The organism is [Clostridium] scindens (assembly GCF_019597925.1).
Classification (GTDB): domain Bacteria; phylum Bacillota; class Clostridia; order Lachnospirales; family Lachnospiraceae; genus Clostridium_AP.
Genome location: NZ_CP080442.1, coordinates 2834804 through 3065489 on the forward strand (window position 1 = coordinate 2834804; position 230686 = coordinate 3065489).

At 46.8% G+C, this 230686-nt stretch carries 201 protein-coding genes, 1 tRNA gene, 1 other RNA gene, 3 pseudogenes, 1 CRISPR repeat array, 1 riboswitch and 1 other annotated feature (2 of these 209 cut by a window edge); of the genes and pseudogenes, 32 read left to right on the forward strand and 174 right to left on the reverse strand.

Annotation, left to right across the window (positions count from 1 at the left end):
• The 6 genes from cbiD to K0036_RS13585 form a co-directional block, all read right to left on the reverse strand.
• On the reverse strand, nt 1–1131 hold the 5' portion of the coding sequence (gene cbiD, locus K0036_RS13560) for a cobalt-precorrin-5B (C(1))-methyltransferase CbiD (protein WP_220429971.1). The gene continues 24 nt to the left of window position 1, outside the view; the window shows 1131 of its 1155 coding nt (coding positions 1–1131); its start codon is at nt 1129–1131; its stop codon lies off the left edge, out of view.
• A gap of 46 nt (nt 1132–1177) precedes the next feature.
• Complete coding sequence (locus K0036_RS13565; protein ID WP_025642840.1) at nt 1178–1651, reverse strand: superoxide dismutase family protein; 474 nt, start codon at nt 1649–1651, stop codon at nt 1178–1180.
• 21 nt (nt 1652–1672) lie between these two features.
• The gene (locus K0036_RS13570) at nt 1673–3442 is read right to left on the reverse strand and encodes a putative bifunctional diguanylate cyclase/phosphodiesterase (RefSeq protein WP_220429972.1); all 1770 of its coding nucleotides are present in this window, start codon (nt 3440–3442) and stop codon (nt 1673–1675) included.
• Nucleotides 3409–4077, reverse strand: coding sequence for a cobalamin B12-binding domain-containing protein (locus K0036_RS13575; RefSeq protein ID WP_220429973.1), 669 nt, complete (start codon nt 4075–4077; stop codon nt 3409–3411). Before K0036_RS13575 ends, K0036_RS13570 begins: the two co-directional genes overlap by 34 nt.
• Nucleotides 4020–4475: a hypothetical protein gene (locus K0036_RS13580; RefSeq protein WP_220431349.1), complete on the reverse strand. Its 456-nt coding sequence runs from the start codon at nt 4473–4475 to the stop codon at nt 4020–4022. The genes K0036_RS13575 and K0036_RS13580 overlap by 58 nt, the downstream gene beginning before the upstream one ends.
• Nucleotides 4476–4642: 167 nt before the next feature.
• Nucleotides 4643–5491 (reverse strand): MerR family transcriptional regulator, encoded by an 849-nt coding sequence (locus K0036_RS13585; RefSeq protein WP_220429974.1) that lies wholly within the window; start codon nt 5489–5491, stop codon nt 4643–4645.
• Nucleotides 5492–5654: 163 nt separating this feature from the next.
• Here K0036_RS13585 and K0036_RS13590 point away from each other — a divergent pair, with 163 nt between their 5' ends.
• Both K0036_RS13590 and K0036_RS13595 read left to right on the forward strand, forming a co-directional pair.
• Nucleotides 5655–6329: a response regulator transcription factor gene (locus tag K0036_RS13590; RefSeq protein WP_334300879.1), complete on the forward strand. Its 675-nt coding sequence runs from the start codon at nt 5655–5657 to the stop codon at nt 6327–6329.
• The gene (locus tag K0036_RS13595; RefSeq protein WP_220429975.1) at nt 6326–7525 is read left to right on the forward strand and encodes a sensor histidine kinase; all 1200 of its coding nucleotides are present in this window, start codon (nt 6326–6328) and stop codon (nt 7523–7525) included. The genes K0036_RS13590 and K0036_RS13595 overlap by 4 nt, the downstream gene beginning before the upstream one ends.
• Before the next feature lie 5 nt (nt 7526–7530).
• Here the strand turns inward: K0036_RS13595 and K0036_RS13600 are convergent, their stop codons facing one another.
• The 26 genes from K0036_RS13600 to K0036_RS13725 form a co-directional block, all read right to left on the reverse strand.
• Nucleotides 7531–10209 (reverse strand): ABC transporter permease, encoded by a 2679-nt coding sequence (locus tag K0036_RS13600; RefSeq protein WP_220429976.1) that lies wholly within the window; start codon nt 10207–10209, stop codon nt 7531–7533.
• Nucleotides 10209–10889: an ABC transporter ATP-binding protein gene (locus K0036_RS13605; RefSeq protein ID WP_173693893.1), complete on the reverse strand. Its 681-nt coding sequence runs from the start codon at nt 10887–10889 to the stop codon at nt 10209–10211. The genes K0036_RS13600 and K0036_RS13605 overlap by 1 nt, the downstream gene beginning before the upstream one ends.
• Before the next feature lie 145 nt (nt 10890–11034).
• Nucleotides 11035–11493, reverse strand: a complete 459-nt coding sequence (locus K0036_RS13610; protein WP_220429977.1) for a VOC family protein — start codon at nt 11491–11493, stop codon at nt 11035–11037.
• Between the two features lie 37 nt (nt 11494–11530).
• Entirely contained in the window at nt 11531–11995 is a 465-nt protein-coding gene (locus K0036_RS13615) for a VOC family protein (protein ID WP_025642831.1), read from the reverse strand.
• A gap of 70 nt (nt 11996–12065) precedes the next feature.
• Nucleotides 12066–12848, reverse strand: coding sequence for an ABC transporter permease (locus tag K0036_RS13620; RefSeq protein ID WP_259283309.1), 783 nt, complete (start codon nt 12846–12848; stop codon nt 12066–12068).
• On the reverse strand, nt 12845–13798 hold the full coding sequence (locus K0036_RS13625) for an ABC transporter ATP-binding protein (RefSeq protein WP_220429978.1): 954 nt from the start codon (nt 13796–13798) through the stop codon (nt 12845–12847). The genes K0036_RS13620 and K0036_RS13625 overlap by 4 nt, the downstream gene beginning before the upstream one ends.
• 1 nt (nt 13799) lies before the next feature.
• The gene (locus K0036_RS13630) at nt 13800–14666 is read right to left on the reverse strand and encodes an AraC family transcriptional regulator (RefSeq protein WP_220429979.1); all 867 of its coding nucleotides are present in this window, start codon (nt 14664–14666) and stop codon (nt 13800–13802) included.
• Between the two features lie 113 nt (nt 14667–14779).
• Nucleotides 14780–15913, reverse strand: a complete 1134-nt coding sequence (locus K0036_RS13635; RefSeq protein WP_220429980.1) for a sensor histidine kinase — start codon at nt 15911–15913, stop codon at nt 14780–14782.
• The gene (locus K0036_RS13640) at nt 15910–16599 is read right to left on the reverse strand and encodes a response regulator transcription factor (protein WP_220429981.1); all 690 of its coding nucleotides are present in this window, start codon (nt 16597–16599) and stop codon (nt 15910–15912) included. The genes K0036_RS13635 and K0036_RS13640 overlap by 4 nt, the downstream gene beginning before the upstream one ends.
• 72 nt (nt 16600–16671) lie before the next feature.
• Nucleotides 16672–19194, reverse strand: a complete 2523-nt coding sequence (locus K0036_RS13645) for a M13-type metalloendopeptidase (protein ID WP_220429982.1) — start codon at nt 19192–19194, stop codon at nt 16672–16674.
• Between the two features lie 212 nt (nt 19195–19406).
• A complete protein-coding gene (gene queA, locus K0036_RS13650) occupies nt 19407–20432 on the reverse strand; it encodes a tRNA preQ1(34) S-adenosylmethionine ribosyltransferase-isomerase QueA (RefSeq protein ID WP_220429983.1) in 1026 nt (341 codons plus the stop codon).
• 20 nt (nt 20433–20452) lie between these two features.
• On the reverse strand, nt 20453–21112 hold the full coding sequence (locus K0036_RS13655; protein WP_220429984.1) for an RDD family protein: 660 nt from the start codon (nt 21110–21112) through the stop codon (nt 20453–20455).
• On the reverse strand, nt 21093–22070 hold the full coding sequence (sppA, locus tag K0036_RS13660; protein ID WP_025642826.1) for a signal peptide peptidase SppA: 978 nt from the start codon (nt 22068–22070) through the stop codon (nt 21093–21095). The genes K0036_RS13655 and sppA overlap by 20 nt, the downstream gene beginning before the upstream one ends.
• Before the next feature lie 17 nt (nt 22071–22087).
• Entirely contained in the window at nt 22088–24508 is a 2421-nt protein-coding gene (gene pheT / locus K0036_RS13665) for a phenylalanine--tRNA ligase subunit beta (protein WP_220429985.1), read from the reverse strand.
• A gap of 17 nt (nt 24509–24525) precedes the next feature.
• The gene (gene pheS / locus K0036_RS13670; RefSeq protein WP_025642825.1) at nt 24526–25545 is read right to left on the reverse strand and encodes a phenylalanine--tRNA ligase subunit alpha; all 1020 of its coding nucleotides are present in this window, start codon (nt 25543–25545) and stop codon (nt 24526–24528) included.
• Between the two features lie 94 nt (nt 25546–25639).
• Nucleotides 25640–25867: a binding site (T-box leader), on the reverse strand.
• Between the two features lie 53 nt (nt 25868–25920).
• A complete protein-coding gene (locus tag K0036_RS13675; protein WP_025642824.1) occupies nt 25921–26766 on the reverse strand; it encodes a YihY/virulence factor BrkB family protein in 846 nt (281 codons plus the stop codon).
• Between the two features lie 88 nt (nt 26767–26854).
• Entirely contained in the window at nt 26855–28267 is a 1413-nt protein-coding gene (locus tag K0036_RS13680; RefSeq protein ID WP_227035656.1) for a SpoIID/LytB domain-containing protein, read from the reverse strand.
• Nucleotides 28268–28464: 197 nt separating this feature from the next.
• A non-coding RNA gene (ssrS, locus tag K0036_RS13685) (6S RNA) lies at nt 28465–28646 on the reverse strand.
• Nucleotides 28647–28716: 70 nt separating this feature from the next.
• Entirely contained in the window at nt 28717–30414 is a 1698-nt protein-coding gene (locus K0036_RS13690; RefSeq protein WP_173693905.1) for a phosphoenolpyruvate carboxykinase (ATP), read from the reverse strand.
• Nucleotides 30415–30603: 189 nt separating this feature from the next.
• Entirely contained in the window at nt 30604–30948 is a 345-nt protein-coding gene (locus tag K0036_RS13695) for a hypothetical protein (RefSeq protein ID WP_025642822.1), read from the reverse strand.
• Between the two features lie 17 nt (nt 30949–30965).
• Nucleotides 30966–32453 (reverse strand): threonine synthase, encoded by a 1488-nt coding sequence (gene thrC, locus K0036_RS13700; protein WP_025642821.1) that lies wholly within the window; start codon nt 32451–32453, stop codon nt 30966–30968.
• Nucleotides 32454–32477: 24 nt separating this feature from the next.
• On the reverse strand, nt 32478–33755 hold the full coding sequence (locus K0036_RS13705) for a Na+/H+ antiporter NhaC family protein (protein ID WP_004608216.1): 1278 nt from the start codon (nt 33753–33755) through the stop codon (nt 32478–32480).
• 14 nt (nt 33756–33769) lie between these two features.
• On the reverse strand, nt 33770–34264 hold the full coding sequence (locus tag K0036_RS13710; RefSeq protein ID WP_025642820.1) for a 3-isopropylmalate dehydratase small subunit: 495 nt from the start codon (nt 34262–34264) through the stop codon (nt 33770–33772).
• Nucleotides 34264–35538, reverse strand: coding sequence for a 3-isopropylmalate dehydratase large subunit (leuC, locus tag K0036_RS13715; RefSeq protein WP_173693906.1), 1275 nt, complete (start codon nt 35536–35538; stop codon nt 34264–34266). The genes K0036_RS13710 and leuC overlap by 1 nt, the downstream gene beginning before the upstream one ends.
• 20 nt (nt 35539–35558) lie before the next feature.
• Nucleotides 35559–37070, reverse strand: coding sequence for a thioester domain-containing protein (locus K0036_RS13720; protein WP_220429986.1), 1512 nt, complete (start codon nt 37068–37070; stop codon nt 35559–35561).
• A 199-nt stretch (nt 37071–37269) separates the two neighbouring features.
• On the reverse strand, nt 37270–38148 hold the full coding sequence (locus K0036_RS13725; protein ID WP_025642817.1) for a putative ABC transporter permease: 879 nt from the start codon (nt 38146–38148) through the stop codon (nt 37270–37272).
• Between the two features lie 130 nt (nt 38149–38278).
• On the opposite strand from K0036_RS13725, the gene K0036_RS13730 reads away from it, so the two are divergent.
• The gene (locus K0036_RS13730; RefSeq protein ID WP_173693909.1) at nt 38279–38506 is read left to right on the forward strand and encodes a FeoA family protein; all 228 of its coding nucleotides are present in this window, start codon (nt 38279–38281) and stop codon (nt 38504–38506) included.
• Nucleotides 38506–40548, forward strand: a complete 2043-nt coding sequence (gene feoB, locus K0036_RS13735; RefSeq protein ID WP_025642815.1) for a ferrous iron transport protein B — start codon at nt 38506–38508, stop codon at nt 40546–40548. Before K0036_RS13730 ends, feoB begins: the two co-directional genes overlap by 1 nt.
• Before the next feature lie 97 nt (nt 40549–40645).
• On the opposite strand, the gene K0036_RS13740 is transcribed toward feoB, so the two are convergent.
• The 5 genes from K0036_RS13740 to K0036_RS13760 all read right to left on the reverse strand — a co-directional run bounded on the left by K0036_RS13740 (nt 40646) and on the right by K0036_RS13760 (nt 44728).
• Nucleotides 40646–41464, reverse strand: a complete 819-nt coding sequence (locus K0036_RS13740; protein WP_004608209.1) for a PHP domain-containing protein — start codon at nt 41462–41464, stop codon at nt 40646–40648.
• An 80-nt stretch (nt 41465–41544) separates the two neighbouring features.
• Nucleotides 41545–41718, reverse strand: coding sequence for a hypothetical protein (locus tag K0036_RS13745; RefSeq protein WP_173693910.1), 174 nt, complete (start codon nt 41716–41718; stop codon nt 41545–41547).
• A 65-nt stretch (nt 41719–41783) separates the two neighbouring features.
• Nucleotides 41784–42554, reverse strand: coding sequence for a transmembrane protein (locus tag K0036_RS13750; protein WP_029466961.1), 771 nt, complete (start codon nt 42552–42554; stop codon nt 41784–41786).
• Between the two features lie 602 nt (nt 42555–43156).
• Nucleotides 43157–43717, reverse strand: coding sequence for a DUF6465 family protein (locus K0036_RS13755; RefSeq protein ID WP_025642814.1), 561 nt, complete (start codon nt 43715–43717; stop codon nt 43157–43159).
• A 156-nt stretch (nt 43718–43873) separates the two neighbouring features.
• Nucleotides 43874–44728 carry a putative manganese transporter gene (locus K0036_RS13760; RefSeq protein ID WP_025642813.1) on the reverse strand — a complete coding sequence of 285 codons (855 nt, stop codon included), beginning with the start codon at nt 44726–44728 and terminating at the stop codon, nt 43874–43876.
• Nucleotides 44729–44995: 267 nt separating this feature from the next.
• Between K0036_RS13760 and K0036_RS13765 the strand changes: the two genes are divergently transcribed.
• On the forward strand, nt 44996–46441 hold the full coding sequence (locus K0036_RS13765; protein WP_220429987.1) for an alanine/glycine:cation symporter family protein: 1446 nt from the start codon (nt 44996–44998) through the stop codon (nt 46439–46441).
• Nucleotides 46442–46460: 19 nt separating this feature from the next.
• On the opposite strand, the gene amrS is transcribed toward K0036_RS13765, so the two are convergent.
• From amrS to K0036_RS13810, 9 genes are all read right to left on the reverse strand, one after another.
• Nucleotides 46461–47288 carry an AmmeMemoRadiSam system radical SAM enzyme gene (amrS, locus tag K0036_RS13770; protein ID WP_025642812.1) on the reverse strand — a complete coding sequence of 276 codons (828 nt, stop codon included), beginning with the start codon at nt 47286–47288 and terminating at the stop codon, nt 46461–46463.
• A gap of 19 nt (nt 47289–47307) precedes the next feature.
• Nucleotides 47308–48621 (reverse strand): AmmeMemoRadiSam system protein A, encoded by a 1314-nt coding sequence (gene amrA / locus K0036_RS13775; protein ID WP_220429988.1) that lies wholly within the window; start codon nt 48619–48621, stop codon nt 47308–47310.
• 104 nt (nt 48622–48725) lie between these two features.
• Nucleotides 48726–49346 (reverse strand): AAA family ATPase, encoded by a 621-nt coding sequence (locus tag K0036_RS13780; RefSeq protein WP_004606782.1) that lies wholly within the window; start codon nt 49344–49346, stop codon nt 48726–48728.
• Nucleotides 49347–49447: 101 nt separating this feature from the next.
• Nucleotides 49448–50722, reverse strand: coding sequence for an amidohydrolase family protein (locus K0036_RS13785; protein WP_173693915.1), 1275 nt, complete (start codon nt 50720–50722; stop codon nt 49448–49450).
• 25 nt (nt 50723–50747) lie between these two features.
• Nucleotides 50748–51431 carry a hypothetical protein gene (locus K0036_RS13790; RefSeq protein WP_025642810.1) on the reverse strand — a complete coding sequence of 228 codons (684 nt, stop codon included), beginning with the start codon at nt 51429–51431 and terminating at the stop codon, nt 50748–50750.
• Between the two features lie 17 nt (nt 51432–51448).
• The gene (locus K0036_RS13795) at nt 51449–52153 is read right to left on the reverse strand and encodes a DUF5058 family protein (RefSeq protein ID WP_025642809.1); all 705 of its coding nucleotides are present in this window, start codon (nt 52151–52153) and stop codon (nt 51449–51451) included.
• A gap of 299 nt (nt 52154–52452) precedes the next feature.
• A complete protein-coding gene (locus tag K0036_RS13800) occupies nt 52453–53808 on the reverse strand; it encodes a YjiH family protein (RefSeq protein ID WP_220429989.1) in 1356 nt (451 codons plus the stop codon).
• 11 nt (nt 53809–53819) lie between these two features.
• Complete coding sequence (locus K0036_RS13805; protein ID WP_025642807.1) at nt 53820–54893, reverse strand: iron-containing alcohol dehydrogenase family protein; 1074 nt, start codon at nt 54891–54893, stop codon at nt 53820–53822.
• A 39-nt stretch (nt 54894–54932) separates the two neighbouring features.
• Nucleotides 54933–56108 (reverse strand): pyridoxal phosphate-dependent aminotransferase, encoded by a 1176-nt coding sequence (locus K0036_RS13810; RefSeq protein ID WP_220429990.1) that lies wholly within the window; start codon nt 56106–56108, stop codon nt 54933–54935.
• 101 nt (nt 56109–56209) lie between these two features.
• Here K0036_RS13810 and K0036_RS13815 point away from each other — a divergent pair, with 101 nt between their 5' ends.
• Nucleotides 56210–57049 (forward strand): MerR family transcriptional regulator, encoded by an 840-nt coding sequence (locus K0036_RS13815; protein ID WP_025642806.1) that lies wholly within the window; start codon nt 56210–56212, stop codon nt 57047–57049.
• A gap of 89 nt (nt 57050–57138) precedes the next feature.
• Here the strand turns inward: K0036_RS13815 and K0036_RS13820 are convergent, their stop codons facing one another.
• From K0036_RS13820 to K0036_RS13915, 20 genes are all read right to left on the reverse strand, one after another.
• The gene (locus K0036_RS13820) at nt 57139–57732 is read right to left on the reverse strand and encodes a TetR/AcrR family transcriptional regulator (RefSeq protein WP_025642804.1); all 594 of its coding nucleotides are present in this window, start codon (nt 57730–57732) and stop codon (nt 57139–57141) included.
• A 49-nt stretch (nt 57733–57781) separates the two neighbouring features.
• Nucleotides 57782–58708, reverse strand: coding sequence for a cysteine synthase A (gene cysK, locus K0036_RS13825; protein WP_025642802.1), 927 nt, complete (start codon nt 58706–58708; stop codon nt 57782–57784).
• A gap of 68 nt (nt 58709–58776) precedes the next feature.
• On the reverse strand, nt 58777–59655 hold the full coding sequence (locus tag K0036_RS13830) for a phosphatidylserine decarboxylase (RefSeq protein WP_220429991.1): 879 nt from the start codon (nt 59653–59655) through the stop codon (nt 58777–58779).
• Between the two features lie 31 nt (nt 59656–59686).
• Nucleotides 59687–60361, reverse strand: a complete 675-nt coding sequence (locus tag K0036_RS13835) for a CDP-alcohol phosphatidyltransferase family protein (RefSeq protein ID WP_025642798.1) — start codon at nt 60359–60361, stop codon at nt 59687–59689.
• 31 nt (nt 60362–60392) lie between these two features.
• Nucleotides 60393–61424, reverse strand: a complete 1032-nt coding sequence (locus tag K0036_RS13840; RefSeq protein WP_173693921.1) for a lysylphosphatidylglycerol synthase transmembrane domain-containing protein — start codon at nt 61422–61424, stop codon at nt 60393–60395.
• Nucleotides 61421–62137 (reverse strand): phosphatase PAP2 family protein, encoded by a 717-nt coding sequence (locus K0036_RS13845; protein ID WP_025642796.1) that lies wholly within the window; start codon nt 62135–62137, stop codon nt 61421–61423. The genes K0036_RS13840 and K0036_RS13845 overlap by 4 nt, the downstream gene beginning before the upstream one ends.
• Nucleotides 62138–62302: 165 nt before the next feature.
• On the reverse strand, nt 62303–62818 hold the full coding sequence (locus tag K0036_RS13850) for a transcription repressor NadR (RefSeq protein WP_025642795.1): 516 nt from the start codon (nt 62816–62818) through the stop codon (nt 62303–62305).
• 34 nt (nt 62819–62852) lie between these two features.
• Nucleotides 62853–63704 (reverse strand): carboxylating nicotinate-nucleotide diphosphorylase, encoded by an 852-nt coding sequence (nadC, locus tag K0036_RS13855; protein WP_220429992.1) that lies wholly within the window; start codon nt 63702–63704, stop codon nt 62853–62855.
• Between the two features lie 28 nt (nt 63705–63732).
• On the reverse strand, nt 63733–64923 hold the full coding sequence (locus tag K0036_RS13860) for an L-aspartate oxidase (RefSeq protein WP_220429993.1): 1191 nt from the start codon (nt 64921–64923) through the stop codon (nt 63733–63735).
• 45 nt (nt 64924–64968) lie between these two features.
• Complete coding sequence (gene nadA / locus K0036_RS13865; RefSeq protein ID WP_220429994.1) at nt 64969–65874, reverse strand: quinolinate synthase NadA; 906 nt, start codon at nt 65872–65874, stop codon at nt 64969–64971.
• A 71-nt stretch (nt 65875–65945) separates the two neighbouring features.
• A complete protein-coding gene (locus K0036_RS13870) occupies nt 65946–66695 on the reverse strand; it encodes an ABC transporter ATP-binding protein (protein WP_025642787.1) in 750 nt (249 codons plus the stop codon).
• A 12-nt stretch (nt 66696–66707) separates the two neighbouring features.
• Nucleotides 66708–68246, reverse strand: a complete 1539-nt coding sequence (locus K0036_RS13875; RefSeq protein ID WP_220429995.1) for a glycine betaine ABC transporter substrate-binding protein — start codon at nt 68244–68246, stop codon at nt 66708–66710.
• The gene (locus K0036_RS13880; RefSeq protein ID WP_220429996.1) at nt 68240–68860 is read right to left on the reverse strand and encodes a 4Fe-4S binding protein; all 621 of its coding nucleotides are present in this window, start codon (nt 68858–68860) and stop codon (nt 68240–68242) included. The genes K0036_RS13875 and K0036_RS13880 overlap by 7 nt, the downstream gene beginning before the upstream one ends.
• A 186-nt stretch (nt 68861–69046) precedes the next feature.
• Nucleotides 69047–70045: a carbon-nitrogen hydrolase family protein gene (locus K0036_RS13885; protein WP_220429997.1), complete on the reverse strand. Its 999-nt coding sequence runs from the start codon at nt 70043–70045 to the stop codon at nt 69047–69049.
• A gap of 32 nt (nt 70046–70077) precedes the next feature.
• Nucleotides 70078–71556 carry an L-lactate permease gene (locus K0036_RS13890; RefSeq protein WP_220429998.1) on the reverse strand — a complete coding sequence of 493 codons (1479 nt, stop codon included), beginning with the start codon at nt 71554–71556 and terminating at the stop codon, nt 70078–70080.
• A gap of 34 nt (nt 71557–71590) precedes the next feature.
• Entirely contained in the window at nt 71591–72511 is a 921-nt protein-coding gene (locus tag K0036_RS13895) for a malate dehydrogenase (protein WP_220429999.1), read from the reverse strand.
• Between the two features lie 45 nt (nt 72512–72556).
• Nucleotides 72557–73462: a thiamine pyrophosphate-dependent enzyme gene (locus K0036_RS13900; protein WP_025642776.1), complete on the reverse strand. Its 906-nt coding sequence runs from the start codon at nt 73460–73462 to the stop codon at nt 72557–72559.
• A gap of 19 nt (nt 73463–73481) precedes the next feature.
• Nucleotides 73482–74660, reverse strand: coding sequence for a transketolase C-terminal domain-containing protein (locus K0036_RS13905; protein WP_220430000.1), 1179 nt, complete (start codon nt 74658–74660; stop codon nt 73482–73484).
• Nucleotides 74660–74929 carry a 4Fe-4S binding protein gene (locus tag K0036_RS13910; protein ID WP_025642772.1) on the reverse strand — a complete coding sequence of 90 codons (270 nt, stop codon included), beginning with the start codon at nt 74927–74929 and terminating at the stop codon, nt 74660–74662. Before K0036_RS13910 ends, K0036_RS13905 begins: the two co-directional genes overlap by 1 nt.
• A 12-nt stretch (nt 74930–74941) precedes the next feature.
• Complete coding sequence (locus K0036_RS13915) at nt 74942–75481, reverse strand: 2-oxoacid:acceptor oxidoreductase family protein (RefSeq protein ID WP_220430001.1); 540 nt, start codon at nt 75479–75481, stop codon at nt 74942–74944.
• Between the two features lie 319 nt (nt 75482–75800).
• Here K0036_RS13915 and K0036_RS13920 point away from each other — a divergent pair, with 319 nt between their 5' ends.
• From K0036_RS13920 to K0036_RS13935, 4 genes are all read left to right on the forward strand, one after another.
• Nucleotides 75801–76589 carry an IclR family transcriptional regulator gene (locus tag K0036_RS13920; protein ID WP_025642768.1) on the forward strand — a complete coding sequence of 263 codons (789 nt, stop codon included), beginning with the start codon at nt 75801–75803 and terminating at the stop codon, nt 76587–76589.
• A gap of 141 nt (nt 76590–76730) precedes the next feature.
• On the forward strand, nt 76731–77813 hold the full coding sequence (buk, locus tag K0036_RS13925; protein WP_025642766.1) for a butyrate kinase: 1083 nt from the start codon (nt 76731–76733) through the stop codon (nt 77811–77813).
• Nucleotides 77814–77824: 11 nt separating this feature from the next.
• Nucleotides 77825–78721 (forward strand): bifunctional enoyl-CoA hydratase/phosphate acetyltransferase, encoded by an 897-nt coding sequence (locus K0036_RS13930; RefSeq protein WP_220430002.1) that lies wholly within the window; start codon nt 77825–77827, stop codon nt 78719–78721.
• A gap of 263 nt (nt 78722–78984) precedes the next feature.
• On the forward strand, nt 78985–79881 hold the full coding sequence (locus K0036_RS13935; protein WP_025642762.1) for an NAD(P)/FAD-dependent oxidoreductase: 897 nt from the start codon (nt 78985–78987) through the stop codon (nt 79879–79881).
• Between the two features lie 524 nt (nt 79882–80405).
• A CRISPR array of direct repeats spans nt 80406–80906; the repeat unit is 33 nt; unit sequence ATTTCAATCCACGTTCCCTATACAGGGAACGAC.
• A gap of 401 nt (nt 80907–81307) precedes the next feature.
• On the opposite strand, the gene ppdK is transcribed toward K0036_RS13935, so the two are convergent.
• The 8 genes and pseudogenes from ppdK to tdh form a co-directional block, all read right to left on the reverse strand.
• Entirely contained in the window at nt 81308–83938 is a 2631-nt protein-coding gene (ppdK, locus tag K0036_RS13940) for a pyruvate, phosphate dikinase (RefSeq protein ID WP_025642753.1), read from the reverse strand.
• Between the two features lie 116 nt (nt 83939–84054).
• The gene (locus K0036_RS13945) at nt 84055–85359 is read right to left on the reverse strand and encodes a Gfo/Idh/MocA family protein (protein WP_173693934.1); all 1305 of its coding nucleotides are present in this window, start codon (nt 85357–85359) and stop codon (nt 84055–84057) included.
• A 108-nt stretch (nt 85360–85467) separates the two neighbouring features.
• On the reverse strand, nt 85468–86865 hold the full coding sequence (locus K0036_RS13950) for an aminopeptidase (RefSeq protein WP_025642749.1): 1398 nt from the start codon (nt 86863–86865) through the stop codon (nt 85468–85470).
• A 200-nt stretch (nt 86866–87065) separates the two neighbouring features.
• Nucleotides 87066–87476: a hypothetical protein gene (locus tag K0036_RS19135; RefSeq protein WP_259283445.1), complete on the reverse strand. Its 411-nt coding sequence runs from the start codon at nt 87474–87476 to the stop codon at nt 87066–87068.
• A gap of 60 nt (nt 87477–87536) precedes the next feature.
• Nucleotides 87537–87671 (reverse strand): annotated as a pseudogene (locus K0036_RS19590) (hypothetical protein); the annotation flags it as partial.
• A 20-nt stretch (nt 87672–87691) separates the two neighbouring features.
• Nucleotides 87692–87838: a hypothetical protein gene (locus tag K0036_RS19145; protein WP_259283310.1), complete on the reverse strand. Its 147-nt coding sequence runs from the start codon at nt 87836–87838 to the stop codon at nt 87692–87694.
• 152 nt (nt 87839–87990) lie between these two features.
• Nucleotides 87991–89184: a glycine C-acetyltransferase gene (locus K0036_RS13960; RefSeq protein WP_025642745.1), complete on the reverse strand. Its 1194-nt coding sequence runs from the start codon at nt 89182–89184 to the stop codon at nt 87991–87993.
• A 29-nt stretch (nt 89185–89213) separates the two neighbouring features.
• Nucleotides 89214–90278 (reverse strand): L-threonine 3-dehydrogenase, encoded by a 1065-nt coding sequence (gene tdh / locus K0036_RS13965; RefSeq protein ID WP_025642743.1) that lies wholly within the window; start codon nt 90276–90278, stop codon nt 89214–89216.
• Between the two features lie 302 nt (nt 90279–90580).
• Between tdh and sstT the strand changes: the two genes are divergently transcribed.
• Nucleotides 90581–91846 (forward strand): serine/threonine transporter SstT, encoded by a 1266-nt coding sequence (gene sstT / locus K0036_RS13970; protein ID WP_025642741.1) that lies wholly within the window; start codon nt 90581–90583, stop codon nt 91844–91846.
• Between the two features lie 140 nt (nt 91847–91986).
• On the opposite strand, the gene K0036_RS19150 is transcribed toward sstT, so the two are convergent.
• From K0036_RS19150 to nifJ, 11 genes are all read right to left on the reverse strand, one after another.
• A complete protein-coding gene (locus K0036_RS19150) occupies nt 91987–92385 on the reverse strand; it encodes a DUF5758 domain-containing protein (protein ID WP_259283311.1) in 399 nt (132 codons plus the stop codon).
• On the reverse strand, nt 92333–92698 hold the full coding sequence (locus tag K0036_RS19155) for a pentapeptide repeat-containing protein (protein ID WP_259283312.1): 366 nt from the start codon (nt 92696–92698) through the stop codon (nt 92333–92335). The genes K0036_RS19150 and K0036_RS19155 overlap by 53 nt, the downstream gene beginning before the upstream one ends.
• A 38-nt stretch (nt 92699–92736) precedes the next feature.
• The gene (gene malQ / locus K0036_RS13980; RefSeq protein ID WP_220430003.1) at nt 92737–94257 is read right to left on the reverse strand and encodes a 4-alpha-glucanotransferase; all 1521 of its coding nucleotides are present in this window, start codon (nt 94255–94257) and stop codon (nt 92737–92739) included.
• A gap of 263 nt (nt 94258–94520) precedes the next feature.
• Nucleotides 94521–95912 (reverse strand): glycine--tRNA ligase, encoded by a 1392-nt coding sequence (locus K0036_RS13985; protein WP_173693940.1) that lies wholly within the window; start codon nt 95910–95912, stop codon nt 94521–94523.
• A 72-nt stretch (nt 95913–95984) separates the two neighbouring features.
• Nucleotides 95985–96728 (reverse strand): DNA repair protein RecO, encoded by a 744-nt coding sequence (recO, locus tag K0036_RS13990; protein WP_220430004.1) that lies wholly within the window; start codon nt 96726–96728, stop codon nt 95985–95987.
• Nucleotides 96676–96867, reverse strand: a complete 192-nt coding sequence (locus K0036_RS13995; protein WP_025642734.1) for a hypothetical protein — start codon at nt 96865–96867, stop codon at nt 96676–96678. Before K0036_RS13995 ends, recO begins: the two co-directional genes overlap by 53 nt.
• 53 nt (nt 96868–96920) lie before the next feature.
• Nucleotides 96921–97817, reverse strand: coding sequence for a GTPase Era (gene era, locus K0036_RS14000; protein ID WP_220430005.1), 897 nt, complete (start codon nt 97815–97817; stop codon nt 96921–96923).
• A gap of 97 nt (nt 97818–97914) precedes the next feature.
• Nucleotides 97915–100836: an insulinase family protein gene (locus K0036_RS14005; protein WP_173693942.1), complete on the reverse strand. Its 2922-nt coding sequence runs from the start codon at nt 100834–100836 to the stop codon at nt 97915–97917.
• 229 nt (nt 100837–101065) lie between these two features.
• The gene (locus tag K0036_RS14010; protein WP_220430006.1) at nt 101066–102676 is read right to left on the reverse strand and encodes a Na+/H+ antiporter NhaC family protein; all 1611 of its coding nucleotides are present in this window, start codon (nt 102674–102676) and stop codon (nt 101066–101068) included.
• 104 nt (nt 102677–102780) lie between these two features.
• Nucleotides 102781–102948, reverse strand: a riboswitch (Lysine riboswitch).
• A 79-nt stretch (nt 102949–103027) separates the two neighbouring features.
• Nucleotides 103028–103801 (reverse strand): Uma2 family endonuclease, encoded by a 774-nt coding sequence (locus K0036_RS14015; RefSeq protein ID WP_220431322.1) that lies wholly within the window; start codon nt 103799–103801, stop codon nt 103028–103030.
• A gap of 260 nt (nt 103802–104061) precedes the next feature.
• The gene (gene nifJ, locus K0036_RS14020; RefSeq protein ID WP_173693944.1) at nt 104062–107595 is read right to left on the reverse strand and encodes a pyruvate:ferredoxin (flavodoxin) oxidoreductase; all 3534 of its coding nucleotides are present in this window, start codon (nt 107593–107595) and stop codon (nt 104062–104064) included.
• 304 nt (nt 107596–107899) lie between these two features.
• Here nifJ and K0036_RS14025 point away from each other — a divergent pair, with 304 nt between their 5' ends.
• Entirely contained in the window at nt 107900–109288 is a 1389-nt protein-coding gene (locus tag K0036_RS14025; protein WP_220430007.1) for a sodium-dependent transporter, read from the forward strand.
• A gap of 97 nt (nt 109289–109385) precedes the next feature.
• On the opposite strand, the gene K0036_RS14030 is transcribed toward K0036_RS14025, so the two are convergent.
• The 9 genes from K0036_RS14030 to K0036_RS14070 form a co-directional block, all read right to left on the reverse strand.
• Nucleotides 109386–110327 (reverse strand): GTP-binding protein, encoded by a 942-nt coding sequence (locus K0036_RS14030; protein ID WP_173693946.1) that lies wholly within the window; start codon nt 110325–110327, stop codon nt 109386–109388.
• 27 nt (nt 110328–110354) lie between these two features.
• Nucleotides 110355–111431 carry a CobW family GTP-binding protein gene (locus K0036_RS14035; protein ID WP_220430008.1) on the reverse strand — a complete coding sequence of 359 codons (1077 nt, stop codon included), beginning with the start codon at nt 111429–111431 and terminating at the stop codon, nt 110355–110357.
• Nucleotides 111432–111598: 167 nt separating this feature from the next.
• Entirely contained in the window at nt 111599–113581 is a 1983-nt protein-coding gene (locus K0036_RS14040; RefSeq protein WP_025642720.1) for a sodium-translocating pyrophosphatase, read from the reverse strand.
• Nucleotides 113582–113803: 222 nt separating this feature from the next.
• Nucleotides 113804–114559: a tRNA pseudouridine(38-40) synthase TruA gene (gene truA / locus K0036_RS14045; RefSeq protein WP_220430009.1), complete on the reverse strand. Its 756-nt coding sequence runs from the start codon at nt 114557–114559 to the stop codon at nt 113804–113806.
• 39 nt (nt 114560–114598) lie between these two features.
• Complete coding sequence (locus tag K0036_RS14050; protein WP_025642715.1) at nt 114599–115423, reverse strand: energy-coupling factor transporter transmembrane component T family protein; 825 nt, start codon at nt 115421–115423, stop codon at nt 114599–114601.
• Entirely contained in the window at nt 115420–116274 is an 855-nt protein-coding gene (locus K0036_RS14055) for an energy-coupling factor transporter ATPase (protein WP_044955349.1), read from the reverse strand. Before K0036_RS14055 ends, K0036_RS14050 begins: the two co-directional genes overlap by 4 nt.
• The gene (locus tag K0036_RS14060; RefSeq protein WP_025642713.1) at nt 116259–117110 is read right to left on the reverse strand and encodes an energy-coupling factor transporter ATPase; all 852 of its coding nucleotides are present in this window, start codon (nt 117108–117110) and stop codon (nt 116259–116261) included. Before K0036_RS14060 ends, K0036_RS14055 begins: the two co-directional genes overlap by 16 nt.
• A gap of 35 nt (nt 117111–117145) precedes the next feature.
• Nucleotides 117146–118078 (reverse strand): DMT family transporter, encoded by a 933-nt coding sequence (locus K0036_RS14065; protein ID WP_025642712.1) that lies wholly within the window; start codon nt 118076–118078, stop codon nt 117146–117148.
• Nucleotides 118078–118596 carry a peptidylprolyl isomerase gene (locus K0036_RS14070; RefSeq protein WP_220430010.1) on the reverse strand — a complete coding sequence of 173 codons (519 nt, stop codon included), beginning with the start codon at nt 118594–118596 and terminating at the stop codon, nt 118078–118080. Before K0036_RS14070 ends, K0036_RS14065 begins: the two co-directional genes overlap by 1 nt.
• Nucleotides 118597–118740: 144 nt before the next feature.
• Here K0036_RS14070 and K0036_RS14075 point away from each other — a divergent pair, with 144 nt between their 5' ends.
• Complete coding sequence (locus tag K0036_RS14075; protein WP_025642709.1) at nt 118741–119244, forward strand: hypothetical protein; 504 nt, start codon at nt 118741–118743, stop codon at nt 119242–119244.
• A gap of 45 nt (nt 119245–119289) precedes the next feature.
• Here K0036_RS14075 and K0036_RS14080 read toward each other — a convergent pair whose 3' ends face one another.
• The 3 genes from K0036_RS14080 to proC form a co-directional block, all read right to left on the reverse strand.
• Nucleotides 119290–120939, reverse strand: a complete 1650-nt coding sequence (locus K0036_RS14080; RefSeq protein WP_025642707.1) for an aryl-sulfate sulfotransferase — start codon at nt 120937–120939, stop codon at nt 119290–119292.
• A gap of 84 nt (nt 120940–121023) precedes the next feature.
• On the reverse strand, nt 121024–121647 hold the full coding sequence (locus tag K0036_RS14085; protein ID WP_025642705.1) for a hypothetical protein: 624 nt from the start codon (nt 121645–121647) through the stop codon (nt 121024–121026).
• Nucleotides 121648–121812: 165 nt separating this feature from the next.
• On the reverse strand, nt 121813–122607 hold the full coding sequence (proC, locus tag K0036_RS14090; RefSeq protein WP_025642704.1) for a pyrroline-5-carboxylate reductase: 795 nt from the start codon (nt 122605–122607) through the stop codon (nt 121813–121815).
• 205 nt (nt 122608–122812) lie between these two features.
• Between proC and K0036_RS14095 the strand changes: the two genes are divergently transcribed.
• Nucleotides 122813–123460 (forward strand): GntR family transcriptional regulator, encoded by a 648-nt coding sequence (locus K0036_RS14095; protein ID WP_025642702.1) that lies wholly within the window; start codon nt 122813–122815, stop codon nt 123458–123460.
• A gap of 6 nt (nt 123461–123466) precedes the next feature.
• On the opposite strand, the gene K0036_RS14100 is transcribed toward K0036_RS14095, so the two are convergent.
• The 18 genes from K0036_RS14100 to K0036_RS14185 form a co-directional block, all read right to left on the reverse strand.
• Nucleotides 123467–124984, reverse strand: a complete 1518-nt coding sequence (locus tag K0036_RS14100; protein ID WP_220430011.1) for a DUF6034 family protein — start codon at nt 124982–124984, stop codon at nt 123467–123469.
• A gap of 37 nt (nt 124985–125021) precedes the next feature.
• Nucleotides 125022–125666: an ABC transporter ATP-binding protein gene (locus tag K0036_RS14105; RefSeq protein ID WP_173693955.1), complete on the reverse strand. Its 645-nt coding sequence runs from the start codon at nt 125664–125666 to the stop codon at nt 125022–125024.
• 20 nt (nt 125667–125686) lie between these two features.
• Complete coding sequence (locus K0036_RS14110; protein ID WP_220430012.1) at nt 125687–126571, reverse strand: hypothetical protein; 885 nt, start codon at nt 126569–126571, stop codon at nt 125687–125689.
• A complete protein-coding gene (locus tag K0036_RS14115; RefSeq protein WP_220430013.1) occupies nt 126564–127322 on the reverse strand; it encodes a hypothetical protein in 759 nt (252 codons plus the stop codon). The genes K0036_RS14110 and K0036_RS14115 overlap by 8 nt, the downstream gene beginning before the upstream one ends.
• A 33-nt stretch (nt 127323–127355) precedes the next feature.
• The gene (locus tag K0036_RS14120) at nt 127356–128909 is read right to left on the reverse strand and encodes a DUF6034 family protein (RefSeq protein ID WP_220430014.1); all 1554 of its coding nucleotides are present in this window, start codon (nt 128907–128909) and stop codon (nt 127356–127358) included.
• Between the two features lie 63 nt (nt 128910–128972).
• Nucleotides 128973–130514 carry a DUF6034 family protein gene (locus tag K0036_RS14125; RefSeq protein WP_220430015.1) on the reverse strand — a complete coding sequence of 514 codons (1542 nt, stop codon included), beginning with the start codon at nt 130512–130514 and terminating at the stop codon, nt 128973–128975.
• A 66-nt stretch (nt 130515–130580) separates the two neighbouring features.
• The gene (locus tag K0036_RS14130) at nt 130581–132134 is read right to left on the reverse strand and encodes a DUF6034 family protein (protein ID WP_220430016.1); all 1554 of its coding nucleotides are present in this window, start codon (nt 132132–132134) and stop codon (nt 130581–130583) included.
• Nucleotides 132135–132807: 673 nt separating this feature from the next.
• Nucleotides 132808–133623, reverse strand: a complete 816-nt coding sequence (locus K0036_RS14135) for an ABC-2 transporter permease (protein ID WP_220430017.1) — start codon at nt 133621–133623, stop codon at nt 132808–132810.
• 290 nt (nt 133624–133913) lie between these two features.
• Nucleotides 133914–135086 (reverse strand): hypothetical protein, encoded by a 1173-nt coding sequence (locus K0036_RS14140; RefSeq protein ID WP_220430018.1) that lies wholly within the window; start codon nt 135084–135086, stop codon nt 133914–133916.
• Nucleotides 135087–135117: 31 nt separating this feature from the next.
• The gene (locus tag K0036_RS14145; protein ID WP_220430019.1) at nt 135118–135768 is read right to left on the reverse strand and encodes an ABC-2 transporter permease; all 651 of its coding nucleotides are present in this window, start codon (nt 135766–135768) and stop codon (nt 135118–135120) included.
• Entirely contained in the window at nt 135765–136469 is a 705-nt protein-coding gene (locus K0036_RS14150; protein WP_259283313.1) for an ABC transporter ATP-binding protein, read from the reverse strand. Before K0036_RS14150 ends, K0036_RS14145 begins: the two co-directional genes overlap by 4 nt.
• A 42-nt stretch (nt 136470–136511) precedes the next feature.
• Complete coding sequence (locus tag K0036_RS14155; RefSeq protein WP_220430020.1) at nt 136512–137834, reverse strand: radical SAM/SPASM domain-containing protein; 1323 nt, start codon at nt 137832–137834, stop codon at nt 136512–136514.
• Between the two features lie 1878 nt (nt 137835–139712).
• Complete coding sequence (locus K0036_RS14160; RefSeq protein WP_220430021.1) at nt 139713–139979, reverse strand: hypothetical protein; 267 nt, start codon at nt 139977–139979, stop codon at nt 139713–139715.
• A 193-nt stretch (nt 139980–140172) separates the two neighbouring features.
• Nucleotides 140173–143190, reverse strand: a complete 3018-nt coding sequence (locus tag K0036_RS14165; protein ID WP_220430022.1) for a type 2 lanthipeptide synthetase LanM family protein — start codon at nt 143188–143190, stop codon at nt 140173–140175.
• 81 nt (nt 143191–143271) lie between these two features.
• Nucleotides 143272–143421, reverse strand: coding sequence for a hypothetical protein (locus tag K0036_RS14170; protein ID WP_220430023.1), 150 nt, complete (start codon nt 143419–143421; stop codon nt 143272–143274).
• A gap of 22 nt (nt 143422–143443) precedes the next feature.
• Entirely contained in the window at nt 143444–144769 is a 1326-nt protein-coding gene (locus K0036_RS14175; protein ID WP_220430024.1) for a sensor histidine kinase, read from the reverse strand.
• Entirely contained in the window at nt 144769–145482 is a 714-nt protein-coding gene (locus K0036_RS14180; protein WP_220430025.1) for a LytR/AlgR family response regulator transcription factor, read from the reverse strand. Before K0036_RS14180 ends, K0036_RS14175 begins: the two co-directional genes overlap by 1 nt.
• Nucleotides 145483–145491: 9 nt before the next feature.
• Nucleotides 145492–146046, reverse strand: a complete 555-nt coding sequence (locus tag K0036_RS14185) for a hypothetical protein (protein WP_025642675.1) — start codon at nt 146044–146046, stop codon at nt 145492–145494.
• A gap of 129 nt (nt 146047–146175) precedes the next feature.
• Between K0036_RS14185 and K0036_RS14190 the strand changes: the two genes are divergently transcribed.
• Nucleotides 146176–146496 carry a helix-turn-helix domain-containing protein gene (locus K0036_RS14190; protein ID WP_049947225.1) on the forward strand — a complete coding sequence of 107 codons (321 nt, stop codon included), beginning with the start codon at nt 146176–146178 and terminating at the stop codon, nt 146494–146496.
• 119 nt (nt 146497–146615) lie between these two features.
• On the opposite strand, the gene trxB is transcribed toward K0036_RS14190, so the two are convergent.
• The 10 genes from trxB to K0036_RS14240 all read right to left on the reverse strand — a co-directional run bounded on the left by trxB (nt 146616) and on the right by K0036_RS14240 (nt 160641).
• Nucleotides 146616–147530, reverse strand: a complete 915-nt coding sequence (gene trxB / locus K0036_RS14195) for a thioredoxin-disulfide reductase (protein WP_220430026.1) — start codon at nt 147528–147530, stop codon at nt 146616–146618.
• A gap of 25 nt (nt 147531–147555) precedes the next feature.
• Nucleotides 147556–149922, reverse strand: coding sequence for a ribonucleoside triphosphate reductase (locus tag K0036_RS14200; RefSeq protein ID WP_025642669.1), 2367 nt, complete (start codon nt 149920–149922; stop codon nt 147556–147558).
• 160 nt (nt 149923–150082) lie between these two features.
• Nucleotides 150083–150775: an anaerobic ribonucleoside-triphosphate reductase activating protein gene (locus K0036_RS14205; RefSeq protein WP_025642666.1), complete on the reverse strand. Its 693-nt coding sequence runs from the start codon at nt 150773–150775 to the stop codon at nt 150083–150085.
• A gap of 12 nt (nt 150776–150787) precedes the next feature.
• A complete protein-coding gene (locus K0036_RS14210) occupies nt 150788–151375 on the reverse strand; it encodes a TetR/AcrR family transcriptional regulator (RefSeq protein WP_173693971.1) in 588 nt (195 codons plus the stop codon).
• Nucleotides 151376–151416: 41 nt separating this feature from the next.
• The gene (locus K0036_RS14215; protein ID WP_009248816.1) at nt 151417–151686 is read right to left on the reverse strand and encodes an acylphosphatase; all 270 of its coding nucleotides are present in this window, start codon (nt 151684–151686) and stop codon (nt 151417–151419) included.
• Nucleotides 151687–151849: 163 nt separating this feature from the next.
• Nucleotides 151850–154225 carry a trans-4-hydroxy-L-proline dehydratase gene (hypD, locus tag K0036_RS14220; protein ID WP_220430027.1) on the reverse strand — a complete coding sequence of 792 codons (2376 nt, stop codon included), beginning with the start codon at nt 154223–154225 and terminating at the stop codon, nt 151850–151852.
• Nucleotides 154226–154229: 4 nt separating this feature from the next.
• Nucleotides 154230–155138 carry a trans-4-hydroxy-L-proline dehydratase activase gene (locus K0036_RS14225; RefSeq protein ID WP_220430028.1) on the reverse strand — a complete coding sequence of 303 codons (909 nt, stop codon included), beginning with the start codon at nt 155136–155138 and terminating at the stop codon, nt 154230–154232.
• 134 nt (nt 155139–155272) lie between these two features.
• Nucleotides 155273–156217: a DUF1848 domain-containing protein gene (locus K0036_RS14230; protein ID WP_220430029.1), complete on the reverse strand. Its 945-nt coding sequence runs from the start codon at nt 156215–156217 to the stop codon at nt 155273–155275.
• Nucleotides 156218–156270: 53 nt separating this feature from the next.
• A complete protein-coding gene (locus K0036_RS14235) occupies nt 156271–156807 on the reverse strand; it encodes an HD domain-containing protein (protein WP_025642656.1) in 537 nt (178 codons plus the stop codon).
• An 18-nt stretch (nt 156808–156825) separates the two neighbouring features.
• Nucleotides 156826–160641: an efflux RND transporter permease subunit gene (locus K0036_RS14240; RefSeq protein ID WP_220430030.1), complete on the reverse strand. Its 3816-nt coding sequence runs from the start codon at nt 160639–160641 to the stop codon at nt 156826–156828.
• Nucleotides 160642–160826: 185 nt separating this feature from the next.
• On the opposite strand from K0036_RS14240, the gene ymfI reads away from it, so the two are divergent.
• Nucleotides 160827–161561 carry an elongation factor P 5-aminopentanone reductase gene (gene ymfI / locus K0036_RS14245; RefSeq protein ID WP_025642653.1) on the forward strand — a complete coding sequence of 245 codons (735 nt, stop codon included), beginning with the start codon at nt 160827–160829 and terminating at the stop codon, nt 161559–161561.
• 53 nt (nt 161562–161614) lie between these two features.
• Here ymfI and K0036_RS14250 read toward each other — a convergent pair whose 3' ends face one another.
• From K0036_RS14250 to K0036_RS14290, 9 genes are all read right to left on the reverse strand, one after another.
• Nucleotides 161615–162367, reverse strand: a complete 753-nt coding sequence (locus tag K0036_RS14250) for an exodeoxyribonuclease III (protein WP_025642652.1) — start codon at nt 162365–162367, stop codon at nt 161615–161617.
• Nucleotides 162368–162401: 34 nt separating this feature from the next.
• A complete protein-coding gene (gene truA, locus K0036_RS14255) occupies nt 162402–163136 on the reverse strand; it encodes a tRNA pseudouridine(38-40) synthase TruA (RefSeq protein ID WP_025642650.1) in 735 nt (244 codons plus the stop codon).
• Between the two features lie 153 nt (nt 163137–163289).
• Nucleotides 163290–163739 carry a transcriptional regulator NrdR gene (gene nrdR / locus K0036_RS14260; protein WP_025642649.1) on the reverse strand — a complete coding sequence of 150 codons (450 nt, stop codon included), beginning with the start codon at nt 163737–163739 and terminating at the stop codon, nt 163290–163292.
• Nucleotides 163740–163824: 85 nt separating this feature from the next.
• On the reverse strand, nt 163825–164064 hold the full coding sequence (locus tag K0036_RS14265; RefSeq protein WP_025642647.1) for a PRC-barrel domain-containing protein: 240 nt from the start codon (nt 164062–164064) through the stop codon (nt 163825–163827).
• A 91-nt stretch (nt 164065–164155) separates the two neighbouring features.
• The gene (locus K0036_RS14270) at nt 164156–165364 is read right to left on the reverse strand and encodes an ABC transporter permease (RefSeq protein ID WP_025642645.1); all 1209 of its coding nucleotides are present in this window, start codon (nt 165362–165364) and stop codon (nt 164156–164158) included.
• Nucleotides 165365–166138 (reverse strand): ABC transporter ATP-binding protein, encoded by a 774-nt coding sequence (locus K0036_RS14275; RefSeq protein WP_220430031.1) that lies wholly within the window; start codon nt 166136–166138, stop codon nt 165365–165367.
• Nucleotides 166139–166284: 146 nt separating this feature from the next.
• A complete protein-coding gene (locus K0036_RS14280) occupies nt 166285–166470 on the reverse strand; it encodes a ferredoxin (protein ID WP_004606892.1) in 186 nt (61 codons plus the stop codon).
• Between the two features lie 63 nt (nt 166471–166533).
• On the reverse strand, nt 166534–167463 hold the full coding sequence (arcC, locus tag K0036_RS14285; RefSeq protein WP_025642641.1) for a carbamate kinase: 930 nt from the start codon (nt 167461–167463) through the stop codon (nt 166534–166536).
• 103 nt (nt 167464–167566) lie between these two features.
• On the reverse strand, nt 167567–168145 hold the full coding sequence (locus K0036_RS14290; protein WP_173693979.1) for a CD3073 family putative ECF transporter S component: 579 nt from the start codon (nt 168143–168145) through the stop codon (nt 167567–167569).
• A 201-nt stretch (nt 168146–168346) separates the two neighbouring features.
• On the opposite strand from K0036_RS14290, the gene K0036_RS14295 reads away from it, so the two are divergent.
• Nucleotides 168347–168871 (forward strand): CD3072 family TudS-related putative desulfidase, encoded by a 525-nt coding sequence (locus K0036_RS14295; RefSeq protein WP_173693980.1) that lies wholly within the window; start codon nt 168347–168349, stop codon nt 168869–168871.
• A gap of 42 nt (nt 168872–168913) precedes the next feature.
• On the opposite strand, the gene K0036_RS14300 is transcribed toward K0036_RS14295, so the two are convergent.
• The 3 genes from K0036_RS14300 to K0036_RS14310 form a co-directional block, all read right to left on the reverse strand.
• Nucleotides 168914–169150 (reverse strand): HPr family phosphocarrier protein, encoded by a 237-nt coding sequence (locus K0036_RS14300; RefSeq protein ID WP_025642637.1) that lies wholly within the window; start codon nt 169148–169150, stop codon nt 168914–168916.
• Nucleotides 169151–169271: 121 nt separating this feature from the next.
• Nucleotides 169272–172037, reverse strand: coding sequence for a leucine-rich repeat domain-containing protein (locus K0036_RS14305; RefSeq protein ID WP_220430032.1), 2766 nt, complete (start codon nt 172035–172037; stop codon nt 169272–169274).
• A gap of 172 nt (nt 172038–172209) precedes the next feature.
• A tRNA-Pro gene (locus K0036_RS14310) sits at nt 172210–172284 on the reverse strand.
• Between the two features lie 143 nt (nt 172285–172427).
• Here K0036_RS14310 and dapB point away from each other — a divergent pair.
• Both dapB and K0036_RS14320 read left to right on the forward strand, forming a co-directional pair.
• Complete coding sequence (gene dapB / locus K0036_RS14315; RefSeq protein WP_220430033.1) at nt 172428–173225, forward strand: 4-hydroxy-tetrahydrodipicolinate reductase; 798 nt, start codon at nt 172428–172430, stop codon at nt 173223–173225.
• Nucleotides 173226–173321: 96 nt separating this feature from the next.
• Complete coding sequence (locus K0036_RS14320; RefSeq protein ID WP_220430034.1) at nt 173322–173636, forward strand: YbjQ family protein; 315 nt, start codon at nt 173322–173324, stop codon at nt 173634–173636.
• Between the two features lie 67 nt (nt 173637–173703).
• On the opposite strand, the gene K0036_RS14325 is transcribed toward K0036_RS14320, so the two are convergent.
• From K0036_RS14325 to K0036_RS14340, 4 genes are all read right to left on the reverse strand, one after another.
• Complete coding sequence (locus K0036_RS14325) at nt 173704–174291, reverse strand: nicotinate-nucleotide adenylyltransferase (protein WP_025642633.1); 588 nt, start codon at nt 174289–174291, stop codon at nt 173704–173706.
• Nucleotides 174292–174386: 95 nt separating this feature from the next.
• Nucleotides 174387–175967 (reverse strand): DEAD/DEAH box helicase, encoded by a 1581-nt coding sequence (locus K0036_RS14330; protein ID WP_025642632.1) that lies wholly within the window; start codon nt 175965–175967, stop codon nt 174387–174389.
• A gap of 80 nt (nt 175968–176047) precedes the next feature.
• Nucleotides 176048–177535, reverse strand: a complete 1488-nt coding sequence (locus K0036_RS14335) for a PH domain-containing protein (protein WP_244095211.1) — start codon at nt 177533–177535, stop codon at nt 176048–176050.
• Entirely contained in the window at nt 177525–178022 is a 498-nt protein-coding gene (locus tag K0036_RS14340) for a PH domain-containing protein (RefSeq protein ID WP_029466443.1), read from the reverse strand. The genes K0036_RS14335 and K0036_RS14340 overlap by 11 nt, the downstream gene beginning before the upstream one ends.
• A gap of 153 nt (nt 178023–178175) precedes the next feature.
• On the opposite strand from K0036_RS14340, the gene K0036_RS14345 reads away from it, so the two are divergent.
• The 4 genes from K0036_RS14345 (at nt 178176) to K0036_RS14370 (ending at nt 181071) form a co-directional block, all read left to right on the forward strand.
• Complete coding sequence (locus K0036_RS14345; protein ID WP_220430035.1) at nt 178176–178670, forward strand: RNA polymerase sigma factor; 495 nt, start codon at nt 178176–178178, stop codon at nt 178668–178670.
• Entirely contained in the window at nt 178671–179471 is an 801-nt protein-coding gene (locus K0036_RS19160) for a zf-HC2 domain-containing protein (protein WP_180214009.1), read from the forward strand.
• 90 nt (nt 179472–179561) lie between these two features.
• Nucleotides 179562–180236, forward strand: a complete 675-nt coding sequence (locus tag K0036_RS14365) for a Crp/Fnr family transcriptional regulator (RefSeq protein ID WP_220430036.1) — start codon at nt 179562–179564, stop codon at nt 180234–180236.
• Nucleotides 180237–180306: 70 nt separating this feature from the next.
• The gene (locus K0036_RS14370) at nt 180307–181071 is read left to right on the forward strand and encodes a MerR family transcriptional regulator (protein WP_173693983.1); all 765 of its coding nucleotides are present in this window, start codon (nt 180307–180309) and stop codon (nt 181069–181071) included.
• A gap of 126 nt (nt 181072–181197) precedes the next feature.
• Here the strand turns inward: K0036_RS14370 and trxA are convergent, their stop codons facing one another.
• Nucleotides 181198–181566: a thioredoxin gene (gene trxA / locus K0036_RS14375; RefSeq protein WP_256147845.1), complete on the reverse strand. Its 369-nt coding sequence runs from the start codon at nt 181564–181566 to the stop codon at nt 181198–181200.
• Between the two features lie 146 nt (nt 181567–181712).
• On the opposite strand from trxA, the gene K0036_RS14380 reads away from it, so the two are divergent.
• The 3 genes from K0036_RS14380 to K0036_RS14390 all read left to right on the forward strand — a co-directional run bounded on the left by K0036_RS14380 (nt 181713) and on the right by K0036_RS14390 (nt 184256).
• The gene (locus K0036_RS14380) at nt 181713–182189 is read left to right on the forward strand and encodes an RNA polymerase sigma factor (RefSeq protein ID WP_173693984.1); all 477 of its coding nucleotides are present in this window, start codon (nt 181713–181715) and stop codon (nt 182187–182189) included.
• The gene (locus tag K0036_RS14385; RefSeq protein WP_220430037.1) at nt 182186–183010 is read left to right on the forward strand and encodes a zf-HC2 domain-containing protein; all 825 of its coding nucleotides are present in this window, start codon (nt 182186–182188) and stop codon (nt 183008–183010) included. Before K0036_RS14380 ends, K0036_RS14385 begins: the two co-directional genes overlap by 4 nt.
• A 154-nt stretch (nt 183011–183164) precedes the next feature.
• The gene (locus K0036_RS14390; RefSeq protein WP_220430038.1) at nt 183165–184256 is read left to right on the forward strand and encodes a KamA family radical SAM protein; all 1092 of its coding nucleotides are present in this window, start codon (nt 183165–183167) and stop codon (nt 184254–184256) included.
• Nucleotides 184257–184330: 74 nt separating this feature from the next.
• Here the strand turns inward: K0036_RS14390 and K0036_RS14395 are convergent, their stop codons facing one another.
• From K0036_RS14395 to K0036_RS14415, 5 genes are all read right to left on the reverse strand, one after another.
• Nucleotides 184331–185356, reverse strand: coding sequence for an NUDIX domain-containing protein (locus tag K0036_RS14395; RefSeq protein WP_025642614.1), 1026 nt, complete (start codon nt 185354–185356; stop codon nt 184331–184333).
• Complete coding sequence (locus tag K0036_RS14400) at nt 185353–187182, reverse strand: putative bifunctional diguanylate cyclase/phosphodiesterase (RefSeq protein WP_259283314.1); 1830 nt, start codon at nt 187180–187182, stop codon at nt 185353–185355. Before K0036_RS14400 ends, K0036_RS14395 begins: the two co-directional genes overlap by 4 nt.
• Nucleotides 187183–187367: 185 nt before the next feature.
• A complete protein-coding gene (locus K0036_RS14405; RefSeq protein ID WP_220430040.1) occupies nt 187368–189113 on the reverse strand; it encodes a S8 family peptidase in 1746 nt (581 codons plus the stop codon).
• A gap of 24 nt (nt 189114–189137) precedes the next feature.
• Entirely contained in the window at nt 189138–189749 is a 612-nt protein-coding gene (gene rbr / locus K0036_RS14410; RefSeq protein WP_220430041.1) for a rubrerythrin, read from the reverse strand.
• A 61-nt stretch (nt 189750–189810) separates the two neighbouring features.
• Nucleotides 189811–190827, reverse strand: a complete 1017-nt coding sequence (locus K0036_RS14415) for a glycosyltransferase family 2 protein (RefSeq protein WP_025642606.1) — start codon at nt 190825–190827, stop codon at nt 189811–189813.
• 154 nt (nt 190828–190981) lie between these two features.
• On the opposite strand from K0036_RS14415, the gene K0036_RS14420 reads away from it, so the two are divergent.
• On the forward strand, nt 190982–192205 hold the full coding sequence (locus K0036_RS14420; protein ID WP_220430042.1) for a 6-phosphofructokinase: 1224 nt from the start codon (nt 190982–190984) through the stop codon (nt 192203–192205).
• Nucleotides 192206–192263: 58 nt separating this feature from the next.
• On the opposite strand, the gene K0036_RS14425 is transcribed toward K0036_RS14420, so the two are convergent.
• Entirely contained in the window at nt 192264–193223 is a 960-nt protein-coding gene (locus K0036_RS14425; RefSeq protein ID WP_220430043.1) for a helix-turn-helix transcriptional regulator, read from the reverse strand.
• A 100-nt stretch (nt 193224–193323) separates the two neighbouring features.
• On the opposite strand from K0036_RS14425, the gene K0036_RS14430 reads away from it, so the two are divergent.
• Complete coding sequence (locus tag K0036_RS14430) at nt 193324–194496, forward strand: MFS transporter (protein WP_220430044.1); 1173 nt, start codon at nt 193324–193326, stop codon at nt 194494–194496.
• A gap of 247 nt (nt 194497–194743) precedes the next feature.
• On the opposite strand, the gene K0036_RS14435 is transcribed toward K0036_RS14430, so the two are convergent.
• Nucleotides 194744–196621 carry a PEP/pyruvate-binding domain-containing protein gene (locus K0036_RS14435; protein WP_220430045.1) on the reverse strand — a complete coding sequence of 626 codons (1878 nt, stop codon included), beginning with the start codon at nt 196619–196621 and terminating at the stop codon, nt 194744–194746.
• 136 nt (nt 196622–196757) lie between these two features.
• Here K0036_RS14435 and K0036_RS14440 point away from each other — a divergent pair, with 136 nt between their 5' ends.
• The 3 genes from K0036_RS14440 (at nt 196758) to K0036_RS14450 (ending at nt 200421) form a co-directional block, all read left to right on the forward strand.
• The gene (locus tag K0036_RS14440; protein ID WP_220430046.1) at nt 196758–198014 is read left to right on the forward strand and encodes an aminotransferase class I/II-fold pyridoxal phosphate-dependent enzyme; all 1257 of its coding nucleotides are present in this window, start codon (nt 196758–196760) and stop codon (nt 198012–198014) included.
• A 26-nt stretch (nt 198015–198040) separates the two neighbouring features.
• Nucleotides 198041–199303: a Glu/Leu/Phe/Val family dehydrogenase gene (locus K0036_RS14445; RefSeq protein WP_025642599.1), complete on the forward strand. Its 1263-nt coding sequence runs from the start codon at nt 198041–198043 to the stop codon at nt 199301–199303.
• A 170-nt stretch (nt 199304–199473) separates the two neighbouring features.
• Nucleotides 199474–200421: a LysR family transcriptional regulator gene (locus tag K0036_RS14450; protein WP_025642597.1), complete on the forward strand. Its 948-nt coding sequence runs from the start codon at nt 199474–199476 to the stop codon at nt 200419–200421.
• A 48-nt stretch (nt 200422–200469) separates the two neighbouring features.
• Here K0036_RS14450 and K0036_RS14455 read toward each other — a convergent pair whose 3' ends face one another.
• The 23 genes and pseudogenes from K0036_RS14455 to K0036_RS14565 all read right to left on the reverse strand — a co-directional run bounded on the left by K0036_RS14455 (nt 200470) and on the right by K0036_RS14565 (nt 227578).
• Nucleotides 200470–202260: a CocE/NonD family hydrolase gene (locus K0036_RS14455; RefSeq protein ID WP_025642595.1), complete on the reverse strand. Its 1791-nt coding sequence runs from the start codon at nt 202258–202260 to the stop codon at nt 200470–200472.
• A gap of 14 nt (nt 202261–202274) precedes the next feature.
• Nucleotides 202275–204011, reverse strand: coding sequence for a CocE/NonD family hydrolase (locus K0036_RS14460; RefSeq protein ID WP_025642594.1), 1737 nt, complete (start codon nt 204009–204011; stop codon nt 202275–202277).
• A 72-nt stretch (nt 204012–204083) separates the two neighbouring features.
• A complete protein-coding gene (kynU, locus tag K0036_RS14465) occupies nt 204084–205337 on the reverse strand; it encodes a kynureninase (protein ID WP_173693997.1) in 1254 nt (417 codons plus the stop codon).
• Nucleotide 205338: 1 nt separating this feature from the next.
• Nucleotides 205339–206721 (reverse strand): APC family permease, encoded by a 1383-nt coding sequence (locus K0036_RS14470; protein ID WP_173693998.1) that lies wholly within the window; start codon nt 206719–206721, stop codon nt 205339–205341.
• A gap of 27 nt (nt 206722–206748) precedes the next feature.
• A complete protein-coding gene (locus K0036_RS14475; RefSeq protein ID WP_025642592.1) occupies nt 206749–207459 on the reverse strand; it encodes a cyclase family protein in 711 nt (236 codons plus the stop codon).
• 15 nt (nt 207460–207474) lie between these two features.
• Complete coding sequence (locus tag K0036_RS14480; RefSeq protein WP_025642590.1) at nt 207475–208320, reverse strand: MerR family transcriptional regulator; 846 nt, start codon at nt 208318–208320, stop codon at nt 207475–207477.
• Nucleotides 208321–208716: 396 nt separating this feature from the next.
• Nucleotides 208717–210117 (reverse strand): Na+/H+ antiporter NhaC family protein, encoded by a 1401-nt coding sequence (locus tag K0036_RS14485; RefSeq protein WP_025642588.1) that lies wholly within the window; start codon nt 210115–210117, stop codon nt 208717–208719.
• A gap of 27 nt (nt 210118–210144) precedes the next feature.
• Complete coding sequence (locus K0036_RS14490; protein WP_025642587.1) at nt 210145–211311, reverse strand: alanine dehydrogenase; 1167 nt, start codon at nt 211309–211311, stop codon at nt 210145–210147.
• A 97-nt stretch (nt 211312–211408) separates the two neighbouring features.
• Nucleotides 211409–213226 (reverse strand): hypothetical protein, encoded by a 1818-nt coding sequence (locus tag K0036_RS14495; protein WP_220430047.1) that lies wholly within the window; start codon nt 213224–213226, stop codon nt 211409–211411.
• On the reverse strand, nt 213211–214743 hold the full coding sequence (locus tag K0036_RS14500) for a hypothetical protein (RefSeq protein WP_220430048.1): 1533 nt from the start codon (nt 214741–214743) through the stop codon (nt 213211–213213). Before K0036_RS14500 ends, K0036_RS14495 begins: the two co-directional genes overlap by 16 nt.
• A gap of 351 nt (nt 214744–215094) precedes the next feature.
• On the reverse strand, nt 215095–215250 hold the full coding sequence (locus K0036_RS14505; RefSeq protein ID WP_220430049.1) for a hypothetical protein: 156 nt from the start codon (nt 215248–215250) through the stop codon (nt 215095–215097).
• Between the two features lie 185 nt (nt 215251–215435).
• Nucleotides 215436–216683 (reverse strand): 6-phosphofructokinase, encoded by a 1248-nt coding sequence (locus K0036_RS14510; RefSeq protein WP_004605908.1) that lies wholly within the window; start codon nt 216681–216683, stop codon nt 215436–215438.
• Nucleotides 216684–216763: 80 nt separating this feature from the next.
• Nucleotides 216764–217120, reverse strand: a complete 357-nt coding sequence (locus K0036_RS14515) for a DUF1667 domain-containing protein (RefSeq protein ID WP_196813541.1) — start codon at nt 217118–217120, stop codon at nt 216764–216766.
• A 19-nt stretch (nt 217121–217139) separates the two neighbouring features.
• Nucleotides 217140–218117, reverse strand: a pseudogene (locus tag K0036_RS14520) (NAD(P)/FAD-dependent oxidoreductase); the annotation flags it as partial.
• 13 nt (nt 218118–218130) lie between these two features.
• On the reverse strand, nt 218131–219564 hold the full coding sequence (locus K0036_RS14525) for an NAD(P)/FAD-dependent oxidoreductase (RefSeq protein ID WP_220430051.1): 1434 nt from the start codon (nt 219562–219564) through the stop codon (nt 218131–218133).
• 3 nt (nt 219565–219567) lie between these two features.
• Nucleotides 219568–221067: a glycerol kinase GlpK gene (gene glpK, locus K0036_RS14530; protein ID WP_025642575.1), complete on the reverse strand. Its 1500-nt coding sequence runs from the start codon at nt 221065–221067 to the stop codon at nt 219568–219570.
• 300 nt (nt 221068–221367) lie between these two features.
• Nucleotides 221368–221976: a class II aldolase/adducin family protein gene (locus tag K0036_RS14535; protein ID WP_220430052.1), complete on the reverse strand. Its 609-nt coding sequence runs from the start codon at nt 221974–221976 to the stop codon at nt 221368–221370.
• A 1-nt stretch (nt 221977) separates the two neighbouring features.
• Entirely contained in the window at nt 221978–223258 is a 1281-nt protein-coding gene (gene otnK / locus K0036_RS14540) for a 3-oxo-tetronate kinase (protein ID WP_220430053.1), read from the reverse strand.
• An 18-nt stretch (nt 223259–223276) separates the two neighbouring features.
• Nucleotides 223277–224563, reverse strand: coding sequence for a TRAP transporter large permease (locus K0036_RS14545; RefSeq protein WP_220430054.1), 1287 nt, complete (start codon nt 224561–224563; stop codon nt 223277–223279).
• Nucleotides 224563–225045, reverse strand: coding sequence for a TRAP transporter small permease (locus tag K0036_RS14550; RefSeq protein ID WP_025642568.1), 483 nt, complete (start codon nt 225043–225045; stop codon nt 224563–224565). The genes K0036_RS14545 and K0036_RS14550 overlap by 1 nt, the downstream gene beginning before the upstream one ends.
• Before the next feature lie 83 nt (nt 225046–225128).
• Nucleotides 225129–226148, reverse strand: a complete 1020-nt coding sequence (locus K0036_RS14555) for a DctP family TRAP transporter solute-binding subunit (protein WP_025642566.1) — start codon at nt 226146–226148, stop codon at nt 225129–225131.
• 32 nt (nt 226149–226180) lie between these two features.
• Nucleotides 226181–227083 (reverse strand): NAD(P)-dependent oxidoreductase, encoded by a 903-nt coding sequence (locus K0036_RS14560; protein ID WP_025642565.1) that lies wholly within the window; start codon nt 227081–227083, stop codon nt 226181–226183.
• Between the two features lie 18 nt (nt 227084–227101).
• Complete coding sequence (locus K0036_RS14565; RefSeq protein WP_173694008.1) at nt 227102–227578, reverse strand: PPC domain-containing DNA-binding protein; 477 nt, start codon at nt 227576–227578, stop codon at nt 227102–227104.
• A 193-nt stretch (nt 227579–227771) separates the two neighbouring features.
• Between K0036_RS14565 and K0036_RS14570 the strand changes: the two genes are divergently transcribed.
• Complete coding sequence (locus tag K0036_RS14570; protein WP_220430055.1) at nt 227772–229568, forward strand: sigma-54-dependent transcriptional regulator; 1797 nt, start codon at nt 227772–227774, stop codon at nt 229566–229568.
• A 57-nt stretch (nt 229569–229625) separates the two neighbouring features.
• Here the strand turns inward: K0036_RS14570 and K0036_RS19595 are convergent.
• Both K0036_RS19595 and K0036_RS14580 read right to left on the reverse strand, forming a co-directional pair.
• Nucleotides 229626–229859: pseudogene (locus tag K0036_RS19595) on the reverse strand (MoaD/ThiS family protein); the annotation flags it as partial.
• 35 nt (nt 229860–229894) lie between these two features.
• Nucleotides 229895–230686, reverse strand: the 3' end of a protein-coding gene (locus K0036_RS14580) for an aldehyde ferredoxin oxidoreductase family protein (RefSeq protein WP_220430056.1). Its footprint extends 1095 nt past the window's final position; 792 of the gene's 1887 nt are visible here — the last part of the coding sequence; its start codon lies off the right edge, out of view; the stop codon is at nt 229895–229897.

The following is a 230686-nucleotide window of genomic DNA, read 5'->3' on the forward strand; positions in this document are numbered from 1 at the left end:
GTCTGCCACCGCTCTTCTTAGAAGGTCATCCGCAAGATCAGTCTTGCCCAATATTCCGTATACATTGGAGAAAACGACCGCTCCTGTCTCCATTTCCTCTCCTGCGCGGTATTCGAGGTATCTTTGTATCTGGCCCATGACTTGCTCCATCACCATACGGCGTTCCCCGTCGCTTAGCATGGCAAGGGCATCGTCCGTGGTCATGGCTTCCAGCAGCCTCCTGGATTGCTTCCCAGAAAGACCTGCCCGAAGAGCCGCAGATGCCAGAATCTCCATCCGGCAGTCTGCCCATCTGGAATGGGTATTCATGATCCCGCCCGCCACCTTGATCAATTTTCCGATATGGCCTGCCACCAGAATTCCCTTGCAGCCTTGTTCCGATGCCATATCCAGGGTCTGTCCAATATAATTGCTGCATTTGATAACAGCCTTTTCTTCGATGCCGTAGGCATCCCTCAAAAACGTAAGGCCATAATTCCCCGGCGCAATGACCAGATGCCGGCTTCCCCCGGCCATCCTTACCTGAATCTCCAGCCGTATCGTATCGATCAGTGCCTGCTCGCTCATCGGCTCTACCCGGCCGCTTGTCCCCAGTATGGACAGGCCGCCTGTAATGCCAAGCCTTGGGTTAAAGGTCTTTCGTGCCAGCCTCTCTCCATCCGGGATGGATATCTCTACCTCGATGCCACCGCTATATCCTGCTTCTTCACAGGCTTCCCCCACCTCCTGCAGGATCATCTTCCGCGGCACCTGGTTGATGGCCGGGCTTCCTATCGGCTGCTCCAGCCCTGGCTTCGTTACTTGGCCAATCCCCTGTCCGCCCCGCAGGACTCTTTCTCTTCCTTTCGTCCGCTGTACCTTGCTATATACCAGCACGCCGTCGGTGATATCCGGGTCATCCCCGCTATCCTTTTTAACCGCGCAGGATACGCTGGAAGGTAATCTGTCTTCCTGCGCGGCGTACGCTATTTTTATGTCATAGAGTTCAAGGGTAAGCATCTCCCCGTTGGGAAGCCCTACTTGTATATGATCTGCCTGCTCCCCGGTAAACAGCATCTGCATTGCCGCCTTGGTTGCTGCCTGGGCACATGTTCCTGTCGTATATCCCCAGGCAAGCTTCTTCTGTGCCATTGCCTTCCCTCCTTGTATATCCTCTGCCTGTTATATGGCTCTTATCCTATTCTTCCCATGCCATGATCTCTCCGCAGGCGATCTTGTCTCCCGAGTCCCCGGATGGCTGGCTTCTGAAATCATCCGGCATCCCATGGACAACGATCGTCCTTCCAATCACTTCTTCCGGATAAAATCTCCCGGTATATACCTCCATCCATGCAATACCGTTGTGACTCATTAGCGGCGGAAGATCACCCGCATGCCTGGGATGAGGCACCCCTTTGGGATTATAATGGCTCTTGGCATCCGCAAATTCATCCTGTGAATTTCCCGTACAGCTGCCTCCTTCATGAATATGGAAGCCGTAGAAGCCGCCGCTCTCCCTTTCCAGTTCCGGGGGGATTCCATAGATTTCACCCATAAGAACCGTCCCTCCGTATACTTCATACAGATAGACATTTCCCCGGATCGATTCATATGTCTCGCTGCCTTTGATGGCTGCATGAGCAGACGGTATTCCTTGAATCACTTTAAACATTTCATCACACTCCTTGCAACATCATATGCAGCAGTCCATGAAATGTTCCTCAAATTCCTCCTGTGGCATTGGATGCCCATAATAATAGCCCTGGGCATACTGGCAACCCATTAAAGCCAGGCGCTGCGCCTGCTGCTTTGTCTCGACCCCTTCGGCGATCACTTGAAGTCCCAGCTCCAGCGCCAGATTGATGACCGCCTGCATCGTCGCGTGCCTGCGCTTCGTTTCCGTCTCCTCCCGCAGAAACTTAAGATCCAGCTTCAGAACATCTATAGGAAGTTCGGACAGCGTGTTGAGAGAGGAATATCCGCTTCCGAAATCATCCATCTCAACTACAAACCCGGAATCCCGAAGCCTTTCCACCACCGCAAGAAGCTGCTGGGAGTCCGATATATAAGCTGACTCTGTAATCTCAAGATGCAGATCCTGCGGCTTCAGTCCATAAGTTTCAATCAGTTTGCCAAACTGCTCCGGCAGGTCTCCGTGATAGATATCCATCCTGGATACATTTACCGCTATAGGAATTCCGTGCATACCGGTCGCTTTCCATCTTTCCAGTATCTCGCAGGCCTTTCTACATACGTACATGTCCAGAGAATAGATGAATCCGTTCTTCTCAAAGACAGGGATGAACTCAGCCGGGGAGATCATTCCCAGTTCCGGGTGCCGCCATCTTACCAGCGCCTCCGCTCCTATCATCTTCCCAGTCCCTAATTGTACCTTGGGCTGCAGATAGACCAGGAAATCCTCCCTTAAAAGAGATTCCACCATGGTATCTAATATCTTCTGTTCCATAAGCATCTTGCGGCGCATGGAATCGTCATAGTAGGCCAGCCTCTTTGAAAATATTCCCTTAATGCTTTCGACTGCGATAAATGCCCGGTCGCACATTCTTGCCGTAGAGATATCTCGTTCTTCAATCCTGTAGATTCCTGCCTTAACTTCGATACGGGCAGGCAGTGAATAACTGTCAGCGAATTTTCCAAGGCTGTCCTCCAGCGACTTGTACCGCGCTTCTTGATGGGGCGCCAGCACGGCGAACAGATCTGCCCTGATTCTGGCAGACAGCGATAATTCCCCTCCCCCCACATCCAGAAGGCAGGCGGACAGATCGCAAAGCAGCTGGTTGCCCGCGGCCGTTCCGAACGCATCATTCACAATTTTGAATCTTTCAATATCCACGGCTATGATATCGAAATCCTGATCGGGATTCTCTTTCAGTATCCTATCTGCCTTTTCATAAAAGGCTTTTTCAGTAAGAAGGTTCGTGATCGGATCCCGTTCTAGTATCTCAATGATATTTTCAGCCTTGCGTATTTGCTCCAAGGTTTCTTTCAATTGCATGTTTGCCTTGGCAAGCGAACGCTTGGAATCAACGAGGCGGTTATTCATCTTCTGAATCTCATAGAATTCATTTCCATATGGGCCAGTGTTCATGCCCGGCAGTTCATCCAGCGCGCAGAGCTGGGCTTCCGTCATCTGAGGAAGCTGACTCTTGTCTTCCATCTCATACACAAGCAGCAGAACCTGTTCTTTTACTGCCTTAACCGTTGCAAAAGCCATCCTGCCATCTGCTCCCCGAAGCTTAAGGCGCTGCGTCGCGCTTCCTCCCGCACTCTTCTGCATCAGCCTGTCCAGACAGTCCTGATCTGTAAAGATCTCCCGCGCGTCTTGTCCTTCCCGGGCCAGGCACGCGGGGATGCTGCGGATCACCTTTCTGATATTCCAACGTGCATCGCATAAAGCAATATAGACCATCATATCTTTTCTTCCGGCATATTCTCCGCCCATGCCACCAGTTCCCTTGCATCACGGGTATATACGTCAATCCTCCAGTCCTTTTGTATTTCGCTCAAACTTTCCAATGCGTGTCCTCCAACCGCAATCCGAATATCCGTAAATGCCTCTTTAAGCCTCTTCACACTATCCATGCACTCCACCAAGTACTGAGGCATGGTAATCGAAAGCGCTATCAGAGCCGGCTTTTCTTCCTCTGCGGCCTTATGTAACTCCTCATATGACGCCGCTCCAAGATAGACGCTGTCCCAGCCCGCATATTCAAAGAGATCCGCCACCATCCGGGCTCCCATCTCATGCAGTTCGCCGCCTACGCAGGCCACCACCATCTTCTTTCCTTTGCGACTGCTTTGAAAGATGGCCGGATACATCTGCGACATCGCTGTCTGGGTCGTGGCTGTACAGTAATGTTCCATATCTACGGATATCTTATGGCTATGCCATAGTTCGCCCACTTCCTCCATGGTTTTTCCAAGAATATCCACACAGATATCCGGAAGCGGGATATCGGACTGGAGAAAGTTTCCTACCAAAGCGACCGCCTTTCTGGTGTCTGACTCCATCAGCGAATTCAGATAGGAGGCTCTTTCTTCCTTGTATTTCCCCTTTCCCACTCGCTGTGCGTGCATGCTTTTGCCTCCTCGGCCAGCACTGCTTCCATCCCTTTGCTTACAATTTCTTCCAGTTCCCTTTGCCTGCTTCCGGACATTGTCTTCCCCACGCACTCCTTGACTGCCTGGAAATGCTCCATCAGCAGCGCGCATACCCTGCCTCTTTCATCCGATGCAATCACAGGACAGAGCAGCTGATACAGCCACCGGGCATAATCCTCAAATATTTTCTTATCGCCCAGAGTCCAGGACGCATATAGATAGTCCGTCGTAAATTCTGCGTATTCCTTTGCCAGATTCCATTCCGGCATGCAGAATCCGCCTTGCCGCCTGGCAGCTTCGCTGTTCTGGCATCCGGCAACCATGTCAGAGAGTTTCTGGAATTCTGGTTCTGAATTGAATCCTAACAATCCCATTTTCATCCCGTTCCTTTTTCACATTTTCTTTGCTAAAATTGCTTAGCCAGTTCCAATATCATCAAACCAATACTATTATAGCAAATTTCGAAAGAAAAATATACTGTTTGATTTACCAGGCTTCTCATGCGTCAAAAGGCGGCTGACATCCGCCAGCCGCCTTTATACTATCCTTTATAGAACGTTCTCAGCGCCCTTCCGATAAATACCGACGCTCCCTCTCCATATTTTTGATCCGTACTCTTCTGCAATGTTTCATTTTTCAGATACATGTCTGCCATATCAAGCATAAATGCAGATACATCTTTCATTTGATATAACTGTTTTGATACAAAATCTATCTCCCCCACAACCTCTTTTACTTCAAATGAATCTACGTCCGCTCCCATTCTGGATACGAGTTTTTCCGTCGCCGCATCCAGCCTCTTTTGGTATGCTTCCAAAATCTCAGGGTTTTCAGGATTGGCGGCAGCAGTCATGGCTCTCTCCTTATCCCCGTACCATTCCACCACCTTTTCAAAGTTCTTCTGGGCCTGCGGGCTGGCGGCGCTGTCAAGGAAATGCTGCTCAAACGCCTCCATACTCCCGTATTCCTTAATAAATATATCCTTTTGCTCATCTGTCATATTTTTTAACATATCGTTATACATCTGCTCGATATCCGTCTTATCAAAAACCTCGAAATCCATCTTATTCTCTCCTTTCAGAATGTCATCGATACTGCCGATGATCCGCTCAAGCCTTTCTTTTTTTAAGATCAGCAGTTTTTGCTGGCTCTTCAGCAGTTCATTCTTATCAAGATCAGGATTTTTAAGGACCGCCTTAATCTCCTTAAGGGGCATATCGAATTCTCGAAAGAACAGTATCTGCTGTAAGATCTCCAATGCCTTATCGTCATAAAGCCGGTATCCCGCCTCGCTGACAAGAGTCGGCTTAAATAGTCCGATCTCATCATAATAATGAAGCGTACGTACGCTGATACCTGTGATCTTTGAAACTTCTTTTACTGTCCTCATATACCGTGTTCCTCCTGTTCTTGATGATTTTATCATACCCTATGACGCAGCGTGAGAGTCAACCAGAAAATTCTGCGTATTTTATATCCCTTCTGGCAATTCCCATCCTATGCGTTATAATATACAGTATGGCGGCTTTGCCGTACATTTCATTTCTCAGGTGGTGGAACTTTTGATTAAAATATTATTGTTGGAAGACGATGACACGATTTCCTTTGGCATTGAGGCGGCTTTAAAGCGAAAAGGATATGATTGCATCACATGCCCTTCGATCGAGCAAGGGAGGAAACTCTTTTCCTCCGATATTCGTCTGATCCTGCTGGACTTAAATCTCCCCGACGGAAGCGGGTACGATTTCTGCAGATGGGTGAAGGAGCAGGCAGATACCCCGATTATCTTCCTGACCGTGCGCGACAGTGTAATGGATATTACCAGGGGACTTGACATGGGAGCGGATGACTATATCACCAAGCCCTTTCATATCGCTGTGCTGGAATCCAGGATTGCCGCCGTGCTTCGCAGGCTTCCGGAGGACAGGCAGCCGGTACTCGTCTGCGGGGATATTTCCCTCGACAAGGATAAAATGCAGGGATATCTTAACGGAGAGCCGGTCACTCTGACTGCCCTTGAATACCGCCTTCTCCATATACTCTTGGAGAACAAGGGCCGTACGCTGCCCCGAAATCTGATTCTGGAACGGCTATGGGATGCAGACGGGAACTTTGTTAACGATAATACGCTGACGGTAACGATGAGGCGGCTGCGGAAAAAACTGAATGACACGCGGCATATCGTAACGATCCGCGGCATCGGCTATCGGATGGAGGAGATTGTATGAAGAAACAAGGGATGAAAGCATTTCTTGCCTCCTGCCTGCTCTGGCTGCTTCCCGGCCTGGCAGCAGGCTTTCTTTGCGCCGCTATTTTAAGTTCCCATGAATACGGCTTCACCGCCCGCTTAACGGGAGCAATTCTGGAAGGGCAATCTCTCCCGGCGGCGATGAAGGACAGGCTTCAAACGGAGAATAAAGAGGACTTTAAGGAAGGAAGGCGCTATCTGGAACAGTACGGCCATCACCGATGGGGTACGATGCCGCTGATTCTGCCTTACACCATCGTTTTTTGCCTGATACTTTTTGAAGCGGCAGGATGTGCCGTGTTCTATATACGCAGACGGGATTGGAAGTACCAGGAGAAAAGGATCCGGGAACTGGCCGCTTACTTGCAGGCTGCAGACAGCGGAAAGGCCGTGCTGCTTACCCGCAGGGAGGACGCCTTCTCCCATCTGGAAGACGCCATATATAAAACGGTTGCCTCCCTTGCCTCGACAAAGGAAGACGCGGTAAAAGACCACCAGATCCTGGCCGCAAGGATTGCGGATATCGCCCACCAGTTAAAGACCCCTCTTACTTCCATGTCTCTGATGGCAGAACTTCTGGAACCTTCCCGCAAGGAGGAGGAAGAATACTTGGAGCGTCTGAGACGCCAGATTGAGCGTCTGAAAGGACTTGCAGACGGACTTCTGGTTCTGGCCAGACTGGATTCCCACACTCTGGAATTCTGCCGGCAGGATCTGGGCGTAGAGGAACTGCTCTATGAGGCTGCCGGTCCCCTAAAAGAGATGATGGATCAAAAGCAGATCAAACTGACGATTCAAAGGGCGGTCTGCGAAGGCCAGAAGGCACCTGCAGACATTCGAATAAACGCAGACATGCAATGGACCTCGGAGGCGTTCATCAATATCCTGAAAAACTGCGTCGAGCATACGCCGGATCAAGGCACTATCCAGATCGAATACGGACAGAACCCGATCTATACTCAGATTCTTATAGAGGATGGCGGCTGCGGCTTCTCCAAAAAGGATCTTCCCCATCTGTTTGACAGATTCTACCGCGGAGAACACGCAGCGAAAGACAGCGCCGGCATCGGGCTTGCTCTTTCCCGGCTGATCCTGGAAGCGCAGAACGGACATGTCCACGCCGAAAACTCTCCGGCCGGACATGCCCGCTTCATTATAAGATTCTACAAGGACTGACCCTGTCAGATCGTCTCATCCTTGATCGCGTCAATAATATTCTGTCTCTGGATTCTCCTGTCACCTGCAACGTATGCCCCAATGATGCAGGCAAGGACGAGGCCTGTATAGCCAAGGACGGCCGCGTAAGGCGCATAGGGCAGGTATTCCCCAAGGCTTACTTCATTGAGATACAGGAAGCCTGCCAGAACGGCCGCCTGGAATGGAAGGCTGTAGAGCAAGGGCTTCAGGCCCAGATTCAATCCCTCCAGGAGCAGCATGCGGCGCAGTTTTAGCGGTGAGAGCCCTACCGACTTAAGCATGGCAAACTCCCTGCTCCTCTGGCGAAGGTTACCTGATATGCTGGCCCATACATTGGACAGTCCGATCAGCGCCAGCAGTCCCGTCAGGAAAGCGATGACCGTAGATATGACCCCATTTGCCTGATCCATCATTTCCTTTTTCTGTGCCAAGTCTGAGACCATATAGTCCCCGCTGCCATAGTAGCGTCCCACAATCTCCTCGATGCTTTTGGATACCTCCTGGATTCTGGAATAAGACACGCCTGTGGAACTATCCGTCATAAAGTTTCCATAGACCGCCGTTGCGGTAAAGCGCCTTTTTTCGCTACAGTTTGCCGCAATTTCTCTGACATGTTTCATCGGCAAGATTGCTATCAGCGTAAACCTGGGCAGTCCCAGTCCTTCTGTCGGCAGTTTCTCTACAATCTCCCCTGCTGTTAGCTGGAACTGATAATCGCCTTTATCTTCATCATATGCCTTCTCCGTAAATGGAATCTCCTGTCCTGTCTGGATTTTTAGCATTTCTCTGTAAATTTTTTTCTTTCTCGTACTGGCATGAGGATCTGCAGTCTGGTTATAAATCAGCGCCTTGCTCCCATCTTCCAGGTATGGCTCCGGATCTATCCCAAGTTCCCGGCAGTATTCCCGAAAGCTTTCTTCTTCAAGCCCAATCAACTGGGAATAGATTCTGTACTTTCCGTCCCGCTTAATCGGCGTATACTTCTTCTCCGATACAATCTCATCAAAGCCTCCCAGATAAGTGTCTATATCATCCGCAGCCTGCTCTTTGGTCACCCAGGTGGCGCAGGGCATCTTGTTATAAAGAACGGACTGGCTGATTCCAGAGACTTCTTTTATCTCATCCAGCGCCTTTTGCTCCGGCACTCTTCCATCGCTGATCGTAAGAAAAATATGTCCTTCTTTTTCCTCCTGCGTCTGATAGATCTCTCTGGCAGCGTTCTGGGTTGTAACAATATACAGAAACCCAGTTAGCAGAAGGAAAGACATACACAGCGAAATGGTAGCTGTGCGGTAGGATCTGCGGCGCGCCGTTAACGCATTGGCGGCCAGTTCCCCGCTGATTCCGAATCGGCTGTAAATCCGGCTTCTTCGTATCTTCTTTCCTCTTAGCGTCTCCACCTGCCTAAGCGCCTCTACCGGCGTCAGCCTGGCTACCCTGCGTGCCGGTATCCTGGCAGATATCCAGGCCGTGGCAACAGACAGAAGAATAGCCGGTACTATGGCAGGAAGCCCGAAGGTCAGCACGATATCCGGCGCGCTCCTTCCTATATCATTTGCCTGATTGATCAGGCGCATCAGTTCCACGTCCAGAAGCCAGCCGCATAAGATTCCCAGAGGAAGCGGCACCACGAGCAGCATCAAGGCTTCCAATGTCACTGCCGCCTTGATCTGCTTCGGCGATGCCCCGATTCCCGCCAGCGTGCCCAGCTGGGCAAGTTTTTCATTGGCAGACAGGGCAAATGCATTATGGATCACCAGTACGAATACCCCGATCAAAAGCACGGCCAGGACAAGAAAAAATAAGGGAACCGTCAGCATCTTCAGACTGTCTATACTGTGAATCTGCTCTGGCGGCAGAATTCCATATTTGGACAGAAGTCCTGCATTATATCTAAGATTATACGTCTCGTATTCATCCGCCTCATATCCAATGGATGCTGCAAGAGCAGGAAGTTCCTTATAGGTACTTCTCATAGGATCAAACCGCAGATAGACTGTCAGGCTATCCTCAGGCTGAATCGATTCTTCGTTTAGAAAACTCATGGCGGTATATGCCGGAACCGAAGAAGATGTGGCAACATCCATAATTCCTACAATCTTGTATGCTTTCGTACCTGTCTGTTGAAAGGCTTCCCCCTCATGAAAGCCTTCTGTCTCCATACACACGTTTCCTTCATAGATGCGGTTCCCCGTAGGAAGGGTGAGCGTATCTCCCACAGTCGCTTCCGGGTGGTCATCAAAATATTGCTTTGAAAGAACGATCTCATCTTCCGCAGCCGGAACGCGCCCCTGGGTTATCAGGCTTTTCTCCGGCATGGAGTCCCAATATTCCTTGTTTGCGCCTCTGGATATCAGGTAGGTCCGTTTCCCTGTATCTTCAAGTTTTGCCACTTCCCAGGGGCCTTTTAATAGTACAGCCTGTACAGACGCATAATTCTCTATCTGCTTCAAACTTTCGCCTTTGGTATCATCAAACAGTTCTCCGTGCCAGTTGCCATCCTCATTGATGGAAAGGGCAATCGCATCCGTCCACATTGTATAGACAAACCCGCAGAAGCAAGACATCATGGTAGTCATTAAAAATAAAGCGATCATTATGGCAAGGCTCGTTCTTTTATTCTTCCGTATGGAATCCCACACATATTCCCTAAGAATCTTCATCAGCCCACCACCTCGTCATGCAGAATCTTTCCGTCTTCCAGCGTTATAACCCGGTCGGCCATAAGGGCAGTCTTCTCATCATGGGTAATCAGCAGAATCGTCTGCCCATAACGGCGGTTAGACAATTTCAGCAATTCGATCGTCTCTTCCGAATTCTTCCGATCCAGATTGCCAGTCGGCTCATCTGCCAGCAGAATCGCCGGGTGGTAAATCAGGCTTCTGGCAATCGCAACTCTCTGCTGCTGCCCTCCTGATAGTTCGCTTGGCAGATGGCTTAAGCGGTCGGCAATTCCAAGCGCCGTGACAAGCTGCTCGAACCGTTCCTCATCAGGCTTCTGGTTATCCAGCAATACCGGAAGCAGGATATTCTTGCGCACATTCAGCGTGGGAATCAGGTTATAGAACTGGTACACCAGCCCCACCTTCCGTCTCCGGAAGGCGGCAAGCTGTTCCGGTCCAAGGCTCGAGATGTCTGTATCCTCAATATAAATGCTTCCGCTGGTGGGCCGGTCTACCCCTCCCAGCATGTGAAGCAGCGTTGATTTGCCGGAGCCGGATGCCCCGATAATTGCGGTAAAGCTTCCCCGTTCCAAAGAAAAACTGACATCCTTAAGCGCAGTTACGGTATTCGAACCGCTGCCATATATTTTTGTAAGATGACTGCAGCGTAGTATTTCCATAGTCGTGTATCTCCTTTCCTGTTCGATACTAACATAATAGCCAGGAAAAGTGACAGGAAAGTGACAAGGACCTTGTTTGTCTTCCTATAGCAGAAGGATTCAAAGCCTGAAAGAATAAAGAAAAAACTCGGCTAAAGCGTCTCTTCTATCTGGCATATGCTTTAACTGCTTTCAGCGGTATCCCCATTTTTTCAGCGATCTCTTCCATCGTCATTCCCTGGTCTAAGTAACGCCTGCAGACAGTCTTCATGTTTTCTCCTACTTCTATGATATGGTGATCCGGGTCATATAAGCGTACGACTCTTTGTCCCCAGCTATGCTCCATGACGGGATGCACATATTCGATCTTCTCCATACTGTAAAGTTTCTCCACAAAGCTGTCAAAATCATCTTCTTCAAAATATATCTCCGTGTCGTTACCATGATAGGAAATCTCTTTGCCGGTAAATTCCTTAAAACTTCCTTCTGTCTGTAATGCCAGTCCTCCGGTCAATACCGCATGAATCCCCATATCAGCCAGTGTACGCAGGCCCAAGACTTTCCAATAAAAATCTTTCGATTTCTCCAGATCTTTCACCAACAGCATATAGTTCTTTATTTTCATTATTCTTTCCCCTTTTCTACCATCGCCCGGTTGAAGGCTAACTGCGCAGAAGCGTTTCCAAATCCGCTATGGATACATCCATCCGTTTGGAAGTCTCTTCCATTGACATTCCAGAATCCAGAAAACGTTTCACAACCATTTTCATGTTCTCGCCGACTTCTATAATGTGGCCATCCAAATCATAAAAACGAATCGAGCGTTGTCCCCACCCAGCCTCTTTAACGCCGTCTCCAATATAGTTAATATCGTCACGTCCTTCTAATTTAACAAGAAAATCGTCAAAATTATCTTCCTCAAAGTACAGTTCCATATTATGGGACCTTTCTGCCACACTCTCCTTCGGAATTCCAATCAGCCAGTCAAACTCCTGCTGCAGAGACAGGCCGCCAAAGGAAACATTTATGCCATAATCCTGAAACACCTCGAGTTCAAATAGTTCCTGATAGAACCTTTTAGAACGCTCTACATCTTTTACCGCAATACATACGCCTTCATATTTCATTTCATTTACCTCCTGGTATTTAAATTCAAGCCTCTCCTCTGCCAGCAGCAAATGGACAGCATGATGTCTATTATACCATAACATTGCACGATTGTGCTACAAGCGCATCTCTTTCTTCAGATTCCAGAGCGCCCATCCAAAACTGCCTGCTCCCAATAATAGAAACAGCCCCCCCAACGGACCCTATGGTCTTCATGTCGATGGCTCCATATAGAATCATCGAGCGTATGGCATTAATGGCATGTGTAAGCGGGTTCAGCCGGATGACTGCCCCCAGCGCTCCTTGAAGTCCATCAGCCGGGAACAGTGCCGTACTCAGAAAGAAAACAGGAAGCACGATTGCGTTCATAACCGTTTCATACAGTACTTCATTGGGAAGGATCAGGCTGATGCTATAAGAAACCCCAGCCATGAAAAATGCCATCAAGGCAATCAGCAGGATGATGAGAACGACTCCGCGCATATCCAGCATAACATCTGCAGAAAGCAGCAGACTGATTACCGCCAGAAGCCCCACTTCTATAAAAGTACAGCATACTGCTTCCAGAAGCTGCCCCAATACAATGGAGCCCCTCCGAACGGGAGCGATCAGAACCCGGTAAAAGCTGCCATCCGTCTTCATCAGGTAATTCATGATCCCGCTGCTGCTGCAGGCCGAGAAACAGACTAGCATGATCAGGCCTGGGAAGATAAAGGCCGTATAATTATCTATTCCGGCACCTCTCAAAGTTCCTTCTGCAACCCGGCTGTAAAAAACCAGCCACAAAACAGGCTGTAATATTGTAATCACTATGGTAAAAGCATTATGAAAGCGCCATTTGATGTTCCGATAAAAAATTGTGGCAACACTCACTTTTGTTCACCTGCTTTCCATTTGTCCGTCAGGCGTAAAAACACATCCTCTAAGGTAGGCTGTGAGATCTCTATGCCGCGAAACGGGATATTGTGCTTAAGCAGAATCCCCAATGCCCGCTCCATATCCAAATGCCCCTCCTTGGTATTGACCACGATATCCCCATTGCGAATCGTCACTTGGGATTCCGGAAATGCCGGCTTCATATCCTTCCTATGCTTTTTCGCCTCAGCGTCTGTAGAAAAATGGATCAGAAGCGTATCCTGCCTGATATAGGAACGCAGTTCTGCCAAAGTTCCCTGCGCCACTTCCCTGCCTTCTTTCATAATGCAGACCGTATTGCTAAGATTGTCGGCTTCCTCCAGATAGTGCGTAGTCAAAAAAATGGTTGTTCCAAAGTCGTCACGGATCTTCCTCACCATATCCCACATAGCCATTCGAGACTGGATGTCCATACCCACGGTGGGCTCGTCAAGAAACAAGATCCTGGGGTTTGACATCAAGTTGAGCGCAATGTCGAGCCGCCTTCGAATTCCTCCCGAGTAGGAAGCCACCGGATATTTTCTGAAACTATGCAGGTCAAAATCGCAGATCAGTTTCTCCATCCTATGTTTTGCCTCTGCTTTGGGAATCCGGTACAGCCGGCTCTGGAACAGCATATTTTCTTCCAGTGACAGATAGGTATCGATGGATGTCTGCTGAGCCACGCAGGCAATATCCTGACGTATTGATGCAGCATCCCGGCAAAGTTCCTTCCCGAGCATCCGGACTTCACCAGAATCCGGCTTCAGATATGTGGTAAGTATCCGGATCAATGTAGATTTTCCCGCGCCGTTTGGCCCCAGCAGGGTAAAGATCTCTCCTTCCCGAACCTGCACGCTAAAATTCTCCAGTGCCTGCGCGCCATTCCTATATCGCTTTGTCACCTTCTGTGCTTGTATCGCATACATTCTAGTTCTCCTTTTCTTTCTTTATCGCGATCCATACCTCCGAATGCCCTGCCGCCGGCGTGCTCTCAGCCGCCGGGTATACTTCGATATCCGGTAAGCCTGCGTACTCATAGCCGGAAAGCGGAAGCCATTCGGTATAAAAACGGCGGAATATATCCTGTACGCTTTCCTTGAAGCGGCCATCGCTTTCAAAGACAACCCAAGTCGCGGACGGAATGACACACTCATACATGCCCTCGGGTACAGGGCTGTCCGTTGCCGCCGCAATATAATAATGGAAGGCCTGAGGCCCTTTATATTCGCTGACCCCTAAGATTCCCCTGGGCTTTTGATTGCCGAAAGAACAGATTCTCTCAACCTGGCCTTTCGCAAACGCTTTCTGCCAGAACTGTGGAATCTTTCGGTGATTTTCTTCCGCTTCCTCTGCCAAAGGCCTGCGGATGCCGACAACACGTATTTCTTCTTTCTGTTCGATGTGAAATGACATAGCGGTACCTCCTGTGACTGTAACCGAAAATTTGATAGCCGGATACGTGTTCAATGTGCTTCCCTCGCTTTTGGCAGCGGCAGGGCTGATCCCATGCACGCTCTGAAAGGCACGGTTGAAGGATGTCGGAGACGAATATCCATATTTCAGCGCAATATCAATCACCTTCTGACTGGTTCTCTGTAGTTCAAAAGCGGCCTGCGTCATCCTGCGGCGGCGGATATATTCCGATAAGGAGATTCCAGCCACATAAGAAAACATTCTCTTGAAATAGAATGGTGAACAGCAGGCGATTCGCGCCGCCTCATCTAAGGATATCTCGTTATCCAGATTCCTTTCAATATACGTGACTGCATCGCTTAATTTCTTCAGCCATTCCATTGGATCCCCCTCCTTACTTTAAGTATCATATCCGTTTAGAAAATATTATTCCACGCTTTTCGTGCTCTCTTTTGTTAACTATTTGTTCTATTCATATATATGAAGCCAAAGTCTTACGTTTCATCCCAGCATATAAACCGTAACACAATCGTGCTCCCTGTCTCATTTGAATCCTCCACCGTAACTGATCCGCCATACTGTTCCATAATCTGGCGTACAATCGAAAGTCCCAGGCCCGATCCTTCAATCTTCTGGGAACGGGAAGGGTCGGCGCGGTAAAAAGGCTCAAAGATAGATTCCATGCTTTCCTGCGGTATCCCGATTCCCGTATCCGTGACAGTGATAGCAGCCTGTCCATTATTGCTTTTCATTACTCTTGCCTGCACCTGCCCGCCCGGATGGTTATACTTAATGGCATTCTCTATCACATTGTAAATAGCACGGTAAAATAAAGCGGGACTTCCTTTCGCCACCACTTCTTCGCCCTCGACGGATACCGTAATATGCTGTACCGCCGCTTTAGGCTCAAGTCCCCTGGCTACATTCAGAGTCAGCGACTTTAGCGAAACCGGTTCGTCGTCATTCCTGGCCTCTCTGCTGGCCAGGGCCAGAAGATTTTCTACCGTACAAATCAGCCTCTCCAAACTCTCCTGCGTATCCTGAACGAACTCCTGATACTCTTCCTTACTGGGCGCCTCCTCCATCTGCAGTACCTGGAGGGTCGTTTTCATTGCCGCCAGAGGCGTCTTTAACTCATGTGCCGCGTCTGCCGCAAAACGCCGCTGCATCTGGAAGGACTGGTTCAGGCGGTCAAGCATTCCATTAAAGGATTCCGCCAGCAGGCGTACTTCGGCTGTTCCCCCAGGGATCGGCAGCGGCTGATTCAATTTTTCCTGATCAACGGCATGGATTCTCCCGGTTAATTCCTCCAATGGCCTGAGCAGGCGCCCGCAGGCCCACCAGGCGAACAAGACACAGGCCAGTATGGCAAGCGCCATGGCGGCCACTCCCTGCACCGAAAAACTGCGGGTAATATCCGCCACGATCTGCCCATCCCTTTCCGGGATATCTTCCTCATAAGTCCCCGGAGGCGGTACCATGGCTTCGGAAGATGACTGGTCTTCCAGATAGCCTGCATAGTAATTGTTGGCAGAATAGATGGAGTTAGCCGTCAGCGCCAGACAGGCCAGCGTGACGATGATTCCCACTGCTGCTGTAATCTGTATTCTCAGAGACTTTCTTCTCATAGCATATCCTCTCCTAACTCCTTGATCAGGTATCCCTGGCCCCGCCTGGTCACAATATACTGCCCGGCGCCGCCTGCGCCGTCCAGTTTTTTCTTCAGCGTATGCAAATGCACTTTGAAAGAATTAGAAAAAAGATCCGCATCGCTTTCCCAGATATGTTCAATCAATTCTTCCGCACTGACTACCTGTTCGCGGTGGTGCATCAGATATTCCAGAATGCTGTATTCTTTTGGAGCCAGCTCCACCGGCTCTTTGCCTACGAAGACACGCCTGGCAGCAGTATCAACCCGTATGCGTCCGCAGCAAAGTTCCGTACTTCGGTGGATGAACTGGCGTCTCAGCAGGCTGCGTATCCGTGCCTCCAATTCTCCAAAGTCAAATGGCTTCGTCAGGTAATCGCTGCATCCCGCGTCCAGGCCTTCAATCTTGTCTTCCGCCGCTGTGCGGGCTGATAGAATCAATATCCGCATGGCGTCGTCCTCCTGCCTTACCTGTCGCAGAACTTCCATGCCATCGAGTTTTGGAAGATTCAAATCCAAAATCATCAAATCATATTCATTGACTGCGTATAATTCCAGCGCTTCTTCCCCGTCATAGGCACAGTCTACCATATAGCCGCGTTTCTTCAGCCCTCTGGCAATAGATTTTGACAGAATCGGTTCATCCTCTACTAAAAGCAGTTTCATCTGCTGCACCTCCTATTTTCGTTTGCTTTTATTTAATTATACTATGCTTTCCATTTTTCTGTATAGAAAAGCTTACCAGATAGTAATTCGTTCCGTCGGGGCTGCAAACATGCCGTCTCCCTCTTTAATGTTATAAGTATCGTAGAATTCCTGGAAGTTGGATAATACCCGGTTTACCCGTAGATTGCTGGAACTGTGTTCATCAATTTCCGCCAGGCTGCCGGCTCTTTCCCGGGTGGTGCATTTCAGCCACCCTCTGGCATAGGCCCGGAAAAATGCATCATAATCAGGATTTTCTGTTTTCCCAAGCGCCTCTAGAGCACAGGCCATTCCTCCTATGTCCGCGATATTTTCTCCCAATGTCTGCTCTCCATTCATAGCAATACCAGGGGCCGACTCCCAGCCATCATAGAATTCAGCCGCTTTTTTACACAGCGCCTCGAATCTTTCATAGTCCTTTGGCTCCCACCAGTCTTTCTGAAGGCCTTTTGCATCAAATTTTGCTCCCGTGTTATCAAACGCGTGGGTAATTTCGTGGGCAATCGTCGTGCCAATTCCGCCCAGATTCTCTTCCAGAGAAGCATTTACGTCAAATTGGGGCGCCTGAAGAATTCCTGCCGGGAAACACATCGTGTTGCTGTACTGGTCATAATAGGCGTTGACATCAGCTACGGGAATTTTCATATAGGCTTCCAGCCCGCCCTTGTTTTTTGCCTCAGCTTCCTTACGGTTTCTCTGGGCGCTGAGTTTGGAAACAGCCACCTGATTGTCAAAGAAACTGTCCGTTATCTTAAGGCTGTCCAAAGTGGTATCCCATTTGTCCGGATAGCCTATAAAGAATTTCATGCTTTCCAGTTTGTGGATTGCCGCTTTCTTTGTGTTCCCGCTCATCCATTCCAGTTTCTCAATCCGCTCTTTATAAATGCGGATAAATTGCTGTACCATGCCGTTTACATATTTTTTCGCTTCGGGAGAAAAATACCGCTTGGCATACAGGCGGTCAATATATGTTCCCAGAGCATTTTGAACCAGGGCATACGCCGTCTCTTCCTTCGTATTTTCACTGGGCGCCTGTCCCATCGTTTCCTGATTGTACTCGTCAAATGCATCCAGAAAATCCTGGCTCAAACTTGTATAGTTGGAAGTGATAAGGTTCAGCTTCAAGGCAGTCTGGATGCCAGGGAGATATTGCTCATCCTGCATAAGTTCGGCGAAACCTTCAAACATAGCCGGCGACATCAGGCAGAATTCTGTTGGGATATCATCTCCGCTTGCTTCAATTATCGCTTTCACATCAAACCCCGGATACAGTTTCTGCAGTTCATCCAGATTCACATAACGTACATCCGCGCCTGGATCAGTTTTTTCCTTCCCGCCTTCTTCGTACGCCTTCATTGCCTGCTTCAATTTTTCATAAGCCTTTATGTGGTCTTTTGCCTGTTCCTCGCTCTCTCCGCTTAAGACCAGGAGCCTTTGGTTGAGTTTCTCCTGACTCTCGTCTGTCTCTTCTTCTGGCTCTATCGCCGGCATCAACGTCGGAATGGTCTTCTGCGTATCCCGGGTATCGGTCATATACATCACTCCCAAGAAACTTCCGCTTGCGACTTCCTTCATGGATATAATCTGCGCGTCGCTTAGTTGCTCCATGCTCCGCGCATTTTCAATAGCCTCCAGATATTTCCTTATTGGTTCTGCGCCCAGGGCATTGCGTGTATTAAAGTCCAGGGCGCTTTCATAATATTCTTTGATTTTCTGTTCCATACTGCCAGGCGCATATCCATCCCCTTCCACAATTTCTTTGATAATAGTATTCACCTGTTTCTGAACCAGTATCCGCTGGTCATAGGTCCCTCCCGCATCCGTCTCTCCGCTGGGGATTTCCTTTGTATCTAAATCTTTCTTATTGACCGCCGCATAAAAATCATCCTTTAATTCCGTTCCATATAACGCGTAAATCCGCCGTACTAGCGTCTTAAGCTCTTTACCGGTAATTGTCCCGCTAGGGTCAGCGCTTTCCTGCGAAACTGCTTCCTTTTCTCCCGAAGGTTCTGACACGCTGTCTTTCACGCTGTCCGATTGGCTGACGGCATCGCTGTCCGTGCCGGAATCCCCTGTCTGCGCGTCCTCTGTCTTTCCATCCGTTCTGTTTTCCTTAGACCCAACTGTTTCTCCCAAGTCATTTTGAACAAGAATACCTGCTTCATTAAGTTTCTCGATATCCTCCATGGCCCACTGCGGGGCACCGGATAACTCCACACCGGAGGGAGCCAGGCGGGCATTGTTCCCTATGGGCTTTGGCAGTTCTCCAAAAGCCCTGCTTGTCATGATCAATACCTGAATACGCGTGGCATCGTCTTTTTCTGAAAGTCCAAGGAAATTATCCATCAGTTCCTTCTTCCCGGGCACCTCCTTGTTATATCCCGCGGCTGCATAGGAGAGGTAATCAGCCGCTTTTTCCATTGTCACTACTTCCTCATCGCTCAACGTAACCGCAGGCCCCTTCTTTGTTTCTCCTGGCTTTTGGGAACATGCCCCAAGTGCCATACTTAGTGACAGAACGCCTGCCAGCAGGCAGGAAATTACTCTTATCTTCATATGTCAAATCCACCTTTCTCTTACTTTTGCATGATCTTGTATTATAAAAAACAGTATAGCAGGCGTTCGGTTAAGGGAAGGTTAAGGGAAGCGAAGAAAAATAGGATCAATCAAGGAATACATTTACATGCACAAACGGCTGCCTCATCCAAAAGGCAGCCGTTGTCAGGTTCAAACTCCAATATTAACTTTTGATGCGATACCACCTGACATTATACTATCAGCATCGCATCCCCAAAACTAAAAAACCGGTACCGTTCCTTCACCGCCTCTTCATAGGCAGCCAGCACGTGCTCCCGGCCTGCCAGCGCGGATACCAGCATAATAAGGGTGGACTCGGGAAGATGGAAATTCGTAATCAGGCAGTCCAGGATCTTGAACTGGTAGCCCGGATATATGAATATCTCCGTCCATCCGCTGCAAGCCTTCAAGTGTCCGGTTTCATCTGCTGCGGATTCTATGGTCCGGCAGCTGGTGGTTCCCACGCAGATAACTCTTTTCCCGGAATCCTTGGCATAATTGATCTTCCTTGCGGCTTCCTTGTCTATCTGGAAGAACTCGGAATGCATGTGGTGCTCCGTAATCTCTTCTACCTTCACTGGACGGAACGTGCCAAGCCCTACATGCAGCGTGACTCTCGCAATTTCTATGCCTTTTTGCTCAATCTCGTCCAGCAGCTCCGGCGTAAAATGCAAGCCGGCCGTAGGAGCTGCAGCAGAGCCGGTATGGGTTGCATAGACCGTCTGATAGCGGTTCTTATCCTCCAGCTGATGGGTAATGTATGGCGGCAGCGGCATCTGCCCCAGCCTGTCCAGAATCTCTTCGAAGATTCCCTCATAGGTAAACTGGATCAGACGGTTCCCTTCGTCCACGATATCCACAACCTCGCCAATCAAAAGCCCTTCCCCGAAACTGATCTTCGTTCCGATCTTAGCCTTCTTTCCCGGCTTGACAAGAGTCTCCCATACATTATTTTCTTTCCGTTTCAATAATAGTATCTCTATCTTGCCCTCAGTCCCAACCTTGGAACCAATCAGCCTTGCCGGAATTACCTTCGTGTCATTGATCACCAGGCAGTCTCCCTCATGCAGATAGTCTGTAATCTCTTTGAATACATGATGGGAAACAGCCCCAGACTCCTTGTCAAGTACAAGAAGCCTGGAGCTGGAACGATCCTTTAGCGGATCCTGGGCGATCAATTCTTCGGGTAATTCATAGTAAAAATCTTGACGTTTCATAATATGAATCCCTTCTTTTCTTATTTATCCTCAGGCAGATTATTCTTGGTTTCCTCCTGCGCCGGCTTTGGCCCGGCTGTCGGCGGCATCTGCCCCGGTACTGGATTTCCCGGTGCTGGCGTTGGTTCGCCCATCGGAGGCATCTGCCCCGGTGCCGCCCCATATCCCTGAGGCCCCGGATATCCTTTTGGCATCTGGTATACCGGGAATACCTTGATCTTCTTAGCATAGATGACCCGGGTATCGCACAGCATATCATGGATGCCCCGCTTCTCCCCGTCAAATCCTACGATAATATAGCCGATTCCAATGGAAAGGCTGCAAAGGAACCTTCCCACAGTCTCCCGGTACACGACATCCAAAAGGCTCAGCCTCTGCCCCCAATCCGCGCTTACTACCCGCAGGTTCATGGCCCTTTTCCCAAGCGTGGTCCCGGTAAGGTAGGTGCACAGAATAAAGTACAGGACATGGAATACATACAGTATAATGTCTTTCAGCGTATAGTGGAACAGCACATTGCCACCAAAGGCCGTGCCTTCCACTACAGCAGTAATTCCGGATAGAAACAGCCTGACGACCAAAAGTCCTGCAAACACGATCACGCTATCGATACAATAAGCTGCCAGACGTACCCAGAAGCCTGCATAGGCTACATCAGGTCTATTGCAATTGTTCTGCATAATACATCGGCACCCCGCTTTCCATGTCTGCTGCGGTTTCTTTCAGTATCTGGGCTTCTGACTTCGGTATCAGGTCTTTTACCTGGGCGAATAAGGAGGCAAATGTGCCGGATGGGCTCTCCAGCTCGTAGTAATTATTGACTCCCAGTTCTTTGCTCATGGCTGCCTGCATATCTTCAAATGAACTGATCGTATCGATCAGCCCGTTGTCAATTGCCTGATCGGCGGTATAGGTACGGCCGTCTGCCAGTTCTCTCACTGCCTCTTCGGACATGCCCCGGCCTTCTGCGACAATGCTGACAAATTTATTATAGTACTCGTCTACCTGCGCCTGATAGATTGCCATCTGCTCGTCTGTCATCTGGGAACTGTCCTTATTCTTGCCGCTGGTGATGCTAAAGTATCGGATCCCCAGTTTCTCATAGAGCCCGGTCATGTCAAATCCGGACATAATCACGCCGATGGAGCCGGTAACGGTATTGGAATTTGCATAGATCTTGTCGCTTGCCATTGATACCATGTATCCTCCGGACGCTGCATAGTGTGCCATATAATCCCAGACTGGACGCCCTGTGGCCTCTTTGTAATCTTTTAACTTCAGATACAGTTCCTCGCTCTCATAGACGGTTCCACCCGGGGAATCCACATACAAAAGGATGCCCTTATTATTGGAGTCTTCCATTAAATCATCAATGTACTCCATTGTCGTCAGGTGCTGATATCCTTCCGGCGAATCAAATATGCCGGTCTGGGTCTGCTCCTGAATAGTTCCTTCTACTCTTACGATGGCAATATAATCGCTCAGCGGCGCATTGAATCTATAATCCCCGGTGAGTATATGCTCTACGCTGTCATTCAGCATTTTCTGGGAAAATGTATTCGTCAGCACGCTGGATACTCCTACGGCAATAAACAATACCGCTGCGATCACCAGGCCGATTATCTGTTTTTTCTTCATATTTTATCCCTCATCTTCTATTTGCGAAGCTCGATTCCCATGCCTTCCAGTTCTTTCAGGATTCTTTCCATTGCCTCAGCTACTTCCGCATCCTCCAGTGTCTTATCCTTAGCACGGAATACGATGGAGTATGCCACGGACTTATAGCCCTCCTTAATCTGCGCGCCTTCATAAAGGTCAAACAGCGCATAGCTCTCCAGGTAGGCTCCGCCCTTTTTCTCAATCACTTCTTCTACCTGGCCAACCAGGATCTCTTTCGGCATTACCATGCTGATGTCGCGGTTCACGGCCGGGAACTTGGCAATTCCGGTATATTTCCTGTCAAATGTGGCTCTCTTTACAACCTCAGGCATGTCGATCACTGCAATATATGCCTTGGTCCCGATTCCGTAAGTATCGGCTACATCTGGATGCACTTCTCCGAGATATCCCACAACGGTTCCGTCGTAAATGATATTAGCCTGACGCCCCGGATGCAGATATGGCTTGCCTGCCTGGGGATCATAGGTCTCTTTTCCATGCATTCCCACTTTATCAAAGAATTCCTCGATCACGCCCTTCATGCTGAAGAAGTCTCCATCTCCGTACATACCCAGCGTAAACTGCATTCTTTCTTCCGGAAGTTCTGTAAGCGGCAGCGCCTTTGGAAGGTATACATTTCCCAGTTCGTACAGTCTTACTCCTTTGTTTCTTCTATTATAATTGGTGGCCAGAGAAGTCAGCATTCCGTTCAGGGATGTGGTACGCATGATGCTGTAATCCTCTCCAAGAGGATTGATGATCTCTACGGTCTGTCGAAGCGGCGAATCCTCCGGTATCATCAGTTTATCGAACACTTTCGGACTCTCGAAAGAATAGGTCATGCCCTGGCTGAATCCGCAGAATTCCGCGATATCGCGGGCTACCTCTTCTACTCTGAGCTTAAAGGACAGTTTTCCTGTCGTAGCCTCCCCCCTTGGAAGGGTGGTAGGAATGTTGTCATATCCATAGAACCTGGCAACCTCTTCCGCCAGATCGGCGATACGATACAGGTCATGACGGAAGGTAGGCGCAATGACCTCGCTGCTCTCTTCATCATAAGAAAGGCCAATCTTTTCAAAATAGCCGATCATCTCTTCTTTAGAAATATCCGTTCCCAGAAGATTGTTAATCTCATTTGCATCAAATGGAACTCTTACTGGCTCTTTTTTCTTGCCGTAAACGTCCACCATTCCTCCGACCACTTCGCCGGCTCCCAGTTCTTCTACCAATTGGCAGGCACGGTCGATCGCCGCCTGGGCATTATTCGGATCCAGCCCCTTCTCGAACTTTCCGGAAGCATCTGTACGAAGTCCTACCTTTTTGCTGGACTTGCGGATATTGGTTCCGTCAAAGCAGGCAGCCTCGAAAAGCATTGTCTTAACATCGTCTGTGATCATGGAGTTCTCTCCGCCCATGATTCCTGCAATACCAATGGACTTCTTGCCATCGCAGATCATCAGCACGGTGTCATCCATCTCCCTTTCCTGTCCGTCCAGGGTCGTAAATTTCTCGCCTTTGGCTGCCGTGCGGACAATAATCTCGCGGTCAGCGATCGTATCCAGATCATAGGCATGCATCGGCTGTCCGTATTCTTCCATCACATAGTTGGTAATATCCACCAGATTGTTGATCGGACGGATACCTACGGAAGCAAGGCGTCTCTGCATCCATTTCGGGGATGGCCCGATCTTGATATTCTTAACGACTCTTGCACAGTATCTCGGGCACAGCTCGCTGTCCTTTACCGACACCTTGATATAGTCGTTCACATCCTCATTATTACCGGTTGCTGTAACTACCGGAGGGTGGAATTCCTTTCCGAACGTAGCGGCCGCTTCCCTTGCAATTCCGATGACGCTAAAGCAATCCACTCTGTTGGAGGTGACTTCATATTCAAATACTACGTCATTCAGCCCCAATGCTTCAATCGCGCTGCTTCCGACTTCTACATCGTCCTTGAAGATATAGATTCCCTCTTCCGGCGCTTCCGGGTACATATCCCGGTCAGAGCCCAGTTCTTCAATCGAGCACATCATGCCGCAGCTTTCTATGCCTCTTAACTTTCCTTTTTTGATCTTAATTCCGCCCGCCACGCGGCTTCCAGGCTCATGTCCGCCTGCCACGCGTCCTCCGTCCAGTACCACCGGCACTTTGTCGCCTTCATGCACGTTGTTGGCGCCTGTCACGATCTGTACGGACTCGCTTCCTATATTCACCTGGCAGATAATCAGCTTATCTGCATCCGGATGCTTTTCAATCTTGTCAATCTGGCCTACCACGATCTTAGAAAGATCCGCGTCCAGTTCTTCATATCCTTCTACCTTTGTTCCGGATAAGGTCATTGCATCCGTATATTCCTGAGCCGTCACATCCAGGTCCGGAACATACGCTTTTATCCATGATAATGATGTATTCATCTTACTTCTCCCTCCAATTAGAATTGCTTCAAGAATCTGATATCGTTTTCGTACAGTAATCGCATATCGTCAATCTCATATTTGAGAAGGGCAATACGCTCTAATCCTACGCCGAAAGCGAAGCCGGAATACTCTTCCGGATCAATGCCGCACATTTCCAATACATGCGGATGCACCATGCCGCATCCGAGAATCTCGATCCATCCAGAGCCTTTACAGAAGCGGCAGCCTTTTCCGCCGCATTTAAAACAGGTTACGTCCACTTCCGCGCTTGGCTCAGTGAATGGGAAATGATGCGGACGAAACTTGGTCTTGGTCTCAGGGCCGAATAATTCTTTTGCAAATACTTCCAACGTTCCCTTTAAGTCCGCAAAGGAAATATTCTTGTCAATGACCAGTCCTTCGATCTGGTGGAAGGACGGGGAGTGGGTCGCGTCCACTTCGTCAGAACGGAACACGCGTCCCGGGGCAATCATACGGATTGGAAGCTTGCCCTGCTCCATGACACGTGCCTGTACCGGCGATGTCTGGGTACGCAGCACGATATCTTTATTAATATAGAAGGTATCCTGCTCGTCCTTTGCAGGATGCCCGTCAGGAATATTCAGTTTTTCAAAGTTATACAGATCATACTCCACTTCCGGGCCTTCTACTACTTCATAGCCCATGCCAACGAAGATTCTCTCTACTTCTTCCAGCGCGATCGTATTTGGATGGCGGTGCCCCACCATATTCTTCTTCGCCGGAAGCGTCACGTCGATGACTTCCTGCTTCATCTTTTCTTCACGGATAGCCCGCTCCATCTTTTTCTTGCTCTCTTCCAAGACATTCTCGATAGACGCTCTTGTCTCATTCACAAGCTGGCCAACCTTAGGCCGCTCTTCCGGGGCAACATCCTTCATGCTTTTGAGGACTGCGGTAAGTTCTCCCTTCTTTCCAAGGAACTTCACGCGCACATCGTTCAGTTTTTCAGGCACATCTGCTGCTTCAATGGCCCTAAGAGCCTCATCCTTGATGCTTTGTAATTTCTCTTTCATCTTTTTTCTCCCTTTCTTATATATTCTCTAGAACAACTCTCAACCTATGGCGGTGGGAGCCTTATCTCATTTCAAGATAAAAAAACCTCATCCCAAAAGGGACGAGGCATAACCCGTGGTACCACCCTGCTTCCTGCGTGCTATCCTCACACAGGCACTCTACGCATGCGTAACGTGCACCTACGGCATTTCCTACTGATATTTCAAAAATGCAGCTCGCGCGGGAAATTCGATTGCCATCCGAACCAAAGGAAACTTTCAGCCGGGGGTCTCCTCTCTCTAATGGGAAATGGGTCTCTACTTACGCGGTCATTGCTTTTTATCTATGAATACTTAATTATTGTATCATAACAATTGGGGATGTCAAGAAATAAATTACAACTTTTCCCTGCCTTTCCCGGTAAACATCTTATCATACATCATCATATTCAGTTCCCCGCCAAGCAATATGCAGTACATGCAGAAATACATCCACAGCATGATGAGCACGATAGTGGTAAGACTTCCATACATATCGGAAAACCCTTTGAATATATCTACATATACAGAAAATATCCAGGATACGATCATCCATCCAATAGCCGCAAATACCGCCCCTGGCAGCTGCTTGCGCAGCTTGTCCTTCCTGTTTGGCAGGAATTTATAAATCAGAAGGCAGAAGATCATCAATACAATGGGGGTGATGATGGTACGCATCGCGATCAATCTATCCGCCAGATTCTTAAGAATAGGTACATGTGCCGCAATGAATATATTCAGCGTATTACCAAATACGGATAGTACCAGCAGAAATATGATTACAAGTATGAACATCACCGTATAGATGGTTGCCCTGATTCTCAAAAATATATAATTACGTGTCTCATTACATTTATACACGCAGTTCAGCCCGGAGGTCATCGCAAGAACGCCTTTTCCAGCGGACCACAATGCTACTACTACTGTAATCGGAATGATTCCGGAAGATTGGTTGTACACCTGGTTCACAATCGAAGTAATCATAGAATCCACGGAGGTAGGAAACACCTGGATCACGGCGGTCATGACATCCGCCTTGGTTACCGGGGTATACTGCACCATGGTAATCAGAAGCAGAATGATCGGAATCATGCACAGCATAAAGAAGTATGCGGACTGTGCCGCATACGCCCCTACGTGATCTTCCGTAACATCAGCAGTCATATTTAGGATCTTCTGATATATCTCTTTTAATCTTTTCATTGTACTCTCCCATATACTTGCCCTATATTCTACCTGATTTTTCATGGTTTGTCTATTGAAAGTAAATCAAGGCCTGTATTCCGGCTGCTTATTCTACGGTAATGCCCGGGAAGAAAAGGGTAAGTATATCTATGTAGGTCTTGCCTTTTTTGGCCATCTCATTGGCGCCATTCTGGCTCATGCCTATACCATGCCCATATCCGCCGCCTTTTATAACAAATGTATCCCCCTCTTTCCCTATAGTAAAGAATGCGCTGGGCAGAAGCGCGGAACTCGCCACGGTGTTTCCATCCTGCTTCTGAATCTCATAGCCGCTGCCTCCTAATGCCCTGCGGATCTTATTCTCTGTGTCCACCGTTACGCTCCCCTTATCTCCGGTGGCGCAGATCTGAAGCGCAACGCCTCCCGGCCCTGTCCTGGTCACCTCTACGTTTTGCAGCATGCCTACATCGGTTGCGGTATTAAGGCCTACCAGGTTGGAGAGAGTCTGTACTGGTATTCTGGCCTCCCACCGGTACCATGGCAGTTCTCTTTCATAGTCACCCTCTTCGTCCTTTACCTCAACGGTCTGAAGATACTGGTTCTGCTCATTCGCTTCCGTTCCCCAGGCCTCCAAGCTTGTCGTTTTTCCACAGGAAGTGGAATAATAGTAGGTGGTCACGATCTGACCGTTGAATCTTGCCACCTGCCCCTGCGTCTCACTCACAGCCTGGCTTGACGCCTCCTGAGCCTGGGAATTGCCATATACCTGGTAATCCGTGCTGTCGTTTACGTGCGCTTCGTATTCCGGGTATCCATACTCTGCCATCTGCTGATAGGCATAACTTCTTGCGCAGACTGCCTGCGCTTTCAGCGCTTCCAATTCATAGGATGCCGGCATCTCGCTGGGCACGACCTTGCACAGGTACGTTTCAACCGGAAGTTCATTGATGATGACAATACCTTCCGCCGTAGTCCGAAGTTCCAGCGTCCCGGCATAGGAAGGCACGCCATATCCTCTCTCAATGCTGTCCAGCGTAACTTCCCCTCCATCTTTTGCCTGTATGCGAAGATTGCCTTTGGCAAACCGCTCGTCATCCGGCGCAAATGCCGCCTTCTGGCCTGGCTCGATCTCCTGCTGCTCCTCACCGAAAGACAGAACCAGGCCTGCTGGAGACGACACTTCCACGCCCGGATGCACTATTCCTGCATGTCCGGTAGTCATAATAAGCACGCGAATGTTGGGATTCTCCGTCAATTGCGGTTCTTGTCCCTCTTCCGCATGCTGCCTGGATGTATCCGGCTGCTTTTTCACCTTTTCTTCTTCCCGCGAGGACAAGGAAGAGAGCAGGCCGCTGATAATCAGCAGGCTGGCCGCTATAGCCAGTCCATAGTATAAGCTTCTTCCCCTTGTCCATCTGCTTACGCTGCATAGCAGCCTGTTCCATCTATACTTATTCCTGCTGCTCTTATTCCAATTATACCGGTTCCGTCTATTTCGGCTCCACTTGTCTTGATTCAATCTATCCGTGCCCTCTTGTCCATGTCTTTTTCTAAATGTATGCTTAGCTGCTGTGGTTTATGCACCGTCTCTGCCTCCCGAATGTCCGCCATATTCTCTTGATAACCTTCCTGGCATCGAAAGAAAATGCCAGCGGCAATTTTTCCGATGCTAAGCAACAAAAAGACAGCCGCAAAACGACTGTCCTTTATCTTTTGTATTTCCCCAAAATGCCGGTTTCTGTATTTTGACTCCTAGCCACAGCTAGGTGGGTGTCCGCATCTGTTTTTCTGTCTTCCCCTGCGATATCGGAGGCCTGACATATTACAGAGATATAAGAGTCCCGTTTAAAGTTTTGTAGGTTCAAAATTACAGAAGTTGTCGTGCATTCCAGGTTTCTACTGGAATTATTATAACCCATTTACATGGATTTTACAAGTCTTTCTGATAAGCAGATTGTTCCAGTTCAATTAGTTTAATTCATCAACAACCTTCTGGATAGCTGCAAGCGCATCGTCAGGAAGTTTATCATAGCCTTCTTTTGCCGTCTCAAATGCCTTGATCTCGTTTACACGGTCATTCATGCGGGCCTTCAGCTGCGTAACATATTCAGGATCGTTCATGTCCGGAATGAATCCTTCCCAATCCAATATCTCGATATCTGAGAATGGACCCCACTTATGGAAATCTGCTTTTTTCTCTACGATTGCTTCGAGAATTCCAAGCGTATCCTTTGGCTGTACCTTTTTGCCCATGAAATCTCCTGTATTAACGATATAGCAGTCTACATTCTTCTCCTCTACGAGTTTTTTGAACTTTTCATAATCGTTTGCCAGAGGATAGGTTCTGAATGGGTTCGCATATGGCACAACGACCAGCTTGTTAGGATCTACGCCAGGAGCAAGTCTCTCTGCGGAGGATCTCTTCGTTGCAAGAGTAGCTCCCATTACGGATGCCAGAGAAGCGCCTTTGAGTTTTACTACCGGCGGGATCGTTGGATCTTTCATAATCCAGAAGATAGCGTTAACCGGAGCATCAATCTTATCAACGCGGTTTGGAGACCACAATTTGGACTTGATCGCACGTCCGTTGCCATTTCTAATATCTTCCGTTACCAGCTGGATCTTTCCATCCTCATCCAATGTAGCAGAGCAGTTCTGAGCGGTCAGAAGATATTTATTGTCCTCGCATCCTGTCGGATAGTCCGCTGTCTTATCAAAATAGGTAGGCTCGATCGCGATGGATGCGCATGTATCCGTATTGATAATGAACGCATCGTCGTGAAGCACCTTGATCTCATATTTACCACCATGCTTCGCATGTGTAAGCGTTGATTTTCCGGATCCTGACAATCCATATACAGATGCAACATAACTGCTTCCGTCCGGAAGTAAGTATTCTTTCTGTCCGCCATGGCAGGACGCATATCCATTACGGTTTGCAATTGCCCAAACCATGGTAAGGGTTCCTTTCTTATGCTCTCCGAAGTATCTCATGCCAAGGATGCATGCGCAGTTAGTCTCTGTGTTAAAATAGCACAGAGTCTTCTTTGCAGGATCGCTTAAGCAATCGAAGCTGACGCCAGGCGCTTCCTTTGGTATCCACTGAGGATCAGAGAAGATATAGATGTCTGGCTCTTTGCCATCGCCAACCGCCTTTGACTCCTTATACATCTTTACATATTCATCAGACATATACTGGAAGTTCAGCATCCAGTTATACATGATGTTCTCTTCGCCTTCTGGAATCAGGAGGTGCGCTTTTACCATGAATTCCGGATCCAGTCCTGCATATACGGTTGCATGATACATCTTCTTAAAGCGGGATGTATAGATTGCATCCATAGCAACTTTATCCAGCGCGTCACAGTCTACTCCCGGCTCGCCAGCGATACGGCGGGCGGTAGCGTAACGGCCTGTAATTGCTCCATCATTGAATAAAAGAACCTTTGCATCAGCATCAAGGCCAAATTCTTCTCCTCTATATACAGGCATGTCTGTAACTACGGTTCCTGGTGAATTCTTTGCCAGATTATATGCCTCTTTTAATGTGTTAACCGGTACAACATTATTTCCATAAAATGCTGCTTCGATAATAGATCTTGTCTTTGAGAATCCCGGCTTGCCTTTTCCTATTTCTTCAATTGGATAATACGCTTTTGTTGCCATATCTTCTTTTCCTCCTTAAAATTCGAAATTTGATTCATTATCTCATTTTTTCGCGCAAAAGTCAATACTTTAACAATGTTTTAACGAAAGTTTATATTTTTTAGAATTCATTTACTAAATATTTGCGCTGTATAATTGTATAAAAAATTGCAAAAATGCAAGATTGTGTAAACAATCCTGCATTTTTCATCAAATGCCAAAATATTTTTTATTACACTTTCGTATTGCGGCGGCAAATCCGAAGAGGGCCAGGATTACGACTGTGATCATTACTATAAAGACCTTTGGAATCCTTTCTACATATATGTTATACAAATCTACCGCTCCATAAACCGTAACTATGATTCCCAAAAGGAGCAGCGGCAGCGAGGCTTCCCTGCTATATCCTTCAAGATCCTTGCATTTTCCTGCATCCACGCCTTTCGGCAGAAGGATCGTCCGGTTGATAATCTTTTTATATTTCAGCATGAAAAATCCATACAGACAATAAATTCCACAGGCAAGCCCAATGAATCCAAATATTCCTTCAAACATCTAATGCACTCCTTTTACTATATCTTCAGTATGCCTTTCACCGTATCCTTCATCATGTCCACATCACATTCCAGCGTATGAAGCACCTTTGCATCCAGTATCTCCTGAATCGCCTGCGGCATATCTACGCGGGAGATCTCCTGAAGTTCATTGAGCAGGCTGAATTCATCGGCCCCCTCGTATTTATCATCGATGGCTGTCATCACGCTTTTTACGAACTTATACGGGCTGGCAGTGGAGGCAATCACGCACTTCTTATCATCCTTGCTTTCTTCCCTGTAACTGCGGCATACATAGGATGCCACAGACGTATGGGTATCCATGACATAGCCCGTCTCCTCATAGACCGCCTTGATGTTCGCGGCTGTCTCTTTTTCATCCGCGTATCCCGCTGCAAAATCCGCAAGACGTTCCTTCATATCCTCTGTGATCGTATAACTTCCATCTGCTTTCAGTTCTTCCATCAACGCCTTCGTCTTTTCCGAATCCTGGCCAGCCACCAGATATATCAATCGCTCCAGATTACTGGAGATCAGGATGTCCATGGATGGAGATGTGGTCAGCACGAATTCCCGATTCTTATCATAGGTTCCAGACTCAAAGAAATCAAAGAGCACCTTATTTTCATTGGAGGCACAGATCAGCTTGTCTATCGGAATCCCCATATTCTTTGCATAATATGCTGCCAGAATATTTCCAAAATTACCGGTAGGCACTACCACATTGATCTTTTCGCCGTCCTGTACCTCTTCGTTGGCAAGAAGCTTGGCATAGGCATAGACATAATAGACGATCTGGGGAACCAGCCGTCCGATATTGATGGAATTAGCGGAGGAGAACTGATATCCCTTGCCAGCCAATTCCTTTGCCAGCTCCACGTCTTCAAACATGGCCTTGACGCCGCTCTGCGCATTGTCAAAATTACCGTGAATCGCGACTACATCTACATTCTTTCCTTTTTGAGTGACCATCTGCAGTTCCTGCACTTTGCTGACGCCGTTCTTTGGATAGAATACGATAATCCTTGTCCCTTCCACATCCGCAAACCCCGCCATCGCAGCCTTTCCGGTATCTCCTGAAGTTGCCGCGAGAATTACGATCTCCTTGTCAGCCTGATTCTTCCTGGCCGATGTGGTCATAAGATGCGGCAGAATAGACAGGGCCATATCCTTAAAGGCGATGGTCGCCCCATGGAACAATTCCAGATAGTAGGTATCTTTAATCTTTACTAAGGGCGCAATCTCTTCCGTATCGAACTTGCTGTCATACGCCTTATTGATACAGTCTTTCAACTCTTCTTCTGTAAAGTCCGTCAGGAATAGTTTCATGACCTCATAAGCGGTCTGCTGATAGGTCATATCCTTAAGCTCATCCAAAGAAATATCCAGTTTTGGTATTTCTTCCGGAACGAACAGTCCTCCGTCCGGCGCAAGTCCCTTAAGAATTGCTTCAGAAGCCGTCACCTTTCTATCTGAATTTCTAGTACTTTTGTAATGTAGATTCATCTCTTTTCACCCTTCTTTTATACTTTAATTTGCTTTCCTGAACAGAATAAAAAGTACAGCGCTGATCGCCATCAATATCGGATAGAACAGATATGGCATGATATTAAACGGCGTCAGCCCTGTAAGACTGGCTGCCGACAGCAGCTGGGCGCCATATGGGATCAGCCCCTGCCCCACGGAAGTAAAAATATCCAGCAAAGACGCTGATCTTCTTGGAGATATTTCAAACTCATCGCTGATTTCCTTTGCGATAGGTCCTGCCATTACGATCGCAACCGTATTATTGGCCGTACACATATCAACCAGAAGCGACAATCCCGCAATGCCGACCTCGCCGCCGCGCTGCCCTTTGATGCTCTTCTTGATGAGATTCAGTATAAACTGTATTCCTCCAAATTCCTTAACCAGCGACACAATGCATGCCACCACGATCGAGATGACGGTGATATCATACATCCCCGTAACTCCCTCGCCCACAGAAGAGAACATCTCCCCGACCGCCAGGCTGCCTGTCGCGACTCCCACGATCAAGGATATCACCGTTCCTCCGATGAGCACCACGAATACATTGATTCCAATCAGCGCGCCAACCAGTACCAGAATATATGGCAGCACACGGAATATATTGTACGTCAGTTCTTCTGTCAGTTTAAAATTCGCATTCCTGGTAATCACCAGGAATATGATGATCGTGATAATAGCTGCCGGAAGCACGATAAAGAAGTTCTCCTTAAACTTATCCTTCATCTCGCATCCCTGCGTCTTTACCGCGGCAATCGTCGTATCCGATATCATAGACAGGTTATCGCCGAACATTGCCCCGCATACAACCGCTCCGATACAGATAGCTAGGGAGAACCCTGTCTTCTCGCTGATTCCTACCGCGATTGGGGCCAATGCCGCGATCGTCCCCATGCTTGTCCCCATTGATACGGAGATGAAGCAGCCAATCACAAACAATCCCACTACCGCCACTTTCGCCGGAAGTATGGAAAGGCCCAGATTAACCGTACTTTCCACGCCTCCTGCAGCCGTGACCGCGCCGGAAAAGGCTCCAGCGCTAAGGAAGATCAGACTCATGGTAATAATGTTCTCATCTCCCACGCCTCTTGATATAATGCTGATCTTTTCCTGAAAACTTAGGCCTCTGTTTTGGATAAATGCCACCAGAAGCGCAATCAAAAAGGCTACGATCGCAGGCATTGCATAAAAATCCCCCGTGATAATGCCTGAACCAAGGAATATTACAAGAAATACCCCTATGGGCAGGAGTGCTGCCCCATTTCCTCTCTCATTTCCCATACCTATGTACTCTCCTATCCTTTTTTCTTACTGTTGGTGTAATTCACCAGGCCGCCGGCCGCAATCAGCTTCTGCATGAATTCCGGAAATGGCTGTCCTTTATACTGCGCGTCCTTAGTCTTGTTATAGATGATTCCGCTGTCAAAATCCACTTCCACTTCGTCGCCGGCTTCAATCCCTGCTGCCGCCTCCGGGCACTCGATGATCGGCAAGCCTATATTAATGGCATTCCTGAAAAAGATGCGCGCGAATGTCTCGGCGATCACGCAGCTAACCCCTGCCTCTTTTAGGCAGAGGGGCGCATGTTCTCTGGATGAGCCGCAGCCAAAGTTCTTTCTCGCCACGATCATGTCTCCTGGCTGTACCTTCCCGGCAAACTCCGGATCAATATCAACCATAGCATGGGTGGCAAGTTCTTTTCCGTCAAAAGAATTCAGATATCTGGCTGGAATAATCACGTCAGTGTCTACATTGTCTCCATATTTAAATACTTTTCCTGATGCTTTCATTATCTGTCACCTACTTTCTCTGGATTCGCAATACATCCCGCGATCGCACTGGCCGCTGCTACTTCGGGGGATGCAAGATAGATCAGGGAATCTACATGCCCCATTCTTCCAACAAAGTTCCTGTTCGTTGTAGAGACGCACTTCTCTCCTGCTGCCAGGACGCCCATATGCCCGCCCATGCAAGGTCCGCAGCTTGGCGTATTGAACGCGCATCCTGCATCAATAAAGATGTCTACCAGCCCTTCTTTGATACACTGCTTATAGATCTTCTGAGTCGCAGGAATGACCATGACACGAACATCCGGATGTACCTTCTGCCCTTTCAGCACTGCCGCCGCTCTTCTCATATCTTCCATTCTTCCGTTGGTACAAGAGCCGATGACTACCTGGTCAATCTTAATCGGCTCCATTGCCTCTATTTCATCAATCGTCTTTGCATTGCCCGGAAGATGCGGGAATGCTACCGTAGGACGGACCTTCGCCAGATCTACTTCCACCACCGCGTCATAGTCGGCATCTGCATCTGCCTTGTAGATCTTGTATTCCTTATCGGAATGTTCCTTCATATATTCCTCGGCCTTTTCATCAACCAGGAAGATTCCATTCTTTGCGCCTGCCTCAATCGCCATATTTGCCATGGTAAATCGATCATCCATGGTAAGATTTGCAATGCCGTCTCCTACAAATTCCATTGATTTGTACAGTGCGCCGTCCACGCCAATCCTTCCTATAATATGGATGATGATATCCTTGCCGCTTACATAGGGCCCAGGCTTGCCTGTAAGCACGAACTTGATCGCGCTTGGCACCTTGAACCACAGTTCCCCGGTAGCCATTCCTGTCGCGATATCCGTCGTTCCGACTCCGGTAGAAAATGCTCCCAATGCTCCATATGTACAAGTGTGGGAGTCTGCGCCTATAATACATTCTCCTGCCACTGTAATTCCTTTTTCCGGCAGGATCGCATGTTCGATTCCCATCTGTCCCACTTCATAATAATGCGTCAGACCCTGTTCTTTCGCGAACTCGCGGATGGATTTGGAGTTCTCGGCGGATTTGATGTCCTTGTTCGGCGTAAAATGATCTGGTACCAGAACCACCTTATCCTTGTCGAACACTTTATCTGCCATCTGCCTGAATACAGGGACCGCCATAGGTCCTGTAATATCGTTTGCCATAACCACATCCAGCTTCGCCTCGATCAACTGTCCGGCTTCAACGCTGTCAAGTCCTGCATGGGCTGCAAGGATCTTCTGTGTCATTGTCATTCCCATAACTACTATGCCTCCTTATTTCACTTAGTCTTACAGGATATTCTAACACAGATAAATATGGCGGCGCAAGAAAGAATCAGCAAGAGGATAAGAACGCTTAGGTTTTCCTTATCTCCCGTCTTGACGGATGGGGTTTTTACGATAGAGGCTTCCGTCATTTGGGGCTGTTCTTTCGGTTCTATTTCCGGCTCCTTTTTGGGAACTTCCGGCTTTTCCTCTTCTGGCTTGTCAACGACCACGATTTCCTTGTCTTTCTTTTCTTCCGTGTTATCCGAGCGCACCACCACTTCATTCTCAATTTCTTTCCCTATCAACGCTTCATCCGTAATGGCTACCTGGTATTCTACAATATATCTTTCTCCGGATTCTATCCCTTGCAGGAATTCTCCAGCGTGTATGGTATAGGAATTACCCGAAACGGCAATGACTGCGTCAGATATGACGCTGTGATCCCCATCAAGCAGCGTAATAGAATGCTTCTGGAGCTTGACTCCTTCTGTCAGTATGGTGTCGGTTATGACTACATTTTTGGCCACCGCGTCCTTCACCTGCTGGGTGACATCTATCGAATACGTGATAATATCCCCCACTTGATACTTCTTCTTAGCCTTGTCTGCTTTCTTATCTACCACGATTTCCGGACGCGGAATCCATCTTACGTTCATCTGCACCGTCCCTGCCTCCACAGTTGCCAGATGGCCCGCGCCTACATCCTGGCTTCCGCTGCCTGTCTTTATCACCAGAGTACGCCAAGCCTGGTCAAGGGTTCCTTTCACCTGACCGCTTGACCAAGTCTTTCCATTGTCATATGTTACATCTGCAGCAAGATAGAAACGTTCTCCTCCATGGACAGCCGCACGGATGGTTTCCCTGACATTCCTGGACTCATTTACCAGTGTTATTCCTTCGGGCAGGGAAAAGACCAGCGAATTCGTTCCATCTCCATTGCAGGTGACAGATGATGTCCTCTGCCAGCCTTCTTCTTTGCTGAAATACGCCGTCAGTTCCGTATCCGACAGAGAGATGTCCGTGCTGGGAATCTGGGGCCATCCTTTGATTGCATCCGTAAATTGAATGACTGCGTTACGGATATCTTCATTTAGTCCAATAAATCCTGCGCTTTGCGGATTGCATCCGTCGTAAATGTAGGACAGTATGCAATGAGACAGGCAATATGCCCGGTCCGGCTGATCCCAGCCTCCATTCAGCGACGGCTTCATATAAGCGTCGTAACCCGGTCCCCCATAGACATAATACATAGCCTTTCCCAGCAATTGCGCCGGGTCTATCTCTTCAGACGGATAATTCCCATTCCCCGGCGATGCCATATCCGGCTCGAGACAATATGCCAGATTGCCGTTTACATAGTAATAATGGGTGGAGTATCCCATATATTGTACTGCTTCCCCTTGCACAAGCGATGCCTCGCCTGCGCATACTGTCATCTTGCTGCTTTTTCCTGCGATTCCAAGTATCAGGCACAACAATAAGGCCCCCAAAAGCAGGACTTTGCTACTTCTTTTTCCTTTCATAATTAACTCCTTTCACGTACGAAAAATAAACAAAAAGCTACGAACTTTCCGCTCCTCCTTTCCTTATTGTATTTTGCTCGTTTTGGAATACGGGAATGACTCTTCCCTGCGGGGATACCCCATTAATAGAAATCTTAGACGAGTGCAATTATCATATACATATTTGCGTCATTTGTCAATACGAAAAAAAGAAACCGGATTATTTCCGGTCTCTTTTCAGTCGAAGTTTCATCGCATCCAGCAGTTCCCTGTGGTTTCTGGATTCCATCTTTGGGAACGCCTTCATCAGACGGACGGAGACCTTGGTGCTGCGGCCTGCCAGTTCCGTATACTTTTTCTTCAATTCTTCTATACGAGCCTTCTGCTCTTCGGTGGCTGCTCCAATCCTTTCCCGAAGTTCAGACGCAGCCTCCAGCTTCTCCTTGAATTCGCTGGACGCTGCCGCCAGCATCTTTTTCTTTTCCTCCTGGAACTCCAGCGTATCCATAACGCTTTCGTATATATTCTCCCCTACCTTGTCGGATACCTCCCGAAGTTCGGCCGCAATCTTTTCCATAGCATCCAGTCTCTTGTTCAGTTTCAGTATGCCAGATGCGGTTACGTACAGATCCGCAAACAGAACTGCCGCCAATATCACCGCGATCACGATTCCAAGGGTTACCGGGATAAAAGAAAGCGCCTTGTATATCAGCGGATGAATCACTTTGACGATCGCCACGCAAGCGACACCCCAGATCAGTGAAAACAAAAGACAGACGTAGCCTCCGATATTCAACGGCTGGCTGGAATAATCCCACCATTTATGATGAAATATCTTGTCCATAAGGTATCCTGTCAGCCATTCAATGAAAGTTACCAATATGGTTGACGCAGCATACAGCAGGATCAGGCTTCCCTCCAAAGGAGCGAGAAATGAGACAACCACGCTGACACCCACTCCATATATCGGGCATATAGGACCGTTAAGAAATCCTCTGTTTACGAATTTTCCCTGCTTGACGGCTGCAAATGCCACCTCTGTGCACCATCCAAGAAACCCGTATGTAAAAAAGTATAGAATGAAATAGTATATTTCCATAAGCAAGACTCCATCTTTATTATTTTCTAAAATACAGTATACTTCACATTGCCATCAGCGTCAAATAGTGATATTATGTAAAAGGATAATAGAGAATAATTATCAATAACATTACGAAGGAGTACATGCTATGACGCTGAAACAAGGGAAAAACAACCACACTTACCGCGTTCGGTCTATCGATATAGAAACGCAGCTGGAACGGCGCCTGGAGGCCTTGGGCCTGACGGAAGGATCCCTGATCACCATATTGAATAATGATAAAAAAGGATCTCTTACCGCCAAATTCCGGGGCACCCGCTTCGCTTTCGGCAGGCGGATCGCTGATCATATTGAAGTGATGGAGGTGCAGGCATAATGGGCAATATCATTAATGTAGGGTTCATCGGCAATCCCAACTGCGGCAAGACTACTCTCTTTAATGCATTTACAGGAGCCAACTTAAAGGTTGCCAACTGGCCCGGCGTCACAGTTGAAAAAAAGGAAGGCAAGGCCATGTATAAAAGCCAGGAGTTCAAACTCATCGATCTCCCCGGCATCTACAGCCTGACCTCCTATACAATGGAAGAGACCGTCTCCCGCGAATGCATCATGAGCGATGAGGTGGACGTCATCGTGGATGTCATCGATGCCTCCTCGCTGGAACGCAACCTCTATCTGACCCTGCAGCTAATCGAACTGGGAAAGCCCGTCGTTCTGGCCCTTAATATGATGGATATTGTGGAAGAACGTGGAATGGAGATCGATCTTCACCGTCTCCCTGAGATGCTTGGAGTACCTGCCATTCCAGTCTCTGCCCGCAAGAAGACCGGACTATCCATCCTCATGCACGCAGTGGCGCACCACAAAGAATATGCAAAGCAAGGGCCCTTCATCCATCATCACAATGGCCGGCATTCTACCCATAAGCATAACCATCATGATGAGTATGCCATGGTCTATGAAGACTACATAGAAGACAAGATTGATATTATCATGAATGAACTTGAGAAAAATTATCCTGACATCCAGAATGCCCGCTGGCATGCCATCAAGCTTCTGGAAAAGGACAAGAATGTTGCGGCCCGCCATCCATTAGATCTTGGAGATGTCATTGACCGCAGTTATGAAAAGGACATTATCAATCAAAAATATGATTTTATAGAAGAGATTATAGGCGAGGTCCTGGTAAATAAATCTAAAAAAGAAGCGTCCACCGACAAGATTGATCATTATCTGACCCATCAATGGCTGGGGCTTCCCATATTCCTTGGCATCATGGCGCTGGTATTCTTTCTTACATTTACTATTGGGGACTGGCTAAAAGGTTTTTTCGAGATTGGGCTTGATCAAATCTCTTCCATGGCCTCCAGCGGCCTTGAAGCGCTTCATGTCAATGCCATGCTGCAGTCTCTTATTGTAGACGGAATTATTTCGGGCGTAGGCGGGATCCTGACATTTCTTCCCAATATATTTATCCTTTTCCTCGCCCTTGCTATTCTGGAAGACAGTGGATATATGGCCAGGGTCGCATTTGTCATGGATGATATCATGAGCAGGCTGGGGCTGTCCGGCCGTGCTTTTCTTCCGCTGCTTCTTGGATTTGGCTGTACTGTGCCCGCAGTAATGGCTTCCAGGGCGCTGGAACATAAGAGAGACCGCTTTAAAACGATCCTGGTAACGCCCTTTATGTCGTGCAGTGCAAGGCTTCCTATATACGTGCTGTTTTCCTCCATGTTCTTTGGGAAGTACGCCATGCTGGTATGCTATTCCATGTATCTGCTGGGAATCCTGATCGCCATCGGCACTGCCTATATTCTTTCAAAAATTGATGGCAGCAAGGCCGAGCACGCGTTGATGATCGAACTTCCGGAATACAAATCTCCCAACGCGCGTACAATAGCAATCTACGTATGGCAGAAAATTAAAGATTACCTTACCAAGGCCGGAACTGTAATCTTCATTGCCTCTGTCATCATGTGGGGCATTTTAAACTTTGGCCCGAATGGATATGTAACGGATATCTCCCAGAGTTTTGGCTCCCTTGTCGGAAAAGCAATCGTTCCTCTGTTCGCGCCTGCCGGACTTGGCTATTGGCAGATCATCGTGGCGCTGATCGCAGGAATTGCGGCAAAAGAGGTTGTGGTATCCAGCTGCAGCGTGCTATTCGGCATTCAGAACATCACTACCGCCCACGGCATGAATGCCATGGTGGCCACTTTAGGCTCCATAGGCTTCGGCGCTGCCAACGCCTATGCCTTGATGGTTTTCTGCCTGCTCTATGTTCCTTGCACTGCTACGATTGCTACCATACACAGAGAGTTAAAGAGCTGGAAATCCACATTCGGCATCATTCTTTTCCAACTGGCAGTCGCATGGATAATGAGTACGATCGTTTATCATATTGGGCTTTTATTCTAAATCAAGCCCTTCCAGGCTAACAAGATAAAAGCAAGAAGAACGGGTACGCCGCCTGCATGCTGGCTATGCCCGTTCTTCTTCTATCCTCTTGCATATCTTATTTCTGTAGATACTGTATCTCTATAGGGTCAATGGGATCTACCGGATTCTCGACTTGTCCCTTTAATTTTCTCTTGTGACGTTTTAGCAATTCTCCACCTTTGTTATAAAACCAGAACGAATATACCAGCAATTTATTCGCTTTCCCCATCTTGTCCTTGGTCGTCTTTCCGTAGAGGACGCCTCCTGCCTCTACCGGGGCTTTGCGGCGGATCAAAGAAATCAGTTCCGTCTCGCATGTGACATACTCTGGAATCTCTGTATATGCTTTCCCCACGCAATCCAGCTTATGGGCATCGCTTCCCCCAATTCCTGGCTTCTTATACTTGCGTGCCAGCTTCATGGCTCCTTCGTTTGATTCCTCGGACTCGCATGCATTAAATGCCTCAATAAAATCAAACCGCTTGATAACTTCCGGCGATTTATAAAACTTCTTTGTATTTGTAAAACTCAGATATTTTTCCCCGCATGGATGGGCCGGTCCAAGAATCCCTCCATGGCGGTGTACGAAATCTATCAGCACCGACACAGGCATGCCTCTTAATTCCAGCAGCCTCATCTTAACGCCTTCCGGCATGATGCAGATAATATGGCCCGCGTCACAGGTATCATACTCGATCCCTTTGAGCACCACAAAATCTTCGTGAGCCTTGCCCTTCATATTGTACTTCCAATGCCGATATCCTTTATAAGTATCATGGTCTGTAATCAGCATTCCGTCAAAGCCATTCTCTTTTAATTTCGTGATATATTCATCCAAGCTTACCTTGCTGTCAATAGAGCCTTCTTTTACATGACAATGCATATCTAATTTCATAAGTAAGCCTCCTTTATGCTATTCTTAGGATTATTATATCACATTTGGCTCAAAATACAACCAAGGCAGCCGCTCTTGGGTTATATTACCTTCATAGTATTGATAGAGTATCTCACCAGCGCCGCGCATAGAATCCATATGGCCATATAAAGAAATCCCGGTGCATCCGTCTCTGTGAAACTGTATAGGATCATCGCCAATACCTGAAGAATAATCCCCGCTATCATCAAAAAAATTCTTGTTTTTTTATACATAATAAAGCACCTCTCCTTCTATAGACTTTACTATATCAGGGGAGGTGTGTCATAAACAGGACTCCTTAAATGTCCTCTTCAATTATTTCGATATCATCATCGCTTTCTTCTTGCGCAGAAACTTCATCTTCCTCATCTTCTTCCAGGATCATCCTTGCTTTTTCAACTTCCGACTCCCTGGAAACCTCTTCTTTCACCTTTTTGGAATATACTTCTTCCTTCTTTCCAATTTTTCTGGAATGCATCATAAACTGAACAATAATCCCTGCTATTGCCAGAACGATGCTGATTCCATATCCTACCAGAATATTCTTCTCCATACCTATCAAAGATGCTGCCGCCATGCCAGCGCAAAGGCCTCCGGATATTCCGGTTACGACAACAACGATGGGCTCTATGTAAAGAACAGACAGCACCGCCAATACAACTGCAATCCCAAGACATATGATATACATTATCATAGATGATGGATGGATCACTGCCGCACACACGCCGAATCCATAGCACAATACCAGCAAAAATATACCAATCCTTCGCAAGAATATGGATAACAGCCCGATGATTACCGCGCCCGCCAGTACCGCAATCAAAAATGTGGTTCCTGTAAGCCCCATAGCTACAGCCGCGGCAACTCCCGCCGCTGCTCCCAGCACGAACCCCACGACCGCAGCCAGCAGCCTCATTAACTTCAACCCGAACAGGCAAATCAAAAGCCCTACCACTATCGTTACGATCAAGGCTGCCATACTTGGCCGATAGGTGCCTGCCAGAAATATGCTGCTGTTGTCTCCAACCTTGCCTATCAGTTCATTTCCCATGCTCATTACTTCATCCATATCTTCTGTCTCCTTTGTCCCTTGTCAATTATTTGTTAGAATCCATAATTCTCCCGGAAAGTCCTGCCACTCCCTTGCAATCCTCCCGAGCGATACCATTATAGCATCTTTTTTAGTTCCTGTAACCATCAAAATTGTTCCTGTGATAGCGTTCTATAATACAACAGTAAAGATGGGCATCAATTATATGAAATAAATGACACCCATCTTTACTTTGATTCTTCAATCATTCTTTTACCTCTTTCTTTTGGTAAAGTTTTTTACTGATTACTAATCAGTTTGGATAGTTTAATTTTTTGGTGGTCCGTACCTTCCTTTCTTAAACTATATCTTATTGAACTTTAAATACTGTTTTGCATTCTCCCTTCAATAAGTTGTGATCTGATAGATATGTATCATATCTTCAAATCTGTAATAATAAACTCACCTCCAACAAATGTTTTATCTGTTTTCTTATCTCGTTTATTATTTATGTCATTATACTATCATTAAATTCCATATTTGTCAATATGTTTTTATATTATTTTCTAATTTTCTGTTAATTTTCTCGTTAAAAATAGAGTACCTTTCAGCAAAAAGGTACTCCCGGTCATACATTTGCCTTAAAATGCAACCGCTCCTGTCTCTGTTCCATTGATAACATAGTACACGGCGCCCTCTTCCGGCTTTATGTATAGATCCATAGACTTGATATCTCCAACCTTCTTCCCGGTACTTGTCCAGGCTTTCTTTACGCTGGCTATGATATCTTTCTCTTCTACCTGTTTCCCATAATATTCAACAAAGGCATTTACCTTTATCTCTTTTTTCGCTGTTGTCTTCTTTGCAGCTGTCGTCTTTGCCGCTGCCTTCTTCGTCGCTGTTCTTCTGATTGTTGTTTTCTTTACAGGTGCTTTCTTTTCCGTTGCTTTCTCGGCTGCAGGAGTCTTAGCCGTCTCAGCCTTATCTGCTACCGGTGTTTTCTTTGGCTCTGTTTTTTCAGGCTCAGCCTGCTTGACTGTCGGTTTTGCTTCAGCAGCCTGCTTGACTGGCTCTTTTGCTGCCGCAGGTTTTACAGATTCCTCTTTGACTGCCGCCATATCAGCAGATGCAGTTGTCACCGCCGCAGTTTTGTTCACAGTTTCGGTTTTCTTGGTTGCTGATGTTACTTTTTTTGTGGCCATGATAATTCCTCCTCATTTCTCCTAAGCCTCATCACCTAGTCCTGAATATTATAGCACATTCTTCCGAAATTGCAATTCTTACCAAAAATTCCATGATATTGCCAGTATACCGACGATTCAAACCTGCATATTAATCAAATTTTGCCAATTTCCCTTCTAACTGCCCGCTACCCATGCAATTATCATACCGGCTGCCACTGCCACCAAGAACAGGACTCCAACAATCTTAAGGTTTTCCCTTTTATTCCGGTTCATCTTGAACAGCACCACAAGTCCAATGCCCGCCCCCGTACATAGTCCGGCGATCACTGAAGCAAAAGAAATCGCTCCGTTCAGATACAGCTGAGTTAGGATAACGGATGCCGCACAGTTAGGGATCAGGCCGATTATAGCCGCAATCACCGGCTGAAATATAGTATTCCCCAGTAGGAACTTAGATAACTGTTCAATCCCGAAGATTTCTATGCAAAGATTTAAAATTCCTGTAAATATAAAGAGGTAAATAAATATTCTTATTGTATGATGCCATGCAGGCTTCCATATTCCTGCATCCTCTTCGTCGCATCCACAGTCTTTGCAAAGATTCCCGCTTTCCTTGACTGTAGCAAGTTGATTCCGGAAGAAAATGTCTATGATATATCCTGCCGTAACCGCAATAATTACCTTTGCAGCAAGGAGAATTCCCACTTCCCGGATCCTTTCCGGGTTGCTCATAATAATCAAGATGGCCTCATCTGATGTAGCAATAAATACAGACAGAAGGGTTCCCACCGATATAATTCCGCCTGCATACAGATTCGCTGCCATAACCGAGAATCCGCATTGAGGAACGCATCCCGCGACTGCCCCAACAACCGGGCCTGCCCTCCCTACTTTTGCCAATGCCTTTGCAGTAAAGTCACTAGAGTAATGTTCCAACGCCTCTATCAAAATAAATGCCACAAATAAAAACGGAAGCATCTTCAGACAGTCAAAAGTGGTATCCACAATAGCATCCACTAACATTTTCATATATATCCTATCCTTTCTGTTCAATAAGCCTAATAGATTTATTTTAGATGCTTATCCAGTAATTATCAAGGACAATTTAAAAGAACACGCCTTCTAATGCTCACTAATAATCGACCAAAATTGACAGACAACTGAATATTTTTTTAATTTACACTTGACTTTTCCCCTTCATAGGGTAAAATAGTACCATAAAAGACGACGTTGTCACAGACGTTGTCTTTTTTTGTTTTTCTTTAGAAAATAGGAAAACAAGGAAAGGAGAGAGTAATGGAAAAAGTAAATGAAATCGTAGGTTTAATTGACACTTTTGTATGGGGCCCCGTCATGCTGGTACTTCTGGTTGGTACTGGAATCTTCCTGACCATCCGTCTGAGATTCCTTCCATGGAGGAATCTGGGGTATGCGCTCCACAGCGTTCTGAGCAAAGAGGCAAGAACCACAAAACGAGGCACCGGAGACGTATCTCCATTCTCCGCGCTAATGACCGCGCTTGCTGCCACTATTGGAACCGGCAACATCATTGGCGTAGCCACGGCAATGTTTGCAGGAGGCCCTGGAGCCCTGGTGTGGATGTGGATCTCAGCATGTTTCGGCCTAACTTCCAAGTTCAGCGAATGCATGCTGGCTATCAAATACCGCGAGACTAATGAAAAAGGCGAGATGTCCGGAGGCCCTATGTATACGATGAAGAATGCCTTTAAAAATAAGGCCTTTGGCCATTCCATGGGCTTCCTATTTGCATTATTTACCGTTCTGGCTTCCTTCGGCATCGGAAATATGACCCAGGCCAACTCCATATCTGGTTCTCTGACAGAAACCTTCGGCGTGCCCTCCTGGATTACAGGCATCGCATTAACCGTGCTTGCCTTAATCATCATTCTGGGCGGCATCACCAGCATATCCAAGGTATCTTCCGTAGTTGTCCCTATCATGGCTATCTTCTATGTCATCGCAGGCCTAATTGTTATATGCGGTAATATTACTAACGTGCCGCACGGCCTGTATCTGATCTTTGGCATGGCATTTCATCCCCAGGCTATCGGAGGAGGCGTACTCGGAACCATCACCGTATCAGTTATGAATTCTCTTCGTTATGGAGTCGCCCGAGGCGTATTCTCCAATGAAGCCGGCCTGGGTTCCGCTGCCATCACAGCTGCTGCCGCCACAACGGATGATCCGGTCCGGCAGGGATATATCAATATGACAGGAACTTTCTTTGACACGATTGTCGTATGTACTATTACCGGGCTTTCCATCGCCGCTTCCGGCGTACTGGGAACCACCAATGCTGCAGGCGAGCCTCTTCAGGGTATCCAGCTGACCATGGCTGCATTCGGCAGCGTCCTGGGACCTGTCGGCAGCTATCTGGTTGCCATCGGCATCATCCTATTCGCGTTTTCTACCATACTGGGCTGGGAATACCATGGGGAAAAAGCGTTTGAATACCTGTTCAAGAACCATAGATTTAACATCATCTACCGCGTCATCTTTTCTCTGGTTGTATACGTAGGCGCCACCCAGACCTTGGATCTGGTATGGAACATCTCAGATATCATGAACGCATTGATGGCAATCCCAAACCTGATATGCATACTGCTTCTTAGCAATGTTGTGGCATCCGAAGTCAAGCGCTTCCAGCCCACCATCGCCAAAGAAAAGGCAGAACGAAAAGCGGCCCGCGCCACAAATAGTGCTGATGCTGTAGGCATATAGCAGGTCACGCTCCCGCCGGTCAGCAATTACCGGTATATACATAGGCCAGGTTCCTCTGCGCAATCTCTGCCAGTTCATATACCTGGCCTATGTCTGTAGCGTTTCTGTCCTTCATCTTCCATTTTGGGAAAAATCTGGTCACGTGCAGCGCGATCTCTGGATCTACCGACGCTATCCATTCCGAAAGTTCCCGCATCTCTCTTGGAGAATCATTCTCCCCGGGCACGATCAGAGTCGTCAGTTCTACATGGCAGTTTTCTGCCGCTGTCCTGATAAATTCTTTTACTGCGCCCAGGCTGCCTCCCAGCATCTCATAATATTCGCGGGTAAATCCCTTCAGATCAATATTCATGGCATCGATATAGGGCAGGACCTGCCAGAGCGTCTCTATGGTTGCAGCGCCATTTGTCACAAGCACATTCTTCATCCCTGCCTCATGTACAAGGCATGACGCATCTCTTACATACTCATATCCGATCAGCGGCTCATTATAGGTAAAAGCCACGCCAATATTTCCTTTATTTCTAAGCGCCAATGCCTGTTTTAACAGTTCCTGCGGCATAACATCCACAATATGCACATCCCTCCCGTTACTGAAAGAAATCTCGTAGTTCTGGCAGAACGGACAATTCAGATTACAGCCATAGCTTCCCACCGACAGGATCTGGCTCCCTGGATAGAAACGCCGCAGAGGCTTCTTCTCAATAGGATCCAGAGCCATGGAAGTAATCTTCCCATAATTTTCAGACACGATCTTTCCATTTATATTCCTTCTGGCACGGCATCTTCCTGCCTGCCCCTCTTCCAATTCACAGTAATTATTACATACCTGGCAAACTTGCTTCATGTTTTAACCCCCAATCCTTCTACTTGTGCCTGACTACTTCAAAGCGCTCCAGCTTTACTTCCTCGTCTTCCCTGATTCCTGCTTTTTGTCTGGCTATCGCAATCTGCTCTTCTACCGTATCCACACCTTCCAGATTCGGCAGCAGAAGTCCCCTTCGAAAACCTTTGCTTACGATCACGCCATACCTTTTTACATCCAGGAATTTGGGAGAATCGATTTCTTCTGGCTCTTCCAATACATCCACGCTATACGTCAGATTGCCTAGTTCTTCTTCCATCACCGGAGGAAACCTGGGGTCATGGACTCCGGCGCTTATGGCGTTCTCGATGATCTCCCTGGCAATGCAGGTCTGGACGCCTTGTATCGTCCCGATGCATCCGCGAAGCCTTCCTCCCTCTTTCAGGGAAACGAAGGTTCCGGCCCTATTCTTAAGCATCTCTTCCGGGAGGCCTTCTGGCACCTCCATCGCTTCGCCTGTGCGGATATAGGTTTCCAGGGACTTTCTCGCAAGCGCCACATAAGGGTCTTTTGCCCGCCCACAGAAGCTGCAGACGCCGTACCCTACGCCAAACGGCCCTTCATAGGAGAGTTTTTCCGGCACGATATCCAATCCTTCCAGCGCGCCGGCCAATATCGCAAAAGACCGGTGACCGCATTCTCCCGCCCTTTCCAGGAAATCCTCGTCAAATTCCAGCAGTCGCTCAAATGTTCCGCTCCCCATAACCTCCATAATCTTTTGGTCATACTCCGGCCCTTCTTCACAAAATCCATAAGGTCCCTCCTTTCGCAATCTGTGGGACAAATCTCCGCTGGCAATCAGCACGGCACGCCGGCCGATCTTATCTACCGCCTGCCGGATATATCTTCCCAGCATAAAATGTACTTTTAAAGAAAGTCCTGATAAGCCGATACGAACCAGCATATAATTCTGCCATTCCTGGCTGACAAAGTACAGCGGCACCATCGTGCCATGATCAAGCCTGGGATCACGCTCTCCTTTGGTGCCTGCCGGAAAGCCTTCCAAGGAGGCAAGCCGCTCGATCTCTCTTGCCAGTTCCTGATCGTAGACAACTTCCCTTGAAACCTGTGGCGCCCCAAATCCCCCCCCCATATCTCCATATGCACGCACTCCCGGAGATATGTGAAAATAATCCCGGTACATGATGCTATGAGGCGAGATAAGGATCACCGTCTCTGGCTTTATCTGCGCAATCTCATCTGCAATTTTCTGGTATGCCCCGATGGTAGCGCCAATTCGTTTTTCTTCCCCACGTCCTACTTCTGGAATGATCAGCGGAGGATGCGGTACCATATAGCCTGCTTCTATTGCCATAATATCCACTCCTTTTCCCTTGCTTATGCTAATTTACAATTCATCCAAATGCAAGCAGGGGCGTAGTATTCATCCAAATACTACGCCCCTCGTACATCCTAAGACTACCAGCCTTTATACAGTTCTTCTAATATATCTACCGTCTTCTCCATGCCAAGCCGGCTTGCATTCAGCAGCATCTGATGCGCCTGCACGCTTCCCCAGTCAAGTCCTGTATGGGACTCATAATAGTACTTGCGCTCACGGTCAATCTTCTTGATCCGGTCCGCTGCCTTACGCTCCGACAGGTCATACCGCTGTGCAATCCTCTTAATCCGGTCTTCCTTATCTGCACAGATAAAGACATTGATTAAATTAGGATTATCTCTTAGCACGAAGTCCGCACAGCGCCCGACAATGACGCAAGATCCTCTCTCAGCCAGTTTGCGGATAATCTCGCACTGCAGTTCATACACTTGCTCGCTAAGCGGCTGTATATATTCCGTGGCATTGATATAAGTGGAGTACTCCATCGGCGCAATCACATAGCCTGCCAGGAAACTGTTCAGCGTCGTCTCATCCACGGCCTGCGCGGTCTCCTCCCGGATATCCAGTTTCTCGGCTACCATCCTCACCAGATTATTGTCATACAGCGGGATATCAAGCCGTGTAGCCAGCCGATTGCCAATCTCATGCCCACCGCTGCCAAATTGACGGCCGATCGTAACTATTTTATGCTCTGCCATACCGATCCCTCCCTTTCCAGAAGACTTTATAACAACGACTATTATCTATCTTTATTATACATCTCTTTCAAGGGGAAATGCCACTAAAAACGTAACTTTTTCTAATCCGTCAGTTCTTCGCAGCGTTCCGTCGGATATACGACTCCTTCCTTCATGACAAAAGCACAGTCAAGAAGCGCATATGGATCTGTCATCAAGTCTCTCTTCCATGCAGCGATATCCGCATATTTTCCCGGCTCAAGCGTGCCAATCTTATCTTCCAGCTGAAGGATCTCGGAATTCACCTGGGTCGCGGCATGCAGCGTCCTAAAGGTTCCCATCCCGCTTTCCATCCATGCCTTGAACTCGTATCCGCTCTCATAGTTCTGGTGGGTCGCAACCATATCTGTTCCATACCCAAGCTTGCACTTGCAGTTCTTAATTACTTCACGGCCTGCCTGAAGAGCATCCTTATAATATTCCAGCTTGATCCTGTATTCCTTCTGCTTGGTCTGTATCATCACAGGATCATAGTGCACGGCCTCCTCATACGGACAGAAGGTAGGAACTACATAGACATCATGATCAATTATCATCTGGGCCGTCTCTTCATCCATCAAAGAGCAGTGCTCCATGCCATCAATTCCGTACTTGATCAGTTTCTGCATATGATCCACGCTGTATACATGGGCAGTTACCGTCTTGCCCCATTCATGGGCGGTATTCATGATCGCCTGAAGTTCTTCATCATTTAACTGCTGCTGGGATGGGTTGTCATTCGGAGTAAAGAATCCGCCTGTAGCCATAATTTTGATGAAGTCCGCGCCATACTTAATCTCTTCCCGAACGGCATTGACAAAAAAGTCTTTTCCTGCTCCCAGCGTAAGCCGGATGTTCTGCAGCATATTGGACAGTTCCGGATTCCTTGAAAATCCTTGTGACAGGTCGCCGTGGCTTCCTGCTCCGCATAAGAACCTCGGTGCCGCTACAATTCTGGAACCTGTAATATATCCATTTTCGATCGCCCTCTTTACATCCAGGACCCCCAGTCCGTTGGATGTGATTCCGCCCGGATGCCTGACCGTCGTAAAACCTCTTGATAAGGTCTTCTGCGCAGTTCTTACGATTGCCAGCGTCTTAGCCTCTTCCGAGGTAGTGTAGACTTCTTCCCGAATGGTATGCCAGTCAATATAGTCCATATGCATATGGGCATCGATCATTCCCGGCGTGACCGTGGCATCCGAAAGGTCAATGACCTCTGCCGACTCTGGCTGCGGAATATCCGGCCCTACGGCTTCTATCAAATCGTTTTTTACCAAGATCTTATAGTTCTCTTTAAATTCTGCGTCGATTCCATTATATAATTTTCCACAAATAATATAGGTTAATTTATCCATATTCTTCTCCTTTTCAAAACATTTACTATGAATTAGCTTCTTCCTTCCCTTTGTTCTTTCCGCTCTTATAATCGACTACATATATGACCACAGATATTGCAATGGCTATCAGCATATAATACGCGCTGTTCATAGTCGTAAAGTAGCAGAAGAACAGGCAGATGGCCAAAGGCGCCAGGAAAAACAGGAACTGTTTCTTTCCTTTCAGGATTGTCTGTGCCACAAGGCCTCCAAACAGTGCGGGAACCACATAATCAAACGCCGGCTGGATCACAGGGGACTCCAGAACCGGGGCAAGCGGCGCCGCGATCACGACTCCCAGAGCCACGATAACCACGGTGGTGATAATGGACGCTCCACAGGCGATGATCGCCATCGTGTGACATTCATCCGTATTGGGCTTAATGCCAAGGGAATTGATGGTGCCAACGGTAGCCGGCATTCTCAGATTCGTTACATTCCCCGTAATATAGGACATATACAAAGCGCCTGGCCCCATTACTGACATATATCCGATGGTCTCCGCCGGCCAGTATGGCGCCATAAACAAGATGACAGCCACAAATCCGGGCCATAATGTCTTAAAGTCCGGCCATATGCCATATACCGCGCTTACTACGATCGGAAATGCGGTCATTCCTACAAACAGCAAAAGACTTGAAATAATTCCAAACTTATGTATCCAGCTTTGATATCCGTTTTGTTTCATATGATGCACTTCCTTTCTTAAAAGATGAAGCAGGCGGCAGCCATTGCAACCAGCATGCTGATGGTCATCAGGTAATCCGACAGCCACCTGGCTTTCGGCCGCTTATTATGGATGAATACCAAAATTGCCCCTACAGCGAAACTGATGCAGAAAACTACGCCTTTTGTGGACATAGCGCTGAATCCATAAGATACAGATACGTATGCCATAACGCCTGCCAGACATCCGCTTCCGATGGAAAGCACCAGCTTCATATCCACTTTCTCCGCTTTTTCATAAATCATGGATATCGGCTTGATTGCCAGGGATGACCATAATACGCAGGCGCTGCCTCCGATCGTCATGACCCAGGCGGCCGCAACCCATCCGACAACACTGTATCCGTTGACCTGCAAGGTCTCTCCCACGCACTCCAGAGCCGTCGATGCCGCGTATGTCTCATAATAGGCCGAGCCTATAATAGAAAGCCGCAGCCATGGAAGCGGCGTTCCCAGAAGCGGCATCAAAGACAGCAGCACCAGCAGCACAGGCAGCGTCGGCATGATGCTGATGGTAATTCCCGTTGTCAGCCCCTTCTTAATCTGTGCCGGCTGAAGCCCAAGTTCAAGCGCATGCTTCCATGCCCTCTTCATAAATACAAGACATTGGAATATAACTGCCAGCAGCAGCAGCCCCACCCATAAAAACATCCATACGGCATTACATATTTCCGTGTAAAGCATATCCCTACCTCCAATCACTAAGGTGAATCATTCGTTATTAGAAACCGCGGTCTGTTATAGTTATTATAATAACAATCTTCACTGTAATATGTCAACAAATTTATTATTCATTTCACTTATTTATTATTAATTTTTAGAAATATTCTTGTAACATTTTATAATTCACAGTCTTTTGTGTACTTGTATACAATCCTTTTGTTCTTATTTTGTACAGACCAAAGTCTTTAATTTGTCAAAAAAAGACTCCTTTCGGAGTCTCTTTCTATTTTCGACATAGTAATTTCGCCAGCCAGAAGTTCTCAGATCAGAAGGTTCGCCATCAGGACGATTACCGGAATGGCAATCAGCGTCCGTTCCAGAAATATGACAAAAAGCTTCCACAGATTCAGTGGTATCTCGCTCTTGATAATAATCGTCCCAACCTCCGTCAGATAAATGATCTGCACCAGGGACAGCACGCCAATGATAAACTTCGTTTTTACAGATGCTATGCCTGTGATCAAAAGGGCCGGAATGAACATATCCGCGAATCCCACCAGGGTGGCAGGCGCTACGGCAAATGCCTCTTCCACGCCAAACAGGCTCATATACATTCCCATCGGATAGGAAAGCCATTTGAATACAGGCGTGTAGGTGGCAATAATCAGGGCGATCGTTCCCCATGCCGCCACAATTGGAATCAGATCGAACAGCATGCCCATAACCACTTCAAATCCTCCGGACAGCACCGTCCTTAAGCTGAACTTTTCCGCGCGGGCGCAGCTCATCTCCACTGCATAGGCAAATACATTTTTTTCGTCCGGCACTTCTTCATTGAGCTGCTTTCCCGTCTTCTTGCGATAGGTATCTGGTATCCTGCTGATCGGAGGTATCCTGGCAATGATGATCGCAAGAACGACTCCAACCACGCAGATGCACAGATAAAAGGCCGGAAACAGATAGTCAATCCCGACTGTATTTGCAATCAGCAGGCAGAACGGGATAGATACGATCGAGAAGTTGGTCATAATGTACCCCGCCTCCCTCTTAGTATAAAATCCTTTCATATACTGTTCTCTGGTCAGTATGACCGCCGCGTTGGAGGCTCCGAACCAGGATGCCATCAGATCCACGGATGCCCGGCCCGGCACATGGAACAGCGGACGCACTACAGGCCTTAGCAGGACGCCGAGAAACTCCATAATTCCGCAATCAGTCAGAAATGGCAGGATGAAGCTAAAGGAGATTACGATACAGAACAGCGTGCCGCACAGATCAATAATGGACGTCCCTGTATCTGCGGAAATAATCATCTCAGGCCCAACTCCAAACACCACCATGCAGGCAATGACTGCCCCCACGATCTTAGAGGCCAGGTAAAAGGGCGTGGTTGAAAATGCCTTCTTCAGATAATGATTGTTCCGAATAACGTCCGGCTTGGCAATCATGTCCACGATACTTACCACTGCCGACAATACCAGAGTGCCCACTACGATATAGCTTAGGCTTTCGCCAAAGAGGCCTTTCAGGCCGGACTTCAGGAAATCCAGCAGCGTAGTGAAGGAATCCCCCTGCGGAATAGGCACCAGGAACATCAGAACGCCAAATCCTGAGCACAGGATGAATTTCAGCAGGTTTTTTGTATTAACTTTTCTAGTCTCCATTGTAATTTCCATCATTCTACTCCTTATATTCGCTCGACTTTCTGCATCGCTTCAAACACCATGTCTTCCGTTATCTCATAGGGAATGTGCTCCATATCCGGCCCCGCGACCGTCTCTTTGAGCACTGCCTCCAGATGCTCCCGCTTTACTTCTACGCCCATGTCCTTTAACGTAGATGGAATCCCAAGCCTTTCCATAAACCGCTTCAGTTCTATCATCTTTGCCTCGTCTCCATCGATCGCCAGCTGTACCAGGACGCCATAGGCAACCACGTCTCCATGAAGATACCTCTCTTCAAATCCCTCAAGCAGCACCAGTCCATAGTATACGGAATGGGCAACCGCACAGTTATAATCGTCGATCACCAGCAATGACACCAGCCCTGTGCTTACAATGTTCGCCAGTATGACCTGTTCCAGCGCATGCGTCGCAAGATTCTTTCTGCAGTCTGCCAATGCCTGCTCGCCATGTTCAAGAATCGGCCCATAGCAGAGATTGCTGATCTCCCGCCCCAACGCCGAACTGTGCGAGAGTTTATCTCCCCTGGCCGCAAAATGACATTCAAAATGCTTCCCTATCGTGTCCCCCATCCCGGCTCTTAAATAGGCAGCCGGTGATTCTGCGATGATCTGCGTATCAATAAAGCAATGTATGGCTGGACGCTCATAGAAGTAAAAACTGTCAAAATTGCCATCCTCCCTGTACACCACGGACAGTGCTGTCGTAGCAGCGCAGGTGGCTGCGGTAGTAGGAAACGTAAATACAGGAAGGCCGGCTTTTTCGGCTGCTCCTTTGGCTGTATCAAGCGCCTTTCCTCCGCCCATTCCAAAGATCATGTCTACGTCTAATTCCCTGGCATAATCCGCCCATTTTTCTATCCACGCATAGGTGCAGTCGTTTCCGTACTCAACCGTCTCTGCGATTGTCAAGACGGATTCCCTGATTGCGTCTTCAAGTTTTTCTTTCCCCGCCCCAAGGGCCTTGCTCCCTCCAATCAGCAGAATACGCGTTCCATAGATCTGGCATAGGTCAGCCACATTCTCATACGCATCCGCGCCAATGGTATAATTCGCAAAACATACTGTATATGAATTCATTCTCCGTCACCTCTTCTTTCCCGTCTTCCTCTGAAAGTTCTAAAACAGTTCCTGCAATTTCGCGAGCCTTTCCATCGCTTCATCGATGGTTTCCTTCTCTCTTGCAAAATGCAGGCGGATCAGATGATTGACTTCTTCCTTGAAGAAACTGGAGCCCGGTACGGCTGCCACGCCAATATTCTGAATCATCCACTCGCAGAATTCCAGATCTGTCCAACCCTGGAACTTCGGAAGGTCAAGAAATTTCTGAATATCTATAAGAACAAAATAAGTTCCCTGCGGGACATTGTGCTCTAGCCCGATTCTATCCAGGCCTGCCAGGAAATAATCCCTCTTTTCCGTATAGATCTTAAGAAGCTGCTGATAATAAGACTCTGGAAAATTAAGCCCGGCCACCGCCGCCTCCTGAAGCGGCGCAGCCGCTCCCACTGTCAGGAAGTCATGGACCTTTTTGGCCGCCTCGATCACTTCTTCCGGGCCGATCAGATATCCCAGCCTCCATCCGGTTATGGAATATGTCTTCGACAGGGAGTTGCAGGTAATCGTGTGCTCATACATTCCCGGCAGCGCTGCCATGCACACATGCTTGTTGGGCGCATAAACCATATGTTCATAGACCTCGTCAGTCACTACGAAGGCATCATATTTTACGGCAAGGCTCCCAATCGCCATCAGTTCTTCTTCTGAGAACACCTTTCCGCAAGGATTGGACGGATTGCAGACAATAATTGCCTTCGCCCCCTGCAGGAATCCTTCTTCCACCAGCCGGATATCAAACTCATAGGTCGGCGGAACCAGTGGTATGTAGATAGGCTCGGCGCCTGAAAGTATTGCATCCGCTCCATAATTCTCATAGAATGGCGAAAAGACCATCACTTTGTCCCCCGGGTTGCAGATGGTCATCATGGCGCACATCATGGCTTCCGTGCCTCCACAGGTCACCACGATCTCCTTATCCGGATCAATCTTGCGCCCAATGGCCTTCTCCTGCTTCCGTGCCAGTGCCTCCCGGAAATTGTCTGCTCCATAGGTAACCGAATACTGATGTGGCCCGGCATAGGCTGCCTTTGCCAGCGCATCCATAATCTCCTTGGGCGGGTCAAAGTCCGGGAATCCCTGGGACAGGTTGATCGCCCCGTATTCATCACTGATCCTTGTCATTCTCCGAATTACAGAATCTGTAAAGTTTTCTACTCTTTTACTTAACTGTGGCATATCTATTACATCCTTTCCTAAACGGTTTGATTGACTTATTGACACAACGATTTTATAATAAGGTATACCGTAACGTTATAGTCAAGGAGATTTGTATATTTATGCAGAAATTTAATAATCCCTGTATAAAAACAGGGGATTTTGCCAGATTATGCAATACAAACAAAAGGACATTATTCCATTACGATGACATTGGCCTTCTCAAGCCAGCCTATACCGATGAAAAGGGCTACCGCTATTATAGTGAAAGTCAATGCGACGTATTCTTTACCATTACCTGCCTGCGGGAAATCGGAATGCCGCTTAAGGATATTAAAATGTATATTGATCACAGGAATCCCGACAAGCTGAAGGTACTGCTTGAGGAGCAGCATCAAAGGGTCTGCGCGGAATTAGAACATCTAAAAAGGATCGACCAGGTGATAAAGACCAAGATCTCATTGGTGGACTTAAGCCGGACCCCCAAAGTACAGACGCCTGCCAGCCCGGTATCCATTGAAGAGATGCCGGAAGAATATCTGGTGACCAGTCCCGGAATAGATGCTTCTGAACACGACATTGTATTCCAGGCGCTTTGCAGCCACATCCGCTATTGCAGCCATAACCAGCTGAATGCAGGCCACCCATATGGAGCCATGCAGCGAACCCAGGATCTGGCCCGGGACAAGTGGGATCAGTATGCATTCTTTTTCACGAAGGTCCCCTCCCCCGTCAAGGACCATCCCTGTCATGTCAAGCAGGCAGGCCGCTATGTCACCGCTTATCTGAAGGGCGATTACTATGATGCGGCGCATACGTATCAGGAGATGCTCGCATTTATGCGGGAAAACGCTCTTTCCTCCGGCGAATTTGCCTACAAAGAGGCAGTATTGGATGAAATCGCCGTCCAGGATGCGGGAGAATATATTACAAGAATCTCGATCCGCATAGACGAATCATAATGGAAAAGCCTGCAAAAGAAACGAAAGTGCCGGTTTCTGGCGCCTTCCATCCTTTTTGCAGGCTTATATTATCTTCTGATATCTTATTCCTAGTCTCTTGGCCTCATGAATTCAATGTACAGATCAAAGTTCCTGCTCCCAAAATACCCCAGGGAAAAGGAACCGTTCTGCACGCACCAATCCATAATGATGCCTCTTTCCAAAAGCAGTACATGATGTGCAAGTTCTTCTACCGAAATATCCTCCCGGATCTCATGCTTTTTCTGACCCTCGGCAATAATCTTCCTTACCAGCCTGTTATAAAACCGGTCAGGATTCAGGAAGCAGTCCTGCTTCTTCTTGGCCAGCTGGGACTGATATAATGCCGCCAGAAGTTCCGCAGATACATTCCCCTCAATGAAGTATGAAACATATTGGCTCAATTGCTCAAGCTGCACGATACTGTCCAGACTTCTGTCCATCGTCTCATAGAATTTCTCATATTCCCGGTCAAAAATGGCATACAGGGAATTCAGAAGTTCTTCCTTCGCCTTAAAATAATAATAAAATCCCCCTTTTGACGTATTGGCCTTCTTTACAATATCATTGACGGTGGTGTTTTCATATCCCTGTTTGTAAAATAGTTCCCAGGCTGCATCTATAATCTGCTTTCTTAAATCTTCTCTCTCTTCATGCTTTGCCATATACCCTCTTCCTACCTTCTCTGTTCTGTTGTCTGACAGCGCCCTTTGGCTAGTCAAACAACGGCGTTGAGAAATACCTCTCGGCAGTGTCTGCTAATATGGTCACAACCGTCTTTCCGGGCCCCAGCTTTTTCGCGAGGCGAAGGGCTGCTGCCACATTGGTTCCGCTGGAGATGCCGCACATAAGGCCTTCCTTTGCCGCCAGCTCCTTTGCCGTCTTCACTGCCTCCTCATCTGTGACAATCACGATATCATCATAGATCTTCTGGTTCAGTATGGCTGGTATAACTCCATCGCCGATTCCCATCTGCAGATGGGATCCCACCTCTTTGCCGGACAATATCGCGGCATTCTCAGGCTCGATGGCCCAGATCTCCATATCCGGATTTGCTGCCTTAAGGGCTTCGCCGATACCGGTGATGGTTCCGCCTGTTCCAATGCCGGAGCAGAAGCCATGGATCGGCTTTCCTGCCTGCTCCAGGATTTCCTTTGCCGTCTGTTCCCTGTGTGCTGCGCTGTTCGCTTCATTTTCAAACTGCTGTGGCACATATACGTTTGGATCTTCCTTTGCCATAGAAAGCGCCGTCTCCATGCACTTTGCAATGCAGTCGCCTATATTCCCCGCATCATGGATCAGGATGACCTGCGCGCCGTAATTCTTCACCAGCTTTCTTCTCTCCTCGCTGACAGAATCCGGCATAATGATCACCGTCTTATATCCCTTTACCGCGCCGATAAGAGCCAGGCCGATCCCCTGGTTTCCACTGGTCGGCTCTACGATAATCGTGTCCTTATGAATAAGCCCTTTCTTCTCGGCTGCTTCAATCATATTCATAGCTGTGCGCGTCTTGATGGATCCGCCTACATTCACCGCTTCGAACTTTACCAGAACTTCTGCCTCATCCGGCCCCGTCATCCTGTTCAGGCGGATGAGGGGAGTATTTCCCACTGCTTCTAATACATCATTGTATATCATTGTTCATGACCTTCCTTATGTTATTCTTATAATTAGACTATAGAACAAATTGGAAAATGTTTCAAGTATTATACAGATTCCCCAATTCGTTCCCCCATCTTTACGATCGTCTCATATCCCCTGGCCGTATTCAAAACCAGCTGCTCATTTGGATGCACCGCGTTTTCCTGAAACAGCAGTATCACCGTGGAGCCCCCGAATTCGAACCGTCCTTTCTCCTGGCCCCGCTTTACTTCACAGGCCTGATGATAGTTGGTGATGCGCCCTACCATCAGGGCGCCTACTTCCATCATAAGCACTGTCTTGAAATGCCGGCTTTTTAAAAGAGAATACTCCCTGGTATTCTCTTTGTAGATAGGAACCATATCATTGGCCACTGGATTAACAGTATGAAAGACCCCGGGGATACGAATGTTACGGGATTTTCTTCCTTCGTCAATATAGCAGTATCTGTGATAGTCGTCCACCGTAAGCCGGAACACGAAGGCCCATCCGCCATCATACCGTTCTGCAAGCCTCCTGGAACGGAGCAGGCTCTCAATCGTATAGGGCGTATCCTTAATCACAAATGCGCCTTCTCCTGACCTTCCGCTTTTGATAGGATAAACGCTTAACTTCCCGTCACAAGGGCTGGTCAGCGTCTCTTCATCTCCCTGAGGCATACGATACTGCGGCTTTAGCTTTCTGGTAAAGAAATCATTATAGGACGAGAATTCCTGCCTCAGGCAGCAGGAAAGATCAATCCCGTTTTTTCTCACAAATGGCCCGATCAGACATCGGGACCAGGATTGCTCCAGAAGCCAGCCCCCTAATCGGGATATCTCCGGACGTATCATGGCTTTCAGGAGAATTCTTCCCAGCCGGCTGGTATACAGATGCCGAAGCAGTCTGTCCTGGCCGGATTCTTCTATCGTCTCTTTTCCGTCTCTGTCAATATATTTCATCATTTCCTTCACGCTCCATACCTGTAATGCAAGCCTAGTGCACCCATCTTGTGAACCAGGGCCATCCTGCGTGAAAACTGATCCGGTAATTGGTAAAAATCAGCATGATCAGCACGGCAACGCCAACCACTGCTACCAAGACTGCCAAGGTGGCATTATTGGGCTTCTTCAGCTTGAAATCTACTACAAACAGGATGCCTACGATAATCAGCGCCAAAAACAGGCAAAGCCGGAATATGTAATCTGGCACGAAGAACTGTACCATAAATACCAGCGGAAGCACGATCGCCATGGATGTAATCGGCAGCCCGCGGTAGTATTTCTCCCCAGTCTCCGTCACCAGCGCATTCTTGGCTTCCATCACGTTAAAATATGCCAGCCTTACTACGGAATTAACGCAGTACAGGATGATCGCCGCAATTCCAATCGGTCCGCGCACTCCCAGCAGATAGCAGATCAGCGCCGGGAACGCGCCGAAGCAGACTACATCGCACAGCGAGTCGATCTGAATTCCAAAGGCCTTCTCATCCTCGGTCCTGTCTTTCTTAGTACGTGCGATCTTCCCGTCAAACATGTCGCACAGTCCCGAGATCGCAAGGCACAGGATTGCCGTCTTGAACCTGCCGTGAATTGCCTGCGTCATTCCGAATACGGAAGAGGCAAGGCTTATATACGTTAATACTACCGTGTAATTATAATATCCTATCATTCTTCTTCTCTCTTTTCTTCATTCTTTTCTCTTATTCCACAGCCGGATCCCGGCCAATCCTTAAATGGGCGAATAATGTCAGGCCTGCGCAGAGCAGCAGCTGAATATAGTATGCGATTCCTCTGCTGAGTACCATTCCCGGCAGCAGCAGCCCCGCTGTAAATACTCCCTTGAAAATAATCAGGAACAGGTTCTCGCTGATTCCCATCCCTCCCGGAAGCGGGAGCATATCTACCGATACGGATACTACTGCCTGCAGCATTACCACGTCGTACATATGGGCGCCATGGAGGCCGAAAGCCTTATATACGAACCAAGTAACAAAAAACAGGGCAAACCGCTGTAGAAATGTAATCGCCAGTACATTTATAATAACCTTTCCATGCGTTCTAAGATACACCGCCGTTGCATTATACTGATCCATGGATGCGGACAGCCTGCGCGTCCGTTCCGGCTTGTGCTTTAGAATTCTTAATCGCTCCAGCAGTTTCAGGCATTTCATCATGATCCATTTTGCCAGGGCCGGATGAAACGCCAGAACGGACATGGCAATGCAGCATCCTACGTTCAGGGCTACCCCAAGATAGAATACCGGAAGAATCCCCTCCAAGTAACGGTGAACAAATCCTCTCTGAAAGAACGCCACAAAAAGACCGATCACTACCAGTACTGACTTATATGTTATTGTAACAATCATCAGAACCAATGTCGATACTGGAATGGGAATTTTATTCTTTCGCATATAATAGATCTGCATTGGCTGGCCGCCGCTTGCCGATGGCGTGATGGCGCTGAAGAAGAACCCCACGCAGGAGTATAAAAAACAGGTCCATTTCTTCTCATGGATCTTCAGCGTGCGAAACATATACCAGATAATTATGGATTCCCCCCATATGAAGATGATGACTCCCAGGCCTCCTGGCAGGATGTACCAGGGGTTCACCTTAAGGATTGCCCGCATGACCGCTCTAAAATCTTCGCCTTTGAACACGCTGTATAGCGTCAGCGCGAATACCAGCAGAAGGAATGCGGTATTGGCAATCTTTTTCTTTTTGCTTGTCACGCTTCCCCTTCTTTCCTGCTTATTTTTCCCTGCCTGTCAAAGATTCCCCTGTACAGCCAGTCGAATACCCGCTTTGGGCCGCGGTAGGCCTGCGTATGGAATGCCAGCCAGTAAGTCAGTTCGGCTATCGCAATTCCTCCAAACGCATCTATGATATAATGCTGCTTCGTCAGCTGCGTAGAGACGCAGACCAGCAGCGCAAATATACAGGAAAAGCCCCGGTAGGCCTTAGGGATATTCGCCCGTCCCCGGATTCCGATATAGCAGAACCAGCTCACCAGGCAATGGATGGACGGAAATAGTCTTGTCGGCTCATCGATACTGTATATCATTCCAAGAAGCTTCACAAAAATATCGTCTCCCGCCAATACCGGACGCACATTCGTAGTCGGCAGCAGGATGAATATGATGCCGCTGACAATCCGCGATAGCATATCTGCCGTCACGAACCGGAAGCAGTGTTCTTCTCCCTGCCTTGCGATCAATATATAATTTATAATCCAGAATATATAACAGCCCAGATAAATGACAGTAAACCCTGGCACCAGCGGAATTGCCCTATCTATTGGAAGCGTCAGGTCATAGTGCTTCCAGTTTCCTGTCAAGGCTTCTGTTCCGAAATAAACCAGGCTGTTCACCGCCACGCAGGATAGCAGCGGAAAAACCGCGTATAGGGGCAGGAACTGCTGCTTCTTCCTTCTCTTGTCAACCATATCTTCTCTCTCCTTCTTGCCTGCCTACAGGATATTATAGCAGACTTTAAGCAAGAAGCGGCATATCTTTAACAATTCTTCATAATTTTCTTTCTAAAAAAATCCCCTGAAGGCAGCGTAACATGTATTTTGCCTTCAGGGAATTTCTATATACAGTCTGTCATATTATTTGTCACTAGGAACCAAAAAGCCCCGCTGTCTCAAGTCTTCTTCTATCATATCCAGCGTCTCCACGCTATCGGCGCTCACACGGTGGTAATGGTAATTCGAAGTAATATTCTTAAGAGGGCTTGACTTGCCGCTGCGGATATCTTCCATGAACTCTGCCACCTTCCTTCTGGAATTCACGCCAAGCACTGCCTCCATATGGCCATAGACCCGGTGGTTGATCATGACATTCTCCACGCATCCGCCCAGATCGACGATGGCGCACAGTTCTTCCTCCAGCTGCTCATCCGTATGCTGAACCTTGAAATCCCGGCTCACCGACTTTGGGGCATTCAGAATATACCCCCGGTTAGTAGATATAATATCATAGCCGGAAGCCCGGATCAGCGCGATATCCTGTACGATGACCTGGCGGCTCACCTCATATCTTAATGCCAGCTTCGTTCCCGATACCGGAGTCCTGCTTTCCTTTATCTGTTGGATAATATCCGCCCTTCTATCAGAACCCGTCATTCGTTCTGTCACCTCCTGAAATATTTCCGTCTTATTATACTACATGAAGGTTCTTAAGAGAAATATCCAATATTGGAGCAGAATGGGTCAATGCGCCGCTGGAAATATAATCAACCCCCAGGGATGTCAGGCGGCTGATATTCTCTTTCGTCACATTGCCTGAGCATTCCGTCTCGGCGCACCCGTCTATGATGCGGATTGCCTCTTCCATCTCTTCCTGGGACATATTATCCAGCATGATTATGTCCGCGCCGGCTTCCACCGCTTCCTTGACCATATTAAGATTCTCTACTTCCACCTCTATCTTCCTCACAAAAGGCGCATACTCCTTTGCCATCCGTACTGCCTTTCCTACGCCGCCTGCTGCTCCGATATGGTTGTCCTTGAGCAAGACGCCGTCTGACAGGTTGTAGCGGTGGTTATACCCGCCGCCTACGCGGACTGCATATTTTTCGAAGATCCTCATATTAGGAGTCGTCTTCCTGGTATCCAGAAGTTTCGTCCCGCTGCCTTCCAGCAGCGCTGCCACGGAATGGGTATAGGTGGCGATGCCGCTCATCCTCTGCAGATAGTTAAGTGCAACCCGTTCGCCGGACAGCAGGACACGGATGTCCCCCTTCACCTTTCCCATAAGCTGGCCTTTCTTTACTTCATCTCCATCCTTGCAGTAAAGTTCTACCCTGACCTTTGCATCCAGAAGTTCAAACACCCTGCCAAATACCTCCAGGCCTGCAATGATACCATCCTGCTTGCAGATCAGATCTACTTCTCCTTCTGCCGCTTCCTTCATTACGGCATTCGTCGTAACGTCCTCGCTTGAAATGTCTTCTCTTAGCGCCTCCCTGATCAGATGGTCTACCTGCAGGGTCATCGTGATACTGTTCATATGTCTTCCAATCTCCTTTTCTTCCTTCTTACGCCGTCTCTTGCGCCGCTTCTTCCTTCTCCATAGCATGTCCGATCTTTCTGGCTGCCCGCTTGGCAAATACCATGCTCTCTAAGAGAGAATTGCTTGCCAGGCGGTTGGCGCCGTGCACTCCGTTGCAGCTGGTCTCTCCCACCGCATACAGATTCTCCATGCTGGTTTGGCTGTCCAGATCTACCCAGATGCCCCCCATGAAGTAGTGCTGGGCCGGAACTACCGGTATGCATTCTTTTGTCACATCGTAGCCTTCTTCCAGACAGTGCTGGTATATATTCGGGAAATGCTTCAATATCTGCTCTCTGGGAATGTGCTCCATAGACAGCCATACATAATCGGTACCATCCTTTTCCATCTGTCTGTGGATTGCTTCAGTAACCACGTCCCTTGGGAGCAGTTCATTGACGAAGCGTTCTTTATCTTTATTATATAAAACGGCCCCTTCTCCTCTTACAGACTCGGATATCAGGAATCGCCTCCCTGGCTTGGTAGAATACAAGGTAGTGGGGTGGATCTGGACATAGTCCAGATGTTCCATCCGTATTCCATGCTTTCCTGCGATTTCAAGCGCATCCCCTGTCAAATGCGGAAAGTTCGTAGAATGCTTGTATCTTCCGCCAATCCCTCCGCTTGCCAGTATCGTATCCGCCGCATGGATGATCACTCTTCCTTTAGAATTCTCTGCTACAATGCCGCTGCATCGCCCATTCTCTTCTATGATGTCCGTCATCGTCGTATACTCGTAGATTGTAACGTTATTTAACTTTTTCACTTGCGCAAGCAGTTTGCCTGTAATCTCCTTGCCTGTGATATCTTCATGAAACAGTATGCGTGGCCTTGAGTGGGCGCCTTCTCTGGTGTAAGCGAATTCTCCGTCCTCTTTTTCGAATTCCACGCCATATCCCACCAGGTCCTTAATAATTTCCTGGGAACCGCGTATCATAATATCCACCGCTTCTTTGCGGTTCTCATAATGCCCTGCCTTCAGCGTATCCTCAAAATAACTGTCATAGTCATCCAAGCCCCGCATCACGCAGATTCCTCCCTGTGCCAGAAATGAATCGCTGCTTTCAAGGTCCGACTTCGTTATCATCACGATTTTCTTATCCGCCGGCAGGCTTAAAGCGCTAAACAGCCCGCCCACGCCGCTGCCGATGATAACTACATCTGTATTTAACTCCATTTTCCAATCCTCCCTGGATGAACCATCTTCTTCATAACCTGCCATCTATTTCGCCAGCTCCAGCATTCTTTCCAGCGGCTTTTTAGAGTTCTTGCGTAGTTCGTCGTCTACATGGATCTCATTGTCCCCATTCTCCAGAACCTGAAGGATCTTCTCCAGCGTGATTGTCTTCATATCTTCGCAGACTGGCTCCGTCTTCGTAAAATAGAACCTTTTTTCCGGGTTCTGCTTTTCCAGTTCATAGCGTACCCCATTTTCCGTGCAGATGATAAATTCTTTATTTTCACTCTTTCCTGCATATGCGATAATGCCGGAGGTGCTTCCTACATAATCCGATATCTTTCGGATCTCTTCCGGGCATTCAGGGTGTGTCAAGATCAATGCCTCCGGGTGCTGCCTCTTGGCTTCCTTTATCTCCGCGATCTGCATCTTCTCATGTACCGGACAGTATCCTTCATTATAGACGAAATTCTTCTCCGGCACTTGTTCCGCCACATGATGTGCCAGATTCCTGTCAGGGATAAAGAAAATATTCTTATTGGGCAGCGCTTTGACGATCTTCACCGCATTGGCAGAGGTCACGCATACGTCGGAATGCCGCTTCAGTTCCGCCGTTGAATTAATGTAGCACACCACTGCCAGATCCTCGTATGTATCCCGCATTTTGCTTATGATCTGGGCATCTGCCATATGCGCCATGGCACAATCCGCCGAGGCATCCGGCATAAGGACCGTCTTTCCTGGATTCAGGATCTTGGCGCTCTCGCCCATGAACGACACGCCGGCAAATACAATGGTCTGTTCTTTTAGGCCTACGGCCACCTTGCTCAGATAGAAGGAGTCCCCAATGTAGTCAGCAATCTCTTGCACCTCGGGCCTGACATAATAGTGGGCCAGAATGACCGCGTTCTTTTCCTCTTTTAACTTTTTAATCTTTTCCGTGATATCCATAGCATTTTTCTCCTTAACTTGAGTTCTCACTATTATACCACCGTTCTTTACATATGACAAGACAGATAAGTTTACACTCTTATACAAGTTCTGCATTTCCGCTCTACCAACTGCTTTACAAACTCAGTAGCAGGAGACCTCAGAATCTGTTCCGGCACGTCATACTGATGGATCTTTCCCTGATCCATAACCAGCACTTTTGTGCCAAGCTTCAGCGCCTCCGATATATCATGCGTCACAAAGAGTATTGTAATGTGAGTCTGTGCATAGATTCTCTGCAATTCATTCTGAAGCTGGCCCCGGGTAATCTCGTCCACTGCCCCAAAAGGCTCATCCATGAGAAGAATATCGGGGGAAGCAGCCAGGGCCCTTGCAATTCCAACTCTTTGCTGCTGGCCTCCAGATAATTCCGCCGGATACCGCTCCTTAAGTTCTTCTTCCAGGCCAACGATTTCCATCCATTTGCCCAGTGCTTCTCTGGTACGCTTTTTATCCTTCTTATTCAGAAGATTCGGCACATAGGATATATTCTGCTCCACGGTCATATGCGGGAACAGTACGCTTCCTTGTATCGCATATCCGATATTCCTCCGCAGTTCTATCATATCCTTATCCCGGATATTCTCTCCATTGATAAAAATATCCCCGGCATCCGCTTTCACGAGGCCATTGGCCATCTTAAGCACCGTCGTCTTCCCCGAGCCGGAAGAGCCGATAATCGTTACGAATTCGCCCTTCTCCACGGAAAAATCAAAATTCTCCAGAATCACCTGGCTGCCATACGCCTTTTTTATATTTTTAAACTCAATCGCCTTATTCATCTGCATCTCTCCTCACTTCAAAAGGCCTGCATCCTGCAAGAATTTCTCTGCTACTGCTCTTGGCTCTTTTCCTTCAGACTCCACTGCGTAATTCATCTGCGCCATATCCTGGTCTGAGATGGTTCCAGACAGTTTCTTCAGCACATCTTTCAATTCCGGATGCTTTTTAAGTACCTCGCTTCGAACTACATTGCCGCACAGATAGGAAGGATAGAAATGCTGGTCGTCTTCCAGCACGACGGCATCCGACACGCTCAGCTGCCCATCCGTAGTAAATATGACCATGACATCGATCTTCCCCTGGTTCAGCGCTTGATATTTGAGCCCGATATCCATATCCATGGTAGATTTAAACTCCAGCCCGTAGGCCTTGCACAGGGCATCATAGCCGTCTTCCCGCTCGAAGAAATCATATTCGGCCCCAAATACCAGCTGACTGGCTACGTCTTTTAAGTCCGAATAGGTCTTAAGATCATATTGCTCTGCAACTTCCCGCCGGACAGCCAGCCCGTAGGTATTGTTGAATCCATACATGCCATCCCACTGCATATCCAGTTTCTCTTTATATTCTTTCTGCATGTCTTTAAACAGATCCTCGTTATACAGTCCGTCTTTTTTCAGCACCATATTCCATCCGGTCCCTGTATATTCCGGATACAGATCGAACTCTCCTTTTTCCATCCCCGGCTGGATATTGGACGTGCCGCCTCCAACGCCTTGCGTAACCTCTACCTTCATATTCGTGTCCTGCTCAATCATTATATCCAGCATCTCGCCCAGGATGTACTGTTCTGTCATTGGCTTCGTGGCTATCTTAAGCGTGTCTTTCTCCCTGCCGGCAAATACCGACCCGACAATGATTCCCAGGCAGGCCAATAGGGCAATAGCCGCAAGAATATGATTCGTTCTTTTGGCTTTTGCCGTTCTTTTCTTCATCCGCTTCTCAATAAATCCAAGTATGAAATCCATAAGCAGGGCCAGCAGGGCAATCAGAAGACTTCCCACCATCGTCATTTCCACATTGTTGGTGGTAATCCCTCTATAGATGGCCACGCCAAGTCCTCCCGCTCCTATAAAAGAAGCGATGCCGGCGAGCGCGATCGTCATCGTTACCATATTACGGATTCCGGACATGATAACCGGCATGGCAAGAGGCAGCTTGATCTTAAACAGGATCTGCATTCTCGTGCTACCCATCCCCTTTGCGGCCTCCAGTATCGCCGCGTCCACGTTGGTGATTCCCGTATGCGTATTGCGCACCATAGGCAGCAGCGCGTATATGGTAAGCGCGATGACAGCCGTCATATTGCCTACCCCTGAGAACGGTATCAAGAAGCCCAGCATGGATATGGACGGAATCGTGTACAGGAAGTTAATGACCCCCATAGCAGGCTTTGCCGACTGCTGGTATTCGCTGATCAGGATTCCTACCAGTCCACCCAAAACGATCGCGATCAATATAGAAATCATCGAGATTTCAAGATGCTCCCAGAGCAGTTTTAAAAAGAATTCCTTTCGCTCCAAAAACAAGGCGCACATATCTCTTAACATTCTGTTCCTCCCATCTTGATGATAGCCCCAGTCGGGCATTCTTCGTAACACAGGCCGCAGTGGAGGCAGTGCTCCTGGCGAATCTTATAGGGCATCCCTTCCTCAATGCATTTCTGCGGGCAAGCCTGCAGGCATGCCCCGCAGCCTGTGCAGGCTTCTGTTATCCGATATCCCTTCTGTTCCTCCTTTGTGTCTTCCATGGCGAAGGTCTCACGGTAAATCGGCGTTCTCCCCAGGTCAAAGAATTCCACCTGGCCGCTGGCTATGCAGAATGCTTCCAGCACATACCGGCTGTCCTCCGGGTATACGGCTCGCATGGATGGATTCTCCTCAAAAATGCGGTCGATCCATTTCTTCTGATCCTCCAGCCTTCTAGCTCTCCCGTTTAGCCGGACCATCTGGTATTCCTGATTCATTCCTGTAATAGCAGTATATCCAGAAACCATCAATTGATGATAGAATTCCTTGCCCCTTGCCGTGCAAAAATAGAGTTTCTCATCCTCCACCAGCATAACATCGATGATACGCACCTGAGGCATCCCTCTATCATCAACCGTTGCGAATGCCACATCCTTTATATCTCTGAGTATCTGAAGACAATCTTTCAATTCCATAAATCATTCCTCCTTTGGCTTATAAACCCAGTATATCCTGCCCTGCAGGCAAGGGAAAGTACGCACTTTCAGGTGGGATAGTTTCCTTAAAGTAACTATCTCTTAAAGCCCTGTTCATCTTTTAATAGCAAAAGGCACGTAAGCATGACCGCTTACGTGCCTTAACCACATTCTAGCATATCTGTACTATTCTGCCAACCGCTTAAGTTCCTCATAGCAGATCGACTGATCGTCCGCCTTTCCCACTATGGTCACTGGCTGGCGTGGATTCTCATCTATAACCAGCCGCAGGCTTTGATTGGAGTAATGGCCTGCCGGATCTGTCAGGAACTTTCCGCCGATCAGAAGGGTCAGATCAACCTCCGCATAGCAGATGCCTTCCTCATCCCTGGGGACGGAGGACATCACATGGCCTGCCGGATCTACGATCATAGTCATCCCATATCCCGGATGCATGATCTCCCGCTGTTTTTCCGTAGTGCACAGCATATCCCGCATCTGTTCCGTGTAGATCTGGGATGCCACGACTGAATAAACCTGATTGATGATGGAATAGGCCTTTGCGCCCGTCTCCAGCGGATAATTCGAGAACAGGTGCTCTTCCTGCGGGAAGCAGGACGGCCACGCCTGTACATGAATCTGCTCATTCTTCTTCATCATTGCCATCATATTGGCCGGAACCATATGCTCCCAGCACTCCAGACCTCCCAGACGTCCAATCTCCGTGTCGAATACCGGCATCATGCTGGCATCACCCTCGCCCCAGATATAACGTTCTGCTCCGGACGGCTTTAACTTGCGGTGCTTGCCGATCAAGTCCCCGTTAGGATTGAACCATAGCTGGGTCAGATAAAGGGAGGCTCCATCTTTCTCTGTTACGGAAATGCAGACATAGACGCCATTTCTCTTCGCCGCTTCCGATAGGCTTTGAACTGCCGGCCCTGGAACGGTCACGGCGTTCTTATACAGCTTAATAAAGAACGGAATGCCTGCCGCCGGCTCATCAAACCAGATCCACCAAGGATAGCCGGGAATAAATGCTTCCGGAAATGCAACCAGCTTCGCGCCTTCGCTCCCCGCCTTATCAATCAGCGAACAGGCCTTCTCGACCGTCGCATCCCTGTCCAGATACTCTGGTGCAGCCTGAACGGCTGCTACTTTTACTACAGGATAAAAATCTTCCATATTTTCTACCTCCTAAACTATATCGTTTACAGTTACAATCCGAATTCCGGGAAAAGTATGTATGCATAGACCATAGCCAGCACGCAGTAGACAGCCGTCATAATCAGAAATGCCTTGATGGTCCGCTTAAATACCGCCCCTTCTGCATTTTTTAGTTCCAATGTGGCGTTGACCGCAATGATATTATTCGGACATATCATATTGCCAAGAGACCCTCCGGCGCTGCTGGCTGTCACCGCTACAAACTGGTTGATGCCAAGCGTGGATGCCGCCTCCAGGTGCAGCATGCAGAATAGTTTGTTGGAGCCCAGGCAGGAGCCTGTGATAAATGCTCCGATTGCTCCTATTATAACAGATACTGCCGGATAAAAGCCACCTGCCACGTCTGCCAGAAACCTGGCAATTCTGGATATCATTCCTGAACTGTTCATCAGGTTAGCCAATGCATACAGCGCACATAGCGTAATAATCGGCTTGATCAGCTTGAGAATCGCATTTTTCTCACATAAGATGAATTTGCTGCCGCACCCCATCGCGCATGAGCTAATCAGGACTACCAGATGAATTACCGCTCCAATCCATGTGGCATAGCCATATTTTGTCAAGGCTGACAGAGGAAAGCTGAATCTTACCGCCGGCAAGAGGATCAATAATAGTATGTAAGGCAGGAAAGCCTTGAAGTTTGTCAGGCTGGTCTCAAACGTTGCGTCAGACTCATTCACATAGGCTTCATTCTCCTTGACTCCTACCAGTTTTAAATAGGCCACGGATGCGGCCACCCCGACTACGCCGGTAATCAGATCCGCAAGTTCCGCTCCGATAAAATTCGTCACCAGCAGCATGGAAGCTCCCATGCATATGCTTACGGACGCCAGATATCCCCACATGCCTTTCAGGCTTTTTCTTCCATATAGAACCACCAGCAGCACCACCGGAACCAGCAGACAGCCTACTGCCAGGAATCTGCCTGTCATGGCAACGATAGACGCCAGGGATATCTGGTCTGTTATCGCGCTCATGCCTGCAATCGTGGGAACTCCGGCTCCTCCAAAGCAAGGCGGCACCCCATTGCTGATCAGGCAGGCCGCCGCTGCCACAAGCGGCTCAAATCCCAGCCCCAGGAGAAATGGCGCCAGTATGGCTGCTGGTGCCCCGTTTCCTGTGGCACCTTCAATAAAGACCCCCAGGCAGAAAGCTATCAGGACGATCTGCACGCGCCTGTCCTTGGTCAAAGAACTGACTGTCGTCTTGATCCGGTTCATGCCTGTGCTGACCTGCATCAGTTCCAGCAGCGCGAATGCTCCCCATACCAGGAATGCAACCTGCAAGGCTGATATGACCCCGCTTTTCGCGGTGGCGGCCATCGCCGGGATCTTGCCTGAAAAAGCAGTAACCGCAAGAATGAATGTGATTCCGGCGCCTATCAGCGCTACAATCCAGGCCGGCTTCTTAAGAAAAATAATGCCGATCAGTACAATTAAAATGGGAATCACTGCTAAAACAAGGGACATTATGTCCACCCCCTCTTTATTCTCCGGTCAATACTTAATAACCGGCCTGGGCTATCATCTCGCTTATCTTATCCGCAACCTTATTTAATTCTTCCTTTCTCTCCGGCGTAAGAGCCGGAATGATCACTTCCTTAACTCCTCCTTTACCCAGTTTCACCGGAAGCCCCATGGCACAGCTGTCATATCCCATCTGGTCGCACAGAGGCGTAGAGCATGGAATGATGAGATCGCCGTCCTTGGCAATGGACTCGATCATCATGGACATTGTCACGCCTGACGTATAGCCGGTCGTCGTACCTGTCTCAAGATCCGTCCAATGCCCGAACCAGTCCGCACACTCCTTTTCTGCCTGTGCCTGCTGCTCCTCGGTAAGTTTCAGGGGAACTTCTCCATATGTCATGGACTCATAGAGCCGGATCGCGCCTCCTCCATGCTCTCCGATACAGGCGGCCCCGATATTCGAATATTCTTTCCCGGTCGCCATCGCTACCGCCCACTTCAGCCGGATGGTATCATTGCCTGCCAGTCCCAGGAACTGTTTCTTATCCCAGCCCAGAAGCTTCTGGTAGATATATACGAACACGTCAACCGGATTGGCTGAAATAATGACTACCGTAGTGGGCTTGCAATATTTCTTCAACTGCTCGCATATGGGCCTGATAATCTCCACATTCATCTGCAGTTCCTGCGCTCTGTCCTTAATATCCTTGGAAAATGGCTTGGCCGCCGCGCTGAGAATAATGTCGCAATCCGAGAAAGCCGAATAATCCCTTGCCAGCGATACCTTCGTTCTTCCCACCGGAAGGAACGCCTGACTCATGTCCATAACGTTGGCTGCTGCAAAGTTCTCCTTTACATCCATCAATTTGATTTCATCCACACAATCTCTAAGTCCTACGCAAAAGGCTGTGGTTGCTCCCAGACGCCCTGCTCCTCCGATTACTCCAAGTTTCATATTGCATTCTCCTTTCCGGCACCCTGCTGCCTTTAAGCCTGTTGCCTATACCGCGGCCAGACGCTTAAGTAATTCATATCTTTCATCGACAGCCTTCTGTATGCTGCCTACATCTTCTCTGGAAAGATTCTTGAATTTGCCGATCCCTTTCACGAACTCTTCTACTGATATCGGCATTTTATTTGCCACGTTGATCTTATATGTTCCATCTTCCATCTCCCAAAGCGGAAATACATTGGCTTTCACCGCATTTCTGGCAACCTCGATGGCCTTGTCGGCCGGATATGCCCAGCCCGTAGGACATGGCGAGAATACATGGAGATAGGCAAATCCTTTTTTGCTGGCTTCCAAGCCTTTCTCCACCTTCATCACCAGATCAGCCATGTGGGATACGGAAGCCGTCGCACAGTAGGTCAGGCCATGCATGGAAAGGATGAGCGGCAGGTACTTCTGCTGCTGCTGTTTTCCATTGATAACCGTTCCGATCGGCGTGGTGGAAGTCCTGGACCCCTTCGTAGTAGTCGAACTTCTCTGATATCCGGTATTCATGTATCCCTCATTATCATAGCATACATACAGCATCTTCTCATTCCTTTCCGCTGATGCTGACAGGCTCTGGAATCCACAGTCCGCCGTAGCGCCATCTCCTGCCACTGCTACGATGTTAACGTCCGCCCTTCCCTTTCTTTCATAGATCTGGCTTAGCCCGGTGAGAAAAGACGCGGTATTGTCAAGTAGCGGAATATGCACCGGAATCTTTAATCCGTTGGCATAATTCCATCCTACCACTCCGGCTCCCGCCATGCAGCCCGGCGGAATCCCTACGATCGTATTCTCCCCCGCGATTTTTAATACCGTCCTTAAGACCAGTTCTCCTCCACATCCCTGACAGGCAGACATGCCCGGAGTCACCTGATCTTCTGCTTTATTTAAAACATCAATATAACTCATGTACCTTCCTCCTTGTATACTAGTCTGCCATATACCACTGGGTCTCTTTTTCTCCAGGATCATCTTTGGACGCCTCCAGGCTGCGGATCGTTCCAAGCAGCATATCAATGGAGATATCTGCTCCGCCCAGTCCGCCGATCACGCTAAAGTGGCAATAATCGTCCTTGGCATCCGCCAGTGCCGCTTTGGTTTCCATATGCATAGGTCCCTGGCTCCAACCAAAGCATACGCTTCTGTCAATCACGGCAAAGGCTTTCTTTCCTTTAAGCGCTTCTTTGATCCGCTTAGCCGGGAATGGCCTTGTAAAGCGCAGTTTGATAAGTCCGGCGCGAATTCCTTCCTCTCTTGCCTGATCTACCGCGTCCATCCCGGTGCCGGTCATTCCTCCAATCGTGATAATGACGACCTCCGCATCCTCCATCCTGTACTCGGAGATAGTTCCTCCATAATACCTGCCAAATGCATCTCCAAACTTCTGGTCAACCTCATCGATGATATCCAAGGCGTTCGCCATCGCATCTAGATGGGTCTTCCTATACTTCATCAGAATCGGCCCCGGCGTCAGCGGATCCAGTGCGAACGGATTGTTAGGATCCAGAACTGCATGGTCAAAAGACGGTGCAGGCAGAAAACGATTCACTTCTTCCTGAGTTGGAAGATTCACTCCCTCTGTCAGATGGGAACTATAGAATCCATCGTAGCAAATATTCACAGGCAATAACACCTCCGGATGTTCTGCAATCATATATCCCTGGATAATCATATCTGCAATTTCCTGGTTATTGTCGCAGAACATCTGAATCCACCCTGCATCTCTGACGCTCATTGCATCCTGCTGCCCGCTCCACACCGTCTCAGGGGACGTCATCTCCCTGGTAGCCAGTGCCATCACCATAGGAAGACGCAGGGTAGACATTCTGAAATAAGGCTCGTACATCAGAGCCAGCCCTTGGGCGGAAGTTGCGGTAAATACCCTTCCTCCTCCTGCCGCGGCTCCCTGGACAACGCTCATTGCCGAATGTTCGGATTCAACCTGTACAAGGCTGGCATCTATCTCCCCATTGTGCACAAGTTCCGCCAAATGCTCCACCACGGATGACTGCGGGGTGATTGGGTAAGCGGCAATGAGATCCAGCCGGCATAAAGCCGCAGCCTCTGCCGCAGAATAATTTCCAGTAAGCACTTTCACATTTCCCATTATCTAACTCCTCCTTCCGGTACCATCTCTATGGCATCCTTGATGCACTCATTTGCGCAGATGCCGCAGCCTTTGCAGTAGTCGTAATGAATCTCATACTTCCCTTCTTCATCCTTATGAATAGAATTCACCGGGCAATAGGAAAGGCAGATGCCGCACCTGATACATTTTTCCTGGTCAAGGACCGGACGCAATACCCGCCAGCTGGCGGTATCAAGAATATACATCCCATCGTTGCCAATCGGTGTAATATGTAAATGTTCTGTCATTCTGTTCCCTCCTTACGCTTCCACGCTCTTTACCTGATCATATGCCATCTGTGCCGCTTCCTTGTTGGCTGCCCCGAAGGAAGCCTCTATCTCCTGGAACAATATTTCCTTGTCCACAAGCCCTGTAACTTTGGCAAATGCTCCAAGCATAGCAGTATTGGGTATATTTCTTCCAAGTATCTTTTCCGAAATGCCCGTTGCATCCACCACAGCCACGCTTCCTGCCTGAGAAGGAATCTTCAGTTCCTCCAGCGGCTTTACCGTATTCATGATTATCGTTCCTCCCTCTTTCAAGCCTTCATAGGTGGCTGGAAGAACAACGAGGGAGTCATCCAGTATCATCAGAATATCCGGCTCATAGACCTGCATCTTCCTTCTAATTGGCTGTTGCGATATTCTTAGATATCCAAATACCGGCGAACCCTTTCTTTCTACTCCGAAGAACGGGATAAACTGGCCTTGCTTCTTCTCCTGTACGACTGCCTTCACCACAATCTGCGAAGCTTTGACTACTCCCTGGCCTCCCCGGCCGTGCAAACGGATTTCTTTCATATGACATTCTCTCCTTTTCCTGCATTTTACTTGCTTTTCACCTGATGTCCCACTTAAATGATCTTTCATTAGGCCGCCGCCATGTTTCTTCGCTTTTGTTTCTCTTTACAAAACATTGTTACCTATATCGAACTTTTTGTATTTTTATAGTACATCCAGTTTATAGTATTGTCAATTGAATTATATATGGCAAATTGCAAGAATTTTCAGTCACATTTTTAGCAATTACTAATAAACGCCGTTTTATTATACGAAACGACATTGACGTAATTTTTCTTTCCTGCTAAACTGTACCTATAATATTAAAGGGGGATTCCATATGAAAGAAGAAAACACCAGCGATTCCATTGCGAAAAATAATGACAAGTATATTCTTCACTCTGTAGAAAATGCGCTTTCCATCATGGATTTATTCTTCGCATACGAGGAACTAAGCCCGTCGGACGTGACTCGTTATCTGGGAATCAATCGAAGCACGGCTTTTCGTTTTCTCGTTACTTTAGAGAGATGCGGCTACATCTCCAAGGGCGAGAATGCAAAATACCGGCTCAGCGCCAAAGTATCCACCCTGGGACAGATCGCTCACAACCGCATGGAACTGATCAGCCTGATCCACCCTCACCTTTGCAGAATCTCGGAAGATACTGGAGAATCCTCTCATCTGGTCATTATGGATAATCCCACCCATGTTACCTTCATAGACAAATCCGTTGGGACTCTTTGGCTTAAAATGGACATTATGCTTGGCTATACTCAGTATGCGCACATTACGGCAACGGGAAAAGCCATACTTGCCTATGAATCAGATCAATTCATCAACCAGTATATCCGCTCTGCCAATTTCGACCGGCAGACGCCTAATTCTATCCGAAATGCCAAGGAACTGCTGAATATTCTCAGCCAGATAAAAGAACAAGGCTACTCCTGCGATAATGAGGAGGCTGAAGTGGGACTCACCTGCTATGCGGTTCCTATTCTAACTTTCTCCGGCCGCCCGGTAGCAGCAATCAGTTCCTCCGGCCCGACCACCAGAATGGCTGCCAATAAAGAAAAACATCTGCAGGCGCTTCATCTTGCCGCAGAACAGATTCAGAAAGGACTGCAGTAATGTAGCCCTTTTATTTTTTGCTTTTCTATTGACTGTCTTCTTTTTCTGTGCTATATTTTCCATAACAATTCACATATCAAAACGCCGTTTTCTATATTGAACTTTTTGGTATCATTTTAAATATAGGATAAGGAGGCGTTTATGAACTATCGTCTATTAATCATCAATATGGGCTCCACTTCCACAAAGGTAGGCGTCTATCTGGACGATTCTCCAGTCTGGACTCACACGATCACCCATCCCAGGGAAGATATCGCGCGCTATCTGCATTTCATGGATCAGTATGAGTACCGGCTGGGTGCTATTAAGACGCTTCTGGCCGAAAAAGGAGAACGCCTGGAAGACTTCCATGCTATCGTAAGCAGGGGAGGAACCATTCGTCCGGTCAGAGGCGGCACCTATGCGATTACATCCCAGATGCTTAAGGATTCCCAATGTGGCCTCTATGGCGACCACCCATGCAATATCGGCGGCCAGATTGCCTATGATCTTGCATCGAAATATCAGATTCCTGCCTTAACTGTGGATCCTCCCGTCTGCAATGAGATGCGGCCGGAAGCAACCTATTCCGGCCTTCCGGAGATCCAGAGGATTGCGTCCTTTCAGGCGCTGAATCACAGGGCAACCGCGCGCAGGTACTGTCGGGATCATCATATTGCGTATACGGATGTAAATCTGATTGTGGCCCACATGGGAGGCGGTATTACCGTAGCAGCCCACGAAAAAGGAAAAATCACTGATGTAAACAATGGGCTGGCCGGGGATGGCCCGTTTGCTCTTGAGCGAAGCGGAGACCTCCCGGTAGGCGAACTTATCAAACTGTGCTATAGTGGCAAATATACGCTGGATGAGATGCTGCGCCGCGTCAATGGCAGAGGCGGCATGGTGGCCTATCTCGGTACTGTGGATGGAAAGGAAGTACAGCGCCGGATCGATTCCGGCGATGATCTGGCCCGCTCTGTTACCGAAGCAATGGCCTACCAGGTAGTTAAAGAGATCGGAGGCATCGCTGCATCCATGTGCGGCGAAGTGGATGCCATCCTTCTCACAGCCGGACTGGCCTATTGGGAATACTTCGTGGGCCTGATTAAAAGCCGGGTATCCTTTCTTGCTCCAGTCCTTGCCTATCCCGGGGAGAATGAACTAGAATCTCTGGCCTTAGGAGCACTGCGCGTGCTTCGCAAAGAAGAGGAACTCCAGAATTACGATTCCCAGACAGCATAAGGAGGCAAACTATGTACCATAATTTTGAGGAACTGTTAAAAGATATAAAAAAGAAGACGATCCGAAAGACGATTGCCGTTGCTGCTGCTCATGACAGAGAAGTCCTTGCATCTGCGTCTGCTGCCAGAAAGGAAGGGATTGCCGACTTCATCCTGATTGGCCAGATCGCGCAAATCCGTACGATCCTGGTGGAGTTAGGTGAAGTGCCGGATGACTGGACCATTATCAATGAGCCCGATGATTCCAAAGCGGCCCAGCATGCCGTCCTTCTGGCCTCTGCCGGCAAGGCGGATGCCCTTATGAAGGGTCTTCTCCATACTTCCGCCTTCCTAAAGGCAATCTTCCACAAGGAATGCGGATTGGTTGCCCCAGGCTCTCTTGTTAGTCAGATTACAGTCACTGAGTTCCCAGCACAGAATCGGCTCGTGCTGCTGAGCGACTGTGCCATTAATGTCTCTCCTTCCTATAAAGAAAAGGTGCAGATCATACAAAATGCAGTCGCTCTGGCTTATAGGCTCGGAATCGAATGCCCTAACGTGGCCTGCATTGCGCCGGTAGAAGTCATAAATGAAAAAATGCAGGAAACCATTGATGCCGCTATGCTTAGCAAGGCCAGTGAACGAGGACAGATTAAAGGCTGCCGTATAGATGGCCCTCTGGCCATGGATAATGCCATCTCACCGGAGGCTGCCGCCAGCAAGAGAATTACCAGCCCAGTTGCCGGTAAGGCAGATATTCTGCTCATGCCGGACCTGTGTACCGGCAATGCCCTGGATAAGTCTCTGCGCTACTTTGCCGAACTCAATACCGGAAGCGCCGTGATCGGCGCTGGCGTCCCTATCGTCATGACGTCCCGGTCGGATTCTGCCAGGAATAAGCTTCATGCGATCGCGCTTAGCGTATTGTAGATGCGTCATTATATATTACAGTTATATATGATTCATTGTATTTAATTGGTACTTGGCCTAAAAATACACTTTTCTTTATATATGCTCCATTAAATAGACGCCTTGTTTCGGGGCGTCTATTTATTTTTCTTATCATTATATAAAAAACTATAATTTTACATTATGGTTTGATTGTGATATATTTTTTACGGAACTTAAAGGAACTCTTGATTCTGTAGGGGAGTCCCTTCTCTGACCCTCTATTCAGGAAAGGAAGTATCTTCATGTACGATATTATCATCATAGGTGCCGGTCCGGCCGGTATCAGTGCCGGAATCTATGCGGTAAGCCGCGGTAAAAAGACAGTGATTATTGAAAAAAATGCAGTAGGCGGAATCATCGGAAAGGTATCTACCGTTACCCACTACTCTGCTATCGTACCCGGCGAAACCGGGGCCACCTTTGCCAAGAGAATGGAACGACAGGCTTTGGAGGCAGGTGTAGAAATCATCTACGAAAACGTCGAGAAAGTAACTCTGGAAGGTGATATAAAGGCGGTAACCACATCCCGTAATCATTATGAAGCGCCCAAAATCATCCTCGCAAACGGAACCACCCCCAGAACACTTGGCATTCCAGGGGAGGCTGAACTCTCCGGGAAAGGCATCGGCCTTAATGCTGCAAAAGATGGCCCATCCTATAAAGGCAAAAATATATATGTAGTAGGCGGCGCAGACGGCGCGGTTAAGGAAGCATTGTATCTATCTCAGTTTGCAAAAGAACTTACAATCATTCATTTTGAGGATACGTTAGGATGTGTTCCTGAATTCTTAAATAAAGTTCGCCAGACAGATAATATCAAGGTCTGTCTTGCTTCCAGGCTAAACAAAGTATACGGAAAAAACCATGTAGAAAAATTGGAGATACTTAATGAGAAAAATGGGACGATTAATGTTATCGAAGATGATGGCTGTGGCATCTTCGTATATGCAGGAGCTGATCCCAATACCGAATTATATACGGAACTTAAGTTAGACAACGGATATATTCCGGTGAATGAAAAAATGGAAACCTCCATTCCCGGCGTATATGCTGCTGGCGATATCCGCGTCAAGCAGGTACGCCAGGCTGCAACAGCCGTGGCAGATGGCGCTGTGGCTGCAATTAATGCTGCGATGTAGGTGCTTGGCTTGGTATTGTAATCAGGGCGGCGGAGAAAAATCTCCGCCGCCCTGAACTATGGGCATTTGCTCTATATATGCAAAACTGATAAATCTTTTCGCATTTCTGCGTAAAATCACTTTTATTCCCCTTTAAATGTATCATTATGAATTAAACATGTTAGTTAATTTTTAATAACTTCGTAGTATGGTTTGTTTAAAATAGGCCTTGCTTTTTGTTGTGGTAAACAATCAAACTATTATGCCCATTAAGAGGTATCTATATTCTGATTCTCACAAGTGGATCAACCTTGTACAGGGGCGCCTATATCTACTATGGTAATAATCCAATTTGCGTTCCCATGTGGGGATCGACGCATTTGACTTTGTAGCATTGCTGGCTATGCTTTAATTTCAATTCACGTTCCCACATGGGGAACGACGTAGTACAGAATCTCATCAATGCCCTGGACACATGATTTCAATCCTCGTTCCCGCAAGGGGAACGACGCAGACGTTGTTGAAACGAAAACGGGTGTAGGAATATTTCAATCCACGTTCCCAATGCAGGGAACGACGACCCTGCACTGGTACCAATGCCTCGTCCTGTCAATTTCAATCCTCGTTCCCTGCATTGGGAACGACGAATACTATTGTGATGTTATGGACGAGAAAGACATTTCAATCCACGTTCCCTATACAGGGAACGACATTACAACAGTCGTACCAGTAGAATTACAGGATATTTCAATCCACGTTCCCTATACAGGGAACGACCTGTGTCAAGCATAGGAAAAACACTCTTTCTGACATTTCAATCCACGTTCCCTATACAGGGAACGACGGAAGGCTATATCAATTCTGGGCCGGTACAGGAAATTTCAATCCACGTTCCCTATACAGGGAACGACGTTAACGGTTTTACTCAAAAACAACTTGCAGATATTTCAATCCACGTTCCCTATACAGGGAACGACGAATCCGGTTGCTATTTAATCAGACAGGGAGATGGTATTTCAATCCACGTTCCCTATACAGGGAACGACAGCAAACATATCCAAATATCAATATTAAACAACATTATTTTCGTAACATATTACGGTTTTCTTTTAATATCTTTTCCTCTTTAATCTATATTGTAATACAATACTCAATTTTTGTGCAACTTTTTTGGTGCGAATCTCCTGGGATTTTTATGTATACTCCATATTCGCACTACCAAATTGCTGTCTAACTTTCAATCTTCTCTACTACTTTTTATTTTTCCAAGACGTTGATAAGCCTTTCTAATATCTAAGGCTTCAAGAATGGCTTCGATTGCGAATTTTCTTAAGTGCATTACGTTGCTGACTGCTATCCTTGTTGAACTTTATTAAAATATATTTTCCTCAATATCGAAAAGACGCAGAGGCGTACTGCCCCTGCGTCAAAATATCTTGTGATTTAATTATGCATTCTTTTCTGCGATTGCAGCCTGTGCTGCAGCCAGTCTTGCGATCGGCACGCGGAATGGTGAGCAAGATACATAGTTAAGGCCTAACTTGTTGCAGAATTCTACAGAAGATGGGTCTCCACCATGCTCGCCACAGATACCAACATGAAGTTTCTCATTTGCTGGTCTTCCCTTAGCGATAGCCATTTCCATCAATGAGCCTACGCCTGTCTGGTCAAGTTTAGCAAATGGATCGTTCTCGAAGATCTTAGCATCATAGTAAGCATCTAAGAACTTGCCAGCATCATCACGAGAGAAGCCAAATGTCATCTGTGTCAAGTCATTTGTACCGAAGCAGAAGAAGTCAGCCTCTTTTGCGATATCATCTGCTGTCAGACATGCTCTAGGAATCTCGATCATGGTACCAACTTCGTACTTAAGGTCGCTTCCTGCTGCTGCAATTTCAGCGTCTGCTGTCTCAACAACGATCTTCTTAACAAATTTGAACTCTTTGATATCTCCAACCAATGGAATCATGATCTCTGGGCAAACCTTCCAGTCAGCGTGTGCTTTCTGTACATTGATTGCAGCACGGATAACTGCTTTTGTCTGCATCTTAGCAATCTCTGGATAAGTAACTGCAAGACGGCATCCACGGTGTCCCATCATTGGGTTGAATTCGTGAAGAGAATCAATGATTGTCTTAATCTGCTCAACAGTCTTGCCCTGAGCATCTGCAAGTTTCTTGATGTCTTCTTCTTCTGTTGGAACGAACTCATGAAGCGGCGGGTCTAAGAAACGGATAGTAACCGGATTTCCTTCCAGCGCTTCAAACAGTCCTTCAAAGTCTCCCTGCTGTACTGGGAGGATCTTCTCAAGCGCTGCTTCTCTTTCTTCTACTGTATCAGAACAGATCATCTCACGGAATGCATCGATTCTGTCGCCTTCAAAGAACATATGCTCTGTACGGCAAAGTCCGATACCTTCTGCTCCAAGTTCGCGTGCCTTCTTAGCATCTGCAGGAGTATCTGCATTTGTACGAACCTTCATTGTTCTATATTTGTCAGCCCATCCCATAATTCTTCCGAACTCTCCTGCGATTGTAGCATCAACAGTAGGAATCAGGCCATCATAGATGTTTCCTGTAGATCCATCAAGGGAAAGAGCATCTCCTTCATGGTATTCTTTTCCGCCAAGGGTGAATTTCTTGTTTTCTTCATCCATAGCGATATCGCCACAGCCAGATACACAGCATGTACCCATTCCACGAGCAACAACGGCAGCGTGTGATGTCATACCGCCACGAACTGTCAGGATTCCCTGTGCAGCTTTCATACCTTCAATATCTTCCGGTGAAGTCTCAAGACGTACAAGTACGACTTTCTCGCCTCTTGCAGCCCATTCTTTTGCATCATCTGCAGTAAATACGATCTTACCGCAAGCTGCTCCTGGAGAAGCGCCAAGTGCCTTTCCAACCGGCACTGCCTTCTTAAGTTCGGCAGTATCGAACTGAGGATGAAGTAATGTATCTAAGTTTCTAGGATCGATCATTGCAACGGCTTTTTCTTCTGTAATCATGCCCTCATCAACTAAATCGCAGGCAATCTTCAGAGCAGCCTGGGCTGTTCTCTTACCGTTACGTGTCTGCAGCATGTAGAGTTTCTTATCTTCGATTGTAAACTCCATATCCTGCATATCTCTGTAATGGTCTTCCAGTTTGTGGCAGATCTCTACGAACTGGTTGTACACTTCTGGCATAACTTCTTTAAGCTGATCAATCTTCTGAGGAGTGCGGACACCTGCTACAACGTCCTCGCCCTGAGCGTTCATAAGGAACTCGCCCATAAGCTTCTTCTCGCCAGTAGCTGGGTCACGAGTAAATGCAACACCTGTACCTGATGTATCGCCCATGTTACCAAATGCCATCATCTGTACGTTAACAGCTGTACCCCAGGAATATGGGATATCATTGTCACGACGGTATACGTTAGCTCTTGGGTTGTCCCATGAACGGAATACGGCTTTGATAGCTCCCATAAGCTGTTCCTTTGGATCAGTCGGGAATTCTTCGCCAATCTTTTCTTTGTATTCAGCCTTGAACTGCTCAGCAAGCACTTTCAGGTCTTCTGCTGTAAGGTCAACGTCCTGTGTAACGCCCTTTTCTGCTTTCATCTTATCGATCAGTTCTTCAAAGTATTTCTTTCCTACTTCCATAACTACATCAGAATACATCTGGATGAATCTTCTGTAGCAGTCCCAAGCCCAACGTGGGTTGCCGGACTTAGCAGCCAATACTTCAACAACTTCTTCATTTAATCCAAGGTTCAGGATTGTGTCCATCATACCCGGCATTGATGCCCTTGCTCCTGAACGAACAGATACAAGAAGCGGGTTTTCTTTATCTCCGAATTTCTTACCTGTAATTTCTTCCATCTTTGTGATGGATTCCATGATCTGTGCCATGATTTCGTCGTTAATTTTTCTTCCATCCTCATAGTACTGAGTACAAGCCTCTGTGGTAATTGTGAAGCCCTGTGGTACTGGAAGACCTAAATTTGTCATTTCAGCAAGGTTGGCACCTTTTCCACCCAGAAGGTTTCTCATGGTCGCGTTACCTTCTGTAAACATATAAACCCATTTTGCCATTTGTCATGACCTCCTAAACTAATTTTACTTTCTAAGTCGCACATAATATTGTACTGGTTTTGACAGGGTTCGTCAAGGGGTTTTGCTTAATCTTCCGGCACTTTGGCATACATTTCTCACATGCCACCCTCCCGTTCCTGACGCGTCTCATCCAGGTAAATTACTTTTCCTCCATTTTGCCTGGACTCTTCCGCCGCAAGCGCAATGACATGGCTTTCTACGGAACGCGCAACAGAGGTTATGGTGTCATCTGCTTCCCCCTCTCCAGTAATCAAGTCAAGGAATGCTTCTACCATCCTTCTTTCGCCTCCGCCATGCCCTGAAAAGTCTTCCGCGAGTTTGGATACATCAATTATCTCTTCTTTCTTGCCAAATCTTGAAAGCGTAATCATGTTTGCCCCCATGTCCGCGATAATCTGCCCTCTGGTTCCCATAAACTTGGTATAGCGGGAAACATCCGGCGTAAATCCGCTCATAGCAAGGCTCATACTTGCTCCATCCGTCATCTCCATATTGACAATCTGATGGTCAACTACATTATTGTCACAATCGTAGACACATCTGCCATACGGCCCTTCCTCTATAGCCTTTCTAATGCTGGCCTCATCTGGGCGAGAGGACAGTACTTCCGCCGGCCACCCTACATTTCCGGCCAGCACTCCTGTATCTTCATTGATTAAATAGATCTTCTCCGCATCAAAGATACAATCTTTTTTTGCTTTGCAGCCTTTCGTACATCGGCTTGCCGCCCCTGCGGGCGCATTTTCTTTCTTGAAATGATATGTATTTCCAAATGAAGATACGGATCTGCAAGTCTTGCCAGTAAGCCAAAGGTATAGATCCATATCGTGGCAGCATTTCTGCAGAATCATCGGGCTGGTAACATCAGAATTTGCCCAGTTGCCTCGCACAAAACTGTGGGCCTGATGCCAATATCCTACATTCATTATCCCCATGACGCTGACTACATCACCAATAGTTCCAGAATCGATGATTCTTTTTATTTCCTGATAAAATGGCGTATATCTTAAAACATGGCATACTACGACGTTCCTTCCATATTTTTCTGCTGCCTCCGCCACCATCCGACACTCCTTAAGGTTCGGCGATATCGGCTTTTCCAGAAGGATGTCATATCCTTTTTCCATTGCCTTTATTGCCTGCGTCGCATGCTGGCGATCCTGGGTTGTTATAAAGGCCGCATCTGCCAATTTATCCTGCTCCAGCATTTCTTCCGCACTGCTAAAACATTTTTCCAAAGGAATATGGTACCGCCCAGCCACCTCTTCTATCCTTTCAGGAATAGGGTCGGCTATCGCCACGATCTTCATGCGCTCAGGAAACATTTCCGCAAAAGGAGCATATACGTCCCTTCCGCGATTTCCTAATCCTGCAATCGCTACGGTTACTTGTCTACTCATTTCTTCTTCCTCCTCTATCTGGAATCCTGCTATTTTTAACACTTTATTACAGTCACGAAAAGGAAGCGGCTGTCTCTGTCACTTCCTTTTTTGCTATCTTCCAATATTCTATTTAATTGCCAGAAAAGCCTTGTATCCTTTATAGGCTTCATAGACATCCGCCTTGCTGGTCACTTCCCAGGGCGCATGCATGCACAGCACTGCAACGCCGCTATCAATGACCTCCATGCCATAATTGGCCATAATATAGGCAATGGTGCCTCCTCCGCCAATATCCACCTTGCCCAGTTCAGCAAATTGATATGCAACTTCTTCGGCATCCATGGCATTGCGGATCACGGCTAAATATTCAGCATTGGCATCATTAGACCCACTCTTTCCCCGGCTCCCTGTAAATTTATTAAATACCAGTCCTTTGGAGAAAAATGCAGAACTGCGTTTCTCAAAAGCCTCTGCAAACATTGGATCATAAGCAGCACTCACGTCAGAAGAAAGCATTTTGGAGTTCTGGAGGGCTCTTCTTACTTTCAGTTCGGACTCGCTTCCGCTTAATGCCACAAGTTCTGCAATTACATTTTCAAAAAATCTGGAATGCATGCCTGTCGCGCCAACACTTCCAATCTCCTCTTTATCTACCAGAATGCAGCAAGCGGTGCGGTCAACCTTTTCTACATCCAGCATGGCAAATAGAGAGGTAAATGCGCACACGCGGTCATCCTGCCCATAGGCCATAATCATGCTGCGGTCAAGTCCGCAATCTCTTGCGCGTCCTGCAGGCACAATCTCCAATTCAGCGGAAACGAAGTCTTCCTCTTCCATATTATAATATTCTTGAAGAAGTTTCATAATGTTGGCTTTGACCGCCTCTTTTTCTTCCTTGTCCAGATCGTCATTCTGTTCGATAGGACGGCTGCCAAAGAGCAGATCAAGTTTCTCGCCTTCTATCACGACATTCGCTTTTTTCTCTAACTGCTTGGATGCCAGGTGTACCAGAAGATCCGTAATCACAAATACCGGATCGTCATCTTTTTCCCCAATATTTACTTCCACAATTGTGCCGTCTTTCTTGGCGATAACACCGTGCAGAGCCAAAGGAAGCGTTACCCACTGATATTTTTTAATACCGCCATAGTAGTGCGTGTCCAGGTAAGCCAATTCTTCATTTTCGTAAAGAGGATTCTGCTTTACATCGATACGCGGGGAATCAATGTGCGCGCCCAGGATATTCATTCCATTCTCCAGCGGCTGCTCCCCTATATTGAAGATTGTAATGCTCTTGTCCATGCATACTGCATATACCTTGTCGCCTGGTTTCAGGCCGGCGTTGGATTTTTTAACCTCGTCCAGGCTTTTGTAGCCTTTTTCTTCTATCATGCTGACCGTCAGTCTTATACACTCGCGCTCAGTCTTTCCTGCGTCAAGGCAGGATTTGTATTTTTCATTGGTCTGTTCTAATTCCTGCAATTGTGCAGGACTGTATGTTTTCCATGCATTTTTTCTGTCCATTGTTTTAATCTCCTTTCGTTCATTATAGTATAACACAGGATAGCACCATATGACACGTAACATTTTTAACATGAACGCGTAACACTTTTAACTTTAGCACGTAACATTTTTAAAAAATGTTACGTGTTCCACCTGCATAACTGGTGTACTTTTCTGTTCAAACTGGTGTGTAAATATGAAAAATACCCTGTGCACTTTTGTTATCCATTATCAACTTGATTCTTCACCATAATGCATATATCCCGCGCTTTGCGCATTGATACTTTTAGCGTTTGCCTTATCTGTTGAATATATTCTTCTCGGTTTTCTTTTTCTTCAAATATTTGGCTTAATAGAAGAAGTTCTTTTTTTGCAAATAGTTCCTTTGCCAAGTTCAAAGCTACTTCTCTTCTTTGTTCCTCAACTTCGCTAGTAATATCTTGAAAAATTTGATTATGAATATAACTAAATTCATGAAACTCTTCGAAATCGTTATACGTTTTGAAATGTTTTTTATACATTTCAAATGCCTTTTCGCAGATCAATCCTTTGGTTTCTGTAAAATATTCGCCCATACTGCTATATTTATATCGGACAACCCTTTTTACCATATTTGCCTTTACTGGATTCAAATGGATATATCTGAGACAAGTCCAGTAATATGACTCACTCTCAATACATTCACTCATAAAACGATTCTGAAAAACATGACCGTTTCTATTGTGCTTAAAATTGTAATAAAATGCGTATTTTGCCAAGACTCTGGCCATAAATGATGATAATTCATTAAGTTCTGCCCTGATGATAAAGTGGGCATGATTAGACATGATACAATAAGCATAAATTTCTATGCCGTATTTCTCTTTAAACTCCAGAATAATTTTTTCAGATAAACTTTTTCGCGTTGCTGATCAAATATCCTTTCTTTATTGATTCCTTTTACTACCACATGATATAAGCCGGTAAAACTTTCCCGCCTTCTTCTGTTTTTCACAATACCCCTTCTTTCATTATTACACAGGGTATTTTTCATATTTACACACCAGTTTAGGAAATATTACACACCTGTTATGTCACATGGACACGTAACACTTTTTAAAAGTGTTACGTGTCCATGTGAAAAATGTTACGTGTTCATTATTTCCATTATTTCATCTCTTCGCGCACTTCTTTGAAGCACTTAACGATAAAATCGATATCCTCTTTTGTATGGCTTGCGCATACCTGGGTACGGATTCTTGCTTTTCCCTTCGGCACTACCGGATAGGAGAATGCAACTACATAAACGCCTTTGTCCATCATGCGTTTTGCAAATTCTGCTGCAGTCTTCTCATCGTACAGCATAACCGGTACGCATGGGTGGGTTCCTGGTATAATATCGAATCCGTTGTCTACCAGTTCCTTACGGTAGTATGCGGTTACTTCTTCCAGATGGTCACGCAGTTCCGTGCTTTCATCCAGCATATCGAACAATTCGATGCTTGCGCCTGCGATTGCTGGTGCAAGGGAGTTGGAGAATAAGTACGGACGGCTTCTCTGGCGAAGGAGGTCGATGATTTCCTTACGTCCTGACGTATATCCGCCGGATGCTCCGCCTAATGCTTTTCCAAGGGTTCCTGTGATAATGTCCACACGTCCCTGTACTCCGCAGTATTCCGGTGTTCCACGGCCTGTCTTTCCTACGAATCCTACTGCATGGCTGTCGTCTACCATAACCAGCGCATTATACTTGTCCGCAAGATCGCATACGCCTTTTAAGTTGCAGATGATTCCGTCCATAGAGAATACGCCGTCAGTGGCGATCAATTTAACTCTTGCTCCAGCTTCATCTGCTTCTTTTAATTTTGCTTCCAGATCTTCCATATCGTTATTCTTATAGCGGAAACGTTTTGCCTTGCAGAGACGTACGCCGTCAATAATGGAAGCATGGTTTAATTCGTCGCTGATCACCGCATCTTCTGCTGTAAGAATTGTCTCAAATAATCCTCCGTTAGCATCGAAGCAGGAAGAATAAAGAATCGTGTCATCGGTTCCCAGGAAATCAGAAATCTTTTTCTCTAACTTCTTATGTATATCCTGCGTTCCGCAGATGAAACGAACGGAGGCAACTCCATATCCCTTTTCATCATATGTTTTCTTTGCTGCCTCGATCAGGCGCGGACTGTCGCCCAGTCCAAGATAGTTATTCGCGCACATGCAGAGAAGTTCTCTGCCGTCTTCCATCGTTACTTTAGCTCCCTGAGGAGATACGAACGGAGCCTCGCCCTTAAAAAGGCCTGCTTCTTTAATATCCTCTACTTCTTTCGTATAAATGCTTAAAATATCGTCTTTACGTGCCATTGGTATCAACCCTTCCTTTTTCTTATTTATTAATCATTAACATGCGCCCAGTCTAAGATGACTTTTCCGGACATTCCGGAAATCATTGCCTCAAAGCCTTTTTCGTAGTCTTTGATATCAAAGCGGTGCGTGATGATATCAGAGATATCAAGGCCTGCCTGAAGCATTGTGGACATCTTGTACCAGGTATCCCAAACCTTTCTTCCATAGATTCCTCTAAGGTTCAGTCCGTTAAAGATTACCGTCTCAAGGTCTACCGTAGCATCTGTTCTCTGAAGTCCCAGAAGAGCGATCTTTCCGCCGTGCTTCATATTATGGATCATATCGCCAAGTCCTGCCTGAGATCCGGACATTTCAAGTCCTACGTCAAATCCTTCTGTCATGCCGATCTCTTTCATAACATCAGCCAGTTTCTCTTCTTTAAGATTAACGGTTCTGGTCGCGCCCAATTTCTTTGCAAGGTCCAGGCGGTAGTCGTTCAAGTCTGTCACAACAACATGTCTTGCTCCAGAGAATTTTACGATTGCCGCTGCCATGATACCGATCGGGCCTGCTCCTGCGATCAGGACATCTTCGCCCAGAACTTCATAAGAGAGGGCTGTATGCGTAGCATTTCCAAATGGATCGAAAATTGCATACATCTCTTCCGGAATTGCCGGGTTGCATGGCCATACATTGGAGGAAGGAATTACAAGATACTCGGCAAATGCTCCGTTTCTGTTAACGCCCACGCCCTTTGCATCCTTGCAGTTTTCCTTATGGCCTTCCAGGCAGTTCCTGCATTTGCCGCAAGTAATATGGCCTTCGCCGGATACCAGATCCCCAATCTTAAATCCCTGTACGCCGTCTCCTACTTCCACGATCTCTCCAACGTACTCGTGTCCTGCAGTAAGTCCAATCGGAATTGTATGCTGTGCCCAATCATTCCACTGGTAAATATGTACATCTGTTCCACAAATCGCGGTTTTGTGAATCTTAATCTTAACATCATTCGGCCCAACTTCTGGAATTGGGACTCTCTTCATCCACAAGCCTTCTTCCGGCTTTTCTTTTACGAGTGCCCACATCATTCCATCATTCTTAATTTCTACCATGATTAAAACCTCCCAATTTTTTTCGTCTACCCCAGACGATTCTTTTCGTGTTAATTATAGCACCCATTTTCTCCATATACAATGACGGATTCTAATTTTCCTTGTACAATACTCCCTATTTTTTGCATAATCGCCCATTTTTTGATGTCATTAATTTACAAAAAAAGATTGTTAAATTTTAATTTATGTAGCATTATCCACAAGTTTATGAGATAATGGTTATACGTTGGGGAAAACGAAACTAAAAAGAAAGAGAGGAAAGCAGGTATATTTATTGTACATATATCTGCGAAATGAGAAACATGAAAAACATTATTAACAAATGGAACAGTGTCAGCCTTGTACTCAGGATCATCTGCGGATTAATTCTTGGTATTATTCTCGGTCTGACTGTTCCACAGGCATCAGGAATTTCTATTCTGGGTCAATTATTCGTAGGAGCCCTGAAAGGTGTTGCTCCAATCCTGGTATTCTTCCTCGTTATGAGTGCTTTATGCCGTATGGGGAAAGGTCAGAAGACAAACATGAAATTTATTGTTATTCTGTATCTTCTCGGCAACCTTCTATCTGCGCTTGTAGCCGTACTGGCAAGTTACGTCGCTCCTATTACGCTGACGCTTACCGAGGCTGCTGAAAGTGACGTCGCACCTCCGAGCGGTGTAGTAGAAGTATTGACCAACCTGCTTATGAACGTTGTGGCAAACCCGGTAGACTCCATCGTAAATGCAAACTATATTGGTATTCTTGCGTGGGCGGTTATCTTCGGTATTGCCCTTAAAAAAGCAAGCGACGGTACAAAGACAGCGCTTGATAACATTTCCGAGGCTGTTGCACAGGCTGTTAAATGGATCATCAGTTGTGCGCCGTTCGGTATTATGGGTCTTATTTTCGCAACGATCTCCACAGAGGGACTGGGTGCTCTGCTTACATACGGAAGACTGATCGTGGTACTTGTAGGCTCTATGGCATTTGTGGCACTGGTTATGAATCCAATTATCGTATTCCTCTGCACAAGGACAAATCCATTCCCGCTTGTATTCAAATGTCTTTCAAGGAGTTTTATTACTGCATTCTTTACAAGAAGTTCCGCAGCAAATATCCCTGTAAATATGGAACTTTGTGAAGATATGGGTCTGGATGAGGATACTTATTCTATCTCCATTCCTCTCGGAGCAACCATCAACATGGCCGGAGCAGCTATCACCATCTCAACAATGGCATTGGCTGCCGCACATACAATGGGTATCTCCGTAGACTTCCCGACCGCATTCATCCTCTGCGTATTATCTGCGCTGAGTGCTGCCGGTGCATCCGGTGTTGCAGGCGGTTCTCTTCTTCTGATTCCTATGGCATGTAGTTTATTTGGTATCTCCAATGACGTGGCAATGCAGGTTGTAGGCGTTGGTTTCATTGTAGGCGTTATTCAGGATTCCTGCGAGACAGGACTGAACTCTTCTACCGACGTTCTCTATACGGCATGTGCTGAATTGAGAGATAGAAGAAAACATCCGGAAAGATACACGACCGAAATTAACATTCATGCAAAAAAGAGAAAAACTGAAGCATAAAAGCCAGATTACAAAAGAATATCCAAAAAGGGGCTGTCGGTTCAATACCGATTTTAGCCCCTTTCTTTTTTGAATCATTTGAAAAAGTTAGAGGAAGGGCATGACCAGCATCGGTCGCACTCTTCCTCAAAATGAATGTCCTATCCCAGATAGGCAATCGCCTCTTCCCGGGTCATCCACACGTGTATTCCGCCTCCGGAATCTACAAAGCGGTCCGGGTTAAAGTTCTTTGCATATACCATCTCGCCTGCCCGGTACACAAAGTTCTCATCCACGTAGGCATGGGCATCTTCGTAGTTCTCTTTGTAATCCACGCTCTTGATGGTAAGCACCTTGGCCTTGTCGCACCGTACCTCGTTGGTGGTGCCGGATACGCGCTTTGCATCTCTTGGTATCAGCAGCTGCACGATCCGTCTGCCATAGCACACCTTCCACCCAATGAATGGCTCCGTCTCCGGACAATAAAGATGAAAATATTTTGTCTTATCATCCGTCTTTATATCCGTAAGATCTGCCCGCTCCAGGGCCGATGCCAGCATATTTGCCCCCCCTGATATCCGCGCCAGCCATATTGCATCCCCGCAGGTCAGCCGAGTGCAGATCTGCTCCGGAAAGGTTCGTACCCCGCAGGGTCGAGCCTCCGAAAAATGCATTGTCAGCCTTAATATAAGCCATATTCGCTCCATCCAGATTCACATTACGGATATCGCTTTTATTAAAGTTGATGTTGTGAAGATCCCAGCCTGACAAATCCATATCCTCCAGCAAAATGCCGTGCAGATCCAGTTGTTCTGCCGTCTTCCGGTTCCTAATTTTCTCTTCCAGTTCTTCCCGTGTCAATTTTCGAAGCATGACCCTCTCCCTCTCATATACGAATAATCTATTGTATATTATATTCCTTTTTTATCTTCTTTGCAATCAGGCCTCCTTCTTTTTCTAACTGGCATCTTTCCTCCCTCTACGCGCCCGCTTTTGGCCAGCGCTTTTCTTATAAATGCCTTTTTATTCATTAATCCATCCAGACTTACAAGCCTCCACTCCCAATTAGGCGTTCCTAGCGTGCCCGGAGTATTCATCCTCCCCGCATTATCAAGTTCCAGCACGTCCTGTACTGGGAGTATCGCAATATCCGCCTTATTGTCCAGCGTATAGCAGATAAAGTTTTTCGCCACGGAATCTTCCTCATACCCCCATGCATATAATTCTCTTTCCGTTGCCAATCTGACCTTTCGAGGCTGTCCTTGAAACCATCCTTTTATAGTCTCATTATCGTGCGTCCCTGTATAGACGATCATATTTTCCCTATCCTCGAACAGATTGTTATGTTCCATAGGATCGAATGTAAACTGAATAATCTTCATGCCCGGCAGATGATACGCGTCCCTGAGTTCATATACCTGTGGTCGCATATCTCCCAGGTCTTCCGCGACAATCTTGACATCCGGATTATCCTTTAAGAGTACGTCAAGCACAGCGTAGCCCGGCGCCTCGATCCATTCTCCTTCTCTCGCGGTAGGGGAAGACGCAGGAATTTTCCAATAGGTATCAAATGCCCGGAAATGGTCAATGCGGATAATATCAAACAGCCTTGCATTATAGCCAAACCGCTTTCTCCAGAAGACAAATCCATTCTCCTTCATACGCTCCCAATCATAGATCGGATTGCCCCAGCGCTGCCCGTCTTTACTAAAATAATCTGGAGGAACTCCTGCAATATACGTCGGTTTTCCATCTGCTCCAAGCAGGAATTCATCCTGATTCATCCATACGTCCAGAGAATCTAATCCAACATAAAATGGTATGTCGCCCATTATTTCTATCTTATTGACATTTGCATAATGTTTGAGAGCCTTCCACTGTCTGTAGAATTCATACTGGACAAACATCTCAAAGCAAATTTCCGCCTCATAGATGCTGATATCAAACGCTTGGTCTTTGATCCAATTTTTGTGTTCTTCCTTCCATTCATTCCAGCATTTCATGCCATTTTGCCTTTTAAGTGTCAGGAATACCGCATAAGGATATACCCACTCCTGCGTCTTAAAAATCTCATATTCAGAATTCGGGCTGAAATTCTGAAAGGCTTCCCACAAATATTTTCGCTTATATGCTCTCACCTTTTCATAATCCACTCTTGCCTCTTCTCTACGAAATGGAGCCGGCTTCCTGTTTAAAAGTCCTTCTTCCATCAATATATCCAGATCCAGATAGATTTCATCTCCGGCAAAGGAAGAATAAGGCTGATAAGGCGAATTGCCATATCCCAAAGGATTCAATGGAAGTATCTGCCAGATGTGCAGCCCGCACTCCTTCATGATATCAATGAATTCCCTGCTACCCTTTCCAAAATCTCCAACGCCATAATCCGATGGCAATGCAGAGACTGGCATCAATAACCCTGCTTTTCTCATGTTGCTACTCCTTGTCCGCTATTCCTGATCCTTTCTATCCGCCTGTACATCTTTCCGTCCCAGGATAGCCTTTATACCTTTTAAAATGCCTCTACAGGCTCTTAGATATAGTATGCCGCCTTCTTTATATAGAGATGCAAAAACCAGCCCAAAATCGCGTTAAGCCCACAAAAGGCAGAAATCTCTTCTTTTACGGAAGGATTTCTGCCTCTTTCTTTATTTATTGCCTTTATCGCGCCGTATCCATCTGCGACACTTTCTTCTTACCACTCAAACTTCTTTGCAAAGTAAGCATCCAGATCTTCAATCTTGATTCTCTCCTGCTCCATGGTATCCCTGTCGCGGACGGTAACTGCTCCGTCTTCTTCAGACTCAAAGTCATAAGTTACGCAGAATGGCGTTCCAATCTCGTCCTGACGGCGGTAACGCTTGCCGATGTTTCCACGGTCATCAAATTCGCAGTTGTACTTCTTGCTTAACTGGGCATATACTTTCTCCGCCCCCTCGTTGAGCTTCTTAGACAGCGGAAGCACGCCGATCTTGATTGGCGCAAGCGCCGGGTGGAAATGAAGGACGGTTCTTACGTCTCCGCCTTCCAGTTCTTCCTCATCGTATGCACTGCAAAGGAATGCAAGCACCATACGATCCGCTCCAAGTGAAGGCTCAATAACATAAGGAACATATTTGGCCTTCTTCTCATCATCAAAGTAAGACATATCCTGCTTGGAAGTATTCTGATGCTGGGTCAGGTCAAAGTCTGTCCTGTCGGCGATCCCCCACAGTTCTCCCCAGCCGAATGGGAACAGGAATTCCACGTCAGTGGTTGCCTTGCTGTAATGGCTTAATTCTTCCGGCGAGTGGTCACGGTAGCGTACCTCATCATCCTTAAGTCCCAGAGTCTCCAGCCAGTTCAGGCAGAAACTCTTCCAGTAGTTGAACCATTCAAGATCTGTTCCCGGCTCGCAGAAGAATTCCAGTTCCATCTGTTCGAACTCTCTGGTACGGAAAGTAAAGTTTCCAGGCGTTATCTCGTTACGGAAGGACTTACCGATCTGGCAGATGCCAAATGGAATCTTCTTTCTTGACGTACGCTGTACATTCTTAAAGTTTACGAAAATGCCCTGGGCAGTCTCAGGCCTAAGATACACTACGCTCTTTGCATCCTCTGTAACGCCCTGGAAGGTCTTGAACATCAGATTAAACTCGCGGATCTCGGTAAAGTTATGCTTTCCGCAGGATGGACATGGAACCTCATGCTCTTTTATATAGGCTTCCATCTGCTCGTGGCTCCATCCGTCAATGCTGTCTCCGATATCCAGTCCATTCGCATGCGCATACTCTTCAATCATCTTGTCCGCACGGAAACGCTCATGGCATTCCTTACAGTCCATCAGAGGATCGCTGAATCCTCCCAGATGCCCGCTGGCTACCCATGTCTGCGGATTCATCAGTATTGCGCAGTCCACGCCAACATTATACGGGGATTCCTGAACGAACTTCTGCCACCATGCCCTTTTTACATTGTTCTTCAATTCTACGCCGAGATTTCCATAGTCCCATGTATTAGCAAGCCCGCCGTAAATCTCAGACCCAGGGTATACGAATCCTCTTGATTTCGCCAACGCTACGATCTTGTCCATTGTCTTTTCTACCATATCCTCTTCCTCGCCTTCTATAGTTTCATAATTGTTAATTATTATACAGTTAACCACGGGGGTTTTCAAGTCTTATTCCACAATTGTTTCCAGTATTTCCAAGGATTTGAAGTGCCTGTCCACATAAACGTCCAGATACGCTCGCACCACCTTGCCCAGTTCCTCTAATATTTCTTCTTTTACCGTGAATGTATATAATTTTTCAATATTGGAACTGATGATATACTGCATTGCATACAGCGTTGACGTCTTAAGCGCCACACCGTCCGTAGTCCTGCCAGAGCAGGCGCTGCATACCAGCCCGCCCTTGCGGATGCTGAATAGAGCTGGGCGCTCCCTGTCACCGCAGCAGATGCATTCAAACACCTGTGGCGCCTCGCCATTGATTGCCACCACCTTCAATTCATATATGTACCGAACCAGACGGTTATCCAGATGCGGATTGGTCAGAGCCCGAAGCGTCTGGTACAGAAGTTTCAGCAGCTGGGTCTCATCGTTATACTCTCTGGCATAATAATCGGCAAATTCCAGAAAGTAAAATCCATAATAGGCTCCTTCCACATCCATCCTCAATTCCGCAAAATAATTGGTAACAGAGGCCGACACCAGCGTAAAAGATGTCCGCCCCTCATATACCGAAAATTCTCCGAAAGTAAAGGGGCTAGTCACGCCTACAAGCGCGCTGTTAGGCCGCCTTGCCCCTCTGGCAAAGGCTGTTATCTTGCCTCTTTCCTTCGTCAGAATTACTACCCGCCTGTCATATTCACCTATAGGTGATGCTTTCAGCACCATCCCTGTCACGGTAACTTGATTCACTGTCTATTCCACCTGTCTGTCCTGCATCATCCGCCTCCCGGCGTTCTATTACCTGTCGGCAGATGTCCATTCCTCTGTAATAAAGATAGTCTGTCACACTGCCAGTCTCTGTAAAACTTTTCCAGTATCTGTCTTCCATAGAATCACCTCATCCTCTGTTGATAAGTTTAGGGTCTCCCATGGAAGCCTTTTTTATTCGTCTTCCCGATATCCAAAATTTTTCATCAAGTATTCGCTGTCCCGCCAGTCCTTCTTTACCTTCACCCAAAGTTTCAGATTTACCTGGCAATCCAGCATTTTCTCGATCTCGTACCTGGCGGTGCTGCCAATCTTTTTCAACATATTTCCTTGTTTACCAATAATTATCCCCTTGTGGGAATCGCGCTCGCAGATAATCGTGGCATCGATGTGCATGACCTTATTTTTCATCTTCATGCTGTCAATCGCCACGGCGATCCCGTGAGGGATCTCTTCCTGCAGGGAATGCAGCGCTTTCTCCCGAATTAGTTCTGCCACGATCTGGCGCTCCGGCTGGTCAGTGATCGTATCTTCATCATAGAACTGTGGACCGTAGGGGAGATACTTCATCACCATCTTGAGCAGTTCCTCGGTATTATTCCCGTTCCTCGCAGACACTGGAACAATCTCGGCAAAATCGTAGATATCCTTATAAGCCGCGATAGCCGGCAGAATCTCTTCTTTCTTTACGCTGTCAATCTTATTGATGACCAGAATGACCGGGGTGCTGACTTTCCTAAGCTGCTCCGCAATATGCTTTTCCCCCGCGCCTATGAATGTGGTAGGCTCCACCAGCCACAATACCACATCCACCTCGTTCAAAGTGCGTTCGGCCACATTTACCATGTATTCCCCCAGTTTATTCTTGGCCTTATGGATCCCCGGCGTGTCCACGAACACGATCTGCCCTTCTTCCGTAGTCAGCACCGTCTGGATACGGTTTCGGGTGGTTTGGGGCTTGTTGGACGTGATGGCGATCTTCTGGCCGATCAGATAGTTCATAAGCGTAGACTTGCCTACGTTTGGCCGGCCGATCAATGTCACAAATCCTGATTTAAAATCCTTCTTCATATGTTCTCCTTTAATTTAACACGTAACATTTTTCACTTTTGCACGTAACATTTTTCAAAAGTGTTACGTGCAAAAGTGAAAAATGTTACGTGTCCCGTTAAAAACTTGTCACAGTTCCAAATAGGTTTCTTTCTTCCTCGATTTTTTCTTCGCTGCCGATTACGCACAGCTGGTCTGCCTTTAACACTGCCTCTACCACCTTGGAAAGCCTGCGGATATCGTCCTGTCCTGCCTCCAGGATCTCTCTTCTTTCCTTCTGGATCATCTCGGCGCTGACTTTGTTCATATACAGGTTCATAGAACGGTCTCCTTTGGCTGCAGGCGTCATCGGCTGATCGATGTTGCTCATGGTACCAATGATATATTTCGTCATATCGCGCTCGCTGACGGTAAAATCTTTCAGGTAATCAACGACTCCGTCATATACTTCCAGAGTACGTCTGAGATTCGGATCACGGTAAGATACGAAATACCCTTCCCCGATACGGTTAAAATTGCTCATGCAGCCGTATGCGCCGCCTTTTACGCGGATATTCTGCCACAGGTACTCATAACTTAAGATGACCTTTAATATCTGCAGAGCGCCCGTATAGGATGCGCCATTGTCGATAAAATTACCGGTTCTCGCTACATACTGGACTTTCGACGCCGTCTTGAACCCTTCATTTTTTTTCTGGCAGTGGATCATACACGGAGAATCCTTTGGCTCTTCATGATTCAGGCTTGCCTTCATGGATGATATCATCGTCTCCATATCCTGAAGTCCTTCTTTTGCAGCTGTATAACTGAGCATCATATTATCCGCCCGGAACAATTGTCTTGCCAGGTTCTTAAGATTCTCGACCAGTTTGCCTTTTTCTTCTTCAAAATGTTCTTCGATATAGGCAACCTTTTCATAAAATTCGATTCCATTGGTCATATCTTTTAACTTGGCCGATGGAGACGAATAAGACATTGCCCGTAACGCCGCAGTCGTATGTCCGGACGACTGGAACTTCATTAAAAGCCTGGATTTAAGCATCGCCAGAATTTCCTTCAGGCGCTTCTCATCCTCCAGTTTCGACTGGGTCAGAATCTCCGCCATCATATCAAATGCCACCGGAAGTTTGGCATACAGCGCCTTTGCCTTGATTTCAAAGGTGGCTCTAAAGGCCTTCTCCCTCACGTTCGTCACATCTGAATAAAGTTCCAAAGATGTGCCAATGCCGCCTGTATGCATATTGATTTCATTAAACAATGCTCCATATTCAAAATGTTCTGTATCAATGATTCCAAGCACTGACTGCAGGATGCCAACATAGGGAAGCATCTCTTCTGACACTCCCGACAGATCAAACATCACATCCACATATCCGATTCCATTGGTCTCTATCTCATGGAAGACTACTGGGATACCGGAAATATTCATCTCCTCATTAATGATCGGCTCAATATCCCTGGAAATATCTTCTCTCTTAAGAATTGGAATCTTTGCCAGGTCTTCTTCATCATCCGGCGCAGACTGGTATGCTTCCAACGCTTTGGTACGCTCCACCAGTGCTTCCTGCTCCCCTGCTGAGAGGCTGTTCTTGTAAACTTGCAGCTTCTCCTCCAGTTCTCTGTCCATCTGAGCCGTACGGCCCTTCTCTGGCTTTACGATCACGATGGCGCCATGGGTGTTGTCTAAAAGATATTTCTGGATCAATTCTTCATAATATCCGGTCCCAATCTGTTTTTTCAGGAATTCGAACGTATCCAGCGCCTCGATATGGATGAACGGCTTCTCATCATCATAGAGCCAGCTGTCCATCATCTGAAGGCCATACATCAGACCCTTCGGATAATTTCCAAAATCCGCTTCCCGGTAACGGAATTCATGGTAATTAATTCCTGCCTCCAGCGCTTTTTTATCGATCCCCCTATCCACACACTCTCTGAGTACATCTTCAATCATCTGGATAAAAGCGTTTTTCTGCTCTTGATTCGCGTTCTTAGATACGATGGAAAAAATAGGCTGGTAGATCCCATTGTCATAGGATCCCATAATGTCCTTTCCGATCCCCGCATCTGTAAGCGCTTTCTTAAGCGGCGCTCCCGGTGCGGACAGTAATGCATAATCCAGGATCTGGAATGCCAGATACAATTCTTTATCCAGACTGGTGCCGATTACCTTATTGTAGGAAAGATAGGTATTATCCTCCTCAGATTCATCGCTTGCTATGGAATATGGAATCTCCTTCTCCACAATTTTATCAAAAGGATCCTGGTACTTTATCTCTGAATCTACCGATACAAAATCAAATTTGCTTAAATATTCCTTATCCAGCCAATCCAGTTTTTCCTCCATATCCATATCGCCATACAGATAAATATAACTATTGGATGGATGGTAATATTTTCTGTGAAAATCAAGAAACTGCTCATAGGTCAGTTCTGGTATTACTTCCGGATCCCCGCCCGATTCATTGGCGTAAGAGGTATCCGGGAAGAGTGTGTTGAGGACTACCCGGTCCAGCACGCCTTCCGGCGATGAGAAGGCCCCCTTCATCTCATTATAGACCACGCCATTATATTTAAGCTTATCATCCACCGAATCCAGCTGATAACTCCATCCCTCCTGGCGGAAAATCTCCTCATGCTTGTAAATATTAGGATAAAGCACCGCATCCATATAAACATGCATCAGGTTCTGGAAATCTTTATCATTACAACTTGCTACCGGGTACACCGTCTTATCCGGATAGGTCATGGCATTGAGAAATGTATTCAGAGATCCTTTCACCAATTCTACAAATGGATCCTTAGCCGGAAAATTCCTGGAACCACACAGGACGGAGTGCTCCATAATATGCGGCACGCCTGTGCTATCCTGTGGCGGCGTCCTGAAGCCTATGCTGAACACCTTGTTGTCATCATCGTTTTCTACCAGCAGGATCCTCGCCCCGCTTTTCTTATGTCTGAGAAGGCATCCCTTTGCTTTGATACCCTTTAAGTCCTCTTCTTTTAATACTTGATAAGCATTTAAGTCTTTGACACCCATACAGTTTCTGCTATCTCCTTTCATCGCGCTCATTTCTATCAATTATAACACCTTTTCGCACATGGTTGAAGGCGCAACATTTATTTTCTCCTGATTCCATGGCTTTTCTTTGTATATCATGTCTTTCTTCGGATTTATTATTCTTTTTCGCTGTATTAGAAAAAGGCCCGTCTTACGGGCCTTCTCTACGACTTTAATATAACGTCTCAATCTCTTTGCTTTATTTTCTCTATTCCTTGCCTATTGTATTCTTAATCACCAGAAGTGTAGCCACCATCAAGGCAATTCCTATCGGAAGGCAAATGAATGGATTCTGAACAAATCCCGCAATCACATAGGTTACGAAGGAAACCGCCGCTACCGTTATTGCATAAGGCAGCTGAGTCGTCACATGGTTGACATGGTTGCACTGTGCTCCGGCAGAGGCCATAATCGTAGTGTCAGAGATTGGCGAGCAGTGGTCTCCGCAGACTGCGCCTGCCATGCAAGCGGAGATGGATATGATCATCATCCTTTCGTTGGTTCCGGCAAATACGGCAACAACGATCGGAATCAGGATGCCGAACGTCCCCCAGGATGTGCCTGTTGCAAATGCCAGGAAGCATCCTACCAGGAAAATGATGGCTGGAAGCAGATTCACAAATCCGCTGGCAGCAGAATCCATTACTCCTGCCACGTATTCCGCGGCGCCAAGGCTGTCTGTCATAGCCTTTAACGTCCATGCAAATGTCAGGATCAGGATTGCAGGTACCATGGCCTTGAATCCTTCCGGCACGCAAGACATAGATTCGCTGAATCTCAGTACTTTTCTTACTGCATAGAAGATAATTGTTATGATAAATGCAAAGAAACTTCCAAGCATAAGGCCAACGGATGCATCGCTATTAGAGAAAGCTTCTACAAATCCTGAACCCGAGAAAAATCCTCCTGTATAGATCATTCCGATTACGCAGCAGATGATCAAGGCAATAATCGGAAGCACCAGATCTATTACCTTCCCTCTGGTCTCATCTATAACTTCCTCTGCCGTGGCATACGGCCTGTCCGGCGTGGTATACAGATCTCCCTTCACCGCATTATCCTCATGAAGCTTCATCGGCCCATAATTGATGTTCAAGCATACAATGACAACCATCATGACGATCGTCAGCAGGGCATAATAGTTATAAGGGATAGCGCGGATAAATATGGAGAATCCATCTTCTCCCTCCACAAAGCCAGTAACCGCTGCCGCCCAGGATGAAATTGGAGCAATGATGCACACAGGCGCTGCCGTAGCGTCGATCAGATAAGACAGTTTGGCGCGGGATACATTATGTTTATCCGTTACCGGCCGCATAACGCTTCCTACGGTCAGGCAGTTGAAATAATCATCAATAAAGATCAGCACGCCAAGAACGATGGTTGCCATCTGCGCTCCTACCCGGCTCTTGATATGCGTGCTGGCCCAGCGTCCAAATGCCGCCGATCCGCCAGCCTTATTCATCATGCAGACCATGATTCCAAGAACTACCAGGAACACCAGGATTCCCACATTGTAACTGTCAGACAGCACGCCTACGATTCCGTCCTGGAATACATGCGTAATCGTCTTCTCAAACGTAAATCCTGAATAGAATATGCCTCCTATCAAAATTCCTACAAACAATGAACTATAGACTTCCTTCGTAATTAATGCCAGCACAATGGCAACAATCGGCGGAACCAGCGCCCAGAAGGAGGCATACATCTTTGGGACATATTCGGCCGCTTCATCAGCCGCAAATACCGTCATCGTACTGCAGGCAAGAATGCAAACAAGTGTCAGAATCCCCCATACCGCTTTTTTCTTTCCTCTCATCGTAAAATTTCCTCTCTTTTCCTTTGAATATAAAAATGCCATGAACAACGCTAATCCGGGCGCGCTCATGGCATAATCTTCAATCTACCTAAAATCTTGTATTATACTCTGATAGCGCTCCACTGTTGTGACAGTCCGCAGCATCTTATGCATACGTCCCAGAACATGCATGCGGGCCATGCACATCCTTCGGCGGCCTCCCCTTTTCTCTAAAGCAGCCGCCCGGGCTATGGCTTTAGAGTACTGATGAAATCCGCGCCTCTATCAAGTCCATTATTCATATAGTACATTTGTATCATTTTTCAATGGAATTGTCAATAAATGATAGATTTTTAGCAAAGTTTCTCCCGATTATTCATAAAGAAAATTCATATATTCATATATCTCCCCAAAATCAACTTTGCACTCCCCATCAAAAATCCCAACCGGCACCTTATCTTCTCCCCCGTAAATAACTGGGTATTCCTCGTGCGCAAAGTCGTACACGACTACTTTTCTGCTTTCCGTATCCACCATCCAATATTCTCTGACTCCCGCATTCATATATTTATTAAGTTTTATAATTGAGTCCTTCTTCCTGGTAGCCTTGGACATAATCTCAACAATAAAGTCCGGCGCTCCATATACGCAGTTCATATGAATTCTTTCGCGATCGCAGACCACAAGTACATCCGGCTGTACCATCGTCCTGTCGTCGCAGTCAAGCTGTACATCCAGTGGGGCTAGCATTGGCACGCACTTTCCTTTGCTGTTCCTGATATAGGATTTCAACTGCTCCCATATCTCTGCTCCTATCAGCTGGTGTACAGAAGTAGGAGATGCCATATCATAGATGATTCCATCAATCAGTTCGGCCATTCTTTCCTCTGGCAAAGCGTAGTAGTCCTCCATGGTATACTCCCCCTGATTCTTTGCCCGATACATCGCTGCCGCCTCTTTCACCCTGTCTTCTTCCTGACTTTTAAATGCCTTCTCCAGCGCCTGAAGCGTGTCATACCGTGGCGATTCGGTTACGCCTGAGAAGATCTTCTGCGCAGTACCAAGAGGCACTCCAGAAAGTTCGCTAATCTTTTCATATGAATATCCTAGTACCTTTTTACGCCTTTTCATCTCTTCCACAGTCATCGGCATCTTCTCCTTCTCCAAGTTATATGCATCACTTTATTTCCATTATTATACCATTATTTTTCCATTTATTCAACATATACTCTTATCAAAGTTTTTTATTTCTAAAGCAGAAAAAAACAGCCGAATTCTTTCCGTTCTTCAACACTTAATACCAATCCCTCAAGGCTCCATGGCAGCAAAAAAGACTCCCGCCTCCGGTACTATACCGAAAGCGGGAGTCTTTCATCATATTATACTTTTACAATACCAAACGATTCTTATTCTTCTCCGTAAAGAGTGATCAGTTTCTTCAGGTATGCATATCTTTCTTTCGCCTCAGCCTCATTCTTAGCAAAGAGCTTCTCTGCCTTCTCAGGATTTGCTCTCTTCAGGGCGTTGTAACGAACTTCGCCGTCAAGGAATGCCTGATAATCTCCTGTTGGCTCCTTGCTGTCAAGCGTGAACTTAGCGCCTTCAGCTGCTGGATTGAATCTGAAGTTATTCCAGTATCCGCACTCTACAGCTAATGCTTCCTCTGTCTGAGCCTTGCTCATGCCCTTCTTGATACCATGGTTGATACATGGAGCGTAAGCAATGATCAGTGATGGTCCTGGATAAGCCTCTGCCTCGGCAATCGCTTTAACAGTCTGGTTGAAGTCTGCGCCCATAGCAATCTGTGCTACGTATACATAGCCATAACTCATTGCGATGCTTGCAAGGTCTTTCTTCTTCGTCTCTTTTCCGCCAGCTGCAAACTGTGCTGTCGCGCCTGTCTTTGTAGCCTTGGAAGACTGTCCGCCGGTATTGGAGTAAACTTCTGTATCGAATACCATTACGTTGATGTCTTCGCCGCTGGCCAATACATGGTCAACACCGCCGAATCCGATATCGTAAGCCCATCCGTCTCCGCCGAATACCCACTGAGATTTCTTAGCAAGGAAGTCTTTATTCTTAACGATGTCTTTGCATGTCTCGCAATCGCATCCTTCTAATGCTGCCACCAGCTTGTCTGAAGCGTCTCCGTTAGAAGCGCCGCAGTTAAATGTATCCAGATATTCCTGGCAGGCTGCCTTAACTTCTGCTGATGCCTCTGCAGATGCTGCAACAGCTTCCACTTCTTCTTTCAGTCTCTTTCTGATTGCCTTCTGAGCAAGCAGCATGCCATAGCCAAACTCTGCATTGTCTTCGAACAAAGAGTTAGACCAAGCTGGGCCCTGTCCCTTGTCGTTTACCGTATATGGCGTAGACGGTGAAGAGTTGCCCCAGATAGAAGAGCATCCTGTCGCATTGGCAATGTACATTCTATCGCCGAATAACTGAGTTACCAGTTTAGCGTATGGTGTCTCGCCGCATCCTGCACAAGCTCCGGAGAACTCAAGGAGTGGCTGTTTGAACTGGCTTCCCTTTACTGTCTCTGGCTTAAACTTAGCAACAACCTCTGGCTTAACTTCAATCTCTCTGCCGAAATCAAAGATATCCTGAGAAGCAACATTTGCTTCCATATTCTCCATAAGAAGTGCCTTCTCGCCCTTCTTGCCTGGGCATACATTTGCACAAGATCCGCATCCCGTACAGTCATAAGCTGATACAGTGATTGCAAATTTCATTCCTGGCATGCCAATCATATCGATTGCCTTAGTTCCTTCCGGAGCCTTTGCCAGTTCTTCTTCTGTAAGCGCTACAGGACGGATTACTGCGTGCGGGCATACATAAGCACAGCGGTTACACTGGATACAGTTTTCTTCTTTCCATACCGGAATATCAACTGCGATGCCACGCTTCTCATATGCGGAAGAGCCTGACGGAGTAGATCCATCTACATAATCCTTGAATGCTGATACTGGAAGCGTATTTCCTTCCTGAGCATTAACCTTAGCCTGGATATTCTTAACGAATCCGACAACATCTTCTCTTCCACCCTTAACTTCTGGTGAGAACAGTCCTTCGTCTTCGCATGATTTCCAAGAATCTGGAACCTGAACCTCGACAACCTGCTTAGCGCCTGCGTCGATAGCGTCATAGTTCATCTGTACGATCTTATCTCCCTTTCTTCCGTAAGTAGCCTTAGCTGCTTTCTTCATAAGGTCGATCGCTTCTTCTTCCGGAATGATGGACGCCAGTTTGAAGAATGCTGACTGAAGTACAGTATTGATACGTCCGCCAAGTCCGATCTCTTTACCGATCTTGATACCGTCGATCGTATAGAACTTGATATTGTGATCCGCGATAAATGCCTTTACCTGTCCTGGCAGATGCTTCTCAAGACCTTCCATATCCCATGGGCAGTTCAGAAGGAATGTTCCTCCGTCTACCAGTTCCTGTACCATATTGTACTTGTTTACATAAGAAGGATTGTGGCATGCAACAAAGTTAGCCTTATGGATCAAATATGTTGATTTGATCGGCTTCTTTCCAAAACGCAGGTGAGACATTGTAACGCCGCCTGACTTCTTGGAATCATAATCAAAGTAAGCCTGTGCATACATATCTGTGTTGTCGCCAATGATCTTGATAGAGTTCTTATTCGCACCAACAGTACCATCTGCTCCAAGTCCCCAGAACTTGCAGTTGATCGTTCCTTCTGGAGTCGTAATAAGCGGAGCGCCGATTTCAAGAGAAAGATTTGTCACGTCATCTTCGATACCGATCGTGTATCTAGCCTTCTCTGCGTTATTAAATACTGCAACGATCTGTGCAGGCGTCGTATCTTTGGATCCTAATCCATAACGTCCTGAATATACAGGAACAGCATCATACTTTGTTCCCTTTAATGCAGAAACAACGTCAAGGTATAATGGCTCTCCCTGTGCTCCTGGCTCTTTTGTCCTGTCAAGAACATTAATTGTCTTAACGGTCTCTGGTATTGCATCAATCAATGCCTGTGCGCAGAATGGCCTGTACAGGCGAACTTTAACAACGCCTACTTTTTCTCCAGCTGCTACCAGGTAATCGATTGTCTCCTCGATTGTATCGCATACAGAACCCATAGCAATGATAACCTTCTCTGCATCTGGTGCTCCGTAGTAGTTAAACAGTTTGTAATCCGTTCCGATCTTAGCGTTAACCTTGTCCATGTATTCCTGTACGATAGCCGGCAGTGCATCGTAATACGGGTTACATGCTTCTCTTGCCTGGAAGAAGATATCCGGGTTCTGTGCAGAACCTCTCTGGCATGGATGATTTGGATTCAATGCATGGTTTCTGAATTCATCTACTGCATCCATATCAACCAGGTCTTTCAGATCTTCATAATCCCATGTCTCAATCTTCTGAATCTCATGAGATGTACGGAATCCATCAAAGAAGTTGATGAAAGGAAGTTTTCCTTTTAATGCTGCGCAATGTGCAACTGGCGTCAGGTCCATAACTTCCTGCACGCTTGATTCGCAAAGCATTGCTGCTCCAGTCTGACGACAGGCATATACGTCGGAATGGTCTCCGAAGATTGACAGCGCATGGCTTGCAAGGGCACGTGCTGATACGTTGAATACGCCCGGCAGCTGTTCGCCTGCTACTTTATATAAGTTAGGAATCATCAACAGTAATCCCTGAGATGCCGTAAATGTCGTTGTAAGAGCACCTGCTGCCAGCGAACCATGTACCGCTCCGGCTGCACCTGCTTCAGATTGCATCTCTGTCACCTGAACAGTTTGTCCAAATATGTTTTTTCTACCTTCGGTAGCCCACTCATCCACGTGTTCTGGCATAACAGATGATGGGGTGATTGGGTAAATAGCTGCAACTTCGGTATACGCATATGATGCATGAGCTGCTGCCTGATTACCATCCATGGTCTTCATTTTTCTTGCCATTTTTGTTGTTCCTCCTTAAAATATGATACAAATCATTGTAATTTGACGTGTGTAATTATTATAGTCCCTAACCCCTTAAAAGTCTAGTGATTCTTGGCTTTATTTTGTTCCTTTTTCCATACATCTGCTTCTTTGGAGACCGTCTGGATGCCCCCTGCGGCACCGTATTTTCTTGACAAAAATATATCTATCGGTTATACTGTAAAAGAGGATTGAATTAAGCGAGGATGCTCTCACAAAACTTGTGAGAGCATCCTTTTTTAATTCATTGCATCTCAAATATTATAGAGATTGGGGTGTTTTTATGAGTAGTAATGAAGCAGGTACTGGAAAAAGCACGAAAGAGCATGCACAGTGGGGGTCGCGTTTCGGGTATATCATGGTAGCCGCAGGCGCTGCTATCGGTCTTGGTAACATCTGGCGTTTCCCATATCTTGCATATGGCGGAGGCGGGGGCGTATTTATCGTCATTTACATCATCATGGCTGCCCTTATGGGATATCCGCTGATCAAGGCCGAGAGTGCCATCGGCCGTTTTGCAAGAGCCAATGTGGCCGCTTCTTTTGGCGCAGTAAAGAAAAAGTACCGATTTGTCGGCTGGATCGCCATTCTTTGTACGACTTTGATTGATATGTACTATGTCATCGTCGGAGGATGGGTTCTGAAATATGCAGTCGCCTACATTATCGGGGAAGATTTCGGCTCCGACACGCAGGTATTTTTTGACGGATTTACCGCATCCAGCGTCGAGCCGCTGGTCTATACGGCAATCGTCATGATCGTAGTTGCCGTTCTATTGTTCTTTGGCATCACCAACCTGGTAGAAAAAGTCACCAAGATCATGATGCCTGTCTTGTTCCTGCTGCTGGTCATATGCGGCATATGGGCTGTATTTTCTACGCCAAACGCTGCCGAAGGCCTTAAGTATTATATTATTCCGGACTTCAGCAAAATGAGCGTAAAGGTGTTCGCTGACGCTGCCACGCAGGTATTGTTCTCCATCGGAATTGGCTGGGGAATCTTCGTAACTCTGGGCGCAAGCCTTCCAAAGGAAAACAACATCAAAAAGGACTCTGTCTGGATTGCAGTCTGTGACACGGTGGTTGCATTGACCGCAGGCTTCGTTATCATTCCTTCCGCCTATGGCGCAGGTGTAGATATGGCCAGCGGACCCTCTTTAATCTTCGTGGTTATGACTCAGATATTCTCCAAACTTCCGGGCGGACGGTTTATTGGCATCTTCTTCTTCATAGCATTGCTGTTTGCAGCGCTCTCCACATTGTTTACGATCATCGAGATCCCAAACAAGTGGCTGGAAGAATCCACGCATATGTCCCACCGGAAATCAACGACGATCACCTCCCTCATCATCTTTGCAGGCGGTATCATCGTATCCCTTGGGTTTGGAGTTCTGAGCAATGTCCAGCTTCCATTCCTGGATGTACATGGAGTGGCATACTACAACATCTATAACTGGCTGGATACCTTTACCGCTTACATCCTTCTGCCTCTTGGCTGCCTGCTTACCTGCTTCTATGTGGCAAAGGTATGGGGCTTTAAAGATTTCGAGAAGGAGCTTACCGTCAATGGACGAGACGGAAAGTTCTCCCAATTCCAGAAGGTGGTATACGCAGTCATCGTACCGGCGCTGATGCTGGTCGTAATCTTGAACTGCTTCGGATTTATTAACTAAAGCAAACGATCATTTATAAAGGCGTTCCGGAAACGACATCTTCGTTATCCGGGGCGCCTTTTCTATTGTTATGATCTAATGAATCCCAACTGCTGGCTTATCCTAAATAAACAACTTCCTCCTGAGGCTTTTGCGCGGGCTCCATTCCGATCAGATGCAGCACCGGCTGCTCATTTCCAAAAGATACTGCTGGCTCCCATTCAAATCTTGCACGCAGGCGGATCCATTCATTTTTCTTGAACTCGATCTTCTCGTCGGATTTGCAGGGATATCCATAAAAACGAATGTCAGCAGCGCAGCAAGTCATGATCTTGCGGACCGGAACAAACATCTTTTCATCCATGCCCCTGGGCCTGAACGCCTGAGCAGTAAACTCGATCTCTTTGTGGAGATACAGATCCGGATGGTCATATGCGTCGACATACCAGATGCCAAAATCACCATCTTCTACAACAATCTTGTCTCCTTTTACATCATAAGGCAGATCCTCCGCCGATGGCTGGATAATCTTTCCATCCATTCCCTCAAAGATAAGCTGGGCCATAGGATTCTGCACCTTTAAAGCTCGTCTGAATCCAGAACGGTCTACTCCGTCCGGGCAGCGGTTTACCACGATCAATTCCGATTCCGCCAGCTGCTCCATCAGCATATTACGCATATTGGCCAGATACATGTCCAGCGTTGTTCCATCCACGGTAGAGTACACCCCCTGCAGTTCCCAATTGCGGGGGTATTTGATGGATAGCAGATCCTCCAGCTTCCACATGCCATTGTATTCGATGACAACCTGGGTCGGATGATAATTCTTCTCACAGTTCTTAAAGAACGCAGAATTTAACTGTTCAAATTCTTCCACCTTGAGCAGGATCATCTCCTTGCTGTCCAGATATTCCTTGGAGTATTCTTCCTCCCCTTCTTCACACAATATCAGCAGTGTCAGTCCCGGCTCGATCCACTCCTGCTCCATCAGCGTCTCCTTCACCAGCGTAGTCTTGCCGCTGTCCAGAAAGCCTGTACACACAAACACCGGTGTTACCATATCGTCCCCTCCTTTCTCCTCTTTTTCTTACTTCAAATGGAACAGGACCAGAAGTTCCTCTTCTTTCAAATCCGTTCCGATTACGCATAGACGTCCCGTATAATCTGGCTGTCCTTCTCTCACCTCATACTCCTGCGGCACAAGATCAAACTGCCTCCAAGAGCCGTCTGACATCTGGATAATTCCTTTTGACCGAAGCACTGTTCCATAGGCCTCCGTCTCCGATAATGCCTTCAGCATGAAGTCCAGTTCTTCCTCCGTGTACTTATGCGCCGTCTCCCTTCCCCAGCTGGTAAATATCTCGTCCGCATGGTGATGCTCATGGCTATGGTCATGACCGCAGCATTCCCCATGACCGTGGTGATGCTCATGACCGCACTCTTCATGCTCATGGTGGTGATGCTCATGGTGGTGATGCCCATGGCTGCACTCCTCGTGCTCATGGTGGTGATGCTCATGATCGCAGCATTCTTGTCCGCCTGTCTCTTCCAGCAATCCTTCCAACTTGCTTCCCTTCTCCAGAGCATGGGCGATCGCCTCTTTGCCTAGCTGTTCCCAGGGCGTAGAGATGATGGCCGCCTCCTTATTCTCTTCCCGCAGCATATGAACGCATTCCTCGATCTTATCATCGCTCATGGCCTGCGTACGGCTGATAACGATGGTGGATGCATGCTCCACCTGATCTTTGAAGAATTCTCCGAAGTTCTTCAGGTATAACTTGGCCTTCTTTCCGTCTACAACCGTAATTCTTCCATCAATCTCAATATCCGCGTCTTTTTTTACATCTTCTATGGCCTTCACGATGTCGGATAATTTTCCGACTCCCGAGGGCTCTATAATCACGCGGTCCGGCAGATACTCCTCCAGCACTTTTTTAAGGGCCTCGCTGAAATCCCCCACCAGCGTACAGCAGATACAGCCGGAGTTCATCTCTGTAATCTCAATTCCTGCATCTTTTAAGAAGCCGCCGTCAATGCCAATCTCGCCGAATTCATTTTCGATCAGCACCAGTTTTTCTCCCGCGAATGCCTGATTGATCAACTGCTTGATAAATGTGGTCTTTCCTGCTCCCAAAAAACCGGAAATAATATCTACTTTCGTCATCCTTATTGCCCCTTTTCTATTTTCATTCATTGATTGATATACACATCCGACACATATAGTAACACAAACTCTTCCAAGTTTCCAGTTATACCCAGTCAAACTATAACGGCAGTATTCCCAGTTCTCTACTGAAAATACTGCCGTTTGCATAAATGATTATTTTTCTCTTACAGCACGCCGCCTATTGATAAGAACAATGGCGCAAATACCAGTGATACGATCGTCATCAGCTTGATCAGAATGTTGATAGATGGGCCAGAAGTATCCTTAAACGGATCACCTACCGTATCTCCTACAACCGCCGCATGGTGCGCGTCGCTGCCCTTGCCGCCATGGTTGCCGTCTTCGATAAACTTCTTGGCATTATCCCATGCGCCGCCCGCGTTAGACATGAAGATCGCCATCATAACGCCGGTAACCAGCGCGCCGGCCAGAAGTCCGCCCAGGGCCGCAGGCCCTAATAAAATTCCTACTACCAGGGGTGCAAGCACTGCCATAATTCCAGGAACCAGCATCTCTTTTAATGCCGCGGTGGTAGAGATTGCGACGCAGGACTTATAATCCGGCTTCGTTGTCCCTTCCATAATGCCAGGCATGGTCTTAAACTGGCGTCTTACTTCCTCGATCATCTGATAAGCCGCCTTAGACACTGACTGCATCGTCATGGCAGAAAACAGGAATGGAAGCATGCCGCCGATAAACATTCCGATGATAACCCTGCTGTTAAGAATGTCGATATTCTTAAGCTGCACAGCCTCTGCATAAGATACGAAAAGCGCCAAAGCCGTAAGTGCAGCTGATCCAATGGCAAATCCTTTGCCCATTGCCGCCGTCGTATTTCCAACAGCGTCCAATTTATCCGTAATCTTGCGGACTTCCGGCTCAAGCCCGGACATCTCCGCAATCCCGCCTGCATTGTCAGCAATCGGTCCATAAGCGTCAACCGCTACCGTAATGGCTGTCGTAGACAGCATTCCTACGGCTGCCAGAGCGATGCCATACAAGCCGCAGAACTGATATGCCACAAAGATGCCGGCGCAGATCAATAGAATCGGAATCGCAGTTGACTTCATGCCGACTGCAAGGCCGCTGATAATCGTCGTTGCAGCGCCCGTCTCGGACTGCTCTGCAATCTCTTTAACAGACTTATAGTCTCCCGATGTATAGACTTCGGTGATGATTCCAATCAGCAGGCCGACAATAAGGCCAGCCACGATTGCGATAGCCGCATTGAAATCCCCGAAGAAATACTTACTGAATATAAATGCTACGATCAGTACGATCACGCTGGATGCATAAGATCCCATTTTAAGTGCTTTGTGCGGATTGGCCTTCTCATCGCCTTTTACGAAGAAGGTTCCAAGGATGGATGCCAGCAGGCCGCAGCCTGCGATTATCAATGGAAAGATGGCTCCCGCCACTTTAAAATATACGATTCCCAAGGTCAGCGAAGAAATGAGCGCTCCTACATAGGACTCGAAAAGGTCCGCGCCCATTCCGGCAACGTCGCCTACATTGTCGCCTACGTTATCAGCGATAACGGCTGGATTACGAGGATCATCTTCTGGAATGCCCGCTTCTACTTTACCCACGAGGTCCGCGCCCACATCAGCCGCTTTGGTATAGATACCGCCGCCAACACGCGCAAACAAAGCGATGGATGAAGCTCCAAGGCTGAATCCTGACAATACCTCCACATTCTTAGTAATAATATAGATGACGCTCACTCCAAGAACGCCAAGGCCTGCCACGCACATTCCCATTACTGCCCCGCCGGAAAATGCGATTGAGAGCGCTTTGTTCATTCCGCCTTCTTTGGCAGCATTTGCAGTTCTGACATTTGCCTTTGTAGCAACCGTCATTCCGAAATATCCTGCCAGAGTGGAGAATAATGCTCCCACAACAAAGCAAATGGCAGTTACCCAGTTGCCAATGCCAAAGCCGATAAGAACGAATAATACGACGACAAAGAATATAAGAATCTTATATTCTGCCGTCAAGAAGGCCTGGGCGCCTTCGCTGATTGCAGCTGCAATCTCCTTCATCTTGTCTGTTCCTGCGTTTTGCTTGCTTACCCTTGCTGCCAGCAGGGCCGCGAACAGCAGGGCTGCAATGCCCAGCACCGGAACAATGTTTAAAAACATCTCCATAATTAAAATCCTCCCACAGATTTATTGTAATTCTTATATTATCATAAAAATGTGGATTGTATAGTATTTTTTTCAGATTTTTTCAGAATTCCCAATTTTTTTGCACATTCCATAATTTTTTTTGCAAACTTTGGTAAAAAGGCAAATGAAGAAATTCCTTCTTTTGTTCAGTATATTCGCCCAATATTCTCACAATTAATTTTTCATATATTTATACGACTTTTACTTGCTTCGTGCACGGTCATACTCTATGCAAACCAGCACAAGTCCTTCCGGAGGAGCCGTCACTCCAGCCTGGGTACGCTCCTTTGCTTCCAGGATTTCCTTCACCTTTATCGGCTCATAGAACCCTCTTCCCACCCGGATCAGAGTGCCTGCGATAATCCGAACCATATTATAGAGGAATCCATTTCCTGTAATCCGTATGGTAATATCCGGCCCTTCCTGCTCGATCTTTAATTCTTTCACTGTCCGGACCGTATCTTCCACACTGGTCCGAACATTGCAGAAACTGACGAAATCATGCTCGCCCAGGAGATAAGCCGCTCCTTCCCTCATCTTCTCTACATTCATAGGAAATGATACGAAAGTGCTGTATCTGCGCTTTAAAGGGTTGGGTACCGGCGCGTTATAAATATGGTATTCATACGTCTTAAGGATCTCATCCTGATATCTGGGATGCCAGTCCAATGGAACTTCCTTTGAACATACAATCACAATATCATCCGGAAGCCGCTGGTTCAGGGCATAAGCCATTCGCTCTGCCGGAATGGAAGATTCCGTATCGAATACAGCCACATTGCCTAATGCATGCACTCCGGAATCGGTCCGGCTGGCTCCAATCACATGAATGTCTTCCCCAGTCAGTTTCTTTAACTTTTTATTCAACACCTCTTCAACCGTAATTCCATTAGGCTGGATCTGCCAGCCGCAGTAATCTGTGCCATCATAGGCTATGGTCAGTTTGATTCTTCTCAAAAGGCACCGCGTCCTCCTTATCCATGTTACGTCCTGTCATCAGAATATCCAAAGATGCAGCGGTACGTACCTTCCAATAAAGAATACCGCCACCACATATGCCACGACCACGATATATGCCATATGGTCTCTTGACTGGTACTTCAGAGGCTTCATCTTGGTTCTTCCCTCACCTCCGCGGTAGCATCTTGCCTCCATAGCCATTGCAAGGTCATTGGCGCGCCGGAAGGCCGATACGAACAAAGGGACCAGAATAGGAATCATATTTTTAGCCCGCTGAATAATATTGCCGCTCTCCAAATCAGCGCCCCGGGCAATCTGTGCTTTCATAATCTTATCTGTCTCTTCCAGAAGTATGGGAATGAACCGCAGCGCGATAGACATCATCATCGCCACCTCGTGCACAGGAACGCGGATCTTGTTCAATGGGTGCAGCAGCTTCTCTATTCCATCCGTCAGTTCATTCGGCGTCGTGGTAAATGTCATAAGCGAAGAGCCTATGATCAGATAGATCAGCCGGATCGCCATATAGACAGCCGTTCGAAGCCCGCCTTCCGTAATGGTGAATATCCAAGCATGGAACAGCACCTCACCGTCCCTGGTCAGAAACAGATTAAACAATACCGTTATCATCAGCAGCATGACAATGGGCTTAAGGCCTTTGACAATGTAGGAAAATGGTACCTTTGACAGCCGTATGACGGCTACCAGGAATACGGTTGCCACAATATAGCCGGGTATACTTTTAAACAGAAACAAAGAGATCAGGTACAGAAGCGTGGATACCAGTTTCACCCTTGGATCCAGCCTGTGAAGCACGCTCTTTGCCGGATAATATTGTCCGATTGTAATGTCTCGAATCATTCTTTTCTCTCCAGTGCCTGCATGATCTCTCTGGCTGCTTCCTCCACCGTGGTTACGTCCACCTTCACAGGAAGCCCATGCTCCTTAAGATCATGCATGATATATGTGACCTGCGGCGCCGCAAGCCCAACCTTTTCCAGTTCCTGATAATGCGCAAATACTTTCTTCGGCTCATCATTATACATGACAGAGCCTCTATTCATAACGATAATGCGGTCCGCATATCTGGCAATATCCTCCATGCTATGGGACACAAGGATGACCGTCATATCGCTTTCTTTGTGGAGATAGGCGATCTGGTCCAGAATGTCATCCCTTCCCTTCGGATCCAGCCCCGCGGTAGGCTCGTCCAGCACCAGAACCTTAGGCCGCATAGCCAGCACGCCGGCTATTGCCACGCGCCGCTTCTGTCCTCCGGACAGTTCAAAAGGCGAAGACTTATAGTACTTTTCCTTAAGTCCTACAAGTTTCAGCGCCTCCAGCGCCCGCTCCTTGCATTCTTTGGGGCCAAGTCCCTGATTCTTTGGTCCAAAGCACACATCCGTCATCACGTCTATCTCAAACAGCTGATGCTCGGGATACTGGAATACCAGGCCCACCTGGTTCCTGAGTTCCCGCATGTTATACCCTTCCTCATATATATTCTCATCATTATAATACAGCGCGCCGCTGGTGGCTTTTATAAGGCCATTCAGATGCTGGATCAGCGTAGACTTTCCCGAACCGGTATGTCCGATGATTCCGACAAACTCCCCATGGGGAATCGTCAGGGAAATATCCTTAAGCGCATGCTTTTCATATGCCGTTCCGAGGCTGTAAACATAGTTAAGATGTTCTAATCTAATTGACATAATGCTTCCACCAATTCCTCTTTCCTAAGAATACCTGACGGGATATCCAGACCCTGCTTCTTAAGCTCATCTGCCAGGATTGTCACCTGGGGGACATCCAGACGGTATTTTTTTAGTTCGTCTACCTGGGAAAATACTTCCTTTGGCGTTCCTTCCATTACCACCCGCCCGTGATCCATCACATAGATCTTATCCGCATCTATGACTTCTTCCATATAATGGGTAATGAGAATCACCGTAACTTTCTTCTGCTCTCTTAACTTCTTCACTGTCTTAAGGACTTCCTTGCGCCCTACTGGATCCAGCATGGCAGTCGGCTCATCCAGCACGATGCACTTAGGCTCCATGGCTACCACGCCGGCAATCGCCACCCTCTGCTTCTGTCCCCCTGAGAGTTTATTCGGTGAATGGTGCCGATACTCTATCATGCCGACAGCCTTTAAACTTTCTTCTACACGCTGCCAGATCTCGTCCGTAGGAACTCCCAGATTCTCCGGGCCGAATCCTACATCTTCCTCTACCACGGTTCCAATGATCTGATTGTCGGGGTTCTGGAATACCATGCCGGCAGATTGGCGCACGTTCCATAGTTCAGACGGGTCCTTCGTATCCAGGCCATTCACCCATACCGTGCCCTCTGTCGGTACCAGAATTGCATTGATATGCTTAGCCAGCGTAGATTTCCCGGAGCCGTTATGGCCGAGAATCGCTATGAACTGCCCTTCCTTTACGTCGATATCCACTTCGTCTATCGCTCGTGACTTACCGATCACATTGCCTTCCTCGTCCCGCTTCTCATATTCAAATATCAGTTTATCTGTCTGAACCATATCCATGGATTCCGCCTCCGACCTGTGTATTTTACTGTTTCTTATTGTACGTTATCGCTACGCATTTTGCAAGGTGCAGAATTCACCACCACAATACCAATACTAACCAGCACCAGGGCCGCAAGATTCTGTACCGTGAATATATCTTCTCCCAGCAGAAGCGCTGACAGCGTCACTCCGAATACTGGGATGCTGAATCCGAAAATGGTAACCTTGCCCACCGGATTATATTTCAACAATTCTGCCCATAAGGTAAATGCGATTGTTGACAGCAGAACAAGGTAAAAGAATAGCGCGGATGATCTGGCGTTAAATCCATACATGCTGCCGCCCGTCAGATAGCCCGCAATCATCAGCACCGCGCCTCCAAACAGCAGCTGAAAGGCGGTGATTGTCATCGGGCTTTCCCTGTGGGATATCAGTTTCATCGTCACAGAACTGATCCCATAGGTGATCGCGCACAGAAGGCTGATTCCCTCTCCCTGGAATGAAAATCCGCTGCCCCATGCGCCCGGCACCACATTGATGACGATTACGCCCGCGAATCCGATCAGGCAGCCTATGGCTTTCTTCCAGGTAATCTTCTCTTCCTTCATGAGGAAATGGGCCGCGATAATCGCAAAGAAGGCATTGGATGCATTGATGACGGAACCCTTGGCCCCAGTAACGTGGGCAAGTCCGATATAGAAGAACACATAATTGATCGTCGTCTGCAAAAGCCCCTGCCCGAATACATAAGGAACGGAAGACCACTTCATAGTGATCAGTCTTCTCTCCAGCATGCTGGCCACCGCATATGTCAATACGCCCGACAGGAAGAAGCGGTAGCCCGCAAACAATATCTGGCTGCCCGCCCCCTCTATATGAAACATCTCATAGCCTATCTTTACACAAGGAAATGCGCTGCCCCATAAGGCGCAGCACACCAATGCCAGAAAGACTCTGGCCGTCGTATTCTGATAAAACTTCTCCATTATGCCCTCTCTGGCTCCGGATAGTCCTGGCCCTTGGTATCTACCGTTACCTTTTTCATCCTCTGTGCCTCCAATGGCCTGTCATTGTAGTCTGTAGGCGTATCCGCGATTTTATTCACTACATCCATGCCCGTGATAATCTTTCCAAATGCTGCATAAGAGCCATTCAGATGCGGAGAATTCTTGTGCATGATAAAAAACTGAGAGCCTGCGCTGTCCGGATGCATTGCTCTTGCCATAGAAAGGACGCCTTCCGTATGCGCCAGGTCATTGGAAAAACCATTCTGTGCAAATTCCCCTTTGATATTGTATCCCGGGCCGCCCGTGCCGGTGCCTTCCGGACATCCTCCCTGAATCATGAATCCACTGATTACGCGGTGGAAGATCAGTCCGTCATAATATCCCTTCTTCACCAGCGAGATAAAGTTATTTACCGTGTTCGGTGCAATCTCCGGATATAATTCTGCCTTCATGATGTCTCCATTTTCCATTTCAATCGTAATAATTGGATTTTCCATAATTTACTTCCTCTCTTTTTTCAAATATTTAAACCGTATTATCTATTGTAACGGATATTTTTCCATTCGTAAAGTATCTTGATTGGAATGATATGCATAGAATCAGGAATACTAATCAAGACAAAGTAAGACAGGGAGGATGATATGATGAAAAAATGTAAGATATTGGGGACTGCCGCGGCCATGATGCTGGTATTCGCGCTTGCAGGGTGCGAAAACAATACGGATGATGTGGACGCCCTCAAAAAACGGGTAGACCAGATGGAACAGGAACTGGCTGATATGGAGATTAATAATAATCTTGCCGAATCCTCTCAGGATAAGGCTTCTATTAATGAAGTCTCCGCATCCGATGACTCTATCGCATCTCTTACCCAGGCTGTGGATGACATGGTGTCAAAGGCCAACGAAGCAAAGCCAGACGGTACTGAAGAGGAAAAAATGGAACAGTTCTTTACCCTCAAAAAAGAGATGAAGAGTATGGACAGCCGTCTGGATGCCTACGAGGATTATCTGGAATACCAGTACCGCCAGGAAAAACTTTCCCGGGAAGAATACCAAAGCCAGGATCAGGCGCTGGAAGAACTGGAAGATAAACTGGACGCTGCCGAGGACCAGCTGGAATGGACCTTCGGCATAGACGACTAGGCAAAAAGATGCCGGAGCATCCATGTGCTCCGGCATCGCTTCCATCTATTGCCCTATAATGCCGTCTTCAAAATAGAATCCGTCAAAATCATACTTATAGACGCGGTAAATAAACTTTTCCATATCCATCTTATAACTTGCGATCAGTCTATGATCCTTGTCATACTCGCCAAACATGCCTTGGAATCCTGAATCGATCACCGTATTGTCCCCAATATCCTGGGCGCTGCTTACATAGCCTGAATAGGGAACTTCAAAGGAATCTGCAAGTTTAAAGGTTCCTGCATTCTCGTCCACCAGATACTTATAGTAATAAGAAGAAGTCCCCTCCTTGGCGCTGTTCTGTACAAGTCCCACCGCAGCCCAGTCAAAATCCGGCCTGGTTTCGCTGATTCCAATATTATTGTTAAACATATACAGATAATACTGTCCCTCCGGCAGGCTATCATCTTCTACATAGGCAACCGAGTGCTGCCCGCCATGGATGGTAAACTCTCCATCCTTTGCAAACACCAGGCTTTCATACTGCGTCCCTGTCCAGAAGGACTTCTCTGCGATCATATAGCCCAACGTTGGAGTTCCATAGATATCATTGACCCTTATAATAGAGGAAGTCTCCCTCGAGCTTAACAGCACAGATCCGTTGCCCATCCACTGGATCGTATTGATATGCATCCAGTCCAGCTCTCCATCTTCGCTTCTTTGGCATTCCGCCTTGTATTCCCCAAACAGAGCGCCAAGATCCAGCACTTTCGTGACTTCTCCGGAATTTACGTCCAGCTTGACCACAACCTCTTCCGTGCTGTCCTGTTTCTTATCTGATGCCAGAATCAGCATATTGCCGTTGTCATCAAATACATAATCATGATGGACTTCATAGTCTCCGAGATCAAAGACATTTGTCACCTGTCCCGTCCTGCTTACCTGCGCCATCTTCGTCTCAGAAATACTGTAGTACATAGAATCCTTATCAAAGATCAGCCTGTGGCTTCGGTATCCCAGAAGCGGCACCTCTCCCCGGAGCGTTCCATTATTGTCGTAATAATACATAAAGTCCAGAGCAGTGCTGTCATTTCCCAAGACTACATAGAGCCCGTCTTCCAGCTGGCTTGCATCGCCTGCCACATCCGTATCCAGCTGTACATCTTCCGTTCCTATAAGGGAGCCCATCTCAAATACGATCTCCTTGGTGTCCGTGGAGCCATCTTCCTCTGTCAGGAAAAACGTAACCTTATTCTCCATATCGGGTATCAGGCCGATCACCTGGAATTCATGTTCTTTCTGGTATGTCTCCTCCTGATACACCGTCCGGTTAAAATCCTGAATCTTCGGGTCTTCGGCATGAACCGTATAGGCTACGCTCACTGGCTCATCCGTGTTGAAATACACATAGAGCGACTGGGTGTTGGTGCCGAATGGATTGTATTCTATCAGCATATTGCTAAGCGTGTACTCCTGAGAAGACTTCTTCTCTTCCAGTTCCTCTGCTATCTTATCCTGATTCTTCACATCGTAGGCAGCCTTAATCTTCTTCAGAGATTCTTCCTGCGTCTTGGTAAGCTTCGTTGTCTCCGTATCCGTCTGCTTCGTGCTGTCTCCTGTCTCCGAAGTTGCCATAACCTTCGCCCCTACGCCCGTTGCGATAAATATCGCAGCCGCCAGGGCACAGGCCAATATCTTATTTCTCTTTCTCAATTTATACCCCGCCTTTTCTAACTTGATTATGGGTTGCTATACTCACATTTTAACAGGAATTTGTGTTCATTTCATGAAAATATCTCAAATTATGGAATATAATATTATACCGCCCTTTTCTTCGTATCCGGTGTCCCACAGTTCCTTCAGGGACATCCGCACTGCCTGCCCATAGGTAGCCACCGTTATATACATCTCCTGCGGCCCGTCTTCGTAGCCCACCACGAGAAACCAGTGCCAGATAAAGTCCTTATACTTGTCAACATTCTTATGCCTCAGCATCAAATACGGCACAGGAAGTCCCGCATTGATCTGCCGCCTGATCTTTTCAGCCGCTTCTTCATAAGAACGGCTTCCTTTCAAGCCTTCCATAGCAATCTGTATCCCGGCGCCCGTCTTGTCATTTACGTCCTGGATATACCGCTGGAATCCTTCAATGTACCATTCAAGCTTCTTCACGCCGCCGACCCTCGGCCGGATATAGGGCTTCATAATCTGGCTGAATTGCTTATACTCTTCCTTATTAAGATGCATCTTGTCAAAAGGATAGAGTGCATCCATGCCCATATAGAGGGCAAAGTAGATACAACTGTCGCAGGCAGTCGCAGCGCCGCATCCTCCGATATTCATAACTACATTTGTAAACCAATCCTGGCTGCCCCCATAGGCTTCTTCTATCGTAAAATAATCGAGTCTCTTACTATGCATAATTCTGTCGCCTCCCAACGCAATCAGGGGCAGTTCCGGTCAAATCCCTTGCCAGCCCGCCGCAAAAAGGTTGAACCAGAACCGCCCCTGATTGAAACTTGATACTATCTTAACTCATCTTTCAAGATTTTGGGACATTGTACTGATATTTATACAATATTTATGCTACATATTCTTTGAAATTTCTTCACATACCTTCATGGCCTCAAAGATTGCGCTTCTAAATCCGCGTTCTTCCAGTACGCGTACTGCCTCGATCGTAGTTCCTGCCGGAGAGCACACCATATCTTTGAGATCCCCAGGATGCCTGCCTGTATCCAGAACCATCTTAGCGCTTCCAAGAACTGCCTGTGCCGCAAACTGATATGCCTGTGGTCTTGGCATGCCGCCGGAAACAGCCGCGTCAGCCATCGCTTCAATCATCATGAATACATAGGCCGGGGAACTTCCGCTGGTGGATACTACCACATCCATCAGGCGCTCTGGAACAATCTCGACACGGCTGAAACTTTCCAGCAGCGTACGGATATATGCCAGCTCCTCTTCCGTTATGTGCTCGTTGGGGCATGCCGCCGTCATGCCAGCTCCCACCATTGCAGGCGTGTTCGGCATAGTACGCACGATCTTCACATCCTTGCCAAACTTCTCGGCAAGCCATGCGAGCGTCTTGCCTGGAGCGATCGTAATAATGATCTGCTCATCCTTGATATCGCCCTTAATCTCATTGATCACATCTTCATAAAATTGTGGCTTAACCGACAGCACGATGACTTCCGCCTTGTCTACGACTTCCTTATTGCTGTCTGTCACCTGAATGCCGAACTGCTCTTTTGCGCGTTCTCTTCCCGGAGCAAACAGATCCGCCCCAATAATCTCCTGTGCCGGTATAATCTGCTTCTTTATAATGCCGCCCATAATTGCTGATGCCATGTTTCCTGTACCAATAAATCCTAATTTCATCTTCCATACCTTCCTTTGCTCATGAATTGTACGAGTTTCCTTTGTATACATATTTTTAATTTGTATACAATTTTCTTCTTGCAACGACTATATCATGCATTTCATAGAAAGTCAATAATCATCTTGTTTTTTTCCTATAAATACGTTATAATTTGTATACAATATTGCATTTCGTATACTCAGGCAAAACACAAGGAGGTATCCAATGGCTAACAATAACAAAAGTGTCTCTCTCACAGATCAGGCCTATGAGAACATAAAAACGAATATTCTAAACCTGACCTATCCTCCCGGCATGGCTTTGACCGAAGCCCTGCTCTGCAGCCAGCTGGGAATGAGCCGAAGTCCTGTCCGCGCAGCGATTCACAGACTGCAGACAGAAGGCTTGATCGTATCCGACTATTATAAATCCATGACGGTCAAAGAGATCACGGATAAGGATATCAACGAAATCTACCAGCTACGGGAATTGCTGGAAGGGGCCGCATTCAAGCTGATCTTTACTACCGGCCGTAACGAGGAATATTCTTACCGCATTGAGGAAAAGGTAGTCCGCATGTGCGCTGCTGCCAATGACCTCTATGAATGGGAAGTGGCAGATACTGCCATGCACATGGAGATCGTCAGTATCTTTGACAATGACAGAATCAACCGCATCTACGAAAACAATCTGTCCGAACTGATCCGCATGGGCCAGTATTCTGTTAAAAATGGAATGCATATTCCAAAGACCAATGAAAATCTCAAAAAGATGGTCCGCCATATGAGAAAGGGAGACTACGAGAAAGCCTATGCCATTCTAAAGGCAGACCACTTTGGCACGGGAAAGGACAGCGCGCTTAAGGGCAGATGATTTTCCTTATTCATTCGGTATTGTCACATAACCGCCGTCAATTGCATTTAGCACGACCGTCTCCGTGCCCCATCCCAGCTGCTCTTCGGTCCCTGTCACGCCGGTGCGCTCCAGGTCGAATACCCATACCGGAACCATCCATGCCGCCGATGGCTCCTCGTACGCGTTGATATTCGCTGCCCGCAGCTGCACCTTCCTCACCTTGTAGAGGTAGCCTGCTCCTTCGCTTTTTAGTTCCTCTCCTCCGTCAGCAAGCGCGCCGTAAAGCAGATGGTCTGCAAGCTTCTCCTGAATCTTCTGGAAGGATAATAACTTAGTATTATCGGCGATCGTGTCTTTCTTCTTCGATATGTCCGTCCATTCGAATCTCTGGATTCCGTCCTCCGTAATAATAGCGCGTATCTTTTCTGCTGAAAAATATGGCGCATATACCGTCTCCGGCAGATCGTCATATATCATCGGCGAACGCTGGCTGTATCCTATGACATCCCCCGCCTTCCGATATAAATATACGGAGTAGCCCACGCTTTTTTCCAGCCCGGCTTCCTCCAGAAGGGCCCAACTCTCCGTATCCTCATTCCCGACAGCCTTGACGCAGTCGCTGACTTCAAACCCTTTGATCGACAGATCCTTCAGCATCTTATCCACTTTCTTCAATGCTTCCTCCTGCGTTAATCCTACGTCAGCGTCCGCCTCCTCTCTTAGACGGCCAAGCCACTCGTCATAGGCCTCGGTACTCTCGGCATTATCAAACTCAAGTTCCGCCAGATCAATCTCATCAACGAATGTCCCCTGGGAATACACAAACTTCGTCGTGCTTCCCACCTTGTCGTCATAATCCACCGCCCGGATGACCGGGTCACACTCCCTTCCTCTGTCCACCCTGGCCGTAAGTCCAATCTTGTCATCCGTATCGTAATAGTAATCGCTGACCTCGTTAAAATAATCCTTTTCCGTCTGGTACGGCACCCCAAGATTGGCTTCGATATACTTATTCTCCGCTCTTTCTTGCGGCGCTTTCTCAATCAGTTCATCCATCGTCTTTAGCATGCCTTCCCAGTAAGTGGTCAGTTGACCTCCCTTGCTCCAGGTCGCCCATCTTCCCTCATAATTGGCTATCTTTTCTTTCTCTTTACGCAACTCGTCCTTCGTCATCTCCGGATATTCGTATAACTTATCCCCTTTTGCAAAGTAGCCGCACAGCCGGGAGAGCCAGTCCTTTTTCAGGGATGCCATCTCATAAGAATATACCGGGGTGTTATAGATCTCAGGGATATTCGTATCGCAGTCTGCCTCCAGCGTGACGAACCCATCGCTTCTGTCCAGGGTTTCTTTCCAATGCTTCGGAATCCCCAGATCCTTGGGCTTATCCGTCTCTTTGGGAAGGATGCTCTCTTTTGCAAGCCCCTCGGACTTATCCGCAACTACTTTCTCTTTTGGAGTCTTCGCACATGATGTAATTCCTAATATGCTAATAAGCACCAATACTATAACCCCTAATCGTTTCTTTATAGATTGACTCAATTGCATTCCCTCCAATCTACTCCATACAGCACCAGCCTTATCCGATCCGTTCCAGCCGCCCGCCGTCCATCTCCCACACATCGTCCGCCAGCAGTTTGATATCCTCGCTATTATGGCTGGTCAGCATAATCGTCTTACCGGCCTTCTTAAGTTCCCCAATCAGTTCTCTGATCTCCTTCACTCCCTCCTTGTCCAGTCCATTGAACGGCTCGTCAAGGATCAGCATATCCGGATCTTCCATTATGGCCTGGGCGATTCCCAGACGCTGCTTCATTCCCAGAGAGTATTTCGCAACCGCCTTCTTGGAGGACGGATCCAGTCCTACCTTACGTATCGCCTCTTTTACCTGGTCCTGGGTAATGGCATTCCGGATATTTGCCAGCAGCTGCAGATTCCTATAGCCGGACAGATTTGGCAAAAATCCCGGACGCTCAATGATAACGCCCACGGATTCCGGGAAGTCTATGTCCTTTCCGATCTCTTTCCCACCTACGATAATATGGCCTTTTGTCGGCTCGATAAACCCACAGACGCATTTAAAGAACACGCTCTTTCCGGAGCCATTATTCCCAATTACGGCATGAGTCTTTCCTCTGGAGAATTCACAGGTGATTCCTTTCAGCACCTCTTCCTCGCGGAAGGTCTTTCTAAGATTCTCTACCTTTACAATCGCATCACTCAATCGTCGCACCTCCTAGCACATTAAGAGAAGTTGAACTGGTACCGCCTCGCCAGCCTTCTGATCAGCAGAATATTCAGCAGAATCCACACGCCCAGGATCAGGTAACTGTGCCACAGCCGCGGCAACAGGTCATATCCAAAATTATGCATGTAGTAGGTTGCATGATTCAGCGGCGAGATCCAGCCGCTGATCACATTGCTCTTATATTGCACCTCTTCCGGAATATTCAAAATCTTCCCGATCGTCCGGGGATCCAGAAGCAGCCCGTACAGATTCAGGATGAATACGCTCAGTACGCCGCCAAACTTATTCTTCATCAGATTAAACATCATCATCAGAGTCGCTGCAAGCAGCGTATATAGAGTCATCAGCAGGAAGATGGTAGCCGTACATTTGTAGGGATTAGACATCTCCATCGTCTTTACCGAGGCTGGCAGAGCAATCTGGCTTCCTACGCCGGAGTATCCCAGCATGGCTCCCGTCTCGCTCCACATATTTCCCGGAAACGAGATCGGGGCGCAAAGCAGGCAGAAGGTTCCCAGAAGGAATGCCATATAAATGACCGTCACCAGGACTACATACAGAAGCTGCGCGCTGACCCACACAGCCCGGCTAATCCGCAGCAGATAATAAGGCGTCGCGTCGTTGATGAACGGCATATCTACGAAGAAGAAGATCAGAAGCAGAGATGCAAGCAGGATGGACCTGCCATTTCCAAAAGCCCAGATAAAGGGCTCGAATATCTGCATCGTGGTATCATAACTATTGGCAAACATGATCGCCCGTCCGGACAGCATGACGCAGAACACGAATGCCAGGACAAACGCGGTAATAATCTTCGGATTCTTCTTCCATTCCAGGAAATTCAACTTCGTTATCGAGCATACAAGTCGCGCGTTAGTCATATCTCCACCCTCTTTCTATCGCCTTTGAATACGCCAGGGCCGCCACAATATTCGCAACGATCAGAATTGCCAGGATCGCCGTTGGCGATGCAGATCTCTCCAGCAGCCATTCCTTCGGATTGATCAGCCGCAGATTTGAAAGGTAGGCATCCATCAGCGTGGATATCACATAGTAAAAGATGAACGGGGCTGCATAAGCCATATACCTGTTGTTAACAAATGTTGCGATCAAGCCTCCCATTAGGGCATAGAATGAGCCATTGAGCCATAGTATGAGTATCCGCCGCAAAAAGGAGAGAAAATAAGCCGCACCCACCGTCTTCCATTGTGCAGCCTCCGCGCTGGTAAATAGGCATCTTGCAAAGCAGGCTACAAGCAGGATCAAAATGGCGGCTGCCACAGCCATCCCGCCAAAAATAGCGCAATTAACCACCTTGCTCCACCGGTATCTGCTCTTCGTGGTGCGAAGCAGAATATATTGCAGGGTGCCGCTCTGCAGATCCTCCACGTAAGCGGCGCTCATAGCCAGCGTACACGCAACCGGCACAAGGAGCGCAAAAGGTTCCGAACAAAGTGCCTGATACGCTGCCTCCAGGAACCGGATTCCGCCTTCTATGTACTCCACTTCTGCCAGATATCCCAGGATATCCCCCGCGCCGATCCACCCGGCTGCGGCAAGCAGGAGGATGCTTAAATAAAAGCCCACAGAATAGAAGCCCCTCCTAAATTCGATTCTAAATATTCTGTTCATCTTAAAGGCCTCCTCTTCAAACGATTCGTTCTCCTATGGCCACCCCAATCGGTGATCAACCTTTGGCATCACATAGCCGCCATCAATTGCGTTCAGTACGACGGTTTCCTCATACTTTTTCGTTCCTAGCGCAGAGAGGACCATGTCGCATTTTACCTTGAACACCCAGGCAGGAGCAAGCCATACGGCTTCTGGATCCTCATATGCAGGGATATTGGCCGCCCTCAGTTGTACATCCGCTACCTTATAATGAAAACTACATCCTTGCTCCTTGCCTTCGCTAAAACTGGATACTATCGTGTAAAACAGATGGTCTGCCAGTTTTTCTTTTATCTCATCAAACGATAATAGTTTCGTATTCTCTGCAATCGCTTCCTTCTTCTTCGCCAGATTGGTCCACTCGAACAGCTGCAGCCCCTCCTTGGTAATAATCATATGTATTCCCTCTGTCGAAAAAGATGGAGCATAGATAGTCTCCGGAACTTCCTCATAAGGCCGCTGGAACGGCTGCTCATAGCCGACCAGGTCTCCTGCCTTAGGCGCATAATAAATCGAATACCCCGTAGTCAAAGTCTGATTTTCCTCATCCAGATAGCCCCAGCTGACACTCCCAGGGCTTCCTGTCGCCTTGAAGCAGTCCGTAACCCCATATCCTTTTAAAGACAGCGCTTCCAGCACCTTATCGGCCTCTTCTAACGCATCTTCTTTTTGAATGATTCCATCTCCCTCCTGCGCCAGGCCGATTTTCAAGCGTTCCAGATAGTTATCGTAATACTCATTGTGGAACTCCAGAATTTCCTGGCTGGTGATATTCTTTTCCATCCACTTCTCGTCTATAAAAGTTCCCTGGCTATAGAGGAAATTAGAGGTGCTTCCCAGTTTGTCGTTATAATTAATCGCACGGATCATTGGATTTACCTCTTGTCCCTTATCTACCCGTGCCGCAAATCCTATCTTTTCCTCCGTCTCATAGTAGTATTTGCTATACATCCGGGATGCTGACGTGCCCTTCTCATTGACAGATTCTACTTCTAACTGCTGCGGCTCCACCAGTTTCGCCTCAGTATGCTGGCGCTTTTCCTCTTCTGGAGCCTTCTCAATCAGCTCATCTATTCGGGCTGTCATGGGGGATATATCATTCCCTTCCTCCCAGGCCCATTGTCCTCTCATATTGATGATATCGTCTTTTTGGGCCTGCAGTGCTTCCTTGGTCATCGCCGGCTCTTTATATAATGGATCGCCATCGGAGAAATAGTCGCATAATTTCTTTAAAAGCTTATCCGTCATATGTCTCATTTCATAAGAATAAACCGGCGTATTATAAATCTCCTGAATCTGTATCTGGCAGTCTGCCTCTACCGTGACATATCCGTCGCTTCTTTCTATCCGCTCCTGCCAATGCTCCGGAATCTTCAGGTCTTTCGGCGTATCCGTTTCCTTTGGAAGAATATTCTCTTTGGACAGTCCTTCTGACTTATCTACCACAATCTTCTTCTCCGGGGTCTTGGCACACGCTGCCAGATTGACTCCGCAGGCAAGAATACAGATGGTGGAAATCACTTGCTTTCTTATACGATACCTCATCATATGCTCCCTCCTCCGCTCACGCGCTCTATCACCTTGCTCCCTTATTCGCTGATGCTTCTTTGGCTAGTCAAAATTTAGCGTCACATATCCGCCGTCGATGGCATTCAAGATGACGGTTTCCGTTAGCAGCCTCTGTTCATAGGCTTGACCAGCCGATTCCGCCTTACTTATATACTCCAAGTCGAATATCCATACCGGAACCAACCATACCGCTTTTGAATCTTCATAAGCATTGACATTTGTTGCACGAAACTGTACGCCTGCCACCTTATAAAGGTTCTGACTCCCCTCCTGCTTTTCTCCTCCCATTTCGGAAACTCCCACATAAAGCAGATGCTGTGCTAGTTTTTCCTTAATCTCCTCAAAGGATAATAACTTTGTGTTTTCTGCAACAGTGTCCTTTCGCTTTGAGATATTTCTCCACTCAAATCTCTGGACTCCTTCCTTGGTAATGATCACTCGTATCTGTTCTGTCAGAAATGACGGAGCATACATCGTTTCTGGCAAGTCATTATAGACCATCCTTCGAGGTAAAGTGTATCCCGCAACGTCTCCCGCCTTTGGCGATAGATATACAGAATAGCCTACGCTTTTCGTTAGTTCTCCATCTTCCAGCCCCGCCCAGCTTTCACTGTCCTCTGTGCCGATTGCCTTCACGCAGTCCGTTACGGTAAAGTCCTTGATTGATAAATCTTTCAGCATCTCATTAACCTTTTTTAATGCATCCTCCTGGGAAAAACCTTCGTCGGCCTCTCGCTTCATCTCTACATTTAAAGAGTCCAGATATTCCTTATTTTGCGTGTCAAAGGCTTTCTGATAGTCATAATCGCTTTCCAAATCCATCACATCTATAAAGGTTCCTTGGCTATACACGAACTGTGTGTTACTTCCCACCTCCTCATTATAGGCAAGTGCACGAATAATAGGATCAACGGCTCTTCCTCTGTCCACTCTCGCTGTAAATCCTATCTTCTTATCTGTCTCATAGTACCAACTATACCAACCGCTGGTATAATCCCATGTCCGAATGTTTTCGACTTCCAACTGCTGTGGAGTCATTAGTTTGGCATCTATGTATTTGTGTTCCGGCTTCTGTTCCGGTGCCTTTTCAATCAGTTTATCCACATCTGCCTCAACCTTTTTCAAATCAGCGCCATGTATACCCGTATAACGCCCCCAAAGCCCTTTATATCCAGCTATCTTGTCTTTCTCCTTGACCAGTTCGCTTTTTGTCATTGGCGGATTCTCGTATAACCTATCCCCATCTGCAAAATATTCGCACAGTTTCTTCAGAAACTTATCTGTCATTTCCACTCTTTCATAGGAATAGACAGGCGTGTTATAGATCTTTGGAATCTGCATCTTATAATCTGCCGTCAGGACAACGAAACCATCGTTTTTTTCTATCGTTTCCTGCCAGTAATCCGGAACCCCCAGATCCTTTGGGGTGTTCTTTTCCTTGGGGATGATGCTTTCCTTGGATAAGCCCTTTGATTTATCCACAACGACTTTCTTTTCCGGGGTTTTGGCGCATGAGATCAGACAGACTCCAGCTGCCAGGATAAATACTACGGTAACAATTCTTTTCCTCAGATAATCCGTCACATCAATCCCTCCTCATTCTCATATGTGGTTTTTCATCTAAAAGGAACCAGGTACAGCTTATCAGCCTTACGGAATAATAATTCGAGGGTCAAGCCTTGGCATTACATAGCCTCCATCAATTGCATTCAGTACAAGTTCAATATCATTCCCCTTCATAGTTGTCTGTTGGGAAAAGGTTACATCATATTTCAAACTGAATACCCATGCCGGAACCAGCCATACCGCTTTAGGCTCTTCATAAGCCGAAATATTGACTGCCCTTAGTTGTACATCAGTTACAGTGTAACGATACCGATCCCCCAGCGCCTTGGCTTCCTCGCCGCCATCAGCCACTGCCCTATATAACAGATGATCTGCCATCTCTTCCTTTATCTCATCAAAGGATAGCAACTTTGTGTTCTCTGCAATCTCGTCTTCCTGTTCTCCCAGGTTCGTCCACTCGAACAATTGGATTCCTTCTTCCGTTAAAACCATATGTATCTGTTCTGTCGAAAAGGACGGCGCATAAGTGGTCTCCGGCAGTTCCAAATATGGCTGTTGGAATGGCTGCGCATAACCTACAAGATCCCCTGCTTCAAGGGATAGATAAACTGAATAGCCCCTGACCATTTTCAGATCCGCCTCATCAAGACACGCCCAGCTCTCGCTCTCGGGGCTTCCCACTGCCTTAACACAGTCCGCGACCCTGTACCCCTTCAGAGACAATGCCTTTAATATTTTATTCGCTTCCCTTAATGCATCCTCTCTCTGAAACATGTCGCTCTCAGTCTGGCCAAGTGCATCGTTCAAGCGATTTAGATATTCATTGTAAGCCTCGCCTTCGTATCCAAAAATCTCTTGATTGCTTAACGTATGCTCCATCCACTTCTCGTCAACGAACGTCCCCTGCCTATAAAGAAAATTCGATGTGCTCCCTAATTCTTCATCATAATCTATCGCTCGTATGATCGGGTTGACAGTCCGCCCTTTGTCAACCCTCGCCATAAAGCCAAGCTTTTTTCCCGTATCAAAATAATAATCACTGTTCTGGCGGGATACGTACATGCTCTTCTCCTTAACATACTCTTCTTCCGTCTGGTATGGAGCCATGAGTTCCGCCTTGATATAATGGCGTTCTTCCTCTTTTGGAGCCTTTTGGATCAATTCATCTACTCTTTCCAGCATTGGCTTTAAACTTCTCTCACTATACCATGACCAATCACCGCTCAGGCTAACCATGCTGTTTCTCTGAGCCTGAAGAGCTTCCTTCGTCATCGCCGGCTCCTCATATAGTCTGTCGCCTCCGGAGAAATAGTCACACAGTCTCTTCAGAAGTTTGTTAGTCACGGGACGCATTTTATAGAGATACACGGGCGTATTATATACTTCAGGTATCCGCACCTGGCAGTCTGCCTCTATAGTGACAAAGCCATTGCTCCTGTCCATGGTCTCCTGCCAATGCTCCGGTGCCCCCAGATCCTTAGGGACATCCTTTTCATTCGGCAGCACGCTTTCCTTGGACAGCCCCTCTGCCTTGTCCACAACGATACGTTTCTCTGGATTCTTAGCACACGATACTAGATTGAATCCACAGGCAAGAATGCATATGAAAGAAATTATTCTTCTGATTTGATACTTCATTAACTCCCCCTCCCTCGTCAACATCAACAAAGATTACTTTTCCTTTTGGTATTATCGTGATATATGTCTCTATACCATGCCTGCCTTCTTAGGGAACTAGCAAAAACAAGCAATGTCAAGATACTGCTGAAAAGAATGCTATACATAATAAGAAAGAGACATGTTTTTAGTTTCTGTTCCTCAATTTTATAGTATTTCCGACACAATACTCATTATTAATCCTCTCTATCGGCTCATTTTTAGTATACAATTCAAATTAAATTCAATAATTTTCTGTTATTTCAATTATGCATTATTTATTTCAAGACTTCAACAGTGTGTCCATGACTATACACATCTGTGGTTATAAATTATTAATTGTATAATTTGTTGTTACTTAATTATTAATGCCTTGATTTAATTGATAAATATGTGATCCCTATCTTCCTTCTTTGACAAATACGATTAAAATACACTATCGCTATCTTGTATGAGTGAAGGCTTTAAATGACCGTAAGTCCCTCCACCTTTTATATACAATTGTTACTAGATTTTATCAAAAATGGCATATTAAAGATTATTTTTTAAAATGCTAAAATTATTTTCGAGAAACTCGCTATCATGCTTTGCTCAACTCTCTTCAATCCTAAGGACCTAAAAACAAATCAGAATTTTGATATCTGTTCGATCCACCTTATATTTTTCGTTTTTTCTCTACTAAAATAGAAATATTAATACCAATCCATAATACACTCAAATCAACCACCAGCATAAACACAATACTAAGTCCTATATTATTGTTTACTACTCTTAGCAGGCTAGAATCAATCAATTTTTCTCCAAATAAATTAACTAACATCATCATTCCAAATGCCGGAATAAACCTTAACCACAAACTATTTTGTTTACTTATAGTAGCCTCTACTTTATAATAAATTAAATATTGTAGACAGGCTAAAACAAATGAAACAGAAACCATAAATGCAAAAACAACATAAAAAATACCTTTAATCACTACCCTCATTCTCTGTGCAGAAATATAAAGAATAAGTAATGAAAAAGCCGATGTAAATAATGTATTTATGCTTAAAAAAGTATATCTAGCAACAATTTTTATTTTTCTAGAGATCGGAAGCATATTATAAAAGCAAAATTTATAATCTTTATCCATCTCAAATGGTATAGTTGAAAAAATCATGTTCATCATAAACAAAGCCCCTATTACCACTATAGGCATATTTAAAACAATACTGACAACAAAAGAAAAACATATCGTACAAATTATTGTAATTAACTGCGAACAGACCAACGTATAATCAAGTTTAAGTACTTTTATCATACTTATATCCCCTTTTTGAATAAAAAAAACTATTTCCTCCAAATTCGCCTTTTTGCGTTTTATACCTTTTGGTATTCCTTTGATTTGAGTATCTTTAATCAACCCTCTTAACTCACAATTGTTTTCATATATATATTCGCATTCCTTTTGAAAATAAGGCAAATCTTTCATACTTCCTGTTATAATCCAATAACTATTCTATTTTTAGTTCCGACTGGTTCAGCAATATAAAGATATATAGAATAAAGTATCTCGATGGTCAAGATAATTAAAATCAAAAATAAATAATATTTACAGTTTAGAAGTATTCCCGTTAATATACAATTAGAGCATATTAAACATGAAATAAGTCCATTTTAATATGCCCCTCCACCAGATATTATGCGAATATATTATAAATTTTTTCCATTAAAACTTTCTTAAACTTTTTAATTCATCCGGCATTTTAGATTGATTTATGATTAATTAATACTCTCACAAAAAACTTCAAGTAAATTTCTCTCATCTTGTTGTTGTATATTCAGCAAATGTTCAATTTCCCAAAAAGACGAAGTTTTTATATTCTCCCTCTCATTTAGAAATTCCAAATTGTTTTCCAAATAACATATTTGATTTATTTGTGCTTTATAATACTGGTTTACTCCGTCATCATCAAAAATATTTATGGTATATGGAACCAATGTTTCCCATCTATTATCATCTTCATATTTCAAATAATATATAAGATGAATAAATAATATTTTACATTCTTCCTCCATGAACCGAATTTTATCTGTTTCCAACGTATTTATGCAATGTTCAAATAGCTCTTTCGTAGATGAATCTATTATATCGCCGCATATAATATATCTCATCAATATAATATTTATTGCGCTAACTATTATATCATCTTCTAAGAGATTACTGTTTTTCTTCGCTTGAAATTGCAATTCTTTTTCTAGCTCTCCCACCAAGTAATCAGATATTTTAAATATATTTTTTTCTTTTTCCGTATCTATATTTTCACATATCTGTACCAAAAAAAGTATTTCTCTTTTTTGTAGTAAAAAAAATGAATAAACATCTCCACGACTATTTCCTTTTTTCAAAACACTTGAAATCACGAACCCTGCCGAGAAGAAAAATAGCAAAAAGAAAAATTGCCTATACCAAATATCACTATTTTTCAATTTTATATTAATCAGGAGTGAAAATACCATCATCACACAAGAAACCACCGGCCCCATAATTAAAGCAAATGAAAAACCTCTTTTATAGTGTTTGTACTGTTGTAACGAAATTATATTTTTCTTCATTAATGGCAATATCCAACCACCTGACATAATTCTCCTAAAATTAATTTTCACTTTGATTTTTCTATGCAAAAAAAGCAGAAGTATACCACATATTTCCGCTGCTACAACTGAAAATCCCGTCAATAAAAAACTGATTAAATGCACTAGTTCATGGACCAATACGCATACAACATAAGCCCCTATAAAGCACCCTAAGGTAGCAATATTAAACTCCCCCATCTCATATTTGAATTCCTTCAAAAAAACTCTTGTCATTTTACCCACTAAAAAAATTATGCATATGTATATTGTTATTCCTACTATTTGATATATTCTTTTTTTTATATTACTTTTTTTCATTTATTCCATCCTACACAATCATATAACGATTTTAATTTTTAGAATTCAAACATCTTATGGAAATAGATACGGAACATAATATAACTATAACGCTTAAAATATTAATACTAATCAAAGCACACGCACTTATCACAAATTTTTGATATACCACTTCAATATCTAAAATATATTTGAGTAGCACTAATCCCCATGTTGGTAAAAAAATCATGATTGCCGCCAAAAGAACTTTTATTTTTGCATAAGAAAACTTGTAATAAATCGGGAAGAATATACCTATTGTTAGACTAAACACAAAAAATACAATTGACATCTCCGAATAGTTTAATTGAGAAAATACAATATTTAAATATACTCCTACATTTTCCATTCCTTTATAATATATTATAGCAAATATGAAAATCAGAATCGCTAATATATATTTCGCCAATACAAGTCTGTTCTTACCAAAGGGCAATGCTAGCATATATAAATTCCCTTTATATTTATCCTCGTTTAAAAAAATATTATTAAAAAGAAAATATATTGAAAAATTTAGAGTAATCATTAATGTATAAATCCCACTATATTGTCCACCACTCTGCTGATTCAAAAAAATAGGAATACCAATTAACACTATTATGGATAGCCAAAAATAATTCCCTGCTAGTTTTATCTCTTTCTCTATCAAGGTTAATATTTTCATGCTTTTCCTCCTTCAGTTATTAAGTTCGCCATCGCGGCTTCCACAGTTGATTCACCCATGAGGAACTCTTGTTTTGTAGCTTCCTTTAAAATTCTCCCTCTATCCATAAGAATAATATTATCTCCTATTTTATCCAGATCTGATGTGATATGCGTAGAAAACAAAATAGTTCTTCCTTGCTTTTTTTGATCTATCATTTCTTTGCAAAATAATTGTCGTGTTTTTGGGTCTAAACCACTCGTTGGTTCGTCAAATATTAAAATTTCCGCATTATGAGATAGCGCAAGTGCTAAAGCATATTTCATTTTCATTCCTTGGGAAAGCGTTTCTATTTTTAGTTTTGAGTCCAACTTATAGTTCTTTAAATATCCTTGATATACTTCTTCATCCCAGTTCCGATAGGCTGCTGAAATAATTTTTTTCATTTCTTCCAACGTTAAATTTTCATAAAAATATCCACTATCAAAAACTATTCCTATTTTTTCTTTGTACTCTTCCTCATGATGTCCAAGCATTAACCCGTCAATAATTATTTCCCCGAAATCATAGTGTAGAACTCCTATCACACATTTCAATACGGTTGTTTTCCCTGCCCCATTATTTCCTATAAGCCCTGTAATTTTCCCACGTTCAACCGAAAAGCTAACTTTATCAATTTTGAATTTACCGTATTCCTTTTTTAAATTTTTAACACTTAACATATCTATTCTTCCTCTATGCTATCTGTTTACTTCTTTTAATTTTTACACAAATGGCACATTTTTTATCCATTTACATTTTCCAGCCTTCTCTTTTCCTGCCACAATTCCTCTTAGTATACATGATGAGCAAAAAAGCCTTTTTTCACACTCACTGCACTCATCTGACAATGCATCTGGCGCTTCTAATTCCGAAAATGTAATGAAATCACTTTGTTTTTCATCATATATACTTTTTATATTCTGTTCAAAAACATTTCCCCATTGATAATCTGTATACTCTCCGGTATCCATTGTGCATATTTTTATATCTCCTGTAGCAGCAATAGTTACGTGTGAAGATAAACAACCACAATTGGGGCTCTGTCTAAATTCGTCGCTATTTAGAGTATTTATAATTCCCTCGTATTTTTCATTAATCCTTTCTATTGTTTTAAACAACTTTATCTGCATTTCTTGATCTAATAAAATGTCTTGTTCAGAGTACACAGCCCTTCCTAATTCTATAACCGAAGACGGGACATACATTTTTATTCCAAGAGAATACACCCAATCTGCGATCTTTTCCACTTCATCTATATTTCTTTTAGTTACAGTTGTTGCAATTCTCATTTTAACATTATTGCCTGCCAACTCTCTCACATTGCTTTTAATTATTTCTGCTATGTTTTTTACTCCTGTAAACCACTCTAAATATTCATCCTCCAAACTATGTATATCAATTTGTACAAACACCCTATCTCTATTGCATATAATAATATCTTTTATCTCTTTGGTTAATGCAACGCCATTTGTCAATATATTAATATGAAGAAAGTCTAGCGAAAGGGCATATAGCAGAATTTCTTTAAATTGAGAATGAATCAGGCACTCTCCTCCTGTAAGTTCAATAACCCATGTTCCAATATCATTTAAATCCTTAAGTAATTTCTTTATCCGTTCTATTGGCATACTTTTCTGATTTAAACAATCAAAACTCCCATAACAATGCAAACACTTAAGATTACATTTATGAGTAATTTCTAAAGATGCTACATGTGGATACAAATTCTGTCGTTTTTCTTCGACCTTTTTCTCTTTAGGATGTGAACTAGTCCGAATACTTAGTCCATACTCTTCTTCTAATTCTTCCAGAAAAGGAACTAACTTCCCTTCAACTTCTTCTATACTTGTCTCGTATTTTTGCGAAAAATACTTTACTATATCATCAAATGTATACATGCCATTAATTCTAAGAATAATTTCTTTTGCTATATTATTAATCATTCTTTTTTCTATTTCTTTCCCTTTGAAAACGTATAAACAAATTATATCTGCATTTATTGATTCAATTAAAATTTCATCGTCCCAAAATAAATACTCTTTCATAATTTTTCTCCCTGAATAATACGATTATTTTTAAATACGCGACAATGTAAAACTTTATTTAACATTGTCGCGTTTAACTTATCCAAATATATTAGCTGCTGATACATGACTTATTGCAGTTGCACTTGCCCAACACGCTGTACAGCCCGCACATCCCAAACAGGTCCATCCTCTAGCTACAATTTTTGGTGTTTTCATATTAGCCCCTCCTTCCATATCATTTTTTATAATCGATTATAATTATACTCTAACTATTTAGACTATTTATTTCAAGACTTTGACCCTCAAGAATATATATATTGACCATTATCGGTTATTTACAAGAAAATATCCGGAATATTCTTGTCCTGCTTTTTCAACATATTATATATAATACCTCCATAACCATTAAATAAACCCGGATTCATTTTTCTTGTGATAACAATGTAATATCTTTTCTCTTAAAAATATATTTTTCATCAATTGAGCATTCTTCAAAAAATGTTTTTGCCTTTTCTAAAACCAAAAAAACTCCCACAATTTCCATGGCATAAAGACCAACTAACTCTTCTCCAATATTTCACCAATTCTGATATGCTCGAAACATATCTGCATCTGTATTTTGAGCCTAACAATACATTCTTGACCGCAGGATCCCCGACACTCCATGGCACCATGCTATGGCTCCCACAGTATCCTGTACGCACTCATATGTTCGCATATCTTTCCCGTGAAGGATTATATAAAAATCTTCATAATCTAATATTTTTTTGTAAATTCAAAGTATTTACTTTTATTTGTTTTCTTCCACCCCCTACAAATGCCATCAAAATTTCATTATTCCCATGCTCCATTCCTGTCATCGGCACTTGTTTCTCGATTTACCAACCTACACCATGCTCTAAATTTAATGCTTTTTCCTGCAACCTATCTACTGCTTTTCTGCTAGTACTAAATACTTTTTTTCAGGGCATATATCATATAGTTTTAAAACCACCAAAACAGCAACTACATTCCACTTAAGAACATCATAATTTGTATCCGTTTGTATCAGCTGTTCCATTATTATTATATGTTTTTTAGCATAATCTAAATATATCTTTTCATTTTTGTACTGATATATAATAAGATACAATAATAGTATCCTATTTATCTCGGCAATTTCGCGATTATTTCGATATTTTTGCAAAAAACAACTTATTAACAACATACCTGCTAAACCGTAAGTGACGCATATCAATGCGTCCAAAATATACGAAAGTATTCCTTCTCCAAGTTTATGGAGTGAAATGCTCTAAGTTTCTATTTTTGATTAGAAGCGCATAATTCCTTTACGGACTTAGACCACGGCAGCAATCCCTCGATACCTTCGGGTTCATTCAGATACCCCGGCATCTTCACTAATAAGTGCTCCAAGTATTTTGGGACACCCAGCCCGGAAGCCTTTGCATACTTATAGAAAATGCTGACAGCAACATCGTTTTCTTTGCACCACTAATAATCACTGAGTCCACTGCTTCTGCAAGTTTGGATTATTTCCATCCATTGCTCATTGGACATTTTTCTTTTTGTCACTGATAAATCCTCCACAACTGCTGGAGTGAAATAGTCTATGGTTTTACGATAGCAGATCCAGGAGCGTAGACGTCTGAGAAAGACCTTAGAGCGAAATGCTCCAATATCGCAGATTCCGAAATGGAATATGAAGTGAATACTCCAACTGCGATAATTATTGCATAAAGACGGATCGCAAACTAGCCGTCCTTTTATGCGTCACTTACTATTTATCTTACATTTTCTATTCTAAACCTCGTAGGAAACATATAAAAGAACGGAAACGTCCAACCTTCTAAAATTAGCACGAATTAAACGTTCCGTTCCTTTCCTCACCCTATATTCTCATCTTATATCTATGATTTTCTGTAATATAAAACTTATAGAAAAGAGTACCAGAGGAACAACAATTACCGTCCATCCTGGAAGCCTGATAAATCCAAATATAAAATAGTAAATGCCCAGAATTACCAGGGCTCCCCCACTAGTTCTAGCAAATAATACAGGCTTTTTAAAATCATAATGCTTCCTGGCATAGGGAATTCTTCCTGTGATAATGCTATATCCACCATAACTTATGACAAGTATACTAAAAACTATCAAAGGTTTCATGATGTTCCTCCTTAATTTGGATCATTTTACCACATACCTCCTGCTTTCCAACATTTTCACCTCGTTTATTACTGAATTCTTTTCGTCCCAAGGTATTATTACACTTTCTGTTATTTTCATCTTGCCCAGTTTATATGAAAATTTCAAGACTCTGACCACAAGCATACATTTTTCTGACCCTAAAATATAATCATTATATTTTTTCTTCATTAAATAATGCAAATATAACATTTATCAAGTACCCCAAAATCCCTCCATATCCGTTCATCAGCCCAGGATTTACTATTTCTTGAGGAAGCAATCTAACAGAATCCCCCGGCAATCTTTTCCCCTCTCCTTCCACTTCTCCATAGAATCTCTCCGCTTCCTCCAATATCCACATGTTCCCGCATATCCCATGGCACAAGCACCAGCTGTCACGTTTCCAGTAATTTTTCATCTTTGCGTATGCCCGTGCAATGTCCGTCTCAAACCTAGATTTCCAGCAAATATCTCCTACTTCCTTATAGCATAAAAGTCGGGATAGCAATATGCCGCCAGCGCCATGGCACCACGCCACTGCTCCCGCCTCATCTACGCTTATTTCGTTCGTCCGTATATCCAGCCAGTTATTAATTTGTGCATTATATAGTGATTCTTCATACTTCCATACTTCTTCTGCTAATTCCCTGTATTTTTCTTTTTTTGTTCGAGCCCACAAGATAATGATAGGCATCAGAATTCCGCTATTACCATGTGCCATTCCTGCCATCGGCGCAGTCCCTTCTTCTATCCGCCAGCCAATGCCCTTTTCTTGTAGTTCAGCCTTTTCTATCAGAACTCCAACCGCCCTTTCAGCCATTTCCAGATATTTATTATCCCCGGCAATATCATAGAGTTTCAATAAAATCCATGCTGCTCCCGCATTCCCGGACAGAAGATCATAGTGTTCGTCTTTTTCTAACAGCTGGCGCAGAATTACTGCATGTTTCTTAGCATAATCTAAGTACTCATTTTTCCAACTCTGTTGATACAGCATGAGATAGACATATACAATGGACGCCTCTCCTTCATATGCCCCGGTATTCATAGACTCTAAGTTCTCAATCGAACCAGTCCCCCTGTCCGTGTAATCAAAAAGCATCTTTTTCAACACCTGATACATCCTTTTTACTTCTTCCCACCCATCAAACTGCTGTAACTGATACATTAGCAGAAGCATTCCTGCCAAACCATCATACAGATACATATTCATGGGCTTGATGTTCCATCTCATTCCCGTCTTTGATGTAAACTGTACGATATACCAACTTACTTCTGTTCCTGTCTGATTCCATACGGCATCTCGTATCAGCCTATCCGTTAGTCTTTTTATTTCCTTTTGTATTATCTCTACTTCCCAGCCTATCTGACTGCATTCTTCTACTCGATATACGTTATTTATATATTGGTCCTTATTTTCTGGCGTCAGTTCAAGCGCGACTTGAATCAGATCCCTTTGTTGCTCTAAGTCATTGCTATCAATACAATCCAGCCTTTTATAAAGTTCTTCCATATCTTTTTCATATAGACAGCGCTCAAAATATGGAATATCGCCTTTCAGTAGAGAACGCACTTCTTTTTCTACCAGTTCTTTATCTTCGTCATCTCTTCCTCTCCATAAGGAATATAAAAATATCTCTCTGTCTGCACCGTCCCTCAGCAGGCTGGGATGATAGGAACTCGACAGAAGCATGCTATAACGCTGCGTGTCCGCTGCCAGAAATCGAATTTTTGTATCTTCTAGATCCCTAAGCCTCATCTTGAATTCCTCTTTGCAATCAAGCACTGCCCGATATGCCTGTGTAAAGCCGGAAAGTATCTCTTCTTCATATCTAACAGGACTCTCAAAATTTCCATTCATTGTTGCCAGATTTTGTGCCTTTTGAGTCTGTGGATACCGATACTCAATATGCATTTGCGATGTCTTTGGATTTATAACCGTCGGAACTTTAAATGGATACGTCTGTCCTTCATTTCCTCCAATTCCGCTGCTGTCTATCCCTTTTCCTTCCCTATTCCAATGTGAATAAGGCAATAAGCCTGTTGCCAGCATGGAATGTGACAATCGGTAGTATATTTCTTCATCGGCCGTTTCTCTTTTGTGGCTATATGTAGTCGTGACTATCGTCTCGAGATCAATCAATACCGGATATTCTCCACAGGCGATTATATTTTCGTAATGCAAATCTTTTGTGCTAAGGAAATAAGTCAGAAACAACTGGACTCCCAGCCTTTTATAATACTCTCTTAACTCCTCTTGAGAATTGCAACTTTTATACTCTACGATGGAGCACCAGCTATGATCTGAAAAGGAGCGGATATCATACTCATACTGGCTGACTCCCGTCTTCTTACTCAGCCATCGTAGCATCCTCATATACTTCTGTTCATTTTCCATTGAACGAGGCTTGTACAATATCTCTTTCCCATTATCTAACTGAATCCTAATAACCTGTCGTCCTTGATTATGCACATCTGCAATTCCGCCTGTCATATGCGCAATCTTACAGACTTTGCTATTCGAACCTACAATGGACTGTATCTGCGCCCTATCCTTTTCAAAATAGTTTATGATTTCTACATAATAGGCTTCCAGATACTCCGTTCGTTCCCCAATACATCTGCATAAAACAGGATATTTTTCAAATAATGTCTTTTTAAATCCTGGCTTCCCTACGATTTCTTCGCAAAAGTATCTGTACTCTTCCCTTGTATCCTGGCCTTTTAACATTTTTTTAGTTTTGTAAGCATTTAATTCTGCAATAAGCGACCTCAAACAAATATTTTGTAATTGTGATGCTAAATGAAATGCAAAGTCATCATAAATGCTCTGTTCAAAACATCCCTCGCTCCCTTCCAATGCTTTTTTCAATCTTTTCAAAGAAGAATCTAGTATGCCTACGTAAAGTTCCGCAAAAAATATTGTTGGTTTGATTTTTTCTACGTTTACAGTTTTCATTTGGTTTTTAGAAGCGGTAAGTATTTTATTATATTTATCCAGCGCATCCCCATCATTAATTGTATATGGCTCGTCGCTCAGATAATTTTTAAAGTCCTCCTTGCATTCTATCAGATGCTGTATTGTATCTTCCCCCAGCAGTTTGGCCCAATATTCATACTTTTCTTTATTTAGCTTAGAGGATTGTTCATTTATATAATGCCTCTCAAATAAATAACTGCTATTCTCCATTGTTGGCCCCTTTATCTTTATATTTCAAAAGAGCAGAATGCCATAAAACCTATGACATTCTGCCTTTGTGGTTTTTGCTTTTTAACAACATAATATCGTTAAAAAATGAGTACAGTTAAACGTATACGAAGCTGCTTCCGCAAATTCATTTTCTTGAGAAATCAAATTCTCAACCTCCGTAATTTCCTCCATCAGATTGCCTGCGCAATCATATTGAACTTTTTCCTTCATAAAATCCCTCCCTTCTTCATTTTTAATTAGAATTCTCATTGTCAAAAAAAGAAATTTCCACACAGAACTGATTCTTATCTACTTGACAAGAGATTGTCCCATCGTACCTACGAACAATGCGCTCTATGCTCTTTAATCCATACCCGTGGCTACCAGCCTCCTTTTTCGACGTAATAAATTCACCGTTTTTGCACCGGGGTATTTCACCAATACTATTAGCGATTTCAATAAATAGCATCTGGTTCTGCTTCTCCATTTTAAAATTGATCCATGTATCATCCACATCCATCCGTCCGCAGGCCTCTATTGCATTGTCCAGAAGGTTTCCAAATAGCGAAATAATCTCTCTGTCCGTACAAGGAAATCCTGAAACAGGAACCGTTAGTATGTTCATTTTTATTCCCTTTTCTCTTGCCTCTGTCGACTTCTGGTTCAATATCAAGTCAATCATCACATTACCGGTCCACATTTGATCAGAAGTATTCATTATTTCTTGACTGATACTATCCAGATAGCAGTGCAAATTCCCCCATTCTTTTTCCTTCTCATAATTTCTAAGGACAATCAAATGATTTTTCATATCATGAATTACCTGGTGACTTTTCAACATCTCCTGATATTTTTCTTCCATCATTTTGTCCCTTAAAAGCAAGACTTCTCTTTCCTTCTTTAAATTCTTATATTGAAAAAGCAATATTCCGCAAAACATAATAACTATAGCAATAAAAAGTAAGGAAAGGCTACTGGCTCCGCCCCGCATTTTCTGAGTGTTCTGTATCATTTGATCCATCATGATTTGATATTTTCTCAATAGAATAATTAGAATTGCGCCTATTCCCAACATAGTATTGCGAAATTCCTTAACTACTTTATGAATATCATCAATTTTCTTATATAAATAAAGTATTCCTCCTCCAATCAGAAGCCGAGAAAAAATATATATCAACTGAGGCCACCATGTATCAGCATGAGCAAAAATCATATTAAGAAAATTTTGTTTTAAAAATTCCATGCTAACAAACGCAAAAACAAAATCCATCAAAGAAATTAATGTATAATACAAGAAAATAACTGAAAATATCAATAGAACATTTTTCCGATTAACAATCCACACACATGTTACCGTTACAATAACACAAAATAAAAGCATTATAATCGAAAAAAACACCGCGTTTCTATTTATTGCAAGCAAACACCCCAAGATTAAAATATTGCCCCAGATAATAACTTTGTCTTTCTTTCTAAGATACTCTTTTTCTAATACTATAAGATACATCAACTGGTAACAGAGCCACACCTCGCCGATGGATATCCCCAGCCGGATGATTCTCAGAACCGCATCATACATTAAAGCCCCCTCCAGTACAGGTGAATCTGTTCCTTAACCTTCGCAATCCTGGCCCTACTGATCATGGCCTTGTCTCCATTATCCAGATACAATGTATTTCCAGCCACTCTGGCAATATGCTTCATATTAACAACGAACCCTCGCTCAACCACTATAAATTCTTTGCTGTTTAATTCTCTCAGCAAGCACTCCAATGGTATACGTTCCCTGAAAATATCATTTACCGTCACATATTCCACATATTTAGCCCCTTTTAACTTACTGATGCTGATAATATCTTTATAATATATCTTTTTCTTGTCTGAAAATGTTCCGATCCATCTGTACTGCTCGTGTTCCTTGCTGATCTTATCTACCAGGCGTTTAACAACTAGCGGGAAGCGCGACTCCATATCCTTCTTCAATATGTATTGGTAAGCTTCAATTGTATAACTTTCTGCGGCGAATTCTGAATGGGATGTCAAATATACTAAGTACAGTTCTGGATATTTCTCTCTGACCATTTTTCCCAACTTGATCCCATTCATACCCGGCAGTTCTATATCTGAAAAGAGGATATCGAATTCTTCTTGCTTCGCTTTATCCAGAAAGTCTTCTGCATTTGTCAGGCAGCAAATATCCAAATCAGCCACTCCCATGCTTGATTCTTTCACGCACTTGCTTACGATTCTCATCATATCATCGTCATCTTCTATGATCGCAATTCTTATCATAAGTAACTCCTAAACAAATATGTAATGTCGGTTTCTATTGACATCATAGAATATTGCCTCTTGCTTCCGTATATATAAACGGAAGGTATGTTCCCATAATGCCTCTTCTCCCTCTTGTATTAACATTTTACCACAATAATAGGTATATTCGCCTTCTTCTTTTCCAGCCACCTTTGTTATTATATCTTCTACCGCGTCAGTTATCTTCATAGAATGCATCCGCGGATTCCATTTTCCCAGCAAATTCCTGACATTGGTTTTACTCAATGGCATTTTTTTATAATTCCATTTTGTCAAAGGAAAGACTTCCTCTACAGTCAGTTTCAAATGTGAAAGTATCTTTTGGAATTCTTTCTGGCCTTCTTCATAAGGAAATCCCAAATCCAAATATGCGTATATGTGCCACACTGCTTTCTGTAGATATAACTCTTCGTGAAACATCTCATATTTTTCCCGCAGCCAGGCAACACTTCTAATTAAGATATCTTTGCTCGAAAGTCCCAAGCCCTCTATGTTACATATCCCTAGTTTAATTACTTCAACCTGAACCGTATTATACAACATTGTACTTTTCCCCCTTTTTCATTTTATAGCGCGCAAAATTTACCATTAGTAAATCAGTTGCATATTAGTAAATTCTCATTTTCCTTTCCTGCTGGTAAAATGTACTATATAAAGGAGTTTGGTAGCATTATGACGATTGGAGAACGTATTAAATATTTACGCGAATCACAGGGAATGACCCAGAAGAAGCTGGCCGATTCCATTCACGTATCAGCAAGCCTTATGAACCGCATAGAGAAGGGCTCTTCCAATCCAAATCTGGATTGTATCTGCAATATTGCCGGTGCTCTGAAACTCACGCCTCAGGATATCCTATGTGATATTTTTATCTATCCGGATAAAAGTACTTCCGTTCCCGAACAAATAAAAATCGAGGTGGAAAAATTTTCACAGGAGAAGCAGAAGGTTATTCTTGAAACCTTGCAATTCCTGTCTTCCCGTTTAAAATAAGTATACCATAGACATCATGATTTTGTGGGGATCTGACCCTATAATGTTGATTTTCTGACCCTTAAATGCATATTATAATATCAAAAAGGACAGGTCTTTGCCTGTCCTTTTTGTTCTCCCTATTCATCCATCTCTTCTATATACTTGCAGGCTGCCAGTGCCGCAACTGCCCCGTCTGCCGCGGCAGTTGTAAGCTGGCGCACCTCCTTGGTGCGGCAGTCGCCAGCGGCAAAGACGCCCGGCATAGAGGTCATGCAGTCTTCCGCGGCGAGGATATAGCCATAGTCATCCAACTTCACAGTATCTTCAAAGGCCTGGTTATTGGGAACCTGTCCAACTGCGATAAAGATACCCTCTACCTTCTGTTCTGTTACCGCTCCTGTTTTCTTGTTCTGTATCTTGACTCCTTCCACCACGTCAGCACCCAGAATCCCGCTCACGACGCTATCCAGCACGAAAGTGACATTTTCCTTCTGCCTCAAGGTCTCCACGAGCCGTTTCTCTCCACGGAACTCGTCTCTTCTGTGAATGACATATACATGGCTGCAGTATTCGCTCAGGAAGGCAGCATCCTGCAATGCCGTGCTTCCGCCTCCCACGACGGCGACATCGCTTCCTTTAAAGAATGCGCCGTCGCAGACCGCGCAGTAAGATATGCCGGCGCCTATCAATTCCTTTTCCTTCGGTATCCCAAGATGGCGATGAGTGGTTCCTGTCGCCAGGATAACACTTTTGCAAGGAATCTCTCCATCTTCCGTTGCCACGATCTTATGGTTTCCGTCTTTCTTGACAGCCGTTACTTTTGTATAGCTTAGTTCCGCGCCAAAGGCCGAAACCTGTTCCATCATAGTTGTCGCGAATTCATTTCCGCTCATGCTGGCAATCCCCGGATAATTCTCCACATGGGGCGACAAAGTAATTTGCCCACCGAAGGTTGTTCCTTCGATGAGCATTACTTTTTTCCCCGCGCGCAGCCCGTAGATTGCAGCCGTCATACCGGCGATTCCGCCTCCGACAATCACAATATCATACATTGGACTACCTCCTCATAGAGTATTGTTAATTACTCTCGGTATATTTCTTAATATTGGATGCATTTGCAAGTTTTTCTACTTTGCCTTCTTCAATCACGATCAAAGTCGGCGCCTGTTTTACTCCATATTTCTCCACCAGATCTGCATGCTCCTCCGCATCTACGATCTCGTAATCAATGTTAGCCTTCTCCAGCATGGTCTTGGCCATGACGCAGTTCGGACAGGTCTTGGTGGTAAAGAGAAGCTTCTTTGGCTCTTGGGCTTCCTGCTTTAATACTTCATCTATATGTTCTTCTGCTTTTGCTTTTACCTGCAGTTTGGAATGGCTGAGGTCATATACCTTCCTGTCCTTGAATTCCTGGGCCTTTCCATCGTTCCAGTTCTGGACCGGACGGTAGTAGCCAGTAATTCTGCTGTATACTTCCGTAGTCTCCCCACATTCCGGACAACTATACTGTTCGCCGTTCAGATATCCGTGATTCTTGCAGATGGAATAGGTCGGCGACATGGTATAGTATGGCAATTTATAATTCTCGGCAATCTTACGGACCAGAGAGGCGGCTGCCTTCCAGCTTGGAAGTTTCTCTCCCAGGAATGCATGGAATACCGTGCCTGATGTATACAGCGTCTGAAGTTCATCCTGGATATCCAGGGCCTCAAAAACATCTTCCGTATAGCCCACCGGCAGATGAGAACTGTTAGTGTAATATGGTGTTCCATCGCCTTCCGCGGCTGTGATAATATCTGGGAACTGTGCTTTGTCATGCTTGGCAAATCTATAAGTCGTGGACTCTGCCGGAGTTGCCTCCAAGTTATACAGATCACCGTACTCTTCCTGATAAGCAGACAGGCGTTCCCGCATATGGTTCAGAACCTTCTTAGAGAATTCCTGCGTCTCTTCATGAGTCATATCCTTGCCAATCCAATTTGCATTCAGCCCGGCTTCGTTCATTCCAATCAGTCCAATGGTGGAGAAGTGATTGTCAAACGTTCCCAAGTAGCGCTTGGTGTATGGATACAGGCCTTCGTTCATCAGTTTAGAAATAACCACGCGTTTTACATGAAGGGATCGTGCAGATATATCCATCATTTTATCCAGGCGGGCAAAAAATTCCTCTTCATTCGCAGACTGGTAAGCAATCCTTGGCATGTTGATGGTAACTACTCCTACAGAGCCGGTACTCTCGCCGCTTCCAAAGAAGCCGCCGGACTTCTTGCGCAGTTCTCGCAGATCCAGGCGGAGACGGCAGCACATGCTTCTGACATCGCTTGGCTCCATGTCGCTGTTGATATAGTTCGAAAAATATGGCGTTCCATATTTGGCTGTCATTTCAAAGAGAAGCCGGTTGTTCTCTGTATCGGACCAGTCAAAATCACTGGTAATGGAGTAGGTCGGGATTGGATACTGAAAGCCCCTTCCGTGGGCATCCCCCTCGATCATGATCTCGATGAATGCCTTGTTGACCATATCCATCTCTTTCTTACAGTCTCCATAGGTAAAATCCATCTCTTTTCCGCCTATGATGGCCGGCAGGCTCGCCAGGTCATTGGGAACGGTCCAGTCCAGCGTAATGTTGGAAAATGGTGCCTGGGTTCCCCAGCGTGATGGTGTATTTACTCCATAGATAAAGGATTCGATGCACTTTTTCACTTCCTGATATGACAGGTTATCTGCTTTCACGAAAGGCGCCAGATAGGTATCAAAGGATGAGAATGCCTGAGCGCCTGCCCATTCATTCTGCATGATTCCAAGGAAGTTAACCATCTGATTGCACAGCACGCTTAAGTGTTTGGCCGGAGAGGAGGATATCTTGCCAGGGATCCCGCCAAGCCCTTCCTGTATCAGCTGCTTTAGCGACCATCCTGCACAGTATCCTGTCAGCATGGATAAGTCGTGGATATGGATATCCGCATTCCGGTGTGCCTGTCCAATCTCTTCATCGTAGATCTCAGACAGCCAATAATTGGCCGTGATGGCACCAGAGTTGCTTAAGATCAATCCGCCTACGGAATACGTGACGGTCGAATTCTCTTTGACTCTCCAATCCGTGATCTTTACATAACTGTCCACAATCTCTTTATAATCCAGCATGGTAGAGTTCAGGTTACGGATCTTCTCCCTCTGTTTTCTATACAGGATATACCCCTTTGCCACGTCTGCATATCCGGCCTTGATCAAAACAGCCTCCACGCTGTCCTGGATATCCTCAACATTAATCAAAGAATCCTTGATCTTTGGCTCAAAATCAGCTGTGACCTTCAATGCCAGCAAATCTATGATGTCCTGGTTATACTCTTTCTCCTGTGCCTTGAATGCTTTCTCAATTGCAACGCCTATCTTGGACAGGGTAAATTCTGCTACCTGTCCGTCGCGTTTCATTACTCGATACATAATCTGCGCTCCCCTTCCATGCTTTTTCATCTCAACTATTAATTCTATTTCGTCCGGTTCTTTTATGATACCACTTATTGTGTTTTTGCGTCAACAAAAATAACAATATATTGTGCACAAAATACATTTTCGCACAATATATTGTTATTGTATAGTTTTACTATAAACCGCGCAATTCCGCCGTTTGCACGCTTTTCTTCACGACTTCCAGCGCCTGGTTCATAATATCTTTATTATATCCGTGGAGCCCATCCTGTATCAAATCGCCGGAATCTACGAATTGCTGGAGATAATACTTATCGGCTCCTTCGATCCATTTTCCGATAGACTCAAAATCAGTACGCTGATGAAACTCCTGTACCACCGTTGTCCTGAATTCATAGGGTACTGATCCGCTCATCAGGTACTGAATGCTTTTTTCTACATTTCCGGTGTCATAGCCTTCAATGCCTATCGTCTTCCCATAACTTTCCCTGGAATTCTTGATATCCATAGCCACGTAATCCACCAGCCCTGCCGAGACGATCTTCTTTAACTTCTCCGGGAAGCTGCCGTTGGTATCCAGTTTCACCGCATATCCCATCTCTTTAATAGTTCCAAGAAACTCTTCAATCCCATGCTGGATCAGCGGCTCTCCCCCTGTGACGCATACGCCGTCCAGGATTCCCTGGCGTTTCTTCAGATGAGAGTACACCTCCTCAAGCGAAATCTCCTCATTCTTATAGGTGTCAATTACCAGAGATGCATTGTGGCAGAACGGGCAGCGAAAATTACAGCCCGCCGTAAATACCGTACATGCAACCTTCCCCGGATAGTCCAGAAGCGTCAGTTTCTGAAGCCCTTGTATAACCATACTTGTCCCTCCCTATGCCTTGAAATGCTCCATCATGATCGGCATGCACTCCTTGCTGTACTGCCCCAGAGAATATTCCCCTTTGTTCAGGCACCAGTCCGAAACCAGGGCGCGCTCGCACATGGCATAATAATTTGTGATCTGGCTGACCGCTACATCCGTCCGTATCTGTCCGCGCTTCTGCCCTTCTTCCACAATCTTGGTGATCAGTTTATAATAATTGCGGTTCCTGTCCAGCAGATGGCTCTGCCCTTCTGCCACAAGCTGCGTGGAATAAAGGGAGGCCAGCAGATCAATGCTGATCTTCTCCTCCATCATCGTATGCATCTCACAGTTTAAATATAGCAGTTTGAAGAAACTATTCATTTCCGGATCCATCTTTGCTTCCAATTCTTCATAGTAGTCATCCAGAATCAGGGATAACGTATTAAGAAGCTCATCTTTGGTATTGAAATAGTAATAAAACGAACCCTTCGATGTCCCGGACAGTTCGATGATATCGTCTACTGTCGTTCCATTATACCCTTTCTCATAGAAGAGCTGCCAGGCTGCCGAGACAATCCTGTTCTTTATGCTCTTTTTCTCTGTCTGTTTTTCCATCCCTATCTCTCCACGTCGTCTGTTTCTTCTATCTTACCACACTAGCGTACATAAAAACAACTCTCATCAACCGTAGGTATGTCTTTAGAATCAATCCAGTCGATGGAAATGAAGCCGTTCCTGTTAAGCCCTTCCATCAGTTTGTGTATCATGGGCTCCCTGCCTTGAATCTCCATCACTACCGTTCCGTCATATTCGTTCATTACCCAGCCTGTAAGTCCCAGGGACTTAGCCAGGTATTTGGCCGTATATCTGAATCCTACGCCCTGTACCCTGCCGTAGAAGACCAGGCGCTTTCTTACATCTGCCATATTCTCACCATTTCCCTTGTAAAGTTTTTTATTATTGTAATCCGATTGCATGGGAAAAGCAAACTTTGACACGTAACATTTTTAAAAAATGTTACGTGTCAAAGTAAAAAGTGTTACGTGTCAATTTGAAAAACTGGTGCGCAAAATTAAAAAACTGGTGTGTCTAATTGAACGACTGCTCGGTTCTTTCGATAATCTCATCTTGCAGCGCCTTGCTCAGATTGTGGAAATGATCGCTATATCCGGCCACACGCACGATCAGGTCTTTGTAGTCTTCCGGATGTTTCTGGGCCTGGATCAGGGTTTCTTTGTCTATGACGTTGAACTGTATGTGGTGTCCGTCCATGTTAAAGTAGGTACGTACCAGATTTGCCATCTGATTCAGCCCTTCTTCGCCTGCGACTACGCTTGGGGTGAACTTCTGGTTCAGCAGCGTTCCGCCTGTCTGGAGATGATCCATCTTGGCACAGGATTTTACGACTGCCGTCGGCCCGTTGGTATCCGCGCCTTTTTCCGGAGAGATTCCCTCGGATACCGGCTTGTGGGCCAGACGTCCGTTGGGGCTTGCCATCATTACATCGCCGAAATATACATGGCAGGTAGTAGGAAGCATATTAATACGATAGGTCCCTCCCAGCATGTTCGGCCGCCCTGTCACCTGGCTCCTGTAATATTCGAATACATCCCTCATGATGCTGTCTGCATACTCGTCATCATTTCCATACTTAGGGGTCTTGTTGCTTACAAGGTTCAAGATTCTGTCGTGCCCTTCGAAATTATCATCCAGAGCCTGCATCAGTTCTTTCATTGAGAAGTTCTTCTTTTCATATACATTATACTTCACTGATGCCAGGCAGTCCGTGATGGTTCCGATTCCTACGCCTTGCAGATACTTGGTATTGTATCTTGCGCCACCTCCATTGTAATCTTTCCCTTTGGAAATGCAGTCGTTGGTGATAATGGAAAGGAACGGTACCGGCATCTCTTCCGCATAAATCTTCTCAATCACGTTGCTTCCCTGGACTTTAATGTCAATGAAGTACTTCATCTGCTTCTTAAATGCATCGTACAATTCTTCATAACTTTCAAACTCCGTGGCATACCCTAGTTTCAGTCCCAACTGCTGGCCTGTCATCTTGTCGTAGCCGTTATTCAAGGTCAGTTCAAATATCTTCGGAATGTTAAAATATCCGGTCAGGATATAGGCTTCATTGCCAAACGCCCCGGTCTCCACGCATCCGCTGGTTCCTCCCCGCCTTGCGTCTTCCAGGGATTTTCCGGCATTTAGAAGTTCCTGCACGATTGCCTCGGTATTATAGAAAGCAGGCTGTCCCCACCCCTTGCGGGAAATCTCGCAGGCACGTTTTAAGAACTTCTGCGGCGTCTTTCTGCTGATCTGCACATTGGAACTTGGCTGGAGCAGTTTCATTTCGTCCATGCAGTCCAATATCAGATAACTTACATTGTTAACGCCATTCTCTCCGTTCGGCGCGATTCCTCCGGTATTCAAATTGGCGAAATCCGTATAGGTACTGCTTTCCTTCAAAGTTATTCCAACCTTCGGGGGCGCTGGCTGGTTATTAAATTTTACCCACAGGCATTCCAGTAACTCCAAAGCCTTCTCATCATCCAGGATTCCCGATTCTACATCCCGCTCATAAAATGGATTCAGGTGCTGGTCTAATCGACCCGGGCTGTATGCATCCCAAGGATTCAGCTCGCTCGTCACGCCCAAATGCACGAACCAGTACATCTGAATTGCCTGCCAGTAAGTCTGGGGCTTATGCGCTGGCACGACGTCGCAGTTGGCAGCGATTTGAAACAACTCTTCCCGGCGTTTTGGATCGCTCTCTTTTTCTGCCAGTTCCCTGGCGTATGCAGCGTAGCGTTCTCCAAGAATCATAATAGCATCACAGGCAATCTTCATGCCTTCCAACTCGTTCTTCTTATCCAGGGCTTCTGGATCATGGAAGTAATCCAGCCGGTCAATTGCCTCCTGGATGTCCTGCTTGTAGTCCAGAAATCCTTTTTCATATATTTTCACAGAACCTACCGTATGCCCTGGTCCCCTCTGCTCCATAAATTCAGTAAAAAGCCCAGCCTCATATGCCTTCTTCCACTCCGGCGTCATCTGCCTGAGTATTTTATTCCGGATGCATCTCTTATCCCAGTATGGGATCATTACCCTCTCCTGAATCTCAAAGTCCTCTTCCTTTACTTTAAAACTGATAAGTTCCCGGTCGTTCATTACATGCATATCTTCCATGGTATGGCAACATAATTCCGGAAACGTCGGGGATGCTTGCGGAGAGTCTCCCTTTTCTCCTACAACCAATTCTCCCTCGCCAATGTACAGAGTCTTGGTCGAAAAGTAATCCTTCAGAACCTGGGCACGAAGTTCCGGTATGGAGAGTGCTCCTTCATATTTCTCATAGGTATCCGTCATGCTCTTCGCCCGTTCCATATCAATGTGCGCCGGCGTCTCCAGGCTTAGTTTCCTCAGTTTTCTGATCCGTTCATTCATTCCTCTTTCTTCCATACTGCTAACCTCCTATTTTAATATTGTGAAATCCCGCTTCTTTGAATAATTCTACAAAATGTTCCATTTCTTCTTTTTCCGGTGCATGAAGATTTGTTCCTTCGTATGTCCTTCCGATCTTCTCATACTTTCCTGAGCCGGTGTTATGATAGGGCAGAAGATTAATATTGGCCACCCGGATATTCTTCTCTTGAAGATATCTGATAATCGCTTTCATATCCTCATCCGTTCCATTAACCTCTTTGATGGTGGGAATCCGGATATAGATTCTTGCGCCCGCCGCGCTTAATTTTTCCAGATTGGAAAGAATCGTCTCATTCCCTGTTCCCATATACTTTTTATGTACCTGGCTATCCATCGTTTTGATATCATACAGGAAGGTATCGACGTATGGCAGTATCCGGGCAAAATTCTCATATGGCGCCTGGCCGCAAGTATCAATCGTTACAGTGATTCCATATCGGGAAAGTTTTTTCGCCAGTTCTTCTACGTAGGCCATATCCGCTGTCATCACCTCGCCACCGGATAGTGTGACACCGCCGCCGGACTCTTCATAGAACATCTCATCTTTCTTTAATTCCTTTACCAATTCATCTACGGAGTATTCTTTTCCTACGATCTCTCTCAGATTCTGATTGCAAAAGTCCACGCATGTGCCGCAGCCATCGCAGAGCCGCATATCCGTGAACACCTTCCCTTCCTCGCCTCGAATCGCCTGGTTCGGACAGGCTGGCTCGCAGTTCCTGCATCCCGTACATCTTTCTGCGTCATACAGCATCTGTTTCTTATAACTCTGGGTTTCCGGATTATGGCACCATACGCATCTTAATTGGCATCCCTTGAAAAAAACGGTTGTTCTGATACCATCTCCGTCATGGATAGAGTATTTCTGTATACTCGTGATCAGGCTCATTTTGCCACCTCTCTTTTTTGTGTCATCCGTTTAGACTATAGTTTGTACTTTAGTCTAAAATAACAAAAACAAAACCGGTTGTCAAGTATTTAACAACCGGTTTCCGTCCTTCCATCATCATTTCTACATATTCACTAAAATTTCATATACATTTCTGGCAAATCAAACAAAGAAATCTGATTGTCCTTGTCGGACTTCACCTCTCGGTCCGTGATCGTCTCATCGCCCTTGAGCTGTCCAATCAGCAGCGGCGAAAGTGGATTATGCTGCTGCATCCTCCGCCGGGCGCCTTCCAGGCCGCTTGTCGCATAGCAATATTTGCAGCCGTTGATGCAGGTGTCATACATCCCGATATCTATACTCTCAACACAGCCGCATTCCCGCCGCTGTCCTGCATCCTTCTTAAGATCCAGCTTATAGCCGATCAGACTGTGGATCTTTTCTTTGTCAATACAGGCTCCATGCTGAATTCCCAATCTGCTTAAGTCTATCTTTTCCGCACAGGTATAAAGCGGCAGGCCATATTTTCTGCCAATCCGCGCCAGTCCTTCCGCCAGTCCCAATATATCCTCCGGCTCCATCTCCAGATACGGGCTGTCCTTATAGGAATCGATAAAACTTATGATGCATCTGGTCGTCGCCTTGTGGAGCCACTCGCACATCATTTCAAACCGCTCCAGATGATAAGATATGGAATACTTCTCCGTCAGCAGAAGAGGATCAAACCTCCAGTCCACCCGCTCTTTTCCCAAGCGCTCGCTAAGCAGCAGGAAGGTGGCCATGGACTCCTCTGTGCAGGGAACGTTTTCCTCAATATCCTCTTCATAATCCGTAATCGTCATCTGGAAATAATAGGAATATCCCATTTTGTCGATCGTACTCAGATAGGGAATCAGAGGTTCTGGATTCTTCGTCCAAAAGGCAATACAATCTATCGTATCCGGCGACAGCTGGATACGGCTTATCTTCTTGCGGTTATATGGATTTGGGACCAACACCTCGCCGGCTTTTAGCCGGTTAATGAACCACTCCGGATATAAAGCCGGAATATCTGTCCTTCTGCTTGCACTGATTATCATCTTCGCACTCCTGTTTCACTTCTGCCTATCTTATAACGCAAACCTTCTGCCTCTTAGCCAAAATTCTTAGCAATCAGCCTGCAATATTCCCGGAATGCCGGTACCTCTTTAAAGGAGCCTGCCAGCACATCCCGGATCCCCTTATAATACCATCCAATGGTCTCCTTGTCCTTCATTCGAAAACGGTTCCATAGATTTTCCCCTTCTGCAGGATAGTCCCTGTCAATGTCCCTCATATTAGACAGTTTGTCCGCCAATCCTATCATCTGCACTTCCCTGGGGGCTGTGCGGAGATGCTCAATGGTAGCACGCTTTCGCTCCATCCAGGTCTTTGACTTATCTTCACTTTCCTGGGCGACCATAAAGGCCACCCGCTCAGAGAATTCCTGAGCCAGAATTCTCTGAGTAATGCCTTCGCAGTCTTCGATCGTGTCATGCAGCACTGCGGCGCTGATCACTTCCTCGTCGTCGGTCATTGTCGCCACGATATCCCCAACTTCTACCGGGTGCACAATGTATGGCCTCTTGGTTCCCTTCCTGTATTGTCCTTCGTGTGCCTTGGTTGCAAATTCAATTGCTTTGTCAATCATAATGTACCTCTCTTATCATTATTGATCCAACGTGGTTTCGATTTCTTCAATACCTTCACGAAGTCTTGCCTTTTCTTTTTTATGAAACAGATCAAAGATACAAGGAACAACTACTAAGGTTAATATAGTTCCATATATCAATCCGCCAATGGTAACAACTGCCATAGGCTGCACCATATCCGCACCCATTCCGAAGCCGATTGCCATGGTTGACAAGCCAAGGATTGTTGTAAGAGCCGTCATGATGATTGGCCTAAGCCTGGTCTTGCCTGCCTCTACCAGCGCCTTTTCTTTTTCTATGCCGACTGCAATCAACTGGTTGGTATAGTCAATAAATACGATACCGTTATTGACTATAATGCCTGACAGCATTACAAATCCGATCATCGCGATTACGCTGACTGCCATTCCCGACATCCATAACGCAAGAAGGCCTCCGGTGAATGCCAGCGGCACGGTAAACATAACGATGAACGGAGAGCGCAGAGACTGGAACTGTGCCACCATGATGAGGTACATAAATACGATTGCCAGCGCCAGCATCTTAAAGAGTTCTATCATCGCCTCGTTGATGGTCTCATCCTCTCCAGTCATCTTTATCTCGTATCCTTCCGGCGCGTCGTAGGATTTCAACGCCTTCTTCACCCGGCTGCTGACCAGGCCGATATTATCCCCATCCTTAATCTCTGCCGTAACCGACATGAACCGGCTCTGATCCTTCCGGCTGATTGCTCTAAGGCCGGAGGCGTCTTCAAATGTGGCAATGTCGGACAGTTTCACATCTTCTGATGTTCCATCCTGCTTCTCGGCAGTGATGGTCAGATTGCGGATATCCTCCCTGCTAAGGCTCTCGTTAGCATCATCCAGTACATAGACATCATAGTCATTGGTATCGGTTGCCAACGTGGTGGCCGTCTGGGCTTCTGCGAGTTTCCCATACAGCTGCTGGTATACTTGAGCCACCGTAAGGCCATGCTGCGTTGCCTTTGTCTTATCCACTACGACCCGCAGTTCCTCGTTATTGTCTTCTGTTCCATCCAGTACATTCTGAGTTCCTTTTGTCTTCTCTACGATTCCCTTGACATCATTTGCTACTTTCTGTAGCTTATCCAGATCTTTCCCCTTTATCTGAATATTAATCCCCGAACTGCCAAGAGCGCTCATATCCATATTGGACATATTTACGGTAAGTTCGCCGTCAATATCCTTTGTTACGCTTTCGATCTTTTTCTTAAGCTGTTCATTGTTCATGGACGGATGGTCCTTTGTGATCGCGTAGAATTCAATTACATTCGATTCCGTCTGCGTCCCCATCATATCAGATGCAGATACCAGTCCGCCGATATCCTTGATATCCTCAATCTTACCAATCCGGTCCATTACCTGATCCGCCACCTTGGCTGTATCGTCAAGGCTGCTTCCCTCTTCCGTCTCCAGCGTCATAGCAATCTGGTTGCTCTCCATCTGAGGCATGAATTCTGTTCCTCTTGACAGAGCCAATGCAATGCTTGCTATGAACAGCGCCAGAGCCCCCAGCAGTACCAGAAGCTTCCTATGCAGCGCCTTTTCAAGCAGTTTGCCATATCCCTGCCTGATCTTGGCGAATATTTTTGACTCCTTATCTTCCGTCTTCTTCAGCAATCCTGCGGACATCATAGGAACCAGAGTCAGAGCCACAGCCAGACTGGCCAGAAGCGAGTATGCGATGGTAAGCCCCATGTCTACAAACAACTGCCTGGTGATTCCACTGGTAAACACGATTGGCAGGAATACGCAGACCGTCGTCAGCGTAGAGGCCATGATCGCCCCGCCTACCTGTCTTGCGCCTTCTATGGCCGCTTCTTTGGCGGAAGCGCCTTCTTCATTTCTCATGCGGTATATGTTCTCGATTACGACGATAGAGTTATCCACCAGCATACCGACGCCCAGCGCAAGCCCTGATAAGGATATGATGTTCAGGGTTACCCCGGAGAAATACATGGCAACCAGCGCTGTCATGATACTGATCGGGATAGAGCACGCAATAACAAATGTAGGACGAAGGCTCTTTAAGAATACCAGCAGGATGATCACCGCCAATATGGCTCCATAGATCAGGTTCTGCAGTACGGAATGGACGATAAGGTCAATATATACGCCCTGATCCATCAGCGTCACCGTCTTAATTCCCGCGTTATCCTTTTTTAAACTCTCCAGCTTCTCGAGCACCCGCTTGCTCACATCGCCGGTAGAGTACCCGGTCTGCTTCTGAACGCTCAGCATGACTCCGGGCTTGCCGTTAATCTTCGCGTACGTCTCATCCGAATTATTCACCAGTTCCACATTCGCGACATCCGACAGTTTGACCGGATCAATGCCCTCCATGTCGATCAGCACTAGATCCTTGATGTCTTCAATGCTTTTGAACTTGTCACCGACGCGGACCAGGTAATCAATTCCATCCTCCGTCACATACCCCGCAGGCATGCTGAAGTTCTCCGCGGCCAGAATCGTCTTGACCATATCCGCAGACAGGATGCTGCTTACATCCGTGCTTCCCGCCGCCTGGCTCTGTGCCGATTCCATCTGTGCTTCCTGCATCTGGATTGCTGCTTCTCCTGCTGCAAGCTGGGCTGTTCCTTCCCCGATGCCTACTGCTGCCTCCAACTGGCCGGATGCCAGCTGGCCTCTGGCCTGCGCCAGCGTCATGGCTCCGTTATTCACTTGATCCTGGATAGATTCCAGCTGTCCCTTTCCCGCAGCCACCTGATCAAGTCCTTGCTGAATCGCTGCTTCCTGCTGCGTTAGTTGCTGGATAGTAGTTTCCAAGGTTGAATGACTCGTGTCGTAGGAATCAATGATTGGCTGTAATTCGTTCTTCTGCGCCTCCAATGCTTCTCTTTGCTCTGTAGTAAGATCTGGACTTTGCAACGCTGCAATGATCTGGTCGTAACTTGCTTTCGCCGTCTCCAACTGCGTCAGCTGGGCCTGGGCTGCTGCCTTTGCCGCCTGTATGGTAGCAAGGCTCTGCTTAAGCTGGGTCTCAGTCACATTAAGCTCCGCCATTTTTTCCGTGATCTCCAACTGGGCCTGCTTAATCTCCTCGCTTTTTGTAGATATCTGGGACTCCGCCTGGGCAAGCCCCTGTGACGCCTGGGAAGTACCTGCCGCCAGGGCCGCCTTTCCACTTTCCACCTGCGCCTTGGCATCATCCAGGGCCGATTTGGCTTCATTTATCTTTTTTTCCAGTTCTGCCTTAATATCATCATTTAATTCCGTAACCTTCTGCTCGTTGACGGTAATCTCCACCGTATTCTCTATGCTTCCCGAAGCAGCGACGGAAGCTACCCCTTCTACGCTTTCTACTTCTGGAATAACCTCTTCCTCGATCACTTTGCTGGTTTCGGCCGCATTATCTCCACCGGCACTGACTGCAGCAATCAGTACAGGCATCATATCTGGATTTAATTTCATAATAATGGGATTCGAAACTGCATCCGGCCAGAATCCCTGGATCTGATCCAGGCTTTCTCTCATCTCTATGGTAACGGAGTCCATGTTCGTTGTCTGTTCGAACTCCAATATGACCGTAGATGCATTTTCATTAGATATTGACTGAATTGTCTTGATATTGCTGACCGCAGCCATCGTCTGCTCGACGGGCTTGGTTACGACTTCTTCCACCTCTTCCGGGCTTGCGCCGGTATAGGTGGTCATTACTATCGCATATGGCAGGTTCATGCTGGGAAGCAGATCCAGCGTCATATTGCCGAATGAGACTACTCCCAGGATAATAATCAGAACCACTCCCACCACTACTGTGTAGGGTCTTTTTACACTGAATTTTGATAACATACTCGTCCTCTTTCTCGTCTTTACTTTCTCGCCTATACTTTTATTGCCGCCCGAAATATGCATGGCGGCTCATATGTAAATCATATCACTTGGAACTTTAATTAGCAATGATTCTGGTATATAATAATAAGTAGAAAAAGGGAATTTTATAATTATTTTAGAATCTCGGACAGGGGGCAATATAGATGAATAAAAAAACGGTTCTGGTTACAGGTGCTTCCAGGGGAATTGGAAAAAGCACTGCCTTGTATTTCGCGGCAAAAGGGTATCATGTTTTTCTAAACTGCTGCACTTCCGTTTCTGATCTGAACAAGGTAAAGCATACCATAGAAACTACTTATCACGGCTCCTGCGATATCGTGCTTGGCAATGTGGGCAATCCGGAAGAGACGGATCGGATCTTTCGGCGCATCTACAGCACATGCAGCTATCTGGACGTACTGATCAATAATGCCGGCGTTTCTTATATCGGACTGCTTACGGATATGAGCAATTCGGAGTGGGAACATATCATTCAGACGAATCTGTCTTCCGTCTTCTACTGCTGCCGACACGCCATCCCTCCTATGGTAGCCAGGAAGTCCGGCAAGATCATCAATGTATCTTCCATGTGGGGAACCTCCGGCGCCTCCTGCGAAGCCGCGTATTCTGCCTCCAAGGCAGGAGTAAACGGCCTTACTAAGGCGCTCGCCAAGGAACTGGCTCCCAGCAATATCCAGGTAAATGCCGTGGCCTGCGGAGTCATTGATACGGCAATGAACCAGAGGCTTACCATAGAAGAGCGAAAAGATCTGGAGGAAGAGATTCCGATGGGAAGGTTCGGTACCACCGATGAAGTGGCAAGCATTATCTGGGATATCGCCAATGCGTCTCCTTATATGACGGGACAGGTGATCGGGATTGACGGCGGGTATCTGTAAGCTTCATACAAGGCTGAAAAAGCCGGCATCTTAAGTGATGCCGGCCTTATCATTTATTTTATTTCCAATACGATCGGACAGTGGTCAGACCCCATCACATCCGTCAGGATCTTCGCATCCACCAGCCTCTCCTTCAGCGATTCTGATACGCAGAAATAGTCGATACGCCAGCCTGCGTTCTTGGCCCTGGCGCTAAAGCGGTAAGACCACCAGGAATAGATCCCTTGTGCATCCGGATAAAAATACCGGAACGTATCAATGAACCCGGCATCTACCAGCGAAGTAAACTTAGCCCGCTCTTCATCTGTAAACCCAGCATTCTTGCGGTTTGTCTTCGGATTCTTTAGGTCAATCTCCTTGTGGGCCACATTCAAGTCCCCACAGAAGATCACAGGCTTTGCCTCTTCCAGTTTTTTCAGATATGCAAGGAAGTCATCCTCCCACTGCATACGATAGGGAAGCCTTGCCAGCTCATTCTGGGAGTTGGGCGTATATACCGTTATAAAATAATAATCTTCAAATTCCAGGGTGATCACGCGGCCTTCCTGGTCATGCTCTTCGATTCCAATTCCGTAAGATACGGATATGGGTTCTTGCTTTGTGAATATGGCGGTTCCTGAATACCCTTTCTTCTTTGCGTAATTCCAGTACTGATGATAGCCAGGAGTCTCCAGTTCCAGCTGGCCTTCCTGCATCTTCGATTCCTGGATGCAGAAAATATCCGCATCAGCCTCCTGAAAGAAATCCATAAAGCCTTTCTGCACGCAGGCCCGGATTCCATTAACATTCCATGAAACAAACTTCATCTATCTTCCTCCAAAATATATAGTATGCTCTCTATTAATAATACACTTTACGTAGGAAAAGGCCTCTTGCCGGAGCAAGGAATCCTGCAAGGCTCCTGTCTTCTGCGGCGATTACCACCGGCAGCATGGATGCTTCCCTCTTCCCGGTACCGATTTCCAGCAAAGTTCCCGTCAGGATACGCACCATATGGTAGAGAAAGCCTGTCCCATAATAAGTGATCCTTACCTTCTCGCCGGTGCTGACAATCTTGATATTGGTAATACGGCGGATTGGATCTTTGCACTCCTTATCATCTGTAAAACTGGTAAAATTTTTAGGTCCGATGAGATACTGCACCGCATCCCTCATTGCCTCGATATCCAGCTTCTCCGGATAATGGTAGCAGTAGCGGCGCGAAAATACATCCGGCTTCTCCCGGCAGTCTATATAATACTCATATTTTTTCCCTTTTGCGCTCTTGCGGGCATGGAACCCGTTCTTTACAAGTTCTACTTTTACAATCCGGATATCCTCCGGAAGGTAGCGGTTCAGCGAATCCTTCAGTTCCTTTGTATCATAGAGTTTGGAAAGTTTTACGCTCGCAACCTGGCCACGGGCATGCACGCCCGCGTCCGTCCTGCCGGAGCCATCCACATGCACGCGGTATCCCACTAATTTGCCGATGCTCCACTCCAGCACGAACTGGATCGTATTGTCCGTCGTGGCCTGGCGCTGCCACCCTTGATATCTGCTCCCATCATAAGCAATGGTTAATTTGTACGTTCTCATATATCTCACCCAATCTAAAAATCGTATTCTTTATAAGCATCTTCTGTTTCCCCAAAATTATGTAAGAAAAAGGAAGAAGCAAATCGACTCTTTTTTGCTTCTCCCTTTTATTCTATCACTTTATGGCCCGCTTAGCAAATACCTTCTTACATTCTACTTCAATATCTTTTTCAACTCATCCATAAAGGTATTCACGTCCTTAAACTCTCTGTATACGGATGCAAATCTTACATATGCAACCTCATCCAGCCCCTTTAACTCTTCCATGACGATCTCGCCTATCCTGCTGCTTGGAATCTCCTTTGCCTCCAGGCTGAATATCTTCGTCTCTATGCTGTCGATGGAACGCTGGATGTCTTCTGCAGATACCGGCCTCTTATAGCAGGCGCGCAGAACCCCATTCTCAATCTTCTTTCTATTATACTGCTCCCGGTTATTATCCTTCTTAATGATAATCAGTGGAATCGTCTCCACCTTCTCGTAGGTCGTAAACCTTTTGCCACACACATCGCATGACCGGCGCCTGCGTATGGAATTGCCATCTTCCGCTGGCCTGGAATCAATAACTCTGGTATCTGGATGATTACAATATGGGCACTTCATCTCGACTTGATCCTTTCTTTTCTTAATACATATAGTATATCCGCTCAATATTCAGAAGTCAAATCTCTTTTAATTCTTTTTTCGGTCATCTCTCCTCATGGATTTCCACAAGGATTATATCCGGTCCAATCTTCCGTATACATTTGTACGGGATAATATATTCCGCCCCATCGCTGAAGAAGCCGCATAGTTTTCCGCCCTTGGGAATGACCAGGGCCTCGATGCATCCTTTGCACTCATCAATGATCAGGTCTACAACATATCCAAGTTTCTTACAGTCGCACGCATTAATTACCTCTTTATTCTCCAGTTCGCACAGGCGCATGCCGGCACCTCCTTTTATCCATATGGGACCAATCTAAAAATCCGCATATACTACTTACTACATAGTATATGCGGAACCTCAGTCACTTGCCTTATGCGGACATCACTTTTTCGCTTTCAAACGCTTTTACAATGACGCCAAGAAGGATTGCGCCTATCGCCAGCGTCTCAGCCAGCGTTACTCCATACTGGAACATGGTGACCTCCTGGCTTAAGATTCCCTGCAGCACCAGCGCATTATTGTAAAATGGGATGAAATAGGTCGTCTGACTGGGCTCTCCTGACGTAAACATGGTGAGCAGCCCTACGATCAGCACCAGCATATAGGCCGGCATCACATACGTGCTTGCCTCTTTGGTCGACTTGGCAAACACCGAAAACAGAGCAATAATGCTGGAATAAAGGAAGGAAAGTGCCACCAGCATCGCGCCGAGCATAATTCCCTGCTGCGGGCTTAAGCTGATGCTCAGCTTATCAAGGCCGCCCATATAGCCCATCATGATTGGCGCGCATATCACCATGGCGATCACATAGATCAATGAGGAAATGCCGGATACCGTCATCAGAGAGAATACCTTGCCAAGTACGATGGAGCTTCTCTTGATCGGAGATACCAGAAGGCTGGCCATAGTACCCCTCTCCTTTTCTCCCGCGATCATATCCGTTCCAATTCCCATTGCCCCCGCAAAGAGAAGAATCGTAATAAAATATGGGAGCATCGTTCCGATTGCCTTGCCGCTGGCCTTCTTCTCATCCTGGATGTACATTTCATCATTGTCTGAATTTATCTGGAATACGGTCAGCTGTTCCATGTCGCTCACCCTCTGGGACAGCAGGAACTGCCGATAGGCTTCCAGCGCCGCGTCCATATTGTCTGCTGCTGTCCTGGAATAATCTTCGGACGGATTCTGGTATGTCTTGACCTGAGGAATCTGGCTGCCTTCCTGATAGTTTTCGATCTCCTGCTGGAAGTTATCCGGGAATTCCACAATCAGATCTGCCTCTCCATCCAGAATCTCTTTCTTGGCCTGCTTCATTTCTTTCGCGCCGTCAATGCTCTTCAGTTTGAACTTCGCTTTAGAAGCATCCAGAATATCATTCAGCGCCTCGGGCTCATTCACTATGTATACCTGAGCCACATGGGATTCAATATCATCCTTCATGTTGGATGCCAGCCCATTTACGATCGACAGGATGACCACCATAATCAAGACTGGAAGAAGAAATACGGAGAACACCATCTTCTTGTCCTTAAATATTCTGGCCATCTCCTTGTTGAATATCTGCTTAATTCCGCTCATCTACTCTTCCCCCTTTCTTGACTTGTAGAACTCGAAGAACGCGTCCTCCAAGTCTGCCGCATTGGTCTGTTCCAGAAGCTGCTCCAGCGTTCCTTCCGCGACCTTATACCCGTCAATGATAATGCCTATCCGGTCGCAGAGTTTCTCTGCTTCGGACATGATATGCGTAGAGACGATCACCAGTTTGCCATCATCTCTTAATTTCTTTAAATAATCCGTCACGCTTCTTGCCGTAACGATGTCCAGGCCATTGGTAGGCTCATCAAATATTACAATATCCGGGTCATGAACCAGGCTGACCGCAATGGCTGCCTTCTGCTTCATGCCTGTAGACAGTTCCTTAATCTTCTTGTGGGCAAAATCCTGGATTCCAAAATAGGAAAATAGTTCTTCCTTGCGCTTTTCCAGCCTGTCTTTCGGTATATTATGCAACCTTCCGAAGAAGCCGAACATGTAGTCTACATCAAACTGCTCATCCAGCTTGATATCGCTGGTCAAAAATCCGATACTTTCGCGCACCGACTCCGGTTCCTTCTGAACCTCGTGGCTATTCACATAGATCTCTCCCCTGGTAGGCTTTATCAATGTGGCAATACACCTGAGAGTCGTAGTCTTTCCCGCGCCGTTGGGACCCAGAAGCCCATAGATCTCCCCTTCTTCTGCCTTCAGGCTCAGATCATCCACCGCTGTCTTCAGCGAATTCTTCGTCTTGGATTCGGCCATCTGCTTTTTATTCAGCTTATACACCTTGGTTAAATGCTTAATCTCAATCATTGCTCTCTCCTCACATCATCCTTGTCACGTAGTTTCATTGTACTAGTAAACTAGTACAATAATATTATATTTTGCCCATTTTGTCAATAGTTCCGCAAGAAAAACCGGAGATGCAGCATATCAATGCTTCATCTCCGGCAGATTTCCTATTCTTCAATATCAATTACGGATACAGGACAGCTGTCCCTTGCCTCCGTCGCCGCGCTTTCATACTCTGGCGCTACATCCGCGTATGCTTCAGCAACACCGTCATCATTAAACCGGAACACTTCCGGGCAGGCTGCCACGCAAGCCCCGCATGAGATACAGCCTTCATTCACTCTGGCTTTCATAGATCATTCCTCCTTGCATTTTTCAAGTAGTATGCCCTATTTTTCCAATTCTACTCGTGTCCATTATTTTATAATGGTACCGGTTCTGCCTTTCAGCGCATCTTTCAATTTGTCAAAGGACGTAATCAGCGCCCTTCTTCCTTCCCGCTTCTCTAGAAATGATACGGATGCGCTGAACTTCGGAAGCATGTTGTACTCGCCGAAATGGCCTTCTTCCATATACTGCCTGGCCTGTTCTATGGTAATCTCGCCCAGTTCCTCTTCCTGCGGCCTTCCCATATTGATCTTGACCTTTTCAACGCTGGTCAGGATGATCAATTCGTCCGCATCGACCTCTTCCGCAAGCTTGCCGGCCGTCAGATCCTTCTCGATGACTGCGCTGGCGCCTTTTAGATGATTGTCCTGCTTTAGTACCGGAATTCCTCCTCCTCCGCAGGCCACAACGATCTGATCGGCATCCAGAAGCGCTTTGATGGCATCAATTTCTACAATGCTGACCGGATTTGGCGCAGATACGATGCGGCGGAATCCCTTTCCCGGCTCTTCCACCACATAATTGCCTTTCTTACGCTCTTCATTGGCTTCTTCTGCATTCATATAGCGCCCCAGCACTTTCGTCGGCGTATAGAATGCCTCATCATAAGGATCTACAATCACCTGGGTAAGAATCGTACTGACCGTCCTGTATATCCCGCGGTTCAGAAGTTCCTCCCGGATGCCATTCTGCAAGTCATATCCAATGTATCCCTGGCTCATGGCAGAGCATACGGACATAGGAGCCGCCGTGTAGTCCTGATGCGCCTTGCCAAATTCATTCATAGCCGTATGAATCATTCCTACCTGGGGCGCATTGCTATGTGTGATTGCCACCTGGCAGCCATTCATGATCAGATCTGCGATTATCTTTGCTGTCTTCTTTACCGCTTCCTTCTGCTCAGGCAGGGTGGTGCCAAGGGCACGGTGTCCTAGTGCAACTACAACTCTTTTCTTCATCGTCTATACCTCTGCTTTTTTGAAAAATACTATCGTGAAACATAAGAAAATTATAGTATCTTTCTATAGAAAATGCAATGTTGGATTTGAACTGCGCAGGGAACTATGCTTTTGCTTTTCTCTGCAGAAGGCAGGCTGGTTTCAATGTCGCCGGCATAGACTTAATAAGAAGATAGATGATCAGGCATGAGCCAATCTTATCTACCAGGTTATTGGCAAGTTTTGGAAGGAAAGAAGCGGCAAATATGCTTGCGCCACTCTGCTTAAGCCAGACAACCGCCACATCGGAAATCGTTCCCGTAAGTCCTCCATATACGGCGATTCCAATCGGCGTACCAATAATCGGAGCGATAATTCCAACCGCGATTCCCGCGATCACTACATTGACTAGCGTAAACCTCGCCTTGCGGAAAATAAATCCGATAACCAGGCCGATTGCGATATTTACCAGCATAAATGGCATGTCCGTCATTCCATTTAAGATCGCGGTAAGAAAGTTCGTAAGACCGCCAACCGCAGCGCCATACCATGGGCCAAAATAGATGGCGATGAAGATCGTGCCGATGGTATCCAGGTAGACCGGGAACTTGATCATTGCCATTACAATCCCTAGGACAATATTAATGGCGATCGCAAGCCCGCACATCATAAGTTTCATTGTGTTAGAAATTTCTTTGTTCATAGTGATTCCCCATTCCTTTGTATATTTCATTGCTACGCTGTAATCGTATCAGCAGGTCTCATAGTTTTCCAATCATTATTTATAATAGATAGGGAACTATATAATATTTTTCTATAGCCTTTCCGGTTCAAGAACTGGTACAATAGTCCTGTCGATAAATGAAAATCAGCCAGCACATGCATGTGCTATAAGGAGTATCTCATGAAACAGAAAATTGTTATAGTCAGCCATTGCTTTCTAAATGATGCTGCCAAACTACGCAATCAGGATGCTGCGGATATGGAGCAGGAAAGAACAAAAAAGCGATCATTTCTGAGGGAATTATTGGAACGAGGAATTGAAGTTATCCAGCTGCCCTGCCCGGAATTCATCCTGTATGGATGTAACCGCTGGGGCCACGCCGCTTCCCAGTTCGATACGCCACATTTTCGCCAGGAAGCCCGGAATATGCTGCTGCCGATCGTTATGCAGCTGGAGGAATACGCAGCCTATCCGGACCGCTACGACATTCTGGGCGTCTACGGCATCAATGGCAGTCCCAGCTGCGGAGTAGACTATACCTACGATGGCGACTGGGGCGGCGAGCTTGGAGGCAAGGATGCCCCCTGCCAGTTGGATAAGGAGTACAGGCCCGGCGTTTTTATGGATGTCTTTGCAAAACTCCTGGAAGAAAGGCATCTTCCCATAACGTTCTACACGCTGGATGCCGAAAACCGTCCCATATAAAGAAGGCAGGGCCATCGCCCTGCCTTCTGATTCATCCTCTGGCTATGCCGCCACGATATACTTGCTGATTTCTTTCAGCATCTCATCGCAGTCTTCACTGTATATTCGCAGTTTCAACCGGTTGCCCAGACCTAGCGCTATAATCCCCAGCAGGGATTTGGCATCTGCCACCGAGTTGCTGCCTCGCAGAATATCCATGTTATATGGAAAGCGTTCTACTGTATTTGTAAATTCTACTACTTCATCCGGGTTTTGGAATTGAATGATTACCTGGCTCATGTGGAATACTCCTTTCTCTCATTACTTATATATGTATCCAGCCCATAGCCGTTACCATACATCGATTTCATTCTTCCCATATATCTTACCCGGAAAAAGGAAAATTTATACAATCTTAATCCTATCGTTTTCGATTCTTTTTATTCCAGACGATAATTCCAATGATAATTACTGCTGCCAAAATGACCAATCCCAGATACAGCAGCATCGGGCTTTCGTCTCCTGTGACAGCCACCTTGCCCGCGGCAGGCGCTCTGCCTGTTCCGGTTGCTTGCTGTCCACCCGGCGTATTCCCTGGAGCAATGCCTTCTTCTGGCACCTGGCGGTCTTTATATGCCAGCGTATAGATTGAGAACTGGCCTGTCTCTGCATAGATGGCCTCCTCTGTGCATTCCGTCTCCAGACGGACGGAAGAAAATCCTCCTTCTTGTCCATGTGTCCTGAATATGGCATATTCCCTGGCCATCCCTTGCGGCGCCTTGAGATTCTCAGGAACAGCAAAGGCGATTTTTATCGGCAGCGGAAGTTGTGTAACCGCCTCCCGTAAAACCGGCTCGGCATCGCCGCTTTTCTCATATAATTGCTTCTCCATCGTAATATCATAATGCACTCCGCACTCATGGTCTTCCAGAACTCCCGCCACGCTTTGCCAGATCTCTTCCTGAATATCCTGTGCTTCCTTGGAATTGATCACCACCACGTATTTCTCAATCGTGCCATCCAGAAGCTTGCCTGCCTCTTCGCCTGTCATACATCCCAGAAGCCTCTCTTCCTGTCCGCCCATAAGTTTGGCCGTGCTGCCTGCCGTCTCATCTTTTACTTCTACCCCGGGCACCTGGCTGATCTTATGCAGAATATCGTGTTTTAAAGCCGGGTCCAAAGCCTCTTTCTCTTCCGGAGCCAAACTGGAATACTCTTTCCATGCATTCAGGACATCCCTTGCATCCTGCGCGCTCTCCACGGTATCCGGAAGTTTCTCAATACTGTCTTTGACATCCTGCGCCTCTGCCTTCTCTACCCCGGTAATCGTTATCTGCCCGGTCTTACCTGTATTATAGTTATCAGTGTCTTCCGGCTCGAAAGTCCAACTGAGTATGTTCTCACCGAGGCCGATCGTCGCATCTGCATTAGCAACGGACAGCGTCCCCGGCGTATCTCCCTGGGATAATTCCAGCAAAATATCCGACATTCTGGTCCCTTCCAGCGCTTTCGCCTTGCAGGATGGGGTAACCACAGGATCTGCCTTGCTGATCGTCACATAGGTAGCGAAATAGTCGTACCATGCGCTTTGACTCCATTTCCCCTGGTATTCCGGGTGCGCCCGGTCATACATCTGCACATAGCACACATACCGCATAGAATCCTTTACATCCGTGATTGGATACTCAAAAGGCTCTTCGCTGACATAGAAGAAGGAATTACTGTCGCCTTTTAACGCACAGTAGAGAAAGGCATACTGTCCATCCTCCCCTGCCAGCGGGTGGGATGCCTCGCATCGGATATATTCCGTCTTGCCATCATACGTCTTATTCTTGACTTCCTGGAACGTTACTTCCGGCTTGGAAAGGGACTGGGAGAAATATAGCGTAGTACCCGTCACCAAATCCTTAGGTCCTGCAACCTTCCCTCCTTTGGTAAAGCTAAAGCCGGTGTCATAGCCAGCCTCACTCTCCCCTGTATCCGGGAATGTAAAATCCGCCTGCTCTTCCCAGCCATTTTCCGTCTCATGGTAATTAAGTGGGCGGTTATAGAGAACATCCCTGGTTCCAAGAACCGCTTCATCCTTTCCCAGATAAGTCACGGTAACCGGATAGGAGAAATATTTTCTGCTGGAACTGGAAAAACTGCCTGCATATTTATCATACAATTCCTTCGTTGGGAATACAGCAGCATTGACCGTTGTACTTTGTAAAAAATTAGAAGAATAGGTCGCATTCTCGTTATTCGGCATATAGATAGTCCCAATCCTGGTATCCTGGAACATCTGCGATCCGATGCTGGCCAGCGCGTCCGGAAGTTTCACGCATCCTTCCAGGCTGCTGCAGTACTGAAAGACCATATTCTTAAGTTCTGTCAAAGCATCCGGGAGAACCACGGAATAGTCATCCGGCTTCCCGCTAACCCTGACCTTCAAAAGCTGCTCGCATTTGTTAAACGCGCTGCCGCCAATCTTCGTTATGTTATTATTCAGAATCACTTCCGTAAATTGATTGCCTGAAAAGGCATAGTTCCCATTCGACGAGATCACCGTCACTGCCTCGGGTATGGTCAATATCCCGGTAAAAGAACAGTCTTTAAAAATCTGCTGCTTTATCTCCGTAAACTGCGGATTTGATGGAAGCTTAAGCGTCCCGTTAAAGCCGCATCCCATGAATGCGCTGTCATCAATCAATGTGACGCTGTCCGGTATATCCAAAGACCCCGTAAGCGTTTTCTGCCCGGAGAACGCGTTATTGCCGATGGTCACAAGCGTCTGCGGAAATGTCAGCGTACATGGCTCCATCTCCGTATACATGCTTCCAAACGCATAGAATGCCCATTTCTTAATGTCAATAAGATGCGCAGCATTCGAAAGATCAATATGCCTTACTTTGACATTGGCATACTCGCTTTTGCTTCCCAGAAACGCCGAGTCCCCGATGGCGGTTACCGCTGTCCCATTGATAGAATCCGGGATCACGATATCTACATACTTATAACCGTTCTCCTCCGGAATGCTGTTAAGATATGCTGTCTGGAATCCTTTGATCTCTCCCCCTGAAAATATGTACATAGTTCCGTAATCCGGCTCTTGCGCCTGTACCACGCTGCCGCTTCCAAGGACAGCAAAAAATAAGCCCAAGCCTATGGCAAGGACCGACCTTTTCAGCCTTCTCCCCCATTTCATATAAATCCCCTCCTGAATGTATATTTAATTACTTTGTATTATACTCGAAAGTTTTGTAACAAACAAGCAAATTAATGTAATATTCTGTCTTTTCTGCCTTTTTTGTCTCTAAAAAGATTCCGTCGCACAAAAAAAGCATAACTCCTAATTCTAGAAGTTATGCCTTATGAAGTCGGGGTAACAGGATTCGAACCTGCGACCTCACGGCCCCCAGCCGTGCGCTCTGACCAAACTGAGCCATACCCCGCTAGAGATATTCTATCGAATCGCGTCGAAGATTGCAAGTATTATTTTTCTTTTTTATGAATCCTTTTTATAATTCCCATTTCTATGGTACAATAATCATAGTTTATATCAGGTATTTCATTGTATGTGAAAGGAGCTTATATTATGAAAGTAATCGTTGTAGGACCACGGGGAAAAATGGGGAAATTAATCACGCAGGTGGCGGCGGCCAGGGATGACATGGAACTGGTAGCCGGTATCGGGCCAAAGGATCGCGAATACATAGGAAAAGACCTGGGAACAGTCGCCATGGTCGGCCGCGAGCTGGGCGTCCCTGTTACCGATGACTTGGAAAGCGTTATTGACGGCTGTGATGTCATTATAGATTTCTCCACGAAGGAGATGGCTATGGACGTGCTGTCTCTTGCTATCTCCCACAAAAAGGCACTTGTATGCGGTACCACCGGATTTACCGAAGACGAAATGCAGCGCTTTATGGATGCCTCCAAAGTGATCCCTATGCTGTATGCCGCCAATACTTCCAAATTAGTCAATATTATGAATAAATTGCTGGAACTGGTAGCCACGACCCTAAAAGACGAGATTGATATCGAGATTCTGGAAATGCATGACCAGTGGAAAAAGGATGCTCCCAGCGGCACTTCCAGGGAAATGGGAGAAATCATGGCCCACGCTCTTGGCAAGGAATTAAAAGATGTCGCCGTATACGGACGGGAGGGCGTATCGCCCAGAGAACCTGGCACGATTGGCTATCACTCCCTGCGTGCAGGGAATATCCCAAGCAGCCACACCGTATTCTTCGGCGGCATGGGCGAACGCCTTGAAATTACCCACCACTCTTACAACTGGGAATGCTTTGCAAGAGGCGCATGCGACTGTGCCGCATTCCTGGCAGACAAGGAGCCGGGCTTCTACACGATTAAGGATGTATTAAACTTATAATAAATCATAAAATCTTCTTGCAATCTGACGAGTGAAGAAGTATAATTGTATTAATCAAATAATACAATTATGCATTATCCAAAGGAGGACTATACAATGATCTTAGTAAATACGGATTATATCTCAGGTAAGAATTTTGAAATGATCGGCCTCGTAAGAGGAACCATGATCCAGTCTGTTCATTTTGGAAAGGATATCATGAACAGTTTCAAGACTCTGGTAGGCGGCGAGCTTACATCCTATACAGAGATGATGAATGAGGCAAGGGCCATTGCTACCAAGCGCATGTGCGCGGACGCGGAAGCCATGGGCGCGGACGCGGTGGTCAACATCCGCTATGCTTCCAGCGCTGTCATGCAGGGCGCGGCAGAGGTTATGGCATACGGCACGGCAGTTAAGTTTGTGGAATAGGCATACGCCAAGGAATAAAGATAAGGACGCATAACACTTTAATTTCGTGTTATGCGTCCTTATCTATTCACATCAGGTTAATATCCTTTTCGTCCATCCGCATTTTTTCCAATCGCTTGATTCGCTCATCCAGATGGTTTTCCGTCAGATAACGATATACGCTTTTGGGTACCAGATGAGCCCATTCCTGGTCAGTGGCGATGCAGCTTCTGATCCAGGAGGCGGTCACGCCTTTTTCTTCCGGCGTCTTTCTCCACAGAACCTCCACGTCCAGTCCAAGGCTTCTTAAAATCTTGTATTTCTCCTCATCCCATTCGTCACACAGTCCCATATAGTATACGGCCTCTTTGGGCGCATACTGGAGAATATACTCGGGACAGCTGATCGGAAACGGAATCACGTCATACTCGGATTCCGGAACCCGGAACTCCTGCATGGCTCCCCGTATCATCTCATAGCGTTCAAAATAGGTAAGCGGGTTGGCCGATTTGGCCGAACGGTTGATATCATTGACCGAATCTCTGGTATGCATGCTGTCTGGGTTCGTAATGCCAATGTATAATTTCCTGCAGCGCATCTTGGCTGCCAGGATATACTCCATATGCTTCAGGTGGAGTACCTGGAATCTCCCATGTATTACTCCGGTTTCAATCATACGTATTCTCCCCTTTTTCGGGTAAAAGCCCCTCTTAGATTCATCCTTATTATTGCACTTTTAGTATACTCTGATACATCTTTTGATTGCAAGCACTATTTCTGGTTGGCAGGCTCCACTGCTACGGACTTTCCTTTGATCTTGGCATGATCCATCGCATTCAGGATATCCCTGGCGTATTCTCTTGGCACTTCTACGAAGGTATACTTATCATACATATCGATAGTCCCCACTACCTTGCCCGGCAATCCGCTCTCTCCTGCCAGCGCGCCCAGAATATCGCCCGGCTTCGCTTTATGCTTTTTGCCAATATTGATGAACAGTCGTACCATTCCTGGCTCCTCTGCTCCTGTATCCTCGAACATATCTGCACTGTCTTCTTCCTTGGTTCCTGAACACAGTTTCAAAAGCGCGGCTGCAATATCCATGCTGGTATAGTCTGAATCGTTTACTTCCGCCTGAATCATCTGGAAATATGTGGTAAGGTCCTCTTCCTCGATAATCCGGTTGATGGTTTCCATCAGCTTATCCATCTTCGTATTGGCAACATCGTCAAGAGACGGCACTTTCTGTGCATATATCTTAGTCTTGCAATATCTCTGGATTTCCTTAAGCTTGTATACTTCCTTGCCGGTCACGAATGAGAAGGAACGGCCGACACGTCCTGCACGCCCTGTCCTTCCGATTCTATGCACGTAATACTCATCATCCTGCGGAAGATCATAATTGAATACTGCCTCTACTTCTTCAACGTCAATGCCCCTGGCTGCCACATCTGTAGCCACCAGGATCTCTGTCTTTCCTTTCCGGAACCCTTCCATGACGCGGTCTCTCTGCGCCTGCTTCATATCTCCGTGAAGTCCGGCCGCAAAATAGCCTCTTCCCAGAAGCCCATTTACCAGCAGGTCAACCTGTTTCTTCGTATTACAGAAGATAACGGAAAGTTTCGGATTGTAAATGTCGAGAAGCCTGGAGAGCACTTCCTCTTTATTCTTCGGCTTTACTTCGTAGTAGAACTGTTCAATATTTGGAACTGTCAGTTCTTTTTTGGTAACCTTGATCAATTCAGCGTTCTTCTGGAATCTCTTAGTGATATCCAGAATCGGCTTTGGCATGGTCGCAGAGAAAAGAACGGTCTGACGCTCTTCGGGCACGCCTTCCAGAATCGTCTCAATATCTTCCCTGAATCCCATGTTCAGCATCTCATCTGCCTCATCCAGGACTACGGTATGGATGTTCTCCATCTTTACCGTCTTTCTTCTCATATGATCCATCACGCGTCCGGGTGTTCCAATAATCAGCTGCGTACCGCTTTTTAATGAACGGATCTGCTTAACAATCTCCTGTCCTCCATAGATCGGCAGCACCTTGATCGCATGCATATATTTGGCCAGATTCCGGATTTCTTCCGCCACCTGGATAGCCAGTTCCCTGGTAGGGCACAGAACGATGGCCTGTAGTTTCTTATTCTTGGGATCTATCTTTTCCAGCAGGGGAATTCCAAATGCTGCCGTCTTTCCTGTTCCGGTCTGGGCCTGGCCGATGATGTCTTTTCCCTCCATCATAGCCGGAATCGCCTTCGCCTGGATTGGTGACGCCTCTTCAAATCCCATGTTCTTTACTGCTTTCATAATCTCCGGGCATAATCCCAGATCTTCAAATCTTGCTTCTTCCATTAATTACATATTCCTTTCAAATCTCAAAAAAAATACTCTTTACCTGAACCCAAGTAAAGAGTACTCACACAGTTTCCATACTATGATATCATATTTGACTTGATTATGTCTACTTCTTTTTTCGGAAAATATGGAATTCCCTGCACCCGGCTATCTGCGCTGGCCAGAAGATACAGACTGCCTTTCTGGATTCCCATGCGTTTCGCGATAAAATTCTGCTCCAGCTGGACATGCTGAATCTTCTCATAAGACACATAGGATAGGCAGCGGCGGAAATAGCCGTTTGCCAGGATTACGCATTCCTTGCCCACGGCAAAGCCTGCGGTAGCATACCGAAGCGCCATCAAGAAGATCGCTAAGGCGATGAGCCCTGCCATTCCTGCCCCTATCCATCCTCTGTAGCGGGGCAGCAACTCTGCTAAGGTCCCCGCTACGCCTGCCACAGCCGCGCAGTAAGCCAGCAGAGGCATCATCCAGGCTGCCAGGGTCCCCTTTGGCTGTCTGGATACGGGCGTTCTGACTGCCTCTTCAAATTCCGGCAGAAGACTATGCAGTTTAGCATCCAGCACTTCTTTCTTACTGTAGAGCAGCAGGAAGGACTGCTTCTCCGCTTCGTCATCTCCCATCCCGACGTTCACGATCTCTGCCATATATCGGTGTGACATCCGTCCAAGAAGCGACTGGGTCAGCTTCAATGCATTGATCTTGTCCACTGGTATGGTATAACTTACCTTTTTCAAGAATCCGTAACGGATATACAGCCGGTCTTCTATTCTCTTTACTTTGAAATTATAGTATTTGACAAATCCTTTGATAATATCCCACAATGCTGACATAAATACGGTGGCCATCACCAGAATGCTCGCCAGGATTCCCATAATGCTTTTTCCGGCGAATCCCTGGCCCAGCGTATCTGATACTACTTCCGCCATGCCGACGGCACATCCCAGAAGAACCAGCAGAGAGAACAGGTTGATGGAAAAGAGTCCATGGACGATCATATCTCCAAGAGACGCCTCCACATCGTACTGCATCTGCTCTGCATCCGCCTTCCTTTCCTTTATGCTTTCCTCCCCGGACGCTTCCATCAGATCCATAAGATATTGGCGCAGCGACTGGGCATCCTTTTTCTTAAGGACGATCGTAACATCCGTCTTGTTGGCTGTTGACATGCTGTTTGTATCCAGCTTTATCTTGCTGGTCCCCGCCAGCATCTCGAATAGGTTCCGTTCCATATTCACATTGGATATATTCTTGATCCCTATCGTATCCTTCTTCCGGTTCAGCGTATTTCTCTCGATCACGATGGTATTGTCATAGATGGAAATATAAGTTTTCGACCAGACAATCAACTGCCATGCCGCCCCAATTGCCAGCAGCAGGAGGACCGCGCCGCAGGCAAGCAAGATAACTTTCGCATCTTTTGCATCCATTCCCGAACTATTGGCCAGAGCCTTTACATTCTGCGCCAGGCCGCTGATCGCGGCGACAAAAACTAATAGAAGAACCCGTCCCAGGCGTTCTGCCACAATAGAAATATGATTTCGGAATCTTATGTTATTCTCCATCTTCTTCCCCATCCTCTTCCCTCTGGCTGACAACGATCTCGTTGATTCTGCCCCTTAGATTCTCCGCTATCTGTTCTGCCTTCTCTTCCTCCAGAAACCGGATCGTGACATCGCCGCCTGCGGTGGTCACCACCACCTTTGCCACTTTGAACATCTGGTCTATCGGCCCCTTCAAGGTCTGCAGCTTGTGGAGTCTTTCTATAGGAACTATATTACGCTTTACAAACAGGTATCCTTCCTTGATGTCAATGCACTCTTCATTAATACTGTACCGGTATCTGTGATATCGGAAATAGGGGCTCGCCAGCGCATCGAATAAGGTCAGGATCACAAGCGCCAGGGACACTGCCTTCAGCATATCCATATCCTTTGGAAATATCCACAGCCAATTGACCGCGCCGATCACCGCAAGCGCGATCACGCTCGCAAGCGCCGTTGCCACATACATGCATCCCAGTGCCCGTTTTGATAACTTTTCATACTTCATACGAATACTCCTTCTGTCTGGTATATTATGGATGGTAATATTGTAATGTATCTGTCCGTATTAATCCAGAAAAATTTTTGTTATAATGATCTTATTATTTCTGTAACGAAATATTCCGTGGGGAGTCCAATCCATAGAAGGAGGTGAGGTGCAGTGGAATTCGAGGAAATATACAGCTTATATTTTAATGATGTCTATCTCTTCATCCTGGCACTCAGCAAGAATCCGGATATCGCAGAGGAGATTACCCAGGAGACTTTCTTCAAGGCTTTGAAGAACATCAATAAATTCAAAGGCGACTGCTCGATCAAGACTTGGCTGTGCCAGATCGGCAAGAATACCTACCTGTCGCATCTGAAAAAGCAGAAGCACCTTGCCCACGCCGAGGCAATCCCGGAACCTTGCGCTGACACGCCTTCCCAGGAAAATACCGAGGCCATCTGCATCCGCCGGGACGAAAGCCTTTCGATCTATAAGGTCCTCCACTGCCTGGAAGATCCTTATAAAGAAGTATTCACCCTCCGCACCCTGGGCGCCTTGTCCTTCAAGGAGATTGGAGAAATCTTCGGACACAAGGAAGGATGGGCGCGCGTGACCTATCACAGAGCAAAGTTGAAAATCCAAGAACTTATCAAGGAGGTGCAGTAAATGAGCAAAATACCTTGCGCCGTCATCCAAGATCTCATGGTTTTGTATGAGGACGATGTAATAAGCGCTGAAAGCAGGAAGCTGGTAGAAGAGCACATCCAGGAATGCGAGGATTGCCGTATCCTCTATGAAAAAACGAAAGCTCCGCTTCCTGATATCAAGATAGAAGATGAAGATTCTCTCAAATCAGCCAATGAGCGGGCTGTGCGTTCCATCAAGACCCTGAAACGCAAGCTTACCTCCCGGCATCTGATGATCCTTGGCCTGGTCCTGCTGCTGCTGTTTGCAGCGGACTATGTATGGTCCCAGTGCCTGGCGCCCTGGATTTATTCCGTTCCTGCCGATGATGTCCAGGTTACAGAACTTTATGAACTTAAGAATGGGGATCTCTATTGTACGCTGAAAACCAAAGAGAAATTTACAGATGTCCGGTACGATATGCTTCAGGTACCTTCCGGAAAAGAGAATGTAGATTATGACAAGGGATGGTATGAACTTCATTTTGGCTATCCGCAGCCATTTGAACACCTTGGCAGCCTCTATTTTTACCAGGATGAAATCAGCTTCATCTTTCCGAAGGAAGAGAAAAGCCCTTCTTCTTATGCCGCCCAGTATACCCACTCCTGCGCCTCCATCTATTATAGAGGCAAATCTGACGATGACCGGCTTATGATCTGGGAAGAAGGCCAGAAGGTCGATCCTGCTCCCAGAGAGATTGAGCAGAAAGTCAAAGAAGAGTACAAGAACTCACAGGAACTCGATTGGGAACCATTCGCTTATCCTATAACCCTAGAGCCATAAAATAGCAAGATATCATTTTATTCTTGCAGCGCTTCCTTCTTATGCTATACTTAGGATAAAATCAATCATACGTAGAAAGAAGGATGTTCCATGCTCACAGAGACAGATACCACTATATTGCAAGAATCCCTCCCTTTCTGGGATCAACTTAACGGCAACCAGAAGGAACTGCTTAAGTCCGGCTCTTCCCTCATGAAATACGCTAAAAACAGCAACGTGCACAGTGACAATTCACAGTGCGTCGGCATGCTGCTGGTCAAATCCGGCTCTCTTCGGGTCTATATGCTTTCGGAGGAAGGACGCGAGATTACCCTGTACCGTATCTACAGCGGAGAAGTATGCGTCTTGTCCGCCTCCTGCGTCTTAAAGTCCATCACGTTTGATGTATACATCGATGCCGTGGAGGCAAGCGAAGTCATCCAGGTTAGCTCCGCCTCCATCTCATCCGTCATGAATCAGAATATTTATGCCGAATGCTTTGCGTATAAGATGGCAACCGAGCGGTTCTCCGATGTAATGTGGGCCATGCAGCAGATTCTCTTTATGAGTTTTGACAGGCGCCTGGCCATCTTCCTGCTGGATGAGGCCGCGGCCCTGCATTCACAAGAGATCAAGATGACTCATGAGCAGATTGCCCGTCTGATGGGAAGCGCCCGTGAGGTTGTCACCAGAATGCTCAAATACTTCTCAAGCGAAGGTTATGTAGAACTTTCCAGAGGAACCGTAAAAATCCTTGATAAAAATAAATTAAAAAATCTGGCCTGAACCCTTGACCTTAACGCCGCGTAAACAGTTACACTGGCTTTGTCAGGAACTGACCAAAGGAGGAAGTCTTATGAAACATGGCTATACGGTTACCCAGCTGGCTGACATTGCCGGCATCAGCCCCCGCACGCTGCGCTACTATGACCAGATCGGGCTCCTTGTACCCAGACGCGCTCCGGATTCGGGCTACCGCATATATGGCAAGGAAGAGGTAGACGTACTTTGGCAGATATTGTTCTACAGACGAATGGGACTGGAACTTTCCACGATTGAAGGAATAATCAAGGATCCTGCCTTCAACCCGCTGGAAGCGCTACGGGCGCATCTCGACCATTTATACAAGGAGGAGCAGAATCTAAGGCTTCTGATTGAAACTGTGAAAAAGACGATTCAAATGGAAGAAGGGAAGATACGCATGACAGACCAGGAAAAATTTGCCGCGCTGAAAAGGGAATTAATCGAAGAAAACGAAGAGAAATATGGAAAGGAACTCCGTGAAAAGTATGGTGACAAAACGATTGAAAACAGCAATCAGAACATGCTGAATCTCACAGCAAAGGAGTATTATGCCATGAAAGAATTAGAAGGAAAGATTCTCGAGGCGCTGAAAGACGCCGTAACTTCCGGCGCGTCTGCATCAGATGCCGTCGGCAGGGATATTGCCATGATGCACAAAGAGTGGCTGGCTTACACATGGCCATCCTATGACCCCAAGGCTCATCTGGGGCTGGCGGAAATGTACGTGGCGGATGAACGGTTTCAATCCTATTATGACAAAGAACTCCCGGGATGCGCCAAGTTTCTTCGGGACGCCATCTGTGCCCACATAGCATGATGGTTTAGATGACAGGCCTAATACAACGACAGGCAGGCAGCGGTACAGGCTCCCATAGAAGGATTTCCTGCCGCTGCCTGTATTATGTCCATTTTAAACAATCTGCCAATTTTATATCCGAACTCTTTATTTTAACATCTCTAATATCTCTGCTTTGGACTTTGCCCCTACTTCCCTTTTCACCGGCTTGCCGTCTTTAAATACCATAAGAGTCGGTATCGACATTACCCTGTACTCTTTGGCCAGTTCCGGCTGCTCATCCACGTTCACCTTGCAGATCTTCGCGTCTTTGACCTCTCCTGCCAACTCTTCTATAATTGGCAATACCATCTGGCATGGTCCGCACCAGGTAGCCCAGAAATCAACCAGCACCGGTTCCTTCGCCTGTAATACTTCCTCGTTAAATGTTTCCTTTGTCAAATGAGCTGCTGCCATATCTATCATCCTTTCTTTCAATGTACTCTTTCGAGTATTTGTTTGCTTTGATGATTCTATTATACCCTATTTAAAAAGAAAATCTGTGATTCAGTCACATTTTGTAAATTTTATTTATAATCCACTAAAACAGAAAAAAATGTTATATTGGTTGTAACGAATCAAGCAGTCATGCGTCTAATGGACAAGCGAGGGGAGGTGACGGAATGGAACTGGAATTTGATGAAATATATAAGCGCTTTTTCAAGGATGTATATCTGTTCGTGCTGGCTATGAGCAAGGATCCGCATATCGCGGAAGAGATTACCCAGGATACGTTCTTCAAGGCGCTAAAGGAAATCAAGCATTTCCAGGGAAACTGTTCCGTCAAGTCCTGGCTGTGCCAGATTGCCAAGAATCTATACATCTCCTATACGCGCAAGAAAAAAGCAGTCCATACGGATGGTCTTGAACAGTTTCCCGATGACTCGGATATTGAAAGCATGTGCATCCGCAAAGACGAAGCCCTATCGATTTATAAGATTCTGCACTGCCTGGAGGAACCTTATAAAGAGGTATTCATCCTTCGTGTTCTGGGAGACTTAAGCTTCCGGGAGATCGGGGAAATCTTCGGCAAGCAGGAGACCTGGGCCAGAGTTACTTATCACCGTGCCAGGCTGAAAATCAAGGAGGTAATGATATGAGCAAGACAGACTGCGATATAATTAAAGATCTGCTGCCGTTATATGAAGATAATATCTGCAGCGAAAAAAGCAAAGACCTGATTGAAGAACATCTTATAGAATGCGAAGACTGCCGGGAATATCTGGAGTCCCTCCACGGGGAACTGCCGCCTATGGAGCCTTCTTCTGAGGACACGGCCATAGACGAGATCCGATTCATCCAGCGGATCCAGCACAAGATCGCCCGACAGAAACTGCTGGCCTGTGGAATTCTTCTGCTGGCAGTTCTGGCATTCTGCGCGATCTGGGATAACACTCCAATCGGCGAAGGCATCCAAAAACTGCCTTTATTTGACAAGCGTATTGCTTCCGATTATATTGAGCCAACCCAGTTATACCGGCTGAAAGACGGGCGCATCTTCTGTACGCTTAAGAGCGAGAAGCCTTTTAGCATCTCATCCTACTGGATAGACGTGCCGACACAAAAGTACGACCAGACTTATGATGATGGCAAGTCCATTCTTTCGCTGCGGCGCTCCAGATGGGAAGAATTCTGGTCCAATACCGCTTCTTTCACGGAAACGTCTTATGTACTGCCGCTTAAGGAAGAAGTGGACTCTGCCGCCTCCATAGATGAAGAGAACCAAACCGTAATCCATTACAGCACTTCCATCTATTATGAAGGTAAAAAAGGCGAGCGGAAACTCATCTGGAAAGAAGGCCAGGACATCAAGGATGCTCCTCTGTCAGTCGAAAAGAAAGTGGCCGCTGAAGAAAGCCAAGAGCCAAATGAATATTATGACCCGGAAGAAAATGTGCTCATCTTCGATTTTAAAGAATAGTAAACTCCAGCCACCAGACCACCGAACTGTTATCCTGCATCTGTATACACAGAATTTTAATATTAGTTCATAAAATATTTCTTAAAATTTGCCTCCATTTTATGCTATACTTAGACAACAGCAACCCCGAGTATCCGTATTAAGGAGGTGCAATATGAGATGGGAAAAAATACTGGCAGACAATGTCACTACTCTGGATGAATTATCAGCATCGATCCCACAGATCAAAGAATATGGAGATATTGCGTCAAAAGTGCTGAACAAATATCCCATGTCCATTCCACGTTACTATCTGTCTCTTGTCAATCCAGATGATGCCGATGACCCTATCCGGAAGATGTGCATTCCCTCCTTCCTGGAAATGGATCTTGCCGGCACATTCGACACCAGCGGCGAAAGTTCCAATACAAAACTGCAGGGACTTCAGCATAAGTATCCGCAAACGGTACTGCTGCTTTCCACGAACCGCTGCGCCATGTACTGCAGATACTGCTTTCGCAAGCGTATGGTGGGAAGCGGCACGCAAGAGGTCGTGGCAGATATTAGGGAAGCCATGTCCTATATACGGGAACATAAGGAAATTACCAATGTTCTCATCTCAGGAGGAGACTCCTTCCTGTTGAATACGGACGTCATCAGGGAATACCTGGATTCGCTTACCGCTATCGGTCATCTTGATTATATCCGGTTCGGAACCAAGACCCCTGTCGTCTTCCCCCAGCGTATACTGGAAGATTCCAGATTGCAGGACATTCTTCAGGAATATGGGCGTAAGAAACAGATCTATATCGTGACACAGTTCAATCACCCCAGAGAATTAACAGAAGATTCTATAAGTGCCGTAAGATGCCTGCAAGGCCTCGGCCTGATCGTCAAAAACCAGACGGTTCTTTTAAAAGGAGTCAATGACTGTCCCGAAACACTTGCCCTGCTTTTCCGGCGCTTCACAGAACTTGGGATCATCCCTTACTACATCTTCCAATGCAGGCCGGTGACCGGTGTGATGAACCAATTCCAGGTTCCCTTACAGGCTGGCTATGATATCATAGAGCAGGCGAAGGCCATGCAGAATGGCAATGGGAAATGCTTCCGCTATGTTCCGTCTAATCCGGACGGCAAGATTGAGATTCTGGGACGGACCGATGCCGGGCAGATGGTGTTCAAATATCACCAGGCCAAGGACTCTGATAATCTGGGGCGGGTGTTTCAAAGAGAGGTGGGGCCGGATATCTGCTGGATCGAGTAGAAATGCCAGGAGTCCATAATTCGCATAAAAAGCGTGCCGGAAGCATGTCTGATACCATGCTTCCGGCACGTTTCCTACTCTTTAGAATACTCTTTCAAATACTCTCCTACCATTCTGAATTCCTCTTCATATATGCAATTCGCAAGAGTCCCCTCCTGAACCTCTTGCATGCATTCCTCGTAATCCATCCAGATGACTTCTTCTACTTCCGACTCCTGCAAGGTCAGTTCCTCTATCTCTACGGGCTCCGTATACACATAGACCGAACTAAGCTCGTTGTCCCGGAACATCCTGCCGTAAAATACATCCTCAAAGGCTCCATGATGTACGCCTACATAATGCAGTTCTTCTTCTGACGCCGTGATGCCTAGTTCCTCTTTTATCTCCCTGACTGCCGATTCTATCACTGTATCCCCCGAAGCCACATGGCCTGCGGACGAGATGTCATAACATCCTGGATTGGAATCCTTGCAAGCGCTTCTCTTTTGAAGCAGCACGTCATACCCGCTCTTGTGGTTCTTTCTTACCACCCAGATATGCGCGGTGGCATGAAGGCTTCCTTCCCGGTGGGCAACGCCCCGCTCTCTCACGATTCCGGTCTTAGAGCCGTCCGGGTTAAGTATATCGAATAATTCCATTGGCTTTCCGTTCAACGCGGCAGATACCAGCTTGTCATGTCCGTCATAAACCAGTTTCAGGGAAAAGAACTCCTCTTCTTCATCCATCAGCCGGAAGAAGATCTTATCCCCTTCCCAGATGTTTAAGTTCCATACATCTTCAATGTCCACCCATTCCAATTCCCCCTCATCACATGGAATCGGCTCGCCTACAAAGCCGTCCGCGGTAAACAGGGACATGTATTCGGTAACCCCATTGCCGGATACGAAAGTTACAAGTCCTCTGTAACGGTAAGACGTAAGCGTGTATCCGGTCTCTTCCCATACTTCTCTTAGCAGGCACTCTTCCGGGCTTTCATCCTGTTCGAAGTGGCCCCCTACGCCAATCCACTTATCTTTATTTACATCGTTTTTCTTTACGGTTCGGTGCAGCATCAGATAACGCCCGTCCTGCTCGATGTAGCATAGCGTGCTTAGTTTCATCTGTTTCCTCCTTCGTTTCCAGACGCAAGGGAGACGTCTTGCCGGCCAATCAATAGTTTCCTGAATTCCTCGCCAGGCATGGGCTTATAATAATAGTATCCTTGTATCAAGTCGCATCCGCACTCCTTTAAGAATTCCAACTGTTTCTTCGTCTCAATGCCCTCGGCTACAGACTTAATATCCAATTCCTTGATTATTCCGAGAATGCCTTTTACGATCAGCTGCTCCTTTTTGCTGTCCGGGTTGCCCCGGAAGAACAGGGCATCTAATTTTAACACGTCTATTTCCAAATCCTTCAACATCCCAAGCGAAGAATACCCGGTGCCAAAATCATCCATGCTGCACTGAAAGCCATTGTCATGCAATTCCTTTATAATCTCAAGCATATAGTCCTGGCTCTCGCAGGCCACCGTTTCTGTAAACTCGATCTCCAGCATGCCATCGGGTATCTGGTACCGCTCTTTAATCGCGGCATAATTCTTGACAAAATCCGCCGTATAGAATCGGATCTTTGATACATTAACGGATACCGGAACTACCCTGGCTCCCTCCCGATATCTATCCTGCATGAATCTGCACACCTCTTCAAAAACATACTGATCCAGACGTCCGATCAGATGCTCCTTTTCGAATACAGGAATGAACTCTCCCGGCATTATCATCTTGCCTTCCGAAGTCTTCCAGCGTACCAGGGCCTCCGCGGCCTCGATCTCTCCTGTATAGGGTGACACCTTCGGCTGGAAATAAACGATGAATTCGCCCGCCGCAAGCGCGCTTCCCATACGGTCCGCAATATGGATTTCCCGGAACATCTGCTCGCGAATGCTTTCATTATAGAACGCATAGTTGCTGCCTGGCGCGTTCTTGATGGTCTTCTGGGCATAATTCGCCCGATTGACAAATCCCCTTATATCCAGTTTTTCAATGGTATCTTCAATACAGCAGATTCCACATGCGATCGCCATCACATGCTTGTCAGGAAGGACTTCGCGCTTCATGAAATCCCGGTCGATCTTCCTCTGCATATTCAGCAGGTCCTGCTTGTCTTCATAGCACCGCAGGACCAGAAACTGGTCAGCCATAGAGCGGGAGAGAAGTTCATTCTCCTTCAGGGAATCTGTCAGGGTCCTGGCATATTCTTTCAGAACCCTGTCCCCATACTCATAGCCGAATACATCATTGATATATTTGAAGTTCTCAAAATCGATATATACTACCGCTAGCTTTGCTCCCTGATTCTGATCAATGATCTCCTGACCTTCTGCATAAAAGCGCTCGATAGCATATGCGCCGGTCAGTTCATCCCGCCCGGCCTGATCAGCCAGTTCCGCCGTCTTTTCCCGAAGCCGGAAATACTTTCTCACATAATAGCCTATGGCGAATATGCTGACAATCAGGCAGAATACTCCAGTTATAACCATCTGTCTGACAAGCGCTGTCGAACGCTGTCCGGAATATTCCTGGATAGAGAATACCGTATCATTTGCCACGTCAAACAATTCTTCGCTTTGCTTTAAAAGCCTTTCTTTATCCGCCCCTTGCCTTACATCATAGATCTCTTTTTTAATCTGGCTCCAATTTTCATTTAATAATTCCAGCTCGTTGTTAAAGTCTGCATAACTGGTTCTCTTAAGTCCATACTGGCCTTCGCCTGTCAGCAATTCCTCCATGATGCCATCCACGTATGCTATCAATTCGTCATCCGGCTTATCGTTAGTTTCCAGTTTTATGACTCGCTGAGTAGCCCCGCGTACAATTCCTACATAATTAATTAATTTTCCATAATTACGGATGCGGGTGATTGACCGGGCTGAGAAAAGACTCATAACAAGTATGATAATCAGGACTATTGGAAGGAGAAATTTCATCTTTTTTTCATATTACGCTCCGAAGGAGTTTATTTATAAATTTCCTCTTAGCCTATATATTACCATCAAACTATTAAAAAATCACTATTTTTGCGCTTTTTCCTCATGAATTGCGCATCTTTTGTCATGCTGAAAACAACTCTTTAAATTGGCAGGCTATCTCTAACGCAGAGCGCCCCATATCCCACCTGAGGATTGGGATACTGGGTGAATCCCGGCAATGGCCTCGCGCCGCGCCTTAAATAGGCCTTTACCTTTTCTCCATACAGGTAATTATCATTCCCCCTTATAATTCCCCACTCCATCAGAAGCGCCGCGCCGCCCGTCACAAATGGCGTCGCAAAGGAGGTTCCGGTAAACTGTCCATAGCCTCCTCCGACCATGACAGAGGTAACGCTTACTCCCGGCGCAACGATATCCGGCTTCACCAACTGCTGTTCCCGGGTATATCCTCTTCCGGAAAAATCCGCATAGGAAAATGTCAGCGCATTGTAGGCGCCTACGGAAATTGCCCTGCTGGCAGTAGATGGGATTGTAAGCGTCGTGCTGTCCGTCGGAAATAAAAAGCCGGTTCCCTGGTTAAGCACGGATTCACTCGGAAGCCACATTTCAAATTCTCCGGATACGATACGCCTTGGAGACAGTACGATCTGCCAGATGCCCCCTGAGATATACCCGTCTCTTGGAATCATATCAATATAGATTTCCTGGGACGTGCTATAAGGGCTGGGCTCCCCATAATAGAGCAGGATCTCCGTCTGGCCTGCCGTATATCTTTGAGGGCCCAATATTTCCTTAAATGGCCCTACCGCCACTCCGGAAGGGTTGACGATGGAGATGTCCACCACGTCCGTGTATTCTTTCCATATCTGTATATTCAGCGCTGGCTGGCTACTTTGCACCGCCAGCTGGATAATCGTCTCCTCGTCTTCCCGGAGCACGCCGGAAGTATGGCCCGCGCTCGCCGCCTCATTCCCTGTCCCGATACAGATGCTGTTCTTCCAGATATTGGAGATGTCGTCAATAAACCGTTCTAAAAGCGATGTCCCGTCATGGGGGCCGTATGTATTTCCAAAACTGATGTTAATCGCTACCGGCATCTGAAATTCCAGAGATTTTCGGATGACATAATCAATTCCCTGCATCAGTTCCGTGGTCCGGGGAAAGCCCTCCTGCCTGGGATTCCCAAGTTTCACCACCAGCAGCTGGCTTTCAGAGGCAACACCTGCATACTGGCCGCCGCTATTCCTTCCATTTCCTGCCGCGATTCCCGCTACCGCCGTCCCATGTCCAGAGGTATCTACGCTTGGAACCAGCCTTCCTCGCTCCTGCAAAGTCGGCTGTCTAAGCGCTTCGTTAATCTGCTCTTGCGTGTATTCTGCTCCAATGGCATACCCTTCCGGCGGCGTCCGTCCCTCTCCCGGCGCGAGAGACTGATCCCACAGCGCCCGTATTCTTGTGGTTCCATCTGCCTCCCGAAAATCCTGGCTGGCATAATCGATCCCGGAATCTATGACTGCGACAAGAACGCCCTGTCCATATAGCGCAAAGCGGGTATCCTGCACCGAATCGATACAGGATACCCGTCTTCCGTTTGCGACTTGAAAGAACAGCCTTTTGGGCTTCTCAATATATTCTACTTCCACCAGCTGCGCAAGTTCGTCAATCCTGGATTCCAGGATGGTAATGATTGCATATTCGTTCAGCAGTTCCACAACCTGGTTTGCCAGGGTCCTCACCCGTTCCAGGCTTCCTGAGTATTTGATGATCAGATCCCATTCCCTGTCAATCGGATTATATCCTACATCCAGATCCAGAGATTTCTCCCGTTCTTCTTCCGTGGCGTCTATCGCCAGATTTAACTGGTCCTCAATCTTCTGACTTGCCATGCAATCCCTTCCTTACCTACAATATTATTTGATAAACTCGCATTCAAAATATGGAGCCATGCTTGCCGGTATAAAGTATCCACGTTCGTGGCGGCATACCGGACACACTTCCGGAACCAGCTTGCCCTTATGAATATGCCCGCAGTTCAGGCACATCCAGTACTTATCCTCTTTGCTTTCAAAATACTGATTATTCTCCAGCATGCAGGCCAGCTTGCCAAACCGCTTTGCATGCGTCTGCTCTACCCTTGCTATCTGGTAGAACGCGGACGCCACTTCTATGAAGCCTTCTTCTTTGGCTATATCTCCGAAGTTCTGGTACACATCCTCATACTCTTCCATCTCGTTATGCTCCGCGGCTTTTAACAGTTCGATCACGCTGTCAAAATGGTCTACCGGGTAGCCTCCGTCAATATGGATGGTCGTTCCCGATAGGTTCTTAAGCAGATCATAGAAGCGCTTTGCATGAGCGCGCTCTTGGTCTGCAGTAAAGAGAAATACCTGGTTGACGGCAAATAACCCCTGCTCTCTTGCAACCTCGGCTGCTATCGTATAGCGGTTTCTTGCCTGGCTCTCCCCGGCAAATGCTCTCATCAGATTCTCTCTTGTCTTACTTTCTTTAAAATCAATAGCCATGTCACACACTCCTTTTCATTATTAATAGTAGTATGTAGCATGGCTGCCAGATTATACATATTTAATTAAATCCGATTATTCTTCTTGCAACCGTATAAGCCAGCGAAGAGATCTTCCGGCCTGACTTGCCCGGGATATTCATGGTCTGACCCAGGATTCCGTAGCGGATCTTAATGTAGGTCTTCATATCCCGCTTCTTCAGATACAGCCACAATTCCTTTTTCTTCTCCAGATTCTCCTTCTCCTTTGAACGGATCAAAAGAATCGAAGATACCGTCATCATGATTGCCAGGTAATTTATCATATACTGTCTCAGTTTCTTGCTGGTCACCTTTTTCAGCTGGTACATGTCTATCATGGTCTTGGTTACGAATATCTGCTGGTCTACTCTTGCAATCATTACCTTCTCATTGACGGACTGATCCTCTCTTCCAATAAAGTACCTGTAAAAATCTACATCCAGATAATATATCTTGCGTACATGAGGCAGGGGATAGTATACATAGATATTATCCACGTAGAAGGTATGCTTCGGCAGTCTCATCTGGCTCAGCTTGAGCATGTCCGTCCGATAGATTACAGAATGCATCAGAATATATTGATCTAAACGGAAATGTCCGATATCATCCCAGCGGAACACCTCGTCCTGCGGAAGAACGTTCCGGTAGTGTATGCATTTTTTATGGGTGACCCCTACTTTTTCATAGACATAGTTGGAAATCAGCATGTCAATCTGCTCATTGTCCTCTTCCAGATGGCGCATCAGCATCAGTATCTTATGCAGCGCCTCCTCATCCACCCAGTCATCACTGTCCACAACCTTAAAATACTTTCCACTTGCATTGGCAAGTCCGGCGTTGACCGCGTCGCCATGCCCTCCATTTTCTTTGTCAATCACTTTGATTATATCCGGATACTTGTCCATATACTCATGGGCAATCTGCGAAGTTTTATCTTTAGAACCATCATTCACGATAATAATCTCTACCTCATCCCCGCCCGGCAGGATGCTTTCAATGGCATGGGCCATGTAATCCTGGGAATTATAGCATGGGATTGCAAATGAAATATACTTCATCATTCTTCTCCTTTTCTTCGATGAATTATCTATCTAGTATAAATCATTTCATAAGATTTTCCAACCGCTTCTTGGTAAAATATCTCCTTATTGATTGTAAATTCCCTTTACATCCGCTATAGTATTTGGTATAGGAAGAACAGGAGGAATTCATATGACAAAAAATATTATCGTCGGACAATCGGGCGGGCCTACCGCCGTAATCAATGGAAGCCTGTACGGAGTCGTTGCAGAAGGACTTAAGCATCCTGACCGTATCGGCCGCGTATATGGAATGATCAACGGAATCGAGGGATTCCTTCAGGGACATATGATGGACATCGGCGCTTTAGACCAGACAAATGAACTGGAAATGGTACGTACCACGCCAGGCGCATATCTTGGCTCCTGCCGGTACAAGCTGCCGGAGAGTCTGGAGGACGCAGTGTATCCACAGCTTTTCCAGAAATTTAAGGAGCATGGCATCGGCTATTTCTTCTATATCAGGGGAAATGATTCCATGGATACGGTCAGCAAACTGTCCCGCTACGCCCAGACTATCGGCAGCGATATCCGCTTCATCGGCGTGCCAAAGACCATCGACAATGACCTGGTAGAGACGGATCATACGCCGGGATACGGAAGCGCCGCCAAATACGTTGCCACCGTCGTAAGAGAGATCTCGGCTGACGCCACCGTCTATGACAATAAGCAGTCTGTCACCATCGTAGAGATTATGGGACGCCATGCCGGATGGCTGACTGCCGCCAGTATTCTTGCCCGCAAATTCGAGGGGGACAACCCTGTACTCATCTATGTGCCGGAGGTTGCCTTTGACCAGGAGGCCTTCATCGCCAAGGTAACAGAATCCCTGAAGCATACGCCTAATCTGGTAGTCTGCATCTCAGAGGGGATCCATGACAAGGATGGCACTTTTATCTGCGAATACTCCAGCGAAGTAGGAACCGATACCTTCGGGCACAAGATGCTGACTGGCTCCGGCAAGTATCTGGAAAACCTTGTCAAGGAAAGGCTTGGAGTCAAAGTACGCTCCATCGAGCTAAACGTATGCCAGCGCTGCTCCTGCGCCCACTTGTCCAGAGTCGATCTTGACGAGTCCGAGAATGCAGGCATATTCGCCGTGCTGTCCGCCCTTGCGGGAGAGACCGGCAAGATGATCAACTTCATCCGTAACAAAAGCGTTCCTTATGAACTGTCGTATGGCACTGCCGATGTCAACATCATCTGCAACCAGGAAAAGACCGTGCCTTTGGAGTGGATCATTGCGGATGGCTCCGATATCAGCAATGAATTCATAGATTATGTTCGGCCGCTGACCCAAGGATTTGTAGAACTGCCTACCAAGAACGGAATACCGCTTTTCGCTTATAGAAAATAGACTGGTTTAAGAAGCCCCATGCCATCGTATCCTGATCGTGGCATGGGGCTTCTTCGCGCTAAGGCTCCCGGCAATAATGGTAATACAGTTCCCTGGCCTTTCGCCGCATCAGATCCAGTAATTCATCCGACTGAATAACGGCGGCATTATCTCCCAGGGCTGCCAGGCATTCTGCCACCAGTTCCAGGGATGACCTGGCGATCTCCATATCAATGATCCCTTCCCCGCCCGGCAGGACTGTGAGTCCGCGCGCCAGCAAAAAATCAGCCTCGCAGCGCTTGACTCCCAGTTTTGTAAGCCGGATGGTAATATGGATCTCATCTCCGCTTTCTTTATGATCAAGGTATTCCTTCAGGGATGGAATCTCTTTTCCTTCCAGCGATTCCTCTTCATATTCCCCTGCCTCTACAATCTCTTCAATACGATCCACGCGGAACTCGCGTATCGCCTTTGCCTTCAGGCAGTAAGCCGGGCAATACCACAGTCCGTTCATAGCATACAGCCCAATTGGCACGATGGTCCGCACGCTTATCGCATATTCCGAGGTATACCGGATCGTGGCACAGTATCCGGCAGTAACAATGTCAAATATCTCTCTAAGCAGCGGGGCAGTGCAATGCCTGTCAGGAATCCAGAATAGGACTTTATCCTGCATCCTGGCAATACTATTTTGTATATCCGGCGGCAGATTGCTGAGAAACTTTTTTAACACCGAAAGACTCTCCTGCTTAAAAGGAATGTCCTTATAATACTGAAGGGATTGATAGGCAAAAAAGATGGCCATTGCCTCATTTTCTGAAAAGGCAATCGGCGGCAGTACGCGTTCCTTAAGAACATGGTATCCGCCTGCGGCGCCCACTTCTGAATATAATGGAAAGCCCACCTCTTCCAGAGCCTGCAAATCCCTCAATATGGTCCTTTTGGACACGGAAAATTCTTCCGCCAATTCTCCCACCGTAAAATGTCTTTTGGAATTTATTGTCATCATCATTGCTATGAGCCGCTCAGTTTTTGACATCTTTAACTCCTTTCCCGAATAGTGACACGACTTGTCACCATTCCATGATAATATATTTATAAATGAAAAGCAAGATAGCAAGCATAAGGGGGATAAGGCAATGAAATTAAGCCAGCGGCAGGTATGGGTGATTACGATCGGATGTTTTTTGAGTTATTTTTTATTTGGGTTTATAGATAATCTGAAGGGGACGACGATTCCAGCCATTCTTAAAGATGTGGGATTTAATTATTCAAAAGGCGGCACGATTATTTTCAGCGAATATACCGGCTTTTTTCTTGCAACCTTTTTTGCGGGGCTGCTTGCAGACTTGCTGGGCAAGAAATTCTCTCTTGTGTTGGCAGGGCTCTGTCTGATCCTGGGCGTGATCGGATATGCCTCTTCTTCCCATCTGGCCATGTTTGTGGCTTTCATATTCCTGATCGGGCTTGGACTTGGCTCCCTTGAGTTAAGCGGAAGCAATATCATCTCCGGAATCCATGAGCAGCATAAAGGGCGCTATATGAATCTTCTGAACGCCTTCTATGGCATTGGCTCCATTATCACGCCTATTTTAGCCGGGCATTTTTTGAACATCGGCTTCTCTTTTCGAACCATCTACAGATATAGTCTGTTTGTCATAGTTCCAATCACGGTTTATTTTATTGTCATGAGATATCCAAGGGATACAGCCCCGGATGAGGCTGAGAAGAAGATTGATTTTAAAGATCTGATTCAAATTATTTCCCAGAAAGATGTTCTATTAATGTATGTGGTCATATTCGCATATGTGGCCGCCGAGATTGGCATGGCAACGTGGATGGTGGAATTTTTCCAGCAAGAAAGGCATGTCTCCGTAGTTGCCAGTTCCCTGTATCTGTCCATTCATTTTGCAGGCATGACCATTGGACGGCTGCTGGGCAGTTTTTTCGTAGACAAGGCGGGCCATCTAAAAAGCCTGCTGATCTTCTCCTTACTCGCAGTCCTCTGTATTTCACTGGGGATATTTGGGCCGCCTTCCATAGCAATCGTGCTGGCATTTACGGGGTTCTGCTTTTCTATCATCTTTCCTACCGCCACTGCGGCTGTCTCCGGGATCCCCGCAAAGAGTTCCGGAACCATGCTTGGCATGTTCTTTGCATGCGGAGGGCTGGGAGGAATGATCGGGCCATGGCTCATTGGATTTGTAAACGACCTGTTGGGGCTTAAGATGGGCATGTCGGTGAATATCCTGTTTTGCATCATCATCGTATTCTCTTTGATTACCCTTCTTCGTCAGAAGCATTGTTCATAGTTTGTTCATTTATCTTTCAAAAAACCTTCATTTCTTTAACATCGTTTCTTCATAGGTCTGCTTTATACTAAGTTTATCAGATGAAGAACAAGACATCTGAACATTAAATAAGACCATTGACCAATAGTAAAATACTATTTTTGAATAAACTTTTTCATAATACATGCCGGGGATTCGTAAGAATCACCCGGCATCCTCCCTTTTATGAGGATCTTAATCGCCGCCTCCTGTTAACGGCAGTTTTTATTTACCTGGGAATCAAAGGCGCGGCAAGCCAGCACACTGCCCTTCCCTTTTTGGAATCCAGCAGCAGCTGGGCATTGCAGTCTGACACATCAAAAATCTTGATAATCTCGCCCAGTTCCTCATTTCCCGGAAATAGTTTCGGGAATATGTCCGGATGCTGCTTCAGCAGCCGGGGCTGATAACATCTGGTCTTGCTATTTTCATTAATCGCCCCATAATATACGTCAGCCTCCACAAGATCCTGGAACATGTGGCTTCCATAAGACAGTTCCGGATGGTACCCCACTTCGCTGTATGCTACCTCGCAGATGGCGCAGAACGCGCTGATGTTGGCATATACTACCGGAACCCCCAGTTCCGGCGAAGAGGTTCCGATCCGCCCCGGAACCAGAAGCATCATTTTTTTATCCGTATCTTCATAGTGGCGATTGATCTCATCAATCTTCTGCGCCACATGGAATTTCTTCGCATAAGGGTACTCGTAATATTTCCTCGGATCCACCCATACGATGATATCCAGTTTCTCCATCTTGGAGCGGCGCATGGAAGTGCGGCGCACATCGAAGAGAAACTCCTTGACTTTCTCTTCCGGAATGTGGATTTTCTCTGATACGCTGGCCTGAAGAGGCCTGCACTGCAGAAGATTTAGCTTCCATTCTCCTTTTGCCGCGCTGTTCACCGCGAATTCTACATCCACCGGCCTTCCGTATACTTCCTGCAGCATGCCAAGAATATCCTTTACCATCTGGATAAAGAGATCGTTATTTACCATCCCTTGGCAGTCGGCAAACAGTACCTGCTTATACTTTCCTCTCTGGGCCAGCAATTCTTCTGCCTCCGTGTCATGGCTTAGCACCAGTTTCTTCTGCCACCCGGGAAGTTCCTCTATCACTTCTTCCAATCGTTTCGTACACAGGGAATTGGATGCATAATCCATCACGTCTACATTCCGCTGGGAATATTTGTGCCGTTCCGCCACCGTTGTCCGGAGATTGGCCTGCGCCCGGTCAAGGCCCACGAGTCTGGGATAGTCTCCCGGCGTACGCTCCACCGCGCGCGTGCCAAGCCCCATGACCATTCGTATCATTCCCGCGTCCGGATTCATGTTTTCCATCCATTTATAAGGATTATAAGAGCATCCCATGCCCGCTGCCACGGGCATATAGAAGTTGTCGTACCTCTGCCCCGCGACCTTCTGTATCAGCAGCGCCATTTGCTCGTCTACATCCAGAAGCCCCCAGCGCCTCCGATACTCGATGGCCGAGGGATTCATAGTACTTGCATAGACACTTCGCACGGCATTCATCAGATCAGAGAGCCTCTCTTCTTCGTTTCCCTGATTGATGCAGAAGATGGATTCATACTTGCCGGAAAAAGCGTTGCCGAATCCATCTTCCAGGAAACTGCTGGATCTGACGATGATCGGCGTATCTCCATAATGCCGGACCACTTTGAGAAGTTCTTCCTGTATGGCTTCGGAAAAGCTGCCGTTCTGGATACGGCTTTGCAGTTCATCCGCCTCTTGGAACTTCTCTTTTTCCTTCATATGGCGCCTTCTCAACTCCATACAGTCATTTTCTTCCAGAAAATGATAGAATACGTCCGAGCCAACAAAATAGGAATCGTGCGGCTCCATATAATCCATGTATTGAGGCATCCTCGCCTGGATCAGTTTTCTTGCAAGCAGAAGCCCGCACGCTTTTCCTCCGATCCTGCCTCCCCCAATTCGGCGCTGAGCCACCTTATAGTAGTCTTCAGGGCCAAAATTCTCCACGATCAGGCGTTCCATCTCAAGCCCCGTACTCATCAGATCATTGCATATATATTTACTCTCTTTCGCTGTCAGGCTCTCCCTGCTTCTGATCTCTTCCCAGTTCATATGCCTATACCTCCTGTTCTTATGAGATAACCAAATGCCTATACCTCTTATACATATATAAGTATTTGTTTTTATCATACCATTTTATCTATAATGAAATCAAGAAAACAAAGCACCCAAAGGAGGAAAGGGAAGCATGAACCAACCAGTAAACAGCGCCGATGCCCTTGACGAGTTAAAACTACAGTACGAACAAGCCAAGGCCAAAAAATTAAACCTGAATATGTCCCGGGGGAAGCCGGCGCCTTCCCAGCTTGATCTAAGCAACGGACTGCTTAACTCCATGGACACTTACATCACCGCCGACGGCACGGATGCCCGTAATTACGGCATCGGGGACGGCATCCCTGAGTGCAGGAAACTTTTTGCCGAACTTCTGGGCCTTCAGCCTCAGCAGATTATCATGGGCGGGAATTCCAGCCTGAGCATGATGTTCGACACCCTGGCGTCCCTTTGCCTGTTCGGCACCGGAGGGGGCACCCCCTGGCATTATTACAAATTCCAGGGCACGCCCGTCAAGTTCCTGTGTCCCGCGCCAGGCTACGACCGCCACTTCAGGATCTGTCAGGAACTGGAGATCGAGATGATTCCGGTACCGCTAACTTCGGAAGGTCCGGACATGGAGATGGTCGCGTCGCTTGCAAAGAAGGATCCTTTAATCAAAGGCATCTGGTGCGTGCCTCTTCATTCCAATCCGGAAGGAATCTGCTACAGCGACCAGGTGGTAGAACAGCTGGCTTCTATGGAAACCGCTGCCGACGATTTCCGCATCTTCTGGGATAACGCCTATGGCATCCACCACATCTACGAGAAAGTGGAGCTTATGAATATCCTGGAAGCCTGCGAAAGGCATCACCATCCAGACCGGGCATACTATTTCTTCTCTACATCCAAGATTACATTTCCTGGAGCCGGACTTGCGCTGATTGCTTCCAATTCCTCAAATGTAGCAGAGATCAGGCAGCATATGTCCGCACAGATCATTAGTTATGACAAGATCAACCAGCTGCGGCATGTACAGTACTTTCAGACGCCGGAGAACATTCTGTCCCATATGGATCGCCTGGCACAGGAGTTAAGGCCCAAATTCGATCTGGTACTCTCCAAACTTAAAAGCCAGCTTGGCGGAACAGGACTGGCGACCTGGAGCACGCCAAAGGGCGGATACTTCATCTCCCTTTATACCCCGTCAGGCTGTGCCAAGAGAACGGTGGCGCTTGCCAAGGAAGCGGGAGTCACTCTGACGGATGCCGGGGCAACCTATCCTTACGGGAAGGATGAATCAGACAGGAATATCCGTATCGCGCCGTCCTATCCAACGCTTGAGGAACTGGACGCGGCCATGGACATATTTATTCTATGTATCAAAATAGCAGCACTGGAAAATAAATAAACCAATATAACAGGAGGAAATCTATTATGAGCAAAACATATAACCCTTATGATAACGTATTAAAAGTTGTATCCGAAGCAGCAGGCATCCTAGGCTATTCAGACAGTGACATTGAAGCATTGAAATACCCGGAAAGAGAACTGAAGGTCGCGATTCCGGTGCGTATGGATGATGGAAGCACGAAGGTATTCGAAGGCTACCGTATCCAGCATTCCACTTCCCGCGGACCGGCCAAAGGAGGAATCCGCTTCCATCCGGATGTCAATCAGGATGAAGTAAGGGCTCTGGCAGCATGGATGACGTTCAAGTGCGCGGTCGTCAATATCCCTTATGGCGGCGGAAAGGGCGGTGTTGTCTGCGATCCCGGCAAACTCTCTGAAGATGAGATTCGCGCGATCACCAGAAGATTCACGGCCGCTATCGCGCCTCTGATCGGACCGGAACAGGATATTCCTGCTCCTGATGTAGGAACGAACGCTGCTGTTATGGGATGGATGATGGACACCTACAGCATGCTCAAAGGCCACTGCGTTCACGGAGTTGTTACAGGCAAGCCGATCGAGCTTGGCGGAGCGCTTGGAAGAAGCGAGGCTACCGGGCGCGGCGTTATGTTCACCGTTAAGAATGTACTGAAGAAAAAAGGAATTCCTGCACAAGGCACCACCGTGGCTATCCAGGGAATGGGAAATGTCGGCAGCGTGACAGCCAAACTTCTTTATCAGGAAGGGTTGAAAGTCGTTGCGGTCAGCGACGTATCCGGAGGCATCTATAAGAAAGAAGGCCTCTGCATCCCGCAGATACTCGAATACCTGTCCAAAGACCGGAAGAACCTGCTGTCCGGCTATCAGGAGGAAGGCATCACGCGCATTAGCAATGCTGAACTTCTGGAACTGGATGTAACGCTTCTGGTCCCAGCTGCCCTGGAAAACCAGATCAATCTCTCCAATGCAGAAAAGATAAAGGCAGATATCATTATCGAAGCTGCGAATGGCCCGACTGCTTCCGAAGCAGATGATATCCTGAAGAAAAAGAATATCATGGTTGTTCCTGACATCCTTTCAAACGCAGGCGGCGTCGTGGTATCCTACTTTGAATGGGTACAGAACATCCAGTCTGTCAACTGGACCGAAGAAACGGTCAACGAGAAACTCAAAGACATCATGGATTCCGCCTTTGAAGCTGTATGGAACATTGCGGAATCAAACAACGCCACCTTGCGGACCGGCGCTTACCTGATCGCTGTAAAACGAGTGGTAGACGCCAAGAAAGCGAGAGCTATCTGGCCATAAAACACACCCTTCTTGCTAAGCGAGGGGCCTGCCAAGTGCAGGCCCCTCGTGTCATATATTCATTCCCTTTAAGCCTGGCATGACATATGCCTGAATTGTCAGCCAGGTCTTTTACGAGTTTGCAAATCATGGTACAATATAAATAAGTAGAAACAGGGAGGATATCTGAGATGTTTAATTCTATGAACTATGTGTATGAAGTGTATAAAGAGCGAAGTTTTTCTAAGGCTGCGGCAAACCTGTATATTAGCCAGCCATCCTTAAGCGCCACCGTCAAGAAGGTGGAAGAGCGCATAGGCGCGCCAATCTTCGACCGCAGCGTAAGCCCGATACAGCTGACGGAATGCGGCCGGCATTATATCAAGGCTGTCGAAGAAATCATGGATACCCAGAGCCGGTTCGAGAATTATCTCAATGACCTGAATGAACTGAAGACAGGCCAGATCGCAATCGGAGGAAGCAATCTATTCGCTTCCTATATCCTTCCCCCGGTAATCACCCGCTTCACCCAGAAGTATCCTCTGGTTAAGGTCCATCTGGTAGAGGCGAATACGCCTCAGCTGGTGGATCAGCTGTTCCGGGGAACACTGGATATGGTCATTGATAATTCCTCATTTCCGGATGCGATCTACCATCATCATCTATATACCCAGGAAACGCTGCTTCTGGCTGTGCCCGCGTCCTTTGCCTCCAATGAAAAGGCTGCTTCTTATCGCCTTACGATCCAGGATGTGCTGGACCGCAGGCATGTGAAAGAAGATACGCCCTGCGTTCCGCTTTCCCTATTCCAGGATGATCCTTTCATTCTCCTTCGTTCCGGCAACGATACCAGATCCCGGGCTGAAAAGATCTGTCAGGCTCAGTCATTTTCGCCCAACATTATCCTGAAGTTGGATCAGCAGGTTACCGCATTCCATATCTGCTGCTATGGAATGGGAATTACATTTGTCAGCGATCTGCTTCTTGCCCACATTCCTAATGGAGGGGACTGTTACTATTACAAGCTGGATGCAGACTATGCGGGACGCAGCATCTATTTCTACCACAAAGAGACCCGGTACGTGACGAGGGCTATGGAAGAATTTTTAAGAATCGCTTCCAACGGCGTTACAACATAAAAAAATGCCAGATCATATAACTTCGATCTGGCATTTCTTTGTCTCTTCTTACTTAAGCCACTGTTCCTCATCGGAATATGGAATAATTGGAAGATAGATGTAGGAAGCGTGGATGCTGTCTACGAATATCTTGTATTCAATATCCTGGCTGTTTGGCAGTTGAACCATCCAGTGATATGGATTCGCATCGTAGTTCTTGACCTCTACTTCTATACGGTGTCCTTTGCGGAATACATTAGAAGTGTTCATTACTTCTATGGTGTATTCGTTGATTTCTCCCGGTACTACAGGAACTTTTCTGGTATGGTCATTGTTGAATTCCCATGGTTTTAATTCTTTCTTTTCCAGCCCTCTGTGGGAGGCTCTTAAGTTTCCTGTTACCAGGTTCATCGGACGTCCTTCGCCTTCTGGCGGGACATCATTTAGCATAATGGTGAAGTTGGCATCCGTCTTGTCGATCGCGCACTGAAGGTGCATAACGATCGGCCCTGTCACTTCCACATCTTCTTCCAATACTGGCGTTCTAAATACGACATTCGGCACTGCGTAGGTCTCATTGGATCCGCCCTCATAAGGACTCTTATGGTTAAGGATCGTAGGCTCTACGTGCTCATCTTTTTCTTTCTCTGTAGAAAGAAGTCCGCCATCCCTGAGATAGTACTTGGTCCACTCCGTACGGGCAAGCGGCCATTCATATTCATAGCGGAACTTATTGATTCCTCTTACAAGCAGTTTCATCGGAGGCTCATCCATGATACCTGTATCAATGCCTTTGAGCCAGTAATCGTACCAGCGCAGGTATTCCGGCGTCATGATCCGGTGCGGCAGATGCAGGGCATCATGCTCTTCCGGAGCGGCTAATTTTCTCGGAACGGACATATCTCCATGCGTAAATAAGAAGAATGGTCCCTGAGAGAATCTTCCAAGTTCATAGTATTCGGATATCAGATACATTGGCACTTTGATATCCTCCGGATGGCTCTGGATCGAACGCTCTCTCCAGAAATCGCTGTCATCATCGTGAAGCAGCATATCGAAGAAATATGTCTGGTTTCTCGGCGGCCAGCAGCTTAAGATGCCGGAATACAGCGCGCTGTGATTGATATCCGGATCTGACAGCCTCTTTTCGATACGGCTCTTCAGTTCCTCAGTCGTGTAAGTGCGCTCCGCAGTTGACATAGAATTTACGTCCGGGCAGAAATCCGTGTACATGAAGGAACGGTTCACAAATACCCCGCCCGGATAATTATGGTGATACATGTTGTCTACGACTTCTACCATCATGATAGCCTTAAGATGCGGCGGCTGCAAAGCTGCCACTACTGGCTGCAGTATAGAGAAATAGGAGATTCCTATCATTCCAATATTACCATTACAGTAAGGAAGCGTTGCTGCCCATTCAATAACATCATAGCAGTCCTCCTGCTCCTGGCGTCCGTACAGACCATCCCAGGCACCTTCGGATTTGCCGATTCCTCTTGGATCCGGAACTACTACGATATAGCCGTGCCTTACATATTCATAGATATCGCCTGCTTCGATCGTGTGGTCGAAAAGCACGGTCTTAAACTGCATGGATATACGATCCATCGTCTGAATCGACTTTCCATAGGCTGAGAACGCAACCAGGCATGGAAACTTGGTATCTTCGTCCGTATCCGGGCGATAGATGTCTACCGCAAGCGTGACTCCGTCTCTGACCTGCATTAAGACGTCCTCTTCCTTGAGCACCTCGTATTTGCGCGGCGTCATTTTTTCAATGCCGTCCATATAACGGTCATCCCAATATTTCGGCTTTTTATCCAGGCCGACGATTTCCAGTTTTTCTTTATTTTCCATTTCGTCCTCCTACCTTATTCCACCCAGTTTTTCTCGCCTGTTACAATCGGAAGTTCAATCCAGGATGGATTCTCATTGTCTACGTGGATCTCGAAGTTCACTTCCCTGGCCAGCGGATGTGGTCCTGCTACTCTTCCGGATGTATAGAGTCTTGGCAGGCTTGCCATCTCGTTAAAGTCAAAGAACTGCTGATCCATCGTCTTGAACTCTACTTCAATCTGGTGGCCTTTCTTGAACAGATTATCCACAGGCGCCAGTTCGAATATATATTCATATACTTTTCCTGGCTCTACCGGTTCTTCCTTCGTATGTACATTTTTCGGCCTGTGATCCGTACTGTCTGCGTCCAGCGCTCTGTGGGAACACTTCAGATATCCGCAGGATAGCAAAGTCCTGTATCCGGTTTCCGAATCTTTATCCCATAACTTCATTGCCAGATGGGCATCATCCGTGTCGATCGCTGCCTGAAGGCATCCCGTGATCGGCCCGCATACTTCTATTTCTTCGGTAAGAGGCACAGATGTATAGGTAAGGGCCGGCACGTCTTCCGGCATCTGTGACAGCTTGGTCGGAGGTATATGGCGGATCTGATCCGGTGCGGCTGCTTCTTCTGCCTTCTCCAGCGTCAGTCCGTTCTCTTTCCTGAAATACAGTTTTTTATATTCCGTGCTTTCGCATGGCCACTGAGTCTCATAGCGATACCTGTCTTCGCCCATAACCAGCATCTTGATCGGCGGCTCATCCATGATTCCCGTATCCATGCCTTTCAGCCAGTGATCATACCATCTGAGCTGCTCCGGTACCGGCTTCTCATATGGAGAAGTCTTGGCTGTTGCGGGATCCAGCATCAGCAGTTTCTTCGGCACGCTATTGTCAATCTTGTTATAGATATCATAGGATGAAATCGTAGCATATCCATATTCATAATAAAGTCCTACAATATAAGTAGGTATGGATACTACCCTGTCTTTGAAGCTTCTTCTGTCCCACCACTCGCTCTTAAACGGATGCAGCATAATATCGATATTCCAGGTATAATGCCTTGGCGGGAAACTGTCCAGTCCTCTGTAATAGTAAGAGTTGGTAGCAATCTCTGGCTGTCTTCTTGCCTCAGCCAGCATTTCTTTCAACTCTTCCTCGCTATGCTCCATCTCTGCCTCAGATATGGTATTGGTATGCGGAATATAACTGCAAAGAGGATAATTGATATCGCTTAATATTCCTCCTGGATAACAGTCAAGGTACATGTCGTCGATAACGTCTATCGGCATGATCGCTTTTAGATAAGGCGGATTCATTGACGCTACCAGAGGCTGGATCTTTCCTGCATAGCCGCATCCGATCATTCCCACATTTCCATCAGATAGATAATGGCCTGCCCAGCGGATTACCTCGCAGCAGTCAATCTGATCCTGCCTGCTCAGCACGCCGGTCCATATGCCTTCTGAATTCTGGATTCCTCTTGGATTAACGACTACGACGATATAGCCCCGGGATGCAAAGAAGTCAATTCCTCCAACTTCAATCCCCTGCTCATACATGAACTTTCCAAGCTGAATCGGATCCCGTCTTCTACCCGCTTCCTGGGCTACCTTTCCAAATGGGGAAAAGCCTACTAATACCGGATGCTTTTCCTTGTCGTCCGGCCTGTATACGTCACAGTAAAGACGGACATCATCTCTCATTACAATCGGGCGGTCCTTTTCCACCCTGATCTCATATTCTGGTTCTCTAATTATTTGACTGTTCACGGTTTACCTCCAATCACATGTTGTTTCTTCCTCTTTTATTCTACACTTTTCCCTTCGGGGCAAGGTCAAGACTCAATCTCCTAATAATTGCTCCAGGTTTTGTGCAGTCATATACACATCTTCAAAACTAAAATAAAGCGGCGAGAATGATATCCTAACCTGGTCATCCTTCCCTGCCGGCTTGCCGGAAGCCATCTTCTCCCTTACCGCAGACTTCAATTCATCCGTTATCCTGGAACCACTGTCCAGGAAATCCGTAATCTCAGAAGCCGCCACATGCAGAATCGTCACATGTCCCCCTCTTCGGTCATCCTCCCTGGGCGTCAGAATCTCAACGCCTAGTTTTGCCAGTTTCTCATCGATCAGTTCCATAAAGTATCCGGTCATGGCAAGAGACTTCTTGCGGATCGCATCTATCCCCGCCTCCCGCACCATATCCAAGGCTCCCTCTAACGGCGCTATATTAAGGATCAGCGGCGAACCATGCTGCCAGCCTCCGGCCCCTCGTTCTGCCTCAAAATGAGGAAGCTTCCTGAACTGCAGATCTTTGACATATCCGTGCCATCCTGGCATTGCCACCGGCACGTCAAAGTTCTTCTCATGGATAAATATGGTAGATGGGCATCCCAGCCCTCCATTCAAATACTTATAGTTACACCATACGGCAAAATCCACGCCCCAGTCATGAAGCTTGCAAGGCACGACCCCTGCCGAATGGCTCAGGTCAAACCCGATAGGGATTCCTCTCTTGGCCGCCTCGGCCGCGAGTCTCTCCATATCCAGAAGCTGGCCCGTGGAGTGCACCACAGAGGGCAGGAAGATTAATGCGACCTCTTCGGACATCCAGTCGATGATTTCATCTTCGCTGATGATCGGATTGCCTATCCCTGCCAAAATCAGATCATCGTCAGGATCCTGTCCCTTCAGTCTGATCTGCGCCTCCACAGCATATCTGTCTGAGGAAAATATCTGGCTGTCGCACAGAATCTTCGTCCGTTTCCCCCAAGGCTTGTAAAAGGCCGCCAGCACGCTGTGTATATTCGTGGTGGTAGTTCCATTGATGATCAGTTCCTTTTCTTTCGCTCCTACCAGTTCTTCTTCCATGGCCGCAATTCGTTCCGGATAATAGAACCAGGGAACCTCCCCGGCAAACCAGCCTGCAACCAAAAGATTCTTCCATTCTTCCGCCACGCGGTTAAGCGTAGCCTCCGAACGGCGGGACATAGGTCCCAGGCCGTTCGCTTCATAATATAGATAATCTGGAAGATAGAACTCTTCTTTATATTTTTTCAATACATCCTTCTCATCCATAGAGGCTGCGTTCATTCTACTCTTCCTCCCAGCTTACTTCTACTTTTACCTTGCCTGACTTGTAGCGCACTACCATGAAGATAAAGGTAAGAACCAGAAGTATGATGTTGCCAATGATGATTTCCTTCGTATTGTCTTCGATCAGAAGCCAGTTCTGGAAAATCAGCAGGGCGCCGCACAGATAGCAGACAACCTTCAGAACGCCGTCAGATATCTTAAAGGTTGATTTGGACCATGCCTCCGGAAGCAGTTTCGGAAGTCTTGCCGTAGCTATAACTACAAGGAAAGTCGTAATGTTCATAAGGATCATGGACATGTTGGCAATTCTGTCAATATCAAGTCCTGCTATAACTGGAACTAATCCTACGATATAGAATAAGATCAGCAGATAATGAGGTGTTCCATATTTATCATTGATAGTACCAAGTTTCTTTGGGAACCATCCGTCTACGCATGCCTGCAGTACCGGCTTGGTAACCCATCCGAATGTAGCGTTCAAGGTTGTGGACAGGGCAAGCAGGGCTCCTCCTGTTACGAAGAATACATACAGTCCTTTCGGAAGGAAAGCTGCTGCTGCAACGCTAAGTGGCTGATACATAACTTCTTCTACCGGAATGACTCCAGCTGCTACAAATCCGATTACAGCGTATAACGCCGTAACAATCAGAGTAGAGAGCACGATAGCAAAAGGAACGTCTTTCGTCGGGTTCTTGCACTCGCCTGAGAAGTTTACCAGGTTACCGCCACCGGTTGTAGCAAATGAGGTGAAGATTGCCGCCATGCAGAATCCTTTCCATCCTCCCATGAATAACGGAGGCTCGGTTCCCGTAAAATATCCCGGCTGTACATGGAAGACTCCGACTGCCGCAAATACTGCCAGCGCTGCCGCCAGAATAATAACGAGTATATTCTGTATAAACGCCGCGTCTTTTACGCCAAAAAGGTTGATAACGAAGAACAATGTCAACGCCGCTACCGCAAGCGGTACCCTGGGGATGCCAGGAACAAGAGCCAGCAAATAATCCGCCAGCGACAACGCGTACATTCCTATCGAAATATTACCTACGATATAGATGATTATGTAGAAACCTGAAAACCGTTCGCCAAGCAAGAGGCTTGCCATCGTGTACTGTCCGCCTCTTAAGCGTACCGCGCTTCCTGCAAAAATGCTGGGGATGGTAACCGCCAGAGAGAACAGCGCGCCGAACAGGAACGCAAATACGACGGATCGTCCGGTAAAGCCGATCGCTACGCCAGTCAGCGAGAATACGCCGGAGCCGATGATCTGGCCTAAGCCCATGGATATCAATTCTTTCTTGCCTAATACCCGGCGCAGTTTCTTGGTAGTATATTCTTCATTTACATTGACATTCTCAGTTGCTTCATTGGTGTTTCCCATAAATACCCTCCTTCTCTCTCCTCGGACCTATTCCGAGATCATGCAGATTGCCCGTACAGGAGATCCATCTGCTTCCATCAGTTTCAGCGGCAGGAAAGAATAGGTTGCGGCTTCTTTCGGCAGCTGCTCTAAGTTACACATATATTCCACTATGAGGCACTCATTTCCCAGCAGCGCCGCATGGGCTTCATTCTTAATATTCTCACGCTCAATATTTTCAAGAATCTCTGAGAATGTCGGATTTTCCAGACGTTTTGCGGTCGAGAATCCATATGCAGCGTCGGCAGAACTTCCGTCCGTTCCCACAATCTTAATTCCAAGTTCTACCAATGCCAGTGCCGCATCCCCTGAAAGATAAGGATGGCGGAAGAAATCCCAAGTTCCGTAATACTTTGCCCACCCTGTATTCAGGATTGCAAAATCCACTTTCTTCAGTTCATCCGCATGGGCCATGATATCCTCCCGCGTAATCTCATAGATGTCTCCCTTATCGCTGAAGTCAAGTACGATTCCCTGCCCGATAAAACGCTCTACCGGAAAGTCATTCAAGGTCTTGCCGCTCTTGCTTATATGATAAGGCGCATCAATGTGCGTAGACGTATGCGTCCCCATCTTCATAAACTTCACGTTAACCCCTTCTTCTTCTGTGGTCGCATAATTTTCTACCACGGGCACTTTGTCACAAGGGCACACCTGCGTCTCGTTGTTAATCTCCCTTGTTAAGTCAATAAATTTCATTGTATATCCTCCTTTCTATCTGACAAACTCCTGGCCTCTCTTCTCGACCGGAATCTGTATCTCTGTTACAAATTCCTTTGGATCATCCGTTGTAAAATCATCCATGTGGAATTCTTCCCGGATATTTCCGACTATCTTATAGTCATTTTCCTCAATCCATGTAAGTATCGCCTCGTAAGCGTCGATCACGCTTTCGTGTTCTCCTGTATGCAGCAGGTATGCCACTTCCCTGTAGCCCTCCTGCTTTTTACAGCGGATCCTGTCCGTCTCCGGGAACGGCGCCAGAACCCTTTTGAGAATCTCTACCTGAATCTCGTCACTCTTATATACGGAGTCATAATAAATGGTAAACCGTTCATTTCCTGTCTTGGCCCTGCATTTATTCAGGTATTCCAGAAGTTCGGACCACAGCGCTTCCTGGGTGGAATAGGTGCTGATGGAGGCTTTCAGGCTTGCTACCTGCATCTCTTCCACCGGCTTGATCCCCACGTTGTAGGATGACAGTTCAATACCTCCGTTTTTATCCAGTTTTTTCTTCAATAGTTCAATTGTCTGCTTCTTTTCGTTCAGTTCCTTAATCTGCCGGTCAAATTCCAACTGCTTGAGTTCCAGCACCCCTTTTAGCAGAGTATGGTCTTTATCGATCTCCTCCTTCATCAAATAAGTGATTTCCTTTAAAGACAATCCCATCTCCTTCAGAAGAAAAATCTCATTCAGAATGGGAATCTGCGATGATGTATAATAGCGATATCCTGTGGTTTCATCCACATATTTAGGCCTCAAAAGCCCTAATTCATCGTAATACCTCAACGTCTTTCCAGAAATTTTGTAGATACTTGCTAATTGTCCAATCCGAAACATATCCTCGCCTCCTAGCGCCTGAATCATATGTTTAAATTGTTTGAACACATTGTAAAAGATTCCCCCAAGGGCAAAGTCAATAGCAATCTGTTATTTTGTATAGTTTTTTATTTTTTTCAGAATCTTTTTGTGCATTTCCAACAATTCGTCACATTAATTTTTTTATATTCTTACTAATGCCAGCGCATATAGTATATCTCAGGCGCGTTTTTTATTCATTTCCAATATTTTCCATCAAAAAAGTGCCAGGGAACTTCGATGCCTTCCCCGGCACTTTGACTGTTCAACTTAATTTTGCAGAAAAGAAGAGGATACGTACGCTCCCTTTTCAGGCAGCAATGTCGTATCCTCTTCTCTCTTTCATCACTGAATCATATTCAACTATTTTCAAACACTTTATACAAAACAGAAACCTACTACCAGATAAGCAGCCATAGCCAGCGCTCCGCATACCAGCGCATAAGGAAGCTGGGTCTTAACATGGTCGATATGGTCTGCGGCGGCTCCTGTAGACGACAATACCGTCGTATCGGAAAGCGGAGAACAGTGGTCTCCAAATACTCCGCCGCCTGCTACTGCCGCAAAACTTGCGATTACCAGAATTGTAAGCGTTCCGCCGGTAAAGTTAAATGCCAGCGGCAGCGCGATTGGCATGCAGATTGCAAAAGTTCCCCAGGAAGATCCTGTGGCAAACGCCATAACGGCAGATACCAGGAAGATGATTGCCGGGAGCAGATGCGGCGTCAGCAAGCCTTCCGTCATATTGATGATATAGTTTGCGGTACCCATCTGCGAACTTAATGCATTTACGGAATAAGCCAGCGCCAGCAGCATGACTGCCGGAATCGCGCCTTTTACGCCGTCTGTCAGAGTGCTCATCACCTCTTTGAATGGGATTCCCTGGATCATCATGCTGACGGTCATAAAGATGACTACCATCAGAAAGGCTTCCATGGTCTTGGCAGAACTAAAAGCGATATATGTACCGATCGCAATACTGATGATCATCAGAACCGGGAAGATGAAGTTCAGGAATATCCTTGGCTTAAGTCCCGGGTATGCCTCCATGTCCGTAAGTTCCTTGCCAATCAGCGGAGTCGCCCCATCCCGCAGTACCTTTCCTTCTTCCTGGGCTCTGCGCTCAGCCTTCTTCATCGGTCCGAAGTCCTTAATGATCCCGGATGCCAGAAGTCCTACGAACAGAACCGCAAAGATCGGATAGAAGTTAAACGGAATCGCCTTCAGGAATAACGCGGACGCATCCTTGTCAGTCGCGATGCATCCCACGCCTACAGCGAGTCCCATCAGGTAGGCTGCCCATCCGGTGATCGGCATCAGAACGCTGACCGGAGCGGATGTGGAGTCGGCAATATAGGCCAGTTTTTCTCTGGATACCTTTGCCTTGTCCGTAATGCTTCGCATAACCGAACCTACGAATAACGGGCTGAAAGAGTCGCTGAAGTAGATGAAGATGCCCAGAATCCACGCCATCAGCTGTGCGCCTTTGCGGCTTAAATTCCTGTCATGCACCTTCTGAGAAAATCCCTGGATCGCTCCAGTCTTCTGAAAGTAAGCCACCAGAATGCCGATAAAGGTATTCAGAAGCATAACCCAGGAAAAACTGGTGGTGCCAAGGCTCTCTTTTAAAAGCGTCGGGAATCCGAACAGGCCCTGTCCGGACAGCAGTGTTCCGGTAATACAGGCAATTGCCAGCGCAACGATCGTATTTCTCGTTACGAATGACAGTACGATTGCCAGGATTGCCGGGATGATTGATATAAATCCCATTGTTTCCATTAGATAAAAGTCCCCCTTTTCTTTTGTCTATAACTTTATAAAATTATCGGATCGGCTGACCGTAGCCGGCGGCGCCGGATCCAAAGCCCTATCGCTTATGCCCAGGATATCTTCCGGACGGATCCACGGACGATTCTGAAGCGCGCTGGTCTCCTCATGCGTCAGGTAGCCTTGATATGCGGTAAGGCTCCGTCTTAAGAATCCGTCTCTTGCGCAGGCTTCTGCAACTCCCAGGTTCAGGATGCTGCGAAAATGCGGAAGCACGGATGCCGCATAGGCAACGGACGTAGAATTGGCAATTGCCCCCGGAATGTTGCTGACACAGTAGTGTACCACCCCTTCTTCCACATACCGCGGATTCTCATGCGTGGTCTCATGGAAGGTCTCCAGAGCCCCCTGCTCATCATTGCTGATATCCACAATGACAGATCCCGGCTCCATCGTCCTTACCATCTCTCTCGTAATCAGATACTGCGTATTTCCCTTCGGCCACTTCACGCAGTTGAGCACCATATCGGTCTCCGGCAGGATCTGGCGGATATTCTCCCTGTTGGAAATCATAGTATTGATGTTCTGCCTGTACTGATTCTGCAGGCTCCTTAAGGTCCCGATGTTAATATCAGCCACCGTAACCCAGGCGCCTAATGCGTGCAGGACGGCGAGCGCAGCCTGTCCTACCACTCCGCCTCCTAAGATCAGAACCTTCATTCCAGGCGCTGCTCCAAGTCCGCTTACGAACTTTCCTTTGCCTCCATGAATGGTAAGCATGGAGTCCAGCCCCATCAGAGCCCCCTGCTTGCCTGCCGCCTCACAGTTCGGAGAGCCATATCTGTGAGAATCTTCTGCTGTGAATGCAATGACTTTCTGATCCAGCAGTGCCTGCACTTCTTCCGGATGCGCAGCCGGATGGATACAGGTAAATACAATCTGCCCTTCTCTTAACAAGCCATATTCCGATGGCTCGAATTCCTTTACCTTAGCCACAAAGTCACAGGTGCCGTAAATCTCTTCTGCCGTATCGACCATGACAGCGCCGGCTTCTGCATACTTTTCATCTGCAAACCCTGCCTTTACACCAGCGCCTTTTTGCACCAGTACTTCATGTCCATCCGCAATCAGGCTGGCCACTTCCACAGGTGTTGCGATCACGCGGTTTTCACCAATCTTGATATCTTTTAATATACCTGCCTTCATTATCTTTACCTTCTTTTTCTTTCCTTCGTATTCTGACGCAAGAATATACATTTATCTGCATATTCACACGCTTTCTTATTATACAAAATTTACCGGATTATCGCAAGAAAAAGCCGTTCTTTTTCCTCTTTTTATAGTATATTAACACTGCGATTGCCAAAAACGGGATAAAAATCATGCATATTATTGGCCATTTTTTTGGTTTTTTCTCATTTTTCTCCTTAGCATCTGCCTTCAGTTTCTTTTCTATCGGCTTAATCAGCCTTTGAAATACCGTCTTCTTAGGCGACACTTGGAATTGCATATGACCGACAGCCTGATTGCCTGCATGGTCAGATGCCCTGACCTCGATCTCATAATTCTTTAAGTCCTGTACCGTAAACTGATAAATCCTGCTCCTTTTATTCGTCTTCTGCGCCTCCCCGTTAATCTTTATCTCATCAATCTGATCCTCCTGATCTTCGAGGGTTACCTGGAAAGTCTTCTCTTCCTCATAGTCCTTCCCGTCTTCCACATCCCGAAACACAACTTGGGGAGGGGTATGATCAATGACGAATCTGGCCTTTGCCGTACCGGTGTTGCCAGCGGCATCAATGGCCTTTACCTCCAGTGTATGCCTTCCTTCTTCCAGGACTTCCTGTCCCATAGGATAGATTCTTCCATCCAAAAGTGTGGTGTATGTATAACTGGTAAAGTCCCGGATCCATTCGCTGGCAGGATAATTCCAGCAGAAACGTTTCAGATACTGATTATCCAGACGGTCTACGTAGCTTATTAACGGACTCTTCGTATCAATAATGAACCGGGCTGCCTTCCCTGCCTCATATCCGGCCTTGTCCGTGCAAGACAGGCTCAACTGATAGATGCCGTCATCAGCCAGTACCTGTCTGGCACATTTCCCGGATTCTGTTTCCGACCATTCCGATACCGGAATCTCTCCGGCATTTCCTTGCGGGTCTTCCCGGCGGGCCCATGCCCTCATATCTTCCATTACATTTTCCTCTTCTACAAAGTATCTTACCTCCACAGGCTTGCTGGTAATCATGTAATCTTCTATCCCCTCTATCCTGGCCTTTGGCGGCTGCCGGTCGATGTAAAGACCGCAGGAACGGCGGGCCGTATTCCCCGCCCGGTCCCTTGCTGTCACCGTAATCTTTATGGAATTTCCTTTGGCGGATGCATAAGCAACCTGGAAGGTGGCCGGTAGTTCCTTGCTCTTTCCAATCAGGGAATTGCCAGAAGCGCAAACCACCTCTTCAATCTGGCTTCCCAACTCCCCATCCTCTCCCGTTACCGTTATCGAAGCCGTCTCCTGATACCAGGCCTCAAATCCCCGGGGCGCCCCAAGCCAAATAGCAGGCGCCTGCGTATCAATAAGGAAATCCTTATCCAGTCTGTACTCCTCTACCTGCTTCCCTTCTCCATCTTCCATCCAGATTGACAGTCTGTTGATTCCCTCCTTAAACTGTTCCCCCGCTATCCTGGCCGCATCGTCTTTCTGCGCCAGTTCCCCTTCCATCATCTGGCCTTCGCTGTCAGCAAACTGGTATTTTGTAACTCCCGCCCCGCTCACATGCGTAATTTCGACTTCCGGCTTCGAAATATAGTATCCATTTTCCCCATCTTCCGGAGGAATGGATACATGAAAGCATTCGATAGGCTCCTCCGGAGGCTCTGGCTCTTCTGGTACCTCTGGCTGTTCTGGATTTTCCGGCTCCTCTGGTGCTTCTGGCTGTTCTGGCCGTTCTAACCCCCTGGAAGTATCCAACGCTTTCCATGTTCCTGCCTCTGATAATTCTCCCTTTAACTTTCCTGCCTCCTTTGGGACTTCCGCATGCAGGATTGACGACTGCTGCCAGTATATCATTCCTAATACGATGACCAATGCTAAAATACTCTTTAATTTCCTACCCATACTTCTTCCCCTTCCACTCGAATCTCATATTCCTTCTGCAACTTCTGAAACTCTTCTTTCTCAAGAATCTCTGGCATCCTGCCAATATATTCCCGGATCGTCTGGGCGCACAATTCCCGGCTGATGGCTGTATCCTTGCACAAAAGCCGGATATGAAGGAATCCCAGGTCCTTTGAATCTTCCAGTTCCCCGACGCCCTTTATACAGGTATTGAGCGCCATCTCCTTCTGCCCGCATGTCTCATAAAGGGATGTCAATTTCTTGTACACTTCTTCCCGCTTCTTCTCCTCTGACTCTAATTCCAATATTTCTTCCCAGACATGCGCCGCCTCCTCAAACGCGTCCGTCTGCTCATAGGCGCTTGCCATATACTCTTTTACTTCCTTTACCTCCTGGTTCTCCAAGTCTTCCCGTTCAAGCCATTCTTCTCCTAGCCTCAGGATATTTTCTGCCCCGTCTCTGGTTTCCAGAAGGCTGTATCCCTTGATCAGACATAGATCATAGCGCTCTTTCTGATCTTTCGGAGCCTCCTTTTCCAGTTCGAGAAGATGCTTTTTCAATTCCCGGCCTGCTCCCGCGGCTTCCCCAGTGCCTCCGCCTCCATCCAGCGCTTTTACGATGGCTTCCAGGTGTTTGGCCGGTGCATAGTCATCCGATACGAGCGCAAGATATTGAAGGCTCTTTTTATAATCTTTCAGTTCCAGACAGTAAGCCATTGCAAGTTCCAGATATGCCTCCTTGCCCGCTGTCTCTTGATCGGAAGCGTCTTTATTGACCGCGCCCTCATTGGCCGCGCTTTTATTTATAGTTCTCTTTTCTGCCATTTCTGTTGCGGGCTCATGGGATTCTTCCGGCTTGCGCCCTCCCCAGAGCACCGTTTTTGCAACTGCGGCAGATAGTATGGCAGCTCCGGCTACAGCCAGGATTTTTCTTGCTTTGGGATAGGATTCTTTTCTTTTTCTGTAAGATGGGATTTGTCTACGAATGTCAGATATGTCTTGATAGGAATGTTTGGATGTGTCTTTCAGACACCTTGATATAATCTTATGGAACCTTGCTTCTTCCCGCTTTTTAAGCTGCGGTTCGGGATCTGCCTCCGACAATATATACTGGATCGTCCTTCCAAGCCCGTAGATGTCCAGGCGGACGCTTGCCTTCTGGTAATAGGCCTGCTGCAGCGGAAGGAAATGCTCCCTGATTACCCTTCTCTGCATAAATCTTAATTGCTCTTCATTGGACTTGGCATCCATATCCAGAAAATGCAGCTGGCCTTCCTGCGTCACAATGATGCTGTAAGGGTTCACATACCGATAGCAGGGATTGCCCCGGCATCTGTGAATCAGTCCCAATTGCCTGGTAATATCCTGAATCCACTCTAGAAGCCTATCCTTAGACAGATTCGGATGGTATCTGAGCCAGACAGCTAAAATGCACCCCTTTACATACTCCGAACTAATATAGCAGGATTGCCCATGCTCGATCAGGCGCAATACATCATAACCTTCTTTTGATGACATTTACATCACCTCTTTTTCTTGCCTTTTCCATTGTCTTTCTGTGGGAAATAAATAAATTTGATACGTCAGATATAAAAGATTCTTTTGAATAATTAGAGTAATACATATATTACTTGATTCCGAGGAAAATTACAAGTGTTTTTTGGGGGGAATTTTTGGAGTTGTGGACGCAGGGGAGACGGGCGCCTGCTCTTACCTGCGCAATCCCCCGCCCGTCTCCCCTGCTGCCGCAATTTGTTGGCAATTCCTGTGATGTGTGCCTGCGCAAATTTTCCGGCTTTATCCTTATTTTGCGATATCCGTATGCAACTTTCTGTGACTCTTCATCCTACTCCAGTCAGAATTCCCGGGCTATCCTACAATTCCAGGAATCCCCTCAACGTAATATTGCCTGCCGCTTTCGAAGAACAGGCCAAGGGAGGCGGGGTGCTGGCTGGTGCCTGTCGAACGAGCCGTAGTCTTTGTTGCTGAAAAAGCCGCCGGAACGTGGCATGGAGATTTTGTCACAAATAAAATCTCTAAGAGTCTCTGAGGTGCGAAATCCTTTCAGGATTTCACGCCGAATAGACTCGGCTGCCACGTTCCGGCGACTTTTGAAGTTACAAAGACAAGGCAAAGAGAGCCAGGATGCCAGCCCGCACCCCGCCTCCCTTGGCCGTCCTCAAAATACCAAACAAAATTACCCCAAATTCCTACTTATGACTCAACTCCTTCGGCGTATACAGATGCCGCGGAATACCATCTACCATAACCGGAGATACGTCTCCTTGAATCAAAGGTCTGACATAGGATATAAACTCGCTCGTCACATACGTGCCTTCCTTGTTCACCCAATCTCTTGGAACAAGTTTCTCGTCATTTGCGATCTTATGCACGTCTTTTACTTCTGTTCCGCACTGGTATGGATCATCGGACAGTCGCTGGAGCACCACCATCTTGCCGGAATCGCCTTCATCCGCTGCCTTTACAGCCGCGCCGCCTACCTGGTATGCTTCCAGGATGTCCACTCTGGAAGCGGCATGGGATGCGGAACGCTGCAGCGTGCTGAGTTCGATCGCACGGGTCTTGCAGCCGATCTCTCCTGCGATAAAGCTTGCAAGGTATGATGCGGTTCCAGATAACTGCTTGTGGCCGAATGCGTCCACAAAGTCAATGCTGTTGCCCAGTTCGCATACATACGTGCCATCATCGGTACGGATCCCCTCGGATACCGCAACTACGATGGACGTCTTCTTTTCCAATAATTTCCTTACCTTATCGCCAAATTTCTTAAGGTCAAATGGAATCTCCGGCAGATAGATCAGATCCGGCCCTTCGCAGTCCTCGCCTTCTGACAGCGCCGTAGCTCCGGTCAGCCATCCTGCATTTCGTCCCATAACCTCTACGATCGTAACGATGCCTTTTTCATATTCCAGGCAGAATCCGTCACGGATAATCTCTTTCATGGACGTGCCGATGTATTTAGCCGCGCTTCCGTATCCAGGCGTATGGTCTGTCAGCGCCAGGTCATTGTCGATCGTCTTCGGGCATCCAATGAATCTGGTTGGATGTCCTGTGATGATCGCATAGTCGGATAACTTCTTGATGGTGTCCATGGAATCATTTCCACCGATGTAGATGAATGCTTCAATATCCAATTTGTCAAGTATGGCAAATATCTTGTCATATACGTCGCGATTCTCATGAATCTCCGGAAGTTTATATCGGCATGATCCCAAGAATGCGGCTGGCGTTCTTTTCAATAATTCTGCATCCAGCTCCGTCTTGATGTGGTCTGCCAGGTCAATATATTTTTCCTCTAATAACCCCTGTACGCCATGAAGCATTCCATATACCTTCTTCGCTCCACGGTCCTTTGCTGTACGGTAGACTCCTGCAAGGCTTGAATTAATCGCTGCTGTGGGTCCGCCGGATTGTCCTACGATAACATTTCTTTCCATAAACTAGTTCCCTTCCTTCCTTGAATTGCTGTCGATATTACCATTTTAGTATATTTTAACATAATTGTCCACAAAAACTCTTATTTTTTATGCACATTTACCGTGGCTACCACATCTATGCCGGTTCCGGCCACATTCTGCGCTACGATATCTCCTATCTGTACCGGCGCCTTGACCGTAATATCCTTCAATGCCTGCATGCAATCCATGATCCGGTCTTTGGGAATCTCTCGTTCCGTCTTAACCGACACCCTGGGAAGTTCCCCTCCCTCCACCTCAAGCGTCGTTGTTACCGTCCTGGTTGGGCTTAAAACCTCCTTCTGGGCATAGGCATACCCCCTCATGCAGCGATTTCCCGACACATCTGCCACCTCATCCTCGTCTACAAGGACCTCCAGCTGGCAGCCGTTGGGACATACGATACATGTCATCTTCATTTTCTCCACCTCATATAGCCTCCTTTACATAATCTGCAGCATGTTTTCCCGCTTCCGCGGCTTCCTGGGACACATGGTCCGCCAGGTCATGCACATGAAGCACGTTTCCGCACGCAAATACGCCTGCCACCGTAGTCTGCAGCCGTTCATCCACCACGGGTCCATGGGTCTTTTCATCCATTCTGGCCCCCAGTCCCCTGGTCAGTTCGTTCTCCGGGATCAGGCCTACCGACAGCAGCAGGGTGTCGCAGCGATATGCTTCCTGCGTTCCCGGGATGGGGTCTTTGTTTTCATCTACCCGCGCCAGCGTTACCCCTTCAATATGGTCTTTTCCCTTGATATCGATCACCGTATGGTTTAACTTCAGCGGAATCCCGTAATCTTCCAGGCACTGGACGATATTCCGGGTAAGGCCGCCGGACTTCGGCATAATCTCAGCCACCACCTTTACCGTGGCCCCTTCCAAAGTCATACGCCTGGCCATGATAAGGCCAATATCTCCCGAACCCAGGATCACGATCTCTTTGCCCGGCATATAGCCTTCCATATTCACCAGCCTCTGGGCTGTACCGGCCGTATAGATTCCTGCCGGACGAAAGCCTGGGACATTAAGGGCTCCTCTGGGGCGCTCCCTGCATCCCATTGCCAGGATGACTGCTCTGGCGCGAAGCATTGACATTCCTTTTTCTCTGCTCATGGCTGTCACGATCTTCCATCCGTCTTCCTGCGCAATGTCTACCACCATTGTATTCAGCCAGTATGGGATCTTCTGCTCCAGCACCTGCTCGATATAGCGCCAGGCATACTCCGGGCCGGTCAGTTCCTCCTTAAATGTATGGAGGCCGAATCCGTTATGGATGCACTGGTTCAAGATACCACCCAGTTCCTTGTCCCTCTCCAGGATCAAAAGACGCTCGATTCCCTGATGCCTGGCACTTAGGGCTGCAGCAAGGCCTGCCGGCCCGCCGCCGATAATCACGATGTCGTATTCTTCCATGCCTTTTGCCTCCCTATAATTCCTCTTTGTCCCGGCCCTTAAGCATCCAGGACTCATCAGATGCTTTCCTCACTTCCAGCAGGTCCATATTCCATTCCCGCGCCAGTATCTCCATAACTTTCGGAGAGCAGAAGCCACTCTGGCACCGTCCCATGCCCGCACGGGTCCTTCGCTTGATCCCGTCCATGGTCCTGGCTCCCAGAGGCCTGTGAATCGCGTCTATAATCTCGCCTTCTGATACCATCTCGCATCGGCAGATAATATTGCCATAGGCCGGATTCTTCCGAATCCAAGCGTTTCTCTCTTCCATGGACATCTGACCGGGGCGCACGATTCCTTCCCGCCTTGCTATATAGTCCTTATTCTTGGGAAGTTTTAGCCGTTCTTCTACCATGCCTGCCACCAATTCGCCGATTGCCAGGCAGCTGGACAGTCCCGGGGACGCGATCCCTGCACAGTCATAGAACCCGTCCTGTGCCTCCCTTATAATAAAGTCTCCATCCTTTTCATGGGCCCGCAAGCCCGCAAAGGATGTAATCACTTGATTCATGGGGATATCTTTAACCGCCCGGCCACACTGTTCCTTAATCTTTTTAAGCCCTTCCCTGGTGGTCTGGATGCCTTCTTTATCCTGGATATCCAAAGCCGTAGGCCCTACCAGCAGATTGCCGTGAACGGTTGGGGTAACCAGCACGCCCTTGCCGTAGGGCCCTGGCAGCGTAAATATGGTTCTTGAGACATGGCTGCCTGCCGCTTTGTCAAGAAGCATATACTCTCCCTTCCTTGGAACAATCTCCATCGGAGGCAAACAGGCCAGATTGTGGATCTGATCCGCATAGACGCCAGCGGCATTCACAACCGTCCTTCCTTCATAAGACTGGCCGGATTCCGTATGCACTTCGTAGCCTCCCGGCAGTCTGCGTATCCGATCCACTTTTGCATGAAAGAGAAATTCTACGCCGTTCATGCAGGCATTTTCCGCCAACGCGATGTTCAATTCAAACGGACATACGATGCCTCCGGTGGGCGCATAAATCGCCGCTACGACTGTATCGGAAAGATGGGGCTCCATCTGCCTTAACTCGGATCCAGATACGATCCTTAATCCCGGGACGCCGTTTGCAATGCCGTTCTCATAGAGGCGCTTCAGTTCCGGCATCTGCTGTTCGTCCGTACAGACCACCAAAGATCCATTCCGTATAAACGGAATATCCAGTTCCTTTGCGGTTTCGCCCATCATCGCATTTCCCCGCACATTCAGCCTTGCCTTCATCGTCCCATGCCTTGCATCATGCCCGGCATGGATGATGCCGCTGTTGGCTTTGGAGGTTCCTGTGCAGACATCCTCGCTGCGCTCCAGCACGCAGATTCTTCCGCGATATTTTGCCAGTTCCCTGGCAATGGCACAGCCCGATACCCCAGCTCCGATTATCACTACGTCATACATGCTCTACTCCTCGTCCTTTGCCCAGTCAAATGCATATTTTACCGCCTTGTTCCAGCCCTTAATTCTTTTCCTTCGTTCGTCTTCCTCAATCTTTGGCTCAAAAGTCCGGTCAATCGCCCAGTTCTTTATGACCTCTTCCTTGCTCTTCCAGTATCCTACCGCCAGGCCTGCCAGATAAGCTGCTCCCATGGCTGTAGTCTCGATACAGCTGGGTCTCTTTACCGGCGCGTCCATGATGTCCGCCTGCGTCTGCATCAGGAAGTTATTGGCGCTGGCGCCGCCATCCACCTTCAGTGAGCTTAAGGAAATTCCCGAGTCCGCCTCCATAGCCTTCAGCACGTCGTATACCTGATAGGCCAGAGATTCCAGCGTTGCCCGGATGATATGGTATTTATTCACGCCCCTTGTGATCCCTACGATGGTTCCTCTCGCATACTGGTCCCAGTGCGGCGCGCCAAGTCCGGTAAATGCCGGCACCACATAGCAGCCATTGGTATCTTTTACTTTCTGCGCCATATACTCCGAGTCCGGCGAAGAGTCAATCAGGCGCAGTTCATCCCTGAGCCACTGGATTGCCGCTCCCGCAACGAATATGGAGCCTTCCAGCGCATAATATACCTTGCCATCCAGCCCCCAGGCAATGGTGGTTACCAGGCCGTTATTCGAGAACACCGGCTTCTCCCCGGTATTCATCAGCAGGAAGCAGCCCGTTCCATATGTATTCTTTGCCTCCCCTGCCTGAAAGCAGGTCTGTCCGAACAAGGCCGACTGCTGGTCGCCGGCTGCCCCGGCGATTGGAATAGGACCGCCGAAGTAAGAAGGGTCCGCCTCCCCGTAGACGCAGCTGGACTCCTTCACCTGGGGCAGCATAGAGGCAGGAATATCCAGCAACTCCAGAATCTCCTGATCCCACTCCAGAGTATTTATATTAAAGAGCAGCGTCCTTGATGCATTGGAGTAGTCGGTTACATGCACTCTTCCTTTAGTCAGCTTCCAGATCAGCCATGTCTCCACCGTTCCAAATAAGAGTTCGCCTCGCTGCGCCTTTTCTCTTGCCCCTTCCACATGATCCAGGATCCATTTGATCTTCGTCCCGGAAAAATAGGCGTCGATCAGCAGGCCGGTCTTTTGCCTGAAGAACTCCGTAAGGCCCTTGTCTTTCAGCGAATCGCAGAACTGGGCCGTCCTCCTGCACTGCCACACGATTGCATGATAGATGGGCTCACCTGTATTCTTATCCCATACGATCACCGTCTCTCGCTGATTCGTGATGCCGATCGCGGCAACATCCTTAGAATCTACGCCGATCTTATTCATCGCCTCAACCGCTACCCCCAGCTGGGTGGACCATATCTCGTCCGCATCATGCTCCACCCATCCTGGTTCTGGGAAATACTGGGTAAATTCCTTCTGTGCCACGCTGCATATCTCTCCCTTTTCATTGAATAGTATACAGCGGTTGCTTGTAGTCCCGGCATCCAATGCCATAATATATCTTGCCATATCCTTCACCTCTCTTAGCACTTCTTGTAAGTTACTATCCATTGTACCAAATCGGCGGCATAATGGCTAGCCTGCCGCGACATTCCCACAGAAATGTATTCTCATATGCAACAGACCTCCCGCAGCTGTAGACTGCGGAAGGTCTGTATCCTTCTTACTTATATGGGCTTAAGATGCCCTCCATAGGCGTCGCCTTGCGGGCTGCCATGTTCCCGCCTGTATTCTGGCATTCGGTATCCTCATTTAAGGATGGTTTTGGCGAAAGTATGATGAAAATGTAATCTTTCAATGAAATCGTTATTATCCGGGAATCACGTTTACCATATCTTTTGGCTCATGTCTCAAATGCCATGCGATCCTGGCGCTCTCTTCGAGTTCTTCGATCGAATAGAAAGCGCTTAATATATCCGAAGCGCCGATAACCGGGCCATGGTTCTGCAACAGATACCCCTCGCTTCTTCCAATATGCTCTTCAAATGCCTGGAAGAGTTCCCGGCTTCCCGGAGGCGCATACGGAACCAGGCCGATCCTTCCTGTCTTCATCTTCAGATACGGCGTATATCCAGGTATTACATCGGCTTCGTCCGGGTGCTTCAGACAGGACCATAAAGTGGCATAAAAACTATGGACATGGATCACCGCGCCTACGCCCTTCTTTTCATACAGAAGCCTGTGAAGCGGATATTCCTTGCTGGGCGCTGGCCCGCCCACATGATTTCCATCCATGTCCATCACAGCAAAATCCTCACTCTTGAGCGTGCCAAAGCAGGTGCCGCTTCCGCTGATATAGATGCATCCCTCATGCCGGAAACTTAGATTAGCGGTCGAGCCCGCCGTCTTTCCTCTCTCAAACAGGCTTTTCGCGGCCCAGACTGCCTGTTCTGCTTTTTTCGCGATTTCTTCGTTCATATCATTTCCTCCACGATTCATTGGCCGTCTGCTCCAGCGCACGAAGGAAAAAATCCGGCTGGCCGAAGTTGCCAGACTTAAGGACCAGCCTTACCCCCTCATTCTTGGCCGGTATCATGACCGGCACTCCCGGGGCGATGCTTTGGCCTATCAGATACGCGTCATAGCCCAATGCCTGTGTTACTGCTCCTGACGTCTCTCCTCCTGCTACGATGATCCTTCTGACACCCGCTTCTTCTGCCTTGACGGCAATCTCCGACAGCGTGCTTTCAATGATCGATGCCATCTTTTCTTTTCCGCATTCCTGTACTTTTTTTACCTTGTCCGGAGAATCCGAACTGTAGATCAGGATTTCCCGTCCGCTGCTATCCTCCATAGCCCGCCTCCAGATACTCTCTGCTGTCTCTTTGCCTTCTGCCAGGCTGTAAGGGTCTACCTTTAAGGAATAATGCCCGGCCTTTTTAAATTCTGCTATCTGTCCAAGCGTCGCGGCCGAGCAGCTTCCAGCCAGTATGATCGCCCGTCCGGGGACGCCGGATTCCGGCAGTTTTTGCTGCGTGACTTCTTCCATATACCTTGTGCATAGTTCCGTCAGTATCCCGGAACCTCCGCTTAAGACTTTCATTTCCCCGAAAATCTCTGCAATCTTGCAGGCGTCTTCGTCTTTTCTATAATCCGGCACCAGATAATAATGTTCCTTGCCCTCAGCCTGTCTCTTAATGTAAGCCTCTATTTCTTCCTTTGTTCCGCGCATCGATTCTTCTCCCAGCATGATGCAGGGATATTTGCTCTGTGCCTCCATCAGTTTTCCCACATGAGATTCCCTCATCGGAGTCAGCGGATGATCCTTCATAGGGCTTTCTTCCAGAAGCAAGCCATTGACATACAGTTTCCCCTGCTTGACGATTCTTCCATTTACCGGAAGCGCAGGGCATATGATACTGGATTCCTCCTGACATCTTTCCAAGAGCGCGTCCATGACGGGGCCAATGTTCCCTTCCGGCGTCGAGTCAAATGTAGAGCAATACTTGCTGTATAGATGGCCTGCGCCGTGTTCTATCAGCCAGTCCGCCGCCATAAGAGAATCCGTGACGGCCTGGTCCCGGTCTATCGTCCTGGTCTTCAATGCAATCACAGCCGCATCAATATCTAGTTCCTCCATATTATGGGGGACTCCATTAAAGAGCATGGTCCTCATCCCCGACTTGGCTATGAAAGAGGCGGCATCGCTGGCTCCCGTGAAGTCATCCGCGATACAGCCGAATAATAATTTTCTGTTCATATTGCCTGCTCCTTTCTCTTATTGTCCCAGCAGATGCGGAAGCGCCATGGATATCTGCGGCAGATAGGTAACCAGCAGCAGCACGACCAGCAAGGCGCAGATGATTGGAATCACATCATGAATCATATCCTTTATGGTAATCTTGGATATGCTGCATGCGGTGAACAGGTTCACGCCCACCGGAGGGGTTACCAGTCCAATGGCAAGATTTACGCACATGACAATACCAAAAGCAACCGTATCATATCCCATAGCCGTGGCAACCGGCAGAAGAATCGGAATAAAGATATAAAGCGCGGATGTGGCATCCATCACGCATCCTGCAACCAGTAGGATGATATTGGTGATCAAAAGGAATGCCCACAGGTTTCCATTGGTAACGTTCATCAGCCAATTTCCGATGTCCGTAGCTATGCCGTCCACCGATATGACCCACGCGAATAAGGAGGCCGCTATGATCACGTACATGACGACTCCTGTCTGGCTGCCTGAATTCACGATCATCTCTGCCATATCGGCCAGTCGGATCTTCTTATAGACGAATATGCCGATAATCAGCCCGTACGCTGCCGATACCGCCGCTGCTTCCGTTGGCGTGAAGATTCCGGAATAGATTCCTCCCAGGATGATGACCGGCATCATAAGTCCCCAGACCGCATCCTTAAAGGCTCTCCATCGTTCTTTTCCACTGGCCTTGGGCATCTGTTTTAATTCAAACTTCCTTGCGCAGAAGATGGTGGCAAATACCAGGGCCGCCCCCATCAGTAGTCCCGGAATTACGCCTGCCATAAAGATCTTGGCAATGGACGCCCCTGAACTTGCTCCATATACGATAAACGTTACTGACGGCGGAATGATAACGCCAATCGCGCCGCCTGCCGCCATAAGCGCGGAGGCAAAGGTCACCGGATACCCTTCCTTTACCATGGAGGGAATCAGGATTACGCCGAGCGCCGCTACCGTTGCAGGGCCCGAGCCGGAGATCGCCGCAAAAAAACAGGACACGATCACGCACACCAGCGCGACCCCATTTTTGCGGTGGCCCACGCAGGCCTTTGCAAAATCAATCAGCTTCTCGGATATTCCCGCCTTCTCCATAATGTTGCCGGCCACGATAAAAAACGGAATCGCCAGTAACGAAAACTTGCTGGATGCCGAAAATACATTGATGGGAAACATTTCAATCGGAAGTCCTGTGACCACGATGCTGACAATGCTGGCAATCCCAAGAGAGACGGCAATGGGTATGTTGCATATTAATAAAATGATAAATATTCCAAATAAGACCAAAGACGTATTCAGCATTACTTTTCCTCCTTCCATCCCGCGATCTGGCTCACAAGGCCTATCAGATACCGAAGCACCAGGATCGCTGCTCCTACAGGCACTGTCAGTCCATAGATCCATTCCGGCCATTGCATGGCCGCGGTCACCTGCTCAAGAAACATCTCCTGACGCACCATCAGCACCCCATAATAGAACATCGTTCCGCACAGGATGATCGCCAGCACCGTTGCCGCGACAGAAAGCACTTTCCTCACCTTTGCCGGCATGAAGCCGATAAAGAAGTCCAGCCCCAGGTGGGATTGGTTCCTGACTGCAACCGATGCTCCGGCAAGGGATGCTATGACAAATAGTCCTGTCACGATCTCCTCTGTAAAGGACAGCGACATGTGCAGCAGGAATCTGGATACTACATTGGCAAATGTCAGGAAAATCATTATGATAAATGTCACGATGCACACATAATTTTCTATTTTTACTACAATCTTGTCTAAGATTTTCACTCTTTAAACCTCCTAATCCAGGTATAAAAATGCCAGGCCGCAATTGGCCTGGCATTCTTTTCTGATTCTTCTACCGGCTCTTATCAATATTCGATATCAAACGCTTCGCAGGCCTCTTCTCCATATTGGGCCGTGACCTCTTCATAGTAGCCGCTCAGCCTGTCTTTGAACGCCTGAATCTCTTCATCGCTTAATTCTGTCAATTCACAGCCATAGTCAGTGATTTCTAGCTTCTGCTTATCTTCATTATTCACGACGTTCTCGCAGCCAATGCTGCAGACTTCCTTTGCCGTCTCCCGGAAAAGCGTCTGGGTATCCTCATTCAATTCATTCCAGGTATCGCTGCTGAATACCATCGCGAAAGCCCCATAACTATAGTTCCAGTTCGTAATATATTCCTGGACTTCATAGAATTTATTTGCGGTGATCAAGTCAAACCCATTTTCCTGTCCATCAACTGTTCCCTGCTGCAATGCGGTAAACAATTCGCTAAAACTCATAGAAAGAGGATCCGCTCCCAGCGCCTCGAAAAATTTCATGAACACGTCTCCGCCAGGCACACGCAGTTTCAGATTCTTCAAATCATCCGGCGAAGTCACCTTTTTCTTGCTGTTGGTCAGCTGGCGGAAGCCATTATGGATGAATCCAAGCGTCTCCAAGTCCTTTTTCTTCAGCGCTTCGTGTATAAATTCTCCGCCCGTCGTATTCAGGCATTCTTCTGCCTCTTCATATGAATCGAATATCCATGGCGTGCTAAGCGCCAGCAGGCGCTTATCCAATACCGCCATGACATCCACTGGCTCAAACGCGCAGTCAATGGCTCCCTGGGTCAGCATCTCTACGCCTTTTGACATATTTCCGCCGGACAGCTGGTCGCTGGAATAGACTACCACCTGGATGTTTCCATCTGTCTCTTTCGCTATCCGCTCCGCAAATAATTTTCCTACCACCGTTGCATTGGACTGCTCGCTGACGGTAGTAGACAGCAGAATCTTTTTCTTCGGATACTTGCTGTTATCTTCCTCCTGCGATGCCCCGCAGCCTGAGGCCAGAAGCGCAAGCATCAGACAACAGGCCGTCATCCGCATTATTTTTTTCTTCAAGTCTTCTTCTCCTCTCCTGCCTTTGGCTGCCTTTATTTCCTCACTTCTACATCCGCAAGTTCTTCATACAGCTTAATGATCGCGCAATTATCGTCCATACCATATCCTTTTACCTGGGCAGTCTTAAATAATTCTGCCACAAGATTCGTAGCATAGAGCGGAAGGTTCATATTCTTAGCCATATCTACTGCCAGCTTGATATCCTTCGTATGTAGGTTGATCGTGAATCCCGGCTTGAAATCTCCCTCAAGAATATGTGGCATACGGTCTTCTACCGCCCAGCACCGGCCTGAGCCTCCCCGGATTACATTCATCATGATCTCCGGATTTACCCCTGCCTTGGTCCCTAGCGTAAACGCTTCCGACATGCTGATCAGATTGATCGCGGACATCAATTGGTTTGCGACCTTTACAACCTGTCCCGCGCCGCATTCTCCGCAGTGGATAATATTCTTGCCGACCACTTCGAAGATCGGCATTGCTTCTTTGACATCCTCTTCTTTGCCGCCTGCCATAATCGTCAGCGTTCCGTTCATGGCTCCTGACTGGCCTCCGCTTACAGGCCCGTCTACAAATTTAATGCCCATGCCTTCGAGTTTTTTCCCAATCTCCTTTGTGACATCCGGAGATATGCTGCTCATGTCGATCATGAAGAAATCCTCCGGCAGATCGCCGCTTAGCAGTCCGTTCTCCCCTTCCAGCACTTCCAGTACATGGGGGGAATTCGGCAGCATTGTGATCACCGTGTTTGTATGTTTCAGTATGTCGCACGGCTTATCTACAGCAACCACTTTTTCCTGCATTGGCAGCATCTTGATTCTTTCCTGGTTTACATCGCAGGCAATCAGCGTATATCCCGCCTTCAGAAGATTTTCTGCCATTCCATAGCCCATAACGCCCAGGCCGATCAGTCCTACTTTGTTATACTCTCTCATCTGTCATCCTCCCATCCCTTATTTTTCTTCTACAAATACCTGCGTCAGGTCTGTCTCTTCGTCATACTTGCGGATCATCTCCACGCCGCACGCCTCCTGGATCACTACGTCTACCGTGGTGAGGACCGGGCACTGTCCTTTTACGATATGTCCGCCAAATACCACACCGTCTTTGTCGCACATAGTGCCATGGAAATGAAGTTCTGTAACTCCTTTATCCGTCTGAGTGATAATTCCAGTGCCTGACAAGAACTCGATTGGTCCGTCCTTCTTGATCACATCCCCATAGCCTGCTCCGACTTTCGCATCCATCGGAACCAGATACATATAGCCAGCGGCTGAGAAACTTCCAAAACAATTTACCGCGCCATACTTCACTTCATTTTTGATACATATCTCTTCCAGCCCGGTAAGCAGATCCGTCCCCGGCAGTATTCTGGCCGCAATCATCTTTCCTGTTGTTCCGCATGCATAATTTACTCTTACTTCTGACATCTTTCTTCCTCCTTGAATTTAACATTGTTGTTTGTTTATGTGGCTATTATATGTATAATTTCAGTACTGTTCAATCAATTGACTGTTTTATTTTCGTACAGTTTTCTGTTTTTATTTTTTACCCTATTATGTTATAATACATTTATACCACAAATCGTTTATTTTTTAACCAATTTCAAGGAGATCAAATTGTATGAAAAATGAAAAGTACAGACTGTTAGCCATCGCTCCATTCAAGGGATTTCGAGACTTCTTTCTTCAGGATATCCAAAGACGGAACGACATCGAAGCGGATATCTATTTTGCAACTTTGCGGGAGACGGAGCCTTTGATTAGCACTTTGGATTTATCCCGCTATGAAGCCATCATCTGCCGGGGACGATCCGGCAGGATCATCAAGGAAATGTCCCCAATCCCTGTGATCAATGTAGACTTTTCCAGTTTTGACATATTGCGCGCATTACAGCTGGCCATGCTGACCACGCAAAAAAGAATCGCTTTCGTCAGTTATTTCGACTTAAGCGACAACATCCATTTTCTCTGTGAACTGTTAAATTACAAGGCAGAGATCATCGTTCCTCCTTCTCCCAAGAATCCCGAGGAAATGGAGGCGCTTATGAACACCCTATATTACGAAGAGCATATTTCCCTCTTCGTCGGGGATGGCGCCTGCGTGCACTGTGCCAAGGAACTGAATGCCGAGTCCGTCCTTGTCACCACCGGCCCGGAAAGCATGCAGAAAGCCGTCTCAGACGCCGTGGAAATCTGCGAGATGAGACGATCCGTCATCGCCGAAAATCATTTTTACAAGACTGTCATCGAAAAGTCTTCCTTGCCGCTTGCCATCTACAATTCAAGCAAGGAACTTATCTACTCGGGGCTTTTCACCTCCAGTTATGAAGATACCATACACGACGAGCTGCGCAGCCGCATTCCCAAATTAGAGCTTCACAGCCATATCAAATTCGTAATTTCCTCCCAGGAGGCATCCTGGAAGGCGACAGGGGACGTTTTCTATCATGAGAACTCTCCTTACTACCTTTTTCACGTATCGGATTCCATTCCTTCGGTCTTTGCACAGACAAAATACTGGCATACCATTGATTATGATACCGCAAAATCTTCTTTGCCGATGGTCAAAGGCAATCTTATTTATAGAGATTACTGGAAAAAGGCACAAAGCGTCATGGCGGGAAAGACCCCAGTGGTCATCTGCGGAAGCCCGGGCAGCGGCCGCACCATATTCTCTTACGCCTTGTATGCCTCCAGTCCATATAAGGACAGCCCGTTGATCGAGATAGACTGCTTCCACCTGGGTGAAAAGCAATGCCAGAAGATCTTCAAGGATGACCGCTCTCCATTATTTGAAAACAATTACACGATTCTTTTCAAGAACCTGAACGCTCTATCCGCCTCGCTCCAGAACGAGTTCTGCTATTACTTCGAGAATCTGGACCTGACTTCCCGCAACAAGGTCATCTGCACCTTTACCGGAGATATGGGGGATCTGATCGCCTCGGAGCAGTTTTCCCAGCAGTTGAGCTACATCATCTCTGGCTTTACCATCCAGCTGCCCACCCTCAACTCCAGGCCGGAACTGATTGTCCCCATTGCCAGATCCTACCTCAACGAGCTGAACCAGGAACTGCCGATCCAGCTGGCAGGATTTGAGCCGGAGGCTCTAAAGCTTCTGGAAAGCCACCACTGGGAATTTGGCATCGCCCAATTCCAGACTGTGCTGAAGCAGCTGGCCATCCAATCCAACGGACGGCTGATCACCGCGGACAATGTCAGGGCATTCCTTCAAAGCCTGGGCCCATCCGACATCGCCCCGGTAAAAGATCCCACCCTGGATCTAAGCCAATCCTTGAATGATATCACGAAAGATATCATAAATCTGGTGCTGCAGGAGGAGAATATGAATCAGACCAGGGCCGCGAAGCGGCTGGGCATCAGCCGCAGCACCCTGTGGAAGAAACTCCAAGAATAGAACTAGAGAAAACCATCGCATCCGGCATGGCATGAGGATATCCTGCCCGCCTCCGCATACCGTCAGAAATCGCACTTCATCCTCTGGCTTCACTTTTGTGCGATAATTATCGAGGGACACAATACTGATTCCATTCAGGGTAATCAGGCTGCGCCTGGCCTCTTTATAGGCCAGGCGTCCGTATTTCTCACGGATGGAAGCCAGACAGCCCTTTACATCATGGATATCGAATACTTCTTCTTTCCTGCCCGTAATCTCACGGAGCGCTCCATAATAAAATATCTTTGACATGATCCATCACCTGATTTCAAAAATTTGCAAAGTTATTATCGATGTATCTTTAATTGCCATAATTTCGCCGCCGACGGAGTTCCATCTTCCTTCCAGCCGCGGACCTTGTAATACTTAGGAAGCATTTTATCAAGGCGCACTACCGACTTCGGATCCTTATCCTGAGGAACTTTTGTAAGGCGGTCCGGCAGGCTGTCGTCATTCACCGTCAAGCCTTCCCTGTAATTATAAAGCCGCTCAATATTGTACCCTCGCTCCCCCAGCTGCATGAAGCGTCCGGTCGTCATCTTAAGCCCGGTGATATGCTTCAGCGCTTCTGCATGGGGCAGAAGGAACATGGAATTAAACGGCAGGATCCACGGCATGAATTTCCACATGACGCCCAGAACCGGCCTGACCCATATAAGCAGTTTCCCGCACAGTTTTGTAAACCAGTGGGACGGCCCCAGCCTGAATAAGAAAGACGGAATCATGCTATAGGCAGTGAAGAGGCAGAATCCTGACGCAGAGACAGCCTCCATGGCATTCTGCATGAGCACGGTAAGTTCGGGCTTGCCTTTCGTCTCAAGAGGATCCGCGGATAAGACTCCTACCGATTCCAGCAGCGCCAGATACCCTCCGTTCAGGTGGCATCCGCCCCTGTTGGAAGTCGCATAGCCAAGTCCCATGCCTACAGATTTTCTCGGTTCATAGGAAGCCAATTCCAATCCTTTGGCATGAATCGCGGCATCCTTAGCGCCATATTTTTCAGCCAGCCATTTGGAGCCGTTGGCCAGCTCGCTATAGATTCCTTCCCTGCGGGCAATCTTTTTAATCATTTCCGGAAG

Bases quoted from the DNA above. Each gene is read 5' to 3' on its own strand.
- K0036_RS13625 (WP_220429978.1), bottom strand. From the start codon at position 13,798: ATGTATGCGATACAAGCACAGAAGGTGACAAAGCGATATAGGAATGGC.
- rbr (WP_220430041.1), bottom strand. From the start codon at position 189,749: ATGGCTATTGATTTTAAAGAAAGTAAGACAAGAGAGAATCTGATGAGA.
- K0036_RS13640 (WP_220429981.1), bottom strand. From the start codon at position 16,599: ATGAAACTGCTTTTAGTAGAGGATGAACCGATTCTGTCAAAATCTATT.
- K0036_RS14385 (WP_220430037.1), top strand. From the start codon at position 182,186: ATGAGCAAGACAGACTGCGATATAATTAAAGATCTGCTGCCGTTATAT.
- K0036_RS13845 (WP_025642796.1), bottom strand. From the start codon at position 62,137: ATGGTTGACAAGAGAAGGAAGAAGCAGCAGTTCCTGCCCCTATACGCG.
- K0036_RS14325 (WP_025642633.1), bottom strand. From the start codon at position 174,291: ATGATTGAAACCGGAGTAATACATGGGAGATTCCAGGTACTCCACCTG.
- K0036_RS13575 (WP_220429973.1), bottom strand. From the start codon at position 4,077: ATGCACGCACAGCGAGTGGGAAAGGGGAAATACAAGGAAGAAAGAGCC.
- K0036_RS14170 (WP_220430023.1), bottom strand. From the start codon at position 143,421: ATGAAGGAAAAAGTTCAATATGATTGCGCAGGCAATCTGATGGAGGAA.
- K0036_RS13750 (WP_029466961.1), bottom strand. From the start codon at position 42,554: ATGGATGAAGTAATGAGCATGGGAAATGAACTGATAGGCAAGGTTGGA.
- ymfI (WP_025642653.1), top strand. From the start codon at position 160,827: ATGAATAAAAAAACGGTTCTGGTTACAGGTGCTTCCAGGGGAATTGGA.
- K0036_RS13725 (WP_025642817.1), bottom strand. From the start codon at position 38,148: ATGGAAATATACTATTTCATTCTATACTTTTTTACATACGGGTTTCTT.
- K0036_RS14185 (WP_025642675.1), bottom strand. From the start codon at position 146,046: ATGTTGTATAATACGGTTCAGGTTGAAGTAATTAAACTAGGGATATGT.
- K0036_RS14230 (WP_220430029.1), bottom strand. From the start codon at position 156,217: ATGATAATCAGTGCAAGCAGAAGGACAGATATTCCGGCTTTATATCCG.
- trxB (WP_220430026.1), bottom strand. From the start codon at position 147,530: ATGTATGATATTGTGATTGTCGGAGGCGGAATCGCCGGTATGACGGCT.
- K0036_RS14035 (WP_220430008.1), bottom strand. From the start codon at position 111,431: ATGACGAAAGTAGATATTATTTCCGGTTTTTTGGGAGCAGGAAAGACC.
- K0036_RS14145 (WP_220430019.1), bottom strand. From the start codon at position 135,768: ATGAAAATATTAACCTTGATAGAGAAAGAGATAAAACTAGCAGGGAAT.
- K0036_RS13905 (WP_220430000.1), bottom strand. From the start codon at position 74,660: ATGGGAAATGTGAAAGTGCTTACTGGAAATTATTCTGCGGCAGAGGCT.
- K0036_RS14500 (WP_220430048.1), bottom strand. From the start codon at position 214,743: ATGTCATCAAAAGAAGGTTATGATGTATTGCGCCTGATCGAGCATGGG.
- K0036_RS13615 (WP_025642831.1), bottom strand. From the start codon at position 11,995: ATGAAATATGAAGGCGTATGTATTGCGGTAAAAGATGTAGAGCGTTCT.
- K0036_RS14040 (WP_025642720.1), bottom strand. From the start codon at position 113,581: ATGGAGATGTTTTTAAACATTGTTCCGGTGCTGGGCATTGCAGCCCTG.
- K0036_RS13580 (WP_220431349.1), bottom strand. From the start codon at position 4,475: ATGGGATTGTTAGGATTCAATTCAGAACCAGAATTCCAGAAACTCTCT.
- nadC (WP_220429992.1), bottom strand. From the start codon at position 63,704: ATGAACAGTATCACGATGACCCTGCAGGTAGACCATCTGATCAGGGAG.
- K0036_RS14435 (WP_220430045.1), bottom strand. From the start codon at position 196,621: ATGAACTGGGAAGAGATCAGAAGCAGGGAGAGCCTGACAGCGAAAGAG.
- K0036_RS14130 (WP_220430016.1), bottom strand. From the start codon at position 132,134: ATGAAGTATCAAATCAGAAGAATAATTTCTTTCATATGCATTCTTGCC.
- K0036_RS13910 (WP_025642772.1), bottom strand. From the start codon at position 74,929: ATGACAGAACATTTACATATTACACCGATTGGCAACGATGGGATGTAT.
- K0036_RS13945 (WP_173693934.1), bottom strand. From the start codon at position 85,359: ATGAGTAGACAAGTAACCGTAGCGATTGCAGGATTAGGAAATCGCGGA.
- K0036_RS14265 (WP_025642647.1), bottom strand. From the start codon at position 164,064: ATGCGCCTGTGCGAACTGGAGAATAAAGAGGTAATTAATGCGTGCGAC.
- K0036_RS14070 (WP_220430010.1), bottom strand. From the start codon at position 118,596: ATGGAAAATCCAATTATTACGATTGAAATGGAAAATGGAGACATCATG.
- kynU (WP_173693997.1), bottom strand. From the start codon at position 205,337: ATGAACGCAGCCTCTATGGATGAGAAGGATGTATTGAAAAAATATAAA.
- K0036_RS13760 (WP_025642813.1), bottom strand. From the start codon at position 44,728: ATGAAAATGTTAGTGGATGCTATTGTGGATACCACTTTTGACTGTCTG.
- malQ (WP_220430003.1), bottom strand. From the start codon at position 94,257: ATGAGAAAAGCAGGGTTATTGATGCCAGTCTCTGCATTGCCATCGGAT.
- K0036_RS14235 (WP_025642656.1), bottom strand. From the start codon at position 156,807: ATGATTGACAAAGCAATTGAATTTGCAACCAAGGCACACGAAGGACAA.
- K0036_RS13810 (WP_220429990.1), bottom strand. From the start codon at position 56,108: ATGCCACAGTTAAGTAAAAGAGTAGAAAACTTTACAGATTCTGTAATT.
- K0036_RS14050 (WP_025642715.1), bottom strand. From the start codon at position 115,423: ATGATTCGAGACATTACAATCGGACAATATTATCCGGCAAAGAGCGTG.
- K0036_RS14475 (WP_025642592.1), bottom strand. From the start codon at position 207,459: ATGAAATTTATTGACTTAACAAGGGAGATTAACAACGAGACGCAGGTG.
- dapB (WP_220430033.1), top strand. From the start codon at position 172,428: ATGAAAGTAATCGTTGTAGGACCACGGGGAAAAATGGGGAAATTAATC.
- amrS (WP_025642812.1), bottom strand. From the start codon at position 47,288: ATGAAGCAAGTTTGCCAGGTATGTAATAATTACTGTGAATTGGAAGAG.
- K0036_RS19150 (WP_259283311.1), bottom strand. From the start codon at position 92,385: ATGCTGGCATCGGCCCTGGAGCGGGCAGATCTTACGGATATAAAGACG.
- K0036_RS14450 (WP_025642597.1), top strand. From the start codon at position 199,474: ATGTTTAATTCTATGAACTATGTGTATGAAGTGTATAAAGAGCGAAGT.
- K0036_RS14010 (WP_220430006.1), bottom strand. From the start codon at position 102,676: ATGAGAGGAAAGAAAAAAGCGGTATGGGGGATTCTGACACTTGTTTGC.
- K0036_RS14535 (WP_220430052.1), bottom strand. From the start codon at position 221,976: ATGAACGAAGAAATCGCGAAAAAAGCAGAACAGGCAGTCTGGGCCGCG.
- K0036_RS14225 (WP_220430028.1), bottom strand. From the start codon at position 155,138: ATGAGCCTGATCACGAGTATACAGAAATACTCTATCCATGACGGAGAT.
- K0036_RS14200 (WP_025642669.1), bottom strand. From the start codon at position 149,922: ATGTATCGAGTAATGAAACGCGACGGACAGGTAGCAGAATTTACCCTG.
- K0036_RS14425 (WP_220430043.1), bottom strand. From the start codon at position 193,223: ATGTCAAAAACTGAGCGGCTCATAGCAATGATGATGACAATAAATTCC.
- K0036_RS14190 (WP_049947225.1), top strand. From the start codon at position 146,176: ATGACGATTGGAGAACGTATTAAATATTTACGCGAATCACAGGGAATG.
- pheS (WP_025642825.1), bottom strand. From the start codon at position 25,545: ATGAAAGAGAAATTACAAAGCATCAAGGATGAGGCTCTTAGGGCCATT.
- K0036_RS13785 (WP_173693915.1), bottom strand. From the start codon at position 50,722: ATGGATAAATTAACCTATATTATTTGTGGAAAATTATATAATGGAATC.
- K0036_RS13710 (WP_025642820.1), bottom strand. From the start codon at position 34,264: ATGAAAGCATCAGGAAAAGTATTTAAATATGGAGACAATGTAGACACT.
- K0036_RS14240 (WP_220430030.1), bottom strand. From the start codon at position 160,641: ATGTTATCAAAATTCAGTGTAAAAAGACCCTACACAGTAGTGGTGGGA.
- K0036_RS13870 (WP_025642787.1), bottom strand. From the start codon at position 66,695: ATGAATAAGGCGATTGAGTTTAAAAATATAAAAAAGGCGTATGGCAGC.
- K0036_RS13605 (WP_173693893.1), bottom strand. From the start codon at position 10,889: ATGGAAATACTACGCTGCAGTCATCTTACAAAAATATATGGCAGCGGT.
- K0036_RS14570 (WP_220430055.1), top strand. From the start codon at position 227,772: ATGAAAAATGAAAAGTACAGACTGTTAGCCATCGCTCCATTCAAGGGA.
- K0036_RS13655 (WP_220429984.1), bottom strand. From the start codon at position 21,112: ATGCAGAACAATTGCAATAGACCTGATGTAGCCTATGCAGGCTTCTGG.
- queA (WP_220429983.1), bottom strand. From the start codon at position 20,432: ATGAAACGTCAAGATTTTTACTATGAATTACCCGAAGAATTGATCGCC.
- K0036_RS13920 (WP_025642768.1), top strand. From the start codon at position 75,801: ATGAAAGAAGAAAACACCAGCGATTCCATTGCGAAAAATAATGACAAG.
- K0036_RS13565 (WP_025642840.1), bottom strand. From the start codon at position 1,651: ATGTTTAAAGTGATTCAAGGAATACCGTCTGCTCATGCAGCCATCAAA.
- K0036_RS13885 (WP_220429997.1), bottom strand. From the start codon at position 70,045: ATGGAAGATTTTTATCCTGTAGTAAAAGTAGCAGCCGTTCAGGCTGCA.
- K0036_RS13850 (WP_025642795.1), bottom strand. From the start codon at position 62,818: ATGACGGGTTCTGATAGAAGGGCGGATATTATCCAACAGATAAAGGAA.
- K0036_RS14565 (WP_173694008.1), bottom strand. From the start codon at position 227,578: ATGTCAGAAGTAAGAGTAAATTATGCATGCGGAACAACAGGAAAGATG.
- K0036_RS14165 (WP_220430022.1), bottom strand. From the start codon at position 143,190: ATGGAGAATAGCAGTTATTTATTTGAGAGGCATTATATAAATGAACAA.
- K0036_RS14290 (WP_173693979.1), bottom strand. From the start codon at position 168,145: ATGAACAAAGAAATTTCTAACACAATGAAACTTATGATGTGCGGGCTT.
- feoB (WP_025642815.1), top strand. From the start codon at position 38,506: ATGGGCAATATCATTAATGTAGGGTTCATCGGCAATCCCAACTGCGGC.
- K0036_RS14150 (WP_259283313.1), bottom strand. From the start codon at position 136,469: ATGTTAAGTGTTAAAAATTTAAAAAAGGAATACGGTAAATTCAAAATT.
- K0036_RS13950 (WP_025642749.1), bottom strand. From the start codon at position 86,865: ATGGACAGAAAAAATGCATGGAAAACATACAGTCCTGCACAATTGCAG.
- K0036_RS13985 (WP_173693940.1), bottom strand. From the start codon at position 95,912: ATGGTAGAAAAGACAATGGACAAGATCGTAGCGTTGGCGAAATCAAGA.
- K0036_RS14365 (WP_220430036.1), top strand. From the start codon at position 179,562: ATGCTCACAGAGACAGATACCACTATATTGCAAGAATCCCTCCCTTTC.
- K0036_RS14025 (WP_220430007.1), top strand. From the start codon at position 107,900: ATGAGTAGTAATGAAGCAGGTACTGGAAAAAGCACGAAAGAGCATGCA.
- K0036_RS14295 (WP_173693980.1), top strand. From the start codon at position 168,347: ATGAAACAGAAAATTGTTATAGTCAGCCATTGCTTTCTAAATGATGCT.
- K0036_RS14340 (WP_029466443.1), bottom strand. From the start codon at position 178,022: ATGAAGTATGAAAAGTTATCAAAACGGGCACTGGGATGCATGTATGTG.
- K0036_RS14445 (WP_025642599.1), top strand. From the start codon at position 198,041: ATGAGCAAAACATATAACCCTTATGATAACGTATTAAAAGTTGTATCC.
- K0036_RS14320 (WP_220430034.1), top strand. From the start codon at position 173,322: ATGATCTTAGTAAATACGGATTATATCTCAGGTAAGAATTTTGAAATG.
- K0036_RS13730 (WP_173693909.1), top strand. From the start codon at position 38,279: ATGACGCTGAAACAAGGGAAAAACAACCACACTTACCGCGTTCGGTCT.
- K0036_RS14470 (WP_173693998.1), bottom strand. From the start codon at position 206,721: ATGGGAAACACCAATGAAGCAACTGAGAATGTCAATGTAAATGAAGAA.
- K0036_RS13895 (WP_220429999.1), bottom strand. From the start codon at position 72,511: ATGAAACTTGGAGTAATCGGAGGAGCAGGGCGTCTGGGAGCAACCACA.
- ppdK (WP_025642753.1), bottom strand. From the start codon at position 83,938: ATGGCAAAATGGGTTTATATGTTTACAGAAGGTAACGCGACCATGAGA.
- K0036_RS13790 (WP_025642810.1), bottom strand. From the start codon at position 51,431: ATGAAACAAAACGGATATCAAAGCTGGATACATAAGTTTGGAATTATT.
- K0036_RS14015 (WP_220431322.1), bottom strand. From the start codon at position 103,801: ATGACTGTGGAAGAGATGAAAAGGCGTAAAAAGGTACTAGGATATTCA.
- K0036_RS14380 (WP_173693984.1), top strand. From the start codon at position 181,713: ATGGAACTGGAATTTGATGAAATATATAAGCGCTTTTTCAAGGATGTA.
- K0036_RS14400 (WP_259283314.1), bottom strand. From the start codon at position 187,182: ATGAGTCTTTTCTCAGCCCGGTCAATCACCCGCATCCGTAATTATGGA.
- K0036_RS14305 (WP_220430032.1), bottom strand. From the start codon at position 172,037: ATGAAATGGGGGAGAAGGCTGAAAAGGTCGGTCCTTGCCATAGGCTTG.
- K0036_RS13720 (WP_220429986.1), bottom strand. From the start codon at position 37,070: ATGAAAGGAAAAAGAAGTAGCAAAGTCCTGCTTTTGGGGGCCTTATTG.
- K0036_RS14525 (WP_220430051.1), bottom strand. From the start codon at position 219,564: ATGTATGACGTAGTGATAATCGGAGCTGGGGTATCGGGCTGTGCCATT.
- K0036_RS14370 (WP_173693983.1), top strand. From the start codon at position 180,307: ATGAAACATGGCTATACGGTTACCCAGCTGGCTGACATTGCCGGCATC.
- proC (WP_025642704.1), bottom strand. From the start codon at position 122,607: ATGAAATTAGGATTTATTGGTACAGGAAACATGGCATCAGCAATTATG.
- K0036_RS14140 (WP_220430018.1), bottom strand. From the start codon at position 135,086: ATGAAAAAAAGTAATATAAAAAAAAGAATATATCAAATAGTAGGAATA.
- K0036_RS14275 (WP_220430031.1), bottom strand. From the start codon at position 166,138: ATGATTGAGATTAAGCATTTAACCAAGGTGTATAAGCTGAATAAAAAG.
- K0036_RS13600 (WP_220429976.1), bottom strand. From the start codon at position 10,209: ATGAAGATTCTTAGGGAATATGTGTGGGATTCCATACGGAAGAATAAA.
- K0036_RS13915 (WP_220430001.1), bottom strand. From the start codon at position 75,481: ATGAAAGAAATCCGTTTGCACGGCCGGGGAGGCCAGGGAGTAGTCAAA.
- pheT (WP_220429985.1), bottom strand. From the start codon at position 24,508: ATGAATACATCATTATCATGGATAAAAGCGTATGTTCCGGACCTGGAT.
- K0036_RS13705 (WP_004608216.1), bottom strand. From the start codon at position 33,755: ATGGGAAATGAGAGAGGAAATGGGGCAGCACTCCTGCCCATAGGGGTA.
- glpK (WP_025642575.1), bottom strand. From the start codon at position 221,067: ATGGCAAGATATATTATGGCATTGGATGCCGGGACTACAAGCAACCGC.
- K0036_RS14440 (WP_220430046.1), top strand. From the start codon at position 196,758: ATGAACCAACCAGTAAACAGCGCCGATGCCCTTGACGAGTTAAAACTA.
- K0036_RS14335 (WP_244095211.1), bottom strand. From the start codon at position 177,535: ATGGAGAATAACATAAGATTCCGAAATCATATTTCTATTGTGGCAGAA.
- K0036_RS13695 (WP_025642822.1), bottom strand. From the start codon at position 30,948: ATGTTTGAAGGAATATTTGGATTCATTGGGCTTGCCTGTGGAATTTAT.
- K0036_RS13805 (WP_025642807.1), bottom strand. From the start codon at position 54,893: ATGAATTCATATACAGTATGTTTTGCGAATTATACCATTGGCGCGGAT.
- K0036_RS14115 (WP_220430013.1), bottom strand. From the start codon at position 127,322: ATGAACAGAATATTTAGAATCGAATTTAGGAGGGGCTTCTATTCTGTG.
- K0036_RS19160 (WP_180214009.1), top strand. From the start codon at position 178,671: ATGAGCAAAATACCTTGCGCCGTCATCCAAGATCTCATGGTTTTGTAT.
- sstT (WP_025642741.1), top strand. From the start codon at position 90,581: ATGAAAAACATTATTAACAAATGGAACAGTGTCAGCCTTGTACTCAGG.
- K0036_RS14160 (WP_220430021.1), bottom strand. From the start codon at position 139,979: ATGAAACCTTTGATAGTTTTTAGTATACTTGTCATAAGTTATGGTGGA.
- K0036_RS13595 (WP_220429975.1), top strand. From the start codon at position 6,326: ATGAAGAAACAAGGGATGAAAGCATTTCTTGCCTCCTGCCTGCTCTGG.
- K0036_RS14085 (WP_025642705.1), bottom strand. From the start codon at position 121,647: ATGCATAGTAAGAGACTCGATTATTTTACGATAGAAGAAGCCTATGGG.
- K0036_RS14395 (WP_025642614.1), bottom strand. From the start codon at position 185,356: ATGAAACTAAGCACGCTATGCTACATCGAGCAGGACGGGCGTTATCTG.
- buk (WP_025642766.1), top strand. From the start codon at position 76,731: ATGAACTATCGTCTATTAATCATCAATATGGGCTCCACTTCCACAAAG.
- K0036_RS13630 (WP_220429979.1), bottom strand. From the start codon at position 14,666: ATGGAATGGCTGAAGAAATTAAGCGATGCAGTCACGTATATTGAAAGG.
- K0036_RS13690 (WP_173693905.1), bottom strand. From the start codon at position 30,414: ATGGCAACAAAAGCGTATTATCCAATTGAAGAAATAGGAAAAGGCAAG.
- K0036_RS13765 (WP_220429987.1), top strand. From the start codon at position 44,996: ATGGAAAAAGTAAATGAAATCGTAGGTTTAATTGACACTTTTGTATGG.
- K0036_RS14110 (WP_220430012.1), bottom strand. From the start codon at position 126,571: ATGACTAACGCGCGACTTGTATGCTCGATAACGAAGTTGAATTTCCTG.
- K0036_RS14390 (WP_220430038.1), top strand. From the start codon at position 183,165: ATGAGATGGGAAAAAATACTGGCAGACAATGTCACTACTCTGGATGAA.
- K0036_RS14155 (WP_220430020.1), bottom strand. From the start codon at position 137,834: ATGAAAGAGTATTTATTTTGGGACGATGAAATTTTAATTGAATCAATA.
- K0036_RS13610 (WP_220429977.1), bottom strand. From the start codon at position 11,493: ATGAAAATAAAGAACTATATGCTGTTGGTGAAAGATCTGGAGAAATCG.
- hypD (WP_220430027.1), bottom strand. From the start codon at position 154,225: ATGGAAGAAAGAGGAATGAATGAACGGATCAGAAAACTGAGGAAACTA.
- K0036_RS13815 (WP_025642806.1), top strand. From the start codon at position 56,210: ATGCAGAAATTTAATAATCCCTGTATAAAAACAGGGGATTTTGCCAGA.
- K0036_RS14075 (WP_025642709.1), top strand. From the start codon at position 118,741: ATGATGAAAAAATGTAAGATATTGGGGACTGCCGCGGCCATGATGCTG.
- K0036_RS14480 (WP_025642590.1), bottom strand. From the start codon at position 208,320: ATGTTTCGGATTGGACAATTAGCAAGTATCTACAAAATTTCTGGAAAG.
- K0036_RS14120 (WP_220430014.1), bottom strand. From the start codon at position 128,909: ATGATGAGGTATCGTATAAGAAAGCAAGTGATTTCCACCATCTGTATT.
- K0036_RS14515 (WP_196813541.1), bottom strand. From the start codon at position 217,120: ATGAAGATGACATGTATCGTATGTCCCAACGGCTGCCAGCTGGAGGTC.
- nadA (WP_220429994.1), bottom strand. From the start codon at position 65,874: ATGGATATCACGGAAAAGATTAAAAAGTTAAAAGAGGAAAAGAACGCG.
- K0036_RS13675 (WP_025642824.1), bottom strand. From the start codon at position 26,766: ATGAAAAGATTAAAAGAGATATATCAGAAGATCCTAAATATGACTGCT.
- K0036_RS13880 (WP_220429996.1), bottom strand. From the start codon at position 68,860: ATGGAATTGAAAGATTGTCTTCAGATACTCAGAGATATAAAGGATGTG.
- K0036_RS13800 (WP_220429989.1), bottom strand. From the start codon at position 53,808: ATGGAAATTACAATGGAGACTAGAAAAGTTAATACAAAAAACCTGCTG.
- truA (WP_025642650.1), bottom strand. From the start codon at position 163,136: ATGAGAACGTACAAATTAACCATTGCTTATGATGGGAGCAGATATCAA.
- K0036_RS14485 (WP_025642588.1), bottom strand. From the start codon at position 210,117: ATGGAAACAATGGGATTTATATCAATCATCCCGGCAATCCTGGCAATC.
- K0036_RS14405 (WP_220430040.1), bottom strand. From the start codon at position 189,113: ATGGCAAGTCAGAAGATTGAGGACCAGTTAAATCTGGCGATAGACGCC.
- K0036_RS13780 (WP_004606782.1), bottom strand. From the start codon at position 49,346: ATGGCAGAGCATAAAATAGTTACGATCGGCCGTCAATTTGGCAGCGGT.
- K0036_RS14180 (WP_220430025.1), bottom strand. From the start codon at position 145,482: ATGATAAGAATTGCGATCATAGAAGATGACGATGATATGATGAGAATC.
- K0036_RS14055 (WP_044955349.1), bottom strand. From the start codon at position 116,274: ATGTCAATTAGATTAGAACATCTTAACTATGTTTACAGCCTCGGAACG.
- K0036_RS14280 (WP_004606892.1), bottom strand. From the start codon at position 166,470: ATGAAAGCCAGAGTGAATGAAGGCTGTATCTCATGCGGGGCTTGCGTG.
- leuC (WP_173693906.1), bottom strand. From the start codon at position 35,538: ATGGGAATGACAATGACACAGAAGATCCTTGCAGCCCATGCAGGACTT.
- K0036_RS14005 (WP_173693942.1), bottom strand. From the start codon at position 100,836: ATGGGTGTCAAAGACTTAAATGCTTATCAAGTATTAAAAGAAGAGGAC.
- tdh (WP_025642743.1), bottom strand. From the start codon at position 90,278: ATGGTAGAAATTAAGAATGATGGAATGATGTGGGCACTCGTAAAAGAA.
- K0036_RS19155 (WP_259283312.1), bottom strand. From the start codon at position 92,698: ATGCTTCGAAAATTGACACGGGAAGAACTGGAAGAGAAAATTAGGAAC.
- sppA (WP_025642826.1), bottom strand. From the start codon at position 22,070: ATGAAGAAAAAACAGATAATCGGCCTGGTGATCGCAGCGGTATTGTTT.
- arcC (WP_025642641.1), bottom strand. From the start codon at position 167,463: ATGAAGAAAAGAGTTGTAGTTGCACTAGGACACCGTGCCCTTGGCACC.
- K0036_RS14490 (WP_025642587.1), bottom strand. From the start codon at position 211,311: ATGAAGGCAGGTATATTAAAAGATATCAAGATTGGTGAAAACCGCGTG.
- K0036_RS13960 (WP_025642745.1), bottom strand. From the start codon at position 89,184: ATGGCACGTAAAGACGATATTTTAAGCATTTATACGAAAGAAGTAGAG.
- K0036_RS13935 (WP_025642762.1), top strand. From the start codon at position 78,985: ATGTACGATATTATCATCATAGGTGCCGGTCCGGCCGGTATCAGTGCC.
- K0036_RS13795 (WP_025642809.1), bottom strand. From the start codon at position 52,153: ATGCTTTACACGGAAATATGTAATGCCGTATGGATGTTTTTATGGGTG.
- K0036_RS13930 (WP_220430002.1), top strand. From the start codon at position 77,825: ATGTACCATAATTTTGAGGAACTGTTAAAAGATATAAAAAAGAAGACG.
- K0036_RS13900 (WP_025642776.1), bottom strand. From the start codon at position 73,462: ATGAGTTATATTGATGTTTTAAATAAAGCAGAAGATCAGGTGACTCCG.
- K0036_RS13585 (WP_220429974.1), bottom strand. From the start codon at position 5,491: ATGAGGACAGTAAAAGAAGTTTCAAAGATCACAGGTATCAGCGTACGT.
- K0036_RS14545 (WP_220430054.1), bottom strand. From the start codon at position 224,563: ATGCTGAATACGTCTTTGGTCTTATTTGGAATATTTATCATTTTATTA.
- K0036_RS14250 (WP_025642652.1), bottom strand. From the start codon at position 162,367: ATGAAGTTTGTTTCATGGAATGTTAATGGAATCCGGGCCTGCGTGCAG.
- K0036_RS13835 (WP_025642798.1), bottom strand. From the start codon at position 60,361: ATGATAGGATATTATAATTACACGGTAGTATTAACGTATATAAGCCTT.
- otnK (WP_220430053.1), bottom strand. From the start codon at position 223,258: ATGAACAGAAAATTATTATTCGGCTGTATCGCGGATGACTTCACGGGA.
- K0036_RS14030 (WP_173693946.1), bottom strand. From the start codon at position 110,327: ATGGTAACACCGGTGTTTGTGTGTACAGGCTTTCTGGACAGCGGCAAG.
- K0036_RS14065 (WP_025642712.1), bottom strand. From the start codon at position 118,078: ATGGAGAAGTTTTATCAGAATACGACGGCCAGAGTCTTTCTGGCATTG.
- K0036_RS13890 (WP_220429998.1), bottom strand. From the start codon at position 71,556: ATGTCCCTTGTTTTAGCAGTGATTCCCATTTTAATTGTACTGATCGGC.
- K0036_RS14510 (WP_004605908.1), bottom strand. From the start codon at position 216,683: ATGGAAAGAAATGTTATCGTAGGACAATCCGGCGGACCCACAGCAGCG.
- thrC (WP_025642821.1), bottom strand. From the start codon at position 32,453: ATGAATCTACATTACAAAAGTACTAGAAATTCAGATAGAAAGGTGACG.
- K0036_RS13645 (WP_220429982.1), bottom strand. From the start codon at position 19,194: ATGAAGATAAGAGTAATTTCCTGCCTGCTGGCAGGCGTTCTGTCACTA.
- K0036_RS13745 (WP_173693910.1), bottom strand. From the start codon at position 41,718: ATGTATAAAAAAACAAGAATTTTTTTGATGATAGCGGGGATTATTCTT.
- K0036_RS14095 (WP_025642702.1), top strand. From the start codon at position 122,813: ATGGCTAACAATAACAAAAGTGTCTCTCTCACAGATCAGGCCTATGAG.
- K0036_RS14300 (WP_025642637.1), bottom strand. From the start codon at position 169,150: ATGAGCCAGGTAATCATTCAATTCCAAAACCCGGATGAAGTAGTAGAA.
- K0036_RS14210 (WP_173693971.1), bottom strand. From the start codon at position 151,375: ATGGAAAAACAGACAGAGAAAAAGAGCATAAAGAACAGGATTGTCTCG.
- K0036_RS14270 (WP_025642645.1), bottom strand. From the start codon at position 165,364: ATGAGCGGAATTAAGCAGATATTCAACAAGGAGATGGCCAGAATATTT.
- K0036_RS13740 (WP_004608209.1), bottom strand. From the start codon at position 41,464: ATGAAATTAGATATGCATTGTCATGTAAAAGAAGGCTCTATTGACAGC.
- K0036_RS13830 (WP_220429991.1), bottom strand. From the start codon at position 59,655: ATGATGAAATATATTGACAGAGACGGAAAAGAGACGATAGAAGAATCC.
- amrA (WP_220429988.1), bottom strand. From the start codon at position 48,621: ATGGCAATAGAAGCAGGCTATATGGTACCGCATCCTCCGCTGATCATT.
- K0036_RS14420 (WP_220430042.1), top strand. From the start codon at position 190,982: ATGACAAAAAATATTATCGTCGGACAATCGGGCGGGCCTACCGCCGTA.
- K0036_RS14060 (WP_025642713.1), bottom strand. From the start codon at position 117,110: ATGGATATGGTTCAGACAGATAAACTGATATTTGAATATGAGAAGCGG.
- K0036_RS14330 (WP_025642632.1), bottom strand. From the start codon at position 175,967: ATGGAAGAAGCAAGATTTGAAGATCTGGGATTATGCCCGGAGATTATG.
- K0036_RS13570 (WP_220429972.1), bottom strand. From the start codon at position 3,442: ATGGGCGGAGAATATGCCGGAAGAAAAGATATGATGGTCTATATTGCT.
- K0036_RS13860 (WP_220429993.1), bottom strand. From the start codon at position 64,923: ATGGAGTTAAATACAGATGTAGTTATCATCGGCAGCGGCGTGGGCGGG.
- K0036_RS14560 (WP_025642565.1), bottom strand. From the start codon at position 227,083: ATGAGAGAGTATAACAAAGTAGGACTGATCGGCCTGGGCGTTATGGGC.
- K0036_RS13635 (WP_220429980.1), bottom strand. From the start codon at position 15,913: ATGAGAAGAAAGTCTCTGAGAATACAGATTACAGCAGCAGTGGGAATC.
- K0036_RS14495 (WP_220430047.1), bottom strand. From the start codon at position 213,226: ATGGGTAGGAAATTAAAGAGTATTTTAGCATTGGTCATCGTATTAGGA.
- K0036_RS13875 (WP_220429995.1), bottom strand. From the start codon at position 68,246: ATGTTAAGAGATATGTGCGCCTTGTTTTTGGAGCGAAAGGAATTCTTT.
- K0036_RS13755 (WP_025642814.1), bottom strand. From the start codon at position 43,717: ATGGCCACAAAAAAAGTAACATCAGCAACCAAGAAAACCGAAACTGTG.
- nifJ (WP_173693944.1), bottom strand. From the start codon at position 107,595: ATGGCAAGAAAAATGAAGACCATGGATGGTAATCAGGCAGCAGCTCAT.
- nrdR (WP_025642649.1), bottom strand. From the start codon at position 163,739: ATGAAGTGCCCATATTGTAATCATCCAGATACCAGAGTTATTGATTCC.
- K0036_RS13995 (WP_025642734.1), bottom strand. From the start codon at position 96,867: ATGGAAGACAGATACTGGAAAAGTTTTACAGAGACTGGCAGTGTGACA.
- K0036_RS14175 (WP_220430024.1), bottom strand. From the start codon at position 144,769: ATGTATGATGCGGTTCTGAGAATCATCCGGCTGGGGATATCCATCGGC.
- K0036_RS14205 (WP_025642666.1), bottom strand. From the start codon at position 150,775: ATGGTTATACAAGGGCTTCAGAAACTGACGCTTCTGGACTATCCGGGG.
- K0036_RS14215 (WP_009248816.1), bottom strand. From the start codon at position 151,686: ATGGCAGATGTAAGAAAGCGCCTGGTCTTCTACGGCAGGGTACAGGGC.
- K0036_RS14455 (WP_025642595.1), bottom strand. From the start codon at position 202,260: ATGGAAAATAAAGAAAAACTGGAAATCGTCGGCCTGGATAAAAAGCCG.
- era (WP_220430005.1), bottom strand. From the start codon at position 97,817: ATGAAGAAGGATTTTAAATCAGGATTTGTGACATTGATCGGCCGGCCA.
- cysK (WP_025642802.1), bottom strand. From the start codon at position 58,708: ATGATATACAATGATGTATTAGAAGCAGTGGGAAATACTCCCCTCATC.
- K0036_RS13820 (WP_025642804.1), bottom strand. From the start codon at position 57,732: ATGGCAAAGCATGAAGAGAGAGAAGATTTAAGAAAGCAGATTATAGAT.
- K0036_RS14135 (WP_220430017.1), bottom strand. From the start codon at position 133,623: ATGAAAGATTTGCCTTATTTTCAAAAGGAATGCGAATATATATATGAA.
- K0036_RS14415 (WP_025642606.1), bottom strand. From the start codon at position 190,827: ATGAAGTATATTTCATTTGCAATCCCATGCTATAATTCCCAGGATTAC.
- K0036_RS14430 (WP_220430044.1), top strand. From the start codon at position 193,324: ATGAAATTAAGCCAGCGGCAGGTATGGGTGATTACGATCGGATGTTTT.